Raw genomic sequence first — 225,722 nt, forward strand, 5'->3', positions numbered from 1 at the left:
GCCGGGCGATGACATCACGGACCCGCACGCCCGGCCGGAACGCCTCGGCCAGGATCTCCAGCTTCTCCGCGTCCGACCAGCTCCGTCGGCCCGATACCCGGCCGACCACCTCCACACGACCAGTCGTACGAGCGCTCGTACGACCAGTCTCAGAACCGAAAACTTCCCGCACCGCCCGCGCCCTCGTCAAAGACGATAAGCATCCCGGCTACGGCCAAACGGGCAAGGCGGCCCTCAGGCCACGCTTACTCTTCATGACGGCCGGGCAGGTCAGCGACTATACCGGCGCGGCCGCGCTGCTCGACGATCTGCCCAAGGCGCAGGGCTACTCGGTGACCGCGGCTACGACGCCGACTGGTTTAGGGACGCGCTCCAGGCCAAAGGCATCCAGGCCTGCATCCCGGGCCGCCGATCGAGAAACCAGCCAGTCCGATACGACAAGCGACGCTACCGGCGTCGTAGCCGCATTGAGATCATGTTCGGCCGCCTCAACGACTGGCGACGTGTCGCCACCCGCTACGACCGTTGCCCCACAGCATTCTTCTCCGCCGTCGCCCTTGCTGCAACCGTCATCTTCTGGCTCTGATCAATCAGTCCTGACCCTAAAGGGACGGGGTTCGGGGGCGCCCATGAGGTGAGTCTTCGTTGCAGCGGCACTTAGCGGACTCGCAGACATGACGAGCGAGCGGCCTGTCACCGTCACGCACCATGACGCGCTTCGACGATCGATATCGGGTCATTGACAGCCGCAATCACGACCACCCGCGGTTGCAGGCTGACGAGCGTTGCCAATCCTTGTCACGACATATCGACCACGGCCCCGGTCGCAACGACTGCACCCGTCGGCTGGCCGGTTGGCGAACCGCCCACCGGCTCGATCGACACCGCCAGCACCTCGTCTGGCGTCGGCAGGCGCGCGTTCTTCAGGAGCGCCGGAGCCACCGCACCGGGGGCAAGAAGGCCGAGGGGGCGGGGCACCTTGTCGCCGCCGATGCGCCAGAGTTCCGCTACCCGATCGGCCGGCACGACGATTGTCGCCGTCAATCGAACCGAGCCGTCACGCCGATCTACCAAAGCGGCGACTGGCGCCTGCTGTGCCCCTTCGGTCGGAGCGAGCACCGCGACGAGCGGGCGCACCGGCGCGGGGGTGACCGGCGGTACGATGGCCTTCGTTACGGTGAGCAGCGCGACCAGCGAGGCGGCGACCGCGCCTGCCGCCGCACCGCCCGCGAACCAGCGCCAGCGAGGTCTGATGACGGCCACCGGCTCGGGCGTCGGCTTCGCATCCGGCAACGCGATTCGCGCCAGCAGGCCCGCGGGCGGTTCGACCGGGTCGTAGCCCTGCAGCAACGCGGCGAACCTGTCGCGCCACCACGCCACCTCCATGGCAAATTCGCTGTCCGCCAGCATCCGCTCCACCGCCGCCGCGCGTTCCGCGCCGTCGAGCAGCCCAAGCGCCAGTTCGGCGGCATCGACCTGGTCGTCAGGCGTCATGGTGCATGCACTTTTTGAGTTGGAGGAGCGAGCGGCGCACGATACTCTTCATCGTCGCCAGCGGCACGCCCTCGCGCTGCGCGACGTCCTTGTAGGTAAGGCCGTCGAGAAAGGCGGTGCTGATCGCGCGTCGCGGCCGCTCGCCCAAAAGTTCGAGGCATTCGCGCAGGCGATCGGCCTCCTCGTCGACAATCATCGCCTCGTCCGCGGCGATCGCGGGATCGGCGCGTTCGGTCGGTGGCGCAAGCGTTTCCTCGGTCGTCGGTGGCGGCCGATCGTTTGCGCGGCGCCAGTCGATCGCCCGGTTGCGAGCGATCGTCGCCAGCCACGTGATCGGGCTGGCCCGCTGCGGCTCGAACGTCGCCGCCCGCCGCCATACGATGAGATACACCTCCTGTAGCACATCCTCCGCCGCCTGCCGTTCGCCGCAGATACGAAGGCACACGCCGAACAGCTTCGCCGCGCTCATCTGATAGACGCGGGCGAAGGCGGTCCTGTCCGCCATGCCGGTCGCGACGAGCGCCGCGGCAAGGGTTTCGCGGCGGGCCGACCGGTCGATTGCGTCGGGGCGTTCGCTGGGTTCAAGCAATCCTCGTCCCTTCCGCCACAATCTTTTTTCCGGCCGCAGTGCATCCGTGTCGAATTGGCATTCGTAGCTGAAATCGCCCGCACGACAAGAAGCGTTCCGACCCCTTGCGGGCGCCAGGGAGGTGCCGAGTGACGACGCAGCAGGATCTGGTCATCGACGCGCTGGATGCGCGCGTCGAGCGACGGCATAATCGCAGGGCGCTGTTCACCGCCGCATTGGGTGCCGCGGCAGTCGGCTCCGCGTTCGCCTACAGCGACCCGGCGAGGGCGCAATCGGCGGTGACGGACGCGGACGTCCTCAACTTCGCGCTCAACCTCGAATATCTCGAAGCCCAATTCTATCTCTTCGCCGTCAACGGCACCGGCCTGACAGCGGCGCAGACCGCCAGCGGCAGCGGAACCGCGGGCGGATCGGTGACGGGAGGCCGCCGCGTCGATTTCACCGGCGATCCGATCGTCGGCGCCTATGCGCGCGAGATCGCGGCGGACGAAGCGGCGCATGTCGACTTCCTGCGCCGGAATCTCGCGGCCTCCGCGGTCGCGATGCCCAACATCAACATCTCCGGCGACGCGAACGGCGCGTTTACCACCGCCGCGCGCGCGGCGGGCGTCGTGGGTCCGAACGACACGTTCGATCCCTACTCCTCGCCCAACAACTTCCTGCTGGGCGCTTTCATCTTCGAGGATGTCGGCGTCACTGCTTACAAGGGCGCGGCCCCACTGCTGTTGAACAAGACCTTTCTGGAGGCCGCGGCAGGCATCCTGGCGGTGGAAGCGTATCATGCCGCCATCGTCCGCACGACGCTCTACGCCCGGGGCGTGCAGGCGCTGGTCGACGCGACCGAACTCATTTCCAGGGCGAGAGACGGGCTGGACGGCAGCCCGACCGAGGATCGCGTCCGTGGCATCGCGCCGGACGACGACCAGGGTATCGCACCATCGGGCAGCGGCAATACGCTGACGTCGAACATCGCGCCGCTCAATGCCAACGGCCTCGCCTACAGCCGCACGCCCGGTCAGGTGCTCAACATCGTATACCTGAACGCGGCGTCCACGACGATGGGCGGCTTCTTCCCCAATGGCGTCAACGGAAACATCCGCTCGACCACGTGACCGGCCAATCCGGTTTCAGACCCAGCGGTTTTCCCATTGCAGGACGTTTCCCATGATCGACCATCGCCAAGCCCTCGATATCCTGGCCGCCGCCGACGCGCGGCGCAGTGCACGACGACAGTTCCTGAAGGTAGCGGGCGGCGGCACGCTCGCGCTCGGCGGCGCCAGCCTGCTGTCGGGTTGTTTTGATGCGGAAGGCGACGACGCCCCAAGGCCGACCCCCACGCCGACCCCAACCCCCGCCGCGGTGACGGACAGCGACATCCTCAACCTCGCGCTCAACCTCGAGTATCTCGAGGCGCAATTCTATCTTTTCGCCGTTAACGGCACAGGCCTGTCGGCGGCGCAGATCGCCAGCGGCAGCGGTGCGGCCGGTGGCACGGTCACCGGCGGCGCGCGGGTGGATTTCTCCCGCGATCCGCTCGTCGGCGCCTATGCGCGCGAGATTGCGGCGGATGAGGCGGCGCACGTAGACTTTCTGCGTGCCGCGCTCGGCTCCGCTGCGGTGGCGATGCCCAACATCAACATTTCGGGCGACGCGAACGGTGCATTCACCGCAGCGGCGCGCGCCGCCGGGGTGATCGGGGCGAACGAAACGTTCGATCCCTATGCCACGCCGGAGAACTTCCTGCTTGGCGCCTATATCTTCGAAGACGTCGGCGTCACCGCCTACAAGGGCGCGGCGCCTTTGTTGAGCAGCAAGGTGTTCCTGGAGGCAGCGGCCGGAATTCTGGCGGCGGAATCCTACCACGCCGGGCTGGTACGCACGGTACTCTATGCGAAGGGCATCAACACGCCCGCGCTCATCACCGCCAGCAACCGAATCTCTGACGCGCGCGACGCGCTCGACCAGGGCGGGGATACTGACCAGGGTCTGACCGGTACCGGGGGGGTGGCGAATCTGGTGCCCGCCGACGCCGACGCGATCGCCTACAGCCGCAACAGTCGTCAGGTGCACAACATCGTCTATCTCAACGCGACGGGCGCCAATTTGAACGGCGGCGGCTTCTTCCCCAACGGGACGAACAACCCCAATCCCACGCTGCGGGTGGGTCTCCCCTGATGCGCCGGGCCGTCACCGGCCGGCCATGTCTTCTCCCGGCGGGCGCATCGAGTGCGCCCGCCGCAGCCACGTCAAAAAGGGATCATCGCATGAAGATCATCGCTCTTGCCGCGGGCGCCGCCGCCGCGCTCGTTGCCCTACCCGCCGCCGCACAGGACGATGCGGGCTTCAATGGGCTCTACGTCGGTGCCGCCGGCGGCTATGACGTGCAGTCGAACGATCGCAATTCGCGCATCCTGTTCGACCGCAACCTCGACGGTCGGTACGGTGACGTCGTGCGCACCGGCTCCGGTGCGGATGCCTTCGGTCCCGGTTTCTGCAACGGCGCCGCGCGCAACCAGTTGAGCCCCGCAAACGGCGGATCATGCGCCAACGATCGCGACGACTGGGCCTATTACGGGCGCGTCGGTCTCGACACGCAGCGCGGGCGGCTCGTCGTCGGCGTGGTGGGCGAGTTCGGCACGACCAACATCACTGACTCGGTTACCGCATTCTCCGGTACCCCCGCCAGCTACGTGTTCAGTCGCGGCATCGACTGGGAAGCGGGCATCCGCGCGCGCGCCGGGTTCACGCCGAACGACACGACGTTGTTCTACGGCACCTTCGGCCCCGGCTACGCCCGGATCGATCGCGCCTTCGGCTCGACCAACCTGACCAATACCTTTACCGGCAGCGGCAAGCGCAACCAGTTCGGCATCCAGGGCGGTGGCGGCGTGGAGCAGCGCATCGGCCGCTTCTCGATCGGGCTGGAATATCTCTACCACCAGTATCGCGACGACGATTACGTCGTGCGAGCTGCGGGACCAGCCGGAACACCGTTCACCAACGCGGCGAACGGTGGCACCACTGCCGGCACCGACTTCCGCCGCAGCGATGAACAATTCCGTTGGCATTCGATGCGTGCCACGGTCGGCTTTCGCTTCTGACAACGCGACATCCGATTGCCGGGGACATTTCAAGCCTCGGCAATCGGAAGTTCGCCACGGCCCGATCGCTACGGATACGGGCGCTATCTGGTATTCCGGCCAGCGACGAGTGCCAGCCGTTCAAAGCCGCTCGTAGATGAAGGCCCGCTTACGATATCCGGTTCCCAACAGGCGGGACGGCCATCACGTCTGATGAAAGGCGTTCGAGGCGCCCACCTTGCGGCCTGAGTAGACGTCCGCTTACCCGCAATCGCCGCCGAAAGCGGTCATGCCGCTTTGCGATCGTTCAGGACGAAGTCACCGCTGCTCGTAAGCCGCCACTCGTTCATATTCGCTCTTTCGACGTCCTCGCCTGATGAGGATTGACTGCCACCCACTGGAATGCGTCCACCGTCTCGCCGCGTGGCTGATAGCGGATACGGCAGACGCGGCCCTCCCGCCTCAGGTCCAGCGTCACATAGGCTTGCTGATCGCCCTGCAGCGCATCCTGTGGGAATCCGTTGAGAATTTCGTCGCCGTTGCGCAGGCCGGCCCGCGCTGCGTTGGAGCCGACGACCAGGCCACGGACGATCTTGGGCCTGGCTTGCAGCGAGGCCATGTCGAAGCCTAGGTCGTAGCGACGCAGCGGGCGTATGACGCGGCGGAATCTCGGCCCATAGGCGTTGGACGGCGGCAGCACGATCTGACCGGCCAGCATCGCGTCGAGATCGGCGATGCCCTTATCGCCAAGCTGGGCTTTAAGCAGCGATCGATACAGCGCCTCGTTCATCGCGCCACCGCCACGCCGCGTCGCCAGCATCGCCCGCACGATGTCGTCAAGCGAACGCTTGCCGCCCGACTTCGCCCGGATCTGCGCATCCACCGTTTCAAAATACAGCGACCCGCGGTCGTAGGGCAGCACGCGCACCCGCGTATCGCGCCAAAAGCCGTCCGGGATCTCGGCATTGGGCGTCGTGATCTTGATGTTGGTGTAATAGCGCGCCGCCGTCTCGTTGAGGTCCTTCAGGAAGTCGTCGGCGGAAATCATGCCCGCGCGGTACGGCAGCGTCCGTTGGTAATGTACCGCCAGCCCCTCGCCGAACCATGACCGGTCGAGCCCGCCGGCACCGTCCATCGATCCGTCGAGCGAATTGACCCAGCTGTGCAGCATCTCGTGCGCGAGTAGCGAACGAAGGTCGTCGGGCCTGGACGTTTGGTTGAACGTATAGGCGAAACTGTCGGTCAGGCCGATGCCACTGCCCGGATTGCGGATGTTGGTGCGCCCGAACACGCCGAAGCTCATCGGCGTGTAGCCGAAGAAGCTACCGTAGAAGCGATGCAGCTTCCCTGCCCAGGTCATCAGCGGCGCCATCGCGAACGGGGGGGCACCCTGCCAGGCGGCGAAGAAGCCATCCCGCTCCGGTCCCGCAGTGCCGGGACGCCCGCCCATGTAATAGGCAGACGCGAGTGACGGCGCGGGCAGCGCCGCCGGCGTCGTGACGTCGCCAAGGCCGAAGCTCGACGCGCCAGTGCCGCCCGCGCCGAAGCGCGAGAAATCCCACTGCACCTCGACCCGACGCGGCGTACGATCCGTCGGCAGCAGAAGGAAGGCGTTGCCCGCCGCGGAAAAGGTGTCCCGCTCCGTCCGCATCTCATATTGCGGCAGCGCCAGCGCCGGCGCGGCGGCATCGATCGGGACGCGGTAGCGCACGGTCATCGCGCCCACGACGGCTCTTGAGGCACGCCAGCGCCTGGTGGTGTTCGAAGCGTCCTCAGCGACGTCCAGCTCAGTCACCACGATCGGGCCGGCGGCATCCGCGAAAGCGAGCGACTGCAGATCCTTGCCGCTTGTGACGACCGTGTTGGCAACCAGCGGCAGTTCGAACAGCGGCTCGCCCGCTGCGGCATGGAGTGCGTCCACGACCAATGTCACGTCAACGAAAGGGATGTTCTGCTGCGCGTCCGGTGCGGCCGGTGCGATCCGGACGACCAGATGCGGCGCGTCGTCCGCCGGCGCGGCACCGGCGAGGAGCAGCGTTGCAAGCGCCGAACAGAAGCGCAGCATTCGACCGGTCATGGCGTTTTCCCCAATTGGTGGGGTCAATCTAACCTCGGGCACAGGCGAAATCCTGCCGCAAGCGTCTCCGCCCGGCCGAAGCGCTGCATAGCCTATTCGCGAACCGCGCCGATTGCCGCAGCCTCATGCCGACGGCAACGGCAGGCGATGCGTGCATTTGACCTCCGACAAGGTGGCGATGGAACGGATATCCTCGACGCCGGGCAGGCGCAGCAGCGTGCGGAAGGTAAAGTTCTGATACCAGGCCATGCTGGGCGCGAGCACCTTGAGCATCAAGTCCATCTCGCCGAACAGCGTATAGGCCTCGGTGATCTCCGGAATGTCCTCCACGGCGCGCATGAACCGGTCGCGCGCCTCGTCGCTCAGCCGACCCATCTTGAGCTGGGCGAAGATGTACATGCTTTCGCCGAACTTCTCGCGGTCGAGCACTGCGACCTGCGCCTTGATATAGCCCTCTTCCTTCAGCCGCTGGATGCGCCGCCAGCATGGCGATTGCGACAGGCCGACGCGATCGGCGATCTCGCTCGACGATTCGGAGGCGTCGATTTGCAGGCGGTCAAGGATCTTGAGGTCCAGGCGGTCGAGGGCATCGGCCATGATTATGCGCGGTTCCGGCAAATTGGGGATTGAAGCTGCCGCCACTCCACCACGAGTCCGTCCGATCGACAAGCTTTTGCGCGGGAAGGAAGATAGCCTGCCGGTGGGGCAGATGAGGATCGAACATGACGCGCGACGACCTGACGATCTTCGACAGCGCGGGCGTGCGTGCCGGGCTTTCCTATCCTGATTGCATTCGTGTGGTGCGCGATGCGATGCAGGCCCTGTCCGCCGGGACGACCCGCCAGTTGCTCCGCACGATGCTTTCGCTGGGACCGGGCCGCACCTTCGCGCAGATGCCGGGCGCACTGGGCGAACAGGACATGTTCGGCACCAAGACGATCAGCGTCTTCGCCGACCCGCAGTCCGGACAGCGCCGTCACCGAGGCGTCGTGGTGCTGTTCGAACCGAGCGAAGGTCGCCTGGTCGCGATCGCGGATGCAGAGGAGATCACCCATATCCGTACCGCCGCCGCCACCGCGGTCGCGACCGACGCGCTCGCCCGCACGGATGCGACGACGCTGCTGATCGTCGGCACCGGCGGGCAGGCGCATACCCATCTCCACGCGCTCCCGCTGGTCCGTCGTTTCGATCGGGTGCTGATCTGGGGCCGCTCGCCCGCCAAGGCGGATGCACTTGTCGCCGCCTTTCCGCACCTGCCCTGCGAACGCGCGAGCGACCTTGCGGCCGCCACCCGCGCCGCTGATGTCGTCTGCACGCTGACTGCCGCCGCAGAGCCGCTGATCCACGGCGACTGGGTCCAGCCCGGTACGCACGTCAACCTCGTCGGATCGAGCGGCCCAGGGCCGGTGGAGGTAGACAGCGCCCTCGTCGCCAAAAGCCGCTACATCCCTGACAGCACCGCTTCCGCGCGGGATGCCGCCGCCGAATTCCTCATCGCGCGCGATGCCGGTCTCGTTACCGACGATCACATCGTCGCGGAGATCGGCGAGGTGCTGCTCGGCCACGTGCCCGGCCGCACGCGCGAGACCGACATCACCGTCTATAAGTCGCTGGGCCATGCCGTGCAGGATATCGCCGCCGCCGCCCACCTCTATCGGAGTTCGCTGCGCGCATGATCTCTCTGACCCTCCACACCTTTCTCGCCACGCTCCTCGCCGGCGCCGCCCCGGTCGCGGCGCAGACCGTGGAACGCCTGTCGGTGATCGCCAACGGCGAGAAGGTCGGCAGCGTCGCGGCGACGCAGACCGGCGACCATGTTGCGATCCACTATGACGTGAAGAACAACGGCCGCGGCCCGACGATGGACGAGGCGATCGACCTGGGGCCGGACGGCCTGCCACGGCGCTGGACGCTCGACGGCAAGGCGACCTTCGGCGGGGATGTCCACGAACGCTTCGCGCGCGACGGCGCCACCGCGCGCTGGAGCGACGCGATGGGCGCGCGAGAGGCGTCGGTCAGCGGCACCGCGCTCTACATCGGTCAGTCCGCCAGCCCCTGGGCGCTCGGCCTCTACGCACGCGCGCTGCTCAAGGCTCCGGGCGGCACCCTGCGGGCACTGCCCGGCGGCCAGCTGCACATCGATCCGCTTGGACCCTCGACCATCGGCGGCGCGCGCTACCAGGCCTATGCGATCAGCGGCATCGATCTGTCGCCCGAGATGATCCTGCTCGATGCCGCGGGCGCGCTGTTCGCGGTGCTCGACACCGGCGGCGCGACGGTGCGCGAAGGTCACGAAGGCGACGTTCCTGCGCTCGCCGCGCTCGCGACGCGACTGACGGCGGAGCGCTACGCCGTCCTGCAACAGCGCTTCGCCCACCGCTTCGACGCGCCGGTGCGCATCCGCAACGTCCGCGTCTTCGATCCGGTCAGCGGCACGCGCGGTGGGCCTGTCTCGGTCGTCTTCGCCGACGGGCGCATCACCGGCATCCAGCCGCTCGAGGCTCCGGCTCCTCCCGGGGAGGCGACGATCGACGGTGCCGGCGGCACGCTCATGCCGGGGCTGCACGACATGCACGCGCATGTCAGCCTCGAATCCGCGCTGCTCTACCTCGCGGCCGGCGTCACCGCGGTGCGCGACATGGGCAACGACAACGCGTTCCTGCCCGACCTCATCCATCGCATCGACGCAGGCGAGGTCGCCGGCCCACGTATCACGCCCAACGGCTTCCTCGAAGGGCGCAGCCCCTATTCCGCCCGGCTTGGCATCGTCGCGGACAGCGAAGCGGCGGCGCTCGATGCGGTGCGCTGGTATGCCGCGCGCGGCTATTGGCAGATCAAGATTTACAACAGCATGAACCCCGGCTGGGTGCCGGCGATCACGCGTGAGGCGCACCGCCTCGACATGACCGTGACCGGCCACATTCCCGCTTTCACCAATGCCGATGCGATGATCGGCGCGGGCTATGACGAGGTGACGCACGTCAACCAGCTGATGCTCGGCTGGGTGCTCGGTCCCAGGGAGGACACGCGCACGCCCTTGCGGCTCACCGCGATGAAGCGCACCGCGACGCTCGACCTCGCCTCTCCACGCGTGCAGCACACGATCGAGCTGATGGCGGCGCGTCAGATCGCGCACGATCCGACCGCGGTGACGCTGGAACTGCTGATGGGCGGCCGCGACGGCAAGCCCAATCCGGCCGTCGCCGATTATATCGACCACCTGCCGATCGGCCTGCAACGCCGCCGCCGCCAGGCGATCGCGCCGATCGCGGGGCCGGCAGACGCCACCGCCTACGACGGCGCGATGGTCAAGGTGAGGCAGGTGCTCAAGCTGCTCCACGACCGCGGCATCCGGCTGCTCCCCGGCACCGACGATCAGACCGGCCTGTCGGTGCATCGCGAGTTGCAGATCTATGCCGAGGCGGGGATTCCGACGCCCGACGTGCTGCGCCTCGCGACGCTGGAGCCTGAGCGCTATCTGGGGCGCGATCAGCAGCTCGGGACGATCGCGCGCGGCAAGCTCGCCGATTTCGTCCTTCTGCCGGGCGACCCGACGCGCGACCTGCGCGAGCTCCACCGCATCGCCCTGGTGGTGAAGGACGGCACTCTCTACTTCCCGTCGGAGATCTACCCGGCGTTCGGCGTCAAACCCTTTGCGCCCGCTCCCAGACTGATCCCGCCGCCGCCCGCGTCGATGGCAACCGGCTCCGGCCCGGCGCATGACGCGATGGATGAATTCTAAAACGGTCGCCGCTGTTTTGTGCGGGCGGAGCCACACCCGAGCTTTCCGTGTCCTCCGCCCCAATCCCTTCCTTCGCCGCCTCGCGTGAACAGGGAGCGGTGCGACCAAACGATCACCAGAGCTGGATCACCGCCCCGCCGCCAGCGCCGCGACAAAGCGGTGAAGGTCGGCGCTGAGCGCTGCCAGCGCGTCTGGGTCTTCGAAGGCGGAATGGCCCGAAGGGTAGCGGTGGAAGACAATGCGGTCTGCCGGTACGCCGTTCTGCTCGATCGCGAACTGGCCGGCGTAGACGGGCGTCGTGATGTCGTAATAGCCGCCCGCCGCGAACGCGCGCAGTGTCGGCTTCGCCGCCATCGCCGCTCTCAGATAGGGTGCGAACGATGTGGCGCGGTAACTGCCGCCATATTCCTTGTCCCAGTTCCATGTGAAGTTGATGCCGAGGTTGAGGCTGCGATAGCCACTCGGCAGCGCATAGCCGAGCTCGTCGCGCAGATACGTCTCGATCGTCGTCGCCGTCCCCGATCCCAGCGACATCGACGGATCGTCGAACGGCGGCCGCATGTTGCTCGCAGCGATCGCCCGCGTCGCGCGCCCGTCGAGCTGTCCGGTCCTGAGGCCTTTCGCCGCCAGCAGCCCAAGCATGAAGTCGCGCCGCTCCAGCCGGAGGTCGAGCGCTGCCAGGGTCGCCGCAGGAATGCCGATCAGCGCCGCCATGCGCGCCGCGACCCGCTGCTTCTCCGCCATGGGCAGCGCCGGCCCCTGCATCAGCGCCGCGGCATAATCGGTCTGCGCGAAGTGCAGCGCCGCGTCATACCATTGCGCGACGCTCTGGCCGGCACGATCGACCGCGCCGTGATACCAGGCGACCGCCGCCAGCGTCGGCAGCAGCACTGCATCTGACACCACCGGCCCGTCGCTGTCGCCGATCGACAGCGACAGCAGCACGACGCCATCGGGCAGCGGCGCCTTCGCCTTCATGCTTTCGTTGAGGATCGCTAGCGCCCGCGACGTGCCATAGCTCTCGCCCACCAGCAGCACGGGCGACCCCGTCCGCCCGTTCGCCGCCAGCCAGCCCGAGATCATCGCCGCGACACCGCGCGCATCGCCGCCAACGCCGAAATAGGCGGACGCATCCGCGCCCTTGATCGGCATCGATGCGCCGGTGCCGACCGGGTCGATGAAGACGAGATCGGCGACGTCGAGCAAGGTGAAGCGATTGTCTTCAAGATGCGCCGCCGCGCCGCTGCCGACCATCCGCCGGGGCCCGAACGCCTGCATGTGCAGCGGCGACGACGACGCGCCCGGCCCGCCGTTGAACACGAACAGCACCGGCCGTTGCCCGGACGCGCGCGGTATGTCGGAGACATAGGCATAGCTGACGCCAATCGCGACCGGCGCACCGTCAGGGCCCGGCATCGCCTGTTCGCTGACGATCGCGTGATAGGCGATGGGCTTTCCGCCGAGCGTGATGCGATGCCGCGTCGTCACCACCCGCGTGCTCGGACCATCGCGCGGCACCATCGGCTCCATCGCGCGCAGGAAGGCCGGCGACATCGGCGCATCGCCGCCGTCTTGCGCCAGAAGCGCGGCGGGCGTGGCGGCAAGGACCAGAGCGACGGCATGGTAGGGGAGGCGGCGCATCGGGCTTTCCTTCGAAGATCAGGCGCGCGGCAGCGCGGCGAGCAGGCGTTCGATATCGTCCAGCGTGTTGAACACCGACGGGCTGACGCGGAAGCGGTTGCGCGACAGGGTGATCTGCACCTTCGCGGCCTTGAGCGGCGCGGCGAGCCGCTCGCGCGCACCCTCGACAATGCAGGTGACGAGTGGGGTGCGGCTGTCGGGCGGCGTCACCACCCGATAGCCGCGGCTCGCCAGTCCCTCGTGCAGCCGGCGCAAGAGCGGCAGGCGATAGGCGGTGATGCGATCGACGCCGAGATCGAGGATATGCGCGAGCGACCAGTCGAGCATCGCCGAGACGGTGTGGGCATGCGTGCCGCCTGCGAACAGACCCTCCATGTCGGCACGCGGCGTCACGTCGGCGACGGGATAGTCCGCGCTCGTCGGCGGAGGATCGAACGGATAGACGTGCGGGTCGAACCGATCGAGCTGGTAATAACCGTATCGCGTCCGCCGCAACCGATCGTGCAGGTCGGCGCGGACGTAGAGGAAGCCCAGGCCGAAATCCCCCATCAGCCATTTATAGCTGGCGCAGGCGGCAAAATCGACGTTGCTCGCCCGCACGTCGACCGGCACCGCGCCGGCGGCATGGATGATGTCGGCATAGACCAGCGCGCCCCTCGCATGCGCGATGTCGCACACGCGTTTGAGGTCGTGCTCGAAACCGTTGTAGGTCGACACCAGCGACAGCGCGACGAGCCGCGTCCCCGGCACCACCGCACGTTCGATATCGTCGATCGCGATCCGGTTCTCGCGTGGTCGCAGCCAGACGACGTCGACGCCCTGCTTCGCCAGCTCCTCGTAGAGATAGAAGGAGCCGAAAAAGTGCAGCGTGTCGGTGACGATACGGCCCTTCTCGTGCGGGAAGCCGAGCGCGTCGATGATCGCCTGCTCGCCCGCCGTGGTGCTCTGGACGAAGGCGATTTCCGCCGGCGTCGCGTTGATGAGCCGCGCGAAGTTCGCCTTCACCCGCCCCTCGACCGTATCGGTAGGGAAATAGCCGTCCATCGTCGCGCGCTGCGCGAGGTACGCACGCGCTGCCTCGCGTGCGCCGATCGGCACCGGATGCATCGTCCCGGAATCCAGATACGTCCCCGGCATGGCGGCGAAGTTCGTGCGATCCGGCAGAGTGGCGGGCGCCGCATCGGCTTGCATTGCCAAGGGCAGGGTAGCGGTTCCCGCCAAAACGCGCCGCCGCGTCACGCCTGCACTGATCATCGAGACCCCCATGGGTGCAACCTAGCCGATCACCGTCGCATAGAAGTTGCGTGTTGCAGGCGCCGGCATCGGCACGACTTCACCGAGATCCGGCACGACGGGCCATGTGCGCATAATTCTGCCGTGCCGTATCCGCTAACTCTCGACGGATGCAGGGAGATATCACGATGATCCGCTCGGTGGTAATTGCGCTGATGTTGGCGGCGATCGGCGCGCCAGCCGCGGCGGCGGTCTGTGCGCCCGACGCGACGGAGACGCGCCATAGCGCCATGATCGGCGGTCGGCGGCTCGACTATGTCGCCTGCGTCGGCGCACTTCCGGTCCGTGTCGGGGCGGCGACCGCGCGGATCGTCTACACCGCGTACCTGGTCCCCGGCGCCCGACGCCCGCTCAGCTTCGTCTGGAACGGCGGCCCCGGCGCGGATTCCCGCACGCTGCAATTCCACGCGATCGGCCCGCGCATCATCCGAGGCGGCGCGCTCGCCGACAACCCGGCGAGCCCACTCGCCCGCACCGACCTCGTCTTCGTCGATCCGGTCGGCACCGGGTTCAGTCGCGCCGACACGCCGGCCAAGGCGAGCGCATTCTACGGCACGCTCGCCGACATCGCCTCGACGGCATCCTTCATCCGCGACTTCCGCCAGCGCTATCGCCGCACCCGCAACCCACTAACCCTCGTCGGCGAGAGCTTCGGCACGTGGCGCGCCGCAGGCGTGGCAGAGGCTCTGATCGACGCGCACATTCCGGTCGTCGGCCTCGCGCTGATCTCGGGCGGTATCCCGCTTGGCGAAGAACGGGGCGGTGAACGACGCCGTGCACTGTCGCTCGTCAATCGCGCGGCCACCGCCTTCGCGCTCGGCAAGCTGACACCCGACCTGCAGCGCGACCAGGGCGCCACCCTCGCCGAAGTCCAGCGCTGGGCCGATACGATCTACGCCCCGGCCCTTGCCGATCCCGCCGGGCTGAACGCCTCCGCGCGCGCCGCTCTCGTCAACCGGCTTGCCCGCTATCAGGGGCTCGATCCTGCGGCGATCGACACGAAGACACTCTGGGTTTCCCCCCGCGACTTTCGCACTCGTCTGCTGGGAACGGAAGGCAAGACGCTCGGCATCTTCGACATGCGCCAGACCGCCAGGGCGGCGCGCGGCGAGGAAGACGCGCTTGTCCTCGCCTATTACCGGACCGACCTGCGTTACGGCGCCGGCCGCTACGCCGGTATCGACGCGCCCGCTGAGGACGTCGGCGGCCAATGGCGCTACGACCAGTCGCCGATCACCAAGGAGTCGCTCGCCCGCGCCACGGCCGGCGAAGGACCGCCGAGCGCATCGCAGCCCTGGATTCAGCGTGGCATGGCCAAGGACCGCGCGCTGCGCGTATGGGTTGCGACCGGTCTCTACGATTCGCTGAACAGTTGTGCCGGCAACACCGCCACCGTCGCCGCGCTGCCCGCAGCCATTCGCGTTCGCTTTATCCTGCGCTGCTTTGCCGGCGGTCACATGATGTATGAAGATCCTCACGAAACTCGGCGCTTCGGCGACGAACTCGCCGCCTTTCTAGGCGCAGGCGCATAATTTTTGCAGGAACCCCGATCGGTGCGATCGATGCCGGCCTGAACCGCGCGTTGCGGCAGCATCAACGCAAAAAAGTGCCCGACCACGCCCGCTATCCTTGTCGGCAGGGCGCAAGGCCGACGGCAGGCGCCGCGGACCCGCGCGGGGCGATACGAAGGGGGCTTCATGCAAACGACGCATAACGGGATGATCCGTGGGTGGATGGCTTCGACCGCGGTGCTCGCCGCGCTAATCGCGGTGCCGGCCGCCGCCCAGCAGGCGCCGATGCCATCATCCACCGACGGCTCCATCGCGAATAGCGCGGCGGCCCTGCAAGACGGGCCGCAAGCCGACAGCTCGGATACGATCGTCGTTACCGGGTCGCGCATCCGCCGCGCCGGTCTCGACAATGCCGCACCCGTCGCAGAGATCACGTCGCAGGCGATCACCGATCGCGGCTTCATCACGGCCGCCGATGCCCTCAACAACCTTCCTTCCAACGCGCCTGTACTGAACCAGGCCGATGGCAGCGGCAATTCGAGCGGCCCCGGCTATCAGGCACCGAACCTCTTCAATCTCGGACCGGGGCGCACGCTGACCCTGTTCAACGGCCGGCGCATGGTGACGAGCGGGTCTGGCATCGGTGCCGGCGACGGCGTCGGCAACGCTTTCGTCGACGCCAACATCATCCCTCTGGGTCTGCTCGATAGGGTCGAAGTCTATCAGGGCGGCGGCGCCGCGGTCTACGGCTCCGATGCGATCGCCGGCGTCGTCAACTACATCGTCAAGAAGGACTTTGCGGGGCTCGAACTCGACGCGCAGAACGGCATCTCCAGCCGCGGCGACTATGCAACGCACAGTCTGCGCGCGACCGCCGGCCGCAACTTCGGCGACGGCCGCGGCAACGTCGCCATCGACCTTGGCTATTCGAAGTCGCCGACGCTGATGTTCTCGGCACGCCCGCTCTCCAATCTCGGCCGCCTCACCGTCAGCAATTCCGCCGACACCGGCCCCGCCGACGGCATCCCCGCGGTCAAGGAAATCTTCAACGCCGCCTTCTGGCCGTTCAACGCCAATGGCGTGATCTTCACCCGCCCTGCACCGGTGCAGCCGTTCCTTGCGCGCAGCGGCGGCAACGCCCTGCAATTCGCTCCTGATGGCAGCGTCGTTCCCTACAATACCGGCGCGATCCAGGGCATTCCCTTCGCCTCGGGCGGCGACGGCTTCAAATATCAGGCGCTCGCCGGCCTGCGCACCGGGGTGGAGCGCTACACGGCGAACCTCGTCGGCCATTACGACCTGACCGATCACCTCACCCTCTCGACCGAGCTGCTCTATGCGCGCACCACCGGCACCGAGATTCCGCAGGGCAACAGCTACACGACCCTCAATGCCGGCTCGTACAGCGGGCCGATTGCGTTCACGATCGCCAATCCCTTCCTGACGGCGCAGGCGCGTACTCTGCTGAGTGGCGCCAGCGCCGCCTTCGCCAGCGGTGCGCCGCTCTACCTCTCCAAGTATTTCTACGATCTGACCCCCTCGAACGACCAGACCACCCGCACCGACACCTATCGCGCCGCGCTGGCGCTCAACGGCGACTTCGACGTCGGCAGCCGCAACTTCTACTGGTCGCTCGCCGGCAGCTACGCCCGCGTCGACGGTGCGCAACGGAGCTGGCAGGTCGTCAACAACCGCTTCCAGAACGCGATCAGCGCGGTCGCGAGCGGCGGCCAGATCGTCTGCGCGATCAACGCCGACGCGACCGTCGCGAACGACGATGCCGCCTGTGCGCCGATCAATCCGTTCGGCGACGGCAATGTCAGCGCCGCCGCGCGCAACTACGTCAGCACCCGCGCCGGCATCGACTGGAAGAACGAACAGGTGGACCTGCTCGCGACGCTGGGTGGCACGGTCGCCAGGCTGCCGATGGGCAATGCCGACTTCAGCATCGCTTACGAGCACCGCGACGAACGCGCGCGCTTCGATCCGCTCGCCGCCAACCGCGCCGGCAGCTTCGGCACCGGGGTGCGCCAGATCGCGCAATCGGGCGCCTACAATACCGACGAGGCCTCCGCCGAGCTGATTGTACCGCTCGTCGGCAAGGACTTCACGCTGCCGCTCGTCCGCCTGCTCGAGGCGACGGGCGCGTTCCGCTACGTTGATAACAGCTATGCCGGGCACCAGAACGTCTGGGATCTCGGCCTGCGCTGGGAGGTGGTGCGCGGCGTCACGCTCCGCGGCTCGCGCAGCCGCAATTTCCGCGCGCCGACGCTCACGCAACTGCTTGCGCCCTCGTCGAGCGGGCTCAATTCGACCGGCTTCGACCCGTGCGACGCCGACCGGATCGCCAGCGGCCCCAATCCTGCCCAGCGGCGTGCGAGCTGCCTCGCCCTCTTTACCGCCAATCCGGGTTATGGCGTTGACGCCGATGGCACCGGCGTAGGGCTAAGCGCCGACGCGCGCCTCGCCCGCTTCCAGGACCCGTCCGAGAATTTTCAGCGGGCGACGGTGACCACCGGCGGCAACACCGCCTTGCGCAACGAGATTTCGAACACCTGGACCTATGGCATCCTGCTCCAGCCGCGTTTCGTCCCGGGCCTCACGATCAGCGCCGATCGGATCGAGATCGACCTGAGGGACGGCCTGTCCGCCTTCACCACCGCCGATTTCGCCGCCGCCTGCTACGACGATCCCGATCCCGCCGCCGGCGTGTGCAGCGCCTTCACCCGTCTCGCGACCAGCGATGGGCTAAGCCCCGGCGGAACGATCGTCACCGGCACCACCACCACGTTCAACGCCGGCGTGATCCGCTACCGCGGCGAGAATTACGTGATCGACTATCAGTTCGCCCCCGGCGACCTACTCGGCGGCGGCGACCTCGGCAGGCTGCAGCTGACGGCGGCGGCGACGCACACCACCCTGCTTACCACCTCGGTGACCGGCACCACCTTTGCGCGTACCGACGGCACCTATCTGTCGCCGACCTGGGTCGGGCGGTTCAACGCCGCCTGGAGCAAGGGGCCGCTCCGGCTCACCTACCAGCTGCAATATCGCGACCGGACCGCGGCGGGCGCCAACGTGTCGATCGAGACGACACCCAATCCCGTCCTCGCCCGCAACATCGTCCACGACGTGTCGGCGCAGGTCGATATCGGCACGGTGGCGTTGCGCCTCGGCGTCGACAATCTGACCGACAAGGACCCGTCTTATCCGCAGATCGCCTATGGCGACATCCTCGGCCGGCGCTTCTACGCCGGCGCGCGGATCAAGCTCAATTGATGGCACCGCCCGGTCGTTCGCGGCCGGGCGGCCCGCCCACCATGCCTCCTGACGCGCGGACCCTCGAGATGATCCGGCCGGACGAACCCGACCACGCCTTCGCGACCAGCGCGCCATGGGCACGCGAATCCTATTCACATTGGGTGCGCCGGGTGATCCGCGCCGTCCGGTCGGAGCGCAATCTGCTCGTCGGCCTGTTCGACAGTTCGGTGCCCGAACCCGTGGACCAGCTGCGCCGGATCATTGCGGACGGCTTCGGCGACACGATTACCTCGCGCTACACCAGCGCCTTCACCAACGGAAACCCCTATGTCGTTGCCGAGCTCGCGCGAGCCTATGGGGTTCCGGCGCAACGGATTGTCTGCACCACGGGCGCGACGGGTGCGCTGTCGCTAATCTATCGCGCCATGCTGGCGCCGGGCGAGCGGGTGCTGGTGGAATCCCCGGGCTTCGACCTGTTCCACACAATTGCCGAGACCTATGGTTACGGCGTCGACCGCTTCGCGCGGCATGGCGACGATTTCGCGATCGACGTCGCGGGGCTGGAGGCGGCAATCACACCGGCGACGCGGCTGATCGTGCTATCCAACCTCCACAATCCGTCGGGCATGGCCTTGCCCCCCGGCACGCTCTCGGCGATCGGGGCGCTGGCGAAGGCGCGCGGCATCCACGTGATCGTCGACGAGGTCTATGGCGACTATGTCGATCCCGCCTCGCGCCCGCCGCCCGCCTCGCGGATGGGACCCGCGCTGATCAGCATCAGCAGCCTCACCAAGTCGCACGGTCTCAGCACGCTGCGCTGCGGATGGATCGTCGGTGCGCAGGAGCCGATCGCCCGCATCCGCGGCCTTGCCGAAGAAATCGACTTCGGCGTGTCCAACCTCTCGCACGCCGTCGCCGCGCTGGTGCTCGAGCACCCCGACATCTTCGAGGATTATCGCGCCGGCGTCATGCGCCGGGCGCGGCCGATCATGGAATCCTACCACGCGCATTGGCGCGAACACGGCTTGGTCACCGGCGCGCTGCCGCCGTTCGGCTGCATCGCCTTTCCGCGGCTGGTCGGGATCGACGACACCGTGCGTTTCTCCGAATGGCTGGCGGACCGCTGCGGCGTCGTCGTCGCGCCGGGCGAGTATTTTGGCGCGGCGGGGCATATCCGCATCGGTTTCGCGCGGGCACCAGCGGATGTCGATTACGGCTTGCAGGCGCTGACCGACGGGCTGATCCGCTATCGCGACCGGCATGACAGGGGGATCGCATAAGATGATACGGCGCGCGCTATGGGGATGGGCCATGCTGATCGCCGGAGCCGCCGCCTCGGCGCAGCCGCTGCCCACGCCGACGATCAGGGCGCGTAGCGACCAGAGCGCGGTGATCGCCGGCCGGCGCCTCGCCTATACCGCCGAGGTCGGCGTGGTGCCGGTCGCCAGCCGGCCCGGCCGAGAGGATGCGACCGCGGGCTATATCTCCTACAGCGTGCCCGCGCGGCGCGAGCGGCCGGTGCTGTTCGTCTTCAATGGCGGCCCCGGTGCCGCCTCCGCCTACCTCCACATGGGGGCGCTGGGGCCATTGCGTGCGCAGGTGCCTCAGGACCCAGGTGCGCCGCTGCCCACTGCCGCCACCGTCGCGCCCAACCCGGACACGCTTCTCGACGTCGCCGATCTCGTCTTCCTCGATCCACCCGGTACAGGCTTTTCGTTGCTGCCGGCGGACGCCGACCTCGCCGTCTACCGGTCGGTCGATGGCGATGCCGACGCGGTCGCGCAGCTCGCCCGCGCCTGGCTGTCCGCGCACGGCCGCACAGGGGCGCCGATCTATATTCTCGGCGAGAGCTACGGCACGATCCGCGCCGCAGCGATGGTCGATGCGCTGCGTCGGCAGGATGCCACACTGAAGCTCGCCGGCGTGCTGCTGCTCGGCCAGGCGCTCAACATGATCGAGACCTCGCAGCGACCGGGCAATGTCGTTACCTATCCGGTGGCGCTGCCGACGCTCGCCGCGATCGCCTGCTATCATCATGTCCGTGCCGCCCCATGCACGCCCGAGGGCAGTGCGCGTGAGGCCGCCGCTTATGCCGAAACCTATCTCGCCGCGCTGTTCCGAGGCCGCGCATTGGAGTCCGCCGATCGCGCCGCCATCGCGGCGCGGCTAGAGGGGCTGACCGGCATATCGCGCGATTATTATCTCGCCCACGGCCTGCGCATTTCCAAGGAGCGCTTCCGCGTCGAGCTGTTGCGCGCGCAAGGGCGGGTGCTCGGTCGCTACGATGCGCGCTACACGGCGCAGCGAGCGGCGGATGCCGGCGACACCGTCGGCCCTGACGCCTTTTCGCCCGTGTCAGACCTCTACGGCAAGGCGGTAGTGGAGCAGCTTTCCCGGATCGGCGTCACCGATGCGACCGCCTATCGCTTGATCGTGCGCGGTGAGGACGACTGGCGCTACGGTTCTGGCGACTCACCGTTCAACGACTGGCCGTTCATGGCCCGGCTCGAACGGGCGATGGCGGCGGTGCCCGCAATGCGCCTGTTCGTCGGAACCGGCCTCTACGACCTCACCACGACGGTCGGCGCGGCGGACTATCTCCTCGCGCAAAGCAACCTCGCGCCCGACCGGTTCCGCAACCGCCGCTACCCCGCGGGCCATGTCGCCTATTCGGACGATACCAGCTGGCGCCTGCTGATGCGCGACCTGCGTGCCTTCCTTGCGGACGGGCCCGCCCGATGAGCGATGCGAGCCTCGCCAAGGGCATCGACCTGTGGGGGGTCGTCGCGCTGGGGCTCGGCACCGCGGTCGGTGTGTCGATATTCTCGGCGATCGCGCCCGCCGCCCGCATCGCCGGCCCGGCGATGCTGCTGTCGGCGCTGCTCGCGGCGCTGCCGATGTACCTGATCGCGATCAGCTACGCCTTCTTGGGTTCGGCATGCCCCGTTTCCGGCGCGTCGATCGTCTGGCCCACCCGGTTCCTTCATCCGGCTTGGGGTTTCTACATCGGCTGGGCGCGCATCGTCGCCAACCTCGGTGCGATCGTCGTGCTGGCGCTGGTGCTCGTCCGCTACGCCTCGATGCTGGTGCCGCTGCCGACCAAACCGACGATGCTCGCCGTCATGCTGCTCGCGCTCGTCGCCAACCTGTTCGGCGTCCATGTCGCCACGCGGGTGCAAAAGGTGCTGCTTGTCGGCATGCTGTCGCTGTTCGCGGTCTTCGTCGTCTGGGGCGGTACGAGTGCGGTAGATCCCGCCCGGCTGCGACCGCTGTTCCCCAACGGCGTGCACGGCATGATCGCGGCGACGCCGCTGCTGATGGGGCTGTTCTTCGGCATCGAGGCCGCGACCGAGGCCGGGGCGGAGGTCGCCGATGGCCGCCGCACCATCCCGCTCGGCATCGCGCTGTCAATCGGATCGGCGACGCTCCTCTACCTTGCCGTCGGCTTCGTCGCGCTGGGGGTACTCGGCGGCGACGCGCTGGGCGCCAGCGACGCGCCCATCCTCGATGCAGCCAAACGCTTCATGGGTCCAACCGCGACGCCGCTGATTGTCCTGGCGGCGGTCTTGTCGATCGGCAAGTCGCTCAACGCGCTGTTCGCGATGTTCAGCCGGAGCCTTTATGCGATGGGCGTGTCCGGCATGCTGCCGCGCGCGCTGGGCCGGGTACATCCGCGTTGGCGGACGCCGCATGTCGCGCTGTTCGCGGTCTTCCTGCTCGGTTGCGTCGGCCTGCTCCTGCCGATGGAACTTACCTTTCTGTTTTTGGCGGTGAACATCCCCAACCTCATCAAATACGGCAGCATCTGCCTCGTCGCCGCACGGATCGTCGACCGCCATCCCGACGTATATGACGCAGCTGCGTTCAAGTTCGGCCGTCGTGCGATGCGGCGGCTCGGCTATGCCGGTGCGGCCTGTGCTGCGATTTTGATCTTCCTCGGCTTAGAGGCGGATTGGCGACCCTACCTCCTACTTCTCGTCTGGATGCTCTGCGGCTGGTGTTATTCCATCGCTTTCAGGGTGAAGACCCACTGATCGAAGGCAGGAGATGACGGTCGTTCACGCCAACGTTCACAACCACTTCAGCCTGGAACGCCACCTCATCGATCGACAGACTTACCGGGAATGACGCTCCGCCGCGCTGGCGGAGTGGTAGGCGCTCATCAGCTGAAGGTTCCCGTCAAAGACCGACCTGCATCGTGTAGAGAGCGGTTCGCGTTAGACTGACAGCACCGCCATTACTGCCGTCCGCCCGTTTCTGAAGACGTTGCCTCCTGCTCGCGCGGCTTCATCGTAGAGCCGCCCGTCGCGGCGCTTGCGAGACCGGTGGATTTATGCGGGGCGCGGATGGTAAGGGCGGGGGGGCTCCCCGCTACCGCGGCTCTTGCTAGTGACACATTCGGAACCGGACCGGGTATGAAAGGCGTTGTCCATATCGTCGATGACGACCTTTCGGTGCGCAATTCGCTGTACCAGTTGGTGACGACGCGCACGCACATGCTGGTCCGCACCTTTCGCTCCGGCGACGAATTCCTGGGCGCTCTGCCCGATCTGGAGCGGGGCATCGTCCTGCTTGACCTGGACATGCCGGGGATGTCGGGGGTCGAGGTCCTGGCGATACTGCGCGCGCGTCGCCCCGATTTCATCCCGTTGATCCTCACCGGCTACGGCGACGTATCGACGACGGTCTCGGCGATGCGGCTGGGCGCGTTCGACGTCATCGAGAAACCGTTCGAGATCGCCGCGCTGCTCCGCACGCTGGAACAGGCGATGGCGAAGCTGGAACGGGACAGGGACGTGCAGGACAACGCACGCGCTGCCCGCGAGCAGATCGACAAACTGTCCGACCGCGAGCGCGAGGTGCTGCTGCTGCTGGTGGCGGGGCACCCCAACAAGGCGGTGGCGCGCGAGCTGGGCGTCAGCCCGCGCACGGTGGAGGGGCACCGGGCAAGCATGATGGCGAAGCTGGAGATCGCCAGCCTGCCCGAGGCGATGCGGCTCGCCTATGCGGCCGGGCTGATCCCACTGGCTTAGGGTCGACCGGCCACGTCGACGCCGGCCGGCTGGTCAGAACAGCCCGTCGTCATCGTCGTCGAAGGTCACCACCGGCGCGATCGCCGGGGTCGCCGGTGCCATGCCGGGCAGAAAGAACGGCGCGTGGATCTCGCGTTCGCAGGCCATCGTGTAGAGGCGGTAAATCCACGGCAGCAGCTCCGCCAGCGCATCGGTGTCGGCGCCCGGCTCCCCGTCCACCGGCGGGACGCCGTCGGCGCGAAGCGACAGCGCATCGGCGATCGCGAGCGATGTTTCCACGAACGACAGCTGGTTGCTGAGGTCCGCCGCGCTCGACTGAAGCGAGGCGATGATCCGGTCCGCCTCGTCGCCGCCGCGCGCCATCGCGGTGCTGGAACTGGCGCAGGCCGCGCGGATGATCGCCAGCGGTTCCCCGAGCGAGGCGTCCGCGCCCATCGAACCGCCTTCCTGGACCAGGTCGATGGTCGTCAGCGCCGTGATGAGGGTGCTGATCGCCGTGCCCAGCTGGTCGAGCCGCGTGGCGCACGGCGCGATCTCGCGCGCGATCACCGCGACCGCGCGGCCCTTGTCGCCGTGGCGGCGCGACAGCAGGCGCGTGTTGGCGGAGATGTGCTGCACGTCGATCGCGATATGCTGGATCCGCACCAGCCCTTCGGCCAGCTCGCCCAGCGTCTGGCTGACGAAGGCGGTGAGCGAGGCAAGGCGGCTGTCGGCGTTGCACAGCTGGCGGGTGACCGAATCGAGCTGTGCAATGCCCTGTTCGAGGCGGATCAGGATCTGGCCGTCGTCGCCGTCGCCCTGCGTCGCCAGCAGCATCCGCAGTTCGTCGGCGAGCGGGACAAGCCGTTCGAGCGAGACGACGATGGCGTCGACCTCGCGCCGGAAATCCTCGCTCATCGCGCGCAGCTGGGCCGCGACCAGCCGCTCGACATGCGCGACCGCGCCCGGCGGCACGGCATGGTCGCGGTCGTGGACGCGCTGCAGGATGGTGACGCAATGTTCGGCACGCTGGCGCACGCTGTCGCCGATCTGGATCGCGCCCAGGATGCGTGCCACCTCGCCCTGTACCGTTCGCACGATGCCGGCGACCTGTTCGGTCGTGCGCATCACGGCGCCGACGTGGTTCTGGAGCGCGTTGGCGTTATCGGTCAGTTCGGCGGGGACGCCGGTGCCGGTGCGCGCGCTTTCTTCCGACAGCAGGCGGTCGGCGGCGCGCACGTCGTTGACGACGCGGCCGAACTGATCGAGCTCGCGGGTGATGTGCTTCACCTCGCGCCGCCCGGTGTCGAGCTTTTCGTCCATGCCCGTCACGAAATCGAAGAACGCCTGCTCGCCCGAGGAGGCGATCTTGATGTTGACGCCATAGATGCCGAGCAGGTCGAGGATCGTGCCGATCTCCTCCAGCAGCCGGCGCAGCTCGCGCGTGCGGCCGGTCAGCGTCTCGACCTCTACCGCGCGGCGGCGCTGCTGGCTGGGCAGGGTGTTGAGCCGGTGCGCGACGCCGTGGAGGCGCTCGACCGCCGCGCCCGCGGTTTCAGGCGACAGCGAGTGGCGGATATCCTCCAGCCCGCCGGCCATGCGGTCGATCGTGCCGATCGCGGCGGCCAGCGCCTCGCCCACGTCGCGGAAACAGGCTTCCAGTCCGGTCATCCCCGCCTGGAGCTGGTGCGCGCCGTCGGTCGCGGGCGGCAGCAGGGTCGCCTCGGCGATTGCGGCCAGCTTGGTCATGTCCATCGTCGATCCCCCTTCAGCGGGCGGTAGCGTGAAGAAGCTCGCGCGCGACGCTTCCCAGCGGAATCACTTTATCGGCCGCACCGCGGGCGATGGCTTCCTTCGGCATCCCGAAGACGATCGAGGACGCTTCGTCCTGGGCGAAGGTGCGGGCGCCGGCCTGCTTCATCTCCAGCAGCCCGCGCGCGCCGTCGTCGCCCATCCCGGTCAGGATGATGCCGACCGCATTGGCCCCGGCATTGCGCGCGGCGGAGCGGAACAGCACGTCGACCGACGGGCGATGGCGCGACACCAGCGGCCCTTCGCGCACCGACACGACATAGCGCGCGCCCTGACGTTCAAGCATCGTGTGGCGCAGCCCGCCGGGCGCGATCAGCGCGCGACCGCGCATCACGGTGTCGCCGTCCTCGGCTTCCTTGACGTCGATCTGACACAGTCCGTCGAGCCGACGGGCGAAGGCGCGGGTAAAGCTTTCGGGCATATGCTGGACGATGACGATGCCGGGCGAATTGGCGGGCAACGCCTCCAGCACCTCGCGCAGTGCCTCGGTCCCGCCGGTCGAGGCACCGATCGCCACCACCATCTCGGTCGTGCGGCTCATCGCACGGCCGGTGGGGGGCGGCAGGACGGCGTCGGCGGTCAGCTTCTGCGCCGGAGCGGTGGTGCGCGGACGGCGCGCGCCGAGCCGCGCCCGCGCCGCACCCTTCACCGTTTCGCGGATCATCAGATGCGCCTCGGCCAGATGATCGGCGACGCCGACGCGCGGCTTCAGGATGACGTCGACCGCGCCGGCGTCGAGCGCCTGGAGCAGGGTATCCGAACCTTCCTCGACCAGCGACGAGCACATGACGACCGGGATCGGGCGCTGCGTCATCAGCTTGCGCAGGAAGGTGATGCCGTCCATTCGCGGCATTTCGACGTCCAGCGTGATGACGTCGGGGATCTCTTCCTGGATGTGGCGCGCGGCGGCGAACGGATCGGCCGCGGCCGCGATCACCTCGATCTCGGGATCGGCGGACAGGATCGCTGTCATCGCCTGGCGGACGCTCGCGCTGTCGTCGATGACCAGCACGCGAATGGGCTTGGGCATGGTCATTTCCTTTGGAAGACGGTGTTAGCGACCGTGGTGAGCGGGAGGTCGAAGCCGGCGATCGATTCCGAATGGCCCAGGAACAGCAGCCCGCCGGGCCGCAGGCAGTCGGTGAGTCGGCGCACGACTTTCTCCTGCGTCGGCTTGTCGAAATAGATCAGGACGTTGCGGCAGAAGATGATGTCCATCGGATCGCCCACCGGGTAGCGCGAATCCATCAGGTTCATCTGCGCGAAGCCGACCGCCGAACGCAGTTCGGGGACGATCCGCATCTCGCTGCGCTTCGGGTCGCTGGCCTTGAGCGTGTAGCGGTTGCGCAGCTGGACCGGCACGGGATCCAGCATCGCGGCGGGAAACACGCCGCGCCGCGCGATCTTCAGCACCTCGCTGTCGAGATCGGTCGCCAGGATGCCATATTCCGGCCCGCGCTGATCGGTGGCGAAGCTGTCGAGCAGCATCGCCAGCGTGTACGGTTCCGCGCCGGTTGAACAGGCCGCGCTCCAGACGCGCAGCCGCCGGATGCCGGCCTTCTGCATCGCCGGCAGGGCGTGACCCATCAAATAGTCGAAATGCTTCGGCTCGCGGAAGAAGTCGGTCTTGTTGGTGGTGACCGCGTTGAGCAGATGCTCGCTTTCCGCCTCCAGATGCCCGCCGTCGAACAGCCAGCTGCAATAGTCGCGCAGGCTCGCCAGGCCATTGGCGCGGACCCGGCGGCGCAGGCGGCCCTCGATCATCGTGATCTTGGCCGGGACCAGGCGGATGCCCGCCTTGTCGTAGATATAGGTGGCCAGCCGATCGAAATCGCGCTTCTGCAGCGTATCGTCGGGAAGGGCCGCGCGGGCGGGGTGGCTCAAGGCATGGCTCCTGCGCGTGTCAGCGCCGAGGAATGGGACCGGCCGCCGCGACGGTGCGGCGGCCGGAGACAGGGCCGTCAGGCGGCGATCGCCAGCGAGGCGAGCGTGTCATGGCCATCGGAACCGAACAGGCGCGCGGCGTCGAGCAGCGCGACGAAACCCGCGTCGCGACGCAGGATCGCCTCGATCTGTTCGGACCGCCAGCGCCCGCCGATATCGGGCGACGCCTCGACCGACGCGGGGCCGAAGGTGCTGACGTCCATAACCCGATCGACCACCAGGCCGAGCGCCAGCGGGGCGTCCCTGCCCACGGGCACGTCGACCACCAGGACGCGGGTCGCCAGCGTCGCGTCGGCCGGCGCCATGCCGAGGCGGACGCGAAGGTCCACCATCGGCACCGACAGACCGCGCACGTCGGTCAGCCCCAGAAACCACGCGGGTGCGTTGGGCACCCGATAGGCGGAGCGATGGTCCAGGATTTCGCGGACCGAGGCGACGGGGAGGCCGAATTCCTCCTCCCCGAGGCCGAAGACCACGACCTGGATGTCCTGGCCGCCGGCGGTCATGCCGCGCGTCCGAATTCGGCGTCCTCGCCGTCCGGGCCGCCGGTGTTCAGGTCGAGCGCGAAACCGCGCGCGCGGGCCTGCTGATCGGCGACCGAGTTCGCCTTGGGCGCCGGCTTCTTGCCTGCTGCCTTCGGCGCCGCGGTGCGGGCGGCCGGCTTGCGCGCGGCCGAGCGGGCCGGTGCCTTGTGTCCCGCGTTATCGACGCGGAAGTAGGCGATGCCCTCCTGCAGTTCCTCGGCCTGGCTCGACAGTTCCTCCGAGGTGGCCGAGATCTGCTCGGACGCGGAGGCGTTCTGCTGCGTGACCTTGTCGAGCTGCTGGATCGCCTCGTTGATCTGCACGGCGCCGATGTCCTGTTCGCGGCAGGCGGCGCTGATCTCGGCGACCAGCTCGGCGGTACGACGGATGTCCGGGACCAGCTTCGTCAGCATCTCGCCCGCCTCGGTGGCGGCAGCGACGGTGTCCGACGACATGCCGCTGATCTCCGCCGCGGCGCTCTGGCTGCGCTCGGCGAGCTTGCGGACTTCGGCGGCGACGACCGCGAAGCCGCGGCCATGTTCACCGGCCCGCGCCGCCTCGACCGCGGCGTTGAGCGCCAGCAGATCGGTCTGACGCGCGATTTCCTGCACGATGCCGATCTTCTCGGCGATGGTGCGCATCGCGACGACCGCCTTCTGCACCGCGACGCCGCTCTGTTCGGCGTCCTGCGACGACTGGCGCGCGATCTTCTCGGTCTGCGTCGCGTTGTCGGCGTTCTGCTTCACGTTCGCCGCCATCTGTTCCATCGACGCCGACGCTTCCTCGGCCGCCGCAGCCTGCTCGGTCGCGCCCTGCGAGACCTGCTCCGACGAGGAGGCGAGCTGCTGGCTGCCCGACGCGACATTCTGCGCCGCCAGCGCGGTCTGCCCGATCGTGTCGCGCAGGCGTTCGGTCATCTGGTTGACGACATCGACCAGATCCTTGATCTCGTCGTCGTTCTTGACCGACACTTCGGTGCTGAGGTCGCCGTCGGCCACGGCCGATACCGCCTGGCTGATCTTCGACAGCCCGCTCGACACCAGTCGCGCGATCCAGAAGGCGCCCGCGACCGCGATCAGCAGCGCGATGATCGCGGTGGTCAGCAACGTTGTGCGCGCCGACGCATACAGCGCCGCGGAATCGGCTTTCGCCTTGACCAGCTGGCCCTGCGTGATGCCGACCAGCTTGGCGAGCGTATCGCCAAGGCGGGTGGCGATCTTACGCCCTTCGCCCATCGACAGCCGGGCGGCCTCCTCATTGCGGTTCTGCATCGCCAGTTCGCGCGCCTGGTCGCTGACCGCTTTGTAGGCCTGCCATTCCTCAAGGCCCTTCGCCCACACCGGTCGGCCCTGCTCGCTTGCGATCTTGAGACCGTCGTTCAGGGTCCCCTGGATCTTGGTGTCGAGCGCGTCGAACTTGGCCTCCAGGTCCCGCATCTCCGGGACATCGGTGGTCAGCATCATGTTCTTTTCGGCGCGGATCGCACGGCCGATATCGGCATCGGCGGTCAGCGACAGCTGGATACGTTGCGCGGGGCCGTCGACGATCTCAAGGATCATGTCGTTGAGCGCGCCGACGCGCGTCAGTCCGACCCCGACGACCAGGCACAGCAGGGCGATCACCAGGGTGAACGTGCCCGCGAGTTTCGCTTTGATGGTTGCCCGCATTGTAGCTTCCTCGTGGATCTTTGGTCGGTCCGGGGACCGGATGCATGTTGACGTTGGTGAATGGGTTGCCGCGATCAGGCGGCCCTGCCGAAGTCGGCGTCTTCCCCATCGGGGCCGCCGCTATCGAGATCGAGGGCGAAACCGCGCACCCGATTCTGCTGGTCGGCCACCGAGTTCGGACGGGTCGCGCGCTTCTTCGCCGTGCCCTTCGACGCGACCGCCGGCTTGGCGACCGGCTTGCGCACCGCCGGCGGTGCGGCGGCCGGGCGCGCGTCCTGGGCAACGCGGAAATAGGCGATGCTTTCCTGCAGCTCTTCCGCGCGGCCGGCCAGTTCGCTGGACGTGGAAGAAATCTCCTCGGACGCGGAGGCGTTCTGTTGCGTGACCTTGTCGAGCTGCTGGATCGCCTCGTTGATCTGGCTGGCGCCGATATCCTGTTCGCGGCAGGCGGCGCTGATCTCGGCGACCAGCTCGGCGGTGCGGCGGATGTCGGGCACCAGCCGCGTCAGCATCTCGCCCGCCTCGGTCGCGGCGGCGACGGTGTCGGACGACATGCCGCTAATCTCCGATGCGGCGGTCTGGCTGCGCTCGGCGAGTTTTCGCACCTCGGCGGCGACGACCGCGAAGCCGCGGCCATGTTCTCCCGCACGCGCCGCCTCGACCGCGGCGTTGAGCGCCAGCAGGTCGGTCTGACGCGCGATTTCCTGCACGATGCCGATCTTCTCGGCGATGGTGCGCATCGCGATAACGGCCCGTTGCACCGCCTGACCGCTTTGTTCGGCGTCCTGCGACGACTGGCGCGCGATCTTCTCGGTCTGGGTGGCGTTGTCGGCGTTCTGCTTGATGTTGGCGGCCATCTCTTCCATCGACGCCGACGCTTCCTCGGCGGCCGCCGCCTGTTCGGTCGCACCGCCCGACACCTGTTCGGAGGCGGTCGACAGCTGCTGGCTGCCGTCGGCGACCTGCTCGGCAGCGGCGGCGACGTTGGCGGCGAAACCGGTCAGATTGTCGACCAGGTTGTTGATCGCATCCTTCATCCGGCGATGATCGCCTTCGCAGTCGATCTCGACGCGCTCCAGCAGCGAGCCGGTGCTGACGAGGTCGAGGACGCGATTGCCCTCGCCGATCGGCAGCAGGATCGCATCGAGCATCCCGTTGATGCCGCCGATCATGTGCCCGAAATCGCCCGTGAAGCGGGCAGCATCGCCGCGCTCGCTCAACCGCCCCGCGGTGGAGGCGTCGATCAGGCGCTGGATCTCGCCGATGATCGCCTTGAAGTTCGTGCGCAGCAGCTCGATCGTGTCATTGATGAACGCCTTTTTGCCGGGCAGCTGTTCCATCGGGGCGTCGAAGTCGCCCTCGGCGAATTGCTTGATGCAGGCCATCGCCTTCTTCTTCGCGGCGATGTGGTTGGCGACCATCAGGTTCAGCCCCTTCGCCATCACGGCGAAGTCGCCCTGGAAGCGATCAACCGGGACGAACACGTCGATGTCGCCCCTGTCATGCTCGGCCGACATGAGGTTCATCTCGGCGATCAACCCCTTCAGGTTGGCGCGTAGCTGTTCGATGGTGTCGTTGATGAACGCCTTCTTTCCCGGCAGCTGCTGAAGCGGGGCGTCGAAATTGCCTTCGCCCAGCGACTTGATGCAGGCCATCGCCAGTTTCTTCACGGCGATATGGCTGCCGACCAGATCGTTGACGGCACGCGCGGCCACCGCCAGGTCGCCCTGGAAATCCTCGACCGGCAGCACCGCGTCGATGTCGCCCCGGTCGTGCTCGGCGGTCATGCGCACCAGCCCCCGGGCGAAGCCGGCGGCGGGCGCCGCTGCGCCGTCCAGCAGCTCGTTCACCGACATCAGCAATTCCCGCACCGGCCCGGTCGCGAACGACAGGTCGGCGCGCTGGCTGGTATCGCCACCCGCATAGACGCGCTGCAGCCGGCGGATCTCGCTGGTCGCGACGTCGATGTGGGACGAGTCCTTCAGGGAAACGTGGAAGCGCATGGAAACATCCTCTCCGGGAGTTATTGGCTCAATGCAGCGTGACAGGTTCGGCGCTCTTGCCGGTGAGGCGCGCGAACAGGTGCGGCAGGTCCGGCAGGACGACGACGTCGCCCTCGCGCCGGACCAGGCAGCGGATATGCTCGCGCGGCCAGCGGATGCCGATCACCGGCGGCTCCTCCGCATCGCCGGCGTTCAGCACGGTGACTTCGTTGACCCGGTCGGCCGCCAGCCCGATCAGCGTCGGATTGCCGTCCAGCTCCAGTTCGATGACGATGATGCGGCTGTCGGCGGTGGTGCTGTGGCGGTCCATGCCGAACGACACGCGCAGGTCGGCGTGCGGCACGATACGTCCGCGGAAGTTGATGACCGCCGCCGCCATCTCGTCCGCGCCCGGCACCTGCGTCAGTGGCATGACGTCGAGGATCTCGCGGACGATGCCCGCCTCGAGGGCGAAGGTCTCGCCGCCTAAGCCGAACGTCAGCACTTCCAGTCCCTGTTCCGGGGTCCAGTTGGGAATCTTGTGATACGGCATAAGCTTACGCAGCGGCGATGCGCCGCTCCTCCCTGGGCTGGCCGAGCGCAACGAGCTGGGCGATGTCGAGGATCAGGGCGACCGAACCGTCGCCCAGGATGGTCGCCCCGGCGAAGGCCGCGACGTTACGGTGCAGCGGCGACATCGCCTTGATGACGGTCTGGTGGTTGCCGATGATCTGGTCGACGACCAGCCCGACGCGCTCCGAACCGGTGCCGACGACGACGATCTTCTGGTAGGTGTCCGGCTTGGTGCCGGTGACGAACAGGTCGCGCAGCCGCAGGAATGGGATCAGGCGCTCACGAAGGGTGATGATGCTGCGCCCGCGCGAGCGCAAATCCTCCTCGAGCGACAGCTCCAGGCATTCCTCGACCGCGGCGAGCGGAATGACGTAGCGACCCTCGCCGACGCGGACGAGCAGCCCCTCGATGATCGCCAGCGTCAGCGGGATTCGCAGCGTGATGGTCGAACCCTGACCCGCCACGCTCTTGACGTCGATCGAGCCGCGCAGGCTTTCGATCGTGCGCTTCACCACGTCCATGCCGACGCCGCGCCCGGACAGGTTGGTCACCTGTGCCGCCGTCGAGAAGCCGGGGTGGAAGATCAGGCCGAGCAGTTCGTCCTCGCTCACCACCTGACCCGGCTGGATCAACCCATTGGCCTCCGCCTTGGCGCGCACGCGCTCGCGGTCGATGCCGCGGCCGTCGTCGGTGATCGTGATGAGCACCTCGCCGCCGGCCTGATGCGCGCTGAGGCGGATGAGGCCGCTGGCGGGCTTGCCCGCGGCCAGCCGGTCCTCGGCCTTTTCCAGGCCGTGGTCGCACGAGTTGCGGATGATGTGGACCAGCGGATCGAACAGCCGCTCGATCACGGTCTTGTCGACCTCGGTCGTCTCGCCCTCGGTCACCAGTTCGATCGCCTTGCCGGTTTCGTTGGCCAGATCGAGGATCAGGCGGCGGAAGCGGCCGAACAGCGTCGAGACCGGGACCATGCGCAGCACCATCATGGTATCGCGCATCTCGCCGGCGAGGCGCTCGATCTCCTCCGACACCGAACGCAGCGACAGGTCGTTGCCGTGATGCGCGAGCTGCGACAGCCGGCTCTGCGCGATCACGAGCTCGCCGACGCGGTCCATCAGCTCATCGAGGCGTTCCGCCGGAACGCGGACATGTTCGCCCTGGCTGCGGGTGGCGGCGCGGCGGTCCTGCTGATCGTTCACGGTGACCGCGGCCGGGGCGGCCGGGGCGGCCGAGGCGGCCGGGGTGGGGGCGGCGGGTTCCGCCGCGTCATCGGCGCCGGCGCCGGACGCGTCGTCCTCGACCGCCAGCGGCTCGATCGTGATCTCCATGTCGTCCATGACGAACAGGAACACGTCCTCGATCGCGTCGTGCGAGATATCGCCGACCAGCGTGCAGTCCCAGCCGATCACGCAGTGGTTGGGAACCAGATCGGCCAGCGGCGGCACCGCGTCGGTGCGCGCGACGATCGTGGCGTCGCCCAGCGCGCGCAGTTCGTCGAGCAGCGCCAGCGGGTTGGTGCCGTTCGCCATCGCATCGACCGGCAGGCGGAACGACAGTTTCCAGCCCTTCTTCGTCGGTGCGGCCGGGGCAGGGGCAGGGGCACTGCCGCCGCCCGCCGCGGCGTCCACCGCGGCGGCGAGCCGCGCGAGGATCGCCTGGCCCGCGGCCTCCGGCGCGTCGCCTTCGACCAGCGCGCGCATATGGTCGCCCGCGGACAGGATGACGTCGACCAGATCGGGGGTCGCGCGGACATCGCCCTTGCGGACGCGGTCGAACGCGGTTTCGCAATGGTGGGTGAAGCCCGCCAGGGCATCGAACCCGAACATCGCGCCCGAACCCTTCAGCGTGTGGAGCCCGCGGAACATCGCATTGACCAGGCCCATGTCGCCCAGGTTGTCGCGCAGGTCGAGCAGGCCCTGTTCGACCTGTTCGAGAAGCTCGCCCGCCTCGATGCGGAAGGCTGCTGTGGGATCCTCGCTCACCGTGCCAGCACCTTCTGCGCGACGCGGATCAGCTGTTCGGCCTGGAACGGCTTCACCAGCCAGCCGGTGGCGCCCGCGGCCTTGGCCTGCGCCTTCATGGCATCGTCCGACTCGGTGGTCAGGAAGATGATCGGGATGCCGGCCTGTGCGGGCTGCTGGCGCAGCGCTCGGATCATCTCCAGCCCGTCCATGTTCGGCATGTTCAGATCGGTGACGATCAGGTCGAACCGCTGCGCGGTAGCCTTTGCCAGGCCTTCGACGCCATCGGACGCCTCGGTGACGGCATAGCCCGCGCCCGACAGGGCGATCCGGATCGCCATGCGCAGGCTCGCGCTGTCATCGACGGTAAGGATGGAAGCGGTCATTGCGCAGTGTCTCCGTGGAACCAGAAGTGACGGTCATCGTCAGAAAGGGCGGTGAGGAAGCCGGCGCGCTCCAGCAGCGCGGCGACGGTCGCGTTCGCGGGCGCGGTGAGCGCGAAATCGCACTGCGCGCCGGCGGCGGTGGCGCGCGCCGCCTCCACGACTTGCAGCACGCTGAGGTCCGGCGCGACGGCGGCGGACAGGTCCAGCCGGACCGGTGCGCCGCTGTTCAGCGCGTCCGTCAGGTCGGCGGCAAGCGTACCGATGGTCGGAAGGCACAGGTCCTCCGCCGCGGTCACCGTAGTGATCGACATGTTCGACAATCCTTCGATGTGACTTGACCCCGCGGTGATCGCCGCGAAGCCGAAGCCCGTTCCATCCGCCGCGCCCCCCGCGCGACGGTCGATCGAGTTGGCGCCGGCGCAGCCGGCCTTCCCGTGACGATGGCCGATCAAGCGGCTATGCCCTGCCCCCTCCTGACCACTCGATGTTCGGTAGAGGTGCAGGGGTCGGGATACCCTGGCTCCACCGTTCGGCTCGTGCATCCGGGATAGGGAATTGTGGTAACAGAGCGGTTGTCGCCGGGTACGTATTAATACGTGTCGGGGTTGGCGGTTCACCCCATGCTCAGCCGCTGTACCGCCTGATATCGATCTATTAGACTTTAGGCTAAGGGTGGTGAACGGAACGACAAATCCGCGGTTTCGGCGCTGTTCCGTGAGCCGCTGAGGCGAATCCGGGCCATACGGCCGGGCGGCGATGTCGATCGATTGCGAGACGCCCGCGTTCACCACTCGCGTTCATCATGATCGGCAACGTCCATTGCTGATTCGCGAAGCGGGAGGTTGGCGGACTGGCGGTTGCGTCCCCTGGTCTTCGCGCATAGGCGTCGCCGCGCCCCCTTGTCGGGCGGCCGGGCGATCACGCCCGCCATCGTCATCAACCGGATCGAGCGAGTGAGCGGCATCCCCCACATCCTGACCCTGTCCTGCCCGGACCAGCCGGGGATCGTCTCGCGCGTGACGGGCGTGCTGTTCGAGGCCGGCGGCAACATCCGCGAGGCCGCGCAGTTCGAGGATGCCGAGACCGGGCGCTTCTTCATGCGCGTGTTGTTCACGCTGCCGGAAGAGGCGCTGGTGCCGTTGACCGGACGGTTCGGCGCGGTGGCGGATCACGGCGACATGACCTGGGCGATCAGGCGCGCCGACGCACCGCGCCGGGTGCTGATCCTGGTGTCGAAATTCGACCATTGCCTGGCCGACCTTCTCTACCGCCACCGGATCGGGGAACTGGCGATGGAGGTGGCGGGCGTCATCTCCAACCATCCGCGTGAAGCGCTCGAGGGGCTGGAGCTGGGCCACATCCCGTTCCATCACCTGCCGGTGACGCCCGAGACGAAGCCCGCGCAGGAAGCGCGCATCAAGGCGATCGTCACGCAGAGCGGTGCCGAACTGATCGTACTGGCGCGCTACATGCAAATCCTGTCGGACGATCTGGCGGCGTTTCTGTCGGGCCGGTGCATCAATATCCACCACAGCTTCCTGCCCGGCTTCAAGGGGGCCAAGCCCTATCATCAGGCCCATGCGCGCGGCGTGAAGATGATCGGCGCGACCGCCCATTACGTCACCGCCGATCTGGATGAGGGGCCGATCATCGCACAGGACGTGGAGCCGGTGACCCATGCGGATTCGCCCGAGACGCTGGTGCGCAAGGGCCGTGACATCGAACGGCGCGTGCTGGCGCGCGCGGTCCGCTATCACCTGGCCGACCGCGTGCTGTTGAACGGCGCCAAGACGGTGGTGTTCACCGACTGACGGAACCGACGGAAAGCGCTTCGCGTTTTGCCCGCACGGGGGAAAGGCGCGCCCGCGCCGTGCGCCCCCGCGACATGGGGTGAAATGAGCAGCGAGACGCCGGAAACGCCGCAAGGCGGCGCACCACCCCATCTGAAGCGCGGCGCCAATCCCGACATGGCGGACGACAGCAATGCGATCTTCTTCGCCGCGGTGAAGACCACGCGGATGCCGATGATCGTCACCGACCCGAACCGTCCCGACAATCCGATCGTGTTCGCCAACCCGGCCTTCATGACGTTGACCGGCTATGCCTGGGATGAGCTGGTCGGGCACAATTGCCGGCTGTTGCAGGGGCCGGACACCGACCCGGAAACGATCGACGAGGTGCGGCAGGCGGTGGCCGGCCGGCGCGAGACGTCGGTGGAGATACTGAACTACAAGAAGAACGGCGCCGCGTTCTGGAACGCGCTGTTCATCTCGCCGGTCTATGACGCTGACGACAATCTGATCTACTTCTTTGCGTCGCAGCTGGACGTCACGCGCCGCCGCGACGCCGAGGATGCGCTGCGCCAAGCGCAGAAGATGGAGGCGGTGGGCCAGCTGACCGGCGGCGTGGCGCATGATTTCAACAACCTGCTGACCGTTATCCAAGGGTTCAGCGACGTGGTGCTCAACAATCTGGAGCATGGCGAGGCGTTCGACCGGAAGAAGGCGGCGCGGTCGATGCGCGCGGTGCTGCAGGCCGCGGAGCGCGGCGCGACGCTGACGCAGCAGTTGCTGGCGTTTTCGCGCAAGCAGAAATTGCAGGGGCGGATCGTCAATCTGGTGGACTTGATCGACGAGCTTCGGCCGTTGATCGAGCGGACCGCCGGCGGCACCGTGCGGGTCGAAATCGAGCATCGCGGGGCGACGTGCAACGCGCGGATCGACCCGACACAGGCCGAATTGGCGATCATGAACATCCTGCTGAACGCGCGCGATGCGATGCCCGACGGCGGCGTCGTCACGATCGGCGTCGACGGGGTGACGGTGTGCGCCGGCGACGAAGGGTTCGGGGAGATGTCGCCCGGCGAATATGTGATGGTCACCGTCACCGATCGGGGCAGCGGGATGTCGCCCGAGGTGCTGCAGCGCGTAACCGAGCCGTTCTTCACGACCAAGGACCAGGGGAAGGGAACCGGGTTGGGGCTGTCGATGGTCTACGGTTTCATGAAACAGTCGGGCGGGACGCTGCGCATCGAATCGATCGAGGGCGAGGGGACGTCCGTGCGCATGCTGTTCCCGTGCGAGGATGCGAAGGTCGATCCACGCGGATCGCAGCCCGCCCGCGGCCTGGCGGACAAGCGCGGCAACGAGACGATCCTGGTGGTGGAGGATCAGCCCGATGTCGGGGATTACGCCGAAGCGGTACTGACCGAATTCGGCTATACCGTGCTGCGCGCAAATGACGCCGACGAGGCGCTGGCGCTGCTGGACGGAAAGCCGCATGTCGACCTGCTGTTCAGCGACCTCATCATGCCCGGGGGGATCAACGGCGTCATGCTGGCGCGCGAGGTGCGCCGGCGCCGCCCGCGGATGCGGGTGCTGCTGACCACCGGTTACGCCGAATCCTCGATCGAGCGCGTCGATGCGCGCGGTGCCGAATTCGACCTGATCCAGAAACCGTACAAGCGCGCCGAACTGGCATCGAAGGTGCGGCTGGTCATCGACGGCCCTACGGGCGTGGCCTGAGCCGTGATCGCTCCATCTGGGTTGCTGATCGAGATTGCCGAAGCCGGATCGGTCACCTAGATGAGGCACGCTTTGGACCGTAAGCCGCTCGATCCCTTTCCCATTTCGCCGTTCGTGCCGGCGCCTGAGGTGCAGGCGGCGATCGACGGTTTTCGTCGGCGGTTGAGCGCGCGCGACCCGCTGGCGGTGGCGATGGAGGTGTCGCCGGTGGCGATGGTGGTGGCGGACCCGTCGTTGCCGGACATCCCGCTCATCTATGTCAACAAGGCGTTCGCGCGGCTGACCGGTTTCGCGGCGGTGGAGGTGCTGGGCCGCAACTGCCGGTTCATGCAGGGGCCGCTGACCGAGGAGGCGGATGTCGGCGCGTTGCGCGACGCGATCGTCCGGCGCGAGCGGATCGAGATCGACCTGCTCAACCACCGCCGCGACGGGACGCCGTTCTGGAACCGGCTGGCGATCGCCCCCGTGCCGGGCGATGACGGCGCGGTGCGCTATTTCGTCGCGTCGCAGATGGACGTGACGATCGAGCGGCACCAGTTGCAGCAACTGGAACACGATCGCGAGACGCTGGCCGCGGAGGTTGCGCGGCGTGAGGCCGATCTGGCGGAACAGGACAGCAAACTGCGACTGGCGCTGGAGGCGGGGGGTCTGGGCACGTGGTCGCTGGCGCTGCCCGAACGCCGGCTGACCGCGTCGCCCAGTTGCAAGCGCAATTTCGGGCGATCCCCCGACGCACCGTTCGATTATGACGAGTTCGGGCGATCGCTGCATCCGGAGGATGCCGCGCGCGTGGCCGCGGCGATCCAGAATACGCTGGAACATGACGTTCCCTATCATCTCGACTATCGCATCCTGACGCCGGCCGGCGAGCAGCGATGGATCACCGTCAAGGGCGAGGTGCAGCGCCGCGCCGACGGCAGCCCGCTGGCACTGACCGGGTTTTCGATCGACATTACCGATCGCAAGTTCGCCGAGGCGCATCGCGAGGTGCTGGCGCGTGAACTGACCCATCGGGTCAAGAACACGCTCGCCACCGTCAACGCGGTGGTGATGCAGACGCTGCGCGATGCGGCGTCGCTGGGCGAGGCGACCGCGACCATCTCCGGCCGGATCGCCAGCCTGGGCGAAGCGCATGAACTACTGATCCAGGACGAGGTGGAGGGCGCGGCGATCGGCGATATCGTCGACCGGGCGCTGATCCCGTTCAAGGACCGCGGCGGACAACGGTTCCGGGTCGCGGGGCCAGCGGTGCGGCTGTCGCCTGATATCACGCTGGCGCTGTCGATGGCGCTACATGAACTGGCGACCAACGCGATCAAATATGGCGCGCTGTCGGTGCCGAGCGGGACCGTCTCGGTCGAATGGTCGATCGAGGGGGAGGGGGCCGACCGCCGATTGCTATTCGCCTGGACCGAGCGTGGCGGACCTCCGGTCACCGCCCCGGTGCGCACGGGGTTCGGCACGCGGATGATCGAGCGGGTGCTGGGGCGGCACGTGCGCGGCGACACGGCGATCCGCTACGAGCCGGACGGCGTGCGCTTCGCGATCGAGGCGGTGATCTGACCCAACGCCCCGTCGCGCAAACGGGGCGATCGAACCGGAACGGCACGAATTCCGGTGCCGAACGGTGTATAAGCTCTCGACCATGTGCCATGTCCTTCTAATCGAAGACGATTGGCTGCTGGCCGATCATATGATGCAGCTGCTCGAGGCCGCGGGCGCGACATCGGTCGTGCTGGTCGATGGTGAGGAGGAAGCCGTGCGTGCCGCGATGGTGCGGCGACCGGCGGTGATCGTGTCCGACGTGTCGTTGCGACAGGGGCATGGCCCCGCCACGGTCCTACGGATCGTCGGTGACGACGCGCAGGTGAGGGCGATGTTCGTGACCGGGGAGCCTGCCGCGGGGCGCCCGGGCGACCCGCGCTGGCCGGTGCTGACCAAGCCGGTCGCCGACGAGGTGTTCGTCGCGACGTTCCGCAGCATCGCGCCGATCGTATAGCACGGTCGAACGCTACCGGCGGATCGGGCGCCGCTGGGCCAGCCGGTTACGGATCGTGGTGGCGGCGACGCCTGCCTCGCCCATCGCGTGGCTGATCTGGTCCAGCCCCTTCACCACGTCGCCGGCCGCGAACAGGCCGGGGACGGTGGTGCGCTGGTGATCGTCCACCTCCAGGCAGCCGTCCTGTGTCGCCCGCGCGCCCGCGTCGATCGCGAGCCGCGAGCGGATCCGGCTGCCCAGCGCCGGATAGACGCTATCGAACGCCATCCGACCGCGCGCGGTATCGAGCGCGAGCGTGTCGCCTTCGATCGCATAGCCGCCGCACGGGCCGTCGACCCGCACGATCCCGGCATCGTCGAGCGCCGTCGCGCAGCCATCGTCGAGAAGGTGCTCCGCGTCCGGCGCGATCAACGTGACGTCGCGGGTGAAGCCGCGCAGGAACAGCGCCTCGCGCATCCCATGGTCGCCGGTGCCGATCACCGCGACGCGCCGGTCGGTTACCTCATAGCCGTCGCACACCGGGCAATAGCGCAGCAGCCCGCGCGCCAGCGCCGCATCATGCACATCGGGGGCCAGGTCTCGCGGGCGGTGGTTGACCACGCCCGTCGCCAGCAGCACCGTGCGCGCGGTGTGGCGGCCGTGATCGGTCGTCACGATGAAACCGTCGCCATCGGGGGCGAGGCCGATCACCTTCACCGGCTCGCATCGGGTCCCGTAGCGCTCCGCCTGGTCGCGCATCCGCGCCAGCAGTTCGGTGCCGGCGATCCCCTCCGGGAAACCGGCGTGGTTGCGCGTGCACGGGATCATCGCCGCGCGGCTGGAGCCACTGTCGAACAGCCGGACGGATAGATGGTAGCGCCCGAGGTAGATCGCTGCGGTCAAGCCCGCCGGCCCCGCGCCGACAATGATGCAATCGTCCATTCGGCTTGCGATCCCTGGAATTTGTATATACATAACGTATATACAGGAGGCCTGCTATGGGTAACGAATATCGCGCGAAGGTGTTCAAATCCGGCAATTCGGTCGCGCTGCGCCTTCCCAAGGCGCTGGGGTTCAGCGAAGGTGACGACGTGATCGTCGTTCCGCACGACGACGGTTCATTCAGCCTGTGGCGGAGCGAGGAGGGCGCCGACGTGCTGCTGAGCCTTTACGGCAGTGTGTCGGAAGGGTTCATGGCCGACGGGCACGGCGACATCGAGCAGATGCCGCGAGACTGGTCGGCGGGGGATGGTGACGCGGCGGCGGCATGACGGGCTATCTGCTGGATACCAACGCCTGTATCGATTTCCTCGTCGGGCGCAGCGATCCGCTGGCGCGACGGATGGGGCAGGCATTCGGGCGGCTGCACGTGTCTGCCATCACGGCAGGTGAATTGCGGGTGGGAAACCGCGGATCGACCGATCCTGTGCGCGACGCGAAACGGGTCGCCACCTTTCTGGCGGCGATCGGGATACTTTCCTTCGATGCCGAAGCGGCGGTCGCCTATGCCGAGATGGTGCAGGCGATCGGGATGCGACGCGGGATTGTCGACCGGCTGATCGCCGCGCAGGCGCTGTCCACGCGGATGACGCTGGTCACCAACAACGAACCGGACTTCACCGGCATCCCCGGGCTCGCCATCGAAAACTGGACGCTATGACCTTCCGCTCGACCGTATTGACGCTCTACCCGGAGATGTTTCCCGGCCCGCTCGGCACCTCGCTGGCGGGGCGGGCGCTGCGTGAGGGGCGCTGGTCGCTCGATGCGGTCAACATCCGCGATTTCACCACCGACCGGCATCGCACCGTGGACGATACTCCGGCGGGCGGCGGCGCCGGGATGGTGCTGCGCGCGGATATCGTGGCGCGCGCGGTCGATGCCCATGCCGACGGCCGCCCGATCGTGGCGATGACGCCGCGCGGCGCGCCGCTGACGCAGGCGCGGGTCCGCGATCTGGCGGCGGGGCCGGGCGCGGTGGTGCTGTGCGGCCGGTTCGAGGGGTTCGACGAACGATTGTTCGACGCGCGCCCGATCGAACAGCTGTCGATCGGCGACTATATCCTGTCGGGCGGGGAGATGGCGGCGCTGGTGCTGCTGGACGCTTGCGTTCGGCTGCTTCCCGGCGTAATGGGCGCGGCTTCGAGCGGAGTCGAGGAAAGCTTCGAAAGCGGCCTCCTCGAATATCCGCACTATACCCGACCTGTCGAATGGGAAGGGCGCACGATCCCCGAAGTGCTGCGATCGGGGGATCATGCGAGGATCGCAGGCTGGCGCCAGGCGCAGGCCGAGATCGATACACGGCTACGGCGGCCGGACCTTTGGGAGCGTCATGAGGGCGCTCGGGTCGGCTCGCCCTCTGGCGCGCGGCGACGGACTGAGGACGATTGACATGAACCTGATCCAGACGCTCGAAGCCGAGCAGATCGCCAAGTTCAACGAGACGAAGAAGATCCCCGAGTTCCGCCCGGGCGACACCCTGAAGGTCGGCGTGAAGGTGGTCGAAGGCGACCGGACCCGCGTCCAGAACTACGAGGGCGTGTGCATCGCGCGCGCGAACAAGGGCATGGGTTCGTCGTTCACCGTGCGCAAGATCAGCTTCGGCGAGGGCGTGGAGCGCGTCTTCCCGCTGTATTCGCCGAACATCGAGTCGATCGAGGTGGTGCGCAAGGGTGCGGTGCGTCGTGCCAAGCTGTATTACCTGCGTGGTCGCACCGGTAAGTCGGCGCGTATCGCCGAGCGCCGCGACAACCGCCCGGCGGCGGTCGCCGCCGAGTAATCGGTACGGCATCACTGGTTCCACGAAGGGGCGTGGCGGGCAACCGTCGCGCCCCTTTTCGCATCGTGCGCGTATGTTGCGGAGCGGGGGGCGTTGCGCCTACGGACGAGGCAAGGCGCGCCGGGGTCTGCGGCGCGGACGGGAGACGTGCATGTGGCGGTTCGGCGTAGCGATGACGGCGGTGGCGATGGTGGGCGCGATGTCCGCTGAGGCGCAGGTGCCCGCGGGAATGCCGCCGGCCGGGACGGCCGCGGCCCGCACCCCGCTGTCGCGGGAACGGGTGTTCGCCAGCCCGGACCTGGCGGGTACGCAGCCGCAGTCGCTGAAGCTGTCGCCCGACGGCACGCTGCTGACGTCGGTGCGCAACCGCCCGGACGAGCGGCAGCGGTTCGACCTGTGGGCGCTCGACACGCGCACCGGCGCGGAGCGGATGCTGGTGGACTCGCGCAAGGCGGGCAGCGGCGCGGAACTGTCCGAAGCCGCGAAGATGCAGCGCGAACGCGACCGGTCGATGACCGGCAAGACCGGCATCCTGCAATATGACTGGTCGCCGGACGGGCGCACCATCCTGGTCCCGATCGACGGCGAGTTGTATCTGGCCGCGCTGGACGGATCGATCGCGAAGCTGCCGGGGACCAACGGCGCGCTGAATCCGACTGTCAGTCCCAAGGGCCACCATATCGGCTTCGTCAGCGGGCAGAACCTGTTCGTCCAGCCGCTGGGCACCGGCGGCGCGGCGCGGCAGTTGACGCAAGGCGGCGGGGGCACCGTCCACTGGGGCGAGGCCGAATTCGTCGCGCAGGAGGAAATGGACCGGCGCACCGGTTACTGGTGGTCGCCGGACGAACGCTATCTGGCGGTCGAGCGGTTCGACGAGGCGCCGGTGAAGGTGTTCACGCGCGCCGCGATCGGCGCCAGCGGCACCAGCATCTATCAGCAGCGTTACCCCGCCGCGGGCACGCCCAACGTCGCGGTCGAATTGCACATCCTGCGCAGCGACGGATCGGGCGGGGTGAAGGTGGACCTGGGCAGCGACCCCGACATCTATGTCGCGCGGGTCGACTGGCTGCCGGACGGATCGGCGCTGCTGGTGCAGCGCGAGAACCGGGCGCAGACGCGGCTCGACATGCTGCGCGTCGATCCGGCGACGGGCGCGTCGCGCGTGCTGTTCACCGAGACGGCGGGCGAGAAGAGCTGGATCAACCTGACCAACGCCTATCGCGCGCTGCGCGACGGCAGCCTGTTGTGGCGGTCGGAGCGCGACGGCTTCGGGCATCTGTGGCGTTTCCGGGACGGGCGCTGGACGCAGCTGACCAAGGGACCGTGGGTGGTGTCCGACCTGGTCGGCGTGGACGAGAAGGCGGGGCGCGCGTTCTTCACCGCGAACAAGGACGACCTGCTGGAACAGCAGCTCTACGCCATCGACCTGAAGACGCGGGCGATCACGCGGCTGACCGAGCGCGGATGGTGGAACGAGGCGACCGCCGACCCCGCTGGCACGCGCTTCATCATCAAGCGGTCTAACCCCGACCAGCCGTCCCAGCATTATCTGGCGGACGCCAGCGGCAAGCGGCTGCGCTGGATCAACGAGAACCGGGTCGAGGGCGACCACCCCTATGCCCGCTACATCGCGGGCCAGCGGCCGATCGAATTCGGAACGGTGAAGGCCGACGACGGCACGGTGCTGCATTGGGAGATGATCACCCCACCGCTGGTGCCGGGCAAACGCTATCCGGTGTTCTTCCAGCATTATGGCGGCCCGCACACGCAGGAGGTGAAGCGCGACTGGCACGCCCCGCTGATCCGCCACATCGTCGACCAGGGCTATATCTTCTTCCGGCTCGACAACCGCGGCAGCGACCATCGCGGCGTCGCGTTCGAGCGGGCGATCTGGCACGCGATGGGCGGCGTGGAGGTGCGCGATCAGCTGGCCGGCGCGCAATATCTGAAGACGCTGCCGTTCGTCGATCCGGCGCGGATCGCGACCTATGGCTGGTCGTACGGCGGCTATATGTCGCTGAAGATGGTGGAGGCGAACCCGGGCGTCTATGCCGCGGCGATCGCGGGCGCGCCGGTCACCGACTGGCGGCTGTACGACACGCATTACACCGAGCGGTACATGGGCGATCCGCGCACCGATGCCGCCGCCTATGACGCGTCGCGTGCGGTGATCGACCCGCTGCGCATCACGACGCCCTTGCTGCTGATGCACGGCATGGCGGACGACAACGTCTTCCTGCAGAATTCGACCGAGGTGGCGGCGCGGTTGCAGGCCGCGGACGTGCCGTTTGAGATGATGTTCTACCCCGGCAAGACCCATGGTGCGGTGCGCGACATCCACGTGTGGACGACGATCGAGCGCTTCCTGGCCACGCATGTCGGCGCCGGACCGAAGTAGACCGCGCTGGCTTTTCGGAAATTGCAGGGGTAGGGCGCCCGCGCGAAACATTTGAACGGCGCCGCGAGCGGCGTGTGGAAGGACGGGTTATGGGTTACCGGGTGGTGGTGGCAGGGGCCACGGGCAATGTCGGCCGCGAGATGGTCAACATCCTGGCGGAGCGGCAGTTTCCGGCGGACGAGATCGCGGTGCTCGCCTCCTCGCGCTCGACCGGCGACCAGATCGAATATGGCGACACCGGCAAAATGCTGACGGTGAAGAACATCGAGCATTTCGACCCCGCCGGGTGGGACATGGCGCTGTTCGCGATCGGCAGCGAGGCAACCAAGGTCTATGCGCCGAAGTTCGCGGCCGCCGGATGTACCGTGATCGACAATTCGTCGCTGTACCGCATGGACCCCGACGTGCCGCTGATCGTGCCCGAGGTGAATGCCGAGGCGATCGACGGCTACACCGCGAAGAACATCATCGCGAACCCCAATTGCTCGACGGCGCAGATGGTCGTCGCGCTGAAGCCGTTGCATGATGCCGCGACGATCAAGCGCGTGGTGGTGGCGACGTACCAGTCAGTGTCGGGCGCGGGCAAGATCGGAATGGACGAACTGTTCGAGCAGAGCCGCAACATCTTCGTCGGCGACCCGGCCGAACCGAAGAAATTCACCAAGCAGATCGCGTTCAACGTGATCCCGCACATCGACAGCTTCCTGGAGGACGGCTCCACCAAGGAAGAATGGAAGATGGTGGTGGAAACCAAGAAGATTCTTGACCCGAAGATCAAGGTGACCGCCACGTGCGTGCGCGTGCCGGTGTTCGTCGGCCATTCCGAGGCGCTGAACATCGAGTTCGAGAACGAAATCGACGCCGAGACCGCCAAGACGATCCTGCGCGAGGCGCCCGGCGTGATGCTGGTCGACAAGCATGAGGACGGCGGATACGTCACCCCGATCGAAAGCGCGGGCGACGATGCGACCTATGTCAGCCGCGTGCGCGATGACCCCACCGTCGACAACGGCCTGTCGCTGTGGTGCGTCAGCGACAATCTGCGCAAGGGCGCGGCGCTGAACGCGGTGCAGATCGCCGAACTGCTCGGCCGCCGCCACCTGAAGAAGGACGGCTGATCCGTGCGATCCGTCGCCGGCCGCAGAAGCCGGCGACGGACAGTCATTCCGCGTGGATGACCTCCATCTTGCCCTTCGGCCGGGTGAGCAGGAACACCAGCGGCACGACCGCGATCGAAATCCACGCCATCAGGTAGAAATCGTCGATATAGGCGATCATCGCCGCCTGCTGGTTCACCATCGCGTCGGCGAACGACATGGCGGCATCGCCGATCGGCTGGAACCGCCCGATCAGCGAGGCGCCCGGCAGCGTGGCGTCGGTGATGTGCGCGGCCAGATCGGCGTGGCTGGTCTGGATGTTGCGCGCCAGCAGCACCGTCACCATCGAGATGCCCGCCGACTGGCCGATCGACCGCGTGAGATTGAGGATGCTGGCCCCGTCGGTGCGATAGCGCCCGTCGAGCGTTGCGAAGGCGAGCGCGTTGAGCGGCATGAACACCAGCCCCATGCCTAGCCCCTGGACGAAGCCGGAGACGACCACCGGCCAGTAATCCATCTCCAGCGAATAGCCCGCCATCATCCGCAGCGACGCGGCGAAGGTGATGAGGCCGACGACGATCAGGATACGCGCATCGATGCGCCCCATCACCTGCGCGCCCAGCCACATCGTGGCCAGCACGCCGACGCCGCGCGGCGCCATCATCATGCCGGTATCGACCACCGGATAGCCGAACAACTGCTGCAGCATCGGGGGCAGCAGCGCCATCGGCGCCATGGTCGAAATGCCGATCACGACCATGAACAGCATCCCCATCACCAGATTGCGGTTGCGGAACAGCTGCCGGTCGAACAGCGGCTTCTTCGCGGTTGCCAGATGGATCACCGCCAGCCACGCGAAGGCCGCGGCGCACAGCGCCTCCACGATGATTTCCCAGCTGTCGAACCAATCCTCGGTCTGGCCGCGGTCGAGCATCAACTGGAAGGCGGCGACCGCGATCCCGACATAGGCGAAGCCCATGAAATCGAACGATCGCCGCGCCTTCGGCCGCGACGGCAGCAGGAACCACAGGATCGCGAAGGTCAGCGCACCGACCGGCACGTTGACGTAGAAGACCCAGCGCCAGTTGTAATTCTCGGTCAGGAAACCGCCGATCACCGGCCCCATGATCGGGCCGACCATGACCCCCATGCCCCACACGCTCATCGCCTTCGCGGAGCGTTCGGGCGGGTTGATGTCGAGCATCGCGGTCTGCGACAGCGGGTTGATGAACGCCGCGGCGATCCCCTGGATCACCCGGAACAGCACCATTTCCGGCAAGCTGGTGGCGATGCCGCACAGCATCGAGGCGACGACGAAGCCGGCGACCGCGATCAGGAACAGGTTGCGGCTGCCGAGCCGGTCGGACAGCCAGCCCGTCGCCGGCAGCGCGATCGCGGTCGCGACGATATAGCTGGTCAGTACCCAGGTGACGGTGTCGACCGTCGCGCCCAGCGACGTCTGCATATGCGGCAGCGCGACGTTGGCGATGGTGGTGTCGAGGATCTGCATGACCATCGCGCCCATCACGCCCACGGTCAGCAGCCCGCGATTGGTAGTCGGCAGCAACGCCTTGCCGGGCGCCGGCGCAGCAGGGGACGCCGCGGCGGTGGCCATCAGCGCACGTTGACGCGCACGTCGGCGGACAGGCCCGCGATCATCGCGCGCGGCGGGGTGCCGTCGATCGCGATGCGGACGGGCACGCGCTGCGTCACCTTGACCCAATTGCCGTTGGCGTTCTGTGCCGGCAGGATCGAGAATTCGGAACCGGTGCCGGCGCCGATCGACTGGACATGCCCCTTCACCTCAAGCCCGCGATAGGCGTCGAAGCTGATCGCCGCAGGCTGGCCGACGCGCAGGTGATCGAGGTCGGTTTCCTTGAAGTTCGCCTCGACATAGGGCTGCGACGCGGCGACCAGCGTCAGCGCGGGAACCCCGGTGGGGGTGATGTTGCCGACCTGCAACCGCGAGGTTTGGCTGACGATGCCGTCATGCGGCGCGCGCACGACGGTGCGTGCCAGATCGAGCGCGGCCTTTTCGCGGCGTGCGCGGGCGACCTGGATCGCGGCGGGCAGGGTGCTGCCGTCCATCCCGCTCGACACCTGCTGACGCGCGCGGGCGGCGTCGGCCTGTGCCGCGGCGATCCGTGCCTGCGCGGCGGCGACCTGCTGCGTGGCGGCATCTACCGATGCGCGGGTGGTGAAGCCGCGCTCCATCAGTGCGCGCTGGCGCTGATAGGTGGCCTGCGCCAGCGTCAGGTCGGCGCGTGCGCCGGCCAGCGATGCGGCGGCGCCGCCGCTGTCGGTCGCCTTGGTGGAGACGTCGACGCGCGCCTCCGCCAGCGCGGCATCCGCCTGGAGCAGCGCGATGCGATAGGGTTCGGGGTCGATGCGGAACAGCACGTCGCCCGCGCGCACGCGCTGATTCTCGCGCACGTTCACTGCGACGATCCGGCCGCTGACATCGGGACTGATCGAGGTCATGTCCTGCTGCACATAGGCGTTGTCGGTGCTGACGTAGCGACCCGACGTCATCCACATCCACCCGCCCACCAGGACCAGCAGCAACGGCACGCTGATCATCAGGGCCAGTCGTCCCCAGCGGCGGCGCGGGGCAGGTTCGGGCGGCAGCGCGGCAGCGACGTCCGCGGGCGTTTCAGCGGGAGACGCGGTCACGTCGTCGGACGTGTCGCGGCGCGGATCGGCGTCAGCCATGGGCGGTTTCCTGCGTCGGGCCTTGTTGCATGTTGAGGCGCATCCGTTCGAGCACGGCGGTGGCCTGTTCCTGGTCGGCGGAAGGGATGCCGTCGAACAATCGCAGCGACAGTTCGTCACCCAGTACCATCAACTGGTCGATCACCTGTCGCGATTTGGGCGTCAGATACAGGTGCCATGCGCGCCGGTCGGAGGGCGCGCGGCGACGCTCGACCAGTTCAGCCTCCTCCAGCCGGTCGATCATCCGGCACAGAGTTATCGGCTCAACCTCCAGCCGGTCGGCGAGTGCACCCTGATGGATGCCCTCCACCCGGTTCAGCGCGGTCAGCACGCGCCATTGCGGGCGCGTCACGCCGATCGCGCGTGCACTTTCGTCAAACCGCCGCCGCACGAGCCGTGCGACATCGCCGATCAGGAAGCCGAGAGGATCACTCATGCCGGCGCATATAATAAGCACCCTCATAGAATGGAAGGGCTACCGTAACGATCGCGCGAGGATGACATTCGGGCCGGAAGACGATAGTCCCCCTTCATCGCGGCCGCGTACCGGCAGCAGGAAGGACGATCGTGACCCAAGCCGCGCCGGAACCCCAATTTTTCAATAGCTTCGATGGTGAACGTATCGCGTGGCGCGAGATCGGGGAGGGTCGCCCGGTGGTGCTGATCCACGGCTATTTCTCCGACGCGCGGACCAACTGGATCCGCTATGGTCACGCGGCGGCGATCGCGGCAGAGGGGTTCCGGGTCGTCATGCCGGATCTGCGCGCGCATGGCGACAGTGCCCGGCCGCACGATCCCGCGGCCTATCCGCCCGACGCACTGGCGTGCGACAATCTCGCACTGGTCGCTCATCTGGGGCTGACCGATTACGATCTGGGCGGTTATTCGCTGGGCGCGCGGACGACGTCGCGAATGCTGGCCAGCGGGGCGACGCCGCGCCGGGTGGTCTTTTCCGGCATGGGGCTGGACGGCCTAGTCAATGCAGAACGGCGCGCCGGCCATTTCCGCAACATCCTGACGCGCCTGGGCGAGCATTCGCGCGGGTCGCCGGAATGGATGGCGGAGGCGTTCCTGAAGACCACGGGGGGCGACCCCGTCGCGTTGCTGGGCGTGATCGACACGTTCGTCAGTACGCCGCGCGAACAGGTCGCAGGGTTCGACCGGCCGACGTTGGTCGTCAACGGCGTGGACGATGACGACAACGGTTCCGCCGCCGATCTGGCGGCGTTGCTGCCCGATGCAACCTATGTCGAGGTGCCGGGCAACCATATGAGCGCGGTGACCAAGCCCGAACTGGGCGCGGCGATCGCGGCGTTCCTTGCGGGGTGAACCGCGCCGCCCGCTGGACGGGCGGCGCGACACCTTTGCGGATCAATCGGCGTCCGGCACCGTGTTTTCGTCGGCAATACCTGCGGCGAACGACTTCGATGAGTCGGTGCCGTCCGGCTGATGCGCGCCGCCGTCGGGAGCGGGCAGGGCCGGCGCCTTGGGTGTCGAACTGCGCAACGACAACAATGCCGCGGTAGCGGCCGCGCCGATCGCGGCGACGCCGCCGGCGATCGCGGCGACGCCCCACTTGCCGCCCACTGCGCTGGACGCGCCGCCGGCCCGCTTGGCGCCGCGCTTCGCCGTGCGCTTCGCGGGTGCCGTGCGGGTCGTCTTCTTGCGGGTTGCGCCGGTCGAGCGGGTGGTCGACGCCTTGGCCGGGCGAGCCGCGTCCTTCGCCGTTTCACCGGCCGTCGTGGCAGCGGCGCGCTGGCGCGCGGCGCGCTTGGGCGCAGCGGCGGGCTTGGTCCGACGACTGTCGGTCGCAGCGCCCTTGGTCGGGGCGGACGCCGTGGCGTTGCGCGCGGTGCGGCGGCGCGGCGCGGGCTTCGAGGTAGCGGGGGCCGCGCCGGTGGTGTCGTTCGTGTCGTCGGCCATGAGGACATACTCCCTGATGAATGGATCGCCTCCGTAACGCACGGCCCCCGTCAGGTTTCCGGCCCATCCGGCTGCGAGCGATGCGGATCAGCGGAACGGCGGCTCGTTGAAGGCGCGCAGCTTGCGGCTGTGCAGCTTCTCGCCTTCGCGGCGCAACTCCTCGCACGTCTCGATACCGATGCGCATATGCTCGCTGATCGCGCGTTCGTAGAAGCGATTGGCCTGTCCGGGCAGCTTCAGTTCGCCATGCAGCGGCTTGTCCGACACGCACAGTAACGTGCCATAGGGAACGCGGAAGCGATAACCCTGCGCCGCGATCGTCGCCGACTCCATGTCGATCCCGACCGCGCGGCTGAGCGAGAAGCGCAGCGCCGAGCGCGAATAGCGCAATTCCCAGTTGCGGTCGTCGGTGGTGACGATCGTACCGGTGCGCAGCCGTCGCTTCAGCTCCTCGCCCGACTGGCCCGAGACCGTTTCCGCCGCGCGTGCCAGCGCCTGCTGTACCTCCGCGATCGCGGGGACGGGGATTTCGGGGGGCAGCATGTCGTCCAGCACATGGTCGTCGCGCAGATAGGCGTGCGCGAGGACATAATCGCCGATCCGCTGCGACGGGCGCAGGCCGCCGCAATGGCCGATCATCAGCCACGCTTCGGGGCGCATCACCGCCAGATGGTCGCAGATCGTCTTCGCGTTCGACGGGCCGACGCCGATGTTGACGAGGGTGATCCCGGTATTGTCCTCGGCGATAAGGTGATAGGCCGGCATCTGCAACCGGCGCCACGAACTGTCGTCGAGGATCGCCGGATCGTCGCCTTCGCGAAACATCACGCCGCCTGGCCCCGACAGCGCGACGAAGCGGCTGCCATTGCCGACCTGCGTCGTCGCCCAGCGGACGAATTCGTCGACGTAGCGATGGTAGTTGGTGAACAGCACGTAGCGCTGCACATGTTCGGGCGGCGTGCCGGTATAGTGACGCAGGCGTGCGAGGCTGAAATCGGTGCGCAGCCCGTCGAACAGCGCCAGCGGACGCGTGCCGTCGATCGACATCCACAGGCCATCGGCGATCTCGTCGCCGATATGCGCCAGCTCGGTGGTGGGGAACCAGCGCGCCAGTTCGGCGACCGACACACTGTCGAGGCTGAGCGCATGGCCCGGATCGATGACATAGGGATACGGGATTTCCTGCTTCCCCGGCACCGCCTCGACCGTGACGTCGTAATCCTCGATCAGCAGCGTCAGCTGTTCGACCAGATAGTCGGCGAAGAACGCCGGCTTCGTCACGCTGATGCGATAGTCGCCCGGCGTCACCAGCCGTCCGAACGAGCGCAGCGGGGTGGGGCGCCCGTCACCGCCCGCGAAACGCACGCGGATTTCGGGATAGGCGAACGATCCGTCGCGCCGTGCGTCCGCCGGCGGGGTGGTGCCGTCAGCGATATAGGCGGAGATGGCGGCCTTCAGCCGGTCGACGGATGCGGAATAGAGCCGGTCGAGTTCGGCGACGATTTCGTGTGCGGTCATCGCAAGGAGCTACATGCGCCATGTGACGGTGGCAAGACGCGCACACCGGCGGTCGATGGCGAAGGATGAGGGTAGCGGAAGGACGCGGCGGCGCGCCCTTCCGCCGCAGGGTCAGAGCGTGCCGAGCAGATGGTCGGCGGAGCTGACCTTGAACTCACCCGGCGCCTCGACGTGCAACTGCTCGACGACGCCGTCGTTGACGACCATCGCGTACCGCTGGCTGCGCTTGCCCATGCCGAATTTCGATCCGTCCATGTCGAGACCCAGCGCGGTCGCGAAATCGCCGTTGCCGTCGGCCAGCATCGTGACGCCGGCGGCATTGCCCTGTTTGGCCCAGGCGCCGAGCACGAACGGATCGTTGACGGACGTGCAGACAATCTCGTCCACGCCCTTCGCCTTCAGGTCAGCGGCCTTTTCGACATAGCCGGGCAGGTGCTTGGCCGAGCAGGTGGGCGTGAAGGCGCCCGGCACGGCAAACAGCGCGACCTTGCGCCCCTTGAAATAGGTGGCCGCGTCGACCGGCTCGAACCCGTCGGGCGTCAGCTTGGTCAGCGTGGCGGAAGGCAGCGTGTCGCCGACGTTGATGGTCATGGTCCGTCTCCTGTTCGCGAGCGAGAATGCGCTGCGTCCGTGTCGCAGCGCGATGGGACGATTTCAAGCTTTGGAAACCCGGACGGTCCCGGTTACGTTCGTCCTGTCATGAAGCAGAGCATCTTTCTGACCGGCCAGTTCCTGCTGGCGATGCCGGGGATCGGCGACGCGCGCTTCGACCGGTCGGTCATCGCGATGTGCAGCCATGACGAACGCGGCGCGCTGGGCATCGGGGTCGGTTCGACGATCAACGGACTGGGGCTGCACGACGTGCTGCAACAGCTGGAGATCGCGCCGGGCGTGGCGCCCGATGCATCCGTCCATTTCGGCGGGCCGGTGGAGACGCGGCGCGGCTTCGTCCTCCATTCGGCGGACTGGGGCGGCCAGGACACGTTGGACGTGGCGGGCAAATGGCGCCTGTCGGGCACGCTGGACGTGCTGCGCGCGATCGCGGCGGGGGCGGGGCCGTCGCGCTGGCTGGTGGCGCTGGGCTATGCCGGCTGGGGCGCGGGGCAGCTGGATGCGGAGATGACGCGCCACGGCTGGCTCAACGTCGAAGACGGCGCGGAGGACATGCTGTTCGATACCCCCGTGACGGATCGCTGGGCGCGTGGCTTTGCCGTTGCCGGCGTCGACCTGCGTCTGCTGTCGGTCGAGGCGGGACATTCCTGACGAGCGCGATATAAAGATATCTTTATATTTGATCCGCCAAGGCAACACGGCTAAGGCGCGCGCATGCCGATCGGTGTGCCCGCATGCCTTGGTCGGCCTCATCTGACTGGAGACAACGCCGTGGCCACCGCCCCCGTGCTCGACACCAAGGACTACGTCATCAAGGACATCGGCCTGGCCGATTTCGGCCGCGCCGAGATCGCGATCGCCGAAACGGAAATGCCCGGCCTGATGGCGCTGCGTGAGGAATTCGGCGCGTCGCAGCCGCTAAAGGGCGCGCGCATCACCGGATCGCTGCACATGACGATCCAGACCGCGGTGCTGATCGAGACGCTGGTTGCGCTGGGCGCCGACGTGCGCTGGGCCACCTGCAACATCTTTTCGACGCAGGATCACGCCGCCGCCGCCATCGCCGCCGCCGGCATCCCGGTGTTCGCGGTGAAGGGCGAGACGCTCGCCGAATATTGGGATTATGTCGGCGACATCTTCAACTGGGGCGCGGACACCGACGGGACGACCGCGAACATCATCCTCGACGACGGGGGCGATGCCACTATGTTCGCGCTGTGGGGCGCAAAGCTGGAAGCGGGGGCGACCTTCGCCGAGCCGGAGAATGACGAGGAGGTCGAGTTCCAGCGGTCGGTCAAGGCGTTCGTCGCCAAATATCCGGGCTATCTGACCCAGACGGTAAAGAACCTGAAGGGCGTATCGGAAGAGACCACCACCGGCGTCCATCGCTTGTACGAGATCGCGAAGAAGGGCGAGCTGCCGTTCCCGGCGATCAACGTCAACGACTCGGTCACCAAGTCGAAGTTCGACAACCTCTACGGCTGCAAGGAATCGCTGGTCGACGCGATCCGTCGCGCCACCGACGTGATGCTGGCCGGCAAGGTCGCATGCGTCGCGGGCTTCGGCGACGTCGGCAAGGGCTCGGCGCAGTCGCTGCGTAACGGCGGCGCGCGCGTGCTGGTGACCGAGATCGACCCGATCTGCGCGCTGCAGGCTGCGATGGAGGGCTTCGAGGTCGTGACGATGGACGAGGCGGTGAAGCGCGCCGACATCTTCGTCACCGCGACCGGCAACGCCGACGTCATCACCGCCGATCACATGAAGGCGATGAAGCCGATGTCGATCGTGTGCAACATCGGCCACTTCGACAGCGAGATCCAGATCGCGGCGCTTAGCAACTACGAATGGTCGGAAGTGAAGCCGGGTACCGATCTGGTGAAGTTCCCCGACGGCAAGCATATCATCATCCTGGCCAAGGGCCGGCTGGTGAACCTGGGCTGCGCGACGGGCCACCCGTCGTTCGTGATGTCGGCGTCGTTCACCAACCAGACGCTGGCGCAGATCGAGCTGTGGACCAAGTCCGACAGCTACAAGAACGAAGTCTACGTCCTGCCCAAGCACCTGGACGAGAAGGTCGCGGCGCTGCACCTCGAAAAGCTGGGCGTCCAGCTCTCGAAGCTGACGCCGAAGCAGGCCGGCTATATCGGCGTGCCGGTCGAAGGGCCGTTTAAGCCGGATCACTATCGGTACTGATGATGCGACGGGGCCGCGCGGACTGGCGCGGCTCCATCACATGGACGAGCCAAGAAAAAGGGCAGGGGCCAAATGGCCTCTGCCCTTTTTACGTGCGGCAAGAGCGCCCCGGTCGGGGCGCTGCGCTGGGTCAGAAGTGGACGTTCGCCCCGACCAGGAACGAGCGGCCCACCAACCCTTGGTAATAAGTGTTGAGCGCCCCGGTCCCTGCCGTGGCCGGATAGGGAATGCCGGCGTCGGTGACGTTGTCGACGTTGAAACGGAAATCCATGTTGTCGGTCGCCTTAACGATCACTGCCGAGTTCCAGATCGTGTAGCTTCCCACACCCCGTACATCGCGCGTGGTTGCCGTGTCGGTGGCGTCGAATACCGACGGGCCGACATACTGAACCTGATTGAACCAGCTGACCGGACCGCTATCCAGCGTCAGGCTGGTGCTGAAACGATCGTTGGCATAGCCGATCTGGCCGTTCTGCGGGATCCACGGCGTGTCATTGCTGATCCGCTTCTGCTGGCGAATCAGATGCTGGTAGTTAACCGTGAAGTTGGCCCCGAACGGCCCAATGTTCCGCCGATAGCTTCCCTCCACCTCAATCGCCTGGAATTGCAGGCCACCCTGATTGATGTACGGTTCCTCGAGGCTGAGGACCTGCCCGTAATTAGCAGAGTTCGCGTCCGTTTCGCGGTTGACGAGGCCGCAATAGTAATTGTTCGGGAAGCTGCTGGAATCGTAGCAGCCGGTCAACACGTCGCGTGCGCTGGACGACACGATCGTATCGCGAAGGTCGATGTTGATATAGTCGGCGGAGAGCGCAAACCCCGGCAGCTGCCGCGGGGTCAGCACCCCGCCGACGGTCCACGAGTGCGCCGTCTCGTTTGTGAGGTTCCGATTGCCGATTACCGTGATCGGCACCGTGACGGAATTGATGATCGACGAGAAGTTCGCCGGCGTCACCTTGCTGCAGTTCGCCTGTCGGACGGCAGCGTTGGGGCCGCTGTTGATGTTCTGCTGATCGCATGGATCGAAGCCGCCATCGTAAGCCGGCTGGTTGGCGGCGAACAGCTCGGTCACCGCTGGCGCACGGATGGATTTCGTGTAGTTGCCACGAACCGCGAAACCGTCGATCGGCGCCCAGCGTCCGCCCGCGGTCCAAGTGAACGCGGTTCCGGCAACGGAGTTGTCGACGTAGCGCCCCGCCGCATTGACCTCCAGCTCGTGGATCAACGGGATGCTCTGCTCCGGCCCGACAAGCGGGGCGCGCAGTTCGCCGAACACCTCGTTCGTGGTGTACGATCCCGCCAGCCCGAGGATGGGGATCGAGCGACCATAAGCTTGGGTGTAGAAAGCGTCGGGCGAGAAGCGCGAATATTCGCGCCGATTTTCATAACCGATCGAGAAGGCGAGATCGCCGCCCGGCAGCTTGAACAGCGATCCGCCCAGCAGCGCCAGAATGTCGCGCTGCGACGTGACCGACTGCGTCCGCGCATTGGTGGTCACGTAATCGCGCGCCGCCTGACTAGGCGCACCGTTGCCGAACAGGTTCAGCGGGGCGCAGGTGGACGAAATGGTGCCGTTGTACTGCGGGGTGTTGGGCGGCGACGCCGGATCGTTGGGGTCCGGATTGAACGGCAGGCAGACGATGTTGCCGCTCGCATCGAAGCCGGCGTTCAGCGCGCGGCGCAGGTTGGGTTCCACCAGCGAGGGCTGCGACGACCAGCTGTTGGTGCGACCGTAATTGGCCGACACTTCCCAGTTGAACTTGCGCTCACCGATCTGGAAGTCGCCGCGGAAACCGCCAACGAAACGGTACATGTCCTGATCGAGCCTGGCGACGCCGGTGACCAGATCGGTATTGGCGCGGCCCAGATAAAAGACATCGTTGTTGGTTGCCGGCAAACCCGCTGCGACCAGGTTCTGAACGATCAGCGCCTTCGCCTGCTGGGTAAGGAACGGATTGCTGAGAGGGATGATGAAGTTGCCGTTGATGTCGAACGCGCCGGGATCCGCCTGGCTGAAGAAGGCGGTGTTGTAGACGGGCTGGCCGGCGAGATTCGTCGCCTTGTTCTTCGAGTACCAAGCCTCGCCGAAAAACCGGATGCCGTCCGTCAGGTCGTAACGGGCAAGAGCGACCGCGTTGAAGCGATCGTCATTGACCCGCAGGTTCGTCAGATCAGCGAAGTTGAGGTTGTCACCACCCAGGAAGGTGGTCGGATCCGTCGTCGCGGTGCCGAGGTTGAACGGCGACAGGTTGCCGTTGCGATCGAACGCGACAACCTGTCCGGCGGAGTTACGGATCACCGAGGTGCCTGTCAGCCGGGCCGCGTCGCGGATGAACGCCACGCCGCCCGCGGTGCCCAAATAGGTCCGTTGGTTCTGGATCAGCACCTGATCGAAGTCCGAGGAGGTCAGCGGCGCGATGAAACCAAGCTGTTGCTCAATGATCGACCGGCGGTTGCCGATCAGGCCATCGTCGTGATTGTATTCGGCATTGACGGTGATGTTGCCACGACCGTCCCCAAAATTATGTCCGACCAGCGCCCGGATGCGTTGGTTGCCCAGGTCGCCGCGCTGGCTGATGCCTGCCTGACCGTCGACGTCGAACCCGCTGTAGTCCTGCCGCAGGATGATGTTGACCGTGCCCGCGATAGCATCGGAGCCGTATACAGGCGCACCGCCGATCGACACGGTTTCGATCCGCTGAATCAACTTGGTCGGGATGGTGTTGAGGTCGACCTGAGTGCCGGCGCCCGCTTGGGAGAAGATGGTCGCCGGGTTCGCGCCGACGAAGCGCCGCCCGTTCACCAGCGTCAGGGTGCGTTGCGAACCGAGGTTGTAGAGATTGACGAATGCCTGGCCTACGCCAAAGCCGCTGCCCTGACCGCCAACGGCCGATCCGTCCGGGATGCCGAAGCCCGGCAGTTCGCTCAGCGCGCGGGCGATGTCGGGATAGGCGCGGTTGTTCAGCGTCGCGGCGTCGACGGTCGCGGTCGGCTGTGCATTGTCGACTGCCGGACGCGGTATGCGCGATCCGGTGACGACGATATCACCGCCCTGGGTTTCGTCCTGTGCGGATTGCTCGGCGCGCCGCGGATCCTGCGACGTCGCGGCGGCTTCCTGAGCTGCTGCCGGCATAGCGACCAGGACCGCACCTACGAGGAGGCTGGTGCCGAGCAGCCGACGGCGAAGTGATGCGCGCATCGCGGATTTCCCTTTTTTTCTGACCCAGGAACATTGACGTGATCAACGTTCTTCCCGGCCATCTTCGAACGAGGCCGTCGTGAAGTCACCATGTCTCAGTCACAAACCGGCAACAAAACCGCCGGCGTGACAATCCGGCAACAGCCGGTGATTTGGCGTGTCCTTGCCGGGGCGACTGTCCGCTTATAGGACGGTTGACGATGAATGTGTTGTCCCCCGCCCCCCGATGATCGTCCTCCACCCGACCACTGCCGTCCTTGCCGGCGCCGTCATCCTGGCGCTGATCGTCGGCGGGGTTGTGTTGCTGGTGGCCGGATGGCGGGCGCGGACGGAAGCGGGCGCGGCGGTGGCGGGGCGTGATGCGCTGGAGGCGTTGCTGGCGGCGGCGCCGATGCAGCCGGTGGTGGTGCGCCCCGACGGCGCGGTGGAAATGGCGCCGCGCGTCGCCGACTGGCTGGGGCTGTCGGCGACGCCCACCTATCTTCAGGAACTGGACGCGGCCGGCTGGGGTATCGAAAGCGCCGAGGCGCAGGCGCTGGTCCATGACCTGACGGCGTGTCAGCGGTCGGCGCGTGGCTTCGTGCGGACGGTCCATGCGCGCGGCGGCGGGCGCACGCTGACTGCGCAGGGCGAGCGGCGCGGCGATGCGGTCATCATCTGGTTCTACGATTCGACGGCGACCGAGGGCGAGATGCGGCGCCTGCGCAGCGAGTTCAACGGGCTGTCCGATGCGTTCGAGGCGCTGACCGGGCTGGTCGAGGCCGCGCCGTTGCCGATGTGGTATCGCGACCACGATTTGCGGTTGGCGATGGTCAACAGCGCCTATGTCACCGCGGTGGAGGGCGGCGATGCCGCCGATGTCGTCGGCCGCGGCGTGGAACTGGTTGAGGGATCTGGGCAGGGCGGCCCGGCGGCCGGCGCGGCGGCGGCGCAGGGCGCCGGGCGGCCGCAAAGCCGCGTGCTGCCCGCGACGATCGGCGGCGCGCGCCGCTCGCTGATGATCCATGACGTGCCGCTGCCGGTCGGCGGCGTCGCGGGCTATGCGATCGATATCGAGGAGTTGGAGCAGGCGCATGCGCGTGAACGCCGGTTCGCGGATGCGCAGCGGGCGATGCTGGACCGGTTGTCGGCGGGGGTGGCACAGTTCGCGCGCGATCGCAGTCTGGTGTTCTGCAACCAGCCGTTCCGGCGGATGTTCGCGATGCGCCGCGAGTGGCTGGCCGATCGGCCCGAGTTCGACCGTGTGATGGAACGGATGCGTGAGGCCAATCGCGTGCCCGAGGTGCGCGACTTTCCGGGTTGGAAGGCCGAGCGGCGCGGCTGGTTCGTCCAGGCGGAGGGCGCGATCGAGGAAAATTGGCATCTGCCGGGCGGCACGCATCTGCGCGTCGTGGCGCAGCAATTGCCCGACGGCGGGCTGCTTCTGATCTTCGAGGATCGTACCGAACAGGTGCAGCTGGCGAGCGCGCGCGACACGTTGCTGCGCGTGCGCACCGCGACCTTCGACAATCTGTTCGCGGCGCTGGGCGTGTTTTCCGCCGACGGCAGATTGCAGTTGTGGAACAACAGGTTCCGCGCGCTGTGGGACGTCGAGGAGGAGTTCCTGAGTGCGCATCCGCGCGTCGACGCCATTGCGGAGAAGGTGGCGCCCAAGCTCGCCAACCCGCGCCGCGCGCGGCAGATCGCCGAGCTGGTGCGCGTCGCCACCGCCGAGCGGCAGCAGCGCGCGGGGCATATCTCCTTGTCGGACGGGCGGCATTTCGAGTTCGCCGCCGTGCCTTTGCCCGACGGCAACGCGCTGTTCACGATGCTGGACATCACCGACAGCCGCGCGATGGAGCAGGCGCTGCGCGATCGCAACGACGCGCTGGAGGCGGCGGACCGGGTGAAGACGCAGTTCGTCGCCAATATGAGCTACGAATTGCGCACCCCGCTGACGTCGATCAGCGGTTTTGCGGAGATGCTGCACGGTGGCTACGCCGGGGAGATGTCGTCCGACGCGATCGGTTACCTCGACGCGATCCTGGATTCGGTCGAGCGGTTGGGGCTGTTGATCGACGATGTGCTGGATCTGACGTCGACGGGGACGGGGGCACGGCCGCTGGAGAAGGGCGATATCGACGTCGGAGCGGTGGCGCGGGCTGCGGCGGACGCGGTGCGCAGCTCCGCCAAGCGCCATCACGTCGAGCTGGCGGTGGAGATTCAACGCTCTTCAGGGCGGCTTACAGGCGATGCTCGGCGTATCCGCGAGGTGGTGGAACACCTGCTGCGGCATGCATTGAGCGCGTCGCGGGCGCAGGGGCGCGTGCTGTTGCACGTGGACGGGAACGCCAAAGCGGCGCGAATCGTGGTGTCCGACGACGGTGCGGGCATGTCCCCGGAGGTTGCCGCACGCGCGTTCGACCGTTTCGCGCAGGAAGGCGTCGCCGCCGGGGGCGAGCGCGCGCTCGGCCTGGGCCTGCCGCTGGCAAAACAATTCGTCGAGGCGCATGGCGGGACTATCCAGCTGGTCAGCGAGCCGGGCGAGGGATCGCTGGTGACCGTGGAGCTGCCGCGGCGATGACCAGCGGTGAGCTGGCGCTGGCGGACGTCGCGGCGACCGAGGCGCTGGGCGCGCGGCTGGCGCCGCTGCTGCGCGCGGGCGACGTCGTGACGCTGTCGGGCGGGCTGGGCGCGGGCAAGACCAGCTTCGCGCGCGGCGTGCTGGCGGCGCTGGGTCTGGAGGAGGAGGCGCCGAGTCCGACGTTCGCGATCGTCCAGCCCTATGCCCCGCCCGAGGTGCGGCTGCCGGTGCTGCACATCGACCTGTACCGGCTGGACGACCCGCGCGAGATGGACGAGCTGGGCATCGACGAGGCGCTGGCGGATTCCGCTTTGCTGGTCGAATGGCCCGAGCGTGCGGGCGCGGGCCACTGGCCGGATGCGCTGGCACTGACCCTTCATGCGACGCCGGACGGCGCGCGTCGCTTGACTTGGACGGCGCCGGCGGCATGGGAAGCGCGATGGCCATCCCGATGACCCCGCCCGATGGCGCGGCGGACTTTCTGACCCTTCACGGCTGGACCGGCGCGCGGATCGACCCGCTGGCCGGCGATGCCTCGTTCCGGCGATACTTCCGCGTCCATGACGGCGCGCGGCGCGCGATCCTGATGGATGCGCCTCCGCCGCACGAAGACCCGCGCCCGTTCGTCACGATGGCGCGCTGGCTGGCGGAGCGATCGTTCGCGGCCCCGGCGATCCTGGCGCTGGACCTGGACCGCGGGCTGGTGCTGCTGGAGGATTTCGGCGACGACCGGCTGCGCGAGGCGGCGGATGCCGACGCCGTGGCCACCGTGCCGCTGTATGAGGCGGCGGTCGACCTGCTGGTGGCGCTGCGCGCGCATCCGGCGAGCGAGCTGCGCGCCTATGACCGCGCCGAATTGCAGCGCGAGGCGGGGCTGCTGACCGAATGGTATTGCCCTGCGGTGGGCGCGGCGGCCGATGTCGCGGGCTATCGCGCGGCATGGGATGCGGTGCTGGACCGGGCGGAACCGCTGATCCCGGTCGCGGTGCTGCGTGACTATCACGCCGAGAACCTGATGCTGGTCGGGCCGGAGCGGCGCATGGGGCTGCTGGATTTCCAGGACGCGCTGGCCGGGCATCCGGCCTATGACCTGGTCAGCCTGTTGCAGGATGCGCGGCGCGACGTCGATCCCGCGCTGGAGGATCGGATGCTGGCGCGGTATCGCGCCGCGACCGGCGAGGGGGATTCGTTCATGGACGCGTATCACGTGCTGGGCGCGCAGCGGAACGCGAAGATCATCGGCATCTTCACGCGGTTGTGGAAGCGCGACGGCAAGCCGCGCTATCCGGCGCTGTGCCCGCGCGTGTGGGGTTACCTGGAGCGCGACCTGACGCATCCGGTGCTGGCGCCGGTCGCCCGCTGGTTCGACGACAATCTGCCGCCCGAATGGCGCGGCGACCCGATGGCAATCGCGACCGCACGGGGGCTGGCATGAGCCGGCCGCGCTACATCCGCCCCGATCCCGGCGCGCGCGTGCCGGCGACCGCGATGATCATGGCCGCGGGCATCGGCAAGAGGATGCGCCCGCTGACCGCGACGCGGCCCAAGCCGCTGATCGAGGTGGCGGGTCGCACGCTGCTGGACCATGTGTTCGACCGGCTGCGCGCCGCGGGCGTCGCGCGTGCGGTGGTCAACGTCCATTACCTTGCCGACGCGCTGGAGGCGCACCTGCGCCACCGCGTCAAGGATATCGAGGTGATCGTATCCGACGAACGCGCGGCGTTGATGGAGACTGGCGGCGGACTGGTGCAGGCGCGCGAGCTGCTGGGCGACGAGCCGTTCCTGGTCGTCAACAGCGACAATTTCTGGCTGGACGGCCCCACCGACGCGATCCGCCAACTGGCCGCGCGGTGGAACGACGATGCGATGGACGCGCTGCTGCTGCTGGTCCCCTATGCCCGCGCGCACAATCACGGCGGGCAGGGCGATTTCCATCTGGATGCCGCCGGGCGGATCACCGGGCGGCGCAAGCCGGGGCGGGTCGCGCCGTTCGTCTATACCGGGGTGCAGATCGTGTCGCCGCGGCTGATCCGCGACTGGCCCGAGGGACCGTTTTCCACGAACCTGTTCTGGGATCGCGCGATCGCGGCGGGGCGCGCCTATGGCCTGGTGCATCAGGGTTTGTGGTCGGAGGTCAACGTGCCGGGCGCGATCGCGCGGACCGAGGCGATGCTGGCCGATGGCTGATGCGCGGGGCGGGCGGCGCTGAATGGGCGGCCCGCGCCTCTATACGATCCCGGCGCATCGCGCATTCGCCGATGCGCTGGCCGGGGGGCTGATCCGCCGGTTCGGCGGCGATCGCATGGCGCTGGCGCGCGGCATCGTGCTGGTTCCGAACAATCGCGGTGCGCTGGCGGTGAACGAGGCGTTCGTGCGCGCCAGCGGCGGCGCGCTGCTGCTGCCGCGGATCGTCGCGGTGGGGGGCGAGGATCTGGAGGCGGCGGTGGGGGCGGCGCTGGACCCCGCCGATGCGGTGCCGCCGCTACCGCCGGCGATCGACCCGCTGCAACGCCGCATGATCCTGGCGCGGCTGGTCGAGGAGGAACGTGCGGGCGCGGGCCGCCCGGTCGATGCGGCGGAGGCGGTGCGGCTGGCGGGCGAGCTGGCGCGCACGATGGACCAGTTGATCGTCGAGGGGATCGACCCGCGCCGGCTGGCGGAGATCGACCCGGGAGAAGGGCTGTCGGCGCATTGGGAAACCGCGCTGCGGCTGTTCCGCATCGTGCTGGACCGCTGGCCCGCCGAGCGTGCGGCGCTGGGACGGATCGACGCGGCGGAGCGGCGCGTGACGCTGCTGGACCGGCAGGCGGAGCGCTGGCGGCAGGCGGCGCCGGCGGGCTTCGTGTGCGCCGCCGGGGTGACCGATCCGGCGCCGGCGGTGGCGCGGCTGCTGCGCACGGTCGCCGACCTGCCGCAGGGGATGGTGGTGTTCGCGGACCTGGACCTGTCGCTGCCCGAGGAGGAATGGGAGGCGCTGGGGCCGCACGCGCCCGACCCCGCCACGGGGCTGCGCCGCCGGTCGATCGAGGTGCATCCGCAATTCCACCTGAAATTGCTGCTGGAACGCATGGGCGTGGCGCGCGGCGAGGTGGCGCGCTGGACCGACGCGAGCGAGCATGACGCCACCGCGGCGCGCGGGCGCGCGATCGCCAATGCGCTGACCCCGGCGGCGTTCACGGCGAAATGGACGCAGCTGGATGCAGCGGGGCGGCGGCTGACCGGGGTGGAGGCGGCCGAACTCGCCAATCCGGCCGAGGAGGCGCAGGCGATCGCGCTGGTCCTGCGCGAGGCGCTGGAGGAACCGGGGCGGACCGCCGCGCTGGTCACCCCCGATCGTGCGCTGGCGCGGCGCGTGGCGGCGCATTGCCGGCGCTGGGACATCACGGTGGACGACAGCGCGGGGCGTCCGTTGGCGATCCTGCCGCCGGGCACGCTGCTGACCGCGATCGCGGAGGCGGCGGCGCAGGATTTCGCGCCGATGGCGTTGCTGACGCTGCTGAAACATCCACTGGTGCGAAGCGGCGCGGAGCGGGCGGCGTGGCTGGACGCGGTGCGGCAATTGGATCGCGCGCTGCGCGGGCCGCGCCCGGCGCCGGGGCTGGACGGGATCGACCGGCACCTGCGCGACGCGCCGGAGCGCGAGCGCGCGATCCGCGCCGCGGCGCTGCCGGGGTGGCAGGCGATGCGCGTCCTGCTGGAGCCGATCGCGGCGGTGTTCGGCGACGGGGCGGCGACGCTTCCGCGGCTGGTCGCGTGCCTGCGCGAGGCGGCGGACCGGCTGGCGGGGGAGGCGGCGTGGAGCGGCCCGGCCGGGCGCGCCGCCGCCGACCTGCTGGCCGCGCTGGAGGAACAGGCCGCGCATGGCCCGCGCCGGGTGACGCCAGCGGGGTTCGTGCCGCTGCTGCGGCTGTTGATGGACGAGGTGGCGATCCGCGCCCGCCCGCGCGAGGGGCATCCGCGCATCGCCATCTACGGCCTGATCGAGGCGCGGCTGCAATCGGCGGACGTGATGGTGCTGTCGGGCTTGAACGAGGGGGTGTGGCCGGGCAGCCCCGCGCCCGACCCGTGGCTGGCGCCGCGCATCCGCGCCGAACTGGGCCTGCCGGGGCTGGAGCGCGGGATCGGCGTCGCCGCACATGATTTCGCGCAGGGACTGGGCGCGCCGCGCGTCGTGCTGACGCGCAGCCGCCGCGACGCGCGCTCGCCCGCGCTCGCCTCGCGCTTCTGGTTGCGGCTGGAGGCGATGGCGGGTGACCGCTTTCCGCGTGCGACGGCGCTGGAGGGGTGGACGCGCGCGCTCGACCGCGCGGGGACGCCCGTGCCGGCGGCGCGCCCGGCGCCGCTGCCGCCCGCGGCGCTGCGCCCCGACGTCATATCGGTGACCGAGGTGGACCGGCTGAAGGCCGATCCGTTTGCCTTCTACGCGCGGCGCATCCTGAAGCTGATGCCGCTAGACGCGGTGGATGCCGATCCCAGCGCGGCGTGGCGCGGCACCGCCGTCCATGCGGTGCTGGAGGCATGGGCGCGCGACGATGCGTGCGACCCCGACCGGCTGCTGCCGCGGGCGGTCGCGCTGCTCGACGATCCGGCCGCGCACCCGCTGCTGCGCGCGCTGTGGCAGCCGCGGCTGATCGCGGCGTTCGAATGGATCGCCGGCCGCACGCTGGAGGATCGCGCGGCGGGTCGCGAGGTGCTGGCGGTGGAGGGGCGCGGCGAGGCGGTGGTGGCGGGCATCCGCCTGAACGGGCGGTTCGACCGGATCGACCGGATGCCCGACGGAGGCCTCGGCATCGTCGATTACAAGACCGGCAAGGCGCCGTCGGTCGCGGCGGTCAGGGGCGGGTTCAACCTGCAACTAGGGCTGCTGGGCGCGATCGCCGAGGCGGGCGGATTCGACGGGGTGCGCGGCACCGCGACCGCGTTCGAATATTGGTCGCTGGCGAAGAAGGGCGACACGTTCGGCGCGGTCTCCAGCCCTGCCGATCCGGCGGGCAAGGGCGGACGGATCGTCACCGACGATTTCGTGCGCGCCGCGCGCGACAGCTTCGCCGAGGCGGCCGCGCGCTGGCTGACCGGGGAGGAGCCGTTCGTCGCCAAGCTGCACCCCGAATTCGCGCCTTATGCGGAATATGACCAGCTGATGCGCCGCGACGAATGGTACGGGCGCGACCGATGAGCGCGGGGAACACGATCCGCCCGCTGCCGGTGCTGAAGGGCGAGCAGCTGCGCGCCAGCCGGCCGGAGGCGCATGTGTGGCTGTCCGCGTCCGCCGGGACGGGCAAGACGCAGGTGCTGGCGGCGCGGGTGTTCCGCCTGCTGCTGCGCGGGGTGGAGCCGGCGGCGATCCTGTGCCTGACCTTCACCAAGGCGGGTGCGGCGGAGATGGCGGCACGCGTCAACCGCCAGCTGGCGTCATGGGTGCGGATGGCCGACACCGATCTGGGTGCGGACCTGATCGCGCTGGGCGAGCGGCCGACCCCCGCGCTGGTGGCGCGCGCACGCACGTTGTTCGCCAAGGTGCTGGACGCGCCGGGCGGCGGCCTGCGCATCCAGACGATCCACGGTTTCTGCCAGAGCCTGCTGGCGGCCTTTCCGATCGAGGCGGGGCTGGTCCCCGGTTTCCGCCCGATCGAACCGCGCGAGGAGGCGCTGCTGCGGCGGCAGGCGCTGTCGGACCTGCTGGTCGAGGCCGAGCGCGAGGGGCGGCATGCGCCGGTCGAGACGATCGGGCGGCTGAGCCTGCGGCTGGGGGAACAGGGCGCCGAGCAGTTCCTGGCGGAATGTTCGCGCGCGGGCGCGGCGCTGGAGGTGCTGCCGGCCGGGATCGCGCCGTTCATCCGCCGCGCGCTCGACCTGCCGGCGGGTGATATCGAGGCGGCGGTCGCGGCGGGATGCGCGGCGCTGGACGATGACGCGATCGGGCGGATCGGGGCGGCGAACCGCGCCTGGGGCACCGCGACCGGCAGCGGCTTCGCCGACACGATTGCGCGCTGGCTGACGGCGGACGAAGGCGCGCGCGTCGCGATGCTGGCGGACCTGATGAACGTCGTGCGCACCGGCAAGGGCGATCCGCGCAAGGCATCGGCCAAGCTGATCGCCGCCGAGCCGGATTACGAAGCGCTGGCCGCGCAACTGGGCGAGGAATGCGCCGAACTGCTGTCGCTGCGCGTGCGCGCCGCCTATGCCGACCTGCTGGGCGCCGCGCTGGAGGTCGGGCGCGACTATGCGCGTGGATACGAGGCGGCGAAGCGGCGCGCGGGGGCGGTCGATTTCGACGATCTGATCGGCGCGGCGGTGGCGCTGTTGCAGCAGGAGGGGATCGGTGAATGGATCCGCTACAAGCTGGACCAGGTCACCGAACATGTTCTGGTCGATGAGGCGCAGGACACAAATGTCGCGCAATGGACGATCATCCGCGCGCTGGTGGACGAATATTTCGTCGGGCGCGGCGTCTATGCCCCGTCGGTGCGCACGCTGTTCACGGTCGGCGACCTGAAACAGGCGATCTTCGGCTTCCAGGGCACCGATCCGTTGTTCTTCCAGGCCGCCGAACGCTATTTCGCGGACAAGGCGCAGGAGGTCGCGGGCGACGAGCTGATGCCCGAAGACGAGCGCGGGCTGCCGTTCGACCGGCTGTCGCTGACCGATTCGTTCCGCTCCACCGCGCCGGTGCTGGAATTCGTCGACGCTGCGATCGACACGGTCGGCGCGGCGGGGCTGGGCGCGGCCGATGCCATCCCGCCGCACGCCAGCCGCGTCGCGGGGCCGGGCGAGGTGGCGCTGTGGCCGGTGATCGCGGCGGGCGCGGGCGAGGCGGAGGATGCCGGCGAGGAAGGCTGGATCGACGATGCGGTGCGCGACAATGCCGCGCGGATCGCGAAGACCGTCCGCCGCTGGCTGGACGACGGACTGATCCTGGAAAGCAAGGGCCGCGCGCTGCGCCCCGAGGACGTCATGATCCTGGTGAAACGGCGCGGCGAGCTGGCGCAGCTGCTGGTCGCGCGCCTGTATGCTGAGGGCGTGCCGGTGGCGGGGGTCGACCGGCTGCGGCTGTCGGCGCCGCTGGCGGTGCAGGACCTGCTGGCGGCGGTGCGGTTCGTGTTGCAGCCGGAGGACGACCTGTCGCTGGCCAGCCTGCTGGTTTCGCCGTTGATCGGCTGGACGCAGGAGGAATTGCTGGCGCGCGCCGCGCCGCGCAAAGGCGCGCTGTGGCCGCACCTGCGCCGTACCTGCGCCCCCGACCTGCTGGCGCCGATCGAGACGCTGCTGGCGCGCGCGGATTTCGACACGCCGTACCGGTTCCTGGAGATGATCCTGTCCGGGCCGATGGACGGGCGGCGGCGGCTGCTGGCGCGGCTGGGCGAGGAAGCGCGCGATCCGATCGAGGAATTGCTGAACGCTGCGCTGGATTTCGAAACCAATGCGACGCCGTCGCTCCAGCGGTTCCTCGACTGGTTCGAGCGTGACGAGGTGGAGATCGTCCGCGATGCCGCCGCGCCGCTGGACGCGGTACGCGTGATGACCGCGCACGGATCGAAGGGATTGCAGGCCCCAGTCGTGATCCTGGCGGATGCGACGTCAGACCCGGATTCCGCGCCGCGATCGACGCTGTCGTGGACGCCCGACGGCATGGACCGCGCGCTGCCGGTGTTTCGCCCGCGCAAGGCCGAGCGCGCGGGCGCGATCGACGCGGCGCTGTCCGACGTCGAACGGCGCGAGCGCGAGGAGCATTGGCGGCTGTTCTATGTCGCGGCGACGCGCGCCGAGGAAAAACTGGCGATCGCCGGATCGCTGAGCGCGAAGTGGAACGGCATTCCGCCGGAGGCGAGCTGGTACGCCGCCGCGGCACGGACGCTGGACACGCTGGGCGTCGCCCCGGCGGAGGAGGGCGCGGACGCGGCGCCGCGGGTGTTCCGCGGAACGGCACCGGCGGCGCCGGTGCCGGTACGGGCCGCGCGGGAGGAGGCGATGCCCGCGGGTGCCGACCTGCCATTATGGTCGCGTCGCGTCGCCCCGCGCGCGCAATTGCCGCCACGCCCGCTGTCGCCGTCCGCGGTGGGCGATGACGAGGTGGCTGACCCGCCGCCGACTCCGGCGATGCGCGCGGCCGCCGAACGCGGGCAATTGATGCACGCACTGTTCGAGCGTCTGCCCGCCCTGTCCGCCGGGCAGCGCGCGGCTGCGGCGGAGGCGTGGCTGGCGGCACGCGGGGTCGAGGATCGCGCGGCGATCATCGCGCCGGTGCTGGCGGTGATGCAGGATGCCGCCTTCGCCGACCTGTTCGCGCCCGACGTGCTTGTGGAGGCGCCGATCAGCGCGACCCTGCCGTCCGGCCGGGTGATCGCGGGGACGATCGACCGATTGCTGGTGGCGGACGGTATGGTCCGCGTCATCGACTACAAGACCGCGCGGCGCGTCCCCGCCGACGCCGCGGAGGTGCCGGAGTTCCACGTGCGGCAGATGGCCGCTTATCATGCGGCGCTGGAAGTAATCTTTCCGGGGCATGTGATCGAGGCGGCGTTGCTCTACACCGCCGGGCCGCGACTGGTGACGCTGTCGCCCGATGCGTTGGCGGCGGCGAAGGCGCGCTTTGCGGGGCCGGAGCAAAGCTTGCCCGACGGTGGTTGAGCGAGCGGCACGCGCACCCTAGCTTGCGATCCATCAAGGAGACAGACATGGCCACCAAGACGATCACCGACGCCAGCTTTCACGACGACGTCATCAGCGCCGACAAACCCGTGCTGGTCGATTTCTGGGCGGAATGGTGCGGCCCGTGCAAGATGATCGGTCCGTCGCTGGAGGAGATCAGCGACGAACTGGGCGAGCAGGTGACGATCGCCAAGCTGAACATCGACGAAAATCCGGATGCGCCGGGCCGCTATGGCGTGCGCGGCATTCCGACCATGATCCTGTTCAAGGGCGGCGCGCCTGCCGCGACCAAGGTGGGGGCGGAGCCGAAGGGACGGATCAAAGCCTGGCTCGAAGGCGAATTGTAAGGGCGCAGCGGACGGACGGCGGCAGGTGATGTCGCCGCCCGTCTGCGCGGCGTACCACTCCCGGGCGGGAAGACGGTTGCGCGACGTGGCAAGCCACGCGCCGACGTCGCGCGAGACGCCCGCGGCATATGCCTCCAGTTCGGATTACCCGCATTGGGCGTTCTAACCCGTTTGCGGTATGAGGCGTACCCACCATGGTGGCATCGACACTTGCAGCCGCGTCGAGGGCGGTGTCGATGGAGTAATGGTGAGGATGAACCCGGGCAGCGACCATGAGATATCGCCGATGCGAGCGTTATCCTTCGACCGGCTCCACCAGTTCGCGATATTCCAGAAAACGATCGAACAGGTCCAGCGGCCGCCATCCGATAGCGTGCGCGATCTCGCAAAATTCCACCACGTCAACGCGCCGTTCGCCGCGCTCGATCAGCGAGACGAACGGCTGCGGCTTTCCCAGCGTGCGCGCCAGTTCAACCTGCGTGATCCCGGCATCGCGACGCGCCTGGGCAAGCAGCCGGGCAAGCTGGCGCGCGTCGTGAGTGAAGAGCGACTTTGCCAAGTGCGTGCATCCGATCCTCCTATTCCCTTACGGTCGCTGCTCTGATATACGATTTTCGTATAATGCGGTGGGCGCCGGGATATGAATGACTTAGACGAGGAATCGACCCACCGGCCGGCGCGCGTGCTGCACGTCGTGGCGTGGATGATGATCGGGTGGCTCGGTGGCGTGATGTGGCGGGAGGCGATCGAGCTGATTTTCCGGCTGATCTGACCCCGAACGGGACGCGGGCGGCCAGCGTTTGTTGCGCAAATGTCGTTCTCCTCTGGTCATTTGCCCGGAATAGATCGGCCAGAGGCGTGATGGTCAGGACAGGGGCGGATCGGCGCGGACGCGGACGGGCGGGGGCGCCGATCGCGGAGGGCTTCTGGCGTGCGCTGCATGGCCAGCAATCCTGGGACGACGCGGTAGGCGGGCTGTCGTGGCGGTTCGACAGGCCCTTCGGCGACGTCGCGGTCGCTGGGCCGCGTGCCGAGATCGACCATATTCGCATCTACAATGTCTCGAAGGTCGGTGTGGCAGATGTCCTGAGCCACGACGTCTATTCGCCGGTAACGAACCCGCGGATCGGCGCGCGGCGGCGGCGCGTTATCCGCGGCGAGCGTGATGATGACGATCGCCGGGCGACCGCTGGGCGAGGATCATGCCGCGGCGCTCCGCGACGGTTTCGACATGACACGCGCCGAAACCGCGGTGGTGATGGGACTGGCGGCGGGGCTGGACCTGCAGTCGATCGCGCGCGACCGCTGCGTGTCGTATGCGCGATCCGCGTACAGTTGCGCGCGGCGATGGCGAAGACCGCCACCAACCGTCAGTCGGAGCTGGTCGCGCTGGTTTCCGCGCTGTTCCGCTAACGGGCGGCGGTGCCGTCAGCTGCGATAATCGGCGTTGATCGAGATGTAGCCGTGCGTCAGGTCGCACGTCCACACCGTCGCGCGGCCTTCGCCCAGCCCCAGGTCGACGCCGATCGCGACGTCCTGCCCCTTCAAATGCGCGGCGACGGGGGCTTCGTCATAGCCCTCCACCGCCAGCCCGCCCTCGGCCACCTGTGTCGCGCCGAAGCGGATCGACAGGCGGTCGCGCTCGGCCGGCTCGCCCGCCTTGCCCACCGCCATGACGATGCGGCCCCAATTGGCATCCTCTCCCGCGATCGCGGTCTTCACCAGCGGGGAATTGGCGATCGACATCGCGATGCGATGCGCCGACGCGTCGCTCTCGGCGCCCTCCACCGCGATCTCGATCAGTTTCGACGCGCCCTCGCCGTCGCGCACGACCAGCAGCGCGAGCTGGCGGCAGACGTCGGCCAGCGCGGCGCGGAAGGCATCGGCGCCGTTGCTGTCGTCACCCGACAGCGGCGCGTTGCCCGCCGCGCCGGTGGCGAAGGCGAGCACGGTGTCGCTGGTCGAGGTGTCGCTGTCGACCGTGATGCACGAAAAGGTGCGCGTATTCGCTGCCGACAGCGCGGCCTGGAGGAACGGCGCCTCCACCGCGGCGTCGGTGAAGATGAAGCCAAGCATCGTCGCCATATCCGGCGCGATCATCCCCGAGCCCTTGATGATCGCGGCGATCGTGACGGTCCGCCCGTCGACCACCGCGGTGGCCATCGCCCCCTTGGGATAGGTGTCGGTCGTGCCGATCGTCTCGGCCGCGGCGCACCAGTCGGCGGCGGGTGCGGCATAAGCGGCGGCAAGCCCGGCCTGCGCCTTGTCGATCGGCAGCGGTACGCCGATGACGCCGGTGGAGGCGACGAACACGTCGGACGGGCGACACCCGAGATGCGCCGCGGTCTGCGCCGCGATCGCCTCCACCGCGGCGCGCCCGCGATGACCGGTGAAGGCGTTCGAATTGCCCGCGTTCACCACCAAAGCGCGCGCCTCGCCCAGCACCAGCGCCTGGCGGCACCATTCCACCTCCGGTGAGGGACATTTCGACTGCGTCGTCACGCCCGCGACGGTGGTGCCGGGCGCCAGCTCCACGAACGTCAGGTCGCAGCGGTCCCAGTCCTTGTACCGCGCCCGCGCGACGCGCAGCGTGACCCCCGCGACCGGCGGCATGGTGGGGAAGGGCAGGGCGAGCGGGGAGATGGACACCGACATGGCCCCGCCATAAACCCGGCGACGGTGGGGGCAAGAGTGCTGCGATGGATACGCTGGAGGATCTGAGCCGGCGTAGCGGATCGGGAACGGTCGGCGCGCCGCCGGCTTCGTCGCCATCGGGCCGCCGCCGCTTCGTCGGCAATGGGCGCGGGGTGATGCTAGGCGTGCTGGCGATCGTCGCGATCCTGACGGTCGCGCGGCTGGTGACAATGGTCTGGCTGCTGGATGCGGGCTGGGCATGGAGCCTGCGCCAGCCGCTGCCGCCGGCGGTCGACCGCTGGATGTTCCCGGGCCCGCGCGCGCCCGTTCCGCTCGATCGGGCGACGTGGCTGACGTCGGCCGATTATGCCGATGACGCCGATGACGCTCCGTGGTGGCAGCGGATCGAGCCGAGCGTGATAGGGCTGCGCGTGTCGCCGGAAGGAAAGGTGCAGGATTGCTGGACCGAACGGACCAGCGGCAGCGCGCAGCTTAACGATCTTGCGTGCGAGCGGATCATGCAGCGCGCGCGGTTCGTCCCCGCCTATGATGCCAACGGTCGCGCTGTGGCGGTGGATATCCGCCAACGGATCAACTGGATCGCCCGCCCGTATCGGATAGAGCCGCGTGAGTGGAGCTACACGATCGACATGCCCGCGCATGGCGGCGCGTTGCGCTGCGACGCGATCATGGATGGCGAGCGCCTGGCCGTTTCTGCCAAGGAGTGCGAGCGTGAGCGTGAATGGGTACAACCGCTGCGTCGGCAGACCGGTCTGTCGGGCGCGCTTCGTATTACGGTCCGGACACGGTCGGCCGTCCGGTCCGGTGCGCCGCCCGCGCCACTGCCGCCCCCGCCGGCGCGCGCGCAGGTCGTGGAGGAAAACCGGCTGTGGATGCGGGTGGACTCCGACGGCACGGCGCATGATTGTCGCGACGAGCATATCGCGGGGGATCGGTGGGCGCCACCGGGCCGCAATCCATGCACGCTCGAACGACGGGTGGTGTCCCCGGCGACGGAAAGGGATCAGCAATGGGTGATACAGCGCCGCGTGATGGTGGAAACTACACCGCAGTGGTGACGCCGGCGCACGAGGAGCGTCGCGCGACCGTCCTTGAAGGGCCGGTGTCGCGGCTGGGCCATAGCCTGTTGCCGGCGGTGTTGCTGGCCGTGGGCATGGCATTGCTGGTGGCGATCATCGGCCTGATCGCGGTCGCCGCGCACGACTGGATCGAAGGGCGCCGCGATTTGCGTGCGGCGCAGGATGTCGCTGCCACCCGACGTGCGCCCGGTGGCCCGTCGCCCTCCATCAGCAAGGCGGGGGACGAACTTAGCTGGTTCAGCGCCGACGATTATCCGCGGGAGTCGCTGCGCCGTGACGAGCAGGGCACGGTGACCGTTCGCTGGACGATCGGCGTGGACGGCAGGGTCAGTGAATGTCACGCCGCGCAATCGAGCGGTTTTCCGCGTCTGGATGCGGTGTCCTGCGAGGTGCTGGTGAAGCGCGCACGCTATTATCCGGCGCGCAATGCGCAAGGGCAGCCGATCGCCAGTACGCGGCAGCGCCGTATCACCTGGCGCCTTCCCGAGGCGTGATCCCGTCGCAAAGGTGGACGGCGCCGTGCGCGCGTCCTATGTCCGTCCCCGCAATGAACCTGCTGCTGCTTCTTTCCGCGCTGCTGTCGGCCCTGTCCGGGCTGGGTGGGGGCGTGCGGCAGGCGCCGGTCGCGCAGCAGGCAGTGGCGCAGCAGGTGCGCGACGTCGTGGTGTCGACCGCCGCCGCGCGGGTGGCGCTGCGCCCGGCGCAGCCGAATGCCGCGCTGACGGATGTCGTCGCTGCACCTGTCGTCGCCGTGCTGCGTCTGGCTGCGGCCGAGCCGATCTTCGCGCGGCGCCGGCGCGAATAACGACGCCTCGCCCCACCGGTGGCACCCGCCGGCGATTTGCGACGTTTCCCCTTTTTTCGCGCGCGGGCCGGCATGATCCGGTGCCGCGCCGCCATCAGATACAGGATCAGGCCCATGTTCGGCGGCATCGCCAAGTCTTTGTTCGGTTCGTCCAACGACCGATACGTCAAGTCGCTCAACCCCATCCTCGCCAAGATCGCCTCGTTCGAGGACGGATTGCAGGCGATGGACGACGACACGCTGTCGCAGCAGACGGTCCGCTTTCGCGAGCGTCTGGCCGCCGGAGAGACGCTGGACGACCTGCTGCCCGAGGCGTTCGCGACGGTGCGCGAGGCGGCGCGGCGCGTGCTGGGGCAGCGGCATTACGACGTGCAGATGATCGGTGGCATCGTCCTGCATCGCGGCGAGATCGCCGAGATGCGTACCGGTGAGGGCAAGACGCTGGTCGCGACGCTGGCGACCTATCTGAACGCGCTGCCGGGGGATGGCGTCCACGTCATCACCGTCAACGATTACCTGGCCAGCCGTGACGCGGACTGGATGGGTCGCGTCTATCGCTTCCTGGGCCTGACCACGGGCGTGATCGTCCCGAACCTGACCGACGAGGAACGCCGCGCCGCTTATGCCGCGGACATCACCTATGGCACGAACAACGAGTTCGGCTTCGATTACCTGCGCGACAACATGAAGTACGAGCGCCAGCAGATGGTGCAGCGCCCGTTCGCGATGGCGATCGTCGACGAGGTGGACTCGGTGCTGATCGATGAGGCGCGCACGCCGCTGATCATCTCCGGTCCGACCGACGACAAGAGCGAGCTGTATATCGGCGTCGATGAGATCGTGAAGCAGCTGTCCGAGGACGATTACGAGAAGGACGAGAAGCAGAAGACGATCGTCCTGACCGAGGACGGGACCGAGCGCGCCGAGCGGATGCTGGAAGCCGCCGGGCTCCTGCAGGGCGCGAACCTGTACGATTTCGAGAATACGCAGGTGGTCCACCACCTGAACCAGGCGCTGCGCGCGAACGTGATGTTCAAGCGCGATACGGATTACATCGTGAAGGACGGCAAGGTCGTCATCATCGACGAATTCACCGGCCGGATGATGGACGGGCGCCGCTGGTCCGATGGGCTGCACCAGGCGGTGGAGGCCAAGGAAGGCGTGACGATCGAGCCGGAAAACCAGACGATGGCGTCGATCACCTTCCAGAATTATTTCCGCATGTACCCCAAACTGGCCGGGATGACCGGCACCGCGGCGACCGAGGCGGCGGAATTTTACGACATCTACAAGATGAACGTGGTCACCATCCCGACCAACCGGCCGGTGCACCGCATCGATGAGGAAGATACCTTCTACAAGTCGACCGAGGACAAGTTCCGCGGCATCGCGCGCACCATCCGCGAACATGCGCAAAAGGGGCAGCCGGTGCTGGTCGGCACCGTGTCGATCGAGAAGTCCGAGCTTTTGAGCGAGTTCCTGCGCCAGGAAGGCGTCGACCATTCGGTGCTGAACGCACGCTATCACGAGCGCGAGGCGCATATCGTGGCGCAGGCCGGGCGGCTGGGCGCGGTGACGATCGCCACCAACATGGCCGGCCGCGGCACCGACATCCAGCTGGGCGGCAACCTGGAGATGCGTGTCGAGGACGAACTGGCCGGGATGCCTGAAGGGCCGGAGCGCGACGCCGCGATCGAGCAGATCCGCGCCGAGATCGCGGTGGAAAAGCAGAAGGTGCTGGAGGCCGGGGGCCTGTTCGTGCTGGCGACCGAGCGGCACGAGAGCCGCCGTATCGACAATCAGCTGCGCGGCCGGTCGGGGCGCCAGGGTGATCCGGGGCTGTCGCGCTTCTACCTGTCGCTGGACGACGACCTGCTGCGCATCTTCGGTCCGGACACGCTGTTCGCCAAGATGATGCGCTCCTCGATCGAGGACGGCGAGGCGATGCCGCCGTCCAAGTGGATGACCAAGGCGATCGAGACCGCGCAGAAGAAGGTCGAGGCGCGCAACTACGACATTCGCAAGCAGGTGGTCGAATATGACGACGTCATGAACGATCAGCGCAAGGTGATCTACGAACAGCGCGCCGACATCATGGACGCCGATACGGTCGGGGAGGTCGTCAGCGACATGCGTGCCGAGACGGTGAATGCGATCGTCGGCGATGCCTGCCCGCCCAATTCCTATCCCGAGCAGTGGGACGTGCCGGGAATGAAGGCGCGGCTGGCGGAGATCCTGAACATCGAGCCGCCGATCGACGATTGGCTTCAGGAAGATGCCATCGACGTCGAGCTCGTGACCGAGCGTATCCAGGCCGAGGCCGACGCCGCGGTCACCGCCAAGTCGGCCGAGCTGGAGCCGGATACCTGGACGCAGGTGGAAAAGTCGATCCTGCTCCAGAACCTGGACCATCACTGGAAGGAGCATCTGTCGACGCTCGACGCGCTGCGGCAGGTCGTCCACCTGCGTGCCTATGCGCAGAAGACGCCGATCAACGAGTACAAGCAGGAAGCCTTCAACCTGTTCCAGCGGATGCTCGACGCGATCCGCGAGGATGTGACGAAGACGATCGCACATGCGCAGTTCCGGATGCAGGAGCCGCCGCCGCTGCCCGACCTGCCCGATTTCATCACGACGCACTTCGATCCGTTCACGGGTGAGGACAATTCGAACGATATCGATGCGGGCACGCTGGGCCTCATCACCACGCAGCTGCCGCCGTTGCAGATCATCCAGCCGGCCGCACCGGCGGAGCTGGGCGACGATCCGGCGAGCTGGGTCGGCGTGGTCAGCCGCAACGCGCCATGCCCTTGCGGATCTGGGCGCAAATACAAGCACTGCCACGGCGCGGCCTGATCCGATCAGCGACCGGGGTGAATATCATTCCCGTCATGCCGGACGCGTTCCGGCATCCACGGTTGGGCCTATCGCGACTGCCGGGATGTTTCGGCAAACGGCGCCGGCCATTCGATCCAGGCAATAGAAAAGGGGCTGGCGTCGGTGTGACGCCAGCCCCTTTTCGATGTCGGCAGGCCGCCTTGCTTACGGGCGCGGCAGCTTCACGGTCGGGCCGATCGAATCGACGACCGCGCGAGCGTTGAAGGCGCGGACGTTGCCGCGTTCCGGCGTGCCCTTGAACATCACGATCTCCGCCGAGGCCTCGTAGCGGTCGATGGTGCGGATGTCGGCACCGCCGCCCCACGCCCAGGGATCGCCCCAGAACGGATCCCATGCGCGATAGCCCCAGCCGCGGCCATAGAAGCCCCAGCGCGGACCCCACAGCCCGCCGCCCCAGCCGCCGAAGCCCGGACCCCAGGCGCCCGGCGTCGAATAGGTCCGCGCCTGACGGTCGGTGTCGCGATCGGCCATGACGAAATAGTCATAGCCGTTCTGCAATGTCAGCTCCGCCGCGCGGAACAGCAGATAGCGTTCGACGACGTCGCGATCAGTGACCGTGTTGCCCGCGAAGGTGACGCGGAAACGGTTCGGCTCGATCTGCGTATCGCTGTAACCGGTGCGATAGAAACCCGATCCGGTCGCCGGGCGATAGGTCGTTTCGGTCGCGCACGCGGCGACCAGAGTCGTGCTGGCTGCCAGCGCCACCACCATGGCCCTTCGGCCCCAGTTCTTCAGCATCTACTAACCCTCCAACGCACGGGCCTTGATCCAGGCAGTGCGATGGGTATCGCATAGCCGCTGGCAGTGGAACGTGCGATGAACGGTTTCGCTCCGACGACAAGCTGCGACGCCGCAGCGCGGGGCCTGGTGACCGCAAAAAGAACCGCACAAGGGGGTTGCGCCGCCCAAATCCGCGTTTATAGACGCTGCCTCACGCTGTTCCCTGATAGCTCAGCGGTAGAGCTCTCGACTGTTAATCGAGCGGCCGTAGGTTCGAATCCTACTCAGGGAGCCACCACACCAAATCAGCGCCGATCAGGACCGCTCACTTCCCTTGCTTCGGCGAGGAAAGGCAGCGAGTTACACGATCATGGCCGATCATCGCCGATCACCGAATGCGGGGCATCGTGGGGGCATCGCTGGGGGCATCCGATGCTGACGGATCTCCGGTGCCGCAAGGCGACCCCGCGCGAGAAGGCGTACAAGCTGGCGGACGAGAAGGGCTTGCACCTCTACGTCACCCCGGCCGGCGCGCGATCGTGGCGGATGAAATACCGTTTCGCGGACAAGGAGCGGCGGCTGATCTTCGGCTTGTATCCGGAGGTCTCGCTGGCGGACGCCCGCGATCGGCGCGATGCGGCGCGGCGCCTGCTTCGCAATGGGATGGATCCGGGGGTGGTGGCGAAACAGCGCAAGGCGGAGGCGGTGCTGTCGGCCGAGGCCAGCCTCAAGGCGACGGCGATCGCGTGGCACGCGGTCAAGAAGCCGGGCTGGAAGCCGCGATACGCGCAGCAGGTGCTCGAGCGGCTGGAGAAGCACGTCTTCCCGGCGATCGGCGCGCTCCCGATCGAAAAGGTCACGCCGCCGCTGGTGCTGACCGTGCTGCGCGCGATCGAGGCGACGGGCGCGATCTCGATGGCGCATCGCGTTCGCCAGTATCTCTCCGACATCTTCGTGTTCGCGATGGCGTCGGGTTGGGCGCAGGACGATCCCGCTCATGTCGTGCGCAAGGCGCTGACACCGACGACGGGGCAACTGCGGCCGGCGGTGACGACGGTGAAGGCGGCGCAGCAGGTGCTGAAGACGCTGGAGGCGCGGCAGGTGTACGCGGTGACCAAGCTGGCGTCGCGCTTGCTGGCGCTGACGGCCGCGCGCCCCGGCGTGGTGCGGATGGCGGCGCCAGGCGAATTCGAGGGGCTGGATACGCCGGCGCCGATCTGGCGCATCCCGGCCGCGAAGATGAAGCTGACGCGCGAACGCCGGATCGACGTGACGTACGAATTCGTCATTCCACTGTCGCGGGAGGCCGTCGCGGTCGTGCGGACCGCGCTGGCACTGGCCGGGCGGAACGCGCCGTACCTCTTCCCGTCCGTGCGATCGGTGCATGCCCCGATCAGCGACAACACCCTGTCGAAATTCTATCGCGACGCGGGCTTCCGGGACCGGCACGTCCCGCATGGCTGGCGCGCCACCTTCTCCACGGTGATGAACGAGCGTGCGGCGATCGGCGATCGCGACGAGGAGCGCGCGATCATCGACCTGATGCTCGCGCACATCCCGAACGGCGTGGAGGCGGCTTACAATCGCGCCGCGTACATGCCGCGTCGGCGCACGATCGCGCAGGAGTGGGCGTCGATGCTGATGGCCGGCATGTGCGCGCCCGCCGACCTGCTGGTGAGCCAGCGCGGGGATTCACCCCGCGCGCAGCGCTCGAGGCGCGCGCGTGACCGCGGCGTCGATGCAGCGCCAGGCGCAGCAGCTCACGCGCGGGCTGGCCGCGCAGCTGTCGGGGCGGAGGGAGCGGGGGGCTGACCGCAAGGTCCGTCGCAACAGCTACGACGTCGACGATCGCCGCGCGCAGGTTTTCCGGCCGATCGGCGATGGCTCGGCCGAGGATGCGCTGGGCGTGATCGACAGCCTGGTGCGGGTCGTGTCCGACTGGGATGACGAGGAACGCCGCACCGGCGGCACCCGGCCGCTCGGCCTGCATGGTATCCGCGTCCTGGAAACGCTCCTCGGCCGACGCGGGACGATCGGGATCGACTTCCGCTCCGGCCGGATCGAGCCGGCGATCGACACGATCGCGCGCGTGGCGCGGCTCAGCCGCACGACCGTGATCCGTGCGCTGGCGAAGCTGAAGGCGCTCAAGATCCTCGACTGGGTGCGGCGCACGCAGAAAACCGACCGCGGCGGGTTGTTCGCGCCCCAGCGCGAGCAGGTCAGCAACGCCTATTTCCTCACCCCGGAAGGATTGCCCAAGCGCGTCGCCCAGCGGCTGCGTGACCTGATAGCGAAACGACGACGACAGCGTGCGAACCGGACTACCACGGTTACGGAGGCCAAGGCGCCCGCGCCGCAGCCGATGAACGCCGAAATGGTCGACGCCCTCGCCCGGCTCGGGGCCGGAATCGCGGCCCGCGATGCAGGCCAGAGCGCGAGTCCACCATACGGTCAGTATCAGTCCTCAGGGGTTAAGGGATAAAGGAATGGGGCCGCTTGGGCGGCCCCATGCGCAGCTTTGATCGCTCCCCCCAGCCGAAAGGCCCGACACCCTTCGATCCGATCGCCAAGACCCGGCGGTCGGACGGGGCGGCTTGCGCCGCCCCGATGCTCCCTAGGAGGAGCAGGCGGATATCGCCGCGCGATATCGCGGCCGCGCGCGTGCTGCGCGGTCAGTCGGTCAGGATCGCGGCCCAGGCATCGAACAGCCGCCGCCGCGCATCGAGCAGCTGGGCGCGGTTGTACGCGCCCTCGACCTTCGCGGCCGATCCGTCCTCGCGCTTGAGGATGTGACCTAGCGCGCGGTCGATCGCGCCGCGCTCGTCGGGGAACCGCTCGTTGAGGATCGTTGAGAAGCTGGCCCGCCACCCGTGGGCGACATGGCGCCCGGCGAAACCGGCGCGATCGTACAGGTCGCCGATCGCGTTTTCGCCTATCGGTGCGCCGGCGCCGCGGCCGGCGAAGATCAGCGCGTCGTCGTCCCCGCCCGCCGCCGCGCGTGCGGTGCGCAGGACTGCCACCGCCGCCGGCGCCAGCGGCACCAGGTGTTCGTTCGCCGCGTCCAGTTTCTTCGCCGCGCGCAGTTTCATCCGCGCCGCCGGCACGCGCCACAGCGGCGCGGCGCCGTCCAAATCCTCGATTTCCCGCCAGCGCGCGCCGCGTACCGCCGACAGCCGCACCGCGGTCAGCGCCAGGAATCGCGACGCCAGCTTGACCATCGCCCCGCCAGCGGCGCGATCGGCCGCCGCGAGGAGCGCGCGGACGTCGTCGACCGCCACCAGCGCCGGCTGATGCCGCGCGGCCGGCGCCGGCGCCAGCGCGCGGCCGACCACCGCCGCCGGATCGGACGCGCACCAGCCCTCGCTGACGGCGTATGCAAACACGTCGGAGATCCGCTGCCGGATCCGCCGCGCGGTCGCGATCGCGCCGCGCCGTTCGACCGCGCGCACGACGCGCAGCACCGCCGGCGAATCGATCGCGGCCAGCTCGTCGGCGCCGATCGCGGGGAAGACGTCCGCGACCAGGCTGTCCAGGACGTCGTCGGCGTGCACCGCGGTCCAGCCCGGCCGGCGATGCGCGTGCCAGTCGCGCGCCGCCGCCTCGAACGTCACCGCGGCGCGGATCGTGCGCGGATCCACGCCGCGGCTCAGCTGCTCGCGCGCCGCCTCGGCACGGGCGCGGGCGGCGTCGAGCGACACCTCCGGCCACTGGCCGATCGTCAGCAGCTGCTCATGTCCTTGCCACCGGAAGCGCAGCCGGAAGGACTTCCGGCCGGTCGGCGCGACGAACAGGTGGAGGCCGCGCTCGTCGGCGATCTTGTACGCGGACGCGCGGGCGCGCGCCGCCTTGACGGACGACGTTGAGAGCATGGCTGTGGCGCCTTCAAAATTGTTGCTGCAGCGCCCACTCTGCGGGCGCCGATTCGGGGGGATCGCGATCAGTCAGGAGGTGCCGACGATGCTGTTCACGAGTTCGATGGGGAAAGGGATTGCGATCCCGCTAAGCTCGATCCGGTCGGCCGAGGCTGTCACAGGCGGCGACTGGCAGGTGGTCACCAAGGACGGCGACACGCACGTCTTTTCCAAGATCGACTGGGAGCTGTGGCTTGAGACAACCCCGACCAGTTCATGGCCGGCGCAGCCCGGGACGTACCTCATCGCTCCCGAGCGCGAGGCCAACGATCGCCAGTTCTGGAAGACCGCGGTCGTCGGCTGGATGATCAATCTCGAAGGCAACGTTCGCCCCGTCGTCACGGACCCTGATGGCCTTTCGAAGGAGTGGCACGTCCTGCACCCTGACGGACGGGTCGAAGCGAGCGATGGGGTCAGCTGGGATACCGTGACCGAGTGGCGCGACGCCATGCTGGGCTAGGGACAGCCGGCGGGCGCTGAACGGCGCAGACACCTGAAGCGATCGCGGCTGAGGGTTCATCCGCCGCGCCGGTTCACGAAAGCCGCCGGAATTGGCCGTTTCCATGCCAAGCGGCCGGGGCGCGATACCCCGGCCGATACCCCTACCACCAGCCTGCCGTCTGGATTGCCGCATCCAGCGCCGCTGCCCGCGCCTTGAGGCCCGGGTTGTTGGCGTGGATGCCGTCGCCCTCCATGCCCGGTACCAGATGTGCTCGCGTTCCCAGCGCTGCTTGGGAGGGCAGGACGCCCAGCGCATAGCGTGCATTGTCGCCCGGCCTCACCATCGGGTCGCCGGCGAGCGCCTGCAAAGCGTCCCACCAGCCGCCGACGCCAGGCGCGGTGTCGGTCGCGGCCGAGGTATTGGGCGTCGCGCCGGCGTTGCTGGTCAGCCATTGGTCGAACGTGCCCGCGGCACCATAGTTGGTGACGCCAAGCAGCACGCGCGCACCGACCGATCGCCAGTAGGTCGCAGCTATTACCAGCCCGCGCGCGAACTCCGCGCGGGTCGTGCCGAGCGTCCAATCCTGCTGGCCGAGCGCGATGTACACCGCCTTGATGTCATAGCCACGCGCCTTGTCGTATCCGGCCTTGGCCGCCGCCATGTATCCGTTCGGATCGAAATAGGCGTCCGTGTGGGGGTAAATGTAGCCGTCGACATCCTGCGCGCGCGCCGCCGCCATGTACGTCCAGGTGATGTTGTCGGCACCCGTCTGGGTCGCTCCCGTGCCGGCCGGCTGCACCGTCGATGCGGTGGCCTGCGCCGGGACAGCCGTCGCCTTATACACGTTGCCGCCCGCCAGCGTGTAGGTGCCCTTGTCGATCTTCAGGCCGTTCGTCCACGCGCGCAGCACCCCGCACCAGTCATGGAGGATCGACGTCGATCCCACCGCGTAGTTGCCGACCATCAGGTGCCGGTCGCGCAGACCCGCCAGCTCGGACAGGCGCGGCCACATCGATCCCTTGGCGCCGCCGTTGGGACGCACCCCGTCCGCCAGCAGAGGTCCGCGCGCGCGAATGCCATCGGGGACGCTGGCGGAGCCGTTCTCGTTGCTCTGCCCGATCACGGTTAGGTGTGCGCGCAGCGATGCGGATGCCCGCAATTCCGTGTTCGTCAAAGGCCGGCGCGGCGCGGTGTTGAGCCGCGCAGCGACCTCCGGAAGGTTGATCGGCAGTCCCTTGCGGAACACCAAGAGATGGGCGGCGCCCAGCTTCATGGCCGGATACTGCGCTGCCGTCCCTCCGACGCTTGACCCACCGAAGAAGAAGTCGGTCGCCTGTTTCGTGCCGGCGCCACCACCGGTCGCGTCGTACAGCGCCGGCATCACGGTCAACCCATTGCCGTCGATCGCGACATGGAGATCGCCGCTCTTGTGGTCAAAGGCGACGAAGAGACGGTGATCGGCGCCATCCAACGCGCCACCGAAGCTGTTCCCGAAGAGGTTCTGCCCGTTGATCGTGACCATCGGCTGGATGTTGCCGTTGGTCTGAGCGACCAACTTGAAGCCCGGGCCGGTCGTGTCGACCTGATTGCCGAGCAGAAACGCCGCCGCCGCCGGGGCACTCGCATTGAGCACGACCGACAGTATGAAGCTGTCGGTCGACAGGTCCAAGGCGACGCGCTCCCGCGGCACGGCCATCGGCTGGGTCGCAACGCCGCCCGGGAACGTGATGTAGCCCGGGTTGGCCGCATATTGCGCCTGCGTCGGGTTGGTTAGGCTGCCCGGGACGGCATCGTTGAACTGCCCCGATGAGTCGCGCGCGGTGAACTGCCCGGAGCGATACCCCTCCGCAAAAAGCAGGAAGCCGCCGGCATAGGCGTCCGCGGGGGGCAACGTCATCGCGTCGATCAGGCCGCCGGCGAGCATGTCGTCCTTCGAGAGGGTGCGTCCCATTTCACATTGCTCCAAACAGTTGCCGCCCGTCGATCGGGCTGACGAGAAAATCCGATCCGTCGGCCGTCAGCAGAGCGCTGCGGCCGTCCTGAAACTCTTCGGGGAGGATGGCTCCGATGCCGTTCGCGACGACCGCTCGTGCGATCGCGAGCGGCAAGTTGATCGTCATCGCCGACCGCCCCGCGATGGGAAGTGTCACCGGGACTGGGTAGGCGCCGGATACCGCAGCACCATTCGATAGGGATGCGAACTCGCTCGGATCGGCGGGCGTGCCGATACCGGAACGAACGATCAGGCTCGCGATCGGGTCAGGGAGCGTCGTCCGCACAGGGTCGCAACCCGGACAGATTGGATCCCACAGCAGCATCGTTTTCATTGCGGCGTCTCCCTACGGATTGAGCGCGCCGGCCAGCTGCTCGACCTGCGCGTCCGCGCGCGCGATCGCGGCGCGCTGCGCGTTGGCCGTCGCGGCCAGGCGCGCGGCGTCGATGGCGATCGCGATCGCCGCCAGCGTGGCGCGCACTCGGACCGCGCGCTCCTCCGGCAGCAACGGCAGCACCGGTTCGGACGCGCGCTGGAGGCGGTCGAACGACGCATCCAGCCGGTCGATCGCCGCCGGCGACGGCGTCGGGATGGAGGCGCAGGCGGAAACCGCCAGCGCCGCGGCGGCCAGCGCCGCGAACGACGCGCGCCTCATGCGCGCAGGTCCGCATATTCGGCCTGCGCGTCGAAGCACGGGCAGTCCTTCAGCCATTCTGCGCGGTCGACGCGGCCGTTGCCGTTCGCGTCCGGCGAATAGTCGCGATGGCCCTTCACGGCCGCGGCCGGGAAGCGCGCCTTCAGCTCGCGCAGCAGGGCGACCAGCGCCGCCTTCTGCGCCGGCGTGCGCGTGTCGGCCGACGTCTTGCCGTCCGCCGCCAGCCCGCCGACGTAGCAGATGCCGATGCTGTTGTTGTTGTAGCCCTGGACGTGCGCGCCCGCCTGCGCGATCGGCCGGCCGACCTCGATCGTGCCGTCCAGGTCGACGACGAAGTGATAGCCGATGTCGGACCAGCCCTTCGCCTTGTGCCACCCACGGATCGTGGCGGCGCGCACGTCGCGGCCCGCCGGCGTCGCCGAACAATGGATTGCGATCGAGGTGATGCGCCGCGCGATCGTCGCTCGCGCCGCCGCCTGCCACGCCGGCGCGGCGAGCAATGACAGGCGCCGGTCGACCGCCGGCTGCGGCACGCCGCGCGCCACGACCACGGCGATCATCAGGGCTAGGCCGATCCACGCCTGCACGTGCTCGGGCAGCAGCGCGCGCAGCTCGGCCGGCATCGACTGCCACGTCGCCTGCAGCTGGACCGGGTCCAGCGCCAGCACCGCGGCGTACAGCGCCGCGCCGATGGCGGCGATCCGCACGGACCAGGCGCGCGACAGCGCGCGCCACTTTTCGAGTGACGTCATCGGGAATTCCTTCGGGGTCGGAGGGTCAGGGGTGCTTGGGCAACCGGTCGATCAGCAGGTCGAGCTTCGCATCGACGCGGGCCAGTTGGCGGCCGAGATCCTGCAGCTCGCCGTCGCGCCGATCGGCGCGCTGCTCCAGCTGGACGACGCGGCGCTCGGTCTCGCCGATCCGCTGCGTCATCTGCCCGCCGTAGAAGACGATCGTCGCGAGCGTGACGAGGAACGTCATGACCGACAGGATCACCGGTGCCAGCGTATGCCACCCGGCGCGCGGCGCGGGCGGCGCCACGACGACGGCCGTGGCGGTGGGAGTGTCGGTCATGGCGTCGCCCTTCGTGGTGCTACTTCGGCTGGCCGTCGGGCCAGTGCGGGTCGTTTTCGACGTAATCGGGGCTGGTCGGCCCCGGTGCGGAGGCGCGCTCGGCCGCGCAAGCGGCGAGCAGGATCGTGGCGAGCAACAGGGCCGCGTATCTCATCGTCATTCTCCTTGGTGTCAGGGGGTCGCGACGATCGCGCCCCAGTCGACATCGGTCGCCGCCTCGATCGCGGCGCGCGTTCCCGCTGCGGTGACGGCCGCCTTGGCCCCCATCCGCAATCCCTCGATCGTCGAGCCGACGACCGCCCAGCGATCGGCCAGCGCCACAACCTCGGCCGCCAGCGCCGCGATGGTCATGCCGCGTGCCGCAGCCTCCGCTGCCAGAAACGGCGCCTCGACGTCGTTGTCGACGAGCCACGCGCGCGCCTCGGCCTCCTTGCGCTGATACGTCATCGCCTGGCCCTGCCCAGGCGTGAGGAAGCGCATCCGTGCAGCCTCGGCCGCCGCGTCGATCGCGATGACCGCACGGGCGCGCAGCGCTGGCAGGTCGTCGACCCACACACCGTCGATCAGCACCAGGTCGCCCGGTGCAGCGCCTTCCGGCACCGCGCCGCCCAGCTGCGCCCACTCCGGCCCGTACCCCGTTAGTGAGGCGACGAACTGCACCTCGCCGGTGCCGCTGTGCCTGATCGCGATCATCATGCCACCTGCTTGGCGATCAGGGTGCACCCCACGCCCGTTGCCGGTTTGGAATTCGTCCCTGCGCTGGTGTCGTAATAGGCCAGCGCCCGCACCTCGTAGAACGTGCCAGGGTTGAGGCCCGTGATATGCCCGATCGCGCCATAGGGACTGCCGGGATTGTTCTCGGGTGGCTCGCCGGGGCCGCCGTTGGCCCTCGTCGCGCTGCTGCCCATCCCCTCGCTGCCCGACACGTCGACCCACGACCCGCTCGGCAGGCGGTATTGGTGCTTGGTCTGTAGCCGCGTCTCGCCGATCGCACCGCTCCCCCCGGAGTAGTAGGTGCCCGATAGCAGGGTATCGATCTTGCCTGATGATCCCGCCTGGATCGAAATCGTCCCGCCGAACACGTCGTAGCTGGTCGACGTGCCGCCGGAACTGATGTTGAGGCCGCGCTCCTCCAGCGACGTCGGCGCGCGCAGCACGGTGATCCCGACCTTGACCTGCTGCGTCAGTCCTGCCGCCGACACGGTATAGCTGACGCTCGCGGTCGCCTTGCTGATCGCCGTGATCGCGATCGTCGTTTCGTCGTCCGCGACGGTCGCGGTGCAGCCCGACGTGGCATTGATCGTCACGTCCGTGATTGCCGCCGACACGCCCGCGCGCGACGCGCTGTTTTCGATGTACGCCGGCAGCGACCCCGGCACCGCCGCGCCTGCCGTGTCGCCCTGCAGTTGCAGCGCGGCGGGCTGGGCGGTGACCAGCAGGGGGCTGACCCCAGCCGCACCATCCTGCGCCAGCTTCGCGACCGCCGCCCATTCACCCGGCGCGATCGTGTCGGTATCGCTCGCCGACAATGCCGATGCGGTCGTCACCCACACGATGCCGGTGCCGTCAGGGATGGTGGTCGACCATCCGTTATTGAGGTCCGACAGCGTCGCGCTGGAAAAGGTGTAGGTTGCGGTCGCAGACGGCGCTGCCGGCGCCGACGTCGCCCGCTGGTAGATGAATATCGACTTGCTGTTGAGGCCGCTCCCGCCCGCCGCGCCGTTCGCGAACGCCCGCACTGGCGTCGCCCACTCGCCGGGCGCGATCGTGTCCGTCGCCCCCTGCGAACTGGCCGTGGCGCTCGAAGCCCATACCGGATCGGTGCCGTCCGGGATGCCGTTGGTAAGCCACCCGTTGTTGACGTTGGTCAGCGTGGACGTGGCGAAGGTGTAAACTGCGGTCGTCGACGGCAAAGGCGGCGCCGACGTCGCCCGCTGGTAGATCATCGGCTGGGCGTTGTTGTAGCCCGGCGCGCCATCCCGGCCGACCCCCTTGATCGCTGGCCCCCAGGTCGCGCCGTCATCATTCGACTGGTGATAATAGACGTCTGCTGACGCCATATCGTCGTGCCATCCGCTTAAGCCGTCGATCGACCACTGAACGCGAAGCAGCGGAGCGCTGTCCCCTGGATCGCCCTTTGATCCCGCCTTCGCCAGCACCTTCCAATAGCTGTTCTGCTCGATGGGCAGAGCGGGCGGCGCGTTGCCGGCGGACGCCGCCGGGTTGATGTAAAGCCAGCTCGACCCGCCGGCCTGGACGATATTCCCCTCGCGATAGGTCGTTCCTGCCGCATAGGCACCAAGGTCGGTCAGGGTCGCGGTGAAGGCGATGTCGGCCAGCTGGTGCACCGTCCACGCCCGCTCGGCCGACAGACCCAGCTTGGCGAAGGGCGGCGCGATCTCCAGCTGCGACACCTTGCGCACCGGTGGCAACGCGGTGCCGTCCGCCGCGAGCGTCAGCGCCGGCGCGCCGATTGCGATCGGTGCGGCGAACAGCTTCCCCAGCCACGACACGCCCACGACCGCGTTCACGGACGCCGCGATCTGCTGGATCACCTCGCGCGCGGTGATCTGCTGGTCGAGGTAAACCGACGTCGGATACGGCCGCGCGGCGTCGAGCGCGTCGAGGGAGGCGTCATCGATGCGACCTTCGCCGCCCGCCAGGCGCGCGATGCGGCGGATCAGCTGGCCCGGCGTCCGCGCCCAGCCATCCGGGCCGCCGTTGTCACCGTCGACCAGCAAACTGATCTGCCCCATCGGCGGGGCGCCCAGCCGGACCAGCCCCGCCGCGCGACACGTCGCCCAACGCCCGGCCGGGATCGCCGCGGCGACGAGGGCGTCGAACGTCGGGTAATCCCCCAGCGAGGGACCGTACCGCAGCAACCGCTCCAGCGCAGCGGACACCCCGATGACCGGCCCGTAAGCCGACACCTGGAACACCGAGTTGACTGCGTCGACCAGGACGCCGGCGACATAGCGCGGCGCGCCCAGCGCCAGCGGCTTGACCTGCCCCTTCAGCGCCGCCGGCCCCTCGGCACCCCCCGTGCCGGCGTATGTCGCCAGCAACGCCTTATCGAGCCAGCGGTCGTCGACGGCGACGGCCAGCTCGGCCCGCGCATCGGCGAACGTCGGCTGCTGCGTCACGCGCCCGTCGAACCGCTGCGTCCAGCCAGCCCACGGCGCGCCGACCTCGCCGGTCCACAGCCGAAAGCGCGCGTCGGCCAGCGCGTAGCGGCCGAACAACGGCCACGGCTCGATCCCCAGCGTGAGCGCGGACGATGGCGCGGAGATCTGCGTCTCGAACGCACCGTCGAAGAAATCGTACCGCAGCTTGGGCAGCTTCGCGATCGTCGGCCAGAACAGCGCGCCGCCGAGGTGGCACACCTCCGCCACGTCATGGCTGGCGGCGCGCAGGGTGACGGACTGCCCCGCCACCGGATCGAAACCGTCGATCTGAACGACCACGCCCAGCATCAGAACGCGCTCACCAGATTGACCTTGGCTTCCCACGCGTCCGCGCGGCGCCAGGTCTGCGACAGGTCACCGACCAGCGGGCCGAAGTAGCACCGCCGCTGGCGCAACACGTCCGGCGCCGGATCGGTGACGAGCGCGACGCATTCGGTGTTGCCGATCCGCTCGAACAGTGGTTGCGTCATCGCCTCCACCTCCGTCTTGCGGGCGCTGGAGAAGGTCAGCGCGACGGTGCGCAGCTTCGCGCCGCTCGCCCGCAGCAGGACCCCGCGGCGGGAAAATTCCAGGCTGCCGAGATCCTTCACACCGATCGACGCACCAAAACTGAAATTGCGCTCCAGCACGATCCGCGCGCCGATCACCGCGCGCGCGACTTCCACGAATCCTGCCGTCGCGCTGTAGACCTCGATCAGCACCTGCCGGTTCACGATCGGCTGATCGGCCGCGAACAGGCTCACGCCCCGGCCATCTGCCAGCGATTGGGCGCCGGCGAAGACGGGCTGGGCGGGCGCGACCAACGTCCACGCCTCACCCGGCGCCGAGCGCGTGTAGAAGTTGAGCGCGCCGGCCGACCCGGTAAACCGCACCCCGAACAGCGCGACGGTGTCGAAAGACGCCATCTGCCCGATGTCCAGGATCAGCTGCACGACGCCGCCGGGATTGAGCGGCGCGCGCCAGATCACACCGGCATAGTCGTTCGCCACGTTCAATCCGCCGTGCCCGGCGTCGGCCGCCGCGATCACGTCGACGATCGGCAGCGGCGCGATGATCCATGCGTTCGCCATTCGCCTCACCCGAACGTTTCGAAGGAGGTGGCCTCGGCGTCGAGGTCGATCTCGATGCGGGCGGCAAGGTGTACGGAGTCGACCGCCTGTTCGCCGTCAACGATCCGCAAGCTGGGCACCCCCGCCGACAGGTCGGGCCAGATGATCCCCATCGCCTCGACCGCGAACCGCCGCCGCTCGACCCCGATCAGCGCGCCGCGCGCGTTGACGATCGCCTGCGCGTCGGCCGCGGCGTCGCAGAATCCCCGCGCCGGGGCGACCAGGCCGTCACGCGCGTTCGGATAGCGCGCGGCGACTGCCGCGCCCTCCCAGCTGGCGACGACGGCGTCTCGCGACGCCGCGGCGATATCGGCGGGATCGGCCGGCATCAGCCGAACGCCCGCACGTCGCCGATGAAGCCGGACGCGCCGCCGCCCTGCATCTGCGCCAGCAGCTGCCGGACGCTCTCCATCTGATCCGACAGCTGGGACAGCAGCTCGTTGCCGGTCTGCGTGTTGCTCGCCGTCTTCGCCGCGCTGTCGGCCGTCGCCTTCGCGAACGGGCTTTCCACCCCCGGCGTGATAGGGACGGCATTGTCGATCGTCTCGATCGCCTTGGCGGTCGCCGCCTGGATCTGCGCCTGCGCATCGAAATACGCCTGCGTCGATCCGTACAGCTGGCGCTCGACGTCGAGATAGGCGCGCGCGGCCTGCTGGTACTTGTCCTGGTCGACGCGCTGCCCGGCGCCGATCTGGTCGAGGTACGGCTTCAGCTGCGCCAGCGCCGTCGCCTCCTGCTCGCGCAATGAGTACGGCGAGTTGCCGCCCAACTTCAGGTCGGTCAGGAAGGACTTGAGCGAGGCGGACGCCGCCGCGGTGGAGTTTTTCACCTGCTGCAGCTGGAGATTATACAGCTGCTCGGCGCGCGCCATTTCCTCCGCGCTGGCGCCGCCCTCCTTCAACGCGTCGACGGTCTTCTGGAACCGGCGGTTCAGATCGTCCACCGCCGCCCCGACCGGGTCGAGCATCGCCTTCAGGTCGCGCGGCACGCTTTCGATCAGCAGCGCCTTGTTGAGCGCGGAGTCCAGGTCCTTGCCCGCGGCGAGGACCCGCTTGGCCGCCTCGCTGATGCCCTTCACGGCGCCATCGGCGATCGCGTCGCGGATGGCAGCTTCGACCGCGGCGGACTCGTCGGTGCCGTCGTAGATCAGGCCGGGCACGCGGCCGGGCGAATATCCCTTCTCGCCGACGGTCTTCGTGTTGGTCGACGAAACGCGGTAATAGTCGTCGTACTTGCCGATCGACACCATGTAATCGCCGAGCGTGCCGCCCAGCTGATCGACGATGCGGTTGACGCCCTTCTGCACCGCGCCGCCCAACCCGGACAGCACCTGCTGCACGCCGGCATTGTTGCCGCCGATGACGCCGACGTTCGATCCGGTGACCGAAACCGCGCCGGTCTTCGCCTTTTGGAACAGCCCGCCCAGCAGACCGCCCAGCGCCCCACCGACCAGCGACCCGATCGGCCCGGCCGCGCCGCCCAGCGTCTTGCCGAGCGCGCCGCCGACCTCCTTGGTGACGACCTTGCCCAGCTCCTTGCCGGCCAGCTCGCCCAGGATGCCGCCCGCGGCCGATCCCACCGCGCTGTTCTTCTTGCCGGTGATCCCGGAAAAGATGCTCCCGCCGATCTGGCCCGTCGCGGCGCCGGCAAGCGCGGTGGTGATCGCGCCCAGCGACTTGTCGGAGAGGTTCAGCCCGACGCCCTTGAGCGATTCGCCCAGCAGCTTGGCCGTCTCGCGCGCGCCGCCCTGGATGCCGCCCGGCGCGAACAGCGCGTTGGCCGCTCCGCCGATGCGAAGCCCGAACATGTCGGCGATATTCCCGACCGCGCCGGCCAGCGCCTCGCCGGCATTGAGCGCGCCCAGCTCGAGTCGATGGTTCCACAGGTCCGTGGCGGACATGATGCCGGCGTTCAACTCGCCGACCGCGGCATTGATCGAGTCCTCACCGATCACGGTGCGGAACGACTGGTTGAACGCGTTCGATCGCGCGTCGACCATCCGCTGGCGCGCGCCCTTCATCAGGTCGAAGCCCTCGCCGGCGCCCAGCTTCCCGGCCGCCTGAAGCTTGATGATCGCGGCGATCTCGTCGCGATACTGGCGCGCCGCGGCGGTCGCCGGGTCGAAGCGGTCGGCAAGCTGATCGAGCGAGCGTTCCAGCTCCGCATTCGACCGCTTCGCCTCGTCGGCCGCAGCCTTCTGCGCGCGCAGCTCGTCCGCGTAGGCACGCGAGGCGGTCGGCGCACGGCGGAAACCGAGGACCTCCGAACGTGCAAACGGCGCGGTCGACACACCGTTGTCCTGATTGCCACCGGTCACCAGCACGCGACCGCGCGCGTCGGTGCCGGCGTAGAAGCCGGTGTGTCCCTGGCCGCCGGTGCCGCGACGAAGGACGACGATGTCGCCCTGCGTCGGACGGTTCGTCGCCGTGCCGTAATTCAGGAACGACCTGGCGGCCAGGCTGCCGGTGCCTTTGATCCCTTGCCCCGCCAGCACCGCGTTCACGAACGCCGCGCACCAGGCGGTCTTCTCCGGGTCGATCGAAATCCCCGCGCCCCCGAACAGGTCGCGCAGCGTGGCCCGCCCACCGGCGGTATCCTCGCGCGCGCCGACAAACCGCTGCGCGGCAGCCAGCGTGGCGGCGCCGCCCTCGTTCGCGATCGTCGTGCCAAGCGCGACGCGCCCGCCGCGCTCGGCCGCACTCTCGCGATCGCGAGCGGCCTTGGTTTCCTTGTCCTTCTGGCGTTCGTACCCGGCCAGAACACCTTCAAGCGAGTCGGCGAGCTGCTTGTTATTGCGCGCGGCCTTGATCGCGGCATCGGCGAGATCGTCGTACTTCCGCTTTATCTGCTCGACCGGGTCGGCGAGTGCGGCCGCGTTTTCCTTCGCGATCGTGACCGTTGCGTCGATGACACCTTGTTCGGCTTCGCGCATGGCGCGGCGCTGCTTGGTGAGTTCCTCGCGGAGCCGGTCCACTTCCGCGCTGGCGGCCTGTATCTGACCCGCAAAGAGGTAGTCGCCGTCAACTGTCGGCACCTTACTCGACTGCTCCGCGGCCGCAACGACATCCGCGAGTTTTTGACGCGCCTGAAGAAGTTGAAGCGACAGGTTGGCCACATCGCCGCGACGATCGTCGAAACGGCGTTGCGAGTTGTCGAGGTTTTGACGGTTGATCTGTCGCTGGCTTACAAGTCCGCGCTCCATTTCAGCATTGAGCGCACGCTGGGCCTCGATCTGGCCCTCGATCGACCGCGTGAACTGGATTTTCGCCTGACGGTTGACTTCCGTCTCTTCGGCATCCTTTCGCAACTTGTCGATCGCCTCACCGAGGGCGTCATTGCCCTCGAGAATTTTCGCGACGAACGGTGCGAGCGCGATGACAGCGGTCGTGGTCAGAATGCCGCCAAATGAAGTGAGGAAGGCCGCGACACCGGCCATCCTTCCACCCATCCCCTGCAGCGCGAACGACGCCTGGCCGATCTGCTGGACGAAGGCGGTGACGGCGCTCTGGCCGCTGGCGACCTGCACCGTAAAGTCCTGAGCCTGCTGACCCAGCATCATCATCGACTGGCGCTGCTGGTTGGCGCTGACGACATGCTTATTGCCGGTGTCGGTCAGCTGACGGGTTTGCATCGTCGTCTGGTTCAGCTCGACCTGCACCGCTTCTAGTGCGATGATGCGTTCCCGGATCGCCGCCGCATCGCGCTCCGATGCAAGGGCGGACACCGCAGCGGCGTCCGCATCCCGGCGCAACGCCTCTGAATCGACATTCGCCGCGCCAGCGGCGGCCTGCATCGCGACAGCCATCTGACGAGCCGCCTCGGCACGTTGCTCGCTTGCTTCGGCCGCCCGCCGCAGCTGCCCGATCTCCGATGACAGGTCCAGGGCACCCCCGGCGGTGCGGGGCATCTGAAACGCGGTGGCCGCAAGCCGCTGCACGTCACTGAACGAAGACGCCCAGCTCGCGCGAACATCCTGCGATGCAGTGCGCATTTTTGATGCAAGCTCTGCGGCCTTCTTTCCGCCCTCGGAGGAGAATTGCTCCGCGCGCAGCTGAAGCCGCGCGACGACGTCGATATTCGCCATCCCGCTCTCCTCAACTGGTCGTGACGGCGCCGGCGCGCCGGATGAACTCGCCGGGGATGCTGCGCTGGGCTGCGGCGACGATCGTCGGGACCGCGACGGCGTTGCGGAACTTGACCATCGGCAGCAGGACGAAGATCGGGATCGTCGTGCTGCCCCGGCCCGCCGCAATGCGCTTCTCGCTGTTCGCCCGGGCAACCTGTTTCCGGCCGGAGAGCACGGCGTTGTCGGCGACGAGCAATGGAGCGCGGCCGGGGCGGGCGACGAACCGAAGCTTTACGCCTGGGTGCCGACGCTCCCAATCCGCCGGTGACAGATCGCGGGCGCGGCCCCTCGGTCCCGCCGCCGGAAGCGGTACCGCCAGGAACTGACCGCGCTTGCCGCGCACTTCGCCGGGGTGTGTCCAGAACTCGATTGCACCGCGGCTGCGCAACTTGCCGTTGACGAACACCTCACCGGCGGGGTCGCGCGCAGGGCCGTGGTCGGGATACGCGCGCGACCCCCAGGCGCGCCACAGCCGGCCCGGAACAGCATCGCGCGTCGCGGCCTCAAGCGCCCGCTCCAGCCCCTTGGTGACGTCGGCGATCGTCTCCGTCCCGGCAGACAGGTAGCGGCGGACCAACCGGTCGGCGTCGCGATCCAGCTGCGCCGTATCCAACAGCAAATCGACGCCGTCAGCCATCCTTCAGCATCTCCTCAATGATCGCGAAGGCGTCGAGGAGGGCCGCGGGCTGGTCGGCAGGCGCGCCGGCGCACGGCAGGAGCCGCCCGCCCAGCGCCCCGGTGAAGCGGGCGGTGACGAGGTAGAGGTCTACGACCGGCCAGACCCACGCCGGGAGCGCGAGCCGGGGGTTTTCCTTCCAGCGCTGGCCGTCAAGCTCCCAGCCTCCGTCGACGTGGCGTCCGAATTCGAAGTCGGCTGGCCGTCGCCGGACGATGACGGCCGCGCGGAGTTTCCCCGCTCCTCCTCCGAAACATAGGCGAGCGCGAAGGCGCGGTTGCCCGCCGCCAGCAGCACCTGCGGGTCGATCGACATCAGGGTGGCGTCGCTGACCATGCCGTCGGGCGCGCGCGCGAAGGTCACGCCGGCGCCGATAATCCCGATGCAGAAACGGCGCAGCGCGACCAGCGGGGCCAGCTCGCGCCGGCGCTCGATCTGCGCGATGAGGTCGCGGTACGCGGGCCAGTTGACCGCCAGCACCTTCTTCACCTCGGCGAGCAGGCGGCGATCGGCGTCGGTCATCGCCGCGGTGCCGACCTCCATCTCGGTGTCGATCAGCTCCAGCAGCCGGCCCTGATCCTCGTCCTCGGCCAGCAGCGCCAACACGCCTTCACGGACGGCCGCGAGCAGCTCGAAACTGTAGACGCGCCCGGCCTGGTGCTGACCGGCCAGCTCCGCCTCCATCTGCGCGCGCGCGATGACGCCGGGGGTGCGCAGGTGGAAGACGGGGGCGCCTTCCTGGCCCTCGAGCCAGGACGGGGTGAAGGTGACGCTCGCTTCGGCGGTAACCATGGTCCCGGCCTCCTCAGTAGAAGACCAGGACGCGGTCGGTGTCGCGCGTCACGGCGTCCTTGCCGTTCGGCAGGCACTGCAGCGTCGTGCCGTCGGCCATCAGCTTGCCGCGCTGCTCGGCTTCCAGCGTCACCGGCTGGGCCAGCGGCACGACCAGCGCCCAGCGGTTGCCGACGACCGACCCGTGGCGCAGCATCGCCGGCATCCGCACGCCGTTGCCGATGTCCGAAATCGTGTCGCGGTTCGCCACCAGCGTGGCGAGCGGATTGACCTTCAGCATCGACTTCCGGTCGGTGATCTGGCCGGGGCCGAAACCGAACGGCGTGTTCGGATCGTCGATATTCTCGATCTGCGAGCCGGGGTCCAGCGACCAGGCGCTGAGGCTGCACTTGCGCCGGTTGAGCAGCGCGGCCTGCGAGACATCGGCGCCCTGGACCAGCACCGGCGCGGAGTGCGACGCGATCACGATGTTACCCGGGATCGCCGCATCGACCCTGCCAGCGAAGATCCCGGTGCCGTTGAAGGTGCCATAGCCGGGCTTTGCGCTGCTGCCCTCGAGCGAGATCGTCCCGCGCACCGCGGTGAAATTCGCGAGCGTACCGTCGCGGTAGATCGCCACCGACGCGGTCGGGTGGTCGACCAGCCGCGACGCCGGGTCGCTGGGCGAGGTCTGCGCGTAGGTCCAGCTGGCCGGCACCGACACGCTGGTGGTGGCATCGAGCGGCGGGGTGAAGCTGTCCGCCAGCGTCGCGACGCGACCGGCCGAATATTCGATCACCGCCGCGGCCGAGCCGGCACCGGTGCCCGCACCGATCAACAGCATCGAACCGAGCAGCGCGCGCGCCACGCCAGGGAAGCCTGCCGCGAGCGTGACGCTGGTGGCGGTTCCGGCGGTCGCGACAGCCGCGGCGATCGCCGCCTGGAACTGCCCGCGCCAGCCGGCCGCCTGCAACACCGCGTGGTGCGGCGGCTTGACCGTGCTGGAATAGACGACGTTCGGGCCTGCGCCCTTGATGCGGAAGCGGAAGCTGATCGGGGTCGACTGGCCGATGATCAGCGGCGCGCCGGCGACGTAGGAACCGGTTGCCTCGTTCGAATCCTCCTGCGTCCACGGCGTACCGTAGGTGACGCTGTCGGCCTCAACCGGAATCGCGTGCAGGGTCGGGTCGAGCGCCAGCGGCGTGTTCTCGTCGACCTGCAGGCCGAAGAGGACCGCCACGTTCGTCTGGCGGATCGTGGGATCGTTGGTGTTGACGGCCATGACTGGTCCTCAGGCTGGCAGCGCGGGGTCGCGCCGCGAGGTGGTGAACTGGATGTCGAAATCCTGCGCGAAGGCGAGGCGCCGCTCGCTGGACAGGGTGGCGGTGAAGAGGCGCAGGTCCGCGTCGTCGATCAGCTCGGCCGTGCCGCCCAGCGTTTCGTCCGCCATCAGCTCGGCGACGACGCCGGCGTGGAGCGCGAGGCGGGCTGCGGTCGGTGCCGCGCCGCCTTCACCGACCACGAAGCCGTCGACCGTGACGGTCATCACACGGCGGGTCAGCGCGGCCTCGCGTTCGATCACGTGGTCGCCCGCCATCGTGACGCCAAGCGACGTGTCGGCGGTCGGGTCGCCTGCCGGCTCGATCTCGATCTCGTCGGCCAGCCCCGCGAGGCGCGTGGCGATCGCCGCGAGAATGATGTCACGGACCGTCATGACGCCGGTCCGGCGTCGATCACGAACACCAGCCAGGCGCCAACCGCGTCTAGGCGCGTGCGGTCCTCGACCGCCCAGCGCCGGCCGCGGTGCGTGAAGCTGTCCGCCTTCGTCGGGGCGGCGGGAAGGTCGGCTATCTGGATTTCGTATTCAACGCGCCGCGCGGTGCGACCGGCGCCGTAGGGGTCGGGCGCGGCATCGTCGCGGCGCACCGCGGCGATCGGCGCGGGCAGTGCGACCCCGGCCTGCGTGTAGACGATCCGCTCGCGGTCCGCGAACGCCCTGAAGATGAGGGGCGCCGCGGCCGCGAACGGATCGGACATTACTTCGCGCGGCCCCGCGTGCGCGGCGTCGCCGGGGTCTCGCCCTCGTCGGCCCCGTCGGTGTCGTCGTCGGCCACTTCGGAGATCTTGCCGCGCAGGCCCGATACGATCCCGTCGGCGCGTTCCTCGGTGATCTCCAGCTTGTCGTCGCCGACCGGCACGTCCACGCCGGCGTCGACGTAGCCGCCGCCGTTGAGGTACGCCGGGCTGAGCAGGTGAATGTACTTCATGATCGCAGGTTCCTCATTCGCCCGCGGCTATCCGCCGGGGGGCGTGGTGGGGGTGGGGGGTCAGGCGACGGTGCCGTTGAGCCGCACGAAGGCGGTCGTCGCGCCCGCCACGCGCGCCGCGGTGAACGCACCGATCAGCGTGTTGCCGGCGGCCGTGGCGGTGACGACGCGCGCGGTGTTGTCCCAGTACGCCTTCGCGCCCTCGGCTACCGCATTGGCGTCCTTGGGCAGCTCGTAATGGCCTTCCAGCTCGAACGGGCCACGCGCGCCCTGCGCGATCGCCGACTTGGCGACGCCGAAGATCGAGCCGACCAGCGCGCCGCCGCCCGACGCGACCGCATACGGCGCGGCCAGCATCAACGCTGCCGCACGGCCGATGTAATTCTTCATGGATAGTCTCCCGATGCGACGCGGGCGGCTCGAAGGCCGCCCGGGTCACGTCATCCGATGGTGGTGGGGGTGGCGGGCGATCAGTTGGCCGCGCCGGCGTTCTTGTAGACGCCGCGGTGGTCGATTGCCTTGGCACCGAAGACGAGCCGGCCCTTGATCTCGATCCCGTCGACCTCGAACCCCTGACGTTCCTCGGTCTGCAACCCTTCGTAGCCGGCCAGGTGCGCGGTCTCGATCGTGTCGATCGGCTGCGCGTTGGGATCGGCGGCGAGGTAGAAGCTGTAGTCGAGGATCCGCGGCTCGACCGTCACGGCGAGGTTGCGGTTGTACTCGGGATTGATCTTACCGCTCTCGTTCGCCGTGAAATTCGGCGACGTGAACTGGTTGGCCTGCTGCTCGCGCAGCGGACCGACGACCAGGCTGGCCGGGGTCGCCGCGGTGAAGCGGCCCTTCGGCGTGCGCTGCGTGCGCATCGCGGTGCGACCGGCCTGCAGCGAATCGATGTTGATGACGCTGCCCGCCGGGGCGAGGTTGCCGTGGTTCGCATGGAACAGCGGCACGCCGTCGGCCATCAGCGGGTTGCTCAGCAGGATCGCGTAGACGACGTCGCCTTCGACCTGCGCGGCTTCCTGACCCATCGCCTGCGGGATGCGGTCGAACGCGCCCAGGTCGTCGTTGATGATCGTCTCCCACGACAGCGGGATGATCTGACCCCACTTGCCGACGGTGTACGTCTCCGCGGAATCGCCGACCGTGGCGTACTGGTATTCGGCACCCTCGGCCACCTGCTGCATCGCGGAGATGTCGGACAGCGCGACACGGCTGACCGGGCGGAAATCCGGCACGGTGGTCGGGCGGCAGAAGCTGCCGAAGGTGCGCGGCGCCAGCTCGTAGGCTCGGCGCAGGGTCCGGCTGACGGTGTTGGCGAGCACCGCGGGGAAGTCGCCGGTGGTGTGTTGCCCGGCGTTGCGCGGCTGGCGATAGCGGAACACCGCCTGGGCGACCTGCGGATCGCTCATGTTGCGGGTGCTGACGCCCGTCGCGTCGAGGAAGTCGCGCGCCAGAACGATCAGGCGCCGGCCGGCGAAGCCGCGCGCATCCGCGGTCAGCTCGTTGCGCGGGTTCGCGCGGTTGGCGATCGCGCAGCTCATCGCATCCACTCGCGCCTGGAACTGCGCGGCCGGAATGGTCGCCGGCGAATAGTTGGTGATCGTCGGCGCGGCCGTGGCGATCTGGTCGATGATGCGGGTGCGGGCATCCTCGATCGTGACACCCTCGTTGACCAGTGTGTCCGCGAACGCGGCGTCGAGGCGCGCGCGGGCCACCTCGTTGCGGATGGTCGTGGCGCGGGTGCGCTCGGCGACGATCGCGGCGTTTGCGACGTCGGCCATGTTGGTCGGCTGGGTGACCGCGGGCGCCGGGGCCGGCGCCGGGGCCGGGGCGGGCGTGTGGGTCGGGGTCGGCGTCGGCGTCGGCGTCGGGGCGGGCGTCGGGTTCGGCGCCGGCTCGTTCTCGGGATCCATCTTTGTCTCCGTGGTGGTGGCGGCAGGCGCCGGGTTGCTCGTCGCGCTGTTCGCGATGAGGGGGTGCGACGGCACCGCGCGGAACCCGAACCGGCTGGGGTCCAGCAGGTTGGTCGCGGTCGATGCGCCGGCGATCTCGTCGATGAATTTCAGGGCCAGCGCCTCGTCGGCGCTCATCCACGTCTCGGCATCGAGCAGCGGGTTCAGCTGCTCGGGGGACATGCCGGTACGCTCGGCGTAGATCCCGACGATCTGGTCCTGGATGAAGTCCAGCCGTTCGGCGACGCGGCGCAGCTCGCCGGCGTCGCCATACGTGCCGTCCGACGGCTTGTGGATCATCATGACGGCGTTTTCGGCCATGAGGATGCGGTCGCCCGCCATCGCGATCACGCTGGCGATCGACCCGGCGATGCCGTCGACGTGGACGATGACCTGTCGCGGCGACGATTTCAGCGCGTGGTGGATGGCCAGGCCGTCGAACACCAGCCCGCCCAGCGAATTGATGCGCAGGTGAATGTCGTCCGTCGCCGCGCCGATCGCGGTGACCAGCGACGCCGCGTCAAGGCCGTCGCAGGTGTCACCCACGACGCCGTAGAGCAGAATTTCCATCGGTCAGTCCTTCTTGGGCTGAGTGCCGGCGGTCGGCTGCATCGCATTGCCGACCTGCGTGACCTTTCGGGGGTCGCAATCGAAGACGAGGCCGAGCGCATCGGCCTTCGCCGCAAACCGCGCCCAGGCAGCAAGCACCGTGTCGGGATCCTCCCCGCGTTCGCGGATCGCGGTCTCGGGGTCCATCAGGCCGGAGCGGACGAGGTCGCGGAGCGCCGGCCCCTCGGTCGAAAGGTCCAGCATCGGCCGCGCCGGCGGGGTCCAGAGCATCGTGCAGCCGGTCGTGTCGCGACCCATCAGCTGCGCGGCACGGAAGAACCAGGCGCCGATCGGCTCGCAGAACTGCGGGATCAGCATGTTCCACGTCCAGCTGTCGAGCTGGCGGTTGTACTGGATCCGCCCCATCCGGCCGGACGAGTAATTCACGCCCTCGAGGTCGCCGAAGATATCGTAGGGCAGGTTCATGCCGGTCGCGAACGTGCGAACCGAGATCTTCGAGAACTCAGCATAGCCCTCGACGCCAGGCGGGTTCGCGAACTTGATGTCGGTCCCGTAGGGCAGATCTTCGATCAGGCCCGGCTCGATGAAATCGGCGCGCTCGGCCTCGTCGGCCGCATCGTCCAGGCTCTCTGGGGAGCCGATGCGGAACACCGCCCAGCTGGATGCCACCTTCTGTCGCAGCAACTGCGCATCCTGATAGTCGCGGAAATCCTGCATCGGCAGGATGACTGGTGCGAACCAGCTGGCGCCATGCTGCTGGCCCGGCCGATCGGCCCGGAAGACATGTACGATATCGCGCGCCGGGATCGGGTTCGAGGTCGGGCTGCGAAGTGCCACCGATCCGGGGTGCTGCGGGAACAGCCAGTATGCCTCCCGGTTGCCGATCCGGTCGAACTGGATGCCCGAAACATACATGCCGGCATCGAACACCCCGTTGCGCGTGGCATCGAGATAGTCCGGCTCCAGCATCTGGATTTGGAACGGAACGGGCAGGCCGTCGCGGGCGAAGCGCGCGCGATTGCGCGCCAGCACGGCCCCGCTCTCCACGACCGTCCGCGCCGCCTGCAGCTGAAGGCCGTAGATGTTCTGGCGTCCGTCGGCATCGCACGCCGTGCTTTCTAGATGCTCGCGCGCCAGCGCGGTCAACTCGGCATCCGGCGCGCCATTGCGCAGCACCTGAAAGGTGATGCCGGTGCCGACAATGTCAGTCGAGATCGCGCTGACCGCCCGCTCGGCATACGGGTTGTTGCGCACCATGTCGCGCGCGGTCTGTGCCAGAACCGCCGCGGCGCCCTGAAGCTCGTAATTGGCGTCGCGTCCGGTTCGCCGCCAACCCTGCGTCCGGCGCGAATGGCTCGCCCCATCGTACTGCGCGCGGATACCGCGCAGCGCCGATCGCTGCGTCTCCGCTTTCTCCAGCCGGAGCAGCGCCTCCGCGCGCGCCGCCGCCTGGACAGGCGCCGCTCGCCGGTAGAGATCACCGAGCCAGCCCATCAGCAGCCGTTCCGCCACGCCGGCGTCCGCCGGCGCGATCGCGGCCCGCCGCCGGCGCCGGTCGCCAACGCATCCATGATGCGCTGTTCGGCCTTCAGCATCGCCTCGGCCGACTGGTACGCGATCTCGCGGCCGTCGGCGTAGCGGACCTTCATGATGCCGCTCGCGATCGCCGCGCGGATCGTGTCGAGGTCGGTCTGCGTGAACGCCATCAGCGCCGCCCTCCCAAATGGCTGCCCCGGGGTTTGCCGGTCAGCGGATTGATCTTCGGCTTCGATCTGGCCTGCGCCGGCTTCGGCGCCGCCGGGCGCGTTGACGCAGGTACCTGAGCGGTCGTGGCGGGCGCGGCTTCAGGTACCCGGCGCCGATCGGCGCCGCGCTGCTGCGCCCATCGCGCGTCGCTCCACCGATCGACGCCCAGGCTGATCGCGACCGCGCGGGCGTAGACGGCGTTGTCCAGCGCCTCGTTGCGCGGCCGGCTCTGCTGCCATTCGCGCTTCAGCCTGCCGGTGCGCTTGTTCCGGGTGACCGCCAGATACTCGGCGACCAGCTGCTTGATCCATTCATCGCCGGTGCCATCCGGCAGGAAGACATAGCCGTCGGGATACGGCTCGCCGTCGACCGGCCGTTCCAGCGACAGGTCGCCGTACAGCTCGGTCTTCAGCATTGACGTGCCGATGTCCCACTTGCGCACGCCGCGCGGGAGCTTCCGGCCATTGATCGTGACGTCCATCCACGTCGGGCCGGTGATCGGCTGCGCGGCGCTGAGCGATTCCCGTCCCTTCAGCGCCATCGCCAGCCCGGCATGGCGCCGGCACCAGGCGTAGACGTACATGGTGTTCTCGCCGTCGCCGCTGTCGACGCCGACCCGCGTCAGGCGCATCGGCCGCCCGTCCGCGGAAATCCATTCGCGTGCGACCTGCTCGTCCAGCTTCGCCCAGGTCGCGGGATCGGCGATCGATCCTTCCACCTCGACATGCTCGACGAGCGCGCGCTGCCGGCGCGGGCCGAACGCCCAGACGTCCATCTCGATACGGCCACCGCCGCCGCGCTGGACGTCGCACGACCCGACCAGCAGACCGGCCCATTCGGGCGGGGTGCCGATCGCCATGCTGGTCTCCCGCCGGTCGTACAGCCGCTGCCAGTCGGGCGCTTCGCCCTTTTCGACCCACGTTTCGCCCAGCGCGGTGTTGACCCAGGTCTTGTACGTTTCCGGGTTGCCGCGCTTCTCGAGGAAGTCCTTCACCGTCTGCGACAGCTTCACCCACGGCGAATAAGCCTCCCAGATGTGGAAGCCCGCGATCCCGGTGAACGGCGCGGTCGCGCGCCACTCGCCCAGGCGGACCGCACGGTGCCGATCGGCGTCGGTCCACTTGGCGTCGCAGTGCGCGCAACGGTAATGCGCGGTGTCGGGCCGGTGCGTGCCGGCCTTGGTCTTCTCCCACCTGACCTGTGACCACGTCAGCACCTGCACGGTGCCGCACGAGTGGCACGGCACGAAGAACCGCCGCTTGTCGGACAGCTCCCACTTCGCCTCGACGGCGCAGCTGCCCGCGATCCCGGGCGTCGAACCGGCGAAGCGCCGCCGGTTCCAGAAATTGTTCGTCCGCTTGTACGCGAGGCTGAGCGGATCACCCTCGGTCCCGGCCGATGCCGGATATCGGCCCAGCTCGTCGGCGATGACGATGCGGATCGGCCGCGATGCCAGCGACGACGGGCTGTTCGCCCCGGCGATCGTCAGCCGGCCACCGGCGAACGTCTTGTGCAGGACCGTGTTGCCACTGTCCCGCGCCTTCGCCGTCGAAAGCTTCGCGGCCAGGCACGGCGTATCGCGCACCATAGGCGCGAGCCGATCCTTCGACCACGTCTCCGCCATCTCCAGCGTCGGCTGAAGGACGAGGATCGGCGACGGATCCTGGTCGATGTAATAACCGACCAGGTTGTTGATGATCTCGGTCCACCCGACCTGGGCGGACTTGATGACGATGACCTCTTCGACCAGCGGGTCCGCGCCGGCGTCCATGATCCCGCGCTGGAATTCCGCGCGGGAGGTATCCCATCTACCCGGTTCGGCGCTTGCCTCGGCGCTGAGGAACCTCTTCTGATCCGCCCACTGGCTCGGCAGCAGCCGCGGCGGGGGCGTCAGCACCGGCCACCAGCTCGCCGCCGCCGCCGCAATCGGCTGGCTCGCCACCAGGTGCAGCGCCATCGCCGCCGCCAGCGCCCGCTTCTTCAACCCCGATCTGGGTCGCGGCAAGCTCGGCAAGCGCTTCATGCACAAGCTCCGTGATCGTCTCCTCGATCTCGACCGCGGAGGCCATCGCGACGACGCGCGGCGCGACCTTGCTGGCGATCGACAGGAGCCGGGAGCGAACCCGGGCGAAGGCGGACTGCACCGCCGCGGTGACCAGCGTGCGCGGCAGCAGCTCGTTCTTCAGCTGCGCGGTCAGTATCTCCTCCCGCTCGGCTTTCGCCGCCTCCCGCCGCGCCTTCGCCGCGTCGATCGGCTTCAGCTTTCCGGCCGGCGCCGCCGTGATGCTCGTCCAGGCCGCGACAAACTCCGCCAGCGTCGCGCCGTCGCCGGGCAGCTCGCCTTTCGCGCGCAGATCCGAAATCCAGCGGCTGGACTTGCCGAACAGGCCCGCCACTTCACTCAGCGTCGGCCTGTAACCCGCCAGATCCATGGGTTTTCGCCCCCCATGATGATGAAGTGCAGATTTTCCCCACACCTAGCGCGAAGCCGCGCCATCGCCCCCCGCATACGGCCCTCGGCCGGGAGGACCCATCGGGTGGGGGGGGTGGTGTGTTGCCTCGGCGCCACACCCCCCGGGGGGGCGGGGGGTCAGGGGGCGGCGGTGACGACAGCCGGGTCGACCGAGGGCACCTCGCCTGCGATCGGCGTCAAGTCGGCGTTGACGCCGGCCTGGGGACGATCCAGCAGGGCGCGGTAGTGGAGCTGCTGCCGCAACTCATAGCCCATCAGCGGCCAGACCTGACGCACCGCATCCTCGTAAGCGAGCTTGTGGCCAAGCTCGGCGTCGAAGTTGGCGGCCGACGCCGGCGCCGACTTTCCGATGATCGTATAGCCATTGCGGAGGGTGACGATGACGATCGTTAGCACGTCGTGGCTGGCGGGCGTGTCCTGCAGCAACGTACCGCGGCGTCGCTCAGACGGGATCTCCGCGACCGCCGCCGCCGTAAAGCCGACAACGTGGGCGATGTTCGCCTCGATGTCCGAGAGGGAAACACGCGGAGCCGTGCGCCCCTCGGCACACTCCGCCTCCGTGGCGGCCAGACTACTGGTGGTCATGAAGATCTCCCTTAGACAGCGGCGATGTCTATCGACACCGCCCGCCAGGCGGCCGCCGGCGTGTCGCGCTCGTAGAACCGCAGGTAGCTGCGCGACCCGATCACGCGGATGCTGTCGCGGATCGCGTCCATGGCCCGCTGCCAGCGCGCGTCGGCGATCTCAACGCGCAGGAGCATGAACAGCTCGGTCCGGTTGATCTGCCCCTGCTTCTCGACCGAGAACGCCCGGGTGACCAGCGCCCGCAACTCGGCGCCGCTGCCCGCCGCCCACTCCGACAGGCATTCGTCGATCAGCGCCTTCGCCGCCTGCAGCTCGGGGCCGAACTCCACCAGGTCGGCGACCTGCAGCATCACCTTGCGGCACCCGTCGAACGTGGTGAGGGTGACGTTGCCCTTCTTGCCGCCGACCGAGGCGCCATAGTCCTGCGCCACCAGCGCCTGGAAGCCGGCGATATGGTCGAAGGTGCCGGCCTTGAACTCCCGGATCACGGCGGAGATGCGGGCCGCCTCGGTCAACACGCGGTCGACCGTCTCGTCCATCAGGAGGTCGGCGGCCTTCACGGTCGACAGCGGCACCAGCGCGCCCTTGGCGTCGCGCAGGTAGGGTGACCCACCGACGTCGATCGCCCGGGGGTGCTGACGGTCGGTCATGCGCGCTTCCTTTCGCGGCGGCGCAACCGCCGCTCGATCTCGCGGATCATGCTGACCGGCACCCCGACCAGCGCGCTATCCGGGTGACCGGCGTTGGCGATCCGGTGCAGCGCGTCGAGGTCGATCACCAGAGGCCGCCTTCTTCGGTGATGAGCAGCGGCGGATTGCGCGGTACGCTCCGGCCCCGGAACACCGCGCGCAGGTCGGAGGCCAGCAGCTGCGCCGCCTCTTCGAGCGCGTCGTAATCGCGCTGGGAAAGCGGGGCCAGCCGCGCCCGGTAGGTCAGCTGGTCGAACCGCGATGTGAGGCGTTCGAGCTGATCGGCTACGGTCGGGCGCGGCTGGCTGGTCGCACGCGGCGTTGCGGCACGGGCCGTGCGACCAAGCTGGCGGGGAGGATTAAGCATCGCGTGCGGCATGTGGCCTCCCCGAAACGGCGACGCCCGCGGCCCCCGGGGGTGGGGCAGCGGGCGCCGGGCGCAGCTGTGGCGGGGTCGTTTGTGCCGGTTGCGTGACCGCTTTTCGACGTGACCTTGTGGGCACTGCCCCAAAGGTCACCCCCGGCCCCACCGATCCAGCGCCGCGACGAGGATCCCGCGCGCCCGGCGATTGGACAGGCGCCAGCGCCGCGCGGCGACGGTCACGCCCATGTCGTCGACGATGATCGCCAGGAGCATCGCCGCGTGCGGCGCCACGGCCCCGCGCCAGGCGGTGTACTGGCGCTCCAGGATCACGCGGCCGATCCGCTCGGCCGAGGCGGCGTCCGGCCCGCCGCCCGTGCTGCGCGGCTCCAGCTTCGCGGTCCGCACGGCGACATCGGCGACGGTCTGCGCGTGTGCGGTCGCGATCCGCTCGGCCGCCGCCAGCTGGTGCGCGTCGATCGCGCCGGTCGCGTGCAGCCGCGCCAGCGCGCCCTCGCGCCGCGCCGACCGCACGGCGAATTCCAGCGTCTCCGGCGTGCCCGCCTTGCCGCGCCATTCCTCGCGCAACGCGACCCGCTCCTCGATGCCGGGCGCCAGCCGCTTGCCGCGCTCGCGCAGGATCTCCTTCTGCGCCTTCCACTCCTGCTTGGAGACGCCCTTGGGCTTGCGCGGGATCGCAGGCGCCGGCCGCGGTGCGTCGAGGACCAGGTGCGCGACGCGCTGCGCCTCGCGCTCGGATGTCGTGAACATGCTGTAACCCCCGGATCAATCAGGATCGGGGATATGCTCCAGGACGGCGACGAGCGGCAGCTGACCTTGTGGGAACGGGACCAGCGCATCGCGATCGACCACCCAGCCCTCGCTGCGCAATTTCTCCAGGACGAGCTGCTCGAACAGCCCCGGCACGGTGATCGCCCGCTGCGCGCCGGCCGCGCGCTCGATCGACTTGTCGACGGCCAGTTGATGGACCAGCGCCTTGGCGCGCGTCAGGCTGACGCCCAGCGCCGCCGCGATCTCGCCGATCGACGGGCTGTGCCCCGTCCGCCGGATGTGAGCGACGATGACGGCGAGCGCCTGCTGCTTGCGGCTTGGCGCCGCCGGCACCGCGATCGCGACTGGTGGTGTGTGTGGCGCCACGGCCATCCCGATGCGAAATCCCCCGATGCGGAACATAGTGCGACCGACGACGAAATGCCACATCGGCAGGACGAACCGCGGCGGAGACGCCCTCCGCCGCGATGACGAAAAACGGCGCATTCCCGGCGTGACGATCGGGGCAGGGCGGGCGGGATACCCGCATGATACCCGCTCAGATGCGTGCCAGGATCGCCTCCACGCCGGCCCGGTCGGCCGCGATCATCTTCAGCAGCGTTGCCGATCCGCCGTTCGGCTGGCTGCGCCCCTGTTCCCATTCCTGCACCGTGCGGATCGAAAAGCCGTAGGCGCTGGCGAATTCCGGCTGCGTCTTTCCCGTGGCGGCGCGGATGCTCGCGACGTCGACGTTCGCCACCCGGCCGCGGCTCTCGTCACCGCCGGCATAGGCGATGGCGTCGTTCAGCCCCGCCGCGATCTTGTCATATGCGCTCTTCATGATCGGTCTCCTGTAACCTCGCCTGCACCTCACAGGGTGTCGGCGAGGATTTTGGTCAATTGGGCCAGCCCGTTGCGCTCGCCCTTGGTCAGATTGTCCTTCTCGCCCTTGCCGAACACGGTCAGGAGGAAGACGGGAACCTCGTCACCACCGTAATAAGTGATGACACGGTAGCCTCCCGACTTGCCGGTGCCGGGCTTTCGCACCCGCAGCTTCCGCGCCCCGCCGCATCCCGGCATGATCGCGCCGGCACGCGGATCGGCCGCGATGATCGACACCACCGCCGCCATTTCATCGGCGGACATGCCGGCGTCGTGCGCGGCGGCGATGTAGGCGGGGGTTTCGATGACCGTGTGCATGGCAGCTTGGTACGTGAATTACGTAGTTCATGCAAGCGAAAAGTACGTGAATTACGTATCCCGACCTAACCCGGCTCGTCGATCCCGGGCGGCGCGTCGAGCAACCCCGCCGCCTGCAGTTCCTCGATCAGCTGATCGACCCGCAACCGCGCGTGGCTCCACAGCCGCGGCTCAGCGGCCAGCGCCTCGGCCGCTTGCGTCAGCCGACGCAGGTCGGCGAACGGCACCAGCGTGCGCAGCGCCAGGCGCTCCGCCGGCCCCCATGTCCGCCGCTCCGTCGAGTACCAGGCCGCGCGGCGCAGCACCGCGCACGCCAGCCAGATTTTCTTGCGGTCGAACGCGGACGCCATCCGTCCGGCGTAACCGGAACAAAACGTGATTCGCCAGTCCTATCCGTCCAGCGCCGGGGTCGCCCGCTGGACCAGCAACTCGCCAGCCCACGGCCGCACCAGCACCGCCGCCTCGTCGGCCGGCGCCTCCAGCCAGGCCGAAGCATCCTCGATCGCGACGATCGCAGGCATCGCCTTGGGATGGATCGGGGCCACCACCGCATTCGGCTCGGTCGTCGCAAAGGCGAACGCCGGCCCGCGCTCGGTGTCGCGCCACAGGCCCGCGAACAGCCCGAACGGCTGATCCTTCACCGCGAACCAAACCTGCGCGGGCAAGCCGTCATCGCCTTTGCCGCCAGCCGGGTCCGGCTCGGCGAACCACGAAAATGGGACGAGACACCGCTGCTCCGGGTGGATCAGCGACGGGCGCCAGAACGACGACGACAGGTTGCGGGCGTTGGTGACGTAGCGGTCCAGCATCTTCCCGCTGGCGCCACGGATTTGCGTCGGGAAGCCCCATTCCATCGCCTGCTCCAGCAGCGGTCGGTTGCCGTCGACCGCGCGCACGAACACCCGCCCGTGACGCGCGGTCTTCTTGCCGGTCGGGAAGATCTGCCGCGGGGGCGGCGCATCGAGGTCGACGTCGATCGCCGCGCCCAGCGCCTCGCGCGCCGCCGCGACGGCCTTCTCGGACTGGTGGAAGCGATTGCACATCGTCCGTCTCCTTTTAGCGGCACACCTTGGCGCCGCCGTACCGCGCCCAGCGCAGCGCCACCCGCGCGCGGACCTGCTCGCACCCCAGCTCGCGACCGTCGGGCAGCCGGCACGCGGCCACGACGCGCAGATAATCATCCGCCCCGAACGATCGGCAGCGCAGATCCGGTCCTTCGACCAGGACATGCCCGTCGCGCGTCACCCCGCGCGCTCCGCCCAGCAGCCGCACCAGCCGGTCGCGCGCGCTGACGCCGCTCGCGCGCGGGCACGGCTGGCGCGGCCGGCACGTTCCGTCGATCTCGCGCGCGGCGATTCCGCGCAGCCGGACCTTCGCACCGCCGGCGCACCGGATCGGCCCGTCACCGTCCCACACGGTGACCGGCCGGCAGGTGAAGTTGATGCCAGCCGGCAGAGTGGCGATCATCAAGGCCAGCCCGATCATGCGAGGAGCTACGCGTCTTCCAACGTGTTCGCGTGATCCAGCGAGTCGGGTGTGAAGCGGTCCTGCTTCCATCGCCCGAGCGTTTCGTCGCGCGATCCCTGGGTCTTCGATCGGGCGACCAGCAATGCGTGGCGGCGATTGACGTCCAGCAGCGCGAAGAACGCCCTCTCGATCGCGAGCACGCGACCGGCCAGGATTGCGAGGACGATGCAGATTGTCGCGAGGAGCACTCGCTCACCTCGGAGCACCCACGGCGTCGGGTGGTGTTGCGCAACGCAACCCACCAACCCGACGATCAGGGCGATCGCCAGTGCCGCAAGGGCAAAGGATGCGACCAGCACCTGCATGACGGAACGAAGCTGGCCGTAGAGTTCATCCACCTGTTTCGGCGCCCGATGCTCGCCCTTCATCGTGCCGACGGCCAGACTCATGCACGGGAAAATGCCGGTCGCCAGCAACGCGATCGCGGGGATCAGTGCCCGCGCCGTCGGATCGATGGCGTCACGCGGCAGCCAGAACGACGCAACGGCTAGCAGCATTCCGATCAGCAGCGGAATCATGTCTTCGGCGCCGCCTGCGCCGGGCGTCGATCCGCGAGAATATCCAGCTTCTGCTCGATACGATCCGAGATCGCGTACAGCCTGTTGAGTTCGTCACTGATCACGACTGCAGCGACGATCGTCATCGCGGTGAGAAGAAATATCCCGCTGAACAGCGCGAGGGCGATCTCATGGCGGCGGAGGTCCGTGGGTGCATCATGCTGGTCGAACATCGCGTTTCCATAACCCGGCTGGCGTCAGGATTTGAGCCTGGAACGTCGGGCTACCATCATGATCGGCGGAAGGCAGCAGGAAAACACCGCCACACCCAGCAGGAGGATAGCCGGAAGTCCGCCGATCTCGCGCGAACGGATTTGGTTCCGCACTGCGCCGTGAAGTTCGCCACGCAGCATCGGCAGATCTGCTGCGGCACCCGCCAGCGCGAGGTCGTGCGCGAAGATCGCGATTGCCACGACGAACGCGATCGCCGCGATGACCCCGGCCAGGAAATCCAATGAACCGTCGGTGTTCCACAGCAGGAAGCACAGGCCGCCCAACACCGTCAGGCCGACCCCGATCAGAACCTCTCCGATCATGCCAGCAATCTCGCCTTCTGCGTGGCGAATTCAGCCTCGGAAAGTATGCCGCGGTCTCGCAAGTTCGCGAGCTTCTCGATTTCGTCGGCGACCGACGATCCGGCCACGGCCTCGGGCCGGACCATCTTGCTCTCGATCCAGTCCTTCAGGGCGGCGAAGCGGTCACGATCGGCATCGCCGAATTTCAGCCGGTTCTGATTCTGCACGTTCGGGCTGGCGTTGGGGTTCGGTGCCTTCTCACCAAGGATGGAGAGTTCAAGCCAGCCAGCAATCCACACGCCCGGCTCATTCCAAGTGATTGCTTTGATGTTTTCGACCGGCACCCGCTTCGTGCCGAGGAAGCCATAATACATCACAGAATATTTGATGAGGATGGCGTCGCCCTCGACCCAGACGGTCACGCCGCTCCCCTTCAACTCCCCCTCTGGCGCTTGCATCTTCAACTCCCCCATCGCCGCGATCACACCTGATCCGGCATCCCAAAATTCTGTCGTCGATCTTCGAGCCGGCCGGTCGCCGGCGCGACGGCCATAAGCCCGCGCGCAATCAGACGCAGCGCCTTCTGCTGATCCTCAGAATTTTCGTTTGGCGACATCGACTGATGGCATGGCGGTCGGGCTGCAAACGCCCTTGAACTTGTGAGATCCCAGAATCGAACTTCCCATTTCGAAGTACGTCCCGGCGACGCGGTCGATTATAACGTGGAGTGTATCGCTACCCTCAGACGTCGTGTCCGACATTATCATATTGGGGAAGAAATTGAATTTGCACGCGTGCCCAAACGTTTCGCAAAGGGAAAAGGATCGGCCGAAGGCGTCGTTCCAGTACGAAACCTGAGAACCCTCCTCATCAATGATGTATATTCGAACGTCTCTCGACGAGGACGTTTTTCTCGTGACCTCATCCGTTTTTTCCCACTGTCCTTCGCATTTGATCGCGATGGGAACCGCAGCGAGCGCCGGCGCTGCCACGCAAATCATCGTAGGAACCGCGAGATAGCGGATGAAACGGCCTATAGCGCCCGACACTGCGTTCTGCCGCGACAGCGCAACGTTCATGCCGCGCGCGCGACCGGTGTGCTGGGGCCACGCTCACCGATCAGCAGTCGAGCAACGCGGACGAGCGCGTCGCGCTCATCGACATTGAGCGAACGCCAATAACTGAGCCAGCGCTCTTCATCCGGATTGAGCAGCGGCTGCACGGCGTCGGTACCGGGATCGTCGGTTTCACCCATCAAATAAGCGGGTGTCGTCCGCAGAACGCGAGCGATCCGATGGATGTGCTTCGAACCAATCTTGTTGGAATGGATCAAGCCATGAATAGTTGGCTGAGACAGCTGGACGCTCCGCGCGAGCGCAGCCTGCGACAGGTTGCACGCGTTCATTCTCTCAAGGACACGCGAGCCGATAATCACGGTTGGTACCAATAATAGGCGTGCCTATTGCTTGCGACTTCGGTTTGCCTTACGAGAGGCCAATAGGGATGCCTATTGGAGTCGAATCGTGGCGGCCACCTCACCAGTGCAGAATGCCGAATTGGCAGACGCGCTCGCGAGCGCGGTCAGGATCATCGGTGGGCAGGGTGCTACCGCCCGTCTTCTGGGCGTAGCTCAGCCCTCTGTCTGGCGCTGGATCGCTCGGGCCAAGCCGCTCCCGGCCGAACACGTCCTCGCCGTCGAGGCCGCCACCGGCATCAGCCGTCACGACCTCCGCCCCGACCTGTACCCGCGCGAGGCGCCTGCCGCTGGCGCCACCGACCTGGAACCGGCACGATGACGCGCGCGCTCGCCCGCGCCGCCGCGCATCGCGCTCGCCGTCGCGTCCATGCGCGGATCATCGCGCCCGCGCTTGCTGCCGCCCGTGCCCGTCAGGAAGCCGAACGTCGCGGGCGCACGATCCGCTGGGATGCGATCACTCGCTTCCTGGCAGGTGAATGGGAAGCGGCCCCTCATCTGCTGCGAGGCCGCGCATGATGCGCTCCCACATCTGCGCGCCCTCGGCGATCGCCAGCGCTTCCAGCGTCCGGCCGTCGCTGGCGGCGACGTCCGCCACCGCCGCGCGCACCGCGGACAGCACTCTCTTGGCGAACGCCGCCGCCTCTTCCAGCGGCTCGTCGTACCGGCCGAGCAATTCGCTCCACAGCGCTTCCAGCATCGCGCCATGCACAATCGCGGTCGCGCGGCTGCGCTGCGCCGCCGAACGGTCGTCTCCCATCGATTTCGTCCTTCGTGGTGGTCTAGGAAACTCCACGATAGCCGGGCGGGGTCGCGCGTCCAGCGCGGCCCCCGAAGGTGACGCTCTTCGCGTGACTTGCGGAATCCACGCGAACGCCGGGCGAGGGCAGGGCGCGCAGCCGACCGGTAATTGCTGGCCAGCGGCCCTGTCCTCCGAAGGTCATACGTCGTCATCGCGCCGGTCTGCCCGCGCGCGCACCGTCTGTCCGCCGCGCTCCACCACGGATCGCGCGGCGTGACGAAGGAGCGGGCGCCTCTCACCTATGAGGACGCGCAGGCGCGCGTCGCCGGCCGCCTGGGCGTGAAGCGCGCCGCGCATATCGTCGGTGTCGCGGTCCGCACGTTCCAGGACTGGGGCGATCCCGACGTCGACCGGACGATCCCGATCGCTGCGGCCGAGGCGCTCGACCTCGCCTACATCGACGCCGGCGGCGAAGGGATGCCGTTCCTCGACACCCTCAACCTTCGGCTGAAGACCGCGCGGCAGAATCGCTACGGCGATCAGATCGCGCTTGCCGCCAGCGCTGCCTCGTTCGCGAAGGAAGCCGGCGAATTCACCGCCGCAGCGATCGCCGCCAGCCTGCCCGACGCGGGCGCGGCCGACGTCGCCGCGCTCCGCAAGGAAGGGCTTGAGGCGATCGCCGTCGCCAAGTCGATGATCGCCGCGGCCGACGCGCTCGGCGTCGATGGCGGCGATCACTGGATGCACGCCGCCGCGCCGGATCCGCCCGACACCAGCTGACCCGCCGATCGCTCCCTTGATCGTCGAACCTGCCGCCCCGATCGCGCACGCTTCCGGGAGCGGTCTTTTGCGTCCCGCTCGAAAGCGCGCCCGATGTCCTACCGCAACACGCTGATCTCCATCCGCGCCTCGCTCCTCGCCAACGAACGGGCGATCCGCGCCTGCGAGGCGGACGCGCCATCGGTGGCCGCGCGCCGCCACCTCGCCCGCGCCCGTGCGCTCCACAACGCCGCGATGGACATGGTCACCGCCGCGCTGGCCGCGCCCTATGATATCATCGACCCGCCGCCAGCCGCCCGCGGGACCGCCGCCCAAGGAATGGCGCGGTGATGACCCCCGGCGAATACCTGCGCCGCCGGCGCCTGTCCGAACACCTGACAGTCGAGGACGTGGCGGGCCGCATCCACAGCTGGCCCCGCCTTGGCCTCGACGAGCGCGCGAACTGGATCCGCCAGATCGAGGCCGACGTCGTGCCCGCCACCTTCGGCACGATCGCCGCGATCGGCCACATCGTCCCGATCGACGCGCAGGCGCTCGCCGCGCTTGACGCCATCCGCTTGGGCATCGGTGAGCGCGTACCGCAACTCTGCGCGCACTGCGCCATCACGCCGTGGCAGGTGATCCCGAGCCATGCGCTCTGGTCCCGGCCGGACCTTTGTCCGGTCTGCGAGAAGCACGGCCCGCCGCCCGGAACCGAGGTGACCTGGTGATGGCCAATCCGAAACCCGGTCCCGACTTCCGCAACGTCGGCGTCTGTGCGCGCGGCGAGCTGCTCGAGGCGATCACTGCACGCGCCGCGCTGCGCCAGTGTTCGCTCGGCGCCGCAGCGCGTTCGCTGATCGAGGAAGCGATCACGGCCCCGGCCGCCACCGCGCTGGTCGACCTGTCCTCCGTGCCGACCGCCGACCTCCTGGATGAGGTTGCATCACGACTGGCGGCTATCGTCGACCACGAAGCCGCGCTCGCCCGGGCCGAAGCCGCCGAAGCGCGTCTGGCGACGATCATGGGCGCGCTGGCCGGCGCGCCACCGCGGGGCGCGGCCTGATGCGCCGCGCGCCTGAACTCGGCGTCGGCCAGCTGCTGACGATCGGCACCGTCCTCGCAGCCACCGCGCTGTTCGCCGCGCTCGCCGGTCGCCCGGCGATCGCGTGGCTCGCCGGCCCGATCGCCGGCGCCGCGCTGCTCACCGTCCTCCGCCACCTCGTCAACCGGGAGAACCGCCCGTGATCCACCAGCAACCCGACGCATGGTCCGCCGCCGACCCGGTCGGCATCGATGACGACGATTACGACCGCGCCGCCGCCACCGTCGCCGCCGCCGCGAACACCACCGCGTGGCAGTGCCTCGCAGGATTCGGGGTCGGCCTGGCGCTGTGCCTCGCCGCGGACCTCATCCGCGGCACCCACCACCTCGCCGCGCTGATCGGGCTGGCATCGTGACCGATCGGCTGGCTCAGGTGCAGGCCGAGGTCGCGCGCCACATGGACGCGATTGCCGCGCTGTTTCGGGAGGGGGCACGGGTCACCGTCATCGTGCGCAACCCGGAAGGCGAGCAGACACCCGGCGCCCAGGACTTTGTCATGACCGCGGACGATCTGTCGCGGGTGATCGACGTCGTCGAACGCCGCGCGGCAGCGATCGCTCCGCTCAGCAACCGCGATCGCACTGTCCCGCCGACCATGATGGCGCCGGTTCACGAGGGCGGGGAGAAGCGCTCGGTCGTCATGACCAATTCCGCGATCCACACGATCCGGCTGGCCGAGGGGAATTTCGCGGCGATCGTGCTGTCGCGGCCGACCAGTGACGTGGCGGCAATAGCAATCCTCGATCGCGCCGAGGCCGCCGCGCAAATCCAGCTGCTGCGGAACGCGATCGACGACGCTGGTCGCCTCGATCGAGGCGAGCCAACGGCTCACGCCGCCCCGTCGCTGAGGAGGAACTGACGGTGAACCAGCCCGACTTTTTCCCCCGCGGTTTTGCCGGCGCGTGGAAACGACCACTGCGCGGTGTCCGACCCCGATCCTCCCAGGGATCGACCCACCCCCTCCGGACGGGGCGCGCGCGATGACCGATCAGCGCCCGCGCACCAGCCCGATGCCCGACGACGCAGCCGCGATCGGTCAGGCGCTCATCGATCGCCTGAAGCCGGAACTCGACTCGGCCTTCGCGCAGGTCGCCGCGCTGCCGGGCAACCCGGCCGAGCGCGAGAACGACGCGCTGTCGATCATCGCCAGCCTCGGTGGCTTCGTCGGCCTGCAGCTGACCGGCCGGCTCATCGCCACCAAGCGCATCGACCCCGAAACCGCGCTGACCATCGCCTGCGAGACGATGGCCGACCGGATGTGCGCGGAGGTTGCCGGTGTCATCCTCGGCGTGGGGAAGGAGCGGTGACCGACGCGCCCCCGCAGCCGCTGCCCGACCTGCTCCACGACTGGGCTTGCCGCACCATCGGCGAGGACGGCTTCGGCATCCCGAACGCCTTCGTCGTCGACGCAACCGGCGCACTGACGATCATGGCGCTCGTCGTCCCGCCGGACGCGGCGTACCGGTACATGCTCGCCCACTGGGCGAAGGAACAGCCGCGCGAGATGATCTTCGCCCTCGATCGCTTCGCGCGGCCTGAGCAGGGCACGACGCTGGGCGATCTGCTGGCTGGCTGGCACTTCACGCGCGAAAAGCCCCGCCCGTTCATCATCGAGTACCAGTACGAACCCCGGATCGTGAAGCCGGTCGACTGGGAAAACCCGTTCTGGAACGCGGGGCTGACCCGCGAACTGAACCAGCACCTGCGCGATCATCTGGGCGTGCCGCGCTGATGCCGATCGAGCGCATCGACCGCGACTGGATCGCGCAGCACGCCGCCACTCAGCTGGTGTTCCACGCCAACATGGGCGACCGCCACCTGCTCCAGCGCCGCGTCCTCGACCGTCGCGACGGACGCCCGATCGGTCTGCGCTACGCCGACACCAGCTACAAGCGGACGAAGCGCAACGGCGACCTCGCCGGCACGTCGGTGCGCACCTGGTCGGTCGAGGGCCACGACCAGGCGCTTGCCACGCTCGACGAGGCGCTGGAGATCCTCCACGTCCAGCGCCTCGGCGCGCTCCCGGCCGCGGCGCGCGGATGAGGGTCACGCGCGTCAAATGGACCCCGGCGATGGTCGAGCGGCTTGCCGAGCGCGCGCGTCAGGGCTGGACCGGCCAGCAGATCGGCGACGAGCTGGGCGTCTCGCGCAGCGCCGCCATCGCGCGGCTGTCGCGCCTGCGCGCCGCCGGCGACCCGCGCGTGCCGCCGGCGCGGGCGAACCCTGTCCAGCCTGGCCGCCGCCCCGACCTCGACCCGCCCGTCACGCTCGCCGATCAGGTGGCCGAGGATATTTCCCGCGGCGCCTCGTCCTTCGCGTCGATCGCGCGCGTGCGCGGCGTGTCGACCCGTGAGGTGAAGGCAGCGTGGTCGACCATCGTCGAGCGGCTCGGCTGGCAGGTGTCATGATCTGCTTCCGCGACCGCACCTTCTGCACCGCGGCCTGCGCAACGCAGGGGTGCGAACAGCGCCTGACCAGCGACGTCAGCGCGGCGGCACGCGCTTGGTGGGGCACGCCGGGCGCCCCGATCGCGGTCGCGGACCGCAGTGCCAGCTGCGCCGACTTCACCCCGGACGGTTCGGGGAGCCGTCCGGAGCCGACTCCCGTCCCCATCACCAGCACGCCGGCGGCCGTCACCGCCGGTGCGCATCCACGCAAGCCGGAGACCCGACCGTGACTAGCACGAAGCAGAAGATCCGTAAGCAGCTGACGCTCGATCAGATCCGCCTCAGCCCGCTCAACGTCCGCCGCACGCCGCGCGAGCAGGAAGACACGTCGGCGCTCGAGGAGCTGATCCTCCAGCAGGGCCTGCGCGTCCCGATCGAGGTGCACCAGATGCGCGGGTCGAAGGGGACGTGGGGCGCCTTCGCCGGCCGGCGCCGCTACTATGCGATCGGGCGGCTGATCGAGCGCGGCGACATGGCCGCGGACGCGCCGGTCGAGGTCATCGACCACGTCGGCTATTCGGACGCCGAGCTGATCGAGATGTCGATCACCGAAAACCTGCCGCGCGTCGACATGGAGGATCACGAGCTGTTCGCCGGCGTCGCGCGCGCGGCCGCGCTCGGCCACGACGTCGCGCAGATCACGCAGGCGCTCGGCCAGCCGGACGAGGCGCGCGTCGCGAAATGGATCCGCCTCGGCCGGCTGGCGAAGCCGGTCTTCGACGCCTTCGTGGCCAAGCAGATCGATATCGACCAGGCCCGCGCCTACGCCGCCACCGAGGACAACGCGCTCCAGGAAGCGGTGTTCGACCGCTTGGGTCGATTCGCGCCGGCGCGCCAGATCCGCGCCGCGCTGAAGATCGGCGACGCCACCAGCCGCCGGCACCTGATGTTCGTCGGCGAGGCGATCTATCGCGCCGCCGGCGGTCGGTACGAACTCGACCTGTTCGCGGAGACGGCCGACGATCGCGGGCGCGTCGTCGATGAAGGGCTGCTGGAAAAGCTGGTCGAGGAGAAACTGGCGACGGTTCGCGACCAGGTGCGCGCCACCTGCAACCGGCCCGACCTGCGCTTCATCGCTGAGCCACCGAAGCACGGCGGGCTGGTCGACTCCGTCCTCGCCGTCACCCCGCAGAAGCAGGGCGCGCACCTGAAAGTGGGTGACGGGGTGGTGGCCCACATCGACATCGATGGCGCCGGCGAGCCGGTCGTCTCCTACTGGTGGGAGAGCCGGAAGGCGAAATTCGGCAAGGACAAACCGAAGGAGGCCACGCCGGTCTCGACCGGCCCGATCGGCAACGCGATCGCCGACCCGTACCAGGCCAAGCCGCGCGCCGACGCCGCGATCCGCCGCGAGGAGGGGTTGAGCCAGGACGCCACCTTCGCGCTCCGCGCCATGCGCAAGGCGATCCTGCGCGCCGCGCTGGTCGCCGACGCGGAGGCGGGCGGGGCCGAGGGCCTGGACTATCTCGTCTTCGCCCAGGCGCGGATGCTCCTCGACATCCGCCGGCCGGCGAACGTGGGCATGCACGCGATCAGCACGCCGCACGACGTCGGGGTGTCCTTCGACGCGCAGGAGCTGGCGCGCGGCATGACCAAGGACATGCCGGCGCACCGCGCGCTGGGGGACGCGATCGCGCTCATTACCCGGCAAAGGTGGTTCACGGAGCCGGACGTTGCGCGAGGATACTCGCTGTACCGCGCCGCGGACGAGGTGATGAAGCGGGTCACCGCGGCGCTCGTCGCCGGCATGGCGCTGGAGCGCAGCCTCGCGGCCGACGGCTATCAGATGCCGATCCACGACGTCGTCGCGCACCACGTCGGCGCCGATCGCGACGACCAGGTCCGCCGCCGCTGGTGGGCGCCGAGCGTCGACTTCGTGGATTTCTTTCCCAAGGACCAGCGCGCGGCGCTCGCGGACCCCTTCGTCGACCGCGCCACCGCGGCGAACTGGCCGAAGCTGAAGTCGGCCGATCTCACCACCGCCGTCGTCGCCGCGCTCACCCGCGACGGCAGCAAAGGCGCCAGCTGGATCCACCCGCTGCTGCGCTTCACTGCCCCCGACGCGCCCGCCGGCGCCGAGCTGAAGGAGGCCGCGGAATGAACGACCACGTGATCGATGATCTCGGCCGCAAGATCTCTGCCGCGATGCAGGATCTGCTCAACCGCGAAATGCGGATCGCATCCGCCGTCCTCGACAGCCACGATCAACTCTACCTGCTGAACAAGCTGGCCGCGGGCGTGTCGGCCGGCGCCGTGCTTGCGGGCCTGCAGCTGCGCAAGGAGGGCTTGGATCCTGACCCCACCTACGACGAATTTGCGGACTCGCTCCGGCAGATGGTCGGCGCGCTGAAGCCGACCTACCTCGACGCGTTGCGGGCCATGGAAACCAAGAAGGCGGTGGCGCAATGATGCCGCTCCGCGCCCGCCTCGCGTGGCGACAGCTTCCCCGCACAGTCCGACGCCGACTGGCGCTTGACGCCCGCCCGGCACCGAACATGCCAGCCAGCCAGCCAGCCAGCCAGCCAGCCAGCCAGCCAGCCAGCCAGCCAGCCAGCCAGCCAGCCAGCCAGCCAGCCAGCCAGCCACCCCGGGTGCGTCCACCGCTCATCGATCTCGCGTCCGCGCCTTCCGGGATGGAACAGCGCGCCGCCGGCTGGCGCGTGAGGTGAGGCGATGATCCGCCATCACCCCGCCATCTCGGCGTCGCCGACCCCACCGCCGCAACGCGGCCGGTTCCTGCGAATGCCCGACGTCGTCCGCTCGGTCGGGCTGAGCCAGGCCACGATCAACCGCCTCCACCGCGCCGGCGATTTCCCACGCAAGGTGCGAATCGGCCCCAACTCCACCGGCTGGTGGGAGAGCGAGATCGACGCCTGGAAGGCCGATCGCGAGCAAGTGCCGCGCTCCAACGAAAGAAACTGAGCCGCGCCGAAGGGGGCACCAGCGGGGGCATCGGCCGTCGCCACCGCGAAAAAACAGACGTAATACCGGGGAGTTAGCCGTGCAGTTTTCGTCCTACTCAGGGAGCCACTTCTTTTCTGGATATCGTCGGCCACCATCACGCCAGGCGTATCGCCATGGCACTTTCGTCGTGCCCGGTTTCTAAAACGATCGACTTGCATCGTCCCTGCGGGGCGGCCATGCCATTTCCAACGACAAGGGAGAGGATGATGGCCGAGTTTGCTGGCAAGCATGTGTTCGTCGCGGGGGCGTCGAGCGGGATCAACCTGGAGATCGCGCACGCCTTCGGCGCGGCCGGCGCGAAGGTGACGGTGCTGAGCCGCAGCGAGGAGAAGATCGCGGCGGCGGCGCAGGGTCTTCGCGATGCGGGGGCGACCGCGCTGGGGATTGCGTGCGATGTGCGCGACTATGCGGGGCTGGAGGCGGCGTTCGCGCAAGGCGTGGCGGCGCACGGCCCGGTCGACGTGCTGGTTTCGGGTGCGGCGGGCAATTTTCTGGCGCCCGCGTTGAAGACCAGCGCTAACGCCTTCAAGACCGTGATCGATATCGACCTGCTGGGCACATACAACGTGTTCCGCGCCAGCTGGGATCACCTCACCAAGCCGGGGGCGTCACTGATCGCGATCACCGCGGGGCAGGCGGTGCACCCGATGGCGTTTCAGATTCACGCCTGCGCCGCGAAGGCCGGGGTCAATATGGTCACCAAGTGCCTGGCGCTGGAATGGGGACCGGCGGGCGTGCGCGTCAACGCCATCTCCCCCGGCCCGATCGCTGATACCGAGGGGATGCGCCGGCTGGCCGACCCGGTGCGCGAGGCGAAGATCAAGAAGTCGCTGCCGCTGCGCGATTACGGGACCAAGGCGGATATCGCGGAAGCGGCGATGTTCCTGTCGGGCCCGGCGGCCAAATATATCACCGGCACGATCCTGAACGTCGACGGCGGCAACGACCTGGGCGATGCCAGCGCCGATGCACTGGCCATCGGGGGGTGACGCCCCCGCCGCGCCGCGCGGTCAGGCGATGAACTGTTCCATCGTGATGCGATCGTCGAGCGCATGTTCGGGATCGAACAGCAGCGTCAACTCGCGCGCGCGGTCCATCGCGATATCGACCTGCGCGACGTCGCGGATCTCGCGCTGATCGGCGACTGCCGAGACCGGGCGCTTGGCGGCGTCGAGCACCCGTAGCGCAACGCGCGCACGGTCCGGCAGGATCGCGCCGCGCCAGCGCCGAGGGCGAAACGCGCTGATCGCCGTCAGCGCCAGCATCTGCGATCCCAGCGGCAGGATCGGACCGTGCGCGGAGAGGTTGTAGGCGGTGGATCCCGCAGGCGTGGCGACGAGGATGCCGTCGCACGACAGTTCGTCCAGCACGATGCGGTCGTTGACCTTCACCTCGATCTTCGCGGTCTGCCGCGTTTCGCGCAGCAGCGACACTTCGTTGATCGCGGGCAACGTATGGACCCGGCCGTCCACCCCCACGGCGGTGGCGGTCAGCGGGGTCACCTGGAACGCGCGCGCACGCTCGATCCGGCCGTCCAGATCGTGGCGGCGCCATTCGTTCATCATGAAGCCGACGGTGCCCAGGTTCATCCCGAACACCGGGATGATCGGCCGCCGCCGCTCCAGCAGAATATGCAGCGTCTGGAGCATGAAGCCGTCGCCGCCCAGCGCGACGACCAGATCGGCATCGTCGAGCGAGCACCAGTCCCAGGCATCGGCCAGTTCGGCGCGCGCCGCCTGCGCGGGCGGGGTGGGCGAGGCGACCAGCGCCCGCCGCGGATAGCGGCTCATCCCCCGGTCACGCTCATGTGGCGCGACACCGCCGGCGCGGCATCGCGCGCGATGCGGAAATCGTGGCGGCGCGGCTTGGTGGTCAACGCATCCTCGATCGCGGCGTCGAGCGCCGCTACGCCGCCGTCGCGCAGCGCCGCGCGCAGATTGCGCTGATCGTCATGGCCCAGGCAGGTGTACAGCCGCCCCTCGGTCGTCAGCCGGACGCGGTTGCAGCCGTCGCAGAAATTGGCGGTCAGCGGCGAGATGAGACCGAGCCGCGTGCCCGTCCCCTCGATCCGCCAGTAGCGCGCCGGACCGCCGGTTCCGTTCGTATCGCGGACCAGCGGGAACAGCGGGTCGAGCCGCTCCTTCACCGCGGTGAGCGGCAGGAACCGATCGGTGCGATCCTCATCGATCGCGCCCAGCGGCATCGTCTCGATCAGGGTCAGGTCGTGCCCCTGCGCGATGCACCAGTCGAGCATCGCGGGAATGTCGTCCTCGTTCAGGCCCTTCAGCGCAACCATGTTGATCTTCACAGTCAGCCCTGCGTCGCGCGCGGCGGCGATACCGTCCAGCACCTGCGCGATATCGCCGTGGCGGGTGATGAAGCGGAAGCGATCGGCGTCGAGCGTATCGACGCTGACGTTCAGGCGGCGGATTCCCGCGTCATACAGCGCGGCGGCATGATCGCGCAGCCGGGTGCCGTTGGTGGTCATCGTCAGTTCGTCGAGCGGCCCGCCGACATGCCGGCCCAGCCGCTGCACCAGTTGCAGCACGTCGCGCCGCACCAGCGGTTCGCCGCCGGACAGCCGCACCTTGCGCACGCCGCGCGCGATGAAGCGTTCGGCGATCACCGCCAGCTCCTCCAGCGTGGCGATCTTCGCACGCGGCAGGAAGGTCATCTCCTCCGCCATGCAATAGCGGCAGCGCAGGTCGCAGCGATCGGTAACGGAGATGCGCAGATAGCGGATCGTCCGGCCGAACCCGTCGACCAGCGGCGCTTGCGTCCTGTTTTCGGTCATCTGCGTCACAACGAAAGAGCTAGGCATCTGTTCATCCGGGAGCAAGAGCCGATTGCCCCGCCTGTCCCGCCCCCTTACGAGGCGGGGGTGAGCAGGGAGCAAGAGCAGACAGACGCGCCGCGGGACGACCGCCGCGCCGCGGGGCGGGCGGCGACCCCCGAGCAGGTCCGGTTCGTCGCCGATACGGGGGCGAGCGCCGGCGGCGTGACCGCGATCGTCGCCGCGCCGACCAGTTTCGAGATCGTCAACGCCGCGTTCGGACGCGCGCTGGGCGACCGGCTGGTGCAGGCGATGGCCGCGCGGCTCGACGCGGTGCTGGCCGATTATCGCAGCGTCGCGGAGCGCGCCGGCGCGACCTTTTCGATGCTGGTCGGCGGGCCGCCGGCCGAGGGCGACCGGGCGGCGGCGGCGGTCGAGCGTGCGCTGGGCGCGCCGTTCGCGGTGGACGGCGAGACGATCCATGTCGGCGCGCGGATCGGGCTGGCGCGGATGAGCGAGGGCGAGCCGGTAAGCGACCTGCTGTTCCGGGCGGCCGGCGCGCTGGAGCGCGCCCGCGCCAGCGACGGCGCCACCACGCGCGTGGCGAGCGAGGGCGAGGGCGCGGCGCTGGCGGCGCTGGCCGCGGACCTCCACCGCGCGATCGAGCGCGGCGAGATCGACGTGCTGTTCCAGCCGCAGGTGGCGATGGCCGATGGCCGCATCATCGGCGCGGAGGCGCTGGTGCGCTGGGCGCATCCACGGCTCGGCCCGCTGGGCGCGGAACGGTTGCTGGCGGCGGCGGAGCGTGCCGACCTGGGCGTGGCGCTATCCGACCATGTCCAGACGCTGGCGATGGCGCGGATGGCGATGTGGCCGGAATCCTTGCGCGGGTTGCGGGTGTCGCTGAACGTCACCGCGGCGGACATCTCGCGCGACGGCTTCGCCGCGCAGTTCCTCGATCGCGTAGCGGCGGCGGGGATCGCGCCGGAACAGGTGACCGCGGAGGTGACCGAAAGCGGCGTGATCCATGATCTGGCGGCGGCGAACCGCGCGCTGGCCGCGCTGCGGGAGGGCGGGTGCCGGGTGGCGCTGGACGATTTCGGGACCGGCTATTCCAGCCTCGCCTATCTGTCGCAGTTGCCGCTGGATTACCTCAAGATCGACCGCGCGCTGACGCAGGCGATCGACGGCGACGCGCGCGGGCGCACGGTCGTAGACGGCGTCATCACGATCGCCGCCGGACTGGGGCTGGAGACGATCGCGGAGGGTGTCGAGACCGAGGCGCAGCGCGCCTTGCTGGCGGCGCGTGGCTGCACTTACTATCAGGGCTTCCTGTGCGCCGGGGCGCTCGACGATGCGGCGCTGGCGCGGCTGGTGGAGGGTCGGCGATGAGATATGGCGTGGCGATCGCGGCGGCGGCGATGATGGCGCCCGCGGCCGCCGGGGCGGAGGCCGCGGCGACGCCGCAGGTCGCGATCACGGCCGCGATGGCCGACAGTGCGGCGGGCTGGGATGCGGGCGACTTGCCGAAGTTCATGGCGATCTATGCCGATGATGCCATCTATGTCGCAGGTGACAAGGTGGTCGGCGGCAAGGCGGCGATCGCTGCGCGTTATGCCAAAAGCTTCACGGCCGGCGGCAATGCCCGCGGGCGGCTGCGTTTCCAGCCGCAGGCGTGGCGGACGCTGAGCGCGGTCCACATGCTGCTGGTGGCGCGCTGGACGCTGACGCCCGACGGCGATGCCAAACCGCAGACCGGGCTGACGACGCTGGTGTTCGAGCGGCGCAAGGCGGGCTGGCGGATCATTTCGGATCACAGCAGCTGAGGACGGCGCGGCGCGTGACCCCGGGGAGATCCCGGCTTTCGCCGGGATGACGCCTGGGGCGGGCCCCGATGATGTTTGCGGCCGGCGTCACCCCGCCGCCTTGGCCAACCCCTTCGACAGTTGCAGCGCGCCGTGCAGCCGCGCTTGCGGGTCGTTCCACGCGCGCGTCAGCGCCAGTTTCGAATCCGGGCGCAGCTTCGCGATGCCGCCCAGCTTGTCGACATAGGCGAGCAGGGCCGGCACGTTGGGCGGCGTATCGTCGTGGAAGGTCACCAGTGCGCCCTTCGGCCCCACGTCCAGCTTGGCGACGCACGCGGTTCGCGCGTTGAGTTTGATCTCCATGATCTTGACCAGATTGTCGGTCGCCTCCGGCAGCGCGCCGAAGCGGTCGATCATTTCCGCGGCGAATTCATCCAGTCCGCGCACGTCCTCCACATCGTTGAGGCGCCGGTACAGGCCCATGCGCAGGTCGAGGTCGGGGACGTACTCCTCCGGGATCAGGATCGGCGCATCGACGGTGATCTGCGGCGAGAAGTCGCGCTGGCGCTCGCGCAGGCCGCCCGCCTTGGCCTCCATGATCGCCTCTTCCAGCATCGACTGGTAGAGTTCGTAACCGACTTCCTTGATATGCCCCGATTGCTCGTCGCCCAGCAGGTTGCCGGCGCCGCGGATGTCGAGATCGTGGCTGGCGAGCTGGAAACCGGCGCCGAGCGAATCGAGGTCGGACAGCACCTTCAGCCGCTTCTCCGCCGCCTCGGTCATCTGCCGTTCGGGGGGCGCGACCATATAGGCGTAGGCGCGCGTCTTCGACCGGCCGACGCGGCCGCGCAGCTGGTAGAGCTGCGCCAGCCCGAAGCGGTCGGCGCGATTGACAATCATCGTGTTGGCGGACGGAATGTCGATGCCGCTTTCGATGATGGTGGTCGACACCAGCACCTCGAACTTGCGGTCGTAGAAGGCGCTCATCCGCTCCTCGACCTCGGTCGGCGCCATCTGGCCGTGCGCGACGACGTAGCGGATCTCGGGCACTTCCTTGCGCAGATACTCCTCCAGGTCCGGCAGGTCGGCGACGCGCGGGGTCACGACAAAGCTTTGCCCGCCGCGATAATGTTCGCGCAGCAGCGCCTCGCGCAGGACGACCGGATCCCACGGCATGACATAGGTGCGCACCGCCAGGCGATCCACCGGCGGGGTCTGGATCACCGACAGCTCGCGCAGCCCCGACATTGCCATCTGGAGCGTGCGCGGGATGGGCGTGGCGGTGAGCGTCAGCATATGGACGTCGGCGCGCAGCGTCTTGAGCCGTTCCTTGTGCGTCACCCCGAACCGCTGTTCCTCATCGACGATGACGAGGCCGAGGCGCTTGAAATCGACGCCCTTGGCGAGCAGCGCGTGGGTGCCGATGACGATGTCGATCGTGCCCGCGGCCAGGCCCTCCTTGACCTTCTTCGCCTCGGCGGCGGGGACGAGGCGGGAGAGACGCCCGATCTCCAGCGGGAAGCCCTCGAACCGTTGCAGGAAATTCTGGTGGTGCTGACGCGCGAGCAGCGTGGTGGGGCACACGACCGCCACCTGCATCCCCGCCATCGCCGCGACGAAGGCGGCGCGCAACGCGACCTCGGTCTTGCCGAAGCCGACGTCGCCGACGATCAGCCGGTCCATCGGCTTGCCCGCCGACAGATCGCCCAGCACGTCGGCGATCGCGCGATCCTGATCGTCGGTTTCCTCGTACGGGAAGCGATCGACGAAACTGGGATAGCCGCTCTGGTCCGGCTCCGCGACCTCGCCGGGGCGCAGCGCGCGTTCGGCGGCGACCGCGATCAGCTCACCCGCGATCTCGCGGATGCGCTCCTTCATCTTCGACTTGCGGCGCTGCCATGCCTCGCCGCCGAGCCGGTCGAGCGTGCCGCCCTCCTCCGACGAGCCGTAGCGCGAGAGGACCTCGAGGTTTTCGACCGGGATGTAGAGCTTGTCGCCGCCGGCATATTCCAGTGCGACGCAATCGTGCGGCGCCTTCGCGACCGGCACCTGCGTCAGCCCGACATAGCGGCCGATGCCGTGATCGGTATGCACCACCAGATCGCCGGGCGACAGCGTCGCCAGTTCGGCGAGGAAGGCGTCGGCGGACTTGCGGCGCTTGCTGCGGCGGATCAGCCGGTCGCCGAGCATGTCCTGTTCGGTCAGCACCGCGACGTCGGGCGCGGCGAAGCCATGGTCGAGCGGCACGACCGTCAGCGCGACGCCGCGATCGGCGATGCCCAGCGCCTCCTGCCACGTATCGGCCAGCGCCGCGCCGGTCAGGCCGTGGTCCTGAAGGAGGCTGCGCAGCCGTTCCCGCGCGCCGATCGAATAGCTGGCGAGCACCGGCTTGCGGCCGTCCTTGCGCAGCCGGGCGACGTGCGCGACGACCGCTTCGTAGACGTTGCTCTGGTTCGCGCGCTCCGGCGCGAAGTCGCGCGGGCCGTCGACGTTGAAGTCGAGCACCGTCGCCGATTCGGGTTCGTGGAACGGCGTGACGAGATGCGCGGGCGCGTCCGCGACGCGCGCGGCCCATTCCTTCGGATCGAGATACAGCGTCTTCGCCGGCAGCGCGCGATAGCTGCCCGGTTCGGCCGCCTCGGCGCGTTTGCGATTGTCGTAATAATCGGCGATTGCCTCCAGGCGCGATTCGACCGCCGCGGGCGTGCCGGCATCGCGCACGACGATCGCGTCGTCGCCCAGATGGTCCCACACCGTCGCCAGCTTGTCCTCGAACAGCGGCAGCCAGTGTTCCATGCCCGCCAGCCGTCGTCCCTCGCTGACCGCCTGATACAGCGGGTCGCCCGTGGCGGTGGCGCCGAACGTCTCGCGATAGCGGGTGCGGAACCGCTTCACGCTGTCCTCGTCGAGCAGCGCTTCGGAGGCGGGGAGCAGGACGAAGCGGTCGATCCGCCCGGTGGTGCGCTGGTCGGCGGGGTCGAAGGTGCGCACGCTTTCGATCTCGTCGCCGAAGAAATCGAGGCGCAGCGCCTGCTGCTCGCCGCTGGGGAACAGATCGACCAGCCCGCCTCGGACCGCATATTCGCCCTGATCGTGGACGGTATCGGTGCGGACGTAGCCGTTCGCCTGGAGCAGCGCGCCCAGTTTCTCGATCCCCAGCCGCGCGCCCGGCTTCAGCTCCGCCACCAGTTGCCGGATGCGGAACGGCGTCAGCGTGCGCTGCGTCATCGCATTGACGGTGGTCAGCACCAGCTGCGCCGCGCCTGGCTTGTGCTGGAGCCGGTGGAGCGTGCCGATCCGTTCGGCCATGATCCGCAGCGTCGGGCTGGCGCGATCGAAGGGCAGGCAGTCCCAGGCGGGCAGCTGCACCACCTCCAGCTCCGGCGCGAAGAAGGTAGCGGCACCGGCGATCGCGCGCATTTGCGCCTCGTCGGGGGCGACGAATACCGCGCGGGCGGGCGCGGCGCGCGCCAGATCGGCGAGTAGCACCGGCAGGAAGCCGGCCGGCACGCCGGACAGGGTCAGCGGCGCGGCGGCCTTCAGGATCGTGGACAGGTCGGGCATCAGAAACCTTCATAGCCCTCTCCCCACCGGGGAGAGGGGCGGGTGTCTCACCGGGAGGCTCGCCTCTGCGAGACCCCGGCCCCTCACCCCGGCCCTCTCCCCGACGGGGAGAGAGAGACAGAACTCACATCCCCGGATTAAGCACCGTGACGAAATCGACGCGGCGCATCGTGTCCATCATTTCCCCCTCCCATTCGGGCGGGCAGGGGATGGAGCCGATCGCCCAGCCCATGATGTCGACATCCTGTTCCTCCAGCAGCGCCTCGAACCAGCCGAGCTGGTCGGGCGACCAGCCGGCGCCGTGCGCGTCAAAAAAGCCCCCGATCATCAGATCGGCCTCGCGCGTGCCGCGGTGCCAGGCGCGGAAGCGCAGGCGTTTCAGGCGGATGTCGTGGTCCATCAAACTCTTTCGTCATGCCAGCGGATGCTGGCATCTTTCTGCGGCAGGTGTGCCCGGTCACGCAAAGATGCCAGCTTTCGCTGGCATGACGGGCAACGGCGGAATAGTCGGACGGACATAGTCATGCGACCCGATATCCTCAATCCGTTGTTCGCCGAGGTACAGGCGCTCAAGGGCGTCGGCCCGACGCTGGCCAAGCCGCTGGACCGGCTGGGCATTGCGCGGGTCGTCGACCTGCTGTTCCATCTGCCGTCCGGCTGGGTCGACCGCGTGGCGCGCGACGAGCTGATGCACGGTGATGTCAGCCGGACGATCGCGATCACCGTGACCCCGCGCGAATACCGCACGTCGTCCTCGCCGCGCGGTCCGACGCGGGTGCAGGCGGTGGATGCGCACGGCAACCACGTCAGTCTGGTCTATTTCGGCGGATCGTCCGGCTGGGCGAGGAAGCAGCTGCCGCTGGGCGAGGCGAAGCGGATTTCGGGCAAGCTGGAGCAATATGGCCAGGAACTGCAGATCATCCACCCTGAGATCGTCGGCGAGGACGATACTTTTCGCGAGCGCGAGGCGATCTATCCGCTGAGCGAGGGGATGACGTCGCGCCGGCTGGCGGGGCTGATCGAACAGGCGCTGGCGCGCGCGCCGGTGCTGGCCGAATGGATCGAGCCGAGCCTGAAGGCGCGGCACGGCTGGCCCGACTGGCGCGAGGCGGTGGCGCGCATCCATGCCGACCCGGCGGACGCGACCGCGCGGGCTCGGCTGGCCTATGACGAGGTGTTCGCCAACCAGCTGGCGCTGTCGATCGTGCGCGCCGACACGCGGCGGCGGCGCGGGCGCGCGCTGGCGGGCGACGGGCGGCTGCGCGATCTGCTGCGGCTGCCGTACCAGTTGACCGGGGCGCAGGCGCGCAGCGTCCGGGAGATCGAGGGCGACATGGCGCAATCCTCCCCGATGCTGCGGCTGTTGCAGGGCGACGTCGGGTCGGGAAAGACGCTGGTGGCGGCGATGGCGCTGCTGATCGCGGTGGAGGCGGGGGCGCAGGGCGCGATGCTGGCGCCGACCGAGATCCTGGCGCGCCAGCATTACGAAACGCTGCGGCGGACGCTCGCGGGACTGCCGGTGGAAATCGCGGTGCTGACTGGCCGCGACAAGGGCCGCGCGCGCGAAGCGACGCTGATGGGGCTGGCGGACGGATCGATCCACATCCTGGTGGGCACGCACGCGATCTTCCAGGAGGCGGTCGGCTATCGCGACCTGGGGCTGGTGGTGGTGGACGAGCAGCACCGGTTCGGCGTGGCGGAACGGATGCTGTTGCAGGACAAGGGCCGCCAGCCGCCACACGTGCTGGCGATGACCGCGACGCCGATCCCGCGCACGCTGACGCTGGCGCTGCATGGCGAGATGGACCAGAGCCGGCTGGACGAGATGCCGCCTGGTCGCGAACCGATCGAGACGCGCGTGGTGTCCGAGGAGCGCGTCGACGAGGTGATCAACGCGCTGGGCCGGCATCTGTCGGAGGGCAAGCAGGCCTATTGGGTGTGCCCGCTGGTGGAGGAAAGCGAGACCAGCGACCTTCAGGCCGCGGAGGCGCGCGCGGCGGCGCTGGCGAGCCGCTTCGGCGATCGTGTCGGGCTGGTCCACGGGCGGTTGCGCGGGGCGGAGAAGGATGCGGTCATGGCGCGCTTTTCCGCCGGCGAGACCGGCGTGCTGGTAGCGACGACGGTGATCGAGGTGGGCGTGGACGTCCCCAATGCGACGCTGATCGTCATCGAACATGCCGACCGTTTCGGGCTGGCGCAGTTGCACCAGCTGCGCGGGCGGGTCGGGCGCGGCGGGGGACGGTCGGTGTGCCTGCTGCTGCGCGGCAGCGCGCTGAGCGAGACGGCGCGCGCGCGACTGGCGCTGATGCGCGAGACCAACGATGGGTTCCGCATCGCGGAGGAAGACCTGCGGCTGCGCGGCGCGGGCGAATTGCTGGGCACGCGGCAATCAGGGGAGGCGATGTTCCGGCTGGCGACGCCGGAACTGCTGGGCGAGCTGCTGCCCGCGGCGACCGACGATGCGCGGCTGATGATCGATCGCGACGGCGGGCTGGAGGGCGAGCGCGGGCAGGCGGCGCGGGTGGCGCTGTACCTGTTCGAGCGCGACGCCGGGGTGGCGCTGCTGCGGTCCGGGTGATGCGTCAGCGCATCGCGGCGAGCGCGAACTGGTAAAGCGCGGGCGGTATTTCACGCGTCAGCCGGCAGCCGATGCGCCCGCCCAGCGTCCAGCGCACTTCCCCGGTGAAGTCGCCGACGACCGGCAGCGTGACCGATACCAGCGACCCCACCGGCAACCCGGTCTCGCACCGCGCCATGAAGCCGTGCGGGGAGACGTTGACGATCGTCATCGGGAAGGAAGAATCACCGGTGCGGCCGCGCGCGCGAAACATGGTTTCGTCGCGCGTCTCGGCGCGTTCCTCGAAGATGGCGATTGCCGGACGTCCCACGCGGATACCTTTCCCAAGCTCGATATCGACAACACGACATCCGGTTTAAGGAAGGGTGAAACGTTACGGGTGGCTAATCTCTTTACCCCGTTTGTCTAACGCGGGTGAACGATGCCGTGGTGCTTCTTTCCGGCCGATACGCGCACCGGCTGGCCGGCGAGCGTCACGACCGCGCCTTCGTCCGACACCTTTTCCCCGTCGATGCGCGCGCCGCCGCCCTTGATGAGCCGGCGGGCCTCCCCCTTCGATGCGGCGAAGCCCAGCTCGATCAGCGCATCGACCAGCGGGATCGATCCGGCGGCGGTGATCGACGGGAGCGATCCGCCGCTGGCCCCTTCCTCGAAGGTGCGGCGTGCGGTTTCGGCCGCCTCGTCCGCCGCCGCCCGGCCGCGACACAGCGCGGTCGCTTCGTTGGCGAGCACCTTCTTCGCTTCGTTGATCTCGGCGCCTTCCAATGCCTCGAGCCTGGCGATCTCGTCCAGCGGCACGTCGGTGAACAGCCGCAGGAAGCGGCCGACATCGCGGTCATCGGTGTTGCGCCAGAACTGCCAGTAATCGAAGTGCGGCAGCTGATCCTCATGCAGCCACACCGCGCCGGCGACGGTCTTGCCCATCTTCTGCCCGTCGGCGGTGGTGAGCAGCGGGGTGGTGATGCCGAACACCTCCGTCCCGTCCATCCGGCGCGCCAGTTCGATGCCGTTGACGATATTGCCCCACTGGTCGCTGCCGCCCATCTGGATGCGCACGCCGTGGCGCCGCGCCAGTTCGCGGAAGTCGTAACCCTGCAGGATCATATAATTGAATTCGAGGAAGCTGAGCGACTGTTCGCGGTCCAGCCGCAGCTTCACCGAATCGAACGACAGCATCCGGTTGACGCTGAAATGCTGCCCGATCTCGCGCAGAAAGGGGATGTATTCCAGCTTGTCGAGCCATTCGGCATTGTTGACCATCACCGCATCGGTGGCGCCGTCGCCGAATGTCAGGAACCGGCCGAAAATGCGCTGGATGCCCGCGATGTTGGCGGCGATCACGTCATCCGACGACAGTTTGCGCGCCTCGTCCTTGAAACTCGGGTCGCCGATCTTGCCGGTGCCGCCGCCCATCAGCACATACGGTTTGTGCCCCGCCTGTTGCAGGCGGCGCAGCAGCATGATCTGCACCAGACTGCCGACGTGGAGCGACGGCGCGGTGGGATCGAAGCCGATATAGCCGGGCACCACCTGTTTCGCGGCCAGCGCATCGAGCGCGGCCGCATCGGTCGTCTGGTGGATATAGCCGCGTTCCGACAGAAGGCGGAGGAGATCGGACGAAAATTCGCTCATGACGGGACGGGGCGTTACACGCGCGTCAGCGCCGCGGCAATTGCGCCGTGGGATCGACCGGGGTGCGCCCGCGCCGCAGCTCGAAATGCAGTTCCGGCCGGTCGGCATAGCCGGATGCGCCGCTGAGCGCGATCGTCTGCCCGCGGGTGATGGGATCGCCGCGCCGCACCAGCAATTTGGCGGCATGGCCGTAGACCGAGGTCCAGCCACCGCCGTGCCGGATGATGACCAGCCCGCCCAGTGCAGCGATACCGTCACCGGCATAGGCGACCGTGCCGTCGGCGATCGACTTGACGGGGGTGTTGAGCGGGACGGCGATCTTGATGCCGTCGCTCCTCTCCCCGCTGGCGCCCGCGCCGAAGCGCCGGACGACCTGGCCCGACACCGGCCAGACGAAGCGCCCAGGTGCGGCGGCGGGCGCCACCACCGGGGTGGTGGCGGGCAGCGCGCGCGGCGGCGGAGTGGCGGCCCCCGGCCTGGGGCGCGGCGGGGGCGTCGGGGTGGCGGTAGCGGGCTGGTTCGCGGCGACCGCGGGTTCGCCGCCGGTCAGGATCGAATCGACGTCGAGGCGGAAGGCGGCGGCGCGTTCGGCTGCGCTGCTCGCCCGGTCGGGTGCGGCGGAGGGGATCAGGATGCGCTGTCCCGCGCGCAGGATGAAGGGTTCGACCAGATCGTTGGCGGCGACCATTTGCGACCACGGGACGCCATAGGCGCGCGCGATCGCGATGCCCGTCTCCCCCGGATGGACGCGGTGATAGCGCCCGCCGGGGATCGACAGCGTCTGCCCGGCGACGACGAGATAGGGCTGTGCCAGTGCGTTGGCGCGCGCGATCGCCGCGGCCGACGCGCCGGTGCGCTCGGCGATCGCCGCCAGCGTATCGCCGCTGCGCACGGTATAGGTCTGTGCCGCGACGATCGTCGCGTCCGGGGTCACAGGGCGCGCTTCCCACGCCGGGCGCGGTGCGGGCAGCTGCGCCACGGGGGCAGCCGCCGTCGGGAATGCAGCGCGCGGGGGTGCGGGCGCCGGAGAGGGGGCGGCGGGGGCGGGGTAGCGGGCGGTCCCGCCATCGGGCACGCCCGGCGGGATACATCCCGTCAGCACGACCGCCAGACCGCCGGGCAGCAAGCGCCGCGGCGTCCTCCACCTTGTCATCCGCTATCCCCGCTACGACCGTGCGTACACGTCCCGCAGCGACGTTAACGACGAATGCAGCGTCAGGTCCAGATGCAGCGGGGTCACGGTTACCCATCCGTCAGAAACGGTGGTCAGGTCCGTATCGCGCGCGCCGGGCGTGGCGATCCCCGCGAGCGCCAGCCAGTAATAGTCGAAGCCGCGCGGATCCTTGCGCGCGTCGAAGCGGGCGCGGCCATAGTCGCGCAGCCCCTGCGGCACGACGCGCACCCCCTTCACCGCGGCCGGATCGCCCATCGGGAAGTTGATGTTGACCATCGAGCGCGGCGCCCATTCGGCGTCGAGCAGCGGGCGCAGCACCCGCGTGCCCCATTCCTCCGCCACGGCGAAGGACACGTCGTCGCCCGGCTCCACCGCGCCATAGACCTGGCTGAGCGCGACCGAGCGGATGCCCGCCAGCGCGCCCTCCATCGCGGCCGAGGCGGTGCCGGAGTACATCACGTCCTCGCCCAGATTGGCGCCGCGGTTGACCCCGGACAGGATCAGGTCGGGCGGCGTATCGCGCATCACCTGCGCCAGCGCGAACATCACCGCGTCGGTCGGCGTGCCGGTCACCGCGAAGCGTTTGTCGGCGAAGCGGTGCGCGCGCAGCGGCCGGCCCAGCGTCAGCGAGCGGCCCGTGCCCGACTGTTCGTCGGCGGGGGCGACGATCCACACGTCGTCCGACAATTGCCGCGCGATCGTCTCCAGCACGGCAAGGCCCGGCGCGTGATAGCCGTCGTCATTGGCCAGCAGGATCCGCATCAGCGCGGCTCCAGCCGGTTCAGACCGCCCAGATAGGGTTGCAGCACCTCTGGCACCGCGACCGAACCGTCGGCCTGCTGATAGTTTTCCAGCACCGCCACCAGCGTGCGCCCGACCGCCAATCCCGAGCCGTTGAGGGTGTGGACGAAGCGCGTCGCCTTCTCCCCCTCCGCCCGGTAGCGCGCGTTCATGCGGCGCGCCTGGAAATCGGTGCAGGTCGAGCAGCTGGAGATCTCGCGATAGCGCGCCTGGCCGGGCAGCCACACCTCCAGATCGTAGGTGCGCGCCGCGGTGAACCCCATGTCACCAGTGCACAGCTTCATGCGGCGATAGGCCAGGCCCAGCGCGTCCAGCACGCCTTCCGCACAGGCGGTCATCCGTTCATGCTCCGCCTCGCTTGCCTCCGGCGCGACGATCGACACCATCTCCACCTTGTCGAACTGATGCTGGCGGATGTAGCCGCGGGTGTCGCGACCCGCCGCGCCTGCTTCCGACCGAAAACACGGCGTCAGCGCCGCGAAGCGCAGCGGCAGGACGTCGTGCGCCAGAATCTGTTCGCGCACGATATTGGTCAGCGACACCTCCGCCGTCGGGATCAGCCAGCGGCCATCGGTGGTGCGGAACAGATCCTCCGCGAACTTGGGCAGCTGACCGGTGCCGAACACCGCCTCGTCACGGACCAGCAGCGGCGGGGCGACTTCCTCATAGCCGTGCTCGCGCGTCAGGCGATCGAGCATGAACTGCCCCAGCGCCCGCTGAAGCCGCGCGGCGTGCCCGCGCACCAGCGTGAAGCGCGCGCCGGCGATCGCCACGCCGGTTTCGAAATCCAGGCCCAGCGCGGGGCCGATCGTGTCATGTTCGCGCACCGCGAAGGCGAAGGCGGGCCGCTGGCCGCGTTCGTGGACCAGCACATTGTCGTCCTCGTCCGCGCCCTCCGGCACGTCGGCGGCGGGGATGTTCGGCAGCGCGGCCAGCTGCGCGTCGAGATCGGCGCCGAGCCGCGCCTCCTCTGCCTCCAGCTCCGGCAGCCGCTGCTTGAGCGTCGCCACCTCGGCCATCAGCGCGGCGGCGGTCGCCTCGTCCTTCTGCGCCTTCGCCGCGCCGATCGCCTTCGACGCTTCGTTGCGGCGCGCCTGCGCGGTCTGCGCCTCGGTGGTCACTTCGCGGCGGCGACGGTCGAGCGCGACCAATGTCTCGGCCACGGCCGGGGCGCCGCGCCGCGCCATGGCGGCATCGAAGGCGGCGGGATCGTCACGGATCAGGCGGATGTCATGCATGGCCCGCGCTATGGCGGCGTCGCGGGGGCGAGGCAACCCGGCCCGCGGCGACGGCGTTCTTGCCGCACAGACAGGCACAACAAGGAGAAGGCGCCATGCAAGTCCCCCATCAATCGGTCGTGCTGGTGGTCGATGGTCGCAAGTTGCTGTTCCTGCGCAACGAAGGCGACGAGGCCTATCCCAATCTGCAGGTCGAACATGCCGAGGAACGCCCCAACCCCGCCGACCGCGAGCAGAAGACCGATGCGGCGGGCGCGGCATCTTCAACCGTATCGGGCACGATGGGCGAAACCGACTTCCATCAGCAGGAGGAAGACCGCTTCGCCGCCGATGCGGCCGACCTGCTGAGGCGGCGGGCGCTGGCCAACGAGTTCGAATCGCTCATCATCATCGCCGCGCCGAGGACGCTGGGCGAGCTTCGCAAACATTATCACAAGGAAGTCAGCGACCGGCTGACCGGCGAACTGGCCAAGGATCTGACCGGCCACCCGATCCCCGATATCGAAAAGGCGTTGCTGTCCGCGTGACGCAAGGAAAAGGGCCGGCACCCCGGTCGGGGATGCCGGCCCTTCGGCCCGACCTATCCAGGGTGGGCGATCAGGCGGCCTTTGCCGACATACGCCGGCGCGCGACCAGTGCCGCGGCGGCGGCGCCGAACAGCAGGACCATCGGCGGCGCGGGCACCGGCGCGGGATCGCCGCTGCTCGACCCGCTGCTGGTGGACGACGGGGGATGCGGATGCCAGCCGTGGCTGGAGCTCCATCCCTTGGAACTGGAGCCGTAGGACGACGACGAAGTCGAACTGGACGTCGAGGACGAGGTCGACGACGAACCGCTGGTCGAACTGGACGAGGATGTCGACGACGACACATTGCCCGACGAGGACGTCGAACTGGAAACGTTGCCGGAGGACGAAGAGGAGGTCGAACTCGAGACGTTGCCCGAGGACGAACTCGACACGTTGCCGGAGGACGAACTCGACACATTGCCCGACGAGGATACGTTCCCGGACGAGGAGATGATCCCGGAGGACGAGACGTTGCCGGTGGAGGAAACGTTGCCCGACGAGGTCGAGCTGGCGACCGCGCCCGAGGAGGTGGACGACGACCCGCTGGTGCTGGACGTCGAGGACACGACGATGCTGCCGCTGCTGCCCCCGCCCGAACCGCCGAAGAAGCCACCGGCGAAGAAGCCGCCGCCGCCGAAACCGCCGCCGCCGAAACCGCCCGGATCGCTATAGCCGCCGCCGCCCGAATAGGCGGGAGCGGGGGGCAGCGGGACCGGAACGGGCGCGGCCTGCGACGCGATCGTCACGGTCGTCGGGGGGCATGCCGCGCCGGCGCGCACGACGCGGCGCAGCTTCGTTCCGGTGCCGGCGACCGAACGGCGGACCACGCGCGTCGTGGCCTTCTTGGCGAAGACGGTGCGGCCCTTGGTTTCCGCGACGTGCACGGCCCCGCCACCGATCAGCGCCCCCCCGCACGTGCACGCACACAGTTTTGCCAAGGCCATCCGCACGGACATGTGTTTCTTCTTTCGTTGACGGCGAGCCACCCGCCGCTGGGTCGATGCACAGAGTTTTCCTCATGCCGACAAACGCGGAATAATCCCTTAAGGGCAAGCGCGTTTGCGGCTGCCGTGCCCGCAAGTGTCCCGTCGCGGGGCATTTTTATCGAAACGGGCACATCGGCCGATCACCGGCGCGGTCGGCGTTCAGCAGTGCGACAGCGGCATCGTGCGACAGCCCGGTTGCTCGCTTGTCCCCGGCGTCGCGGCTCTCTATAGGCGCGGCCAGCGGGGGCGCCGAGGGGAGGACGAACATCCCCGGGGCGCGGGCGGGAGCAGATCGATGGCGACGGCAGTGGATCGAATCAAGGACGAACCCGGCGAGATTGCGGTACCCGATGTGGTGACCGACGACGGATACCGCCCCAGCGCGGACGAGCCGTTCATGAACCCGCGGCAGCAGGCATATTTTCGTCGCAAGTTGCTGGAATGGAAGGATGCGATCCGCCGCGAGTCGCAAGGGACGCTGTCGCAGCTGCAGGTCGATTCGCTGCGCGAGGCGGACCTGACCGACCGCGCGTCGAGCGAGACCGACTGGTCGCTGGAACTGCGCACGCGCGATCGCCAGCGCAAGCTGATTTCCAAGATCGACGCCGCGCTGCGCCGCATCGACGAGGGCGAATACGGTTATTGCGAAGTGACCGGTGAGCCGATCAGCCTGGGCCGGCTGGAAGCGCGCCCGATCGCGACGATGACGGTCGAGGCGCAGGAGCGCCACGAGCGCAACGAAAAGGTATCGCGCGACGACTGATCGCGCGCGGCGGTAACCTTCGCTTTACGCTCGCGGCGGTACGGCAATGCCGTAGCCAACGACAGGGCAGGGCGGCGCGGACGCAGATGGTGAGCGACAATCCCCAGGGTGATCCGACCGGCGGGCGGCGGGCCGTGTCCGCAACGGTCGCGCTGCGTGTCGAGGGCAGGGCCGGAACGGCGATGGTGCGGGTACGCAACCTGTCGGCCGGCGGGCTGATGGCCGAACTGCCCGATCCGCTGTCGCCCGGCAGTGCGGTGGAGGTCGACGTGCCGGGCCTCGGCTGGATTGCGGGGCATATCGTCTGGCAGACCGAAGGGCGCGCCGGCGTTGCCTTCTACAGCCCGATCGACATGGCCGCCGTGGCGATGTCCGATCCAGCTTTCCGCGACTGAACCATCGACACCTCTGGACCGGCGCCGGCAACCGTGCCAAAGGCGCCCGACCTTCGCACGCGGGCGTGGCGGAATGGTAGACGCAGCGGACTCAAAATCCGCCGGAGCAATCCTTGTCGGTTCGAGTCCGACCGCCCGTACCAGCCGAACGTACCGGATCGGTTGCCATCGCCGATCCGGGGTGCCGGTCAATCCAGCCCGTGTTCCAGGAAGCGTTCCGCCAGCGCGCAGTGCATGGCCACGCCCTTGGCCATCACCGCTTCGTCGATCGTCATGCGGGTGTTGTGGAGCGGCGGATTGGTGCGCGGGTCGCTGCCCTCCGCAGCGACGCCGACGAAAGCCATCGCGCCCGGCACGTCGCGCAGGACGTAGCTGAAATCCTCGCCGCCCATCATCGGCGCGGGCATGGTCGACCAGCCGCGTTCGCCGCTGATCGTGCCCGCCAGCGCACGCATCAGCGCGGTGGCGCGCGGATCGTTCATGGTGACCGGATAGCCTTCCTCGATCGCGGTGTCGGCGGTGCAGCCGTGCGCCGCCGCGATCCCCTGCGCGATCTGGTGGAAGGCCTCGCGCATCGCGCCGCGCGTCGTTTCCGACAGCGTGCGCAGCGTCCCCATCAACTTGACCTCACCCGGGATGATATTGTGCGACGAACCGGCATGGATCTGCGTGATCGTCAGTACCGCCGGGTCGGCGACGGGGACGCGGCGTGCGACATGCTGTTGCAGCGCCGTGACGATCGCGCAGGCGACCGGGATCGGGTCGATCGCCTCGTGCGGCATCGCGGCGTGGCCGCCCTTGCCGCGGATCGTCGCCAGCACGGTGTCGGTGGAGGCGAGCAGCGCGCCCTCCCGCCCGACGAACACGCCCGCGGGCGCGTTGGGAGAGATGTGGAGCGCGAAGGCGGCTTCCGGCCGCGCGATATCGAGCAGCCCGTCGGCGATCATGTGGCGCGCGCCGTGATGGCCTTCCTCGCCCGGCTGGAACATGAACACGATCGTGCCGGCCAGTTCCTCGCGCCGCGCGCACAGCGCCTTGGCGGCGCCGAACAGCATCGCGGTATGCGCGTCATGGCCGCAGGCGTGCATCGCGCCGGGAATGGTCGAGGCGAACGGCAGCCCGGTTTCCTCGGTCATCGGCAGGGCGTCCATGTCGCCGCGCAGCAGCACGGTGCGCCGGTTCGATCCCGCCGCGCCGCTGCGCCCGCCGCGCAGGATCGCGACGAATCCGGTGGTCCTGGTGCTATCGTGAATCTCCAGCGGCAGTCCGGCGAGCGCCTCCTTCGCCTTCTGCGTCGTCAGCGGGCAGTGCAGCCCGACCTCCGGCTCGGCATGGATCGCGCGTCGGAGCGCGACCACATCGGGGAGCAGATCGGCGCCGATCGCGGTCCAGTCGGTGCGGGTGGCGAGGGTGGTGGTCATCGGACAGGCTCCTTAAGGTGTCCGTTGTAACCGTTCCGTCACGCCGCCGGCAAGCGTCGGGGGCGGGCGTCAGGGCAGGCGGCGGGCGCTCTCGATGCGGATCGTCGGGGCCAGCATCTGCCCCTTCATCACGCCCTCGCCCAGCGTCGGCGAGGTCGGCGCGACAAGGATGCGGCGGATCACGTCCATCCCCTCCAGCACGCGGCCGAACACCGCGAAGCCGGGGTCGGCGCCCTTGGCGTCCATCGAGGTGATGTCACCGACCACGACGAAGAAATCGCCCGCCGCGGTGCCGGGGGAGGCCATCGCCATCGAAATCGCGCCGTCGACATGGCTCAGCCCGGTCTGCGTCGTCGCTTCATGGCGGACGGGCGGCAGCGTACGCTTCGGATCGTTGCGGGTGCCGAACTGGACGAGGCCGTAGCCGTCGCCGACCTTCACCGCGCGATAGAAGGCGACGCCGTCGAGCTTCCTCTGATTGACATACTTCAGGAAATTCGCGGCGGTGGCGGGCGCCGCCCTCGTATTGACGCCGATCACGATCGGGCCGGCCGCGGTGGTCAGCTGCACACGCGTCAGCGTGGCGGGGGTGGGGGCCGTTACCGGCGCGACCGGAGCGGGGGTGGCCGCCGTCGCCTGCACCGCCGCGGCGAGCAGCGCGGCGATCATGCCGCTGCCCGCGGGGCGCGCACGATCATCACCGGGATGCTCGCGCCGTCATGGCCGCTGATCTGCAGGACGTAACGACCCGGCGTCAGACGGAAATCGACCATCTTGCGGATGCCGGTGCACATCGGCCCGTGGCCGTGTGCGCTGGAGGCAAGCGCCCGGCCGGCGCGGACGACGTCGATCCATGCCGGCGCGCCCAGCGCGACGCGATAGGTGCCGGCGCGTGCGACCTGGAACAGCGCCACCCCGGCATAGGGGGCATTATCCGGCGCGGCGCGGCCCGGCGTCGCCGGCAGCGTCGCCGCGTCGATGGTGCCAAGCCGCACGTCGGCAGCCTGGCCGATCACCATCACCGGGGCGGAGCGGGTCGTCGCGCCAGCGACCAGCGGCGCGCGGTTGCTCCATCGCGCCAATTCCGCAGGCATTGCGACGCGTACCGTGGCGCAGCGCGGATCGTTGGCCGGATCCTGGGCGGCGGCGGGAAGGGCGGCAAGCAGCGCCGGCAGGCACAGCAGCGAAATGGGGCGCATCACGATCTCCTTCTACGGGCGCAGCGGGGCTCTTGCCAGCCATCTGTGGCGAAGGCGGGGCGATGCAACAAAGTACCGCGCCGCCGGTTGACCGGTCACGGCGAACTGACGTGGGGACAGGATCGATGGACGACAAGACGGGCAATTTCGGCGTCGATGCCGCAGCGGCGATGAAGGCCGGCGGCGAACGGATCGCCGGGCAATCGTCGGCGCTGGGCGTGACGATGATCGATCAGGCGCAGGCCAATGCGCAGGAAGCGTTCGCCGCGATGCGCGCCGCGGCGCAGGCCAAGGACTTGTCCGAGGTGATGCAGATCCAGGGCGATTACCTGCGCGCGCAGGGCAAGAGATCGATGGATCAGGCGCGTCAGATCGGCGAGCTGATCATGTCGTTCGGCCGCGCCGCCGTTACACCGCCTCCGCGTCGCGAGGAGTGACGCGGCGCTAGGCCAACGCGCGCGCCAGCAATACCAGATCATGCGCGCGTCCCGATCCGTCGCGGACGTGCGCGCGCAGCCGCGCCTCGGTTTCGAAGCCGAGGGCCTGGAACAGCGCGATCGCCCCCGCCTGATCGGCGGTCATCGCTGCGGTCAGCTTCGAGAGCGCGCGGTTGGTAGCAACGCGCATGATCCCTTCCAGCAGGTCGCGCCCCAGCCCCGCGCCGCGCCGGTCGGCGGCGACCAGCAGGCGGATTTCGCCGACATGCGCGCTCCATCCCAGCGGATCGCGGACCAGCGCGGCGGTACCGACCAGCATGTCATCCTCCAGCGCGACCAGCCCGTCGATCCAACCGTCCTCGATCGCGGTCAGCCACGCGGCGATGACGCGCGGTTGGCGCAGGTCGCGGCCCAGGAACAGCAGGTCGTGTTCGGGCAGGGCGTTGGCGAACGCCTGCATCGCCAGCCGGTCGTCGGCGCGAAAGCGGCGAATCCGATAATGTCCCATCTGCGCCGCTCCCGGTTACGCCCGGAACGTCCGCGACCCGGGCGACGCCGTCAAGCCGCTATGGTTGCTGGCTTTGCTGCGGCGATGCTGCGCCCGGCGTCGCAACATCGCGCAGGACCGGTCCGTCGGCGGACGCGTCCAGCAGCGAATCGCCGCCGAGCACACGGTACAACGTGACCAGATTGGTCGCGCGCGCCAGCTGTGTCGACACCAGCGTCCGCCGTGCGCTGTACAGCTGGCGCTGCGCATCCAGCGCGGAGAGGAAGGTGTCGATTCCGCCGCGATAGCGCGCGGTGTTGAGCGTCGCGGTATCCTGCGCCGCGCGGTAGAAACGCTGGTTGGCGGCCAGCTGATCCGCGATCGTCCCGCGCCGCGCTAGCGCGTCGGCGACCTCGCGGAACGCGGTCTGGATTGTCCCTTCGTAGCCGGCGAGCGCGGCGTCGCGCTGCGCCTGGCTGAGCGCGACATTGGCGCGCGCGGCGCCCCCTGCGAAGATCGGATAGCTGGCGCTGGGCGCGACCGAATAATTGAACGCCCCGCCGGTGAAGAGGCTGGACAAGGCGTTGCTGGCGAAGCCGAGCAGCCCGGTCAGCGAGATGCGCGGGAACAGCGCGGCGCGCGCGGCGCCGATCTGGGCGTTGGCGGCGCGCAGCGTATATTCGGCCTGCACCACGTCCGGCCGGCGCAGCAGGACGCCGGAATCCAGCCCGGCAGGCAATTCCCCGACGGTCGCGGCCGCTTCCTCGATCCCGCGCGGCAGCAGCGCGGGATCGACGGGCGCGCCGACCAGCAGTTGCAGCGCGTTGACGTCCTGTGCGAGCGCGGTGCGCTGTTGCGCCAGATCGGCCTCCGCCGTGGCGAGCACCTGTTCGGCCTGGCGCAGGTCGGTGCGCGGCGCGATTCCGCCGCGACGGCGCGCATCGGTCAGCCGGACATTGTCGCGCGCATTCTGCGCGGTCTGCTGCGCGACGTCGAACAGGCTCTGGTCGGCGGCATAGTTGAGCCACGCGGTGGCGATGTCGCCGACCAGCGTCAGCCGCGTCGCGCGCGCGGCGGCTTCCTGCGCGAAATAGCGCGCCTGCGCCGCTTGCGTCAGCGAGCGGACGCGGCCGAACAGGTCGATCTCGAACGCGGTGACACCCAGCTGCGCCTGGAACGTGCTGCGCCCGCCGCCCGTCACGACGGTGGTGCCGCCCGTACCGGTTCCCCCGGTCCCGGTCCCGGTGCCGGTTCCAGAACCGGGCAGGATCGTCGTGCCGCCGGTGCCGCCGTCGCGATAGCTGTAGCCGACGTTGGCGTTCACCTGCGGCAACAGGTCGGCGCGCTGGATGCGATATTGCGCGCGCGCCGCCTCGATATTGGCGACGGCGATGCGCAGGTCGCGATTGTTCGCCAGGGCCGAGTCGATCAGGCGTTGCAGCCGCGCATCGCGGAAGATGTCGCGATAGGTGACGGTCGGAAGCGTCGTCTCGCTCTGCCGCAGATAGGCATCGCCGGTCGGCCATGATGGCGGCACCGGCGCGGCGGGGCGGACATAGGTGGGTGCCATCGAGCAGGCCGGCAGCGCGACCGCCAGGAGCAGCGGGGACAGGCGGCGGATCATCGCGAAGGCTCCGGTTCCGGGGCGGGCAGCGCGGGGCGACCCTGCGGCGCGGGGAATTGCGGCGGGGTATCGCCGCCGCCGGGGCCGTGCCCATCGTTGCCGTCGCCATCCTCACCGCGCGGGCCGGTGCCGCCGCGCAATCCCTTCAGCCCGTCGCGGAAGCCGCGCCGTACCAGCACGAAGAACAACGGGATATAGAACACCGCCAGCACCGTCGCGGTCAGCATCCCGCCGATCACCGACGTGCCGATCGCGATGCGGCTGTTGGCGCCCGCGCCGGTGGAGATGGCGAGCGGCAGCACGCCGAAGATGAACGCCAGGCTGGTCATCAGGATCGGGCGCAGCCGGATGCGCGCCGCCTCCAGCGCGGCGTCGATCACGCGCTTGCCCTGGCGTTCGGCCTGTTCGGCGAATTCGATCATCAGGATCGCGTTCTTCGCCGCCAGCCCCATCGTCGTCAGCAACCCGATCTGGAGATAGACGTCGTTGACCAGCCCGCGCAGCGTGGTGAACAGCACCGCGCCGATCAACCCCAGCGGGATGATGAGCAGCACCGCAAGCGGGATCGACCAGCTTTCGTACAGCGCCGCGAGGCACAGGAACACGACCAGGATCGACAGTGCGTAGAGCAGCGGCGCCTGCCCCGACGACAGCCGTTCCTGATAAGACAGCCCCGCCCAGGCGATGCTGGTGCCCGGAATTTGCGCGGCCAGTTCCTCGATGCGGGTCATCGCGTCGCCCGAACTGCGGCCTGCCGCCCCCTGACCCTGAAGCTCATAGGAGGAAATGCCGTTGAAGCGCGACAGCGTCACCGGCGCCTGCGTCCAGCTGATCCGTGCGAAGGCGGAGAAGGGCACCATCTGCCCGGCCGACCCGCGGACGAACCACTGGTTCAGGTCCTCCGGCTCGGCGCGATAGGGCGCATCGCCCTGCACGAAGACGCGCTTCACCCGGCCGCGGTCGATGAAATCGTTGACGTATCGGCCGCCCCAGGCGGTCGACAGCGTGGTGTTGACGTCCGACTGGTTGAGTCCGAGCGCCGACATCTTCTGCTGGTCGATATCAATCTTCAGCGTGCCGACGTCGGGCAGCTCCGAGAGGCGCACGGAGGCGAGTACCGGATCGGCATTGGCGGCCGCCAGCAGGCGGTCCTTGGCATCGGCGAACGCCTCTTCGCTCAGCCCGCCGCTGTTAAGCAATTCCATCGTGAAGCCGTTCGACTGCCCCAGCCCGCGGATCGCCGGGGGGACCAGTGCGAACACGCGCGCATCGCGGAAGCCGCGGAACGCGGCGGAGGCGCGCGCGACGATCGCGTCGGCGGTATTCTCCTTGCCGTGGCGGTCGGCCCAGTCGGCAAAATTGAGGAAGCCCTGACCGGTGTTCTGGCCGCTCGCCCCGCCGCCACCGCCTCCGCTGACGGTGAACATCGTCGTGACGTTGCTGGCTTCATGCTGCGCGAAATATTGCTCGACCTGCTTCTGCACGTCGAACGTGCGCCCCTGCGTGGCACCTGCGGGGAGCTGGAACTGGATGCTGGCGCTGCCCTGATCCTCGGTCGGCAGGAAGCCGGTGGGCAGGCGCAGGAACAGCACGGCGAGCAGCGCGACCGTCACCGCATAGACGATCAGCCAGATCGCCTTGTGATCGATGACGCTGCGCACGCCGGCCTCATACCGCCGCACGCCGCGATCGAACCGGTCGTTGAAGCCGTCGCGCGCGCGTTCCAGAAGGTGCGCGACGCGCGGCGCCTTGCGCGCGATCCACCCCTGTTCCAGCGGATCGCCCTGTTCGTCGTGCTTCTGCTTCAGCAGCGTCGCGGTCAGCGCGGGCGACAGGATCAGCGCGACCAGCACCGACAGCACCATCGCCGAGACGATGGTGAGCGAGAACTGGCGATAGATCACGCCCGTGGAGCCACCGAAGAAGGCCATCGGCAGGAACACCGCCGACAGGACCAGCGCGATCGCGACGAGCGCCACGGTGATCTCGTTCATCGATTCGATCGTCGCCTCGCGCGGGGTCATGCCGGGGTTCTCCTCCAGCAGCCGCTCGACATTTTCCACCACGACGATCGCATCGTCGACCAGCAGGCCGATCGCCAGCACCAGTCCGAACAAGGTCAGCGTGTTGATCGAAAATCCGGCGACGTAGAAAACCGCGAACGTGCCCAGCAGCACCACCGGCACCGCGATCGCGGGGACCAGCGTCGCCCTCCAGCTCTGCAGGAACACGAACATCACGATGACGACGAGAATGATCGCCTCGAGCAGCGTCTTGACCACTTCCTCGATCGACAGCTTGATGAAGGCGGTGGTGTCGTTGGCGAAGGCGTAGTTCAGCCCCGGCGGGAAGGATTTCGACGCCTGCTCCACCTGCGCCTTGACCAGTTCGGCGGTCTTGAGCGCGTCGGCGCCCGGCGCCAGCAGCACGGCCAGCCCCGCGCCGGGGTGGCGATTGACGCGGCTGCGCGCGTTGTAATTCTCTGACCCCAGTTCGATCCGCGCGACGTCGTGCAGGCGGACGGTGGCGCCGCTGTTCTGCGTCTTGAGGATGATGTTCGCGAATTCCTCCGGCGAGGTGAGCCGCGACTGCGCGGTCACGACCGCGTTCAGCATCTGCGTGTCGGGCATCGGCTGCCCGCCGACCTCGCCCGCCGCGACCTCGGCATTCTGGTTCTGGATCGCGGTGACGACGTCGCCGGGCATCAGCTGGAACGACGCGAGCTTGGCCGGGTCGAGCCAGATGCGCATCGCATATTGCGAGCCGAACACATTGGTGTCGCCGACGCCCTGGATGCGGCTGAGCGGGTCCTGCAGGTTCGACGTCAGATAGTCCGACACGTCGCGGTTGGTCAGCTTGTCGGTTTCGTCATAGACGCCGACGATCAGCAGGAAGTCCGGGTTCGACTTGCGGACCACCAGACCCTGTTGCTGCACCTGCTGCGGCAGGCGCGCGACCGCCTGCTGCACCTGGTTCTGCACCTGCACCTGTGCGATGTCGGGGTCGGTACCCTTGGCAAAGGTGGCGGTGATCGTCACCGATCCGCGGCTGGACGACGAGGACTGGAAGTACAGCAGCCCGTCGAGGCCGGACAGCTGCTGTTCGATCACCTGCGTCACGCTGTTCTGCAGCGTCTGCGCATTGGCGCCGGGGAAGGTGGCACGCACCGACACCTGCGGCGGCGCGACGTCCGGATATTGCGCGATCGGCAACGACAGGATCGCGCCGACCCCCGCCAGCATCACGATGATGGCCAGCACCCATGCGAAGATGGGACGATCGATGAAGATGCGGGACATGGGTGCGTCAGCCGCCCTTGCCCGCGCCCGCCGCGCCCTTTTCCTGCTGCATCTTCTTCATCTGTTCGGGCGAGGGTGGCTCGATCCGCTGCGGCGTGTTCGCGGGAACGGCGGTGATCGCCGCGCCGGGCTTCAGATCGCGCAGCCCCTGGGTGATGATCCTGTCGCCCGCCTTCAGCCCGGCGGTGACGACCCAATAGGCGCCCTGCGTGCGCGGCGTGGTAACGGTGCGCTGCTGCGCCTTGCCGTCCGCGCCGACGACGAACAGCGTCGCATGCCCCTGCGGATCGCGGGTGATCGCCTGTTGCGGGACCAGGAACACGTTCTGCTGGATCGCCTGGGAGAAGGCCGCGCGAACGAACATGCCGGGCAGCAGCAGCCCGTCGGGATTGGGGAAGCGCGCGCGCAGCGTCACCGCGCCGGTCGACGGATCGACAACCACCTCGGCGAACTCCACCGTGCCGGTGCGGCCATAGTCGCTGCCGTCCTCCAGCTTGAGCCGGACGGTCGCCCGTGCCGGGGTAACCCCGCCCGACGCCAGCGCGCGGCGCAGTGCCAGCAGGTCGGCGGCCGATTGCTGGATGTCGACGAACATCGGGTCGAGTTGCTGGATCGTCGCCAGCGGATCGGCCTGCGTCGCACTGACCAGCGCACCGACGGTGAACAGGGAACGCCCGATCCGCCCGGTGATCGGCGCGGGCACGGTGGTGAAGCGCAGGTTGACGCTGGCGGTTTCCAACTGCGCACGGCTGAGCGCGATGCTGGCCGCGGCCTGCCGCTGCGAGGCGACGGCGTCGGTATAATCCTGCTTGCTGACCGCCTCGATCTCGGCGAGCGGCCGGTAACGGTCGGCGCGGACGCGCGCAGCCTCGAACTGCGCCTGCGCGTTGGCGACGCCGGCGCGCGCCTGGTTGGCGGCGGCGCGATAGAGCGAGGGATCGATCTGGTACAGCGGCTGGCCGCGGCGGACGATCGACCCTTCCGTAAAGAAGCGGCGCTGGATGACGCCCGACACCTGCGGGCGTACCTCCGAACTCTGGAAGGCGACGGTCCGGCCCGGCAGCTCGCTGACCTGCGCGACCGCGGTCGGCTGGACCACGACGAAGCCGACCTGCGTCGGGCGACCCTCACCCTGGGCGCCTTTGCCCCTGCCCGGTGCGCCGTCACCGGCACCACACGCGGACAGCGCCAACAAACCGGAGGCGGCCGCGACGCCCAACGACGCCCGGCCTGACAGCATCCGCATCCGCCTCGTCACCCTTTCATAACCAGCCACGTATCGCCCCGCCGGGACGCGGCCCTACAGGCTCTTTGTCGCAAATGTGTCGCAGGCGGCAACAAATTTTGCCGGACGATCGTACCTAGCCGCGAACGAAGCGCCCCGGGCGGCGTTCCCCCACCGCGTTGATCCCTTCGCGAAAATCCGCGGTCTGCATCAGCCGGTCCTGCTCGGCGCGCTCGTGGTCGGTGCGCCGCCGCACCGCCTGCGCCAGATCGGCACGCAGCGTGGCGCGCGTCGCCTCCACCGCCAACGGGGCATTGGCGGCGATTTCGGCGGCGAGGCGGACCGCGGCGGCGCGCACCTCGGCCAGCGGGGCGATTTCATCCACCAGGCCGTAGCGCAGCGCATCCTCGGCCTTCACCCGCCGCCCGGTCAGCAGCATCACCGCGGCATGTTGCTGTCCCACGACGCGCGGCAAGGTATGTGTGATGCCGAAGCCGGCGTGGAACCCCAGCGTCACGAAATTGGCGGAGAAGCGCGCTTCCGGTGCGGCGACGCGGAAATCCCCAACCAGCGCCAGGCCCAGCCCGGCGCCGACCGCGGCACCCTGAACCGCGACGACGACCGGCTTCTTCGTGGCGAACAGCCGGACGGCGGCGGTGTAGAGCGCTGGCGTCTCGCTCTCCCCGCTCTCGTCGGCGAGCGGCTTTTCGCCCGTCAGGTCGGCACCGCCGCAGAACACCTTGCCCTCCGTCGCCAGCACGATCGCGCGTACGTCGTCGTCACGGTCCAGCGCCTCGAACGTGTCGGCCAGCGCCTCGACCAGCCGGGCATTGACGTGATTGTGGGGCGCGCGGTCGATCACCACGGTGGCGACGTGATCGGCGGTGGCGACGGCAATATGGCGGGTCATGTCATTCATGCGCGGGTTCCCAGAAGGTTGCGGGCGACCACCCAGTTATGGATCTCGGTCGGCCCGTCATAGATGCGCATCAGGCGGATACGCGCCGCCATCTGCGCCAGCGGCATTTCGCGCGTCATCCCCATCGCGCCGAAGCTCTGCATCGCATGATCGAGAACGTCCCACGCCATTTCGAGCGCGAAGCTCTTGATCATCGAGATGTCGGTGCGGATGTCGCGCCCCTGATCCAGCTTCCACGCGCAGTCGTAGGTCATCAGCCGTGCGGCATGGATGCGGATCGCGGCGTCGGCGATCCAGTTCTGCACCGTCTGCCGCTCGCTCAGCGGCTTGCCGAAGGTGGTGCGCTGCGGCGCATAGTCGATCATCATGTCGAGCGCGCGCTGCGCCATGCCGATCGCATTGGCGGCCATTTCCGCGCGGCGCGTGCCCAGCCGCAGCTGCATCGGCGCGAACCCCTGGCCCTCGTACCCCAGCAGCTTCCACCCCGGCACGCGGCAGTCGTCCAGCGCGACCTCATAGGTCGTCTCGCCGCCGATCATCGGGATCGGGCGCACGACGTTGAAGCCGGGCGCGTCGCGATCGACCAGGAATGCCGACATGCCGCCGCGCGCGCCCTTTTCACGATCGGTCACTGCCATGACGATCGTGAAATCCGCCTCGGCCGCGCGAGTGATCCAGATCTTGCGCCCATTGAGCAGCCAGTCGTCGCCGTCGCGCGTCGCGGTCGTGCGCATACCCGCTGGATCGGAGCCGGCGCCCGGTTCGGAGATGCCGATCGCGGAAATCGTCTCACCGCGCACATAGGGTGCCAGATACGCCTCGCGCTGGCGGTCGTTCACGGTCGCGGCCAGCATCCGCAGGTTCGGGGAATCGGGGGGCAGGGTATAGGGAACGATCGTGCGGCCCATCGCCTCGTTCACCGCAACCATCGCCACCGCGGGGAGATCGTGCCCGCCGACGTCGTCCGGCGCATCCAGCCCCCACAGCCCCAGCTCGCGCGAGACGCGGTCGATCCGTTCCCGTTCCGCCGCCGACAGGTGCAGGCCCTCGCCGGCCACGTCGCGTGCCAGCACCGCACCTTCCAGCGGGACCAGTTCGTCATCGACGAAGCGGCGGACGAGGTCCGCGATCATGCGATGATCGTCGTCGAGATCGAAATTCACGGCCCTCTCCCGGCACTGTTGTTCCCGCGACCCTAGGTTGCATGGCCCCATCGCGCCAGTGCCGGTGAAACCGAAGCCGCGTTGGGGCGTTGCAGGAAGACGGGGGTGAAACGGTATACCGGCGCCCCGCGGTCAAAGGGGCGTAATTCTTGTCTTTTTCTGTTCGTCGTTCCCGCGTTCTGACCGCCTCCGCCCTCAGCGCCATGGCATGGGCATTGGGCGGCATCATCGTGGAACAGCCTGCGGCGGCGCAGATGGGGATGCCCGGCACGGCGCCGGCTCGCGGCCCCGACACGCCCGCGCCTGTTCCCGCCACCGATCCGGAGGCGAACGCACCGATCGTTCCCGATGCGCAGTTCGATGCCGCGCTCCCGCCGATCACCGACGACATTAACGCTCCGCTGGAGCCGGCGACGGTCCCGCCCGCGGCCCCCGCAGGCAATGCCGAGCAGGCCGCCGCTGCGCCGCTGACGCTGGGACAGTTGCCGGCCCCTGCCGCGCCCGATACCGCGCTCGCCGCCCCGCTGGAGCCGCTGGCGGCGTTCGACAGCACGCCGCTCAACGCCGTCGCGGATAGCGGCGGGCGGGAGACGCCCGACATCGCCTATGTCACCGAGGTGCGCGGGCTGGACCCGCTGGGCCTGACCGACGAGTTCAATTCCCTGTCGGCCCTCCGCGAGGGCAAGGGCAAGGCCGACAATGCGACCCAGATCGCGGCCCGCGCGCGGGAGGACGAGGGGCTGGCGGTGCGGCTGATGAAGTCGCTGGGCTATTATGACGGCACCGCGATCTCCACGATCGAGAACGTGCCGGGCGAAAACGGTGCCGCCGCCGCGTCGCGCATCCGCGCGATCGTGTCGGCCACACCGGGCGAGCTGTACACATTGGGCACCATCACGGTGCAGGCCGGGCCGACGGTGCCGGAAGGGCTGGTGCGCCGCGAATTGCCGCTGAAGACCGGCGATCCGATCCAGGCGGCACGGGTGCAGGGGGCGGAGGCGAACGTCAGCCTGAAGCTGCCGCAGCAGGGCTATCCCTTCGTCAAGGTCGGCGACCGCGACATCCTGCTCGACGAACAGACCCACCGCGGCGACTATACGCTGCCGGTCGATACCGGGCCGCGATCGTCGTTCGGAGCGCTGCGGACCGAGGGCGATGCGGTGTTCGGGCTGGAGCACCTCAACGTCTTCCCGCGGTTCAAGCAGGGCCAGCTGTACGACACGCGACTGACCGACGACCTGCGTCAGGCACTGGTCGGCACCGGCCTGTTCAACTCGGTCGGCGTCGAGCCGGTGCGTACCGGGCAGCCGGGGCCGGACGGGACCGAACAGGTCGACCTGATGATCCGGCAGAACAGGGGCCCGGCGCGCAGCCTGGCGGGCAGCGTCGGCTTCCAGACCGGGCAGGGGGTGACCGCGGAGGGCACGTTCACCAACCGTAACCGCTTCCCGCCCGAAGGCGCCCTGATCCTTGGCGCGATCGCGGGGACGCAGCAACAGGGGCTGTCGGCGACGTTCCGTCGCCAGAATGCCGGCCGGCGCGATCGCACGGTGACGGTGATCGCCAGCGCGCTGCGCGCCAATTACGATGCGTTCGAGGCGTTCACGGGCACGCTCTCCGGTCGTATCAGCTACGATTCGACGCCGATCTGGCAGAAGAAATTCACCTATTCCTATGGGTTCGAGCTGGTCGGCAGGAACGAAAGCGTGTTCGATTTCGTGGAAAACCGGCGCGTGCGGCGCACCTATGGCGTGCTGGCGCTGCCGGGACAGGTGCTGTTCGACCGGTCGAACGACCTGCTGAACCCCACCAAGGGCTATCGCCTGAAACTGAACCTCAGCCCGGAAACGTCGGTGCAGGGATCGGTGCGCCCCTATGGTCGCGCGCTGATCGAGGCGACCGGCTATTATCCGGTGACCGACAGCCTGGTGATCGCGGGTCGGGCGCGGGCGGGCAGCATCTTCGGCATCGCGCGCGACGATATCGCGCCGTCGCGGCGCTATTACGGCGGCGGCGGCGGGTCGGTGCGCGGCTATGGCTTCCAGCGGCTGGGGCCGCTCGAACCTGTCAGTTCGCTGGTTCCGGACGACAAGGGCAACATCGACCTGGCGAACCTGCGCCCGGTCGGCGGACGCAGTCTCAACGAATTTTCGCTGGAGGCGCGCTATCGCTTCGGCGACTTCGGGATCGTGCCGTTTATCGACGCGGGCAATGCCTATGAAAGCGTGCTGCCCAAGGGCGGCGACCTGCGCTTCGGCGCGGGGATCGGCGGGCGCTTCTACACCAATTTCGGCCCGATGCGCGTCGATGTCGCTACCCCGCTGAACCGGCGGCCCGGCGACCCGCGCATCGCGCTGTATCTTTCGATCGGGCAGGCGTTCTGATGGCCGCGGACAGCATTTCCCCCGTCGAGACCGTCGTCGTGACGCGCCGTCCATTGTGGCAGCGCATCCTGAAGTGGATCGGCATTGCCGTGCTCGCGCTGGTCGTGCTGGTGCTGGCGATCGTCGTGGGCATCAACACCGATCCCGGCCGCCGGTTCGTCGCGGATCAGATCGGCGGTTATTCCACGGCGTCGGGGCTGAACATCAAGGTCGGACGGATCGACGGATCGCTGTACGGCCGGATGCGGCTGTCCGACGTGCGCGTCAGCGATCCCAAGGGCGTGTTCCTGACATCGCCGCGGATCGACGTCGACTGGCGGCCGTTCGCGTTCGTCAACAATCACGTCGATGTGCGCAGCGCATCGAGCCAGCTGATCACGATGCGGCGCAATCCCGAACTGCGCCCCTCGCCGGATCCGATCGATCCCAATGCGCCGATCCTGCCCGATCTCGACATTGATATCGGCCGTTTGCAGGTCGCCCGCTTCGTCATGGAGCCGCCGGTATCGGGCGCCCGCCATATCGCGCGCATCGACGGTGAGGCGCATATAGCCGACCGGCGTGCGCAGCTGGTCGCCAATGTCGATGCGCTGCGCGGCCCCGGTGTCGCCGGCGGCGACCGTGCGCGGCTGCGGCTGGATGCGGTGCCCGATGACGACAAGCTCGACCTGAACCTGCGCCTCACCGCTCCCGCGGGCGGGCTGGTGGCGCAGATGGCGGGGCTGAAGGCGCCGCTGACCGCGATGGTGAACGGCGCCGGCAGCTGGTCGTCGTGGCGGGGCCGTGCGGTCGCCACGCTGGGCGGCGGGCAGCTTGCCGACTTGTCGCTGCTGGCGCGCGACGGCCATTTCGAGGTGCGCGGGCCGACGCGGCCGGGCCTGTATTTGGAAGGGCCGGTCGCGCGGTTGACTGCCCCGGCTCTGCAGGTGGCGCTCGATGCGACGCTGGCGGAGCGGCGCGCGGATACGCGGATCAAGCTGACGTCGGATGCGCTGGCGGTGGACGCGGGCGGCATGATCGACCTGGCCAACAGCCACTTCGGCAATTTCGCGGTCGATGCGATGCTGAAGACGCCGGGCGCGATCGCCCCAAACCTGAGCGGGCGCGACGTACTGGCGCGTGTCGTCCTGAACGGCGCGTTTGCGACGCCGACGGTCGATTACAAGCTGCGCGCCAGTGCGCTGGGCTTCGCCGACACCAGCGTCGAGCGCCTCTATGCCGAAGGGCGTGCGACGGTGAATGCCGACCGTATCCTCGTGCCGGTCCACGCGCGTGCGGCGCGGGTGGCCGGGCTCAATCCGGCGCTGGGCGGGTTGACCACCAACGCGCGGATCGACGGCGACCTGGCGATCACGATGCCGAACATCCTGTCGGATAATCTGCGCATCCGTTCCGACACGATCGACGCTACCGCTATCATCGCCGCCAACGTGCAGACCGGGCGCTACACCGGGGCGTTGCAGGGGCGCGTCAACAACTTCCGCGTCGACAGCGTCGGCATCCTGAACATCCAGACCAACGCCGATCTCGTGCCCGGCGCGCGCGGCGGGTTCGGGATCACCGGCCGCGTCGCGGTGCAGACCAAGCAACTGTTTAACGCCGGCGTGCGCAATTTCCTCGGCGGCAATGCGGTGCTGAGCACTCGCTTCGGCTATTCGCCCGAGGGGGTGGTCACGTTCCAGAGCCTGACGATGAATGCCCCGCAATTCCGCATCACGCGTGGGCAGGGGCGTTTCGACCCGCGTAATGGTGGTTTGCTGGTCGATGCCGATGCCTATTCGACGCAATATGGACCACTCTTCGCGCGGGTGACCGGCAGTGCGACCGCGCCGGTCGTGCGACTGCGCGCGCCGCGGCCGGGTATGGGCGTGGGGCTTGCCGATCTCGACGCACGGATCGTCGGGCGGGGTGGAGCCTATCAGGTCAACGCCACGGGCGGGACGAGCTATGGTCCGTTCACCGCCGACGTGCTGGTCACCCCCGGCGCGCGACTGGCGATTGACGTGCGCCGCGTGCTGTTCGCGGGCGTGCAATTCGCCGGGCGGATGGTGCAAACCGCGGCGGGGCCGTTCGCCGGTCAGCTGCGCTTCGCCGGATCGGGCTTGAACGGGACCGCCGCGCTGAGCGCGCAGGGCCGTTACCAGCGTGCGGCGATTGATGCGCGCGCCTATGCCGCGACGATCCCGGGGGCGATCGACTTCACGATCGGGCGCGCGATCATCAAGGCGGACGCTGTCCTTTATGACAAGCCGCAGGTAGTGGCCGACGCACAGGTCGCCGACCTTCGCTATGGCGCGACGGTGATCCAGGCCGGGCGTGTGAAGGTGAATTACGCGGGCGGATCGGGCACGGCGCAGGCGCTCCTGACCGGATCGAACGGCGTGCCGTTCCGGCTCGCCGCCAACGCGCAGTTGTCGCCCAGCCAGTATCTGGTCGCGTTGCAGGGGCAGGCCAACGGCGTGTCGTTCCGCACCCCCGGTGCGGCGCGAATCGTGCCGGCGGACGGCGGCTATCGACTCGATCCGACGCGGCTCGATTTCGATCGAGGCTCGATGCGGGTGGCAGGCAAATTCGGTGGCGGGACGACGCAGGCGCAGTTGCGCCTCGACCGGATGGACCTGTCGCTGGTCAGCGCGCTGGTGCCCAATCTGGGCGTCGGTGGGCAGGCGACCGGCAGCGTCGACTACCTCCAGCGCAGCGGCGCTGCCTTCCCGCAGGCGGATGCGCGGTTGTCGGTGACGAACTTCACCCGGTCCAGCCTAGCGTCGGTTTCCGAACCGGTGGATATCCTGTTCCACGGCCGCCTGTCGGATGCCGGGGGAGACGCGCGCGCGCTGGTCCGTCGTGGGGGCAATGCCGTCGGCCGGATGGTCGCCACACTGACCCCCTCCGGAAGCGGTAGCTGGACGACTCGGCTGGCGCAGGGTGCCCTGTCGGGCGGGGTACGCTATAACGGGCCGTCCGGCGTGCTGTTCAGCTTCGCTGGTCTTGCCGAACAGCAATTGTCCGGTCCGATCGCGATCGCCGCTGATCTGGGCGGCACCGCATCGGCACCGCGGATCAACGGCCTGATCCGCGCCGATAACCTGACCTATGACAACGAAACCTATGGCACGCGGCTATCGAACATGCGCATCGCCGGACGGTTCAACAACGACCGGCTGGAACTGACCACGCTGCAGGCGCGCGCCGGGCAGGGGACGGTGCAGGCGCAGGGCGTAGTCGGGCTTGCCGCGGCGCAGGGGTTCCCAATGGATCTGCGCGTGGCGATGCGCAACGCCCAGCTGGCGCGATCCGATGCGCTGGGCGCGACCGCCAGCGGCGACGTGCGTATCCAGAAGAACGTCGATGGCGGGTTGATTAGCGGTACGATCAGCGTGCCCAACGCCCGCTACCAGATCATCCGTCAGGGATCGGCGGAAGTGCCGGAACTGACCGGCGTACGCCGCAAGAGCGACATTCGCACCCCGCGGCCGACCGACCGGCCGACCCCTGCGCCGGTGGGCCTCTTCAAGCTCGATCTGCGCGTGCGCGCCGACAACCAGCTGTTTGTGTCCGGCATGGGGCTGGAAAGCGAATGGGAAATGGACCTTCGCGTCGGCGGCACCTCGGCCGCGCCGACCATCACCGGCGGGCTGGATCTGGTGCGCGGTACCTACTCGTTCGCGGGCAAAAGGTTCGAGGTACAGCGTGGGCAGGTGCGTTTCCGCGGTGGTGCGATGACCGACCCGGATATCAACATCCTGGCGACGACCAGCAACGACGGGGTGACGTTCAACATCGCGATCACCGGTACGGGGCAGCGTCCGCAGATCGCCTTCACCTCCACGCCTGCGCTGCCGCAGGACGAGGTCGTCAGCCGGCTGCTGTTCGGGACTAATCCGGAAAACCTTTCCGCAACCGAGGCGATCCAGCTGGCCGCCGCGCTCAATTCGTTGCGCGGATCGGGCGGCGGGCTGAACCCGCTGGGCAAGCTGCGCTCGGCCACGGGCTTCGACCGGCTGCGCGTGCTGGGCGCGGATGAGGCGAGCGGGCGCGGGACGGCGCTGGCGGCGGGCAAGTATCTGACGAATGATATCTATATCGAGATCGTCACCGACGCCCGCGGCTTCACCGCGACGCAGCTGACAATCGCCCTGACGCGGTCGATCAGCATCCTGTCGCAAGCCGGGTCGTTTGGCGGATCGAACGTCCAGCTGCGCTATTCGCGGGATTTCTGACGCGGCGCCACGATCGGTCCTTTTCCGCTACTGACATACGGGTTAGCATCGGCGCCGGAGCGGAGAGGAAAACGCCATGAGCGAACATGTCGATGTGATGATCGTCGGCGCCGGCCTGTCAGGGATCGGCGCGGCATGGCACCTTCAGGACCGCTGCCCCGGGCGCAGCTACATGATCCTGGAGGCGCGCGCCGCGATGGGGGGTACGTGGGACCTGTTCCGCTATCCCGGCATCCGCTCCGATTCCGACATGCATACGCTCGGTTACAGCTTCCGTCCGTGGACCGCGGCGAAATCTATTGCCGATGGCCCGTCGATCCGGGCCTATATCGAGGATACCGCGCGCGACGGCGGGATCGACCGGCATATCCGTTTCCAGCACAAGGTGACTCGCGCCAGCTGGTCGACCGCAGACGCGCGCTGGACCGTCGAGGCCCGGCGCGCGGACGGGACCAGCGCGACCTTCACATGCAACTGGCTGCACATGTGTTCGGGCTATTACGATTACGACCGCGGCCATGCTCCTGCGTTCGAGGGGCAGGAAAGTTTCGCCGGACGGATCGCCCATCCGCAATTCTGGCCCCAGGATCTGGACTATGCGGGCAAGAAAGTGATCGTCATCGGCAGTGGTGCGACCGCGGTGACGCTGGTGCCGTCGATGGCGCGGCAGGCGGCGCACGTCACGATGCTGCAACGCTCACCCACCTATGTCGTGTCGCGACCGGCCGAGGACGGGCTCGCTAACTGGCTGCGTCGCCACCTGCCGTCGAAGGCGGCATACGGCCTCACGCGATGGAAGAATGTGCTGATGGGCATGTTCTTCTATCGCATGACACGCACCCGACCGGAGCAGACGAAGGAGCGGCTGATCGGGATGGTCCGAGAGAAGCTGGGGCCGGACTATGACGTCGCCACGCATTTCACGCCGCGATACAATCCGTGGGACCAGCGACTGTGCCTGGTGCCTGATTCCGACCTGTTCGACGCGATCAGCGTGGGCGACGCCAGCGTGGAGACCGGCACGATCGACCGGTTCACCCCGGGCGGCATCATGCTGTCGGACGGGCGTGAGATCGCTGCGGACATCATTGTGACCGCGACCGGGCTGGAAGTGGCGCTGATGGGCGGGACGCAGTTCGAGCGCGACGGCGTGCCGATCGACCTGACCCAGTCGCTGCAGTACAAGGGGATGATGTTCTCCGACGTGCCGAACATCAGCTTTGTCTTCGGCTACACCAATGCATCGTGGACGCTGAAGGCCGATCTTGTCGCGATGTATCTGTGCCGCCTGCTCAACACGATGAAGAAGCGCGGGCTGCGACAGGCGACGCCGAGGATCGGCGCCGATCCGATCGCGCCGGAGCCGTTTGTGGACTTTACCTCCGGCTATATCCAGCGCGCGCTCGACCGGCTGCCGCGGCAGGGTGATCGCAAGCCGTGGCGACTCAACCAGAATTATGCGCTGGACGTGCTGGCGCTGCGCTTCGGATCGGTCGACGACAGCATGGAATTCAGCAACCCGGCACCATCGGCACGGCGCGCCGCCTGACCTGGCTGTTCATCGTCGGTCGCCGCCGCGCCAGGCCCTGGCGGCAATCCGGTCCGGTGACAGCGCGATGCGACCACCGGACCGGACCCGGTTCGTCTTACCAGGGACGAACGGTCATTCCGTAAACGACGGAGATGATGAACGCGAGCATGGCTTTCTCCCTGTTATGCTCACCCCCCCTGCAAAGGGGGCACGCAAACGTTAACAAGCTATTTACCTTCGCTCAACATCGTTAACCTTAGTTCGACCAACGATAGCGGGATTTTAAGCCAATCTTTAAAAGTGCCGGTTACCCCGGAACTTGCCATGGCCAGTCCCCACCGCCTTATCCCGCCCGCATCGCCGGCCGGGCCACCTGCCGGTTCGGCAAGGGAAGGAGGTGTGCCGCACGTCAAGATACTTGCCGAGATCGAGAATTTCGCCGCCCTGCGGCGCAGCGTCGGCGTGGCGCGATCGCGGGCGCTGGCGACCGATCTGGCGGACCGTATCGCGGCGCTGTTGCCGGGCAGCGCCGCATGCGCGATCGCTCCCGCGACGATCGAGATCGACGCGCACGGGACCGAAGCGGACGTGGTCGGTGCGGTCACGCGCGCGATGGCGGCCCCGATGTTGGTCGGCGACGACTGGTGCCATATCGACTCCTCGTTCGGCGTGGCGATCGCCGCGGCAGGGGTCGACGACGAGATGGCGCTGATCGAGCGCGCCGAGCAATCGCTGGCGCAGGCACGGCGTCGCCGCTCGGAACAGGACCGGGACGATGCCGAACAGGCGTCGATCACGGCACTGGCGCAGGAACTGGACCACGCGCTGGAGCGCGACGAGCTGTTGCTGATGTATCAGCCCAAGGTCCATGCCCGCCGACACGACATTTCGAGCGTCGAGGCGCTCGTCCGCTGGCAGCACCCGGAGCGTGGCATGGTGATGCCGAGCGATTTCATCGCCGCCGCCGAGGAGGTCCAGCGGATCGACGGGCTCACGATATGGACGATCCGCCGCGCGCTGCGGGACCAGATGACCTTGCGGGCGGCGGGATACGACCTGCGCATTTTCATCAATATTTCCGGGCAATTGCTGTCCGATGCGCACTTCGTCGAAACGGTGTGCGCGATCGTCGAGGCGAACCCCGATGCGAAGCTGGGCTTCGAGGTCACCGAGACGTCGGTGATCCGCGACCCCGAATGCGCGATCGCCAATCTGAACCGGTTCGACGCGATCGGTGTGCGCATCTCGATCGACGATTATGGTGCCGGCCTGTCGAGCCTGGCGTATCTAAAGCAACTGCCGGCGCGCGAGCTGAAGATCGACAAGCTGTTCATCACTCACCTGACCAGTTCGAACCGCGATCCGTTGATCGTGCGCTCGACGATCGATCTTGCCCATGCGCTCGACATGGAGGTGGTGGCCGAAGGCGTCGAGACGGGAGCGACGCTGGCGCTGCTGACGGTCATGGGGTGCGACACAGTGCAGGGGTTCTTCATCAGTCGCCCGATCGTGCTCGACGCGCTGATCGACTTCCTGCGGCACGACGACACGCAGCGGGCCACACGCGAATCGCGCGTGTCGGTCAAGCGGCTGGCAAATTCATGGAAACGTCACTGATCCGACGCCTGTGCGCCGGTGTCGCCGCGCTGGCGATGGCGGCGATGCTGATCGCCGCCGCTCCCGCGCCGGCCCCCTCGTTCGATCATCGGATCGAGCGGGCCAAGACCGCCATGCTCTCCGATCCTCGCGCTGCGATCGTCGAGGCGTATCGCGCGCTGGCGCTGGCGAAGGGAGAGCGCGACGCGGCTGAGGCATCGCGGAAAAGCGCCGTGGCGCTATGGCTGGCTGGCGAGGCGCTGGGCCGGATCGGGAAGACGGATCGCGCTCTTGGCGTCCTTGCGGTTGCCGAGGCCAATGCCGCCAAGCGGGGGGGCGATCGTGGACTGCTGGCAGAAATTCTTCTATCGCGCGGCGCGACGCTGACCGATGCAGGACGCATCGCTGAGGCCTTGCCGACGCTTCAGCACGCACACGGCCTTTTCGCTGCGCTAGGCCGGGCGAGGGATCAGGCCAAGGCTCTGACCCTGATCGCGCTGCTGTACGACGGCGCGCGCGATCATCATGCCGCGTTGCGGTACTTTCAGCAGGCTTTGGACGCGACCAGCCCTGATCCGGGTATCTATTTTCCGGTCTACCTCGGGCGCGGCGTGTCGCTGACGGCACTGCATCGCTACGTCGAGGCGCAGCGGGACTTTGATCGTGCGTTGCCGATGGCGGAGGCCACCGGGAACGACATGGTCGTGGCACAGGCCCTAAGCAACATTGCGGATGTGCGTCTTCGCCTTGGCCAAGTGGATGCTGCAAGCCGCGCCGTCCAGCGAGCCCTGGCGCTGGCGGGGAACGCGCGGCTGGCGCCGGTGCGACCGCAACTGCTGCTACTCGCCGCCGCGGTCGCGCAGCGCAAGGGCGATCTGGCGGGGGCGGCGGCGCTGGTGGAACGTGGTTTCCACGGCGTCGACCTGTCGAAAACCACGCTGGCCGACCGCGGGATGCACGACATCGCCTATCGCGTCTATGTCGCGCGCGGCGAGCCGTCGCAGGCGCTGGCGCATCTGGCGGCGCTGAAGCGGATCGACGACCAGGCGACCGAGATCGCGCGATCGAACAGCGCGGCGCTGGCCACGGCGCGATTCGACTATGCGAACCAGGAATTGCGCATCGCCAAGCTGCGCGCCGCCGATCTGGCGCGGTCGATCCGGTACGAGCGGGCATCCGCGGCGACACAGCGGTGGATCTTCGCCGCGGCCGGTGTCGCGACGACGGCGGTCATTGTCGCGCTGGCGATGGCATTGCTGGCGATCCGCCGCAGCCGCAACCGCGTGCGCGCCGCGAACGAAGCGCTGGCGGCGACCAATACCGAACTGGGCAAGGCGCTGCGCGCGAAGACCGAATTCCTGGCGACGACCAGTCACGAGATCCGCACCCCGCTCAACGGCATTCTGGGGATGGCGCAGGTGATGATCGCCGACCCGCGGCTGGAGCCGGCGGTTCGCGAGCGGCTGGGCGTGATCCATGGCGCGGGCACGACGATGCGCGCGCTGGTCGATGATATCCTGGACGTGGCCAAGATCGAAACCGGGCGCATGACGATCGAGAACGCCCCGCTCGACGTCCATGCCACGATCGAGGAGGCGGTTCGCCTGTGGCGCGCCCCGGCGGTGGCCAAGGGCCTGATGTTCGAGGCGGTGTGGCAGGACGTGCCGCAATGGATCGTCGGCGATGTTACGCGGCTGCGCCAGATCATCTTCAACCTGTTGTCGAATGCGGTGAAATTCACCGCCAGCGGCCGCGTGCAGCTGGCGTTGACGGTGCAGGACACGCGCCTGCGGCTGACGGTGCAGGACAGCGGGATCGGCATAGCACGCGACGTGCAGGACGCGATCTTCGAATCCTTTCGCCAGGCCGACGCCGGTACTGCGCGGCAGTTCGGGGGAACGGGACTGGGGCTGGCGATCTGTCGCAACCTCGCGCGTGCTATGGGTGGCGACGTCACGGTGGAGAGCCACCCCGGGCAGGGCGCGCGCTTCACGTTGGACCTGCCGTTGGTGGTCGCGGCGGCGCCCGACGTGCCGACGCGGCCGCCGGCGCTGCTGGTGGTCGAACGCAGCCCGATCACGCGAGCCATGTACGGCGCGCTGTTCCGAGACCTGGGTGAAGTGACGTTCGCCGATCCCGAATATGCGGCGGCGGAGGTCGCCCGTTTACGCCCCGATCGCATCCTGGTGGAGGCGGGGGCGCTGACCGCCGCCGGCGATCTGGCCCCGATCGCGGCGGCGGCCGCGGGCGCGCCGGTCGCGCTGATCGCGCCAGCCACCGGCGGACCGGCGCACCTGATATGGCATTCGCACGGTGCCACCCATGTTATTGAACGTTCGGCAGGAAAGCGTGCACTGATGGCGGCCGTCAATGCGCTGGAAACCGCGCTTGCGCGGCAGGCGGCTTAGGGACATAAGACAGATGATGGGTCCAGGGACCAACGGATCCGGGAGGAACGTTCGCGCATGTCGGCACTGAACGTCCTGTTCATCGAGGATGATCGGATGAACCGGCGGGTCGTGCGCGACATGCTGGACGTCGCGGGCGCCACGATGGTGGAGGCGGAGAGCGCCGAGATCGGGCTGGACCTGATCGACCGCGACGACTTCGACATGATTCTGGTCGACCTGCGGATGCCCGGCATGGACGGGATCACCGCGATCGGTCACATCCGGGCGCGCCGCGATGCCAAGGCGCAGCTGCCCGTGATCGTCGTGACCGCCGACACCGCGCCGGACCTACGCGACCGGTGCATCGCCGCGGGAGCGAACGACGTGATCTTCAAGCCGGTGGCGATGGATCAGCTGTTCCAGGCGATGGGCCGCCTGCTCGCCGAAAATGAGGAAGATGATCTGATCTGACGCACGCTCAATCGCGGGTGCGGCGCAGCGCGTCCGCCAGCGAGGCGGTGGCACTGCCGCGGCGTGCGGGGCGGGGTTGATCGGGGGCGGGCGACCAGCCGGTCAGGAACACGATGTCGAAACGTTCGCGTGTCCGCCCGTCGCCGTTCGCCGCCGCGGCGAACACGTCGGCCGCCCGGGCCAGTGTGTCCCGCCGCAGCGCGTGCCGTTCCAGCAGCACATTGCCCGCCGCCATTCCGCGTAGATCCTCGAGCAGCCGCCCGATCTCCGGATAACCCACCGACAGCGTTTCGATGTCGGCGACGGGTAGCGCGAAGCCGGCGCGCAGCAACAGGTCGCCGGCGGAGCGCACGTCGACAAGCGGGTGGCAGCGGGCGACCGGGCGATCGCTTTCGGCCGCGCGCAACGCGCCGCGCAGTTGCGGCAGGCTGTTGCCGCCGACGAATGCGCCAAGAAACAGCCCGTCGGGCCGCAAGGTCCGCCGGATCAGCGTCAACGCCCCCGGCAGGTCGCTGACGCTATCGAGCGTTCCGGCGGCGACGACCAGATCGAAGCTGTGATCGGCAAATGGCAGGCGATCTTCATCGCCCTGTACCCCCCCGGCCGCGCGTGCGAAGGCGAAACCGGGGTCCAGCCGCGCGATCCGCGTGCCCGGCGACGGCGCGAAGGCGGCATCGAACGTGCCGATATCCAGCACGTCCGCGAAGGTGCGGGTGACGGCGGCCAGTCGGTCGGCGACGCCGTCCAGCATCGCGGCACGCAGGAAATCGTGCGCGGCATAGCGCGGGGCGGCGCGGTCGCGGTGGCGACGGCGCGCGGAGCGATCGAAGATGTCGACGGGCTGCATAATCCGGCTGCGGCTTGTGCGCGCTCGGGCGGGTGGCCACAAGGGGGAGGTGCCGCTCACCCGCCTGCTGAACCTGGCCCTGCCGCCACGCTGCCCCGGATGCGGGGCGATCGTGGAGGCGCCCGACCGCTTCTGCGCGGCATGCTGGGGCCGTTTGCGGTTTCTGGGGCCGCCGTGGTGCGCGACGTGCCACGCGCCTTTCGACACCGACCGGGAGGAGGGGGCGCAATGTGGTGCCTGCCTTTCCACCCCACCGCAGCACGCCGGGGTCAGCGCCGCGGTGGCCTATGGTGATGTCGCTCGCACGGTGGCGCTGCGGCTGAAATACCAGCGGCGCACCGCCTATGCGGTGACGATGGCGCGGTTGATGCAGCGCCACCTGCCCGCGGATGCCGACCTGTTGCTGCCCGTGCCGCTGCATCGCTGGCGGTTGTGGACGCGCGGCTATAACCAAGCGGGGCTGATCGCGGCGGCCTTGTCGCGCGGCAGCGGTGTGAAGAGCGCGATGGACCTGCTGCGACGCCGGCGCGCCACCCCCGTGCTGCGCGGCCGAAACCCGCGTGAACGCCGCCAAGCGGTGGCCGGGGCGTTCGCGGTCGCGCCGGGCGCGGCGGATCGGTTGCGTGGCCGGCATGTCGTGCTGGTCGACGACGTCTATACCAGCGGCGCCACCACCGATGCGTGCATCGCGGTGCTGCGCCGCGCGGGCGTCGCGCGTGTCACGGTGCTGGCGTGGGCGCGGGTGATTGTCGACGCACAGGACGCGTGACGGCGGATTGACAGCGCGCGTCCGCGATCACACCTACAAGGGATGGCACAGGTCGAAATCTACACCAAGGCGTTCTGCCCCTATTGCGCGCGGGCGATGAACCTCCTGTCCTCCAAGGGCGTCGCGCCGGAGGAGACCGACATTACCATGGATCGCGGCAAGCGCGAGGAGATGATCCAGCGCGCCAATGGCCGTACCACCGTGCCGCAGATCTTCATCGACGGCGCGCATGTCGGCGGATCGGACGATCTGGCCGCGCTGGAACGCGACGGCAAGCTGGATGCGATGCTGGCGGGCTGAGCCGTGATCGTTTTCGACCTTCGCTGTGGCGGGGGCCATGTGTTCGAGGCATGGTTCGCCTCCGGCGCCGCGTTCGAGCAACAGCGCGACTGCAAGCTGGTGTCATGCCCGCTGTGCGGTGATGTGGAGATCGGCAAGGCGGTGATGGCCCCGAACGTCGCGCCGAAGGGCAATCGCGATACGGCGCCCTTCGCCACCGATGACGATCGCCGCGCGATCCTCGCGCGTCTCGCAGAGGTGCAGGCCCGGCTGCTGAGCAATTCGCGCTGGGTCGGCAGCGATTTCGCGCGGGAAGCACGGGCGATGCACGACGGCGACAGCGAACATGCCGCTATCCACGGCCAGGCGAGCACGGCGGAAGTAACCGCGCTGATCGAGGATGGCGTTCCCGTCGCTCCGCTGCCGCTGCCCGTGACGCCGCCGAAGCAGCTTAACTGACACCGGCATCGCGCAGGTCAGTCGGAGAGGCTGGCGGAAGAGGTGGGATTCGAACCCACGGACGGGTTGCCCCGTCGCTGGTTTTCAAGACCAGTGCCTTAAACCACTCGGCCACTCTTCCGCGGTTCGCCAGCGGCGATCGCGACACCGGGCACGCGTCGCGATCGTGCCGTTGCGAGCGCCGCGCTTAGGACGGGTGCGCCCGGTCGTGCAAGTGCGGCGGTGATTTGCGGTTCCGCGCGGCGCGCCACTATGTCAGAACGGCGCGAATGAAGGGGGTTGCACCACTCGCCCGGCGCCTGCGCGCTGCGTTGCTCGTCATGACCGTGCTGACGGGGGGCGCCCTGGCCGGCGCAGGACCGGTCGCGGCGCAAGATGTCGGGACCGACGAACAGGCGGGGTTCCAGACCTATCTGCAGCAGGTGCGCGGCCGTGCGATCGCCGCCGGGGTGAAACCGGCGACCGTCGATGCGGTGCTGCCGACGCTGACGTTCAATCCGCGCGTCGTCGCGCTGGACCGCCAGCAGCCGGAGACGGCACCCAATGCCCCGATCTCGATGTTTGCGCCCTATCGCGCGGCGCATGTCGATGCGGCACGGATCGGGCGCGGGCGCACCACCTACGCGGCGCAGCGCAGCCGGCTGGCGAATGTAGAGGCGCAGACCGGGGTGCCCGAGCAGATCATGGTTGCGATCTGGGGGCATGAAACCAATTACGGCAGTTACACCGGCAATTTCGACCTGCTGCGCAGTCTGGCGAGCCTCGCTTATGAAGGACGCCGCCGGCCGCTGTTCGAGGGCGAGTTCATCGCCGCCATGAAGATGATCGACCGCGGGGTGCCGCGCGCGCAATTGCTCGGCAGCTGGGCGGGGGCGACCGGCAATCCGCAATTCCTGCCGTCGGTCTATCTGCGGCTGGCGCGCGACGGCGATGGCGACGGGCGCGCCGATATCTGGAACAGCGCGGCGGACACGCTGGCGTCGATCGGCAATTATTTCGCGATGGCCGGGTGGCGCGCGGGCGAGCCATGGGGCGTCACGGTCAGCGTGCCGACGACGTTCGACCGTGGCGAAGTACGCAACCGGCTGGTATCGCCGCGCTGCCCGCGGGTGTTCCAGCGCCACAGCGGGTGGCGGACGATGGCCGAATGGCGCGCGCTGGGCATGGTGCCCGAAAGTGGCAGCTGGCCTGCCGACCGCGTGCAGGCGACGCTGATCGAGCCGGACGGGCCGGGGCGCACCGCCTATCTGCTGACCAGCAACTATCGCGTGATCCTCGATTACAATTGCTCCAATTTCTACGCGCTGTCGGTGGGGCTGCTGGCCGATGCGATTGCGCGCTGAGACGGTGCTGGCCGCACTGGCGATGATGGTGGCGGGGTGCGGCAGCGATGCGGCGCCGTTGCCCGCGGCGCAGAACGGCAGCGACGACGTGCCGGCGGTAACCCTGCGTCCCCCCGCGAGCGCAACGGGTGCCAGCCAGCCACCTGAGGTGGCGAGTGCCACCGGACCGGCCGCGACCGCCGGGAACGGCGCGGCCGCCGGCTATGACGCGGTCGGCTATGCCTCATGGTATGGCGATGGGCTGGAGGGCGCGACGACCGCGTCGGGTGCGCCCTTCGCCAATGCCGGGATGACCGCGGCGCATCGCACGTTGCCGCTGGGTTCCTACGCCGAGGTGACCGCCCTGGACACCGGGCGCACGATCCTGGTTCGGATCACCGACCGGGGGCCGACGCCGCCCGATCGCGAGATCGACCTGTCGACCGCTGCGGCGCGGTCGCTGGGTACCGCAGCCAAGCCGCTTGCGCCGGTACGGGTGCGCAGCGTGGCCGCGTCGCCGGCGGATGCGGCGGCGATCGCGCAGGGGCAGGCCGCCTCGCCGCGGCTGGACACGCCGGAGGCGGTGCTGCGGCCGCTGCGGCGGCAATTGCCCGCGCCGACGCGCGCCCTGCCGACGCCGGTGGCGCCGGTCGCCGTCCCGCCGGGAGTGCCGTTGACCGTGCAGATCGCGGCGTTCTCTAACGAGGCCCGCGCGAAGGAGGTTGCCGCCAGCTTCCACGGGCGCGTGGAAACTGCCGACGGACTGTGGCGGGTGCGCGTCGGCCCGCTATCCACCGCGGCCGAGGCGAAGCGCGTACGTGACGCGGCGGTTTCGCGCGGCTATGGCGACGCCGCGATCCTTCGTGATCGATAAGCTCCGTTCCGACGACGCCCGACAGGGAAACATACATGACCAAGTTGCTGACCGCCCTCGCGCTTCCCGCCGCCGTCCTGGCGGTGGCCTATCCCGTGGCCGCTGCCGCGCCGCAGTTCGACACGCCGGCGCCGGTAGCGTTCATGGAAGACCTGTCGTCCGGGGCGATCCTGTACGCAAAGGATGCCGACCGGCGGATGCCGCCCGCTTCGATGGCGAAGATGATGACCGTCTACACCGCCTTCGAGATGATCAAGGCGGGCGACCTGAAGCTGGATACCGAGTTCGAGGTCCGGCCAGAGACGTGGCAGAAATGGCATGGCCCGTCCGCGGGTTCGACGATGTTCCTGTCGTCGGGTGAGCGGGTATCGGTCGCGAACCTGCTGTACGGCATCGTCACGCTGTCCGGCAACGATGCCTGCGTCGTGCTGGCCGAAGGGATTTCGGGGACGGAGCAGGCGTTCGTCGAGCGGATGAACGAGAATGCGAAGAAGCTGGGTCTGACCAACAGCCATTTCGGCACGTCGAACGGCTGGCCGGACGGCGGCGTCACCTATGTCACCGCGCGCGATCTGGCGAAGCTGGCGGCGGGGACCATCGAACAGCATCCCAAGCTGTACAAGCAATTCTATTCGCGGCGCGATTTTACCTGGGGCAAGACGCTGGGCGGCGGCCAGGCGATCACCCAGGCCAATCGCGACCCGCTGCTGGGCCGCGTTGCCGGTGCCGACGGGCTGAAGACGGGCCATACCGAGGAGGCCGGCTACGGCTTCACCGGGTCGGCGGAACAGAATGGACGCCGGCTGGTGATGGTGCTGGCGGGGCTGACCAGCTTCAATCAGCGTGCTGCCGAATCGGTACGGTTCATGGAATGGGGCTTTCGCGCATGGCAGTCGCGCCCGGTGGTAAAGGCCGGCCGCACCGTCGGCACCGCCGATGTCCAGATGGGCAGCGCCAGCGAAGTGAAGCTGGTGGCGCCCAAGGATCTGAAGGTCACCGTGCCCAGCGGGACGCGCCCGCAGCTGGCGGGCAAGATCGTCTATGACGGGCCGATCAAGGCACCGATCAAGCAGGGCGCGCATATCGCCGACCTGGTGGTGTCGGCGCCGGGGCTGCCCGAGCAGAAGGTGCCGCTGGTCGCTGACGAGGACGTGGGCGAGGCCGGTTTCTTCGGTCGCGCCTGGGCCGGGCTGACGGGCCTGTTCGGATGACCGAGGGACGCTTCCTCAGCCTGGAGGGCGGGGAAGGGGCCGGCAAGTCGACGCAGGCGCGCGCGTTGGCGGATGCGTTGGCGGCGCGCGGCGTCCATGCTGTCATCACCCGCGAACCGGGCGGCAGCGCGGGCGCGGAGGCCATCCGGACGCTGTTGATGGAGGGCGAGGCGACGCGGTGGAGCGCGCATAGCGAGGCGTTACTGTTCGCCGCCGCGCGCGCCGACCATGTCGAAAAGGTCATCCGTCCGGCGATGGGTGCCGGCAATTGGGTGATTTGCGACCGTTTCATCGATTCGACGCGCGCCTATCAGGGCGTGGCCGGTGGGCTGGAGGATGCCGCGATCCTGGCGCTGCACGCCTTCGGATCGCGCGGGCTGCTGCCCGACCGCACCTTCCTGCTGGCGCTGCCGCCGGAGGAAGGCGCGGCGCGGGCGGCGACGCGCGACGGCGCCGCCGCCGATCGCTTCGCCGCACGAGGTGAGGATTTCCATGTCGCGGTCGCCGGCGCCTTCGACCGGTTCGCCGCGCATGAGCCGCAGCGCTTCCGGCGGATCGACGCGACCCGCCCGGCTGAGGCGGTGACGGCGGCGATCCTCGCCGATCTGGCGGACTGGCTGCCGTGACCGCCCTGCGCGGACAGGATGCCGCGATCGAGGCTTTCCTGTCCGCCAGCGCGGGCGGGGCGATCCATCATGCCTGGTTGCTGGCCGGACCGCAGGGCATCGGCAAGGCGACGTTCGCGCGTGCCGTCGCGCTGCGCCTGCTGGCGGAGGGCATGACGCCGGGCGCGTTGCCGCCGGGGCTGGATGTCCCTGCATCGCATCAGGCTGCGCATTTGTTCGCCGCGGGGACGCACCCCGATTATCGCGAGCTGCGCCGCCTGCCCAAGAAGGATAGCGGCAAAAGCGGCGCGGACGAGGAACTGGCACGCAGCATCACCATCGATCAGGTGCGCGCCCTCGGCCCGTTTCTGGGAACCGCGCCGTCGATGTCGCCGCGACGCGTGATCGTAATGGATGCAGCCGACGATCTGGAGCGCCCCGGCGCATCCAACGCTCTGCTCAAGAACCTGGAGGAGCCGCCGGCGGGCACGGTGTTCCTGCTGGTCAGCCATGCGCCGGGACGGCTGCTGCCGACGATCAGGTCGCGGTGCCGGGTGCTCCGCTTCGATACGCTCGCGGACGGCGATATGGCCGCGGTGCTGCGTGACGTCATGCCCGATGCCGATGAGGATGAGATAGCCGCGCTGGTGCGGGGCGGGGCGGGATCGCCAGGGCGGGCGCTGGGCTATGCCGGACTTGACCTGTCGGGGATCGACACCGCGCTGACCGCGATCGGGCGTGACGGCGATCTGGCGAACGCGCGCCGCGCAGGCCTGGCCAAGGCGCTGTCGCCCAAGGCAGCACAGGCACGATATGAGGCGTTCCTCGACCGCGTGCCCACCGTCATCGCGCAAATGGCGGCGATGCGGCATGGCGAGGACCTGCGCCGCGCGCTGGACGCCTATGACGAGGCGCGCGGGATCGCCGCGGCGGCGCGCGGGCTGTCGCTGGATGCGCAAGGCACCGTCTACGAACTGGCGGGGGTCGTGGCACGGCTGGCGCCGCGTCCGTGAGGGCGCTAGGAGGGCGTCGCTATGGGCGAACCCTTCTATATCACCACCGCGATCAGCTATCCCAACGGCCGTCCGCATATCGGCCACGCTTATGAGGCGATCGCCGCCGACGCGATCGCACGGTTCCAGCGGCAGGCCGGGCGTGATGTGCGATTCCAGACCGGTACGGACGAACATGGCCTGAAAATGGTTCAGACCGCGCGCGACAAGGGCATGGATGTGCGTGCGCTCGCTGATGAAATGTCGTCGTATTTCAAGGCAATGTGCGACGACCTGCGCATCAGCTATGATCGTTTCATCCGCACCACCGATGCCGATCACCACCGCGCCAGCCAGGCGATCTGGCAGGCGATGGCGGACGCCGGCGACCTGTACCTCGACCGCTACGAAGGCTGGTATTCGGTTCGCGACGAAGCCTTTTACGATGAGAAGGAACTGGTTGACGGGGAAGGGGGCGTCAAGCTTTCACCCCAAGGCACGCCGGTGACCTGGACCGCGGAGGAGACGTGGTTCTTCCGCCTGTCCCGATATCAGCAGCCGCTGCTCGACCTGTACGCCGCGAACCCCGATTTCATCCGCCCGGAATCACGCCGCAACGAGGTGATGCGCTTCGTGGAGGGCGGGCTTTCCGACCTGTCGGTGTCGCGCACCAGCTTCGACTGGGGCGTGCCGGTGCCGAGCAGCGCCGGGCACGTGATGTACGTGTGGGTCGATGCGCTAACCAACTACCTGACGGGCGCGGGCTATCCCGATGGCGATATGCCATACTGGCCCGCCGACCTGCACCTGATCGGCAAGGATATCGTGCGGTTCCACGCGGTCTATTGGCCGGCGTTCCTGATGTCGGCGAAGATCGCGCTGCCGAAGACGGTGTTCGGGCATGGCTTCCTGCTTCACCGGGGCGAGAAAATGTCGAAAAGCCTCGGCAATGTCGTCGATCCCGGCGATCTCGCGCGCGCGTTCGGCGTCGACGGCCTGCGCTACTTCCTGCTGCGCGAGGTAAGCTTCGGACAGGACGGCAGTTATTCGGCAGAGGCGATCGTCACGCGCGTTAACGCCGAACTGGCCAATGCCTTCGGCAATCTGGCGCAGCGCACCTTGTCGTTCATCGCCAAGAACCTGGGCGGCGCGCTGCCCGAGGCGGGGCGCAGCGAGGATGCCGACGGACAGTTGATCGAGGAAGTGGTGGTCGCCTGTGCGGGCCTCAAGACTGCGTTCGACGACCTGATGCTGAGCCAGGGGATCGAGTCGTGGCTGCGCGGCGTCTACGCCTGCAACCAGTATATCGACGCGCAGGCGCCATGGTCGCTGCGCAAGACCGATCCCGAGCGGATGCACGCGGTGTTGCGCACGCTGGTCCGCGCGATCCGGATGCTGGCGATCGTGGTCTTGCCGGTGGTGCCGGAGGGTGCGGGACGGATCCTGGACCTGCTGGGTGTCGAGGATCGCGACCATGATGCGATCGACGACGACGGCTGGTACCAGCGGCATGTCGATGCCGGCTTCGTGCTGGCGGCACCGACCGCCGCCTTCCCGCGGCTGGAGATGCCGGCCGCCGAGCCCGAGCCGGCGTGATGCTGGCGGACAGTCACTGCCACCTGAACTACAAGGGGCTGGCCGAGGAGCAGGCCGACGTGCTGGCGCGGGCGCGGGCGCGCGGAGTAACCGCGATGCTCAACATCGCGACGCGCGAAAGCGAGTGGGATGCGGTGCTGGCCACGGCCGAGCGTGAGCCGGACGTGTGGGCGACGGTGGGCATCCACCCTCATGAGGCGGACCAGCATCCGCATGTCGATACCGCCAAGCTGGTCGGCCGCGCGCGCCACCCGCGGGTGGTCGGCATCGGTGAAAGCGGCCTAGATTATTTCTACGACCATTCCGACCGCGCGCGTCAGCAGGCGAGTTTTCGCGCGCATATCGATGCGGCGCGGGAAACCGGGCTGCCGATCGTCGTCCATACCCGGAACGCGGAGGACGACACCGCGGCGCTGATGCGCGAGGCGATGGAGGAGGGGGCCTATACCGGCGTCATCCACTGCTTCACCGCGAGTGATGCCTTTGCCGACATCGCGCTCGACCTGGGCCTATACATCTCGATCTCCGGGATCGTGACGTTTCGCAATGCCGCGGCGCTGCAGGCGACCGCCGCGCGGCTGCCGCGCGAGCGGCTGCTGATCGAAACCGACGCGCCGTTCCTGGCTCCGGTGCCGCACCGCGGGAAGACCGGCGAGCCAGCGTTCGTCGCCGATACGGCGGCGTTCCTGGCGACGCTGCGCGGTGAAGATGTCGAAGAGTTACAGACATATACAGCCGCTAACTTCCACCGCCTGTTCGATCGGACGCGCGCGGCGTGAAGATCCGCCTGCTGGGATCGGGAACCTCATCGGGCGTGCCGCGGATCGGCAACGACTGGGGTGCCTGCGATCCGGCCGAGCCGCGCAACCGCCGCACGCGATCGTCGGCGCTGGTCGAACATGACGGCACCCGCATCCTGATCGACACCAGCCCCGACATGCGCGAACAACTGCTGGCCGCCGGGGTCGACCGGGTCGATGCGGTGATCTGGACCCATGCGCATGCCGACCACATCTTCGGCATCGACGATCTCCGGCAGGTCTATCACGCGATGGCGCGGCCGGTGATTGGCTATGCCAGGTCATCGACGGAGGCACGGCTACGCGCGCAATTCGGCTATGTCTTCGACGGCGCGCATGGTTATCCGCCGACCGTCGAACTGGCGACGCTGCCCGATCGACTGACGATCGGCGGGATCACGATCCACGTCGCCGACCAGCCGCATGGCCCGATCACCTCGGCCGGATTGCGGTTCGAGGCGGACGGGCGGGCGATCGGCTATGCGACCGATCTGCACGCGCTGACCGAGGCGACGCGGGCGCTATATACTGATCTGGATCTGTGGGTGCTGGATGCGCTGCGCCGCAGGCCGCACCCGAGCCATCCGGATCTGGCGATGGCACTGGGCTGGATCGCGGAACTGTCGCCGGCGGCGGCGGTACTGGTGCATATGGACCAGTCGATGGATTATGCCACGCTGCGCGCCGAGTTGCCCGCCACGGTCGAGCCGGGCCATGACGGCTGGGAGTGGTCGTCGTGAACGATACCACGATGCGCGCGATGATCCTGGCGCTGATGCTGATCCTGCCGCTGTCGGCGTTGGTCGCACGGCGGATGCCGCTGTCCCGAACGGTGATGCTGGTTCTGATCTGGGTCGCGATCTTTGGCGTCGCCTACGGTATCGTCGGTCGTTTTACATAATATCTATTATCGGCTTTGTCGGTTGGAGGCTTTCATCTCCCTTGCTGCCAGCGGCGGCGCGCCCAGCCGATCGCCGCATCGCGCAGAATCGCCGGATGGACGTTGCCAGGGCTCGACCGGATGAAGATGCGGCGGGCGCGCTTCACGTCGGTGATGCCATAACGTCCGCGGCGCAGGCCGGAGCGCGCGATCTGCCACCACAATCTGTCCGCTTCCGACGGGGCCACCGACGGTGCCAGCGGCCCGAACACGTGCACGATGACCGCAAGCATGCCGCTGATTTCCCCCAGCGTCTCTGCGTCTGGCACCGGCAGCCGTGCGGCGGCATGGCGGCTCATCAACGCGCCGGCACGGGGCGCCGTATCGCCCATGGCGTCGGCATAGCGTATCGCAAGCACCTCGCCCGCGGCGGCGATCATGCGATCGCGGGTGTGTTTCGACACGCCGCCGGCGTGATGGCGGTAGCGGATCAGAGGCGCGTCGATCCGCGCGATCCGGCCGAAGGACCTGATGCGGTGATACAGGTCGAAATCCTCCGCGAACCGCACGGCGTCGCGCTCGAACGGGTCGAGCGCACGGGCGGCGTCGCCGCGGATCATCACGCTTGACCACACCAGCGGGTTGCACCAGCTCAGTCGCCAGTCGATCGTGTCGGGGTCGGTAAGTCCGGCGTGCGAGGCAACCGCGGGTAGCCCCCCTTCCCCGAACGGCTCCGCGGCCGACGCGACAAGGACGGTGTCGCGATGCGTGTCCAGAAAGGCAACCTGTCGGGCAAGGCGGTCGGGGCGGCACAGGTCGTCCTGGTCCAGCCCCGCGATATAGCGCCCACGCGCATGCTCCAACGCGATCGTGCGCGCGACCGCGGGGCCGCCGTTCGCGGGCGCAGCGACGATCCGCAGCCGCGGTTCGGGGATCGAGCGCAGGACGGCGAGCGTGTCGTCCGTAGAGGCATCGTCGACGACGACGATCTCGAAATCGCGGAGCGTCTGCGCGGTCAGGCTCGCAATCGTCTCGGTGATCAGGCGTGCGCCGTTATAGGCCGCGATGATGACGCTGACCTGCGGATCGCTCATTGTGCGACGCTCGCGGTCCTCGCCCCGCCCAACTCCGCCTCATCAGTCGCCCGCGCGAGCAGTTGATCGACGATGATGCGGCCGACATCGTTCTGCCACAGCCACAGGCCGTTGGCCTGGCCGCGAAAGCTGCGTTCGCCGCCCAGCTGGCCCGAAGGGACATAGCCGGCCGCCAGCCCGATCCCGAACGCGCCCGGCACCGGCGCCCCGGCTGTATCGACCAGCCGGCAGCGATCGTCCACCATCGCGCCATGGGTCGGCCCGTCGCTGCGCAGGCGGATCGCGCGCCCGCCTTCGTCGAGCAGCGGCAGGGCGTTGGGACGATAGCCGAAGGCGGCGACCACGCAGTCGGCGTCGTCCAGGATGCGCAACGCCGCGTCGTCGTCGGCCATGCGGTGCAGACGCAGGCGGGGATCGCCGCGGCGGCCGTTGATGCCCAGCGAATGGATCACCAGCTCCCGCGCCTCCAGCCGAAAGCCGGCGAGGCGATAGACGAATCCCGACACCGGGCAGATATCGTCGGCGGTGAAATCGTCATAGCCGTCGGCGCGCGCCGCCTCTGCCGAGGGGTAGAACGGCCGGAGCGGCCGACGGTGCAGAACGGTGATCGAGCCGGCGTTGAGCGCCAGCGAGGGCTGCGCCTTTAACAGGCGCGCGGCACAGGAAATGGCGCTGGTCGATCCGCCGACGATCGCGATCCGGAGGGGACGTCCGCGATCGCCGAGCAGGTGCCGCAGTGCCTCCACGCCCTCCTCGCGCAGCAAGGTGTCGGACTGGATCAGCCGGCTGCCGCAGCGTTCGACCAGCGTGTGGCCGGCGACCTTTTCCTCCACCAGGCGGATCGCGGGCTGGTGCCCGCCCGTGGCGACGACGATCGAACGGGCGGACAGCTCGACCGAGCTGCCGTCCGCGCGTTCGCGCGCCCGCACATGCCACAGGCCGTCCGCTCCATGGCGGGCGGAGACGACCTCGTGCCCGGTCAGCACCGCGCCGCCCAGCGCGCACAGTCGCTCGGACAGGACCGAGCCGAGCCGGTCGAGGTACGCACCCACCTTGGGCAGCGGTACGCCCAGCCCCCCGATATGCGCGCGGATCGCCTGCTCCTCCGGCTCGCCGGCGAGCGACAGGCCGGGGGGCAGCGCGGCGTCGGCGGTGAGGAAGGTTTCGGCGCTGCTGTCCGAGGTGATGCCATAGCGGCCGAGCAACCCCGCGCCGACGCGATCGCCGCGATCGACGATCGTCGTGCCGAGCGCTCCCATCTGCTCCAAGCGTCCCGCCTTTGTCGCTGCACACAGCAGCGCGGTGCCAGCCGGCCCTCCGCCGATAATGACCGCGGCCAGTTCGCGATCCGCGGGTACCGCGGCGGCCGCCCGGATGGGCCGCGGCATGGCGTCGCACACCTGGCCGAATGTCTGCGCGACGCGGTCGACGTCGGCGATCGTCATCGCGTCCGTGACCGGCAGGACAACCGCACGCGCGGCGATATCGTGCGTCACCGGCAGATCGTCGATCAGGCAGGTCTCGCGGAAGTGTGGCTGCTCGGCCAGATGCGGGCTGAAATAGGCGCCGGCACCGATTCCGCGCTCGGCGAGGCGCGCGACGATCGCGTCGCGATGCGGCGCCAGCGTGGGCGGCAGCAGCACCGGAAAGAACTGCATCGCCTGGCGATGCCCCGCGGGGCGTTGCAATGTGAAGCGGCCGAGCCGCTCGCGATAGCGCGCCGCCAGCGTTTCGCGATGCGCGGAAACGGCATCGATCTCGTCAAGCTTGGCGAGCGCCAGCAGCGCGGGAACCTCGGCCAGCTTGGCGTTCAGGCCCGGCAGCGTCGCGGAACGCGCGCCGTCGAATCCGAAGTTGGCCATCGAGCGCAACGCCGCGATCGTCGCCGCATCGCGGCAATAGACGACACCGCCTTCCGATGTCGCGAACGTCTTGGTCGCGTGCATCGAGAAGACCACCGGAAACGGCGCGTCGGTGCCGAAGGCCCGCCCCTCGGCATCCTGCGAGCCGAGCGACGCGGCGGCGTCCACCACCACCGCCAGATCGTGGCGACGCGCCAGCCAGGCGTAATGATCGAGATCGATGCTGTTCCCGAACGTGGCGTAGGGCACGATCGCACCGATGCGCCGTCCGTAGCGTTCGATCAGGCGGCCGATCGCGGCAGTATCCAGCGCCCAGTCGTCGGGATCGCAGTCCGCCAGCAACGGCGTGGCGCCGCACCACAGCGCCGCCTGCGCCGTCGCGGCAAAGGTAAAGGAAGGCATGATCACCAGCGACCGCGCCGGGTCGCGGCCGTGGAGCGCGTGCCGCAGCGCCAGCATCAGCCCCAGAGTCGCATTCGCCACCGCCAGACATGCGCCGCGCCCGCCGAACAATCGCTCGGTCATCTCCTGCTCGAATTGCTGCACCACTGGCCCGTTGTTGCTGAACGTGCCCGACGCCTCGACCGCTTCCAGTTGCGCGATCATCCGGCTGAGCCGTGCGGGACGCGGGGCGATAAGGGGCAGGTCCATCGAAAGTCCATTTGGTGGCGCGATGACGCGCGTTATGAGGCGTGGGACTTAAGACTTCGTGCCCGTATCGGCCGGGTTTTACTCATGGCGGGGATTGGGATGATCGAGCGATTGGTGACGATCATGGCGCGGTTGCGCGGACCGGGCGGATGCGAATGGGACCGTGCGCAGTCGTTCGCGACGATTGCGCCCTATACGATCGAGGAAGCCTATGAGGTGGCCGACGCGATCGAGCGTGGCGATCTGGCGGACCTGAAGGACGAGTTGGGCGATCTGCTGCTGCAGGTGGTGTTCCACAGCCGGATCGCCGAGGAAGCCGGCGCCTTCGCCCTGCCCGATGTGGTCGACGCCATCAGCGACAAGATGGAGCGACGCCATCCGCATATCTTCGGCGACGAGGTCGAGGGCGGCCACCACCGATGGGAAGAGGTGAAGGCCGCCGAGCGATCGGCGCGCGGGGCACGGAGCGCGCTGGACGGGGTCGCGCTGGGCCTGCCTGCGCTGGCGCGCGCCGAGAAGCTGCAGAAGCGGGCGGGACGTGTCGGTTTCGACTGGCCCGACGCCGACGGGCCGCGCGCCAAGATCGACGAGGAACTGGCGGAGGTCGCCGGCGCCGCGAACGATGCCGCGCGCAAGGAGGAAATCGGCGACCTGCTGTTCGCGGTGGTCAACTGGGCGCGGCATCTGGGCGTCGACCCCGAAGCGGCATTGCGCGCGGCCAATGGCAAGTTCGAACGCCGCTTCGGCCAGATGGAGGAGATGGGCGGCGCGGCGTTCGCGGGCATGGACCTTGACGCCAAGGAACAGTTGTGGCGCGCCGCCAAGGCCGCCGAGCACGGCTGACGGCGGGCGATCTCAGCGCGTGGCGAACCGTTCGTAATCGCTGGGCGCCATCCGCACCTCATAGGTGACGCTGGCGCCTTCCACGTCCTGTGCCAGCACCTCGCCATGCGCGTGGAGCCATGCGGCCCCCGCCCCGTCCCCGGCGTCGAGCGTCACAGAATAGCGTTGATGACCGGCGGTCAGCCGTTCGGCGACGTGGCGGATCAACGCATCGACGCCCTCCCCCGTCAGCGCGGACAGCGGGATGACGTCGTCGCGGCGCGCTGCCTCGACCAGCAGTTCCTCGCGCGCGTCGCCGCTCAGCAGGTCGAGCTTGTTCCACGCCTCGATCCGCGGAGTGGTTTCCGCGACGCCGACGTCGGTCAGCACCCCCTCCACATCCGCCTTCTGCGCGGCGGTGTCGGGATGCGCGACGTCACGGACGTGGATCAGCAGATCCGCGGACACCACCTCCTCCAGCGTCGCCTTAAAGGCGGCGACCAGCTGCGTCGGCAGTTCGGAAACGAACCCCACCGTGTCGGACAGGATCGCCTTGTCGATGCCGGGCAGCGCGATCTGGCGCAACGTCGGGTCGAGCGTCGCGAACAGCAGGTCTTCCGCCATCACATGGCTGCCGGTCAGGCGGTTGAACAGTGTCGACTTGCCGGCATTGGTGTAGCCGACCAGCGCGATCACCGGCCAGGGCGCGCGCTGCCGCCGCTCGCGATGCAGACCGCGCGTGCGGGTCACCTGCTCCAGCTCGCGCCGCAGCCGCGCCATCCAGTCGCGGATCAGCCGGCGGTCGGCCTCGATTTGCGTTTCGCCCGGGCCGCCCAGGAAGCCGAAGCCGCCGCGCTGGCGTTCCAGGTGCGTCCAGCTGCGCACCAACCGCCCCGATTGATAGTCGAGATGCGCCAGTTCGACCTGCAACCGCCCCTCCGCGGTCGCGGCCCGCTCCCCGAAGATTTCAAGGATCAGGCCGGTGCGGTCGATCACCTTGGCCTCCAGCGCGGTTTCGAGGTTGCGCTGCTGGATCGGCGACAGGCTGCCGTCGACGACGATCAGGCCGGCGTCCTCCATTCGCGCGCGCGTTGCCAGCTCTTCGATCTGGCCGGAGCCGATCAGCGTGGCGGCACGCGGGGTACGGACGCGGAACGATAGGCGGTCGACGACGACGACCCCGATCGCCTCGGCAAGGCCCGCGGTCTCCTCCAGCCTGGCGTCGGCGTCGCGCGACGAACCGCCCAGATCCGGGTAGACCACGATCGCGCGCGCGCCGCGGCTGAACTCGTCGCGGTCGCGCTCGAAACCGGTGCTCAAGACGTCATCCCCGCCGCTCAATCCTCATCCGCGACGCCGGCTTCCTCGGCCAGGTTCAACGGACGCGACGGCTGGATGGTGGAAACGGCGTGCTTGTAGACCAGCTGCGCCATGCCGTCGCGTTGGAGGAGCATGCAGAACAGATCAAAGCCGGCGATCGCGCCCTGCAACATCACGCCGTTGACCAAGAACATCGTCACCGGATCTTCCGACTTGCGCACCGCCGACAAGAAAATGTCCTGCAACTGCGGCTGCTTCTTCGGCTGTTCGGTCAGCTGGCCGACGATGCCGGAGACGTCAACCGGACCGGCCGGCATGATGGTGGAGATCGCATGCTTGTAGATCAGCTGCGACTGGCCGTCGCGCCGCAGCAGGACCGAGAAATTGTCGAACCAGGTGACGATCCCCTGGAGCTTCACGCCCTTGACCAGGAACATGGTCACCGGGGTCTTGGACTTGCGCAGCGCATTCAGGAACAGGTCCTGGAGCGAGGTCTGCTTGTCGGCCATGGAATGATATCCTTGTTTTTGGCGGGAGGTTCCCCGCGTGGCGCGCCGTTGCCGGCGTCGGGTACGTCGTCGTTGCGACCGGCCGAAAATAGGGACCGCCGTGTCCTGCGTCCAGACGTGGCGCGTGCGTTATTCCTCGCGCGTGTCGGTGATGCCCAACAGCTTCAGCTTGCGGTGCAAGGCCGAGCGTTCCATCCCGATAAAGCTGGCCGTCCGGCTGATGTTGCCGGAAAAGCGGCGGATTTGGACGCGAAGATATTCCCGCTCGAACGTCTCGCGGGCCTCGCGCAGCGGGGCGCCCATGATCGCGCTGGTCCCGGCGCCGCCATCCTGCCCGCCCAGCACCTCACCGGGAAGCAGGTCCAGGTCGATCCGCCCGATACGGTCGCCGGGAGCCAGGATGATCGTCCGTTCGACCACGTTGCGCAGTTCGCGCACGTTGCCCGGCCAGTCGTAGGACTGAAGCGCGACCAGCGCATCCGTGGCGATCTCCGGCACAGGCACGCGGCGTTCGGCCGCGTAATGCGCCACGAAATGCTCGACCAGCGGCGGGATGTCCTCACGCCGTTCGGCCAGCGGGGGGATCGAGACGGGAACGACGTTAAGGCGGTAATAAAGGTCTTCGCGAAAGCGCCCCTCCGCAATCTCGATCGACAGGTCGCGCGCGGTGGCCGATACGACGCGCACGTCGACCTTCACCACGCGCGTGCCGCCGACGCGGGTAAAGCTCTGGTCGGTCAACACGCGCAGGATGCGCGCCTGCGTCGCGGCGGGCATGTCGGCGATCTCGTCCAGGAACAGCGTGCCGCCATGCGCCTGTTCCAACAGGCCTGTGCGTACCAGGTCGCCGCCCTCCTCCATCCCGAACAGGTCTTCCTCGACGCGCTCGGGGCTCATCCCCGCGGTGCTGGCGATAACGAAATTGGCGTGCGCGCGCTGGCTCCAGCCGTGCAGAAGCCGCGCCGCAACCTCCTTGCCGACGCCCGCCGGCCCCATGATGAGCACGCGGCTGCCGGTGCCGGCAACGCGCTTCAGCGTGGCGCGGACGGCGTTGATCGCGGTGGAACTTCCGGTCAGGTCGGTGCCCCGCCCGGCTGCCGCGCGCAACGACGCCACTTCGGCGCGCAGACGCTCTGTCTCGGTCGCGCGTTCGACCATCAACAGCAGGCGTTCGGCCTGGAACGGCTTTTCGATGAAGTCGGCCGCGCCCTTGCGGATCGCGGCGACGGCGGTGTCCAGCGTCCCGTGACCGGAAATGACCAGCACCGGGATCGACGGATCGCGCCGCTTGATCTCCTCCAGAAGATCCAGTCCGTCGAGCCGCGATCCCTGCAACCAGACGTCCAGCAATACCAGGCTGGGGCGTCGCGCGGCGATCGCCTCCAGCGCGGAATCGCTGTCGCCCGCAGTGCGCGTGCCATAGCCCTCGTCCTCCAGCACGCCGGCGACCAGTTCGCGAATGTCGAGTTCGTCGTCGACGACCAGGATGTCGATCGGCATGGCGTCAGATCCGGTTTCTGGTGAGGGCGGCGATCGTGCGATCGTCGTCCTGGGAAGGCGATGCGTCGTTCGTCGCCAGCGCGTGAAGCTGCGCCGTATCGAACGACAGCGTGACAATGGTGCCGCCCTCGGGGCGGTCGGTGAAGGTCATCGTGCCGAAATGCTCCTCGACGATTTTCTTGACGATCGCCAGCCCCAGCCCGGTGCCGCGCGCGCGCGTGGTCATATAGGGTTCGACGATCCGGTCGCGCTCGACCGGCAGGCCGACGCCGCTGTCGGCGACGGTGATGACGGTGCGTTCGCCGGTCTCGGCCAGCGTCATCGTCACGATGCTTTCGCCGCGATCCGCCGCCTCGACCGCCTCCACCGCATTCTTGACGATATTGGTCAGCGCCTGGCCGATCTGGCGGCGATCGCACACCAGCGTCGGGCCCGGATCGCGATGGTCCAGCGTGAAGCGGATGCCGGGGTGCGCCACTTCATGCAGGAACATCGTCTGGCGCGCGATGTCGACCAGCGATTCCTCGCGGAACACCGGTTTGGGCATCCGCGCGAACGACGAAAATTCGTCGACCATCCGCCTGAGGTCACCGACCTGCCGGACGATCGTGTCGGTCAGCCGTGCGAAGGTGGTGTCGCCCGCCTCGATCTTGCTACCATACCGGCGTTGCAGCCGCTCGGCGGCCAGCTGGATCGGGGTCAGCGGGTTCTTGATCTCATGCGCGATGCGGCGCGCGACATCCGCCCAGGCGGCGCGGCGCTGGTCGGTCAGCTGCTGCGTGATATCGTCGAAGGTGATGATCGGCCCGCCGCCGTCTCGCGCGATGCGTAGCGCGAAGGTGCGCGGTTCGCCCTGCACATTGAGCTGCACGGTCGCCTCGCGCGCTCCCTTGTCGAGTAGCGGGGCGAGGTCCGGCGCGACCTCGGCCAGCGGGCGTCCCACGGGCGACGCCTCCAGCCCCAGCAGCAGCTGTGCCGAGCTGTTGATGAGACGGATTGTCCGGTCGTTGCCGTCGACCGAGATGACCCCCGCCGAAATCCCCGACATCACCGCCTCGATCAGCGCGCGGCGGTTGTCGAGCTGGGCATAGGCGGTGACGAGCGCGTTGTTCTGCGTTTCCAGCCGCGCGGTCATGCTGTTGAACGCGGTGGTGAGCGTCCCCAGCTCGTCGCGATCGAGCGTATCGGGCGCGCGGGCCGACAGGTCGCCGTCCTCCACCCGTCGCGCGGCGTCGACCAGTTCGCCGACCGGGCGCACCAGCCGGTCCGCAACCGCCAGCGCGATCCACACCGCGAAGGCAACGATCAGCAGCGAGACGATCAACAGCGCGGCGTTGAACTGCAACTGGAGCGAGCGCGCCTTGGCCAACAGCTGGCGATAGTTTCGCAGCGCCGCCTCCGCGCGGGTCGTCTGCGTCGTCATCTCCTTGGGATCGGTGACGCGCGCGGCGTACAGGTAGACGTCGGCCGTGCCGGGAAGGCGCGTGAATACCTGGATCCGGTCGCCGGTGATGACGACGTCGCTGCGTCGTTGATCCTTTTGCAGCCGTGCGATCGCCTGCGGCGTGATCTGGCGCGCGATGTCGATCTCGTAAGGATTGACGACCGCCAGCGTCTGCAGCCCGCCGCGCGGATTGAGCGCGAACAGCGCCCCTTCGGACAGGCTGCGGTAATAGACCTGTCGCCCGAAGAAATTGGGGAAGGCCGCGCCGTCGATCGGCTCCTCGCGAAGGAACGCGGACAGATCGTCCGCCATGGTGATCGTCGCTTCCTCCCACCGCTGGAGGATCTGGTCATAGGAGGCGCGCGTCAGCGAGGCGGCATTCTCGAACATCCCACGCGAGCGGTCGGAGTACCAGAATTGCACGCCATATTGGAACAGCAGCGACGCGAAGATCGTCACCAGCAGCGCCGGCACCGCCGCCACGATCGAGAACAGCAGGACGAGGCGGACATGGAGCACCCCCTCCCCGCCGACCGGCGATCGTGCCGCGCGGCTGCGCGCGATCCGGCGACCGAGCAGCATCAGCAGCGCGATCCCCGCGACCAGATTCGCAACCAGCAGCAGCGCCACGATCGGGGGAGCGAGAAGGCCATCGGCCCCGCCCTCTCCCTTGACCACGAAATAGCTGCCGATCGCCACAGCGATGGCGGCACCCAGTACCGTCAGTTCCACGACAGGCGTGACGACCGGCCAGCCGCCGGGGCGCAGCGTCGGACGCAACGAGGAAGGGGGCGCGGCTCCCGCGGTCATCATGTCATCGTTACAACATCCCTGTTGCATCGAGAACACATATTTGTGCGCTTCATCCGTCGGAAGCGGCACATGATCCCGTTGCGACCTCGATGCCGAGCATGTCCAGTCGCTTGCGCAGCGTGTTGCGGTTCAGCCCCATCGCGCGGGCCGCGCGCAGCTGATTGCCGCCGTGCCGTGCCAGCATCGCCTCGATCAACGGGCGCTCCACTTCGGCAATGACACGGGCGTACAGCGAGCCGTCATCGAGCGCGCGGGGCTCTTGGCGAGCCAGCCGCTCGATCATCGCATGGACGGCAGCGTCGATCCCCGCGTCGGGCACCGCATCCGCGTTAGGCGTGGCGGAACCGATCGTCGCGCGTACCTCGGCGGCGCCGATATGGTCGTCGCGCGACAGCGCGGCGAGCCGCCGCATCAGGTTTTCCAGCTCCCGCACGTTGCCGGGCCAGTCATAGGCCTCCAGCGCCGCGACCGCGGCGGCGTCGAGCGTCTTGCGCGGCAGCCCCGCTTCGGCGGCGCGATCCAGGAAGTGCCGCGCCAGTTCGGCGATGTCGCCGCGCCGTTCGCGCAACGCGGGCAGCGCGATGGGCACGACGTTGAGCCGGTAGTACAGGTCCTCGCGGAACTGGCCGGTGACGACTGCCTGTTGCAGATCGCGGTTGGTCGCCGCGACGATGCGCACGTCGGCGCGGATCGTCCGCGCGCCGCCGACCGTGGTGAACTCGCCCGATTGCAACACGCGCAGCAGCCGGGTCTGCGCCTCGAGCGGCATGTCGCCGATCTCGTCCAGGAACAACGTGCCGCCTGCCGCCTGTTCGAAGCGGCCGGCGCTGCGCTGCGCCGCGCCGGTGAAGGCGCCGCGTTCGTGCCCGAACAGTTCGGCCTCGATCAGTTCGCGCGGAATCGCGGCCATGTTGATCGGCACGAACGGCGCGTCCCGGCGCGCCCCCAGATCGTGGATCGCGCGTGCGACCAGTTCCTTGCCCGTCCCCGATTCGCCCGACACCAGCACGGTCAGGTCGTTCGACACCACACGCGCGATGACGCGATAGACGTCCTGCATCGCCGGCGAACGGCCGATCAGCGGCAGCGACGCATCCTCCGACGGCGTCGCCTCACCCGCATTGGCCGCCCGGCGGGCCAGCGCCGCGGCGACGGTGCGGGTCAGCGTGTCGAGGTCGAACGGCTTGGGCAGATAGTCATAGGCGCCCGCCTCGTTCGCGCGCACCGCGGTGGTCAGCGTGTTGCGCGCCGACAGGACGATGACCGGCATGTCGGGATGGTCGGCGACGATCCGCGTGGCATGATCGATGCCGTCCCCATCTGGCAGCACGACGTCGGTCAGCAGCACGTCGGGCGGGTGCGAGCGCATCTCGCGCGCCAGCTCCCCCAGGGTGGCGACCGCGCGCACCTGATGCCCGGCGCGTTTCAGGGCATGGACCACGACGGTACGGATGGCATCGTCGTCATCGACCAGCAGGATGCGGCCTGCGGTCACGCGCTGGCCCGGCGCAGGAGCAGGCGGAACACCGTCTGGTGGGGTTGCCCCTCGCGGGAATATTGAACGATTCCACCCATATCGCGGATCAACTTGTCGACCAGTGCCAAGCCGAGCCCCTTCCCTTCGGGTCGGCTCGACACGAACGGATCGAACAGATGCTCGGCGATATCGTCGGGGGCGCCGGGGCCGGTATCGATCACGCAGATCTCGATCGGCAGCGCGACTCGCGCGCCGCCCTTGCCGGTCGGCACGGTGATACCATGGCGATAGGCGGTCGCCAGCGTGATCCGCCGCTCGCCGCGATCGCCGAGCGCCGCTGCCGCATTCTTGAGCAGGTTGAGGATGATCTGAAGCAGCGCGTCGCGGTTGCCCAGCGCCTGCGGCAGCGAGGGGTCGAAGCGTTCCTCGATCGTGATCCCCCGAGCGAAGCCGGCCAGCGCGACGTCGCGGGCATGCGCCAGCAGCGGATAGATGTTGAGCGGCGCGGTTTCGCGCGGGCGGGTGTCGGTGAAATCCTCCATATGGTCGATCAGCGCGGCGATGCGATCGACCTCCGAGATCATCAGCCGCGTCAGGTCGTCCGCCGCCGCCCCGTCCGCGATCAATTGCGCCGCGCCGCGGATGCTGGACAGCGGGTTCTTGATCTCATGCGCGAGCATCGCGGCGGCCCCCACCGCGGAGCGCGCCGCAGCGGCGCGTTCGGAGGAGATGCCAAGACGGCGCGACGCCGCGGCGTTGTGGAGCGTGATCGTTCGCCAGCCGGGATGCTCCACGATCGCCGTCTCGATCACGTCGACGCGAATGCGTACCCCGCGGAACGTCTCCAGATCAGCGTCGAACGCGGCGAAGGCGTGGCCTTCGCGACGGGTCGCGGCCTCCGGCAACTTCAGGATGGCATCGACCGGCTGGCCGAGCATCGCGCGCTCGGACAGGTTCAGCAGCGTCTCGCATTCGGCATTGGCGCGCGCGATGCGATCGTCCGGATCGACGACCAGCACGGCGACGGGCAGCGCGGCGAGCAACTCCGCCTCGTCCGGGCCGCGCTGTGCCAGCATCATGCGCCGTCCCGCATCCGGTGCGGCGCGTAGAATTCCGCGAGCATCGCCTTGACGCGATCGGCATCGGGTTCCTGGTTCACCCTGTTGCGGAACTCGGCGGAGCCGGGGATCCCCTTGGTGTACCAGCCGATATGCTTGCGCGCCATGTTGACACCCGTGAACGTGCCATAATGGCTGAGCATCATGTCGTAATGCTCGGTGATGACGCGATATTGTTCGTCGATCGATGGATCGGCCATCCGCCCCCCGGTGGCCAGCCAGTGCATCACCTGCGCCAGCAGCCACGGGCGGCCATAGGCGCCGCGCCCGATCATGATGCCGTCCGCGCCCGACTGCGCCATCGCCGCCTCGGCGTCCTCGACGCCGCAGATGTCGCCATTGGCGATCACCGGGATCGACACCGCATCCTTGACCCGTCGGATGAAGCCCCAGTCGGCCGACCCCTTGTACATCTGGTTCCGGGTACGGCCGTGGACGGTGACCATCTGCACACCGAGATCTTCAGCGATTCTCGCCAGTTCCGGCGCGTTGAGGCTGTCATGGCACCAGCCCATGCGCATCTTGAGCGTCACGGGAGCGTCGACGGCGGCGACGACGGCGCGGATGATCGCGGTGGCGAGCGTGAGGTCGCGCATCAAGGCGGAGCCGGCGTCGCCGTTGGTCACCTTGCGCACCGGGCAGCCCATGTTGATGTCGATGATCGCGGCGCCCTTGTCGCGGGCGAGCTTCGCCGCTTCCCCCATCTCGTGCGGGGTGCAGCCGACCAGCTGCATCGATACCGGCTCCTCCGAGAGATGCCACGCAGCCTTTTGAAGAGACTGGCGAGTTTCGCGGATCGCGGCCTGGCTCGCGATCATCTCGGTGACGTTCAGGCCCGAGCCGTAGCGGCGGACGAGCGTGCGGAACGGCTGGTCGGTGACGCCGGTCATCGGCGCCAGCACGACCGGCTGGTCGATCGTCACGGGGCCGATCTGGATGGGAGAGAGCGCGGTCATCGGGGGGGAGCTGCCTTAAAAACAGGCAGGTAGGGGAAGCGAGCGGGTCTGGCAAGGCGCGTGCGGAACCGCTAGGCGGCGCAGGGATGACCCAAGTCGCCCTTATCGTCGCCGCCGGATCGGGCACGCGCAGCGGCAGTGCCGTGCCCAAACAGTTCGCCGATGTGGCGGGCCGCGCGATGATCGCGTGGAGTTACGACGCGCTGTCGACGCATCCGGCGATCGAAAAGGTGCTGGTGGTGATCGCCCCCGAGCACGAAACGCTGCTGAAAAACGCCGTTCCGGACGCCGAATGGGTGGCAGGCGGTGCGGTGCGTCGCGAGTCGGTCGCCGCCGGGCTGGCGAAATTGCACGGTGCGGAGCGAGTCGTGATCCACGATGCGGCCCGCCCGTTCCTGTCGCATGCGGTCATCGACCGCGTTCTGGGCGCGCTGAATAGCGCGGAAGCGGCTATTCCGGTGCTGCCCGTCGCGGATACGTTGGTCGATGCGCACGGCGGCGTCGTGCCGCGCGACGGATTGCACCGTGTCCAGACCCCGCAGGGGTTCCGGGTCGAGACGCTGGCACGTGCCCATGCGCAATGGACCGGCGGCGAGGCGACCGACGATGCGCAGATGGTCCGCGCACTGGGGCATGACGTGACGCTGGTGGAGGGCGATGCGATGCTGGAGAAGATCACCTACCCCGCCGATTTCGCCACCGCGGCGGCGCGCATCGGCACCGAGACGCGCAGCGCCAGCGGCTTCGACGTCCACCGGCTGGAGGATGGCGAGCCATTGTGGCTGGGCGGCGTGCGCATCCCGCACCACCAGGGATTGTCGGGGCACAGCGACGCCGACGTCGCGCTGCATGCGATCACCGACGCGGTGCTGGGCACGATCGCGGCCGGCGACATCGGCACGCATTTCCCGCCCAGCGACCCGCAATGGCGCGGCGCCGAATCCGGCCAGTTCCTGCGCCACGCACGCGCACTGGTGGAGGCGAAGGGCGGACGGATTACCTTCGTCGACCTGACCTTGATGTGCGAGGCGCCCAAGATCGGCCCGCACCGCGCCGCGATGCAGGCGCGGATCGCGGAACTTCTGGGCCTGACAACCGATCGGGTCAGCGTGAAGGCGACGACGACCGAGCGACTGGGCTTCACCGGCCGCGGCGAGGGGATCGCCGCGCAGGCGGTGGCGACCGTGACGCTGCCAGCGGGACAGGCGGCATGAAGATGCTGTCCGCCATCGCCGCGGCGCTGTCGCTGGTGGCCAGCCCGGCGGTCGCGCAGACCCGTTGCCTGAGCGCCGCGGATGCGGAATCGATCGCGCTGGTCGCGCTGCCCGAGATCATCCGCGACGCCGGTCGCGTCTGTTCCGCCCTGCCGGCGTCCAGCCTGCTGCGGCGGACCGGCGGCGCGTTTCTGGCGAAATACGATGCCGAGGCGGATCGCGCCTGGCCCGCGGCGCGCACCGCCATCGCCAAGCTGAGCGATCCGGCGGTGGAGATGCTGCTGATGAGCGATTATGCCCGAACGATGCTGACGTCCGTCTTCGCACCGCAGATCACGGGCCGTATCCAGCCGTCCGATTGCGGGACGCTGGACCGGCTGGTAACCTTGCTGGAGCCGTTGCCGGCGCGCAATACCGCCGGGATCGTCGTGGCGACATTGCAGTATCTGAAGGCCGAGAAGGCCAAGGGGCGGCAGAAGAGCATCCCCGACCTGCCGGTATGCCCGGCCCCGGAGGCGAAGTGACCGACACCACCCTTCCCGTCGCGCTGGTCGATGCCGCGCGCCGCGTCATCGACGCGAACCGTGCCGCAGGGCGCCGCATCGCGGTGGCGGAAAGCTGCACCGGTGGGCTGGTCGCGGCCGCGCTGACCGAAATCCCCGGCTCCTCCGAGGTGCTGGAAGCCGGCTTCGTCACCTATTCCAACGATGCCAAGCAACATCTGTTGGGGGTCAGCGGCGACGTGCTGGACACGTTCGGCGCGGTATCGATCGCGGTGGCGTGGAGCATGGCGCAAGGCGCGCTGGCGAAAAGCGACGCGGACGTCGCGGTCGCGATCACCGGCGTCGCCGGGCCGGGCGGCGGAAGCGAGAAGAAGCCGGTCGGAACGGTCGTGTTCGCGCGGGCGGAGCGCGACGCCGATCCCTCCGACGTGGTCGCCGACAAGCGGATGTTCGGCGATCTGGGGCGCGGTGGCGTGCGGTTGCAGGCGGCGCTATGTGCGCTTGACCTGTTGATGCCCGATACGCCCCCGACCGACGCGGAGAAATAGCTGGCGGGGACGGAGCGCGCCCCGACCAGCCGCGACCATTTCCATGGGCACGTGTCGCGAACGCTACCGGCGGTCGTTGCCGTAGAGGGCGGCGGCGCGCTCCTCGAACGCGCCGATCATGCGGCGCAGCGCGGCGCCGAACACCTGACCGGCGAGCATCTCGAACATGCGGTTCTTGAACGCGAAATCGACCGAGAAATCGACCAGGCAGCCCCCTTCCCCATCGGGACGGAAGCGCCAGTCGTTGCGCAGGTACTTGAGCGGCCCGTCGACATATTCGACATGGATCGTCTCCGGCCGCTGCTTGCCGACCTTCGACGTGAAGGTTTCGCGCAAGCCCTTGAACCCGACGATCATGTCGGCGACCGTGGCGCTTTCGTCATCCTGCCGCACGCGCATCGCGGTGACCCACGGCAGGAATTCGGGGTAGCGGCGCACGTCCGCGACCAGATCGAACATCTGTTCGGGGGTGTACGGCAGGCGGCGCGTCTCAGCGTGCTTGGGCAAGCTTCGCCTCGCGCGCGGCCTTCATCTTCGCGAAATCGTCCCCGGCGTGATAGCTCGACCGCGTCAGCGGCGAGGAGGCGACCAGCAGGAACCCCTTGGCCCGCGCGATCGCGGCATAGGCGTCGAACGCGGCCGGGGTGACGAAATCGGCAACCTTCGCATGACGCGGCGTGGGTTGCAGATACTGGCCCATCGTCAGGAAATCGATGTCCGCGGAGCGCATGTCGTCCATCACCTGGTGCACTTCCAGCCGCTCCTCGCCCAGCCCCAGCATGATGCCGGACTTGGTGAAGATCGACGGATCGAGCTTCTTCACGCTCTCCAGCAGGCGGATCGAGGCGTAATAGCGCGCGCCGGGGCGGATCGTGGGGTACAACCGCGGCACCGTTTCCAGATTGTGATTATATACGTCCGGGCGGGCGGCGACGATGGCCTCCACCGCGGCTTCGTGCTTATTGCGGAAATCGGGCGTGAGGATTTCGATCGTGGTCGTCGGATTGGTCCGGCGGATCGCCTCGATCACCTTCACGAACTGCTTTGCCCCGCCGTCGGGCAGATCATCGCGGTCAACGGAGGTCACGACGATATGCTCAAGCCCCATCTGCGCCGCCGCATCGGCGACGTTCTGCGGCTCCATGGGATCGACCGCGCGGGGCATCCCGGTCTTCACGTTGCAGAACGCGCAGGCGCGCGTGCACGTGTCGCCCAGGATCATCACCGTCGCGTGCTTCTTGGTCCAGCATTCGCCGATATTCGGGCAGGCCGCTTCCTCGCATACGGTCGTCAGGCTTTTGGCGCGCATCAGCGCGCGGGTCGCGGCGAACCCTTCGCTGGTCGGCGCCTTCACGCGGATCCAGTCGGGCTTGCGGGTGCGCTGGGGAGCCTTGATCGGTGTCAGGTCGTTCATGCGGCGCAGATAGCGATTCCGACGCCAACAGACAACGAAAGGGTTTTTGACGAATGAGCAAGTTCCACGATCTGATCGACGGCTATTACAGGTTCCGCGGCACCGAATGGCTGGAGGAACGCGACCGGTGGAAGGAACTGGCCGAGGGCCAGTCGCCGCGCGTGATGGTGATCGCCTGTTCCGACAGCCGGGTGGAGCCGGCGACGATCTTCGGCAGCCGTCCGGGCGAGATCTTCGTGGTGCGCAACGTCGCCAACCTGGTCCCGCCGTTCGAGACCGGCGGCGGCCTGCACGGCGTGTCGGCGGCGCTGGAATTCGCGGTCACCGTGCTGAAGGTCGACGAGATCCTGGTGCTGGGCCATGGCGCGTGCGGCGGCGTCAAGGCGGCGCTGTCGGGTGACCTGAAGGATGCGGCGCCGGGCGAAGGCGGGTTCGTCGCGTCGTGGATCAAGCTGCTGGACGATGCGCGCGCCAAGGTGATCGCCGAGCACGGCAAGACCCCGGAGGGCCAGACCGCGCTGGAGCAGGAGGGCGTGCGCACCTCGCTCAGGAACCTGATGACCTTCCCGTTCGTGAAGGAGCGGGTCGAGGCCGGGACGCTGGAGCTGCACGGCGCCGTCTTCGCGATCGCCGACGGCAAGCTGCGCGTGCTGCAGGACAGCGGCGCGTTCGAGCCGGCGTAACGCGCATCACCCTCACCCCTCCCTCTCCCGGCGGGAGAGGGAGGGAGGCGCGAAGCGCCGGAAGGGTGAGGGATCTACTCGCCCTTCGGCACTTCCGCGGTGGAGCGCAGGTTCAGTTCGCGCAGCTGCTTGGCGCTGACGAAGCTGGGCGCGCCCATCATCAGGTCTTCGGCCTTCTGCGTCATCGGGAAGACGATGACCTCGCGGATGTTCGGCTGATCGGCGAGCAGCATGACGATGCGGTCGACGCCCGGTGCCGAGCCGCCGTGCGGGGGCGCGCCGAACTTGAAGGCGTTGATCATGCCGGCGAAGTTCGTGTCGACGTCGGCCTGCGAATAGCCGGCGATCTCGAACGCCTTGTACATGATGTCAGGGCGATGGTTGCGGATCGCGCCCGACGACAGTTCCACGCCGTTGCAGACGATATCGTACTGATAGGCGAGGATATCGAGCGGATCCTTGGTCTCCAGCGCCTCCAGTTCGCCCTGCGGCATCGAAAAGGGGTTGTGGCTGAAATCGACCTTCTTCGCGTCCTCGTCATATTCGAACATCGGGAAGTCGACGATCCAGCAGAATTCGAACCGCGACTGGTCGATCAGCCCGAGCTGTTCGGCGACGCGGGTGCGCGCCAGCCCGGCCAGTTTCGTCGCTTGCGCGACGGGGCCGGCGGCGAAGAACAGTCCATCGTCGGGGCCGAGGCCGAGCGCGTCGGCCATCGCGGTCATCTTGTCCTCGCCATGGTTCTTGGCGATCGGGCCGCCCCATTCGCCGCCCTTGCGCGTGGCATAGCCCAGCCCCGCGAACCCTTCCGACTGCGCCCAGGCGTTCATGTCGTCGAAGAACTTGCGGCTCTTGTCGGCGGTGCCCGGCGCGGGGATGGCGCGCACGACGTCGCCCGCCTCCACGATCGAGGCAAAGCGGCCGAAGCCGGAACCGGCGAACTGCGCGCTGACGTCGCTGATGAGGATCGGGTTGCGCAGGTCGGGCTTGTCGTTGCCGTATTTCAGCATCGATTCGCGGTACGGGATGCGCTTGAACGGCAGCGGGCTGACGGTGCGGCCCTTCCCCTGCCAGTCGGCGAATTCCTCGAACACGCCGTGCAGCACCGGCTCGATCGCGGCGAAGACGTCGTCCTGCGTGACGAAGCTCATCTCGAAATCGAGCTGGTAGAATTCGCCGGGCGAGCGATCGGCGCGCGCATCCTCGTCGCGGAAACAGGGTGCGATCTGAAAATAGCGGTCGAAGCCGGCGACCATCAGCAGCTGCTTGAACATCTGCGGCGCCTGCGGCAGCGCGTAAAACTTCCCCGGATGGACGCGGCTGGGCACCAGATAGTCGCGCGCGCCCTCCGGCGAGGACGCTGTCAGGATCGGGGTCTGAAATTCGGTGAAGCCCTGGTCGATCATCCGGCGGCGCAGCGAGGCGATGACCGCCGAGCGCAGCATGATGTTGGCGTGCAGCTTTTCCCGGCGCAGGTCGAGGAAGCGGTTCCTGAGGCGGATCTCCTCGGGATATTCGGCATCGCCGAACACCGGCATCGGCAGTTCCGCCGCGGCGCTCTGCACCGTCGCGGCGCGGGCATAGACCTCGATCGCGCCGGTCGGCAGGTTGGGGTTCACGGTCGCTTCCGAGCGCAGCTTCACCGTGCCGTCGATCGTCACGACCGATTCGACGCGCAAGCCATCGAGCAGCGCCAGCGCGGGCGAATCGCTGTCCGCGACGATCTGGGTAATCCCGTAATGGTCGCGCAGGTCGACGAACAGCACGCCGCCGTGATCGCGCTTGCGATGGACCCAGCCCGACAGGCGGACGCTGGCGCCCGCATCGGAGGCGGTGAGCGCGGCGCAATGATGGGTGCGATAGGCGTGCATGGGTTTTCTCTGAGTGTACGTCACACCAGCGAAAGCTGGGGTCTCCGGCGGCAAGCGCCCGCTCGCGGCATGAGACCCCAGCCTGCGCTGGGGTGACGGAATTGGGATACAGCGCGCCCCTCCCCCGTCCGAACCCTCTTTGTCAACCCGCGCGCACGGGTATATGGGCGTCGTCCTTATGCACGTTCATCCCCTCATCACCGACAGCGCGACGCTCGCCAACCTTTGCGCCCGCCTTTCCGACGCCCCGTTCGTGACGGTCGACACCGAGTTCATGCGCGAGAGTACCTATTATCCCGAGCTGTGCCTGATTCAGATCGCGGATACCGAGGAAGCCGCCGCGATCGATCCGATGGCGCCGGGACTGGACCTGTCGCCGCTGCTGACGCTGCTGACCAACAATGAGGACGTGCTGAAGGTGTTCCACGCCGGCGGGCAGGATATCGAGATCATCTACAACCTGACCGGCAAGACCCCGCACCCGCTGTTCGATACGCAGGTGGCGGCAATGGCGCTGGGCCAGGGCGAGCAGATCGGTTATTCGAACCTGGTCGACAGCTGGCTGGGGATCAGCGTGGACAAGGGCGCGCGCTTCACCGACTGGGCGCGCCGGCCGCTGGACGCGCGGCAGATCGAATATGCGATCGGCGACGTCACCCATCTGTCGGCGATCTTCCCCCGGATGCTGGAGCGGTTGAAGAAGACCGGGCGCGGCGCGTGGCTGGACCAGGAGATGGAGCGGCTGGCCGATCCGGCCAATTACGCCAATGACCCCGACATGGCGTGGAAGCGCGTGCGCGTCGCCAGCCGCAAGGCGGACGTGCTGGGCCGGTTGAAGGCGATCGCGCGCTGGCGCGAGCTGGAGGCGCAGGCCAAGGATCTGCCGCGCGGCCGCATCGTCAAGGACGAGACGATCGCCGACCTGGCCGGCCATCCGCCGCGCAAGCAGGCCGATCTGGCGAAGGTGCGCGGGCTGTCGCAGACCTGGGCGTCGAACGATATCGGTGCGCGGCTGATCGCGGCGATCGAGGGCGCGCGCCCGCTGTCCGACGACGAACTGCCGCCGCGCGACGACCGCAAGCCGGGCCTCGGGCGCGAGGGGGCGCTGGTCGCCGACCTGCTGAAGCTGCTGCTGAAGATCCGCGCGCGCGACATCGACGTCGCGCCGCGGCTGCTGGCGCGTGGCGAGGAGCTGGAGGCGCTGGCCGCCGGGCAGCGCAAGGGCCTGCAGATCCTGGAGGGCTGGCGCTACGACCAGTTCGGGCATGACGCGCTCGAATTGGTCGAGGGCCGGCTGGGCTTCGCGGTGCAGGGCGGCAAGCTGAAGATGACGCGGACCGAGGGGGTGGCGGCATGATGCGCGCGGTTATCGCGGTGGCGGCACTGCCGGCGCTGGCCGCCTGTGCGCAGCAGCAGGGCGCCGGCCCCGCCTCGACCTCACCCGCGCCCGGCAGCGCGGTGGCCGAGGTGCCGGGTGCGAAATGCGACGCCAACCCGGCACAGGCGCTGATCGGGCAGCGGGCGGACGCGGTGGCCGATAAGGCGAAGCGCCTGTCCGGTGCGCGATCGGTGCGGCGCTATGTTACCGGCGCGATCCTGACGATGGATTTTCGCGCCGACCGGCTGAACATCGAAACCGATGCCGGTGGGGTGATCGTCAAGCTGACCTGCGGGTAAGCGGGGCGGGAATACGCCCCGGCACCATGCCGGGGCGGTTCCTGCATTCGTCGCGCCGCTATGGCCGCTATGCCAGGCTGGGTTCGTGCCCCATCAGCGCCGACAGCGCACGGTGGCGTTTCTGGACGGCCTCTCCGTACAGCGCGGCATCGTCATCGGCGAGGCGCAGTCGCAGCCGCGATCCGTCGAGCGCCAGCGACGAGCGTTCCAGCGGGCCGGCGATGCCGCCGCTGAGCCGCTGCCCGAGCCGCATCGCCAGCCCCCAGCGCATCGCGCGGCGCAGGTCGGCCTCCCCCGCCAGTCCGGGAAGCGGCGCGGGGCTGGTGAGGTCGCCGCCCAGGCTGGTCCACAGCGCCTGCCCCAGCATCCCGCGTCCGCGCCCGTCGATCCCCACCCAATTGCCGTGGATCGCGATTTCCAGCCCGCGTTCGGCGCGGAATTCGGGGTTGGCGCGCCAGCCCACGTCGGCCAGCTGGCACGCGGCGATGCGGATGCGCGCGTCGGCGGCGCTGTCGTCACCGAACAGCGGGGCGATCCACTGCGCGAGCAGGTCGCCGTGTTCGGGAAAGCGCCCGCTGCGGCGGCCTTCGTCCCGCGCGGCGACGATCAGCGGATCCTGCGCCCGCACGTCGTCGGGCAGCGCGGCGTAGAGCAACCCCTCGCGCAGGCCGTAGGCGGACACCACCGTCCCGCTGCTGCGCAACTGGTCGAGCAAGGCCGACAGCAGTCCGGCGGCATCGAGCAGGGTCGGGATGCGGCCCGACGACAGGCCCGGGATCGCCTTCAGCCGCGCCTTGCCGACATGCGCCAGCGTGCGCCGCAGCCGTGCGATGGTGGCGGGGGGCATAGCATATTGGTGGATGACGGGCAGCGGGTAGCGGGTCGCCTCCATGTCGAGCCGCGCGAGCGCGCGCCACGACCCGCCGACCAGATAGAGCGGCAGGCCCTTCCCTGCGCCGATCCAGCCATGCTGCGCCAGCAGTTTCTGGACATGGCCGGCGAGCTTGCCCTTTTCGCGCAGCGGCCCGATCCGCAGGACGCCGAGCGGGAAGGACGTGCGCTGCAACAACTCGCCGTTTTTCACCCGCACCAGTTCCAGGCTGCCGCCGCCCAGGTCGCCGACGATCCCGTCGGCATCGGGAATGCCCGACAGCACGCCCATACCCGCGGCGCGGGCCTCCTCCTCGCCCGGCAGGATCTCGACGGTGAGGCCGGCGGCTTCGGCGATCGCGATCAGTGCCGCGCCGTTGCTGGCGTCGCGCACCGCCGCGGTGGCGACGGTGCGGATGCTGCCGACCGCCATTTCGCGGGCGAGCGCGGCGAAGCGGTGCAGCGCGGTGGCGGCCATCGCCATCGCCTGTTCGTCGATCTTACCCGATGCCGCCAGGCTGCGGCCAAGGCCAGCCAGCACCTTTTCGTTGAACAGCGTCGCGGGCAGCCGCGGCGGCCCTTGATAGACGACGAGGCGGATCGAATTCGATCCGATATCGATGATCGCGGTACGCGGCTCCTCGTCCGCGCCGGTGATGGCGGACATGATGCGGCGCGGCGACAGCGGCAGCGACATTCCCGGCAGCCTACGACCGGCGGCGCAGCGAAAGCGTCGGCACCTCGACCCCCGCCTCCAGCGCGGCGCCGCGGCCGGACAGCGACGGGTTGACCATGAAATAGCGGTGCAGGTTGAACCCCTTGGCATCGGCGGGCGGCTGGATCCGCACATAGCTGCCGTCGGATTGCAGATCCCAGCTCTGTTCGTTGTCAATGAGATTGGCGACCATCACCTGATCGAGGATCTGGTCGTGCACCGTCTCATTCTCGATCGGCAGCATATATTCGACGCGGCGGTCGAAGTTGCGCGGCATCCAGTCGGCCGAGGAGATGTAGACCAGCGCACCGTCGTTGGGCAGCGCCGCGCCGTTGCCGAACACCGCGATGCGGCTGTGCTCCAGGAAGCGGCCGACGACCGAGGTGACGCGGATATTGTCCGACATGCCCGGCACGCGCGGTTTCAGGCAGCAGATGCCGCGCACGATCAGCTCGATCTCCACCCCCGCGCCACTCGCCTCGTACAGTTTCTCGATGATCGTGGGATCGACCAGCGAGTTCATCTTGGCCCAGATGGCGGCGGGGCGACCGGCGCGGGCATTGGCGATCTCGGCGTCGATACAGGCCATCAGCTTCTTGCGCAGCGAGCGCGGGCTGAGGACGACCGTCTCCATGTCCTCCGGCTCGACATAGCCGGTGATGTAGTTGAACATCCGCGCCGCATCGCGCCCGATCGCGGGATCGGCGGTGAAGAAGCTGAGGTCGGTGTAGATGCGCGCGGTGACCGGGTGGTAGTTGCCGGTGCCGAAGTGGCAGTAGCTACGGAACACCCCGCCCTCGCGCCGGACGACCATCGCGACCTTGGCATGAGTTTTCCAGTCGATGAAGCCGTACACCACCTGTACACCGGCACGCTCCAGCGCGCTGGCCCATTGCAGGTTCTGTTCCTCGTCGAAACGCGCCTTCAGTTCCACGACGGCGGTCACCGCCTTGCCGTTTTCCGCCGCGGCGATCAGCGCGTTGATGACCGCCGACTGCTTGCCCGCGCGATACAGGGTCTGCTTGATCGCGACGACGTCGGGATCGTTCGCAGCCTGTTTCAGGAAGGCCAGCACGACGTCGAACGTCTCATACGGATGGTGGACGACGATGTCCTTGGCGCGGATCGCGGCGAAACAGTCGCCGCCGAATTCGCGGATACGCTCCGGGAAACGCGGGGTGAAGGGCACGAACTTCAGGTCCGGGCGATCCTCATCCGCGAGCAGCGCCAGATCGCCGATGCCGAGCAGCGAGCCGGTTTCGGTGACGATCGCGTCGGAACCGCCCAGTTCGTCGCGCAGCACCGCGGCCAGCGGCTCGGGCATCCCGGTTTCCAGTTCCATCCGGATCACCCGCCCTCGCCGGCGCCGCTTGATGGCGTTGGCGAAATAACGGACCAGGTCCTCCGCTTCCTCCTCGATCTCGATATCGCTGTCGCGCAGGACGCGGAATTCGGCGGCGCCCAGCACGTCGTATCCGGGGAACAGCGTGCCGGAGAACCGCTTGAGCACCGATTCCACCGCGATGTAGCACGCCCCCTCCCCCGGCAGTCGGACGAAGCGCGGCATCGCGCCGGGGAGCATCACCAGTTCGCGGATCGGTTCCTTGTCCGAGCGGCGGACCAGATCGAACATCACCGCCATCCCCTTGTTCGGGAGGAACGGGAACGGATGCGCCGGGTCGAGCGCCTGGGGCGTGATGACGGGAAACAGCTGTTCGCGGAAATGCGTTTCGAGCCATGCCAGCTGCTCGGCATCCAGCGCGCTGTCGAGCGAGCGGTGGCCGGGGACGCGGATCCCGGCCTCCGCCATCTCGGCGCGGATGTCGCGCCACACCGATTGCTGGCTGGCCATCAGCGCATCCGCTTCGGCGACGATCGCGGACAGCTGCTGCGCCGGGGTGAGGCCGTCGGCGGAACGTGCGTCGACGTCCTGGATCTGCTGCCCCTTCAACCCTGCGACGCGCACCATGAAGAATTCGTCGAGGTTCCCGCCGGAGATCGCCAGGAAGCGCAGCCGTTCCAGCAGCGGGTGCGCGCGGTTGCACGCTTCGTCCAGGACGCGGCGGTTGAACGCCAGCCACGACAGTTCGCGGTTGAAATAGCGACCGCCGTCGCGATCGCGGAACGGATCGTCCAGCGCGTCGTCGGCATCGAGGCGCGCCATCTTGGGCGTTCGGGTCATGTCGTCTCGTCGCTCCGGTCGGTGAAGGCGGGCACCGCGTGCAGGGTTTCACGCGCCAGCGGAATGGACAAGCGCCGGCGGCCCGCCAGCGCCGCGCTGTCCAGCCTATCCATCGCGTCGATGACAGAAGCGTGACGACGCTCCACCCGCGCGACCAGCCAGGCGATCAGATCGGCCCGCGCGTCCAGCCGCCGCTGCGCGAAGCCGTGTTCGAACAGGGCGGTCATCAGCGCGTCGTCGGGCGGCGCGATCGTGGCGGTGGGGCTGGCATGAAGCCGCGAGCGCAGGTCGGGCAGCGCCACCTGCCATGCCGGCGGCGCGTCGTCGGCGATCAGCAGCAGCGGCCGGCCCGCTTCCTGCGCGCGGTTCCAGGCGTGGAACAACGCCTCCTCCGGCTCGCGATGGGCATCGTCGATCACCTGCGCGCCCGCGCGCGCGGCGAAGATCCGGCCCAGCAGCGAGCGTCCCGACCGCGGCGGCCCGGCGAGCACCGCGGTGCGCACCGGCCAGGTCGCCCAGCGTTCGAGCATCGCGACGGCGACCGCATTGGAAGGGCTGACGAGAAACTCGGCATCGCGCGCGTCGGGTTGCCATGCCAGCGGCAGCGCGATCTGGCTCATCCGGTGGGCGATCCCAGCGCGCGCACGTCGGGGGGCAGCAATTGCGGTGCGCGGCGGATGCGGATCGTGGTGCCGTTGCCGAACACCTGCCAGCCGCGCGCCTCCAGCGCGGCGCGGAAGGCATCGGGCGTGCCGGCATAGCCGACCGTCATCAGCGACACGCCGCCCAGCGCCAGGCTGGTGGTGGAGGCGCTGGCGACGCCCGGCACGCCGCGCATCGCCGCCTCCCCGCCGGTCACCGCGCCGGCATCGGGGGTATCGAACTGGACGGTGATAGTGGTGGACGGCGTCGTCGGGGCGAGCGTGTCGAGCAGGTCGTCGACCGTCTGCCCGGGCGTCGGCGTCGCCACCGGCATGATCGGATTGAGGCCGCTGTCGGCGCGCAGATAGCCGCCGCGCAGCCCCTCCTGATAGGCCGCGTCCATCCGCCGCACGCCTTCGTCGAGCAGCGCGGGCAGCCCCGCGGCCTTGCCGACGCGCAGCGTGAAGGTGCGCAGCAGGCGGTTGTCGGGGCCGTAGCGCGCCTCGAACACGCCCACCACCGGGCCGCCGGGCCATTGGCGGTACAGGCGGACCGTGGGGATCAGCACGTCGCTGCCGCCATATTGGTCGATCACCGCGCGCCACCACGCGCGGTCGGGCCGCTGCGTCTGCCCGACATCGAGCAGCAACGGGTCCGGGCCGGTGCCGGCCGGGCGGATATAGTCGATGGTGCTGCCGCCGGTGCGGAACCGTGCCCACGCCTCCTGCCAGACGGTGCGCTGTTCGAACGTGGTGCCCACCCCGGTCGACCATTGCACCGGAACGACGACGAACGGCGGCGAGCGGCTGACGAAGGCGGAAACGCCCAGCAGCGCCGAGGTGCGCGCGCGATCGAACAGCACGCCGAGTCGCGCGATGTAGCGATTCGGCCCGATCTGCTCGCGATCGACGACGATCGCCGAGACGATCGAATCGAGCGTGCCGTCGGCCGCGCCGCCGCCGCCCGCGCCCAGCCGCTGCGACAGCTGGACGAACGCCTTGCGCTGCGCCTCGCGCCAGCCGGCGAGCCGCGCGGCCTCCGCATTGGGGCCGCTGGTATCGACGGTGATGCCGGCGACTTCGAAATCGTTGGAGCTGTCGACCGCCGCGACGCCGCGATCGGCGCCGTCGATCTGCGCCACGACGGCAACGGCGCCCAGCGCGGCGACCGCAACGGCCGAGGCCAGGGCGACAGGAAGACGGACACGCATGTTGCGCGTCTTTTGGCGAAGCAGGCGTGGAAATCCAAGCGCGATGTGGCTAGGCGCATCCGCCATGAGCACCGAAGGACGCAACGAGCCCTACACCTATGAGAGCGCGGGCGTGTCGATCGCCGCCGGCAACGCGCTGGTCCGCGCGATCGCGCCGTTGGCGCGCGCGACGCGGCGGCCGGGCGCTGACGCCGATCTGGGCGGGTTCGGCGGCTTCTTCGATCTGAAGGCGGCGGGGTTCATCGATCCGCTGCTGGTCGCGGCCAACGACGGCGTGGGCACCAAGCTGAAACTCGCGATCGAATGGGATCGCCACGCCGGGGTGGGCATCGACCTGGTCGCGATGTGCGCCAACGACCTGATCGTTCAGGGCGCCGAGCCGCTGTTCTTCCTCGATTATTACGCGACGGGGAAACTCGACAATGCCGTTGCGGAGAGCGTCGTCGCATCGATCGCCGAAGGGTGCCGGATCGCGGGTTGCGCGCTGATCGGCGGGGAAACCGCGGAAATGCCGGGCATGTATGCCGCCGGTGACTACGATCTGGCCGGCTTCTGCGTCGGCGCGGTGGAGCGCGGCGACGTGCTGACCGGCGCGGCGATCGGCGCGGGCGACGTGATCCTGGGGCTGGCGTCGTCGGGGGTGCATTCCAACGGCTTCTCGCTGGTTCGGCGGCTGGCCGCGGACAAGGGATGGAAGCTCGATCGCCCCGCGCTGTTCGATCAGGACAGGCTGCTGATCGATCACCTGATGGCGCCGACGCGTATCTACGTCAGAAGCCTGCTGCCGCTGCTGAAGTCGCATCGGATCAAGGGGCTGGCGCATATCACCGGCGGCGGCCTGCTGGAGAACATCCCGCGCGTGCTGCCGCGCGAGGCGCATGCGGTGGTCGATGCCGATGCGTGGGAACAGCCGCGGCTGATGGCGTTCCTGCAGGCGCAGGGCGGGATCGAGCCGGAGGAAATGGCGCGCACGTTCAACTGCGGCATCGGGATGGTCGCGATCGTCTCTGCCGATGAAGCGGCGGAGGTGGCGCAGGAACTGACGGCCGCGGGCGAGACGGTGTTCATGATCGGCCGGATCGAGGCGGGCGCGCGCGGCTGCACCGTGACCGGCAGCACCGAGACATGGAGCGCGCGGGCCGACTGGACCGCGACGCACGGCGCATGACCGGCGCCCCGGCCCTGGCGAAGGTCGCGGTGCTGATCTCCGGCCGGGGATCGAACATGCAGGCGCTCGCCGCCCATGCCGGCGATGCCTATGAGATCGTCGTCGTCGCTTCGGACAAACCGGAGGCGGCGGGGCTCGCTTGGGCGTTGCAGGCGGGGCTGCCGACCTTCGCGCTGTCGCCAAGGGGAATCGGCAAACAGGCCTATGAAGCGGCGCTGGACGCGGCGTTGCGTGAGGCCGGGGCGGAATGGATCGCGCTGGCCGGTTACATGCGGCTGCTGTCGGACGATTTCGTCGCGCGCTGGCGCGGGCGGATCGTCAACATCCACCCCTCGCTATTGCCGAAGTACAAGGGGCTGGACACGCATGCGCGCGCGATCGCGGCCGGGGATGCCGAGGCGGGCTGTTCGGTCCATCTGGTGACCGAGGAGCTGGACGGCGGCGAGGTGCTGGGACAGGCGCGCGTGCCGATCCTGCCCGGCGACACGCCCGACACGCTGGCAGAGCGCGTGCTGGCGGCGGAACATCGGTTGTATCCCGCCGTTCTGGCGGACATGGTACGCCGATGACCGACGTCCTCGACCGGATCCGCGCCGCCGCGCTGCTGCTCCCGGAGGTCGAGGAGCGGGTGAGCCACGGGCAGCCGACGTTCTTCGTCGCGGGCAAGCAGTTCGCGCAGTTTCGCGACAATCACCACGGCGAAGGACGGACGGTGGTGTGCGTGCGCACCAGCGGCGCGGACGAACAGGCGATGCTGATCGACGCGGCGCCGGAAACCTATTCGCGCCCGGCTTATCTGGGGCCGGCGGGCTGGGTCTCGATGAACGTGGCGGCGGCGGACGTCGACTGGACGCTGGTAGAGGACCGGATCGCGCGCAGTTGGGAACTGGCCGCGCCGGGGCGACTGCTGGAGGCCGGCGGGCGGTGAGCGACGGCGCCGAGCCCTCACCCGACACGCCGCCGGAAACGCGCGAGGAACGGCGGGAAGCCGCCGCGACGCGGCGGCGCTGGGTGACGCTGGCGGAAGTGGTGGCGGTCGCCGGGCTGCTGATCGGCGCCCTGACATTGTGGCTGAGCTGGAGCGACAAGCGCGCGGAGCAGGCAGAGAAGATCGCCGAACAACGCGCGGCCGCGCGCGAGCGTGGCCGCGTCGACCTGTCGGCGAGCGTCGAGGACGGCGGCCGGGTGCTGGCGCTGAAGGACGAGCGGCACGAATTGAGCGAGGCGCGCATCGTCTTCCCGCGAACGCTGGGCATCCCGGCGCAGCGACCGGCGGGCGATCCGCAGATCGACGCGGACTGGTTCGCCGGCGCGCTGCTGGCGGCGACCGACAAGGGTGACGACAGCCGGTCGGGGCGGCTGCCGGTGCTGGTGACCGTCCGCTACTTCGATGGCGACACCCCGCGTGTCGCCACCGACACCTATGATGTAGTGTGGCGGACGGAAGGACGGCTCCTGCGCGGCCGGGTGCTCAAGCTGGACGGTCTGCGACTTCGCCAGCGCGGCGGCGACCAGGCGACGCTGGACGCGGCCTGGGCGCGGCTTGCGCCGTAGGGCTTACAGGTCGCGGGCGTAGATGCGATCGTCGCACCACGTCCCGCCGACCTTGAAACGGCGTTCGGCAGCGACGGCGAAGCCCTGTCGTTCGTAGAAGGCGCGGGCGCGGGCATTGCCGGCGAACACCCCCAGCCACATCCGGCGCGCACCCAGCGCGCGTCCATCGGCGATCGCCTGCGCCATCAGCGCAGCGCCCAGCCCGGTGCCGCGCGCGGCCGACAGCGTGTAGATGCGACGCAGCTCGATATCGCTGGGGCCGGTTTCGCCCACTTCGTCCGGCGGGGTGAGCAGCGAATAGCCGACCGGGGCGGCGCCGACGGCATGTTCGGCGAGCGTCAGCACCGCGGCGGGATCCGTGCTCCACGCCGCGAACTGTTCGGGCCGGCTCTTGCCGTCGAGATGCGCGAGGATGTCCGCGCCCGACAGCACGCCGGCGAAGGTATCCAGAAAGCTGGCGCGTGCGACCAGCGCGACGGCGGCGGCATCGTCCACCGACGCACGCCGCAGCCGCCAGGCGGTCATCAGCCGACGATCTCTTCGGGCTTGAAGAAGTACGCGATCTCGATCGCGGCATTCTCGTCCGAATCCGAACCGTGGACGGTGTTCGCCTCGATCGATTCGGCCAGTTCCTTGCGGATCGTGCCCGGCGCGGCGTTTTCCGGATTGGTGGCACCCATGATGTCGCGGTTGCGCTGCATCGCGTTCTCGCCTTCCAGCACCTGCACGACGACCGGGCCGGAGGTCATGAACGCGACCAGATCGTTGAAGAACGGGCGCTCCTTGTGGACCGCGTAGAAGCCCTCGGCCTGCTCCTTCGTCATCTGGATCCGCTTGGAGGCGACGACGCGCAGGCCGGCTTCCTCCAGCATCTTGGTGACCGCGCCGGTCAGGTTGCGGCGCGTGGCGTCGGGCTTGATGATCGAAAAGGTACGGTTCGCGGCCATGACGGTCACGGGCTCCTGAAAATGAGGATTGCGGAAAAGTGGCGCCGCCCTAGGCCCGACGTCGCGGCGATGCAAGCCGCGGGTGGCGTCAGGAGGCCTGTTCCCAGCGGCCGGCGTCATTCTGTTTCCAGTAGCGTCGCTCCACCCCGTCGCGCGCCGCCAGCGATTTCCACGCGGTCCGCGCCGCGGCGATATGATCGTCGTCGAAGAAATGGAACGCGCGGTCGAAATCGAGCGCGGCGTCGCGCCATTCGCCGTCGACCAGCGCGACATGGCGCGCGCCGTTGGCGGGCGTGACGTCCCCCGCGATCAGCACCGGCTGGCGCGTGTCGTCGGCGGTGCCCGCGACCGCATGGGGCAGGAAGCTGTCGGGCGTGTGGCTCCACAACAGCCGGTCGAGCGCGGCCTGCCGATCGGGCGCGGCGGCGACGATCAGCAGGCGCGCGCCGCTCGCCACCACCTTCTCGGCGATCTGCGGCAGCGCGCGTTCCAGCGGCGTGTGCACCAGATGATAGAAATCGACCTGCACCGCGCCCCGCCCGCCCGCCTTATGCCTCGCGGTCGGCGATGAAGCGGTCGAGGACGCGCACGCCGAAGCCGGTCGCACCCTTCGCCCAGGTCGGGCCGTCCTTGTCCGCCCAGACCATGCCGGCGATGTCGAGATGCGCCCAGGCCACGCCCTTGTCGATATAGCGTTGCAGGAACTGCGCGGCGGTGATCGATCCCGCGCCGCGCGGGCCGACGTTCTTCATGTCGGCGATCGGCGAATCGATCAGCTTGTCGTAGGCCTCTGACAGCGGGAAGCGCCACAGCTGGTCGCCCGAGGCCCGTCCCGCCGACAGCAGCGCGTCGGCCAGCGGATCGTCATTGGCGAACAGCCCGCCATATTCGTTGCCCAGGCTGACGATCATCGCGCCGGTCAGCGTGGCGAGATCGACGATCGTCGCCGGCTTGTGGACGCTCTGCACCCAGGTCAGGCAGTCGCACAGCACCAGCCGCCCCTCGGCATCGGTGTTGATGACCTCGACCGTCTGGCCCGACATGCTGGTGACGACGTCGCCGGGGCGCTGCGCATTGCCGTCGGGCATGTTTTCGACCAGCCCCATCACGCCGACGACATTGGCCTTCGCGCCGCGCCGTGCGAGCGACAGCATCGCCCCCGCGACCGCGCCCGCGCCGCCCATGTCCCACTTCATGTCCTCCATGCCGGCCGCCGGCTTGATCGAGATGCCGCCGGTGTCGAACGTCACGCCCTTGCCGACCAGCGCGGTGACCGGCGCTCCCTCGCCCGCGCCGTTCCATTTGAGCGCCAGGATTCGCGGCGCACGCGCCGACCCCTGCGCCACGCCCAGCAGCGCGCCCATGCCCAGCTCACGCATCTGCGCCTCGTCCAGCACCGTTGCCTCCAGCCCGAGGCCGTCGACCGCCGCCAGCACGCGCTCCACGAACGTTTCCGGGTAGAGCACGTTAGGCGGCAGCGCGGCGAGCGTGCGGGCAAGGTCGAGCCCGGCGGTCACCGCCTCGCGCGCCGGCCAGGCGGCATCGTCGCCGACCACCGTCAGCGCGGCCAGCGTCGGCTTCTGCTTTTCGGGGAGCCTGGTGCGATATTCGTCGAACCGCCACGCGCGCTGCGCGGCGCCGGCCGCGAACCGCGCGGTCGCGGCGGCATCGACCCCCGACAGATCGGCGACCGCCGACGTTGCGCCGGAGGTGAGCAGCCGCGCGGTCAGCGCGCCGCCGGCGCGTTCGTAGGCCGCGTCGTCACCGGTGCCGACGCCCAGCAGCACGATGCGCTGCGCAATGCCGTCAGCGGCGACGAACAGCTCGGCGCTGCTGCCGGCCTCCCCCTCGAACCGCGCACCGCGCGCCGCCGCCTCGATCAGCGCATCGGCGCCGGCGACCAGCCCGGTCAGCGCGTCGCCCTTGCGTACGGGCAATGCCAGGACGGCGGCATCGGCGGGGCGGCTGGGGGCGAACGCGATCTTCATCTACACATACCTTTCGTTCCGTCCCGGCTCCCTAGCCGCTGGCGGGGCGCGGCGCAAAGCGTTGCAGCACGCGCCGCGCGATGCGATAGGGCTGCGACGATGCGCCCTTGCCATTCCGGCGGCGCACCATGCGGTCGACGGGAGCAACGTGAGGCGTCTGGATCTTCTCGCCGGTGGTGCGATCTGGTTGTCGATGGCGGGACCGGCCGCCGCCCAGACGTTGCAGGATCGCCCCGTCGCGCCCCCCGCGCCGGCCATCGAAAGCACCGCCGCGCCCGTGGCGGCGGATCAGGTGCAGTTCAGCGCCGGCACGCTGGAATATGACTATAACGCCGATATCGTGACCGCCGCGGGCGCGGTGCGGATGACGCGCGAGGGCGACCGGCTGCGCGCCGACAAGGTGGAGTGGAACCGCAAGACCGGGCGCGTCGTGGCGACCGGCAACGTCGCGGTGACCAACCCGCAGGGCGACGTCGCCTATGGCGATTCGATCGAGCTGACCGATTCGCTGAAGGACGGCGTGGTCGACAACATCTTGGTCGTGCTGGAACGCGGCGGGCGGATCGCGGCGGTCCGCGGCACGCGCCAGCAGGACGGCACGGTGCTGCTGGATCGCGCGGCCTTCTCGCAATGCCCGGTGACCGACAGCGACGGCTGCCCCAAGGAACCGTCGTGGAAGATCACCGCGGTCAAGGTGACGTACCGCCCCGACCGCGAGCGCGTCTATTTCGACCAGGCGCGCTTCCACCTTCTGGGCCTCACCAGCCCGGCGCTGCCGCGGTTCAGCGTGCCGGTGGGCGAGGCGAACGATACCGGGCTGCTGACGCCGGGGATCGGGATCACGCGGCTGAACGGCGTCGAACTGGTGCTGCCGATCAATATCGCGCTGGGGCAGGATCGCTCGCTGATCGTCGCGCCGCACCTGTTCTCCTCCGAACTGCCGATGCTGGAGATGCGCTATGCGCAGGTGACGCAGCTCGGCGCCTTCTCGCTGACCGGCTACGCCACCAGCAGCCGGCGCAGCGGCGACCTGTCGGGCGGGTTCACCACCGAGACGGAACGCGCGCTGCGCGGCTATCTGGATGGCAAGGCGCGGTTCCAGCTCGACCCGAACTGGTCGCTGTCGGGATCGCTGCGGATGGTCACCGACCGCACGTTCCTGCGCCGCTACGACATCTCGCGCGAGGATCGGCTGCGCACGCATGTCGCGCTGGAGCGGATCGACGCCGACAGCTATCTGTCGATCGCCGGCTGGGCGGTGCAGACGCTGCGCGTCGGCGAACGGCAGGGGATGCAGCCGGTCGCTTTACCGGAAATCGACTATCGCCGGCGCTTCACCGACGCGCTGCTGGGCGGGACGATCCAGGTGCAGGCCAATACGCTGGCGATCGGGCGACGCGCCGGGCAGGACACGCAGCGCGCGTTCGTCAGCGCGCGCTGGGACTGGCGCGGGATCACCACGTTGGGGCAGGAAGTGTTGCTGACCGCCTTCGGCCGCGGCGACGCCTATAACACCAGCGGCAGTGCGGCGACGACGATCGCCAGCTATCGCGGGCTGGACGGGTTCCAGACGCGCGCGATCGGCGCACTGGCCGCCGAGGTGCGCTGGCCGTTCGTCGGGCAGTTGCTGGGCGGCTTCCAGCGGTTCGCGCCGCGCCTGCAGATCGTCGCGACGCCGCCGACCCGCAACCTGGCCGTCCCCAACGAGGATGCGCGCGCGGTGGATCTGGAGGATTCCAACCTGTTCGCGCTGAACCGCTTCCCCGGATACGACCGGTGGGAGGATTCGAGCCGCGTCACCTATGGCGCCGACTGGTCGCTGGACCTGACCGGGATCGCGGTTTCCGCGACGGTGGGGCAGAGCTATCGCCTCAACGACCGGCCGACGATCCTGCCCAGCGGGACGGGCCTGTCCGATCGCTTCTCCGACATCGTCGGGCGCACCAACGTGCGGATCGGCGAGTTCGTGACGTTCACCCATCGCTATCGCCTGGACAAGGACAATCTGGCGGTACGCCGGAACGAGATCGACGCGACGGTCGGTTCGCGCCGCACCTATGCGACGGTCGGTTATCTGCGGCTCAACCGCAACATCCAGGGGCTGGAGGATCTGCAGGACCGCGAGGAGGTGCGCGCGGGCGGGCGGCTGGCGTTCGCGCGTTACTGGTCGGTGTGGGGATCGGCGATGATCGACCTGACCGACCGTGCGGAAGACCCGCTGTCGCAGTCGGACGGCTTCACCCCGATCCGCCACCGCGTGGGTGTCGCCTATGAAGACGATTGTATCGATCTGGGGCTGACGTGGCGGCGCGACTATCAGTCGACCGGCGACGCGCGCGCCGGCAACAGCTATCTGTTGACGCTTTCCTTGAAGAACCTCGGCCGCTAAGCCACGGTTCAGCTGACATCGGGCAACTCCGCCACACGGGACAGTCGCGCGCGCGCCAGTCCGCGACACCAACGGGATTTCGAGAAACGGTGATGACGACGAAGAAGGGCGCGGCGCTGCTGATCCGCCGGATGCTGGGGACCGTGCTGGCGCTGGGCGCGGCCGCGGCTGCCATCGCGCAGACGGTCGAGGATCAGGCGCTGCCCGACAACACCGGGCTGAACATCCCGTCGAACCTGCAGATTTTCGGCAAGACGGATTCGAACATCCGCAAGGCGACCGCGATCGTCAACGAGACCGTCATCACGGGCACCGACGTCGACCAGCGCGTCGCGCTGGTGGCGACGGCGAACAACGCCAAGCTGTCCGATCAGGATCGCGAGCGGCTGCGCGTGCAGGTGCTGCGCCAGCTGATCGACGAGACGTTGCAGATCCAGCAGGCCAAGACCGCCGACATCACGATTACCAAGGCCGAGCTGGATCAGGCGTACGCCGGCGTCGCCAAGAACTTCAACCGCACGCCCGCGCAGTTCACGCAGTGGCTGACGCAGAACGGGTCGTCCGAACGCTCGATCCGCCGCCAGATCGAAGGCGAGTTGGCGTGGAACCGCTATCTGCGCCGCCGCGTCGAGCCGTTCGTCAACGTGGGCGACGAAGAGGTGAAGGCGATCCTCAACCGGCTGGAAGCGGCCAAGGGGACCGAGGAATATCACCTCAACGAGATCTACCTCGCCGCGACCCCGGACCGCGAGCAGGAAGTGTTCAACAACGCGCGCCAGATCATCGCCGAGATCGGCAAGGGGCAGGCGCCGTTCGCCTATTTCGCGCGCAATTTCTCCGCCGCGACGACGCGCAGCGTCGGCGGCGACCTGGGCTGGGTCCGCGCCGCGCAGCTGCCCGACGCGCTGGCGCAGGCGACGCAGACGATGCAGGTCGGCCAGGTCGCAGGCCCGGTGCCGACGCCGGGCGGCTTCTCGATCCTGTATCTGGCGGACAAGCGCCAAGTGCTGATGGCCGACCCGCGCGACGCGCGCCTGAGCCTGAAGCAGCTGACGATCAAATTCCCCGCCGGCACCACGCAGGCGCAGGCGACGCAGCGCACCGCCGCCTTCGCCACCGCGATCGAGAAGCTGAAGGGCTGCGGCTCGGTGCCGCAGATCGCCGCGACGCTGAACGCCGAGGTGGTCGACAACGATTCAGTGCGGGTGCGCGATCTGCCGCCGCAGCTGCAGGCGATCATGCTGAAGCTGCAGGTCGGCCAGGCGACGCCGCCGTTCGGCAACCCCGAGGAAGGCGTGCGCACGCTGGTGCTGTGCGGCCGCGACGAAGTGGCCAGCGGCCAGCTGCCGGGCGCGGCGCAGATCCAGAACCAGCTGGAGCAGCAGCGCGTCAACCTGCGCGCGCAGCAGGCGCTGCGCGACCTGCGCCGCGACGCCGTGATCGAGTATCGCTGAGGCGCCGCGGATGCATCAGCCGGACCGCACCGCCCCGATCATGGTATCGATGGGCGATCCCGCGGGGATCGGGCCGGAGATCATCGCCAAGGCGTGGGCGGCGCGGCACGAGCGCGGACTGCCGCCGTTCGTCGCGGTGGGCGATTGCCGCGCAATCCGGCAGGTATGGGACGGGCCGGTGCAAATTGTCACCGACCTGACCGCCGGCACGCGGCTGTTCGACGAGGCGCTGCCGGTAATGACGGTCGAGGACGGCGGCGATATCGTCCCCGGCACGCCCGATCCCGACGGCGCGCGCAGTGCGCTGCACGCGCTGGAGCTGGCCGCGGGGCTGGTCCGTTCGGGCGCGGCGCGCGCGCTGGTGACCGGGCCGGTATCCAAGGCGCAGCTGTACGGCATCGGCTTCACCCATCCGGGGCAGACCGAGTTCGTTGCCGAACGCTGCGGCATCTCGCGCGACAACGCCGTCATGATGCTGGCCGGGCCCGGGCTGCGCGTGGTCCCGATCACGACGCACGTGGCGCTGGCCGAAGTGCCCGCGCTGCTGACGGTCGAGCTGCTGGTGGGCAAGGCGCGGGTCACCGCGCGCGGCCTGTGGCGCAATTTCGGGATCGAGCGGCCCCGGCTGGCCTTTGCCGGCGTCAACCCCCATGCCGGAGAGGGCGGCGCGATCGGGCGCGAGGAGATCGACGTGATGATCCCCGCGATCGAGCAGCTGGTTGCCGAGGGGATCGACGCACGCGGGCCGTTCGCGGCGGACACGATGTTCCACGCCCGCGCGCGTGCCGACTATGACGCGGCGCTGTGCTGCTACCACGACCAAGCGCTGATCCCGCTCAAGACGTTGTTCTTCGATGACGGCGTCAACATCACCTTGGGGCTGCCGATCGTGCGCACCTCGCCCGACCATGGCACCGCCTTCGGGATCGCGGGTCAGGACCGCGCGCATCCCGGCGCGATGATCGCCGCGATCCTGATGGCGGACGAGGCCGCGGCCAACCGCGCGCGCTGCACCGCCGCCGCATGACCGGCATGGTCGAGTTGCCGCCGCTGCGCGAGGTGATCGCGCGGCACGGCCTGTCGGCGTCCAAGGCGCTGGGACAGAACTTCCTGTTCGATGCGCAATTGCTGGCTCGGATCGCCCGCATCCCCGGCGACCTCACCGATGCCGAGGTGCTGGAGGTCGGCCCCGGCCCTGGCGGGCTGACGCGGGCGTTGCTGGCGCAGGGGGCGCGGGTGACCGCGATCGAGCGCGACCGGCGCTGCATGCCGGCGCTGGCCGAACTGGAGGCGGCCTATCCGGGCAAGCTGCGGGTCATCGAGGGGGATGCGACCGAGATCGATGCCCGCGCGCTGTTCGACGGCGCGCCGCATATCGTGTCGAACCTGCCGTACAATGTCGGTACCGCGCTCTTGATCGGGTGGCTCTCCGCCGATTGGCTGCCGTGGTGGCGTTCGCTGACGCTGATGTTCCAGCGCGAGGTGGCGGACCGGATCGTCGCGGGCGCCGGAGACGATGCCTATGGGCGGCTGGCGGTGCTGTCGCAGTGGCGCAGCGCGGCGCGGATCGCGATGCCGGTGCACCGTTCCGCCTTCACCCCGCCGCCCAAGGTGATGTCGGCGGTGGTGCACATCACCCCCACCGAGGCGCCGGCTGGGGTCGACCTCGCCATTCTGGAGCGGCTGACCGCGGCGGCATTCGGGCAGCGGCGCAAGATGCTGCGGCAGAGCGTGCGCGGCGTGCCGGGCGCGATCGCGGCGCTGGAGGCCGAGGGGATCGACCCCACCCGCCGGGCCGAGACGGTAGACGTCGTCGCCTTCGTCGCGGTGGCACGGCGGTTGAGCGCCGCTTCCTAGGCGTCAGTCCTTCGCCGAGGCCTTGGGCGGCACCTTCGTCACTTCCGCCTGGGCGGTGGTGATCGCGGGCGGCCCCTTGGCGATGGCGGCGGCGAGCGTCGTCGCCTGCGGGCAGGTGCCCTTGCACAGGGTCCGCACGCGCGAGAGATTCTGGCGCGCGCGTTCCACGGCGCCCTTTTCCACCAGCGCCGCGCCCTGCCCCGACAGCGCGTCGACGTCGTTCGGCTCGAGGAGCAGCGCCTCGCGATAGAGGCGGATCGCCTTGCCCGGCAGGCCGCGCGCATCGGCGACCTGCGCCAGCGCGATGAACCCCTGGCGGTTGCGCGGATCGACGGTGACCGCGCTTTCGATCAGGTCGGTCGCGCCGTCGAGATTGCCCGCCGCCTGCGCCGCACGCCCCTGTTGCAGCAACGCCATGCTGCGCGGGTCGATCTGGTCATCGGGGCGCTGGCCATGCAGCGATGTGGAGATCGACACCAGCGCCAGCGAAAGGGCGACGGCGACGGACGTGAAACGCATGAACGGCTCCAGCTTCGGCACGACCACTGGCGGTTAGCACGGCGCCCGGAGGCGTGCGACAAAAAAGCCGTCGGTGCCGTCATGCGCCGGCGTCAGCCGCAACCCCGAACCCCGCGCGCGGCCGAACGGCAGCGACAGCGGCTCGGCGACCCAGCCGGGAAAGGCGGACAGGAAGGCATCGACCTGCGCCGCGCCCTCCGCATCGAGCAGCGAGCAGACGACATAGACCAGCGCGCCACCGGGCCGGACGCAGCCCGCGCCGATCCCCATCACGTTGCGCTGTGCCGCGACGAAGCCGTCGAGCCGCGCCGGTGTCAGCCGCCAGCGCGCCTCCGGGTTGCGACGCCACGTGCCGGTGCCCGAACAGGGGGCATCGACGAACACCACGTCGGCGGCGACATCGACGAGCGCGGCGCGTTCGTGCCCCGGATCGAGCAGCCGCGTCTCGATGAACGACACGCCCGCGCGTTCGGCGCGGGGCGCGAGCCGCGACAGGCGCGCCCGGTCGATATCGGCGGCGATGATGCGCCCCTCCCCCGCCATCTGCGCGGCGAGCGCGAGGCTCTTGCCCCCGGCCCCGGCGCATAGATCGAGGACGGTCATCCCCGGCGTGGCGCCGGCGGCGAGCGTCACCGCCTGGCTGCCGGCGTCCTGCACCTCCGCCAAGCCGCCGAGCGCGGCGACGTCCGCCCCGGCCGGCAGGCGGCGGGCGTGCGGCAGGCCGGGGATCGGCGCGGCATCGGGGATTTCGGCATCGGGATCGAGCAGCCGGACGTCGAGCGGCGCGCGGTCGATCAGCGCGGCCTGTTCGGCGGCATCGACGCCAGAGGCGGCGAGTTCGTCGACCAGCCAGCGCGGATGCAGCCCGGCCGGAGCCGGCGCCTCCCCCGCGGCGATCGGCGCCGGGCCGTGGGTGGAGCCGTCGAAGGTCGCGGCCAGCGCCGCGTCCGCGCTCGCCAGCGTCAGCATCGCGGCGCGCCCGCTGGCGGGCACCTCCCCCAGCGCACGGATCGCGGCATAGACGAGTTCGCGGACCGCGCGGCGATCCTTCGATCCGGCATAGCGGCGCTGCGCAAAATAGCGGGCGATCAGCGTATCGGCCGCCGCGCCGCCCTCGCGCGCGGCAAGGATGATCGCGTCGAGCAACTCGATCGCGGCCTGGGTACGGGCGGCGGGGGTCATGCGCGGGCGTCCGTGGCGGCGGTGAATGTTGCGAATGTTGAGGCGGTGGCGCGGTGTTCGGGGGCTGCGCGACGGGGACGCGCCCGCGACGCGACACCGGTGCGACAGGTGTGCGCCGCTTGAGAGGGGGGGAGAACAATGGTCATCGTCGCGGCTGTGCCAGAAAGCGCGATCGTAGGACAGCGGGGCCGCGGCCTTCGTTCGTCACAGGCGGCGGTCCTGCATCAGCGCCACCTCCGCCGTCGGCGGTATATGGACGGCGGTACGGGTCAGGTGACGCGGATCGGCACAAGCGGATGTGCTAACCGGCCTGCGGTGCGCCTGCGAAACGCTGTTTCCCGTTTCACCATCGTCACCAGCATTCGCGAAAGCGGGATGCAACGGCCGGATCGACGGCGATGGCACGTACCATGTGGAGAAACCCGGTGCTGCTGCAGCCCAGATCCGGCGGGTTCACATCCATGCCCCATCGCTTCACGAAGGCGGCATCAGCGTCGCTCGCTTCGTTCACGAGGAAGCGGTCGATCTCCACGATCACCCGCGCCCGCTCCCCCGGCTCCGCCCGACTGGACCATTCGGCGATCGCGTCCGACATGGTCGAATGGAGCAGGTCCATGTCCTGATGCAGATACCCCTCGATGATCTGCTCCAGCAGCGGATAGTCCGGGTCCGGCGGGATCGCGCGTGGCCGGCCGCGCCACAGATCGCTCAATCGCATCGATACATACCGGCGGTCGCGCCGCCTCGACCCGGGGCCACGGCCGTGCGGTCGATCGGATGAGGTACATGACGAACCCGGATCGGCATCCGTTCTCGATACTCGATATCAGCCGCGCGGTGCACCCCTGCCGGGCGCCGCCGCGTCGCTGTTCGCGGGGTCCGCGTTCGGAGCACTCTGGGTGAAGACGGCGATCAACACAGTCCGAGCAGACCGGGCGGAAAGGAAATCCTCAACCACTCGTCTGGTCTCGACTGCGCCCCTCGGCGTGTCGCCGGGCTATCCACATCGAGTTCGGTACGTCTCCGCCGCCCCATTCGACGACTTGCGTGCCATGAAACATCAGGCCGTAACCGTGCTCGGTATCCCAGGTGCAGGCGAATTCCACGCCGAAATAGGGCGGCTCTCCCACCACATCCTGCAGGACGATGTGGAGGAGGCGGCACCTCTGGCGCACTTGCGCTTCGTCCCATGTTCGGTCGACCCGTTCGTCGGTCAACCCATGGATGCCATCCTGAAGGGCGGCCAGCTTTCCCAGCGACGAAAGCAGGGCCGTGACGATCGCCCGCTCCACCACCGCATCGTTGCCGATCAGCCACGCGGCCGCCGCGATCATAGGCGAACCAGGCAGATCGCCCGCACCATCGTCATTCTCGAAGCTGACCGGCACCTCCCCCGGCTCCGCGAAATCGCGATAGCCGCGACCCGGGTGAGCCAGCGCGCCGGGCGAATGTTGAAGCGTTGACGTCAGCGGCATCGGCAGAGCGGTCAGCCAGTAGCCCTCGCCACCGTACAGCGTTGGCAAACCGCGGAGTTCCATAGGTTTGTCGCGGTAAGGAAGCTTGTCCAGGCGCATGGTCCAATCCTCCGGTCAGCACATTTATCGCAAGGTTCCGGCGCGTGGCCAACTCGCCGCGCATTTCGGAGCGCCGCGCGATGCGCGTCGTTTGCCGGGCCTGGACGCTCTCGCGCGCCCCGCCGGTACGAACGGGAGTTGCCTAACCCCCGTCCTATCGCGTCGGGTAGTTCGGTGCCTCGCGGGTGATCGTCACGTCATGGACGTGGCTTTCCTTCAGGCCCGCGCCGGTGATGCGGACGAATTGCGCGCGGCGTTGCAGATCGGGGATGGCGGCGGAGCCGGTATAGCCCATCGCCGCCTTGATCCCGCCGACCAGCTGGTGGATCACCTCGCGCGCCGGGCCCTTGAACGGCACCTGCCCCTCGATCCCCTCGGGCACCAGCTTGAGCTGGTCGCGGACCTCGCCCTGGAAATAGCGGTCGGCGGAGCCGCGCCCCATCGCGCCGACCGATCCCATGCCGCGGTAGGATTTGTACGCACGCCCTTGATAAAGGAAGGTTTCGCCCGGCGCTTCCTCGGTCCCCGCCAGCAGCGATCCGACCATGCAGGTCGACGCGCCGGCGGCCAGCGCCTTGGCCAGATCGCCCGAGGTGCGGAGGCCGCCGTCGGCGATCACGGGGACGCCCGACTTGGCGGCTTCCTCCGCGCAGTCCATCACCGCTGTCAGCTGCGGCACGCCGACGCCCGCGACGACGCGGGTGGTGCAGATGGAGCCGGGGCCGATGCCGACCTTGATCCCGTCGGCGCCCGCGTCGATCAGCGCGCGCGTGGCGGCGGCGGTGGCGACGTTGCCGGCGACGACCTGGACCGCGTTCGAGAGCTTCTTCACGCGTTCGACCGCGCGGGCGACGTCGCTGTTGTGGCCGTGCGCGGTGTCGATGACGATCAGGTCGCATTCGGCATCGACCAGCGCCTCGGTCCGGTCGAAGCCCTTGTCCCCCACGGTGGTGGCGGCGGCGACGCGCAGGCGGCCGGCGGCGTCCTTGGTCGCCTCCGGGTACATCACCGCCTTTTCGATGTCCTTGACGGTGATGAGGCCGACGCAGCGATACGCCTCGTCCACCACCAGCAGCTTTTCGATGCGGCGCTGGTGGAGCAGGCGGCGCGCCTCCTCCTGCCCCACGCCCGTCGAAACGGTGGCGAGGTTGTCGCGCGTCATCAGCTCGGCGACCGGCTGGTGCGGGTTTTCGGCGAAGCGCACGTCGCGGTTGGTGAGGATGCCAACGAGCCGCCCGTCCTTCTCCGTCACCGGAATGCCGCTGATCCGGTGCGCGGCCATCAGCGCCTGCGCCTGCGCCAGCGTCGCTTCGGGGGCGATGGTGATCGGGTTGACGACCATGCCGCTTTCGAAGCGCTTCACCTGCCGCACCGCCGCGACCTGTTCGTCGACGGTCAGGTTGCGGTGAAGGACGCCGATCCCGCCCAGCTGCGCCATGACGATCGCCATGTCCGCCTCCGTCACGGTATCCATCGCGGAGGAAACGACCGGGATGTTGAGCGCGATGCCGCGCGTCAGCCGGGTGCGGGTGTCCGCCTCCCCCGGCAGGACGCTCGACTCGGCCGGAACGAGCAGGACGTCGTCGAAGGTGAGGCCGAGGCGGATATCCATGTAATGCCGAATCCCAGGGAGGTGCAGGAGTGGCGCGCCATGTAACCGCAAGCGCGGCGGATCGCTAGGGGCCGGATCGCCGGGGATCGCGCGGCGCTAGGCGGCGCGTCGCGCGCGCGCTATCATCGGCGCCCTGTACCGGGGGAGTTGCCACGACCATGCTGATCGCCGCCATCCTGTTCCTTGTCCTGGTGCTCGCGTACCTGATGACCAGCATCAAGATCGTTCGCCAGGGCTATCAATATACGATCGAACATTTCGGCCGCTACACCGCCACCGCGGTGCCGGGGTTCAATTTCTATCCCGCCTTCTTCTACCGCGTCGGACGGCGGGTGAACATGATGGAGCAGGTGATCGACATTCCAGGGCAGGAAATCATCACCAAGGACAATGCGATGATCTCCACCGACGGGGTGGTGTTCTTTCAGGTGCTGGACGCGCCCAAGGCAGCCTATGAGGTCAGCGACCTGTACAATGCGCTGCTGAACCTGGTGACGACCAACCTGCGCACCGTGATGGGATCGATGGACCTCGATGAGACGCTGTCGAAGCGCGACGAGATCAACGCGCGGCTGCTCAATGTCGTCGATCACGCGACGACGCCCTGGGGGGTGAAGATCACCCGTGTCGAGATCAAGGACATCCGCCCGCCGCAGGATATCGTCAACGCGATGGCGCGGCAGATGAAGGCGGAGCGCGAAAAGCGCGCCAACATCCTCGACGCCGAGGGCAGCCGCGCGTCCGAGATCCTGCGCGCCGAAGGGCAGAAGCAGGCGCGCATCCTGGAAGCCGAGGGGCGGCGCGAATCCGCCTATCGCGACGCGGAGGCGCGCGAGCGCGCGGCCGAGGCGGAGGCGAAGGCGACGCAGGTGGTGAGCGAGGCGATCGAGCGTGGCGGCACGCAGGCGATCAACTATTTCATCGCGCAGAAATATGTCGAGGCGGTCGGCAAGTTCGCGACCAGCCCCAATGCCAAGACGATCCTGTTCCCGGTCGAGGCGACGCAGCTGATCGGGACGTTGGGCGGGATCGGCGAACTGGCCAAGGAGGCGCTCAAGCCGGATGCGGCGCCGGCCGCGCCGGCCCGGCCGGAGAAGCCGCGCGGGCCGTTCGAGCTGCCGCAATCGTGATGCTGGACGATATCGGGGGCATGGCGACCGGCTGGCTGATCGCCGCGCTGGCGCTGGGGATCGCCGAGCTGGTGGTGCCGGGCGTGTTCCTGATCTTCCTGGCGGTGGCGGCGGCGATCACCGCCGCGCTGCTGGTGGCGGTGCCGGGCGTCGCGCTGCCGGTGCAATTGCTGTCGTTCGCGGTGTGGAGCGCGGTGGCGGTCGCGGTGGGGCGGCGGTGGTATCGCGACTTTCCGGTGACCGGCGGCGATGCGCGGCTCAACGACCGCACCGCGCGGATGATCGGCAGCGTCGCGCGGCTGGAAACCGCGATCGAGCATGGCCGGGGGCGCGTGACGATCGACGACGGCAGCTGGCCGGCGCGCGGCCCCGAACTGCCCGCGGGCAGCGCGGTGCGGATCGTCGCGGTGGACGGCGGCGTGGTGGTGGTCGAGGCGGAGGATTGAGCCGTATCCTCCGGCCCGGTCGCGGGGAGACGCGACCGGGCCGGCGCGCGGTCAGGTCGCGGTCGCGGGCGCCCTGGGCGCGGCTTCGCGGACGCCCTGGTCGACATGGTCGGCGAATTGCGCGAAATTCTCGTTGAACAGGTCGACGAGCTTCGCGGCGGTCGCGTCATAGGCGGCCTTGTCCGCCCAGGTTTCGCGCGGGTCGAGGATCGCGGTGTCGACACCGGGCACCGACACCGGCACCTTGAACCCGAAATTGGGATCGGTACGGAATTCGGCATTGTTGAGGCTGCCGTCGAGCGCGGCGTCGAGCAGCGCGCGCGTCGCCTTGATCGGCATGCGGTGGCCGGTGCCGTACTTGCCGCCGGTCCAGCCGGTGTTGACCAGCCAGCAATCCACCCCGCCCCGCGCGATCCGCTCCTTCAGCAGATTGCCGTAGACCGACGGATGGCGCGGCATGAACGGCGCGCCGAAGCAGGTGGAGAAGGTCGCGTCCGGTTCGGTCACGCCGATTTCCGTCCCCGCGACACGCGCGGTATAGCCCGACAGGAAATGGTACATCGCCTGATCCGGCGTCAGCTTCGCGATCGGCGGCAGGATGCCATAGGCGTCGGCGGTGAGCATGACGATGTTCTTCGGCGTGCCCCCCATGTTCTTTTCTGACGTATTGGGGATAAAATCGATCGGATAGGCGCCGCGGCTGTTTTCCGCGAGGCTGTTGTCGTCGAGGTCGAGCTGGCGGGTGACCTCGTCCATCACGACGTTTTCCAGCACCGTGCCGAAGCGCTTTGTCGTCGCGAAGATCTCCGGCTCGGCATCGGCCGACAGGCGGATCATCTTGGCATAGCAGCCGCCCTCGAAATTGAAGACCGCATCGTCCGACCAGCCATGTTCGTCGTCGCCGATCAGCGTGCGCTTGGGATCGGCGGACAGCGTCGTCTTGCCGGTGCCCGACAGGCCGAAGAACACCGCGGTGCGCCCGTCGTCCCCCATGTTCGCCGAACAGTGCATCGGCATCACGCCCGCGGTCGGCAGCAGATAGTTGAGGATGCCGAACACCGACTTCTTCATCTCGCCGGCATATTTCGTGCCGCCGATCAGGATCAGCTTCTCGGTCAGGTTGACCGCGATCACGGTTTCGCTGCGGCAGCCGTGGCGCGCGGGATCGGCGCGGAAGCTGGGCAGGTCGATGATCGTATAGTCGGGCACGAAGCCCTTCAGTTCGGCCTCCTCCGGCCGGACCAGCATCGTGCGGATGAACAGATTGTGCCACGCCAGCTCGTTGACGACGCGCACGCGAACGCGGTGCCCCGGCTGCGACCCACCGAACAGGTCCTGGACGAACAGGTCGCCCTTTTCACGCAGCGCGGCGAGGAAATCGGCCTTCAGCGCCGCGAAATGCGCGGGGTCCATCGGCTTGTTCGACTTGCCCCACCACACGCTATCCTCGGTCTCGGCATCGCGGACGGTGAACTTGTCCTGCGCCGAGCGGCCGGTGTGCTGACCGGTTTCGACGACCAGCGGGCCGTCGGCCGACAGCTTCCCCTCGCCGCGCGCGACGGCCAGCTCGACCAGCCGCGCGGTGACAAGGTTCCAGTGGACGGTCGCGCGGGTTTCGATGCCCATCGTGTCCAGTCCGGCGGTAGGAATGCGATCGCTCAATGGTCCGTCCTCTTCCTGCATCGGCGCGCAGCCGGACGGCCGCGCCCCGTAACCCTGACGATCGGATACCGATACCCGCCGACCGCGTCAAACATGTTAAACACGCTGCCGGCGCGTCATGCCGGGACAGCTGCGATCGCGGGCGGGCATTGAGGCGCGCGCCGCTTTGATCTACGCCGCAACGCATGACCCGGACCCTGCCCCGGCCCGCACCCCTGTTCCGGCCCGTACGATGACCGCTACGATCGCGCTGGTCGACGACGACCGCAACATCCTGACCTCCGTATCGATCCAGCTGCAGGCCGAAGGGTTCCTGACGCGCGTCTACTCGGACGGCGAGACCGCGCTGAAGGCCCTGACCGACAACCCCGCCGATCTGGCGATCTTCGACATCAAGATGCCGAAGATGGACGGTCTGGAGCTGCTGCGCCGGCTGCGGGAGAAGAGCCAGATCCCGGTGATCTTCCTGACCAGCAAGGACGACGAGCTGGACGAGGCGCTGGGGCTGGCGATGGGCGCCGACGATTATATCGCCAAGCCGTTCAGCCCACGGCTGCTGATCGCGCGCATCCGCGCCATCCTGCGCCGCACCGAGGCCGCCCCCGCCAGCGACGGCGCGGAGGGTGAGGCGCAGGGGCCGATCGAGCGCGGGCGGCTGATGATGGACCCGGCGCGCCACCGCGTCACCTGGGCGGGCGACGCCGTGACGCTGACCGTCACCGAATTCCTGATCCTGGAAACGCTGGCGCAGCGCCCCGGCATCGTGAAGACGCGCAACCAGTTGATGGATGCCGCGTACCAGGACGACATCTACGTCGACGACCGGACGATCGATTCGCATATCAAGCGCGTCCGGCGGAAGTTCCGCGAGGTCGATCCGCAGTTCGATTCGATCGAGACGCTGTATGGCGCCGGCTATCGCTTCTCCGAGGAGTGAGGCCGCCGAGCAGGCGGTAGCGCTGACGGGGCGGGTGTCGCTGACGCCGCGTATCCTGGCGGTGAACATCTTCGCGCTGTTGCTGCTGGCCGGGGGGTTCTTCTACCTCGACTCCTTCCGCACGCGCATCCTCGACGGGCGCGTCGTGCAGGCCGCGCGCGAGGCGCGGCTGATGGCCGAGGCGCTGTCCGCGGTCGGCCCGGCGGAACGCGACCCGCTACTGGCGCGACTGGCACGCGACACCGGTGCGCGGCTGCGGCTGTACGGTGCGGACGGCGCGACGATCGCCGACAGTCGCCAGCTGGGGATCGCCAACTTCCGGCTGGAAGACCCCGACCATGACGGGCTGGCGAAACGCAGCGCGCGCTGGCTGGATGCCGCGATCGACCGGATCGTGCGCGCGCCGCTGGCCCCCGGCTATCGCGAGCGGCGCAACGGGCACGAATGGAACGACGTGGCGCAGGTGCAGGCCGGCAAGCCCTATTCCGTCACCATCTGGCGCGCGCCGGATCGCACCCCCGTCATCACCGCCGCCGCGCCGCTGCCGGGCGGCCGCGCGCTGATGAGCAGCGTCAATGCACGCGACGTCACCGAGCGCGTGCGGCTGGAGCGGTTCCGGCTGAGCGTGGTGCTGATGGTGGCGGCGGTCATCTCGATCGCGTTGTCGCTGTTCCTGGCGCGCACGATCGTCAACCCGCTGCGCCGCCTTGCCCGCGCGGCGGTGCGCGTGCGGCTGGGCCGGGCGCGCGAGGTGGTGGTGCCGCGACTGCCCGATCGCCGTGACGAGATCGGGATGCTGGCGCGCGCGCTGTCGGACATGAGCCTGGCGCTGCGCGCGCGGATCGACGCGACCGAGGCGTTCGCCGCGGACGTGACGCATGAGTTGAAGAACCCGCTCGCCTCGCTGCGCTCCGCCGTCGACGGGCTGGAACGGGTCCACAACCCGGCGTTGCAGGCCAAGCTGCTCGCGATCGTCAAGGACGACGTCCACCGGCTCGACCGCCTCATCAGCGACATTTCCGATGCCTCGCGGCTCGATGCGCAATTGAGCCGGGCGACGTTCGAGCCGGTGGATATCGCCGCGATGATCGGCGCGATGGTCGCCGACCGGCTGCACCGCGGGGTCGCGCGCGACGTGCGGCTGCGGTTCGACCGGCCCGATCCGGCACCGCTGATCGTGCAGGGCGAGGGCGCGCGGCTGGAACGCGTGTTCGCCAACCTGCTGGACAATGCCATTTCCTTTTCCCCCGACGGCGGGCTGGTGAGCATCGCCGCGCGGCGCGACCAGGCGATGCTGGAGATCCGCGTCGAGGACGAGGGGCCGGGCGTGCCCGAGGAAGCGCGCGAGGCGATCTTCCGCCGGTTCCACTCGGTCCGCCCGTCGAGCGAGGGGTTCGGCGAACATTCCGGACTGGGGCTGGCGATCGCGCGGACGATCGTCGACGGGCACCAGGGCGAGATCACCGTGGAACAGCGCGAGGACCGGTCGAGCGGCGCGCGCTTCGTCGTTCGCCTGCCGCTGGTGCCGGAGGTGCCGCAATGACCGACACGCTGACGCTGCACGCCACCACGGTCGCGATCGGCGGATGGGGGGTGATCATCACCGGGCGGTCGGGGGCGGGCAAATCCGACCTGGCGCTGCGCCTGATCGACCGCGGCGCGGAGCTGGTGTCCGACGATTACACCGTGCTGACCGCCAGCGACGGGGTGCTGACCGCCGCCGCCCCCGCGACGATCGCGGGGCGGATGGAGGTGCGCGGGATCGGAATCGTCGATTGGCCCTATCGAATCGTCGCGCCGGTCGTCATGGCGGTGGCGCTCGGCGATGAGGACGAACGGATGCCCGACCCGCAGATGATCGAGATCGCCGGCGTCACCCTGCCCCAGGTGGTGATCGACCCGCGCTGGCCCAGCGCGCCGATCAAGGTCGAATGGGCGCTGGCGCGCGCGGTGGAGGCGGCGCGATGACCGAGGTACTGATCGTCACCGGCATGGCGGGCGCGGGCAAGACCAATGTGCTCAAGACGCTGGAAGACCTGGGCTGGGAGACGGTCGACAACATTCCGTTGTCGCTGCTGGGGCGCGTGGTGATCGCCCCGGCCGGCGACGGCGGCGGGCCGGAGCGGCCGATCGCGGTCGGGCTGGGCACGGGAACGCGCGATTTCGATCCGGAGGCGGTGATCCGCCATGTCGACCACCTGCGCACCCGTGCCGGCGTCTCGGCGGAGATCCTGTTCCTCGACTGTTCCGGTAGCGAGTTGGCGCGTCGCTATGTCGAGACGCGGCGGCGCCACCCGCTGGCCACCGATCGCCCCGCGGCCGAGGGGATCGCGCAGGAGCGCACGCTGCTGGCGCCGCTGCGCGCGGCGGCCGACCGGCTGATCGACACGACGCGGATGCGCCCCAACGCGCTGGCGCAGCAGATCCGCGAGGCGTTCGTGCGCGAGGCGCAGGGCGAAACGACGCTGACGGTCGAGTCGTTCGGCTTTTCGCGCGGTGTGCCGACCGGCGCCGACCTGGTGTTCGACATGCGGTTCCTGCGCAATCCGCACTGGGACCCGGCGCTGCGCCCGCTGACGGGGCGCGACGCGCGCGTCGGCGCCTATATCGCGGCGGACCCCGCCTATGACGAGGCGGTCGGGCGGATCGAGGAGCTGCTGCTGCTCCTGCTGCCGCGCTACCATGCGGAGGGAAAACCCTATGTCACCGTCGCCTTCGGGTGCACGGGGGGCAAGCATCGCTCGGTCCATGTCGCCGAGCGCGTGGCTGGGCGGTTGCGCGACGGCGGTTTTTCGCCCACCATCCGGCATCGCGATCTGGGCGCCGCGCCGCAGGATACGCCTGAGGGACGGCCGCAGGGTCTATGAACGGAATGTCGAAAACAATGATCGGCCCCATGATCGGCCTGGTACTCGTCACCCATGGCCGGCTCGCGGATGAATTCGTGACGGCGATGGAGCATGTCGTCGGGCCGCAGAAACAGGTGCGTACCGTCGCGATCGGCCCCGACGACGATATGGAGGCGCGGCGCGCCGACATCGCCGGGGCGATCGCGGAGGTGGACGACGGGCGCGGCGTGATCGTGCTGACCGACCTGTTCGGCGGCACGCCCTCCAACCTGGCGATCTCGCTGATGGAGCGCGGGCGCGTGGAGGTGATCGCGGGGATCAACCTGCCGATGCTGATCCGGCTCGAATCGGCGCGCAAGGCGATGACCGTCGTCGCCGCGGTGGCCGCCGCGCGCGAGGCGGGGCGCAAATATATCTCGGTGGCGTCCGAGGTGCTGGGCGAGGCGGCGGCGTGACCGTCTCGCGCACCGTCGAGGTCACCAACCGCCGCGGTCTGCACGCGCGCGCCAGCGCCAAGTTCGTGACGCTGGCGTCGAACCTGCCGACGTCGGTGAAGGTCGCCAAGGGCGATTCGGAGGTGATCGGCACGTCGATCATGGGGCTGATGATGCTGGGCGCCGCGAAGGGCGACCATATCACGATCAGCGCCGACGGCGACGCCGCCGAGGATGCGGTGCAGGCGATGTGCGCGCTGGTGGAGGGCAAGTTCGGGGAGGATTGATCCCCCTTCCCGTCCATGTGCGCCGCCTGATGCCCAGAACCATCACCGCTTATTCGAACCCGCTGGTCAAGCGCGTGCAGGGCCTGCGCGACAAGCGCCACCGGCGCGAGGAAGGGTTGTTCCTCGCCGAGGGGCTGCGCATCCTGACCGAGGCGCTGGAGACGGGGCGCGTGCCGCGGTTCCTGTTCTTCGCCGCGGCCAGCGCGGGCCACCCGCTGGTGCGCGCGCTGATCGACGCGGTCGAGGCGGACTATGGCGAGGCGATCGAGACCACGCCCGACATCCTGTCCAAATTGTCGGGCAAGGACAATCCGCAGGCGGTGGTCGGCGTGTTCGACATGTTCGAGACGACGCTCGACGCGCTGGACCGCGCCGCCGCGCCGATCTGGCTGGTGGCCGAGCGGCTGCGCGATCCGGGCAATCTGGGCACGATCCTGCGCACCGGCGATGCGGTGGGCGCGGGCGCGCTGATCCTGGTGGACGAATGCGTCGACCCGTTTTCCACCGAGGCCGTGCGCGCC

221 protein-coding genes, 3 tRNA genes and 1 pseudogene (1 of these 225 running past the window's edge) are annotated in these 225,722 nt (G+C 68.8%); 110 read left to right on the top strand and 115 right to left on the bottom strand.

The genetic code is table 11. The features are described 5' to 3' along the window. Positions 1–313: 313 nt before the first annotated feature. Positions 314–586, top strand: a pseudogene (locus COA17_RS10665) (transposase); the annotation flags it as partial. A gap of 212 nt (positions 587–798) precedes the next feature. Here the strand turns inward: COA17_RS10665 and COA17_RS10670 are convergent. Beyond that, the gene (locus COA17_RS10670; protein ID WP_096612318.1) at positions 799–1,494 is read right to left on the bottom strand and encodes an anti-sigma factor; all 696 of its coding nucleotides are present in this window, start codon (positions 1,492–1,494) and stop codon (positions 799–801) included. Next, on the bottom strand, positions 1,484–2,083 hold the full coding sequence (locus COA17_RS10675; RefSeq protein ID WP_245857680.1) for a sigma-70 family RNA polymerase sigma factor: 600 nt from the start codon (positions 2,081–2,083) through the stop codon (positions 1,484–1,486). The genes COA17_RS10670 and COA17_RS10675 overlap by 11 nt, the downstream gene beginning before the upstream one ends. Before the next feature lie 128 nt (positions 2,084–2,211). On the opposite strand from COA17_RS10675, the gene COA17_RS10680 reads away from it, so the two are divergent. The 3 genes from COA17_RS10680 (at position 2,212) to COA17_RS10690 (ending at position 5,184) form a co-directional block, all read left to right on the top strand. Continuing rightward, entirely contained in the window at positions 2,212–3,195 is a 984-nt protein-coding gene (locus COA17_RS10680; RefSeq protein ID WP_096612320.1) for a ferritin-like domain-containing protein, read from the top strand. Between the two features lie 52 nt (positions 3,196–3,247). Then, positions 3,248–4,258, top strand: coding sequence for a ferritin-like domain-containing protein (locus COA17_RS10685; protein WP_096612322.1), 1,011 nt, complete (start codon positions 3,248–3,250; stop codon positions 4,256–4,258). Between the two features lie 89 nt (positions 4,259–4,347). Continuing rightward, entirely contained in the window at positions 4,348–5,184 is an 837-nt protein-coding gene (locus COA17_RS10690) for an outer membrane protein (RefSeq protein ID WP_096612324.1), read from the top strand. A gap of 325 nt (positions 5,185–5,509) precedes the next feature. Here COA17_RS10690 and COA17_RS10695 read toward each other — a convergent pair whose 3' ends face one another. Together COA17_RS10695 and COA17_RS10700 are read right to left on the bottom strand one after the other, a co-directional pair. Next, entirely contained in the window at positions 5,510–7,282 is a 1,773-nt protein-coding gene (locus COA17_RS10695; RefSeq protein WP_245857681.1) for a M61 family metallopeptidase, read from the bottom strand. An 81-nt stretch (positions 7,283–7,363) separates the two neighbouring features. Next, positions 7,364–7,837, bottom strand: a complete 474-nt coding sequence (locus COA17_RS10700; protein ID WP_096612328.1) for an Lrp/AsnC family transcriptional regulator — start codon at positions 7,835–7,837, stop codon at positions 7,364–7,366. A 125-nt stretch (positions 7,838–7,962) separates the two neighbouring features. On the opposite strand from COA17_RS10700, the gene COA17_RS10705 reads away from it, so the two are divergent. Continuing rightward, a complete protein-coding gene (locus tag COA17_RS10705; protein ID WP_096612330.1) occupies positions 7,963–8,916 on the top strand; it encodes an ornithine cyclodeaminase family protein in 954 nt (317 codons plus the stop codon). Then, a complete protein-coding gene (locus COA17_RS10710) occupies positions 8,913–10,982 on the top strand; it encodes an amidohydrolase family protein (protein WP_096612332.1) in 2,070 nt (689 codons plus the stop codon). The genes COA17_RS10705 and COA17_RS10710 overlap by 4 nt, the downstream gene beginning before the upstream one ends. Before the next feature lie 126 nt (positions 10,983–11,108). Here COA17_RS10710 and COA17_RS10715 read toward each other — a convergent pair whose 3' ends face one another. After that, positions 11,109–12,623: a S10 family serine carboxypeptidase-like protein gene (locus COA17_RS10715; RefSeq protein ID WP_245857684.1), complete on the bottom strand. Its 1,515-nt coding sequence runs from the start codon at positions 12,621–12,623 to the stop codon at positions 11,109–11,111. An 18-nt stretch (positions 12,624–12,641) separates the two neighbouring features. Next, a complete protein-coding gene (locus tag COA17_RS10720; protein ID WP_245857748.1) occupies positions 12,642–13,814 on the bottom strand; it encodes an aminotransferase class V-fold PLP-dependent enzyme in 1,173 nt (390 codons plus the stop codon). Positions 13,815–14,044: 230 nt separating this feature from the next. Here COA17_RS10720 and COA17_RS10725 point away from each other — a divergent pair, with 230 nt between their 5' ends. The 6 genes from COA17_RS10725 (at position 14,045) to COA17_RS10750 (ending at position 23,721) form a co-directional block, all read left to right on the top strand. Then, entirely contained in the window at positions 14,045–15,448 is a 1,404-nt protein-coding gene (locus COA17_RS10725) for a S10 family serine carboxypeptidase-like protein (protein WP_245857686.1), read from the top strand. A 165-nt stretch (positions 15,449–15,613) separates the two neighbouring features. Continuing rightward, positions 15,614–18,706, top strand: a complete 3,093-nt coding sequence (locus tag COA17_RS10730; protein ID WP_245857688.1) for a TonB-dependent receptor plug domain-containing protein — start codon at positions 15,614–15,616, stop codon at positions 18,704–18,706. A gap of 68 nt (positions 18,707–18,774) precedes the next feature. Then, positions 18,775–19,968, top strand: coding sequence for a pyridoxal phosphate-dependent aminotransferase (locus COA17_RS10735; RefSeq protein WP_096612336.1), 1,194 nt, complete (start codon positions 18,775–18,777; stop codon positions 19,966–19,968). A gap of 31 nt (positions 19,969–19,999) precedes the next feature. Then, positions 20,000–21,430 (top strand): S10 family serine carboxypeptidase-like protein, encoded by a 1,431-nt coding sequence (locus COA17_RS10740; protein ID WP_176484871.1) that lies wholly within the window; start codon positions 20,000–20,002, stop codon positions 21,428–21,430. Further along, complete coding sequence (locus COA17_RS10745) at positions 21,427–22,722, top strand: APC family permease (RefSeq protein WP_096612340.1); 1,296 nt, start codon at positions 21,427–21,429, stop codon at positions 22,720–22,722. The genes COA17_RS10740 and COA17_RS10745 overlap by 4 nt, the downstream gene beginning before the upstream one ends. Before the next feature lie 381 nt (positions 22,723–23,103). After that, on the top strand, positions 23,104–23,721 hold the full coding sequence (locus COA17_RS10750; RefSeq protein WP_176484872.1) for a response regulator transcription factor: 618 nt from the start codon (positions 23,104–23,106) through the stop codon (positions 23,719–23,721). Between the two features lie 33 nt (positions 23,722–23,754). Here the strand turns inward: COA17_RS10750 and COA17_RS10755 are convergent, their stop codons facing one another. The 10 genes from COA17_RS10755 to COA17_RS10800 all read right to left on the bottom strand — a co-directional run bounded on the left by COA17_RS10755 (position 23,755) and on the right by COA17_RS10800 (position 35,001). Continuing rightward, on the bottom strand, positions 23,755–25,455 hold the full coding sequence (locus tag COA17_RS10755; protein ID WP_096612344.1) for a methyl-accepting chemotaxis protein: 1,701 nt from the start codon (positions 25,453–25,455) through the stop codon (positions 23,755–23,757). Between the two features lie 13 nt (positions 25,456–25,468). Further along, positions 25,469–26,548 (bottom strand): protein-glutamate methylesterase/protein-glutamine glutaminase, encoded by a 1,080-nt coding sequence (locus COA17_RS10760; RefSeq protein ID WP_096612346.1) that lies wholly within the window; start codon positions 26,546–26,548, stop codon positions 25,469–25,471. Further along, on the bottom strand, positions 26,545–27,396 hold the full coding sequence (locus COA17_RS10765; RefSeq protein ID WP_245857690.1) for a CheR family methyltransferase: 852 nt from the start codon (positions 27,394–27,396) through the stop codon (positions 26,545–26,547). Before COA17_RS10765 ends, COA17_RS10760 begins: the two co-directional genes overlap by 4 nt. A 77-nt stretch (positions 27,397–27,473) precedes the next feature. Beyond that, complete coding sequence (locus COA17_RS10770) at positions 27,474–27,962, bottom strand: chemotaxis protein CheW (RefSeq protein WP_096612348.1); 489 nt, start codon at positions 27,960–27,962, stop codon at positions 27,474–27,476. Continuing rightward, the gene (locus COA17_RS10775; protein WP_096612350.1) at positions 27,959–29,647 is read right to left on the bottom strand and encodes a methyl-accepting chemotaxis protein; all 1,689 of its coding nucleotides are present in this window, start codon (positions 29,645–29,647) and stop codon (positions 27,959–27,961) included. Before COA17_RS10775 ends, COA17_RS10770 begins: the two co-directional genes overlap by 4 nt. A gap of 74 nt (positions 29,648–29,721) precedes the next feature. Further along, the gene (locus tag COA17_RS10780) at positions 29,722–31,650 is read right to left on the bottom strand and encodes a methyl-accepting chemotaxis protein (protein ID WP_096612352.1); all 1,929 of its coding nucleotides are present in this window, start codon (positions 31,648–31,650) and stop codon (positions 29,722–29,724) included. A 28-nt stretch (positions 31,651–31,678) separates the two neighbouring features. Continuing rightward, a complete protein-coding gene (locus COA17_RS10785; RefSeq protein ID WP_066489323.1) occupies positions 31,679–32,182 on the bottom strand; it encodes a chemotaxis protein CheW in 504 nt (167 codons plus the stop codon). Between the two features lie 4 nt (positions 32,183–32,186). Continuing rightward, on the bottom strand, positions 32,187–34,184 hold the full coding sequence (locus COA17_RS10790; RefSeq protein WP_096612354.1) for a chemotaxis protein CheA: 1,998 nt from the start codon (positions 34,182–34,184) through the stop codon (positions 32,187–32,189). Continuing rightward, positions 34,181–34,549 (bottom strand): response regulator, encoded by a 369-nt coding sequence (locus COA17_RS10795; RefSeq protein ID WP_066484511.1) that lies wholly within the window; start codon positions 34,547–34,549, stop codon positions 34,181–34,183. The genes COA17_RS10790 and COA17_RS10795 overlap by 4 nt, the downstream gene beginning before the upstream one ends. Next, on the bottom strand, positions 34,546–35,001 hold the full coding sequence (locus COA17_RS10800) for an STAS domain-containing protein (protein WP_245857692.1): 456 nt from the start codon (positions 34,999–35,001) through the stop codon (positions 34,546–34,548). Before COA17_RS10800 ends, COA17_RS10795 begins: the two co-directional genes overlap by 4 nt. Positions 35,002–35,502: 501 nt before the next feature. On the opposite strand from COA17_RS10800, the gene purU reads away from it, so the two are divergent. From purU to COA17_RS10820, 4 genes are all read left to right on the top strand, one after another. Beyond that, positions 35,503–36,360 (top strand): formyltetrahydrofolate deformylase, encoded by an 858-nt coding sequence (purU, locus tag COA17_RS10805; RefSeq protein ID WP_066484550.1) that lies wholly within the window; start codon positions 35,503–35,505, stop codon positions 36,358–36,360. An 84-nt stretch (positions 36,361–36,444) separates the two neighbouring features. Next, entirely contained in the window at positions 36,445–38,073 is a 1,629-nt protein-coding gene (locus COA17_RS10810; RefSeq protein WP_096612356.1) for a histidine kinase famiy protein, read from the top strand. A 60-nt stretch (positions 38,074–38,133) separates the two neighbouring features. Beyond that, positions 38,134–39,636, top strand: coding sequence for an HWE histidine kinase domain-containing protein (locus tag COA17_RS10815; RefSeq protein WP_096612358.1), 1,503 nt, complete (start codon positions 38,134–38,136; stop codon positions 39,634–39,636). Positions 39,637–39,718: 82 nt separating this feature from the next. Further along, the gene (locus COA17_RS10820) at positions 39,719–40,072 is read left to right on the top strand and encodes a response regulator (RefSeq protein ID WP_281253320.1); all 354 of its coding nucleotides are present in this window, start codon (positions 39,719–39,721) and stop codon (positions 40,070–40,072) included. 12 nt (positions 40,073–40,084) lie between these two features. On the opposite strand, the gene COA17_RS10825 is transcribed toward COA17_RS10820, so the two are convergent. Continuing rightward, on the bottom strand, positions 40,085–40,993 hold the full coding sequence (locus COA17_RS10825; protein WP_096612362.1) for an NAD(P)/FAD-dependent oxidoreductase: 909 nt from the start codon (positions 40,991–40,993) through the stop codon (positions 40,085–40,087). Between the two features lie 56 nt (positions 40,994–41,049). Between COA17_RS10825 and COA17_RS10830 the strand changes: the two genes are divergently transcribed. The 6 genes from COA17_RS10830 to COA17_RS10855 all read left to right on the top strand — a co-directional run bounded on the left by COA17_RS10830 (position 41,050) and on the right by COA17_RS10855 (position 46,343). Then, positions 41,050–41,322 carry an antitoxin gene (locus tag COA17_RS10830; RefSeq protein WP_096612364.1) on the top strand — a complete coding sequence of 91 codons (273 nt, stop codon included), beginning with the start codon at positions 41,050–41,052 and terminating at the stop codon, positions 41,320–41,322. Further along, positions 41,319–41,711, top strand: coding sequence for a type II toxin-antitoxin system VapC family toxin (locus COA17_RS10835; RefSeq protein ID WP_096612366.1), 393 nt, complete (start codon positions 41,319–41,321; stop codon positions 41,709–41,711). Before COA17_RS10830 ends, COA17_RS10835 begins: the two co-directional genes overlap by 4 nt. Beyond that, a complete protein-coding gene (gene trmD, locus COA17_RS10840; protein WP_066484526.1) occupies positions 41,708–42,439 on the top strand; it encodes a tRNA (guanosine(37)-N1)-methyltransferase TrmD in 732 nt (243 codons plus the stop codon). The genes COA17_RS10835 and trmD overlap by 4 nt, the downstream gene beginning before the upstream one ends. Position 42,440: 1 nt before the next feature. After that, the gene (gene rplS / locus COA17_RS10845; RefSeq protein ID WP_066708866.1) at positions 42,441–42,827 is read left to right on the top strand and encodes a 50S ribosomal protein L19; all 387 of its coding nucleotides are present in this window, start codon (positions 42,441–42,443) and stop codon (positions 42,825–42,827) included. Between the two features lie 151 nt (positions 42,828–42,978). Beyond that, on the top strand, positions 42,979–45,225 hold the full coding sequence (locus COA17_RS10850) for a DPP IV N-terminal domain-containing protein (protein ID WP_425442706.1): 2,247 nt from the start codon (positions 42,979–42,981) through the stop codon (positions 45,223–45,225). Positions 45,226–45,314: 89 nt separating this feature from the next. Continuing rightward, complete coding sequence (locus COA17_RS10855) at positions 45,315–46,343, top strand: aspartate-semialdehyde dehydrogenase (protein ID WP_066484529.1); 1,029 nt, start codon at positions 45,315–45,317, stop codon at positions 46,341–46,343. A 43-nt stretch (positions 46,344–46,386) separates the two neighbouring features. Here the strand turns inward: COA17_RS10855 and COA17_RS10860 are convergent, their stop codons facing one another. The 3 genes from COA17_RS10860 to COA17_RS10870 are packed head-to-tail and all read right to left on the bottom strand — an operon-like array spanning position 46,387 to position 49,470. After that, complete coding sequence (locus COA17_RS10860; RefSeq protein WP_066484531.1) at positions 46,387–47,937, bottom strand: DHA2 family efflux MFS transporter permease subunit; 1,551 nt, start codon at positions 47,935–47,937, stop codon at positions 46,387–46,389. Next, on the bottom strand, positions 47,937–49,034 hold the full coding sequence (locus COA17_RS10865) for an HlyD family secretion protein (protein WP_096612368.1): 1,098 nt from the start codon (positions 49,032–49,034) through the stop codon (positions 47,937–47,939). Before COA17_RS10865 ends, COA17_RS10860 begins: the two co-directional genes overlap by 1 nt. Continuing rightward, positions 49,027–49,470, bottom strand: coding sequence for a MarR family winged helix-turn-helix transcriptional regulator (locus COA17_RS10870; RefSeq protein WP_096612370.1), 444 nt, complete (start codon positions 49,468–49,470; stop codon positions 49,027–49,029). The genes COA17_RS10865 and COA17_RS10870 overlap by 8 nt, the downstream gene beginning before the upstream one ends. A 131-nt stretch (positions 49,471–49,601) precedes the next feature. Here COA17_RS10870 and COA17_RS10875 point away from each other — a divergent pair, with 131 nt between their 5' ends. Next, complete coding sequence (locus COA17_RS10875; RefSeq protein ID WP_096612372.1) at positions 49,602–50,363, top strand: alpha/beta fold hydrolase; 762 nt, start codon at positions 49,602–49,604, stop codon at positions 50,361–50,363. A gap of 42 nt (positions 50,364–50,405) precedes the next feature. Here COA17_RS10875 and COA17_RS10880 read toward each other — a convergent pair whose 3' ends face one another. The 3 genes from COA17_RS10880 to COA17_RS10890 form a co-directional block, all read right to left on the bottom strand. After that, entirely contained in the window at positions 50,406–50,957 is a 552-nt protein-coding gene (locus COA17_RS10880) for a hypothetical protein (RefSeq protein ID WP_096612374.1), read from the bottom strand. Between the two features lie 87 nt (positions 50,958–51,044). Continuing rightward, entirely contained in the window at positions 51,045–52,475 is a 1,431-nt protein-coding gene (locus tag COA17_RS10885; protein WP_066484545.1) for an AMP nucleosidase, read from the bottom strand. A gap of 111 nt (positions 52,476–52,586) precedes the next feature. Then, positions 52,587–53,066: a peroxiredoxin gene (locus COA17_RS10890; protein WP_066484547.1), complete on the bottom strand. Its 480-nt coding sequence runs from the start codon at positions 53,064–53,066 to the stop codon at positions 52,587–52,589. Between the two features lie 108 nt (positions 53,067–53,174). On the opposite strand from COA17_RS10890, the gene COA17_RS10895 reads away from it, so the two are divergent. Beyond that, on the top strand, positions 53,175–53,738 hold the full coding sequence (locus tag COA17_RS10895; protein WP_096612376.1) for a YqgE/AlgH family protein: 564 nt from the start codon (positions 53,175–53,177) through the stop codon (positions 53,736–53,738). A gap of 120 nt (positions 53,739–53,858) precedes the next feature. After that, on the top strand, positions 53,859–55,280 hold the full coding sequence (gene ahcY, locus COA17_RS10900) for an adenosylhomocysteinase (protein WP_096612378.1): 1,422 nt from the start codon (positions 53,859–53,861) through the stop codon (positions 55,278–55,280). Positions 55,281–55,410: 130 nt separating this feature from the next. Here the strand turns inward: ahcY and COA17_RS10905 are convergent, their stop codons facing one another. Further along, positions 55,411–58,479 carry a TonB-dependent receptor domain-containing protein gene (locus COA17_RS10905; RefSeq protein WP_066485206.1) on the bottom strand — a complete coding sequence of 1,023 codons (3,069 nt, stop codon included), beginning with the start codon at positions 58,477–58,479 and terminating at the stop codon, positions 55,411–55,413. Between the two features lie 226 nt (positions 58,480–58,705). Between COA17_RS10905 and COA17_RS10910 the strand changes: the two genes are divergently transcribed. The 7 genes from COA17_RS10910 to trxA are packed head-to-tail and all read left to right on the top strand — an operon-like array spanning position 58,706 to position 70,038. Next, positions 58,706–61,042: a sensor histidine kinase gene (locus COA17_RS10910; RefSeq protein ID WP_096612380.1), complete on the top strand. Its 2,337-nt coding sequence runs from the start codon at positions 58,706–58,708 to the stop codon at positions 61,040–61,042. Then, positions 61,039–61,497, top strand: coding sequence for a tRNA (adenosine(37)-N6)-threonylcarbamoyltransferase complex ATPase subunit type 1 TsaE (gene tsaE, locus COA17_RS10915; RefSeq protein WP_176484875.1), 459 nt, complete (start codon positions 61,039–61,041; stop codon positions 61,495–61,497). Before COA17_RS10910 ends, tsaE begins: the two co-directional genes overlap by 4 nt. Next, complete coding sequence (locus tag COA17_RS10920; RefSeq protein ID WP_176484889.1) at positions 61,494–62,477, top strand: aminoglycoside phosphotransferase family protein; 984 nt, start codon at positions 61,494–61,496, stop codon at positions 62,475–62,477. Before tsaE ends, COA17_RS10920 begins: the two co-directional genes overlap by 4 nt. Then, entirely contained in the window at positions 62,474–63,229 is a 756-nt protein-coding gene (locus COA17_RS10925) for a nucleotidyltransferase family protein (protein WP_096612382.1), read from the top strand. Before COA17_RS10920 ends, COA17_RS10925 begins: the two co-directional genes overlap by 4 nt. A 22-nt stretch (positions 63,230–63,251) precedes the next feature. Next, positions 63,252–66,218: a double-strand break repair protein AddB gene (gene addB, locus COA17_RS10930; RefSeq protein ID WP_096612384.1), complete on the top strand. Its 2,967-nt coding sequence runs from the start codon at positions 63,252–63,254 to the stop codon at positions 66,216–66,218. Then, a complete protein-coding gene (gene addA, locus COA17_RS10935) occupies positions 66,215–69,670 on the top strand; it encodes a double-strand break repair helicase AddA (protein WP_096612386.1) in 3,456 nt (1,151 codons plus the stop codon). Before addB ends, addA begins: the two co-directional genes overlap by 4 nt. Before the next feature lie 47 nt (positions 69,671–69,717). Then, the gene (trxA, locus tag COA17_RS10940) at positions 69,718–70,038 is read left to right on the top strand and encodes a thioredoxin (protein ID WP_066485884.1); all 321 of its coding nucleotides are present in this window, start codon (positions 69,718–69,720) and stop codon (positions 70,036–70,038) included. 295 nt (positions 70,039–70,333) lie between these two features. Here trxA and COA17_RS10945 read toward each other — a convergent pair whose 3' ends face one another. Then, positions 70,334–70,597 carry a helix-turn-helix domain-containing protein gene (locus COA17_RS10945; protein WP_096612388.1) on the bottom strand — a complete coding sequence of 88 codons (264 nt, stop codon included), beginning with the start codon at positions 70,595–70,597 and terminating at the stop codon, positions 70,334–70,336. A gap of 81 nt (positions 70,598–70,678) precedes the next feature. Between COA17_RS10945 and COA17_RS20070 the strand changes: the two genes are divergently transcribed. Together COA17_RS20070 and COA17_RS18800 are read left to right on the top strand one after the other, a co-directional pair. Continuing rightward, positions 70,679–70,810, top strand: coding sequence for a hypothetical protein (locus COA17_RS20070; RefSeq protein WP_281253315.1), 132 nt, complete (start codon positions 70,679–70,681; stop codon positions 70,808–70,810). A 393-nt stretch (positions 70,811–71,203) separates the two neighbouring features. Then, complete coding sequence (locus COA17_RS18800) at positions 71,204–71,479, top strand: hypothetical protein (protein ID WP_141397074.1); 276 nt, start codon at positions 71,204–71,206, stop codon at positions 71,477–71,479. On the opposite strand, the gene argJ is transcribed toward COA17_RS18800, so the two are convergent. Next, positions 71,467–72,693: a bifunctional glutamate N-acetyltransferase/amino-acid acetyltransferase ArgJ gene (gene argJ / locus COA17_RS10955; protein WP_096612392.1), complete on the bottom strand. Its 1,227-nt coding sequence runs from the start codon at positions 72,691–72,693 to the stop codon at positions 71,467–71,469. The genes COA17_RS18800 and argJ overlap by 13 nt on opposite strands. A gap of 164 nt (positions 72,694–72,857) precedes the next feature. Between argJ and COA17_RS18805 the strand changes: the two genes are divergently transcribed. From COA17_RS18805 to secA, 4 genes are all read left to right on the top strand, one after another. After that, complete coding sequence (locus tag COA17_RS18805) at positions 72,858–73,751, top strand: energy transducer TonB (protein WP_176484876.1); 894 nt, start codon at positions 72,858–72,860, stop codon at positions 73,749–73,751. Next, on the top strand, positions 73,745–74,266 hold the full coding sequence (locus COA17_RS10960; protein ID WP_176484877.1) for an energy transducer TonB: 522 nt from the start codon (positions 73,745–73,747) through the stop codon (positions 74,264–74,266). The genes COA17_RS18805 and COA17_RS10960 overlap by 7 nt, the downstream gene beginning before the upstream one ends. 38 nt (positions 74,267–74,304) lie before the next feature. Further along, positions 74,305–74,577, top strand: coding sequence for a hypothetical protein (locus COA17_RS10965; RefSeq protein ID WP_245857695.1), 273 nt, complete (start codon positions 74,305–74,307; stop codon positions 74,575–74,577). A gap of 114 nt (positions 74,578–74,691) precedes the next feature. Further along, positions 74,692–77,433 (top strand): preprotein translocase subunit SecA, encoded by a 2,742-nt coding sequence (gene secA, locus COA17_RS10970; protein ID WP_066490420.1) that lies wholly within the window; start codon positions 74,692–74,694, stop codon positions 77,431–77,433. 186 nt (positions 77,434–77,619) lie between these two features. Here secA and COA17_RS10975 read toward each other — a convergent pair whose 3' ends face one another. After that, the gene (locus COA17_RS10975) at positions 77,620–78,213 is read right to left on the bottom strand and encodes a CC0125/CC1285 family lipoprotein (protein ID WP_231738947.1); all 594 of its coding nucleotides are present in this window, start codon (positions 78,211–78,213) and stop codon (positions 77,620–77,622) included. A 202-nt stretch (positions 78,214–78,415) separates the two neighbouring features. On the opposite strand from COA17_RS10975, the gene COA17_RS10980 reads away from it, so the two are divergent. The 3 genes from COA17_RS10980 to COA17_RS10990 all read left to right on the top strand — a co-directional run bounded on the left by COA17_RS10980 (position 78,416) and on the right by COA17_RS10990 (position 80,677). After that, positions 78,416–78,490: transfer RNA gene (locus COA17_RS10980), tRNA-Asn, on the top strand. 137 nt (positions 78,491–78,627) lie between these two features. Then, positions 78,628–80,007 (top strand): tyrosine-type recombinase/integrase, encoded by a 1,380-nt coding sequence (locus COA17_RS10985; RefSeq protein WP_096612398.1) that lies wholly within the window; start codon positions 78,628–78,630, stop codon positions 80,005–80,007. Continuing rightward, positions 79,919–80,677 carry a hypothetical protein gene (locus COA17_RS10990; protein ID WP_096612400.1) on the top strand — a complete coding sequence of 253 codons (759 nt, stop codon included), beginning with the start codon at positions 79,919–79,921 and terminating at the stop codon, positions 80,675–80,677. The genes COA17_RS10985 and COA17_RS10990 overlap by 89 nt, the downstream gene beginning before the upstream one ends. Positions 80,678–80,867: 190 nt before the next feature. Here the strand turns inward: COA17_RS10990 and COA17_RS10995 are convergent, their stop codons facing one another. Next, positions 80,868–82,064, bottom strand: a complete 1,197-nt coding sequence (locus COA17_RS10995) for a tyrosine-type recombinase/integrase (RefSeq protein ID WP_096612402.1) — start codon at positions 82,062–82,064, stop codon at positions 80,868–80,870. 88 nt (positions 82,065–82,152) lie between these two features. Here COA17_RS10995 and COA17_RS11000 point away from each other — a divergent pair, with 88 nt between their 5' ends. After that, the gene (locus COA17_RS11000) at positions 82,153–82,566 is read left to right on the top strand and encodes a hypothetical protein (RefSeq protein WP_141397077.1); all 414 of its coding nucleotides are present in this window, start codon (positions 82,153–82,155) and stop codon (positions 82,564–82,566) included. A gap of 142 nt (positions 82,567–82,708) precedes the next feature. Here the strand turns inward: COA17_RS11000 and COA17_RS11005 are convergent, their stop codons facing one another. The 40 genes from COA17_RS11005 to COA17_RS18820 form a co-directional block, all read right to left on the bottom strand. Continuing rightward, a complete protein-coding gene (locus tag COA17_RS11005; RefSeq protein WP_096612406.1) occupies positions 82,709–84,499 on the bottom strand; it encodes a hypothetical protein in 1,791 nt (596 codons plus the stop codon). Position 84,500: 1 nt separating this feature from the next. Next, entirely contained in the window at positions 84,501–84,875 is a 375-nt protein-coding gene (locus COA17_RS18810) for a hypothetical protein (protein WP_141397078.1), read from the bottom strand. 12 nt (positions 84,876–84,887) lie between these two features. Further along, complete coding sequence (locus COA17_RS11010; protein ID WP_096612408.1) at positions 84,888–85,196, bottom strand: hypothetical protein; 309 nt, start codon at positions 85,194–85,196, stop codon at positions 84,888–84,890. Further along, a complete protein-coding gene (locus COA17_RS11015) occupies positions 85,193–85,948 on the bottom strand; it encodes a DUF7940 domain-containing protein (protein ID WP_245857696.1) in 756 nt (251 codons plus the stop codon). Before COA17_RS11015 ends, COA17_RS11010 begins: the two co-directional genes overlap by 4 nt. A gap of 25 nt (positions 85,949–85,973) precedes the next feature. Then, positions 85,974–86,270: a hypothetical protein gene (locus COA17_RS11020; RefSeq protein ID WP_096612410.1), complete on the bottom strand. Its 297-nt coding sequence runs from the start codon at positions 86,268–86,270 to the stop codon at positions 85,974–85,976. A 19-nt stretch (positions 86,271–86,289) separates the two neighbouring features. Then, complete coding sequence (locus COA17_RS20075; protein WP_281253318.1) at positions 86,290–86,424, bottom strand: hypothetical protein; 135 nt, start codon at positions 86,422–86,424, stop codon at positions 86,290–86,292. Between the two features lie 17 nt (positions 86,425–86,441). Further along, entirely contained in the window at positions 86,442–86,966 is a 525-nt protein-coding gene (locus COA17_RS11025) for a hypothetical protein (protein WP_096612412.1), read from the bottom strand. Continuing rightward, positions 86,963–89,743 (bottom strand): hypothetical protein, encoded by a 2,781-nt coding sequence (locus COA17_RS11030; RefSeq protein WP_096612414.1) that lies wholly within the window; start codon positions 89,741–89,743, stop codon positions 86,963–86,965. The genes COA17_RS11025 and COA17_RS11030 overlap by 4 nt, the downstream gene beginning before the upstream one ends. Next, positions 89,743–90,483, bottom strand: coding sequence for a hypothetical protein (locus COA17_RS11035; RefSeq protein WP_141397079.1), 741 nt, complete (start codon positions 90,481–90,483; stop codon positions 89,743–89,745). The genes COA17_RS11030 and COA17_RS11035 overlap by 1 nt, the downstream gene beginning before the upstream one ends. Positions 90,484–90,530: 47 nt before the next feature. Beyond that, positions 90,531–90,893, bottom strand: coding sequence for a hypothetical protein (locus COA17_RS11040; protein WP_096612418.1), 363 nt, complete (start codon positions 90,891–90,893; stop codon positions 90,531–90,533). Then, positions 90,893–94,648 carry a TIGR02594 family protein gene (locus COA17_RS11045; RefSeq protein ID WP_096612420.1) on the bottom strand — a complete coding sequence of 1,252 codons (3,756 nt, stop codon included), beginning with the start codon at positions 94,646–94,648 and terminating at the stop codon, positions 90,893–90,895. Before COA17_RS11045 ends, COA17_RS11040 begins: the two co-directional genes overlap by 1 nt. 10 nt (positions 94,649–94,658) lie before the next feature. Beyond that, positions 94,659–95,327 (bottom strand): DUF6441 family protein, encoded by a 669-nt coding sequence (locus COA17_RS11050; protein ID WP_096612422.1) that lies wholly within the window; start codon positions 95,325–95,327, stop codon positions 94,659–94,661. 129 nt (positions 95,328–95,456) lie between these two features. Then, positions 95,457–96,158, bottom strand: coding sequence for a hypothetical protein (locus COA17_RS11055; protein WP_096612424.1), 702 nt, complete (start codon positions 96,156–96,158; stop codon positions 95,457–95,459). A 13-nt stretch (positions 96,159–96,171) separates the two neighbouring features. Further along, on the bottom strand, positions 96,172–97,419 hold the full coding sequence (locus COA17_RS11060) for a hypothetical protein (protein WP_096612426.1): 1,248 nt from the start codon (positions 97,417–97,419) through the stop codon (positions 96,172–96,174). Positions 97,420–97,428: 9 nt separating this feature from the next. Next, positions 97,429–97,851, bottom strand: coding sequence for a hypothetical protein (locus tag COA17_RS11065; RefSeq protein ID WP_096612428.1), 423 nt, complete (start codon positions 97,849–97,851; stop codon positions 97,429–97,431). Then, positions 97,848–98,174, bottom strand: coding sequence for a head-tail joining protein (locus COA17_RS11070; RefSeq protein WP_096612430.1), 327 nt, complete (start codon positions 98,172–98,174; stop codon positions 97,848–97,850). The genes COA17_RS11065 and COA17_RS11070 overlap by 4 nt, the downstream gene beginning before the upstream one ends. After that, positions 98,174–98,404, bottom strand: coding sequence for a hypothetical protein (locus COA17_RS11075; RefSeq protein ID WP_096612432.1), 231 nt, complete (start codon positions 98,402–98,404; stop codon positions 98,174–98,176). Before COA17_RS11075 ends, COA17_RS11070 begins: the two co-directional genes overlap by 1 nt. A 60-nt stretch (positions 98,405–98,464) precedes the next feature. Continuing rightward, positions 98,465–98,794, bottom strand: a complete 330-nt coding sequence (locus COA17_RS11080; RefSeq protein ID WP_096612434.1) for a DUF2190 family protein — start codon at positions 98,792–98,794, stop codon at positions 98,465–98,467. Between the two features lie 80 nt (positions 98,795–98,874). Then, complete coding sequence (locus tag COA17_RS11085; RefSeq protein ID WP_096612436.1) at positions 98,875–100,926, bottom strand: ClpP-like prohead protease/major capsid protein fusion protein; 2,052 nt, start codon at positions 100,924–100,926, stop codon at positions 98,875–98,877. A 3-nt stretch (positions 100,927–100,929) separates the two neighbouring features. Beyond that, on the bottom strand, positions 100,930–102,438 hold the full coding sequence (locus tag COA17_RS11090) for a phage portal protein (protein ID WP_245857699.1): 1,509 nt from the start codon (positions 102,436–102,438) through the stop codon (positions 100,930–100,932). Next, positions 102,420–102,632, bottom strand: coding sequence for a phage head-tail joining protein (locus COA17_RS11095; protein WP_096612438.1), 213 nt, complete (start codon positions 102,630–102,632; stop codon positions 102,420–102,422). The genes COA17_RS11090 and COA17_RS11095 overlap by 19 nt, the downstream gene beginning before the upstream one ends. Further along, entirely contained in the window at positions 102,632–104,569 is a 1,938-nt protein-coding gene (locus COA17_RS11100; protein ID WP_245857752.1) for a phage terminase large subunit family protein, read from the bottom strand. The genes COA17_RS11095 and COA17_RS11100 overlap by 1 nt, the downstream gene beginning before the upstream one ends. Next, positions 104,481–105,104 carry a hypothetical protein gene (locus COA17_RS19910; protein WP_245857701.1) on the bottom strand — a complete coding sequence of 208 codons (624 nt, stop codon included), beginning with the start codon at positions 105,102–105,104 and terminating at the stop codon, positions 104,481–104,483. Before COA17_RS19910 ends, COA17_RS11100 begins: the two co-directional genes overlap by 89 nt. A gap of 158 nt (positions 105,105–105,262) precedes the next feature. Continuing rightward, positions 105,263–105,730, bottom strand: a complete 468-nt coding sequence (locus tag COA17_RS11110; protein WP_096612444.1) for a Gp49 family protein — start codon at positions 105,728–105,730, stop codon at positions 105,263–105,265. Positions 105,731–105,741: 11 nt separating this feature from the next. Next, complete coding sequence (locus COA17_RS11115) at positions 105,742–106,380, bottom strand: DUF3164 family protein (protein ID WP_096612446.1); 639 nt, start codon at positions 106,378–106,380, stop codon at positions 105,742–105,744. Next, complete coding sequence (locus COA17_RS20080) at positions 106,377–106,508, bottom strand: hypothetical protein (RefSeq protein ID WP_281253319.1); 132 nt, start codon at positions 106,506–106,508, stop codon at positions 106,377–106,379. The genes COA17_RS11115 and COA17_RS20080 overlap by 4 nt, the downstream gene beginning before the upstream one ends. Continuing rightward, positions 106,505–106,798, bottom strand: a complete 294-nt coding sequence (locus COA17_RS11120; protein WP_096612448.1) for a hypothetical protein — start codon at positions 106,796–106,798, stop codon at positions 106,505–106,507. Before COA17_RS11120 ends, COA17_RS20080 begins: the two co-directional genes overlap by 4 nt. 135 nt (positions 106,799–106,933) lie before the next feature. Further along, the gene (locus COA17_RS11125) at positions 106,934–107,551 is read right to left on the bottom strand and encodes a hypothetical protein (protein ID WP_096612450.1); all 618 of its coding nucleotides are present in this window, start codon (positions 107,549–107,551) and stop codon (positions 106,934–106,936) included. A gap of 15 nt (positions 107,552–107,566) precedes the next feature. Continuing rightward, the gene (locus COA17_RS11130) at positions 107,567–107,938 is read right to left on the bottom strand and encodes a LexA family protein (RefSeq protein ID WP_176484879.1); all 372 of its coding nucleotides are present in this window, start codon (positions 107,936–107,938) and stop codon (positions 107,567–107,569) included. A gap of 172 nt (positions 107,939–108,110) precedes the next feature. Beyond that, entirely contained in the window at positions 108,111–108,392 is a 282-nt protein-coding gene (locus COA17_RS11135) for a helix-turn-helix domain-containing protein (RefSeq protein ID WP_096612454.1), read from the bottom strand. Positions 108,393–108,421: 29 nt separating this feature from the next. After that, complete coding sequence (locus COA17_RS11140) at positions 108,422–108,751, bottom strand: type II toxin-antitoxin system RelE/ParE family toxin (RefSeq protein WP_096612456.1); 330 nt, start codon at positions 108,749–108,751, stop codon at positions 108,422–108,424. A 65-nt stretch (positions 108,752–108,816) separates the two neighbouring features. Beyond that, positions 108,817–109,101 carry a hypothetical protein gene (locus COA17_RS20085; protein WP_096612458.1) on the bottom strand — a complete coding sequence of 95 codons (285 nt, stop codon included), beginning with the start codon at positions 109,099–109,101 and terminating at the stop codon, positions 108,817–108,819. 39 nt (positions 109,102–109,140) lie between these two features. Further along, positions 109,141–109,794 carry an SOS response-associated peptidase family protein gene (locus COA17_RS11150; protein WP_096612460.1) on the bottom strand — a complete coding sequence of 218 codons (654 nt, stop codon included), beginning with the start codon at positions 109,792–109,794 and terminating at the stop codon, positions 109,141–109,143. Positions 109,795–109,807: 13 nt separating this feature from the next. Beyond that, positions 109,808–110,236 (bottom strand): thermonuclease family protein, encoded by a 429-nt coding sequence (locus tag COA17_RS11155; RefSeq protein WP_096612462.1) that lies wholly within the window; start codon positions 110,234–110,236, stop codon positions 109,808–109,810. Between the two features lie 8 nt (positions 110,237–110,244). Continuing rightward, on the bottom strand, positions 110,245–110,796 hold the full coding sequence (locus COA17_RS11160) for a hypothetical protein (RefSeq protein ID WP_096612464.1): 552 nt from the start codon (positions 110,794–110,796) through the stop codon (positions 110,245–110,247). Then, positions 110,793–111,008: a hypothetical protein gene (locus tag COA17_RS11165; RefSeq protein WP_096612466.1), complete on the bottom strand. Its 216-nt coding sequence runs from the start codon at positions 111,006–111,008 to the stop codon at positions 110,793–110,795. Before COA17_RS11165 ends, COA17_RS11160 begins: the two co-directional genes overlap by 4 nt. A gap of 24 nt (positions 111,009–111,032) precedes the next feature. Continuing rightward, the gene (locus COA17_RS11170) at positions 111,033–111,371 is read right to left on the bottom strand and encodes a hypothetical protein (RefSeq protein ID WP_096612468.1); all 339 of its coding nucleotides are present in this window, start codon (positions 111,369–111,371) and stop codon (positions 111,033–111,035) included. Beyond that, positions 111,368–111,772, bottom strand: coding sequence for an SHOCT domain-containing protein (locus COA17_RS11175; protein ID WP_245857704.1), 405 nt, complete (start codon positions 111,770–111,772; stop codon positions 111,368–111,370). The genes COA17_RS11170 and COA17_RS11175 overlap by 4 nt, the downstream gene beginning before the upstream one ends. Before the next feature lie 171 nt (positions 111,773–111,943). Further along, positions 111,944–112,429 (bottom strand): hypothetical protein, encoded by a 486-nt coding sequence (locus tag COA17_RS18815; RefSeq protein ID WP_141397080.1) that lies wholly within the window; start codon positions 112,427–112,429, stop codon positions 111,944–111,946. Beyond that, positions 112,426–112,755: a helix-turn-helix domain-containing protein gene (locus COA17_RS18820; RefSeq protein WP_245857756.1), complete on the bottom strand. Its 330-nt coding sequence runs from the start codon at positions 112,753–112,755 to the stop codon at positions 112,426–112,428. Before COA17_RS18820 ends, COA17_RS18815 begins: the two co-directional genes overlap by 4 nt. 118 nt (positions 112,756–112,873) lie before the next feature. On the opposite strand from COA17_RS18820, the gene COA17_RS11185 reads away from it, so the two are divergent. After that, a complete protein-coding gene (locus COA17_RS11185) occupies positions 112,874–113,146 on the top strand; it encodes a YdaS family helix-turn-helix protein (RefSeq protein ID WP_245857707.1) in 273 nt (90 codons plus the stop codon). A gap of 135 nt (positions 113,147–113,281) precedes the next feature. Here COA17_RS11185 and COA17_RS11190 read toward each other — a convergent pair whose 3' ends face one another. After that, entirely contained in the window at positions 113,282–113,584 is a 303-nt protein-coding gene (locus COA17_RS11190) for a hypothetical protein (RefSeq protein WP_096612474.1), read from the bottom strand. Positions 113,585–113,839: 255 nt separating this feature from the next. Here COA17_RS11190 and COA17_RS11195 point away from each other — a divergent pair, with 255 nt between their 5' ends. The 15 genes from COA17_RS11195 (at position 113,840) to COA17_RS11270 (ending at position 121,829) form a co-directional block, all read left to right on the top strand. After that, positions 113,840–114,346: a hypothetical protein gene (locus COA17_RS11195; RefSeq protein WP_096612476.1), complete on the top strand. Its 507-nt coding sequence runs from the start codon at positions 113,840–113,842 to the stop codon at positions 114,344–114,346. 93 nt (positions 114,347–114,439) lie between these two features. Next, positions 114,440–114,676, top strand: coding sequence for a hypothetical protein (locus COA17_RS11200; RefSeq protein ID WP_096612478.1), 237 nt, complete (start codon positions 114,440–114,442; stop codon positions 114,674–114,676). Continuing rightward, a complete protein-coding gene (locus COA17_RS11205; RefSeq protein ID WP_141397082.1) occupies positions 114,673–115,056 on the top strand; it encodes a helix-turn-helix domain-containing protein in 384 nt (127 codons plus the stop codon). Before COA17_RS11200 ends, COA17_RS11205 begins: the two co-directional genes overlap by 4 nt. Beyond that, positions 115,056–115,391, top strand: a complete 336-nt coding sequence (locus COA17_RS11210) for a hypothetical protein (RefSeq protein ID WP_096612482.1) — start codon at positions 115,056–115,058, stop codon at positions 115,389–115,391. The genes COA17_RS11205 and COA17_RS11210 overlap by 1 nt, the downstream gene beginning before the upstream one ends. Continuing rightward, entirely contained in the window at positions 115,391–115,573 is a 183-nt protein-coding gene (locus tag COA17_RS11215) for a hypothetical protein (protein ID WP_096612484.1), read from the top strand. Before COA17_RS11210 ends, COA17_RS11215 begins: the two co-directional genes overlap by 1 nt. After that, positions 115,570–115,785: a hypothetical protein gene (locus tag COA17_RS11220; RefSeq protein ID WP_096612486.1), complete on the top strand. Its 216-nt coding sequence runs from the start codon at positions 115,570–115,572 to the stop codon at positions 115,783–115,785. Before COA17_RS11215 ends, COA17_RS11220 begins: the two co-directional genes overlap by 4 nt. Beyond that, positions 115,782–116,288, top strand: a complete 507-nt coding sequence (locus COA17_RS11225) for a hypothetical protein (protein ID WP_096612488.1) — start codon at positions 115,782–115,784, stop codon at positions 116,286–116,288. The genes COA17_RS11220 and COA17_RS11225 overlap by 4 nt, the downstream gene beginning before the upstream one ends. Before the next feature lie 121 nt (positions 116,289–116,409). Next, on the top strand, positions 116,410–116,736 hold the full coding sequence (locus COA17_RS11230) for a hypothetical protein (protein ID WP_096612490.1): 327 nt from the start codon (positions 116,410–116,412) through the stop codon (positions 116,734–116,736). Then, complete coding sequence (locus COA17_RS11235; protein WP_096612492.1) at positions 116,733–117,161, top strand: hypothetical protein; 429 nt, start codon at positions 116,733–116,735, stop codon at positions 117,159–117,161. The genes COA17_RS11230 and COA17_RS11235 overlap by 4 nt, the downstream gene beginning before the upstream one ends. Continuing rightward, entirely contained in the window at positions 117,161–117,472 is a 312-nt protein-coding gene (locus tag COA17_RS11240; protein ID WP_096612494.1) for a hypothetical protein, read from the top strand. The genes COA17_RS11235 and COA17_RS11240 overlap by 1 nt, the downstream gene beginning before the upstream one ends. Continuing rightward, positions 117,469–117,837, top strand: coding sequence for a helix-turn-helix domain-containing protein (locus COA17_RS11245; protein ID WP_096612496.1), 369 nt, complete (start codon positions 117,469–117,471; stop codon positions 117,835–117,837). The genes COA17_RS11240 and COA17_RS11245 overlap by 4 nt, the downstream gene beginning before the upstream one ends. 97 nt (positions 117,838–117,934) lie before the next feature. Next, positions 117,935–119,977 (top strand): ParB/RepB/Spo0J family partition protein, encoded by a 2,043-nt coding sequence (locus COA17_RS11255; protein ID WP_245857757.1) that lies wholly within the window; start codon positions 117,935–117,937, stop codon positions 119,975–119,977. After that, positions 119,974–120,285, top strand: a complete 312-nt coding sequence (locus tag COA17_RS11260; protein ID WP_096612502.1) for a hypothetical protein — start codon at positions 119,974–119,976, stop codon at positions 120,283–120,285. Before COA17_RS11255 ends, COA17_RS11260 begins: the two co-directional genes overlap by 4 nt. A 264-nt stretch (positions 120,286–120,549) precedes the next feature. Continuing rightward, on the top strand, positions 120,550–120,798 hold the full coding sequence (locus tag COA17_RS11265) for a helix-turn-helix transcriptional regulator (protein WP_217991006.1): 249 nt from the start codon (positions 120,550–120,552) through the stop codon (positions 120,796–120,798). A gap of 248 nt (positions 120,799–121,046) precedes the next feature. Then, a complete protein-coding gene (locus COA17_RS11270) occupies positions 121,047–121,829 on the top strand; it encodes an SDR family oxidoreductase (RefSeq protein WP_245857712.1) in 783 nt (260 codons plus the stop codon). A 21-nt stretch (positions 121,830–121,850) separates the two neighbouring features. Here the strand turns inward: COA17_RS11270 and COA17_RS11275 are convergent, their stop codons facing one another. Next, entirely contained in the window at positions 121,851–122,630 is a 780-nt protein-coding gene (locus tag COA17_RS11275) for an NAD kinase (protein ID WP_066490422.1), read from the bottom strand. Beyond that, positions 122,627–123,634, bottom strand: coding sequence for a GTP 3',8-cyclase MoaA (gene moaA, locus COA17_RS11280; RefSeq protein ID WP_066490424.1), 1,008 nt, complete (start codon positions 123,632–123,634; stop codon positions 122,627–122,629). The genes COA17_RS11275 and moaA overlap by 4 nt, the downstream gene beginning before the upstream one ends. Positions 123,635–123,721: 87 nt before the next feature. On the opposite strand from moaA, the gene COA17_RS11285 reads away from it, so the two are divergent. Both COA17_RS11285 and COA17_RS11290 read left to right on the top strand, forming a co-directional pair. After that, positions 123,722–125,005: a GGDEF domain-containing phosphodiesterase gene (locus tag COA17_RS11285; protein WP_096612506.1), complete on the top strand. Its 1,284-nt coding sequence runs from the start codon at positions 123,722–123,724 to the stop codon at positions 125,003–125,005. Then, positions 125,002–125,439: a YybH family protein gene (locus COA17_RS11290; protein ID WP_245857713.1), complete on the top strand. Its 438-nt coding sequence runs from the start codon at positions 125,002–125,004 to the stop codon at positions 125,437–125,439. The genes COA17_RS11285 and COA17_RS11290 overlap by 4 nt, the downstream gene beginning before the upstream one ends. 87 nt (positions 125,440–125,526) lie before the next feature. Here COA17_RS11290 and mfd read toward each other — a convergent pair whose 3' ends face one another. Continuing rightward, a complete protein-coding gene (gene mfd, locus COA17_RS11295; RefSeq protein ID WP_096612508.1) occupies positions 125,527–128,982 on the bottom strand; it encodes a transcription-repair coupling factor in 3,456 nt (1,151 codons plus the stop codon). Between the two features lie 124 nt (positions 128,983–129,106). Next, on the bottom strand, positions 129,107–129,382 hold the full coding sequence (locus COA17_RS11300) for an FAD assembly factor SdhE (protein WP_096612510.1): 276 nt from the start codon (positions 129,380–129,382) through the stop codon (positions 129,107–129,109). Between the two features lie 123 nt (positions 129,383–129,505). On the opposite strand from COA17_RS11300, the gene recG reads away from it, so the two are divergent. After that, a complete protein-coding gene (recG, locus tag COA17_RS11305; RefSeq protein ID WP_096612512.1) occupies positions 129,506–131,560 on the top strand; it encodes an ATP-dependent DNA helicase RecG in 2,055 nt (684 codons plus the stop codon). Positions 131,561–131,564: 4 nt separating this feature from the next. Here recG and COA17_RS11310 read toward each other — a convergent pair whose 3' ends face one another. The 5 genes from COA17_RS11310 to serS all read right to left on the bottom strand — a co-directional run bounded on the left by COA17_RS11310 (position 131,565) and on the right by serS (position 136,405). Continuing rightward, entirely contained in the window at positions 131,565–131,870 is a 306-nt protein-coding gene (locus tag COA17_RS11310) for a PilZ domain-containing protein (RefSeq protein WP_082741047.1), read from the bottom strand. A 95-nt stretch (positions 131,871–131,965) separates the two neighbouring features. Then, on the bottom strand, positions 131,966–133,192 hold the full coding sequence (gene tyrS / locus COA17_RS11315) for a tyrosine--tRNA ligase (RefSeq protein ID WP_096612514.1): 1,227 nt from the start codon (positions 133,190–133,192) through the stop codon (positions 131,966–131,968). Positions 133,193–133,217: 25 nt separating this feature from the next. Beyond that, positions 133,218–134,345: a peptidoglycan DD-metalloendopeptidase family protein gene (locus COA17_RS11320; RefSeq protein WP_096612516.1), complete on the bottom strand. Its 1,128-nt coding sequence runs from the start codon at positions 134,343–134,345 to the stop codon at positions 133,218–133,220. 12 nt (positions 134,346–134,357) lie between these two features. Continuing rightward, complete coding sequence (surE, locus tag COA17_RS11325) at positions 134,358–135,128, bottom strand: 5'/3'-nucleotidase SurE (protein WP_096612518.1); 771 nt, start codon at positions 135,126–135,128, stop codon at positions 134,358–134,360. Then, entirely contained in the window at positions 135,128–136,405 is a 1,278-nt protein-coding gene (gene serS / locus COA17_RS11330; protein WP_096612520.1) for a serine--tRNA ligase, read from the bottom strand. The genes surE and serS overlap by 1 nt, the downstream gene beginning before the upstream one ends. Before the next feature lie 95 nt (positions 136,406–136,500). Between serS and COA17_RS11335 the strand changes: the two genes are divergently transcribed. The 6 genes from COA17_RS11335 (at position 136,501) to COA17_RS11360 (ending at position 139,260) form a co-directional block, all read left to right on the top strand. Then, positions 136,501–136,932: a host attachment family protein gene (locus tag COA17_RS11335; RefSeq protein WP_096612522.1), complete on the top strand. Its 432-nt coding sequence runs from the start codon at positions 136,501–136,503 to the stop codon at positions 136,930–136,932. Positions 136,933–136,994: 62 nt separating this feature from the next. Continuing rightward, on the top strand, positions 136,995–137,189 hold the full coding sequence (locus tag COA17_RS11340) for a hypothetical protein (RefSeq protein WP_096612524.1): 195 nt from the start codon (positions 136,995–136,997) through the stop codon (positions 137,187–137,189). 87 nt (positions 137,190–137,276) lie between these two features. Next, complete coding sequence (locus tag COA17_RS11345; RefSeq protein WP_176484880.1) at positions 137,277–137,645, top strand: hypothetical protein; 369 nt, start codon at positions 137,277–137,279, stop codon at positions 137,643–137,645. A gap of 609 nt (positions 137,646–138,254) precedes the next feature. Next, complete coding sequence (gene dksA, locus COA17_RS11350; protein ID WP_066484912.1) at positions 138,255–138,722, top strand: RNA polymerase-binding protein DksA; 468 nt, start codon at positions 138,255–138,257, stop codon at positions 138,720–138,722. A gap of 89 nt (positions 138,723–138,811) precedes the next feature. Further along, positions 138,812–139,117 carry a PilZ domain-containing protein gene (locus COA17_RS11355; RefSeq protein ID WP_245857715.1) on the top strand — a complete coding sequence of 102 codons (306 nt, stop codon included), beginning with the start codon at positions 138,812–138,814 and terminating at the stop codon, positions 139,115–139,117. Positions 139,118–139,176: 59 nt separating this feature from the next. Beyond that, positions 139,177–139,260: transfer RNA gene (locus COA17_RS11360), tRNA-Leu, on the top strand. A 45-nt stretch (positions 139,261–139,305) separates the two neighbouring features. On the opposite strand, the gene COA17_RS11365 is transcribed toward COA17_RS11360, so the two are convergent. The 3 genes from COA17_RS11365 to COA17_RS11375 all read right to left on the bottom strand — a co-directional run bounded on the left by COA17_RS11365 (position 139,306) and on the right by COA17_RS11375 (position 141,737). Further along, a complete protein-coding gene (locus COA17_RS11365; RefSeq protein ID WP_096612528.1) occupies positions 139,306–140,538 on the bottom strand; it encodes a M20 metallopeptidase family protein in 1,233 nt (410 codons plus the stop codon). A gap of 69 nt (positions 140,539–140,607) precedes the next feature. Continuing rightward, positions 140,608–141,207, bottom strand: a complete 600-nt coding sequence (locus COA17_RS11370; RefSeq protein WP_096612530.1) for a peptidylprolyl isomerase — start codon at positions 141,205–141,207, stop codon at positions 140,608–140,610. Next, on the bottom strand, positions 141,204–141,737 hold the full coding sequence (locus COA17_RS11375) for a hypothetical protein (RefSeq protein WP_066491893.1): 534 nt from the start codon (positions 141,735–141,737) through the stop codon (positions 141,204–141,206). Before COA17_RS11375 ends, COA17_RS11370 begins: the two co-directional genes overlap by 4 nt. A 125-nt stretch (positions 141,738–141,862) precedes the next feature. Between COA17_RS11375 and COA17_RS11380 the strand changes: the two genes are divergently transcribed. Beyond that, entirely contained in the window at positions 141,863–142,174 is a 312-nt protein-coding gene (locus tag COA17_RS11380) for a phasin family protein (RefSeq protein WP_096612532.1), read from the top strand. 7 nt (positions 142,175–142,181) lie between these two features. Here the strand turns inward: COA17_RS11380 and COA17_RS11385 are convergent, their stop codons facing one another. From COA17_RS11385 to COA17_RS11410, 6 genes are all read right to left on the bottom strand, one after another. Next, positions 142,182–142,682, bottom strand: a complete 501-nt coding sequence (locus COA17_RS11385; RefSeq protein ID WP_096612534.1) for a GNAT family N-acetyltransferase — start codon at positions 142,680–142,682, stop codon at positions 142,182–142,184. Between the two features lie 58 nt (positions 142,683–142,740). Continuing rightward, a complete protein-coding gene (locus COA17_RS11390; RefSeq protein ID WP_096612536.1) occupies positions 142,741–144,285 on the bottom strand; it encodes an efflux transporter outer membrane subunit in 1,545 nt (514 codons plus the stop codon). Then, on the bottom strand, positions 144,282–147,584 hold the full coding sequence (locus COA17_RS11395) for a multidrug efflux RND transporter permease subunit (RefSeq protein WP_096612538.1): 3,303 nt from the start codon (positions 147,582–147,584) through the stop codon (positions 144,282–144,284). Before COA17_RS11395 ends, COA17_RS11390 begins: the two co-directional genes overlap by 4 nt. Positions 147,585–147,591: 7 nt before the next feature. Beyond that, a complete protein-coding gene (locus COA17_RS11400; protein WP_096612743.1) occupies positions 147,592–148,824 on the bottom strand; it encodes an efflux RND transporter periplasmic adaptor subunit in 1,233 nt (410 codons plus the stop codon). 121 nt (positions 148,825–148,945) lie between these two features. Further along, the gene (locus tag COA17_RS11405) at positions 148,946–149,728 is read right to left on the bottom strand and encodes an enoyl-CoA hydratase/isomerase family protein (RefSeq protein WP_245857717.1); all 783 of its coding nucleotides are present in this window, start codon (positions 149,726–149,728) and stop codon (positions 148,946–148,948) included. After that, positions 149,725–150,891, bottom strand: coding sequence for an acyl-CoA dehydrogenase family protein (locus tag COA17_RS11410; protein WP_096612540.1), 1,167 nt, complete (start codon positions 150,889–150,891; stop codon positions 149,725–149,727). The genes COA17_RS11405 and COA17_RS11410 overlap by 4 nt, the downstream gene beginning before the upstream one ends. A gap of 203 nt (positions 150,892–151,094) precedes the next feature. On the opposite strand from COA17_RS11410, the gene COA17_RS11415 reads away from it, so the two are divergent. From COA17_RS11415 to COA17_RS11440, 6 genes are all read left to right on the top strand, one after another. Next, positions 151,095–153,275, top strand: coding sequence for a BamA/TamA family outer membrane protein (locus tag COA17_RS11415; RefSeq protein WP_245857718.1), 2,181 nt, complete (start codon positions 151,095–151,097; stop codon positions 153,273–153,275). Beyond that, a complete protein-coding gene (locus COA17_RS11420) occupies positions 153,275–157,495 on the top strand; it encodes a translocation/assembly module TamB domain-containing protein (RefSeq protein WP_096612542.1) in 4,221 nt (1,406 codons plus the stop codon). The genes COA17_RS11415 and COA17_RS11420 overlap by 1 nt, the downstream gene beginning before the upstream one ends. A gap of 76 nt (positions 157,496–157,571) precedes the next feature. Beyond that, positions 157,572–159,044, top strand: a complete 1,473-nt coding sequence (locus COA17_RS11425; RefSeq protein ID WP_082741109.1) for a flavin-containing monooxygenase — start codon at positions 157,572–157,574, stop codon at positions 159,042–159,044. Between the two features lie 381 nt (positions 159,045–159,425). After that, the gene (locus COA17_RS11430; protein ID WP_231792324.1) at positions 159,426–160,643 is read left to right on the top strand and encodes an EAL domain-containing protein; all 1,218 of its coding nucleotides are present in this window, start codon (positions 159,426–159,428) and stop codon (positions 160,641–160,643) included. Next, a complete protein-coding gene (locus COA17_RS11435) occupies positions 160,628–163,030 on the top strand; it encodes an ATP-binding protein (protein WP_096612544.1) in 2,403 nt (800 codons plus the stop codon). Before COA17_RS11430 ends, COA17_RS11435 begins: the two co-directional genes overlap by 16 nt. A 66-nt stretch (positions 163,031–163,096) precedes the next feature. Further along, positions 163,097–163,483, top strand: a complete 387-nt coding sequence (locus COA17_RS11440) for a response regulator (RefSeq protein WP_066491894.1) — start codon at positions 163,097–163,099, stop codon at positions 163,481–163,483. Positions 163,484–163,490: 7 nt separating this feature from the next. Here the strand turns inward: COA17_RS11440 and COA17_RS11445 are convergent, their stop codons facing one another. Further along, positions 163,491–164,330, bottom strand: coding sequence for a class I SAM-dependent methyltransferase (locus COA17_RS11445; protein ID WP_096612546.1), 840 nt, complete (start codon positions 164,328–164,330; stop codon positions 163,491–163,493). Between the two features lie 49 nt (positions 164,331–164,379). On the opposite strand from COA17_RS11445, the gene COA17_RS11450 reads away from it, so the two are divergent. Genes COA17_RS11450 through COA17_RS11460 form a run of 3 tightly spaced genes read left to right on the top strand, consistent with a single transcriptional unit; the run spans position 164,380 to position 165,837 of the window. After that, complete coding sequence (locus tag COA17_RS11450; protein WP_096612548.1) at positions 164,380–165,099, top strand: ComF family protein; 720 nt, start codon at positions 164,380–164,382, stop codon at positions 165,097–165,099. 42 nt (positions 165,100–165,141) lie between these two features. Further along, positions 165,142–165,399, top strand: a complete 258-nt coding sequence (gene grxC, locus COA17_RS11455) for a glutaredoxin 3 (protein ID WP_066707476.1) — start codon at positions 165,142–165,144, stop codon at positions 165,397–165,399. A gap of 3 nt (positions 165,400–165,402) precedes the next feature. Then, positions 165,403–165,837: a DUF1178 family protein gene (locus COA17_RS11460; protein WP_096612550.1), complete on the top strand. Its 435-nt coding sequence runs from the start codon at positions 165,403–165,405 to the stop codon at positions 165,835–165,837. Positions 165,838–165,868: 31 nt separating this feature from the next. On the opposite strand, the gene COA17_RS11465 is transcribed toward COA17_RS11460, so the two are convergent. Next, positions 165,869–165,958 (bottom strand) — tRNA-Ser (locus COA17_RS11465). A 199-nt stretch (positions 165,959–166,157) separates the two neighbouring features. Here COA17_RS11465 and COA17_RS11470 point away from each other — a divergent pair. Genes COA17_RS11470 through COA17_RS19395 form a run of 9 tightly spaced genes read left to right on the top strand, consistent with a single transcriptional unit; the run spans position 166,158 to position 174,138 of the window. Beyond that, on the top strand, positions 166,158–167,180 hold the full coding sequence (locus tag COA17_RS11470; protein ID WP_245857720.1) for a lytic murein transglycosylase: 1,023 nt from the start codon (positions 166,158–166,160) through the stop codon (positions 167,178–167,180). Further along, positions 167,164–168,033: a septal ring lytic transglycosylase RlpA family protein gene (locus tag COA17_RS11475; RefSeq protein WP_245857721.1), complete on the top strand. Its 870-nt coding sequence runs from the start codon at positions 167,164–167,166 to the stop codon at positions 168,031–168,033. The genes COA17_RS11470 and COA17_RS11475 overlap by 17 nt, the downstream gene beginning before the upstream one ends. A gap of 35 nt (positions 168,034–168,068) precedes the next feature. Next, positions 168,069–169,244 (top strand): D-alanyl-D-alanine carboxypeptidase family protein, encoded by a 1,176-nt coding sequence (locus COA17_RS11480; RefSeq protein ID WP_096612554.1) that lies wholly within the window; start codon positions 168,069–168,071, stop codon positions 169,242–169,244. Next, complete coding sequence (gene tmk, locus COA17_RS11485) at positions 169,241–169,870, top strand: dTMP kinase (protein ID WP_096612556.1); 630 nt, start codon at positions 169,241–169,243, stop codon at positions 169,868–169,870. The genes COA17_RS11480 and tmk overlap by 4 nt, the downstream gene beginning before the upstream one ends. Next, positions 169,867–170,862 carry an AAA family ATPase gene (locus COA17_RS11490; RefSeq protein WP_096612558.1) on the top strand — a complete coding sequence of 332 codons (996 nt, stop codon included), beginning with the start codon at positions 169,867–169,869 and terminating at the stop codon, positions 170,860–170,862. The genes tmk and COA17_RS11490 overlap by 4 nt, the downstream gene beginning before the upstream one ends. Before the next feature lie 21 nt (positions 170,863–170,883). After that, positions 170,884–172,437, top strand: coding sequence for a methionine--tRNA ligase (gene metG / locus COA17_RS11495; protein WP_096612560.1), 1,554 nt, complete (start codon positions 170,884–170,886; stop codon positions 172,435–172,437). Continuing rightward, complete coding sequence (locus COA17_RS11500) at positions 172,437–173,216, top strand: TatD family hydrolase (RefSeq protein WP_096612562.1); 780 nt, start codon at positions 172,437–172,439, stop codon at positions 173,214–173,216. The genes metG and COA17_RS11500 overlap by 1 nt, the downstream gene beginning before the upstream one ends. Further along, the gene (locus COA17_RS11505) at positions 173,213–173,977 is read left to right on the top strand and encodes an MBL fold metallo-hydrolase (protein WP_096612564.1); all 765 of its coding nucleotides are present in this window, start codon (positions 173,213–173,215) and stop codon (positions 173,975–173,977) included. The genes COA17_RS11500 and COA17_RS11505 overlap by 4 nt, the downstream gene beginning before the upstream one ends. 11 nt (positions 173,978–173,988) lie before the next feature. Then, positions 173,989–174,138: a hypothetical protein gene (locus COA17_RS19395; protein ID WP_176484868.1), complete on the top strand. Its 150-nt coding sequence runs from the start codon at positions 173,989–173,991 to the stop codon at positions 174,136–174,138. Positions 174,139–174,170: 32 nt separating this feature from the next. On the opposite strand, the gene COA17_RS11510 is transcribed toward COA17_RS19395, so the two are convergent. Beyond that, positions 174,171–175,211: a glycosyltransferase family 2 protein gene (locus tag COA17_RS11510; protein WP_096612566.1), complete on the bottom strand. Its 1,041-nt coding sequence runs from the start codon at positions 175,209–175,211 to the stop codon at positions 174,171–174,173. Further along, positions 175,208–177,724: a DegT/DnrJ/EryC1/StrS family aminotransferase gene (locus COA17_RS11515; protein WP_096612568.1), complete on the bottom strand. Its 2,517-nt coding sequence runs from the start codon at positions 177,722–177,724 to the stop codon at positions 175,208–175,210. Before COA17_RS11515 ends, COA17_RS11510 begins: the two co-directional genes overlap by 4 nt. Positions 177,725–177,823: 99 nt before the next feature. Between COA17_RS11515 and mazG the strand changes: the two genes are divergently transcribed. After that, positions 177,824–178,567: a nucleoside triphosphate pyrophosphohydrolase gene (mazG, locus tag COA17_RS11520; RefSeq protein ID WP_096612751.1), complete on the top strand. Its 744-nt coding sequence runs from the start codon at positions 177,824–177,826 to the stop codon at positions 178,565–178,567. A 12-nt stretch (positions 178,568–178,579) separates the two neighbouring features. Here the strand turns inward: mazG and hflX are convergent, their stop codons facing one another. Genes hflX through dusB form a run of 7 tightly spaced genes read right to left on the bottom strand, consistent with a single transcriptional unit; the run spans position 178,580 to position 187,683 of the window. Beyond that, positions 178,580–179,866: a GTPase HflX gene (gene hflX, locus COA17_RS11525; RefSeq protein WP_096612570.1), complete on the bottom strand. Its 1,287-nt coding sequence runs from the start codon at positions 179,864–179,866 to the stop codon at positions 178,580–178,582. 17 nt (positions 179,867–179,883) lie between these two features. Next, positions 179,884–180,465: an RNA chaperone Hfq gene (gene hfq, locus COA17_RS11530; RefSeq protein WP_281253321.1), complete on the bottom strand. Its 582-nt coding sequence runs from the start codon at positions 180,463–180,465 to the stop codon at positions 179,884–179,886. Between the two features lie 39 nt (positions 180,466–180,504). Next, positions 180,505–181,875, bottom strand: a complete 1,371-nt coding sequence (gene ntrX, locus COA17_RS11535) for a nitrogen assimilation response regulator NtrX (RefSeq protein WP_066489730.1) — start codon at positions 181,873–181,875, stop codon at positions 180,505–180,507. Positions 181,876–181,879: 4 nt separating this feature from the next. Continuing rightward, a complete protein-coding gene (locus COA17_RS11540) occupies positions 181,880–184,129 on the bottom strand; it encodes a sensor histidine kinase (RefSeq protein WP_082740979.1) in 2,250 nt (749 codons plus the stop codon). A gap of 52 nt (positions 184,130–184,181) precedes the next feature. Next, a complete protein-coding gene (gene ntrC, locus COA17_RS11545) occupies positions 184,182–185,627 on the bottom strand; it encodes a nitrogen regulation protein NR(I) (RefSeq protein WP_096612574.1) in 1,446 nt (481 codons plus the stop codon). Then, complete coding sequence (locus tag COA17_RS11550) at positions 185,624–186,688, bottom strand: two-component system sensor histidine kinase NtrB (RefSeq protein WP_096612576.1); 1,065 nt, start codon at positions 186,686–186,688, stop codon at positions 185,624–185,626. The genes ntrC and COA17_RS11550 overlap by 4 nt, the downstream gene beginning before the upstream one ends. Then, positions 186,685–187,683, bottom strand: coding sequence for a tRNA dihydrouridine synthase DusB (gene dusB / locus COA17_RS11555; protein WP_096612578.1), 999 nt, complete (start codon positions 187,681–187,683; stop codon positions 186,685–186,687). The genes COA17_RS11550 and dusB overlap by 4 nt, the downstream gene beginning before the upstream one ends. An 86-nt stretch (positions 187,684–187,769) precedes the next feature. Here dusB and COA17_RS11560 point away from each other — a divergent pair, with 86 nt between their 5' ends. From COA17_RS11560 to COA17_RS11570, 3 genes are read left to right on the top strand one after another with little or no spacing between them, the layout of a single operon-like run. After that, positions 187,770–188,897: a bifunctional 2-C-methyl-D-erythritol 4-phosphate cytidylyltransferase/2-C-methyl-D-erythritol 2,4-cyclodiphosphate synthase gene (locus COA17_RS11560; protein ID WP_096612580.1), complete on the top strand. Its 1,128-nt coding sequence runs from the start codon at positions 187,770–187,772 to the stop codon at positions 188,895–188,897. Next, positions 188,894–189,421 (top strand): hypothetical protein, encoded by a 528-nt coding sequence (locus COA17_RS11565; protein ID WP_176484881.1) that lies wholly within the window; start codon positions 188,894–188,896, stop codon positions 189,419–189,421. Before COA17_RS11560 ends, COA17_RS11565 begins: the two co-directional genes overlap by 4 nt. After that, entirely contained in the window at positions 189,397–189,948 is a 552-nt protein-coding gene (locus COA17_RS11570; RefSeq protein ID WP_066489748.1) for a CinA family protein, read from the top strand. The genes COA17_RS11565 and COA17_RS11570 overlap by 25 nt, the downstream gene beginning before the upstream one ends. Positions 189,949–190,011: 63 nt before the next feature. Here COA17_RS11570 and COA17_RS11575 read toward each other — a convergent pair whose 3' ends face one another. Then, a complete protein-coding gene (locus COA17_RS11575) occupies positions 190,012–190,455 on the bottom strand; it encodes a type II toxin-antitoxin system RatA family toxin (protein WP_096612582.1) in 444 nt (147 codons plus the stop codon). Beyond that, complete coding sequence (lipA, locus tag COA17_RS11580) at positions 190,439–191,362, bottom strand: lipoyl synthase (RefSeq protein ID WP_066489750.1); 924 nt, start codon at positions 191,360–191,362, stop codon at positions 190,439–190,441. The genes COA17_RS11575 and lipA overlap by 17 nt, the downstream gene beginning before the upstream one ends. A 53-nt stretch (positions 191,363–191,415) precedes the next feature. Between lipA and COA17_RS11585 the strand changes: the two genes are divergently transcribed. Next, positions 191,416–192,045 (top strand): carbonic anhydrase, encoded by a 630-nt coding sequence (locus COA17_RS11585; RefSeq protein WP_096612584.1) that lies wholly within the window; start codon positions 191,416–191,418, stop codon positions 192,043–192,045. A gap of 74 nt (positions 192,046–192,119) precedes the next feature. On the opposite strand, the gene aspS is transcribed toward COA17_RS11585, so the two are convergent. Then, positions 192,120–193,916, bottom strand: coding sequence for an aspartate--tRNA ligase (gene aspS / locus COA17_RS11590; protein ID WP_096612586.1), 1,797 nt, complete (start codon positions 193,914–193,916; stop codon positions 192,120–192,122). Between the two features lie 178 nt (positions 193,917–194,094). Here aspS and rnd point away from each other — a divergent pair, with 178 nt between their 5' ends. Together rnd and COA17_RS11600 are read left to right on the top strand one after the other, a co-directional pair. Beyond that, a complete protein-coding gene (gene rnd, locus COA17_RS11595) occupies positions 194,095–195,273 on the top strand; it encodes a ribonuclease D (protein WP_096612753.1) in 1,179 nt (392 codons plus the stop codon). Further along, positions 195,270–195,593 (top strand): I78 family peptidase inhibitor, encoded by a 324-nt coding sequence (locus tag COA17_RS11600; protein WP_096612588.1) that lies wholly within the window; start codon positions 195,270–195,272, stop codon positions 195,591–195,593. The genes rnd and COA17_RS11600 overlap by 4 nt, the downstream gene beginning before the upstream one ends. Before the next feature lie 67 nt (positions 195,594–195,660). On the opposite strand, the gene COA17_RS11605 is transcribed toward COA17_RS11600, so the two are convergent. The 4 genes from COA17_RS11605 to COA17_RS11620 are packed head-to-tail and all read right to left on the bottom strand — an operon-like array spanning position 195,661 to position 201,212. Then, a complete protein-coding gene (locus COA17_RS11605) occupies positions 195,661–197,160 on the bottom strand; it encodes a Ppx/GppA family phosphatase (RefSeq protein ID WP_082740977.1) in 1,500 nt (499 codons plus the stop codon). A 10-nt stretch (positions 197,161–197,170) separates the two neighbouring features. After that, on the bottom strand, positions 197,171–199,342 hold the full coding sequence (locus tag COA17_RS11610; RefSeq protein ID WP_245857760.1) for an RNA degradosome polyphosphate kinase: 2,172 nt from the start codon (positions 199,340–199,342) through the stop codon (positions 197,171–197,173). A gap of 14 nt (positions 199,343–199,356) precedes the next feature. Then, complete coding sequence (locus COA17_RS11615) at positions 199,357–199,980, bottom strand: HdaA/DnaA family protein (protein ID WP_066489758.1); 624 nt, start codon at positions 199,978–199,980, stop codon at positions 199,357–199,359. Then, positions 199,977–201,212, bottom strand: coding sequence for a hypothetical protein (locus COA17_RS11620; RefSeq protein ID WP_096612592.1), 1,236 nt, complete (start codon positions 201,210–201,212; stop codon positions 199,977–199,979). The genes COA17_RS11615 and COA17_RS11620 overlap by 4 nt, the downstream gene beginning before the upstream one ends. Before the next feature lie 64 nt (positions 201,213–201,276). Between COA17_RS11620 and purM the strand changes: the two genes are divergently transcribed. The 4 genes from purM to COA17_RS11640 are packed head-to-tail and all read left to right on the top strand — an operon-like array spanning position 201,277 to position 203,934. Continuing rightward, complete coding sequence (purM, locus tag COA17_RS11625; RefSeq protein WP_096612594.1) at positions 201,277–202,380, top strand: phosphoribosylformylglycinamidine cyclo-ligase; 1,104 nt, start codon at positions 201,277–201,279, stop codon at positions 202,378–202,380. Further along, positions 202,377–202,949: a phosphoribosylglycinamide formyltransferase gene (gene purN, locus COA17_RS11630; RefSeq protein WP_096612755.1), complete on the top strand. Its 573-nt coding sequence runs from the start codon at positions 202,377–202,379 to the stop codon at positions 202,947–202,949. The genes purM and purN overlap by 4 nt, the downstream gene beginning before the upstream one ends. Beyond that, positions 202,946–203,308 (top strand): MmcQ/YjbR family DNA-binding protein, encoded by a 363-nt coding sequence (locus COA17_RS11635; protein WP_096612596.1) that lies wholly within the window; start codon positions 202,946–202,948, stop codon positions 203,306–203,308. The genes purN and COA17_RS11635 overlap by 4 nt, the downstream gene beginning before the upstream one ends. Further along, positions 203,305–203,934 carry a hypothetical protein gene (locus COA17_RS11640; protein WP_096612598.1) on the top strand — a complete coding sequence of 210 codons (630 nt, stop codon included), beginning with the start codon at positions 203,305–203,307 and terminating at the stop codon, positions 203,932–203,934. Before COA17_RS11635 ends, COA17_RS11640 begins: the two co-directional genes overlap by 4 nt. Positions 203,935–203,937: 3 nt before the next feature. Here the strand turns inward: COA17_RS11640 and COA17_RS11645 are convergent, their stop codons facing one another. The 4 genes from COA17_RS11645 to COA17_RS11660 form a co-directional block, all read right to left on the bottom strand. Then, positions 203,938–204,459: a GNAT family N-acetyltransferase gene (locus tag COA17_RS11645; RefSeq protein ID WP_096612600.1), complete on the bottom strand. Its 522-nt coding sequence runs from the start codon at positions 204,457–204,459 to the stop codon at positions 203,938–203,940. Further along, positions 204,459–204,881: a nucleoside-diphosphate kinase gene (gene ndk, locus COA17_RS11650; RefSeq protein ID WP_066489768.1), complete on the bottom strand. Its 423-nt coding sequence runs from the start codon at positions 204,879–204,881 to the stop codon at positions 204,459–204,461. The genes COA17_RS11645 and ndk overlap by 1 nt, the downstream gene beginning before the upstream one ends. Before the next feature lie 88 nt (positions 204,882–204,969). Then, positions 204,970–205,410: a DNA polymerase III subunit chi gene (locus COA17_RS11655; RefSeq protein ID WP_096612602.1), complete on the bottom strand. Its 441-nt coding sequence runs from the start codon at positions 205,408–205,410 to the stop codon at positions 204,970–204,972. Positions 205,411–205,429: 19 nt separating this feature from the next. Next, a complete protein-coding gene (locus tag COA17_RS11660) occupies positions 205,430–206,869 on the bottom strand; it encodes a leucyl aminopeptidase (protein WP_096612604.1) in 1,440 nt (479 codons plus the stop codon). Between the two features lie 193 nt (positions 206,870–207,062). On the opposite strand from COA17_RS11660, the gene COA17_RS11665 reads away from it, so the two are divergent. The 4 genes from COA17_RS11665 (at position 207,063) to rsmA (ending at position 212,569) form a co-directional block, all read left to right on the top strand. After that, positions 207,063–209,258, top strand: a complete 2,196-nt coding sequence (locus COA17_RS11665) for an LPS-assembly protein LptD (protein WP_176484892.1) — start codon at positions 207,063–207,065, stop codon at positions 209,256–209,258. Between the two features lie 92 nt (positions 209,259–209,350). Further along, complete coding sequence (locus tag COA17_RS11670) at positions 209,351–210,712, top strand: peptidylprolyl isomerase (protein WP_096612608.1); 1,362 nt, start codon at positions 209,351–209,353, stop codon at positions 210,710–210,712. A gap of 10 nt (positions 210,713–210,722) precedes the next feature. Then, on the top strand, positions 210,723–211,739 hold the full coding sequence (gene pdxA, locus COA17_RS11675; RefSeq protein WP_082740978.1) for a 4-hydroxythreonine-4-phosphate dehydrogenase PdxA: 1,017 nt from the start codon (positions 210,723–210,725) through the stop codon (positions 211,737–211,739). Between the two features lie 5 nt (positions 211,740–211,744). Beyond that, the gene (rsmA, locus tag COA17_RS11680) at positions 211,745–212,569 is read left to right on the top strand and encodes a 16S rRNA (adenine(1518)-N(6)/adenine(1519)-N(6))-dimethyltransferase RsmA (protein WP_096612610.1); all 825 of its coding nucleotides are present in this window, start codon (positions 211,745–211,747) and stop codon (positions 212,567–212,569) included. Positions 212,570–212,572: 3 nt separating this feature from the next. On the opposite strand, the gene COA17_RS11685 is transcribed toward rsmA, so the two are convergent. From COA17_RS11685 to guaB, 5 genes are all read right to left on the bottom strand, one after another. Then, a complete protein-coding gene (locus COA17_RS11685) occupies positions 212,573–213,088 on the bottom strand; it encodes a tetratricopeptide repeat protein (protein ID WP_066489805.1) in 516 nt (171 codons plus the stop codon). A gap of 33 nt (positions 213,089–213,121) precedes the next feature. Beyond that, entirely contained in the window at positions 213,122–214,270 is a 1,149-nt protein-coding gene (locus COA17_RS11690; protein WP_096612612.1) for an RsmB/NOP family class I SAM-dependent RNA methyltransferase, read from the bottom strand. Positions 214,271–214,622: 352 nt separating this feature from the next. Beyond that, the gene (locus COA17_RS11695; RefSeq protein WP_096612614.1) at positions 214,623–214,982 is read right to left on the bottom strand and encodes a contact-dependent growth inhibition system immunity protein; all 360 of its coding nucleotides are present in this window, start codon (positions 214,980–214,982) and stop codon (positions 214,623–214,625) included. A 238-nt stretch (positions 214,983–215,220) separates the two neighbouring features. After that, on the bottom strand, positions 215,221–215,844 hold the full coding sequence (locus COA17_RS11700) for a DUF6985 domain-containing protein (protein ID WP_066489779.1): 624 nt from the start codon (positions 215,842–215,844) through the stop codon (positions 215,221–215,223). A 154-nt stretch (positions 215,845–215,998) separates the two neighbouring features. Beyond that, positions 215,999–217,456 (bottom strand): IMP dehydrogenase, encoded by a 1,458-nt coding sequence (gene guaB, locus COA17_RS11705; RefSeq protein WP_066489781.1) that lies wholly within the window; start codon positions 217,454–217,456, stop codon positions 215,999–216,001. 158 nt (positions 217,457–217,614) lie between these two features. Here guaB and COA17_RS11710 point away from each other — a divergent pair, with 158 nt between their 5' ends. Together COA17_RS11710 and COA17_RS11715 are read left to right on the top strand one after the other, a co-directional pair. Beyond that, entirely contained in the window at positions 217,615–218,586 is a 972-nt protein-coding gene (locus COA17_RS11710) for an SPFH domain-containing protein (protein WP_066489785.1), read from the top strand. Beyond that, positions 218,586–219,032 carry an NfeD family protein gene (locus COA17_RS11715; protein WP_176484882.1) on the top strand — a complete coding sequence of 149 codons (447 nt, stop codon included), beginning with the start codon at positions 218,586–218,588 and terminating at the stop codon, positions 219,030–219,032. The genes COA17_RS11710 and COA17_RS11715 overlap by 1 nt, the downstream gene beginning before the upstream one ends. Before the next feature lie 51 nt (positions 219,033–219,083). Here COA17_RS11715 and COA17_RS11720 read toward each other — a convergent pair whose 3' ends face one another. After that, on the bottom strand, positions 219,084–220,694 hold the full coding sequence (locus tag COA17_RS11720; RefSeq protein WP_096612618.1) for a phosphoenolpyruvate carboxykinase: 1,611 nt from the start codon (positions 220,692–220,694) through the stop codon (positions 219,084–219,086). Positions 220,695–220,926: 232 nt separating this feature from the next. Here COA17_RS11720 and COA17_RS11725 point away from each other — a divergent pair, with 232 nt between their 5' ends. The 7 genes in view from COA17_RS11725 to COA17_RS11755 are tightly spaced (at most 29 nt apart) and all read left to right on the top strand, a layout consistent with a single transcriptional unit that may run on beyond the window. Continuing rightward, positions 220,927–221,631 carry a response regulator transcription factor gene (locus COA17_RS11725; RefSeq protein ID WP_096612620.1) on the top strand — a complete coding sequence of 235 codons (705 nt, stop codon included), beginning with the start codon at positions 220,927–220,929 and terminating at the stop codon, positions 221,629–221,631. Continuing rightward, positions 221,600–223,174 carry a sensor histidine kinase gene (locus tag COA17_RS11730; RefSeq protein WP_096612622.1) on the top strand — a complete coding sequence of 525 codons (1,575 nt, stop codon included), beginning with the start codon at positions 221,600–221,602 and terminating at the stop codon, positions 223,172–223,174. The genes COA17_RS11725 and COA17_RS11730 overlap by 32 nt, the downstream gene beginning before the upstream one ends. After that, on the top strand, positions 223,171–223,599 hold the full coding sequence (locus tag COA17_RS11735; RefSeq protein ID WP_096612624.1) for an HPr kinase/phosphorylase: 429 nt from the start codon (positions 223,171–223,173) through the stop codon (positions 223,597–223,599). Before COA17_RS11730 ends, COA17_RS11735 begins: the two co-directional genes overlap by 4 nt. Continuing rightward, complete coding sequence (rapZ, locus tag COA17_RS11740; RefSeq protein ID WP_066488781.1) at positions 223,596–224,498, top strand: RNase adapter RapZ; 903 nt, start codon at positions 223,596–223,598, stop codon at positions 224,496–224,498. The genes COA17_RS11735 and rapZ overlap by 4 nt, the downstream gene beginning before the upstream one ends. Positions 224,499–224,527: 29 nt before the next feature. After that, entirely contained in the window at positions 224,528–224,935 is a 408-nt protein-coding gene (locus tag COA17_RS11745; protein WP_066488783.1) for a PTS sugar transporter subunit IIA, read from the top strand. Further along, complete coding sequence (locus COA17_RS11750) at positions 224,932–225,201, top strand: HPr family phosphocarrier protein (RefSeq protein WP_066488759.1); 270 nt, start codon at positions 224,932–224,934, stop codon at positions 225,199–225,201. The genes COA17_RS11745 and COA17_RS11750 overlap by 4 nt, the downstream gene beginning before the upstream one ends. 29 nt (positions 225,202–225,230) lie before the next feature. Beyond that, on the top strand, positions 225,231–225,722 hold the 5' portion of the coding sequence (locus COA17_RS11755; RefSeq protein WP_096612757.1) for a TrmH family RNA methyltransferase. The gene runs 312 nt beyond the window's last position; only the first 492 of its 804 coding nucleotides appear in the window; its start codon is at positions 225,231–225,233; the stop codon falls past the right edge of the window.

This window comes from Sphingomonas ginsenosidimutans (genome assembly GCF_002374835.1).
Taxonomy (GTDB): Bacteria; Pseudomonadota; Alphaproteobacteria; order Sphingomonadales; family Sphingomonadaceae; genus Sphingomonas; species Sphingomonas ginsenosidimutans.

Bases quoted from the DNA above. Each gene is read 5' to 3' on its own strand.
- COA17_RS11265 (WP_217991006.1), top strand. From the start codon at position 120,550: ATGATCCGCCATCACCCCGCCATCTCGGCGTCGCCGACCCCACCGCCG.
- COA17_RS10745 (WP_096612340.1), top strand. From the start codon at position 21,427: ATGAGCGATGCGAGCCTCGCCAAGGGCATCGACCTGTGGGGGGTCGTC.
- COA17_RS10975 (WP_231738947.1), bottom strand. From the start codon at position 78,213: ATGCTGAAGAACTGGGGCCGAAGGGCCATGGTGGTGGCGCTGGCAGCC.
- COA17_RS11665 (WP_176484892.1), top strand. From the start codon at position 207,063: ATGGCGGGACCGGCCGCCGCCCAGACGTTGCAGGATCGCCCCGTCGCG.
- COA17_RS11125 (WP_096612450.1), bottom strand. From the start codon at position 107,551: ATGTTCACGACATCCGAGCGCGAGGCGCAGCGCGTCGCGCACCTGGTC.
- COA17_RS11155 (WP_096612462.1), bottom strand. From the start codon at position 110,236: ATGATCGGGCTGGCCTTGATGATCGCCACTCTGCCGGCTGGCATCAAC.
- COA17_RS10985 (WP_096612398.1), top strand. From the start codon at position 78,628: ATGCTGACGGATCTCCGGTGCCGCAAGGCGACCCCGCGCGAGAAGGCG.
- grxC (WP_066707476.1), top strand. From the start codon at position 165,142: ATGGCACAGGTCGAAATCTACACCAAGGCGTTCTGCCCCTATTGCGCG.
- COA17_RS11085 (WP_096612436.1), bottom strand. From the start codon at position 100,926: ATGGAAATTCTGCTCTACGGCGTCGTGGGTGACACCTGCGACGGCCTT.
- COA17_RS11110 (WP_096612444.1), bottom strand. From the start codon at position 105,730: ATGACCACCAGTAGTCTGGCCGCCACGGAGGCGGAGTGTGCCGAGGGG.
- COA17_RS11715 (WP_176484882.1), top strand. From the start codon at position 218,586: ATGCTGGACGATATCGGGGGCATGGCGACCGGCTGGCTGATCGCCGCG.
- ndk (WP_066489768.1), bottom strand. From the start codon at position 204,881: ATGGCCGCGAACCGTACCTTTTCGATCATCAAGCCCGACGCCACGCGC.
- COA17_RS11200 (WP_096612478.1), top strand. From the start codon at position 114,440: ATGTCCTACCGCAACACGCTGATCTCCATCCGCGCCTCGCTCCTCGCC.
- COA17_RS20075 (WP_281253318.1), bottom strand. From the start codon at position 86,424: ATGAGATACGCGGCCCTGTTGCTCGCCACGATCCTGCTCGCCGCTTGC.
- COA17_RS11540 (WP_082740979.1), bottom strand. From the start codon at position 184,129: ATGACCGCGGGAGCCGCGCCCCCTTCCTCGTTGCGTCCGACGCTGCGC.
- COA17_RS10895 (WP_096612376.1), top strand. From the start codon at position 53,175: ATGAAGCAGAGCATCTTTCTGACCGGCCAGTTCCTGCTGGCGATGCCG.
- COA17_RS10780 (WP_096612352.1), bottom strand. From the start codon at position 31,650: ATGCGCTTCCACGTTTCCCTGAAGGACTCGTCCCACATCGACGTCGCG.
- COA17_RS11690 (WP_096612612.1), bottom strand. From the start codon at position 214,270: ATGACCCCCGCCGCCCGTACCCAGGCCGCGATCGAGTTGCTCGACGCG.
- COA17_RS18820 (WP_245857756.1), bottom strand. From the start codon at position 112,755: ATGAACGCGTGCAACCTGTCGCAGGCTGCGCTCGCGCGGAGCGTCCAG.
- COA17_RS11510 (WP_096612566.1), bottom strand. From the start codon at position 175,211: ATGAGCGATCCGCAGGTCAGCGTCATCATCGCGGCCTATAACGGCGCA.
- rnd (WP_096612753.1), top strand. From the start codon at position 194,095: ATGCACGTTCATCCCCTCATCACCGACAGCGCGACGCTCGCCAACCTT.
- COA17_RS11230 (WP_096612490.1), top strand. From the start codon at position 116,410: ATGACCGATCAGCGCCCGCGCACCAGCCCGATGCCCGACGACGCAGCC.
- COA17_RS11745 (WP_066488783.1), top strand. From the start codon at position 224,528: ATGATCGGCCTGGTACTCGTCACCCATGGCCGGCTCGCGGATGAATTC.
- COA17_RS10705 (WP_096612330.1), top strand. From the start codon at position 7,963: ATGACGCGCGACGACCTGACGATCTTCGACAGCGCGGGCGTGCGTGCC.
- COA17_RS11620 (WP_096612592.1), bottom strand. From the start codon at position 201,212: ATGCGTGTCCGTCTTCCTGTCGCCCTGGCCTCGGCCGTTGCGGTCGCC.
- COA17_RS11120 (WP_096612448.1), bottom strand. From the start codon at position 106,798: ATGCCGCACGCGATGCTTAATCCTCCCCGCCAGCTTGGTCGCACGGCC.
- COA17_RS11215 (WP_096612484.1), top strand. From the start codon at position 115,391: ATGCGCCGCGCGCCTGAACTCGGCGTCGGCCAGCTGCTGACGATCGGC.
- COA17_RS11275 (WP_066490422.1), bottom strand. From the start codon at position 122,630: ATGAGCCGCTATCCGCGGCGGGCGCTGGTCGCCTCGCCCACCCCGCCC.
- addB (WP_096612384.1), top strand. From the start codon at position 63,252: ATGGGCGGCCCGCGCCTCTATACGATCCCGGCGCATCGCGCATTCGCC.
- COA17_RS11425 (WP_082741109.1), top strand. From the start codon at position 157,572: ATGAGCGAACATGTCGATGTGATGATCGTCGGCGCCGGCCTGTCAGGG.
- COA17_RS11365 (WP_096612528.1), bottom strand. From the start codon at position 140,538: ATGACCACCACCCTCGCCACCCGCACCGACTGGACCGCGATCGGCGCC.
- COA17_RS11260 (WP_096612502.1), top strand. From the start codon at position 119,974: ATGAACGACCACGTGATCGATGATCTCGGCCGCAAGATCTCTGCCGCG.
- COA17_RS10740 (WP_176484871.1), top strand. From the start codon at position 20,000: ATGCTGATCGCCGGAGCCGCCGCCTCGGCGCAGCCGCTGCCCACGCCG.
- tsaE (WP_176484875.1), top strand. From the start codon at position 61,039: ATGACCAGCGGTGAGCTGGCGCTGGCGGACGTCGCGGCGACCGAGGCG.
- trmD (WP_066484526.1), top strand. From the start codon at position 41,708: ATGACCTTCCGCTCGACCGTATTGACGCTCTACCCGGAGATGTTTCCC.
- COA17_RS19395 (WP_176484868.1), top strand. From the start codon at position 173,989: ATGCGCGCGATGATCCTGGCGCTGATGCTGATCCTGCCGCTGTCGGCG.
- COA17_RS11600 (WP_096612588.1), top strand. From the start codon at position 195,270: ATGATGCGCGCGGTTATCGCGGTGGCGGCACTGCCGGCGCTGGCCGCC.
- purN (WP_096612755.1), top strand. From the start codon at position 202,377: ATGACCGGCGCCCCGGCCCTGGCGAAGGTCGCGGTGCTGATCTCCGGC.
- COA17_RS20085 (WP_096612458.1), bottom strand. From the start codon at position 109,101: ATGGCGTCCGCGTTCGACCGCAAGAAAATCTGGCTGGCGTGCGCGGTG.
- COA17_RS11605 (WP_082740977.1), bottom strand. From the start codon at position 197,160: ATGTCGCTGCCGCTGTCGCCGCGCCGCATCATGTCCGCCATCACCGGC.
- COA17_RS10685 (WP_096612322.1), top strand. From the start codon at position 3,248: ATGATCGACCATCGCCAAGCCCTCGATATCCTGGCCGCCGCCGACGCG.
- COA17_RS11565 (WP_176484881.1), top strand. From the start codon at position 188,894: ATGAAGATGCTGTCCGCCATCGCCGCGGCGCTGTCGCTGGTGGCCAGC.
- aspS (WP_096612586.1), bottom strand. From the start codon at position 193,916: ATGCACGCCTATCGCACCCATCATTGCGCCGCGCTCACCGCCTCCGAT.
- COA17_RS11635 (WP_096612596.1), top strand. From the start codon at position 202,946: ATGACCGACGTCCTCGACCGGATCCGCGCCGCCGCGCTGCTGCTCCCG.
- mazG (WP_096612751.1), top strand. From the start codon at position 177,824: ATGATCGAGCGATTGGTGACGATCATGGCGCGGTTGCGCGGACCGGGC.
- COA17_RS10965 (WP_245857695.1), top strand. From the start codon at position 74,305: ATGTCCGTCCCCGCAATGAACCTGCTGCTGCTTCTTTCCGCGCTGCTG.
- COA17_RS11670 (WP_096612608.1), top strand. From the start codon at position 209,351: ATGACGACGAAGAAGGGCGCGGCGCTGCTGATCCGCCGGATGCTGGGG.
- COA17_RS10730 (WP_245857688.1), top strand. From the start codon at position 15,614: ATGCAAACGACGCATAACGGGATGATCCGTGGGTGGATGGCTTCGACC.
- COA17_RS11730 (WP_096612622.1), top strand. From the start codon at position 221,600: ATGGCGCCGGCTATCGCTTCTCCGAGGAGTGAGGCCGCCGAGCAGGCG.
- COA17_RS11070 (WP_096612430.1), bottom strand. From the start codon at position 98,174: ATGTCCGATCCGTTCGCGGCCGCGGCGCCCCTCATCTTCAGGGCGTTC.
- COA17_RS10690 (WP_096612324.1), top strand. From the start codon at position 4,348: ATGAAGATCATCGCTCTTGCCGCGGGCGCCGCCGCCGCGCTCGTTGCC.
- COA17_RS10920 (WP_176484889.1), top strand. From the start codon at position 61,494: ATGACCCCGCCCGATGGCGCGGCGGACTTTCTGACCCTTCACGGCTGG.
- COA17_RS11435 (WP_096612544.1), top strand. From the start codon at position 160,628: ATGGAAACGTCACTGATCCGACGCCTGTGCGCCGGTGTCGCCGCGCTG.
- COA17_RS11645 (WP_096612600.1), bottom strand. From the start codon at position 204,459: ATGACCGCCTGGCGGCTGCGGCGTGCGTCGGTGGACGATGCCGCCGCC.
- COA17_RS10910 (WP_096612380.1), top strand. From the start codon at position 58,706: ATGATCGTCCTCCACCCGACCACTGCCGTCCTTGCCGGCGCCGTCATC.
- trxA (WP_066485884.1), top strand. From the start codon at position 69,718: ATGGCCACCAAGACGATCACCGACGCCAGCTTTCACGACGACGTCATC.
- lipA (WP_066489750.1), bottom strand. From the start codon at position 191,362: ATGAACGACCTGACACCGATCAAGGCTCCCCAGCGCACCCGCAAGCCC.
- COA17_RS11420 (WP_096612542.1), top strand. From the start codon at position 153,275: ATGGCCGCGGACAGCATTTCCCCCGTCGAGACCGTCGTCGTGACGCGC.
- COA17_RS10865 (WP_096612368.1), bottom strand. From the start codon at position 49,034: ATGGCTGACGCCGATCCGCGCCGCGACACGTCCGACGACGTGACCGCG.
- COA17_RS11395 (WP_096612538.1), bottom strand. From the start codon at position 147,584: ATGTCCCGCATCTTCATCGATCGTCCCATCTTCGCATGGGTGCTGGCC.
- COA17_RS11615 (WP_066489758.1), bottom strand. From the start codon at position 199,980: ATGAGCCAGATCGCGCTGCCGCTGGCATGGCAACCCGACGCGCGCGAT.
- secA (WP_066490420.1), top strand. From the start codon at position 74,692: ATGTTCGGCGGCATCGCCAAGTCTTTGTTCGGTTCGTCCAACGACCGA.
- COA17_RS18815 (WP_141397080.1), bottom strand. From the start codon at position 112,429: ATGAACGTTGCGCTGTCGCGGCAGAACGCAGTGTCGGGCGCTATAGGC.
- serS (WP_096612520.1), bottom strand. From the start codon at position 136,405: ATGCATGACATCCGCCTGATCCGTGACGATCCCGCCGCCTTCGATGCC.
- tmk (WP_096612556.1), top strand. From the start codon at position 169,241: ATGACCGAGGGACGCTTCCTCAGCCTGGAGGGCGGGGAAGGGGCCGGC.
- COA17_RS11335 (WP_096612522.1), top strand. From the start codon at position 136,501: ATGCAAGTCCCCCATCAATCGGTCGTGCTGGTGGTCGATGGTCGCAAG.
- COA17_RS11075 (WP_096612432.1), bottom strand. From the start codon at position 98,404: ATGAAGTACATTCACCTGCTCAGCCCGGCGTACCTCAACGGCGGCGGC.
- COA17_RS11445 (WP_096612546.1), bottom strand. From the start codon at position 164,330: ATGCAGCCCGTCGACATCTTCGATCGCTCCGCGCGCCGTCGCCACCGC.
- COA17_RS11385 (WP_096612534.1), bottom strand. From the start codon at position 142,682: ATGGGACATTATCGGATTCGCCGCTTTCGCGCCGACGACCGGCTGGCG.
- COA17_RS11135 (WP_096612454.1), bottom strand. From the start codon at position 108,392: ATGAAGAGCGCATATGACAAGATCGCGGCGGGGCTGAACGACGCCATC.
- COA17_RS11170 (WP_096612468.1), bottom strand. From the start codon at position 111,371: ATGATCGGAGAGGTTCTGATCGGGGTCGGCCTGACGGTGTTGGGCGGC.
- COA17_RS10870 (WP_096612370.1), bottom strand. From the start codon at position 49,470: ATGAGTGATCCTCTCGGCTTCCTGATCGGCGATGTCGCACGGCTCGTG.
- COA17_RS10815 (WP_096612358.1), top strand. From the start codon at position 38,134: ATGAGGCACGCTTTGGACCGTAAGCCGCTCGATCCCTTTCCCATTTCG.
- COA17_RS10810 (WP_096612356.1), top strand. From the start codon at position 36,445: ATGAGCAGCGAGACGCCGGAAACGCCGCAAGGCGGCGCACCACCCCAT.
- COA17_RS11045 (WP_096612420.1), bottom strand. From the start codon at position 94,648: ATGGCGAATATCGACGTCGTCGCGCGGCTTCAGCTGCGCGCGGAGCAA.
- dusB (WP_096612578.1), bottom strand. From the start codon at position 187,683: ATGACCGCGCTCTCTCCCATCCAGATCGGCCCCGTGACGATCGACCAG.
- COA17_RS10700 (WP_096612328.1), bottom strand. From the start codon at position 7,837: ATGGCCGATGCCCTCGACCGCCTGGACCTCAAGATCCTTGACCGCCTG.
- COA17_RS11190 (WP_096612474.1), bottom strand. From the start codon at position 113,584: ATGGGAGACGACCGTTCGGCGGCGCAGCGCAGCCGCGCGACCGCGATT.
- COA17_RS10880 (WP_096612374.1), bottom strand. From the start codon at position 50,957: ATGGCCGACGACACGAACGACACCACCGGCGCGGCCCCCGCTACCTCG.
- argJ (WP_096612392.1), bottom strand. From the start codon at position 72,693: ATGTCGGTGTCCATCTCCCCGCTCGCCCTGCCCTTCCCCACCATGCCG.
- COA17_RS11380 (WP_096612532.1), top strand. From the start codon at position 141,863: ATGGACGACAAGACGGGCAATTTCGGCGTCGATGCCGCAGCGGCGATG.
- COA17_RS11055 (WP_096612424.1), bottom strand. From the start codon at position 96,158: ATGGTTACCGCCGAAGCGAGCGTCACCTTCACCCCGTCCTGGCTCGAG.
- COA17_RS11240 (WP_096612494.1), top strand. From the start codon at position 117,161: ATGCCGATCGAGCGCATCGACCGCGACTGGATCGCGCAGCACGCCGCC.
- COA17_RS10835 (WP_096612366.1), top strand. From the start codon at position 41,319: ATGACGGGCTATCTGCTGGATACCAACGCCTGTATCGATTTCCTCGTC.
- COA17_RS11400 (WP_096612743.1), bottom strand. From the start codon at position 148,824: ATGCTGTCAGGCCGGGCGTCGTTGGGCGTCGCGGCCGCCTCCGGTTTG.
- COA17_RS11660 (WP_096612604.1), bottom strand. From the start codon at position 206,869: ATGAAGATCGCGTTCGCCCCCAGCCGCCCCGCCGATGCCGCCGTCCTG.
- COA17_RS10860 (WP_066484531.1), bottom strand. From the start codon at position 47,937: ATGGCCACCGCCGCGGCGTCCCCTGCTGCGCCGGCGCCCGGCAAGGCG.
- COA17_RS11210 (WP_096612482.1), top strand. From the start codon at position 115,056: ATGGCCAATCCGAAACCCGGTCCCGACTTCCGCAACGTCGGCGTCTGT.
- COA17_RS10720 (WP_245857748.1), bottom strand. From the start codon at position 13,814: ATGCAAGCCGATGCGGCGCCCGCCACTCTGCCGGATCGCACGAACTTC.
- COA17_RS11020 (WP_096612410.1), bottom strand. From the start codon at position 86,270: ATGACCGACACTCCCACCGCCACGGCCGTCGTCGTGGCGCCGCCCGCG.
- COA17_RS18800 (WP_141397074.1), top strand. From the start codon at position 71,204: ATGATGACGATCGCCGGGCGACCGCTGGGCGAGGATCATGCCGCGGCG.
- COA17_RS11570 (WP_066489748.1), top strand. From the start codon at position 189,397: ATGCCCGGCCCCGGAGGCGAAGTGACCGACACCACCCTTCCCGTCGCG.
- mfd (WP_096612508.1), bottom strand. From the start codon at position 128,982: ATGCCCGACCTGTCCACGATCCTGAAGGCCGCCGCGCCGCTGACCCTG.
- COA17_RS20070 (WP_281253315.1), top strand. From the start codon at position 70,679: ATGAATGACTTAGACGAGGAATCGACCCACCGGCCGGCGCGCGTGCTG.
- COA17_RS11165 (WP_096612466.1), bottom strand. From the start codon at position 111,008: ATGTTCGACCAGCATGATGCACCCACGGACCTCCGCCGCCATGAGATC.
- guaB (WP_066489781.1), bottom strand. From the start codon at position 217,456: ATGGATATCCGCCTCGGCCTCACCTTCGACGACGTCCTGCTCGTTCCG.
- COA17_RS10775 (WP_096612350.1), bottom strand. From the start codon at position 29,647: ATGCGGGCAACCATCAAAGCGAAACTCGCGGGCACGTTCACCCTGGTG.
- ntrX (WP_066489730.1), bottom strand. From the start codon at position 181,875: ATGCCGATCGACATCCTGGTCGTCGACGACGAACTCGACATTCGCGAA.
- COA17_RS11700 (WP_066489779.1), bottom strand. From the start codon at position 215,844: ATGCGCCTGGACAAGCTTCCTTACCGCGACAAACCTATGGAACTCCGC.
- metG (WP_096612560.1), top strand. From the start codon at position 170,884: ATGGGCGAACCCTTCTATATCACCACCGCGATCAGCTATCCCAACGGC.
- COA17_RS10925 (WP_096612382.1), top strand. From the start codon at position 62,474: ATGAGCCGGCCGCGCTACATCCGCCCCGATCCCGGCGCGCGCGTGCCG.
- COA17_RS10995 (WP_096612402.1), bottom strand. From the start codon at position 82,064: ATGCTCTCAACGTCGTCCGTCAAGGCGGCGCGCGCCCGCGCGTCCGCG.
- COA17_RS11735 (WP_096612624.1), top strand. From the start codon at position 223,171: ATGACCGACACGCTGACGCTGCACGCCACCACGGTCGCGATCGGCGGA.
- COA17_RS11000 (WP_141397077.1), top strand. From the start codon at position 82,153: ATGCTGTTCACGAGTTCGATGGGGAAAGGGATTGCGATCCCGCTAAGC.
- COA17_RS10770 (WP_096612348.1), bottom strand. From the start codon at position 27,962: ATGACCGCCGGCGGCCAGGACATCCAGGTCGTGGTCTTCGGCCTCGGG.
- COA17_RS19910 (WP_245857701.1), bottom strand. From the start codon at position 105,104: ATGGATCTGGCGGGTTACAGGCCGACGCTGAGTGAAGTGGCGGGCCTG.
- COA17_RS10725 (WP_245857686.1), top strand. From the start codon at position 14,045: ATGATCCGCTCGGTGGTAATTGCGCTGATGTTGGCGGCGATCGGCGCG.
- COA17_RS11030 (WP_096612414.1), bottom strand. From the start codon at position 89,743: ATGCTGGGCGTGGTCGTTCAGATCGACGGTTTCGATCCGGTGGCGGGG.
- COA17_RS11300 (WP_096612510.1), bottom strand. From the start codon at position 129,382: ATGGACCACGACATCCGCCTGAAACGCCTGCGCTTCCGCGCCTGGCAC.
- COA17_RS11320 (WP_096612516.1), bottom strand. From the start codon at position 134,345: ATGACAAGGTGGAGGACGCCGCGGCGCTTGCTGCCCGGCGGTCTGGCG.
- COA17_RS11390 (WP_096612536.1), bottom strand. From the start codon at position 144,285: ATGATCCGCCGCCTGTCCCCGCTGCTCCTGGCGGTCGCGCTGCCGGCC.
- COA17_RS11140 (WP_096612456.1), bottom strand. From the start codon at position 108,751: ATGCACACGGTCATCGAAACCCCCGCCTACATCGCCGCCGCGCACGAC.
- COA17_RS10855 (WP_066484529.1), top strand. From the start codon at position 45,315: ATGGGTTACCGGGTGGTGGTGGCAGGGGCCACGGGCAATGTCGGCCGC.
- COA17_RS11415 (WP_245857718.1), top strand. From the start codon at position 151,095: ATGGCATGGGCATTGGGCGGCATCATCGTGGAACAGCCTGCGGCGGCG.
- COA17_RS10715 (WP_245857684.1), bottom strand. From the start codon at position 12,623: ATGCGCCGCCTCCCCTACCATGCCGTCGCTCTGGTCCTTGCCGCCACG.
- COA17_RS10795 (WP_066484511.1), bottom strand. From the start codon at position 34,549: ATGACCGCTTCCATCCTTACCGTCGATGACAGCGCGAGCCTGCGCATG.
- COA17_RS10830 (WP_096612364.1), top strand. From the start codon at position 41,050: ATGGGTAACGAATATCGCGCGAAGGTGTTCAAATCCGGCAATTCGGTC.
- COA17_RS10755 (WP_096612344.1), bottom strand. From the start codon at position 25,455: ATGGACATGACCAAGCTGGCCGCAATCGCCGAGGCGACCCTGCTGCCG.
- COA17_RS10710 (WP_096612332.1), top strand. From the start codon at position 8,913: ATGATCTCTCTGACCCTCCACACCTTTCTCGCCACGCTCCTCGCCGGC.
- addA (WP_096612386.1), top strand. From the start codon at position 66,215: ATGAGCGCGGGGAACACGATCCGCCCGCTGCCGGTGCTGAAGGGCGAG.
- COA17_RS10760 (WP_096612346.1), bottom strand. From the start codon at position 26,548: ATGACCATGCCCAAGCCCATTCGCGTGCTGGTCATCGACGACAGCGCG.
- COA17_RS10890 (WP_066484547.1), bottom strand. From the start codon at position 53,066: ATGACCATCAACGTCGGCGACACGCTGCCTTCCGCCACGCTGACCAAG.
- COA17_RS10850 (WP_425442706.1), top strand. From the start codon at position 42,979: ATGTGGCGGTTCGGCGTAGCGATGACGGCGGTGGCGATGGTGGGCGCG.
- COA17_RS10885 (WP_066484545.1), bottom strand. From the start codon at position 52,475: ATGACCGCACACGAAATCGTCGCCGAACTCGACCGGCTCTATTCCGCA.
- COA17_RS11010 (WP_096612408.1), bottom strand. From the start codon at position 85,196: ATGAGGCGCGCGTCGTTCGCGGCGCTGGCCGCCGCGGCGCTGGCGGTT.
- COA17_RS10825 (WP_096612362.1), bottom strand. From the start codon at position 40,993: ATGGACGATTGCATCATTGTCGGCGCGGGGCCGGCGGGCTTGACCGCA.
- pdxA (WP_082740978.1), top strand. From the start codon at position 210,723: ATGCATCAGCCGGACCGCACCGCCCCGATCATGGTATCGATGGGCGAT.
- COA17_RS11710 (WP_066489785.1), top strand. From the start codon at position 217,615: ATGCTGATCGCCGCCATCCTGTTCCTTGTCCTGGTGCTCGCGTACCTG.
- rapZ (WP_066488781.1), top strand. From the start codon at position 223,596: ATGACCGAGGTACTGATCGTCACCGGCATGGCGGGCGCGGGCAAGACC.
- COA17_RS11060 (WP_096612426.1), bottom strand. From the start codon at position 97,419: ATGGCCGTCAACACCAACGATCCCACGATCCGCCAGACGAACGTGGCG.
- COA17_RS11015 (WP_245857696.1), bottom strand. From the start codon at position 85,948: ATGACGTCACTCGAAAAGTGGCGCGCGCTGTCGCGCGCCTGGTCCGTG.
- COA17_RS11610 (WP_245857760.1), bottom strand. From the start codon at position 199,342: ATGGCGCGCCTCGATGCCGACGACGCGCTGGACGATCCGTTCCGCGAT.
- COA17_RS11245 (WP_096612496.1), top strand. From the start codon at position 117,469: ATGAGGGTCACGCGCGTCAAATGGACCCCGGCGATGGTCGAGCGGCTT.
- COA17_RS10820 (WP_281253320.1), top strand. From the start codon at position 39,719: ATGTGCCATGTCCTTCTAATCGAAGACGATTGGCTGCTGGCCGATCAT.
- COA17_RS11050 (WP_096612422.1), bottom strand. From the start codon at position 95,327: ATGGCTGACGGCGTCGATTTGCTGTTGGATACGGCGCAGCTGGATCGC.
- COA17_RS11150 (WP_096612460.1), bottom strand. From the start codon at position 109,794: ATGTGCAATCGCTTCCACCAGTCCGAGAAGGCCGTCGCGGCGGCGCGC.
- COA17_RS10670 (WP_096612318.1), bottom strand. From the start codon at position 1,494: ATGACGCCTGACGACCAGGTCGATGCCGCCGAACTGGCGCTTGGGCTG.
- COA17_RS10785 (WP_066489323.1), bottom strand. From the start codon at position 32,182: ATGCCGTATCACAAGATTCCCAACTGGACCCCGGAACAGGGACTGGAA.
- COA17_RS11405 (WP_245857717.1), bottom strand. From the start codon at position 149,728: ATGAATGACATGACCCGCCATATTGCCGTCGCCACCGCCGATCACGTC.
- rsmA (WP_096612610.1), top strand. From the start codon at position 211,745: ATGGTCGAGTTGCCGCCGCTGCGCGAGGTGATCGCGCGGCACGGCCTG.
- COA17_RS11685 (WP_066489805.1), bottom strand. From the start codon at position 213,088: ATGCGTTTCACGTCCGTCGCCGTCGCCCTTTCGCTGGCGCTGGTGTCG.
- COA17_RS11470 (WP_245857720.1), top strand. From the start codon at position 166,158: ATGACCGTGCTGACGGGGGGCGCCCTGGCCGGCGCAGGACCGGTCGCG.
- COA17_RS11065 (WP_096612428.1), bottom strand. From the start codon at position 97,851: ATGACGGTCCGTGACATCATTCTCGCGGCGATCGCCACGCGCCTCGCG.
- rplS (WP_066708866.1), top strand. From the start codon at position 42,441: ATGAACCTGATCCAGACGCTCGAAGCCGAGCAGATCGCCAAGTTCAAC.
- COA17_RS11725 (WP_096612620.1), top strand. From the start codon at position 220,927: ATGACCGCTACGATCGCGCTGGTCGACGACGACCGCAACATCCTGACC.
- COA17_RS11370 (WP_096612530.1), bottom strand. From the start codon at position 141,207: ATGATCGCCGCGCTGCTCGCCGCGGCGGTGCAGGCGACGGCGGCCACC.
- COA17_RS10750 (WP_176484872.1), top strand. From the start codon at position 23,104: ATGAAAGGCGTTGTCCATATCGTCGATGACGACCTTTCGGTGCGCAAT.
- COA17_RS11160 (WP_096612464.1), bottom strand. From the start codon at position 110,796: ATGATTCCGCTGCTGATCGGAATGCTGCTAGCCGTTGCGTCGTTCTGG.
- COA17_RS11115 (WP_096612446.1), bottom strand. From the start codon at position 106,380: ATGACCGACCGTCAGCACCCCCGGGCGATCGACGTCGGTGGGTCACCC.
- moaA (WP_066490424.1), bottom strand. From the start codon at position 123,634: ATGACCGAAAACAGGACGCAAGCGCCGCTGGTCGACGGGTTCGGCCGG.
- COA17_RS11025 (WP_096612412.1), bottom strand. From the start codon at position 86,966: ATGATGATCGCGATCAGGCACAGCGGCACCGGCGAGGTGCAGTTCGTC.
- COA17_RS10735 (WP_096612336.1), top strand. From the start codon at position 18,775: ATGATCCGGCCGGACGAACCCGACCACGCCTTCGCGACCAGCGCGCCA.
- COA17_RS11080 (WP_096612434.1), bottom strand. From the start codon at position 98,794: ATGAAGAATTACATCGGCCGTGCGGCAGCGTTGATGCTGGCCGCGCCG.
- COA17_RS11480 (WP_096612554.1), top strand. From the start codon at position 168,069: ATGACCAAGTTGCTGACCGCCCTCGCGCTTCCCGCCGCCGTCCTGGCG.
- purM (WP_096612594.1), top strand. From the start codon at position 201,277: ATGAGCACCGAAGGACGCAACGAGCCCTACACCTATGAGAGCGCGGGC.
- recG (WP_096612512.1), top strand. From the start codon at position 129,506: ATGCGACCCGATATCCTCAATCCGTTGTTCGCCGAGGTACAGGCGCTC.
- COA17_RS11040 (WP_096612418.1), bottom strand. From the start codon at position 90,893: ATGCCGGCCGATCCCGCCGATATCGCCGCGGCGTCGCGAGACGCCGTC.
- COA17_RS11560 (WP_096612580.1), top strand. From the start codon at position 187,770: ATGACCCAAGTCGCCCTTATCGTCGCCGCCGGATCGGGCACGCGCAGC.
- COA17_RS11290 (WP_245857713.1), top strand. From the start codon at position 125,002: ATGAGATATGGCGTGGCGATCGCGGCGGCGGCGATGATGGCGCCCGCG.
- dksA (WP_066484912.1), top strand. From the start codon at position 138,255: ATGGCGACGGCAGTGGATCGAATCAAGGACGAACCCGGCGAGATTGCG.
- COA17_RS11095 (WP_096612438.1), bottom strand. From the start codon at position 102,632: ATGGCGTTCACGCAGACCGACCTCGACACGATCCGCGCGGCGATCGCG.
- COA17_RS11500 (WP_096612562.1), top strand. From the start codon at position 172,437: ATGCTGGCGGACAGTCACTGCCACCTGAACTACAAGGGGCTGGCCGAG.
- COA17_RS11270 (WP_245857712.1), top strand. From the start codon at position 121,047: ATGGCCGAGTTTGCTGGCAAGCATGTGTTCGTCGCGGGGGCGTCGAGC.
- COA17_RS11550 (WP_096612576.1), bottom strand. From the start codon at position 186,688: ATGATGCTGGCACAGCGCGGCCCGGACGAGGCGGAGTTGCTCGCCGCG.
- COA17_RS11475 (WP_245857721.1), top strand. From the start codon at position 167,164: ATGCGATTGCGCGCTGAGACGGTGCTGGCCGCACTGGCGATGATGGTG.
- COA17_RS11515 (WP_096612568.1), bottom strand. From the start codon at position 177,724: ATGGACCTGCCCCTTATCGCCCCGCGTCCCGCACGGCTCAGCCGGATG.
- COA17_RS10905 (WP_066485206.1), bottom strand. From the start codon at position 58,479: ATGCGCGCATCACTTCGCCGTCGGCTGCTCGGCACCAGCCTCCTCGTA.
- COA17_RS11005 (WP_096612406.1), bottom strand. From the start codon at position 84,499: ATGGGACGCACCCTCTCGAAGGACGACATGCTCGCCGGCGGCCTGATC.
- COA17_RS11585 (WP_096612584.1), top strand. From the start codon at position 191,416: ATGAGCAAGTTCCACGATCTGATCGACGGCTATTACAGGTTCCGCGGC.
- tyrS (WP_096612514.1), bottom strand. From the start codon at position 133,192: ATGAGCGAATTTTCGTCCGATCTCCTCCGCCTTCTGTCGGAACGCGGC.
- COA17_RS18810 (WP_141397078.1), bottom strand. From the start codon at position 84,875: ATGAAAACGATGCTGCTGTGGGATCCAATCTGTCCGGGTTGCGACCCT.
- COA17_RS11375 (WP_066491893.1), bottom strand. From the start codon at position 141,737: ATGCGCCCCATTTCGCTGCTGTGCCTGCCGGCGCTGCTTGCCGCCCTT.
- surE (WP_096612518.1), bottom strand. From the start codon at position 135,128: ATGCGGATCCTGCTGGCCAATGACGACGGCTATCACGCGCCGGGCCTT.